Origin of the sequence: Klebsiella sp. JB_Kp004 (assembly GCF_040065795.1) — a bacterium.
In the GTDB taxonomy this organism is placed as follows: Bacteria; Pseudomonadota; Gammaproteobacteria; order Enterobacterales; family Enterobacteriaceae; genus Klebsiella; species Klebsiella quasipneumoniae.
The window spans coordinates 55,797-283,259 of sequence record NZ_JBEAKW010000001.1 but is presented as its reverse complement, the minus strand read 5'-3'; the positions used below and the strand labels follow the sequence as shown (position 1 = coordinate 283,259).

The 227,463-nt window shown below is 57.9% G+C and carries 213 protein-coding genes, 5 pseudogenes and 1 other annotated feature (1 of these 219 cut by a window edge); of the genes and pseudogenes, 124 read left to right on the top strand and 94 right to left on the bottom strand.

Going from position 1 to position 227,463, the window contains the following annotated elements; translation table 11 throughout:
- The 6 genes from ABLX76_RS01360 to ABLX76_RS01335 form a co-directional block, all read left to right on the top strand.
- A protein-coding gene (locus ABLX76_RS01360; RefSeq protein ID WP_274891497.1) for a GPW/gp25 family protein crosses the window boundary here: on the top strand, positions 1–191 show its 3' portion. Its footprint begins 160 nt before the window's first position; 191 of the gene's 351 nt are visible here — the last part of the coding sequence; its start codon lies off the left edge, out of view; it ends in the stop codon at positions 189–191.
- A gap of 1 nt (position 192) precedes the next feature.
- Positions 193–1,116: a baseplate J/gp47 family protein gene (locus tag ABLX76_RS01355; protein WP_064147614.1), complete on the top strand. Its 924-nt coding sequence runs from the start codon at positions 193–195 to the stop codon at positions 1,114–1,116.
- Positions 1,106–4,132, top strand: coding sequence for a phage tail protein I (locus ABLX76_RS01350; RefSeq protein ID WP_348873809.1), 3,027 nt, complete (start codon positions 1,106–1,108; stop codon positions 4,130–4,132). Before ABLX76_RS01355 ends, ABLX76_RS01350 begins: the two co-directional genes overlap by 11 nt.
- Complete coding sequence (locus tag ABLX76_RS01345; RefSeq protein WP_096833709.1) at positions 4,129–4,341, top strand: hypothetical protein; 213 nt, start codon at positions 4,129–4,131, stop codon at positions 4,339–4,341. The genes ABLX76_RS01350 and ABLX76_RS01345 overlap by 4 nt, the downstream gene beginning before the upstream one ends.
- Complete coding sequence (locus ABLX76_RS01340) at positions 4,341–5,438, top strand: phage tail protein (RefSeq protein ID WP_110228390.1); 1,098 nt, start codon at positions 4,341–4,343, stop codon at positions 5,436–5,438. Before ABLX76_RS01345 ends, ABLX76_RS01340 begins: the two co-directional genes overlap by 1 nt.
- A 258-nt stretch (positions 5,439–5,696) precedes the next feature.
- The gene (locus tag ABLX76_RS01335) at positions 5,697–6,623 is read left to right on the top strand and encodes a hypothetical protein (protein WP_004131582.1); all 927 of its coding nucleotides are present in this window, start codon (positions 5,697–5,699) and stop codon (positions 6,621–6,623) included.
- A 150-nt stretch (positions 6,624–6,773) separates the two neighbouring features.
- On the opposite strand, the gene ABLX76_RS01330 is transcribed toward ABLX76_RS01335, so the two are convergent.
- From ABLX76_RS01330 to ABLX76_RS01305, 6 genes are read right to left on the bottom strand one after another with little or no spacing between them, the layout of a single operon-like run.
- Positions 6,774–7,265, bottom strand: a complete 492-nt coding sequence (locus ABLX76_RS01330; RefSeq protein WP_110228391.1) for a phage tail protein — start codon at positions 7,263–7,265, stop codon at positions 6,774–6,776.
- 15 nt (positions 7,266–7,280) lie between these two features.
- Entirely contained in the window at positions 7,281–10,256 is a 2,976-nt protein-coding gene (locus tag ABLX76_RS01325) for a phage tail tape measure protein (protein ID WP_348873806.1), read from the bottom strand.
- Positions 10,243–10,401 (bottom strand): GpE family phage tail protein, encoded by a 159-nt coding sequence (locus ABLX76_RS01320; protein ID WP_032440702.1) that lies wholly within the window; start codon positions 10,399–10,401, stop codon positions 10,243–10,245. Before ABLX76_RS01320 ends, ABLX76_RS01325 begins: the two co-directional genes overlap by 14 nt.
- Positions 10,401–10,718: a phage tail assembly protein gene (locus ABLX76_RS01315; protein ID WP_255064378.1), complete on the bottom strand. Its 318-nt coding sequence runs from the start codon at positions 10,716–10,718 to the stop codon at positions 10,401–10,403. The genes ABLX76_RS01320 and ABLX76_RS01315 overlap by 1 nt, the downstream gene beginning before the upstream one ends.
- 45 nt (positions 10,719–10,763) lie before the next feature.
- Positions 10,764–11,279 carry a phage major tail tube protein gene (locus ABLX76_RS01310; RefSeq protein WP_255064379.1) on the bottom strand — a complete coding sequence of 172 codons (516 nt, stop codon included), beginning with the start codon at positions 11,277–11,279 and terminating at the stop codon, positions 10,764–10,766.
- Positions 11,279–12,451, bottom strand: a complete 1,173-nt coding sequence (locus ABLX76_RS01305) for a phage tail sheath family protein (protein ID WP_154911320.1) — start codon at positions 12,449–12,451, stop codon at positions 11,279–11,281. Before ABLX76_RS01305 ends, ABLX76_RS01310 begins: the two co-directional genes overlap by 1 nt.
- A 154-nt stretch (positions 12,452–12,605) precedes the next feature.
- Here ABLX76_RS01305 and ABLX76_RS01300 point away from each other — a divergent pair, with 154 nt between their 5' ends.
- From ABLX76_RS01300 to ABLX76_RS01290, 3 genes are all read left to right on the top strand, one after another.
- The gene (locus tag ABLX76_RS01300; RefSeq protein WP_348873803.1) at positions 12,606–13,745 is read left to right on the top strand and encodes a phage late control D family protein; all 1,140 of its coding nucleotides are present in this window, start codon (positions 12,606–12,608) and stop codon (positions 13,743–13,745) included.
- Positions 13,746–13,788: 43 nt separating this feature from the next.
- Positions 13,789–14,040 (top strand): ogr/Delta-like zinc finger family protein, encoded by a 252-nt coding sequence (locus ABLX76_RS01295; protein WP_004213128.1) that lies wholly within the window; start codon positions 13,789–13,791, stop codon positions 14,038–14,040.
- 265 nt (positions 14,041–14,305) lie between these two features.
- Complete coding sequence (locus ABLX76_RS01290) at positions 14,306–14,545, top strand: DUF333 domain-containing protein (protein ID WP_023289245.1); 240 nt, start codon at positions 14,306–14,308, stop codon at positions 14,543–14,545.
- On the opposite strand, the gene ABLX76_RS01285 is transcribed toward ABLX76_RS01290, so the two are convergent.
- Together ABLX76_RS01285 and ABLX76_RS01280 are read right to left on the bottom strand one after the other, a co-directional pair.
- Positions 14,535–14,873: a DUF488 family protein gene (locus ABLX76_RS01285; protein ID WP_348873884.1), complete on the bottom strand. Its 339-nt coding sequence runs from the start codon at positions 14,871–14,873 to the stop codon at positions 14,535–14,537. The two genes, ABLX76_RS01290 and ABLX76_RS01285, sit on opposite strands and share 11 nt — an antisense overlap.
- Positions 14,874–14,877: 4 nt before the next feature.
- Complete coding sequence (locus ABLX76_RS01280; protein WP_348873801.1) at positions 14,878–15,387, bottom strand: DUF523 domain-containing protein; 510 nt, start codon at positions 15,385–15,387, stop codon at positions 14,878–14,880.
- Between the two features lie 145 nt (positions 15,388–15,532).
- Between ABLX76_RS01280 and ABLX76_RS01275 the strand changes: the two genes are divergently transcribed.
- Positions 15,533–16,225 (top strand): CTP synthase, encoded by a 693-nt coding sequence (locus tag ABLX76_RS01275; RefSeq protein ID WP_348873799.1) that lies wholly within the window; start codon positions 15,533–15,535, stop codon positions 16,223–16,225.
- 31 nt (positions 16,226–16,256) lie between these two features.
- On the opposite strand, the gene ABLX76_RS01270 is transcribed toward ABLX76_RS01275, so the two are convergent.
- Positions 16,257–17,432 carry a CynX/NimT family MFS transporter gene (locus tag ABLX76_RS01270; RefSeq protein ID WP_072096660.1) on the bottom strand — a complete coding sequence of 392 codons (1,176 nt, stop codon included), beginning with the start codon at positions 17,430–17,432 and terminating at the stop codon, positions 16,257–16,259.
- A gap of 107 nt (positions 17,433–17,539) precedes the next feature.
- Between ABLX76_RS01270 and ABLX76_RS01265 the strand changes: the two genes are divergently transcribed.
- The gene (locus ABLX76_RS01265) at positions 17,540–18,334 is read left to right on the top strand and encodes a helix-turn-helix transcriptional regulator (protein WP_072096654.1); all 795 of its coding nucleotides are present in this window, start codon (positions 17,540–17,542) and stop codon (positions 18,332–18,334) included.
- Here ABLX76_RS01265 and ABLX76_RS01260 read toward each other — a convergent pair.
- The 3 genes and pseudogenes from ABLX76_RS01260 to ABLX76_RS01250 form a co-directional block, all read right to left on the bottom strand.
- Entirely contained in the window at positions 18,318–18,764 is a 447-nt protein-coding gene (locus tag ABLX76_RS01260) for a DUF441 domain-containing protein (RefSeq protein WP_004203746.1), read from the bottom strand. The genes ABLX76_RS01265 and ABLX76_RS01260 overlap by 17 nt on opposite strands.
- A gap of 116 nt (positions 18,765–18,880) precedes the next feature.
- On the bottom strand, positions 18,881–19,381 hold the full coding sequence (locus ABLX76_RS01255; protein WP_023289251.1) for a YbaK/prolyl-tRNA synthetase associated domain-containing protein: 501 nt from the start codon (positions 19,379–19,381) through the stop codon (positions 18,881–18,883).
- Between the two features lie 95 nt (positions 19,382–19,476).
- Positions 19,477–19,633: pseudogene (locus ABLX76_RS01250) on the bottom strand (hypothetical protein).
- On the opposite strand from ABLX76_RS01250, the gene ABLX76_RS01245 reads away from it, so the two are divergent.
- Positions 19,628–20,764 carry a glycosyltransferase family 9 protein gene (locus ABLX76_RS01245; protein WP_072096653.1) on the top strand — a complete coding sequence of 379 codons (1,137 nt, stop codon included), beginning with the start codon at positions 19,628–19,630 and terminating at the stop codon, positions 20,762–20,764. The pseudogene ABLX76_RS01250 and the gene ABLX76_RS01245 overlap by 6 nt on opposite strands.
- A 160-nt stretch (positions 20,765–20,924) precedes the next feature.
- On the opposite strand, the gene ABLX76_RS01240 is transcribed toward ABLX76_RS01245, so the two are convergent.
- Positions 20,925–21,167, bottom strand: coding sequence for a DinI family protein (locus ABLX76_RS01240; protein WP_004203750.1), 243 nt, complete (start codon positions 21,165–21,167; stop codon positions 20,925–20,927).
- A 270-nt stretch (positions 21,168–21,437) separates the two neighbouring features.
- Between ABLX76_RS01240 and ABLX76_RS01235 the strand changes: the two genes are divergently transcribed.
- Both ABLX76_RS01235 and ABLX76_RS01230 read left to right on the top strand, forming a co-directional pair.
- A complete protein-coding gene (locus tag ABLX76_RS01235; RefSeq protein WP_032452491.1) occupies positions 21,438–21,857 on the top strand; it encodes a translesion error-prone DNA polymerase V autoproteolytic subunit in 420 nt (139 codons plus the stop codon).
- Positions 21,858–21,859: 2 nt separating this feature from the next.
- A complete protein-coding gene (locus tag ABLX76_RS01230) occupies positions 21,860–23,125 on the top strand; it encodes a Y-family DNA polymerase (protein ID WP_101861468.1) in 1,266 nt (421 codons plus the stop codon).
- A 6-nt stretch (positions 23,126–23,131) separates the two neighbouring features.
- Here the strand turns inward: ABLX76_RS01230 and ABLX76_RS01225 are convergent, their stop codons facing one another.
- A complete protein-coding gene (locus ABLX76_RS01225) occupies positions 23,132–24,037 on the bottom strand; it encodes a LysR family transcriptional regulator (RefSeq protein ID WP_348873796.1) in 906 nt (301 codons plus the stop codon).
- Between the two features lie 166 nt (positions 24,038–24,203).
- Here ABLX76_RS01225 and ABLX76_RS01220 point away from each other — a divergent pair, with 166 nt between their 5' ends.
- On the top strand, positions 24,204–24,953 hold the full coding sequence (locus tag ABLX76_RS01220; protein WP_012542112.1) for an SDR family oxidoreductase: 750 nt from the start codon (positions 24,204–24,206) through the stop codon (positions 24,951–24,953).
- A gap of 90 nt (positions 24,954–25,043) precedes the next feature.
- Here ABLX76_RS01220 and ABLX76_RS01215 read toward each other — a convergent pair whose 3' ends face one another.
- Entirely contained in the window at positions 25,044–25,637 is a 594-nt protein-coding gene (locus tag ABLX76_RS01215) for an ester cyclase (RefSeq protein WP_101977910.1), read from the bottom strand.
- Between the two features lie 2 nt (positions 25,638–25,639).
- Positions 25,640–26,749 (bottom strand): alkene reductase, encoded by a 1,110-nt coding sequence (locus ABLX76_RS01210; RefSeq protein WP_348873794.1) that lies wholly within the window; start codon positions 26,747–26,749, stop codon positions 25,640–25,642.
- Between the two features lie 100 nt (positions 26,750–26,849).
- Here ABLX76_RS01210 and ABLX76_RS01205 point away from each other — a divergent pair, with 100 nt between their 5' ends.
- The 8 genes from ABLX76_RS01205 to ABLX76_RS01170 all read left to right on the top strand — a co-directional run bounded on the left by ABLX76_RS01205 (position 26,850) and on the right by ABLX76_RS01170 (position 34,099).
- A complete protein-coding gene (locus ABLX76_RS01205) occupies positions 26,850–27,758 on the top strand; it encodes a LysR family transcriptional regulator (protein ID WP_087848715.1) in 909 nt (302 codons plus the stop codon).
- 124 nt (positions 27,759–27,882) lie between these two features.
- On the top strand, positions 27,883–28,740 hold the full coding sequence (locus tag ABLX76_RS01200; RefSeq protein WP_064154862.1) for a MurR/RpiR family transcriptional regulator: 858 nt from the start codon (positions 27,883–27,885) through the stop codon (positions 28,738–28,740).
- A 128-nt stretch (positions 28,741–28,868) separates the two neighbouring features.
- The gene (locus tag ABLX76_RS01195; protein WP_086076169.1) at positions 28,869–30,197 is read left to right on the top strand and encodes an aspartate aminotransferase family protein; all 1,329 of its coding nucleotides are present in this window, start codon (positions 28,869–28,871) and stop codon (positions 30,195–30,197) included.
- Positions 30,194–30,748, top strand: coding sequence for a 4-carboxymuconolactone decarboxylase (locus ABLX76_RS01190; protein WP_023289262.1), 555 nt, complete (start codon positions 30,194–30,196; stop codon positions 30,746–30,748). The genes ABLX76_RS01195 and ABLX76_RS01190 overlap by 4 nt, the downstream gene beginning before the upstream one ends.
- Positions 30,749–30,875: 127 nt before the next feature.
- Complete coding sequence (glnH, locus tag ABLX76_RS01185) at positions 30,876–31,628, top strand: glutamine ABC transporter substrate-binding protein GlnH (RefSeq protein WP_023289263.1); 753 nt, start codon at positions 30,876–30,878, stop codon at positions 31,626–31,628.
- Between the two features lie 51 nt (positions 31,629–31,679).
- The gene (glnP, locus tag ABLX76_RS01180; protein ID WP_086076167.1) at positions 31,680–32,336 is read left to right on the top strand and encodes a glutamine ABC transporter permease GlnP; all 657 of its coding nucleotides are present in this window, start codon (positions 31,680–31,682) and stop codon (positions 32,334–32,336) included.
- Between the two features lie 2 nt (positions 32,337–32,338).
- Positions 32,339–33,061, top strand: a complete 723-nt coding sequence (gene glnQ, locus ABLX76_RS01175) for a glutamine ABC transporter ATP-binding protein GlnQ (RefSeq protein ID WP_032429131.1) — start codon at positions 32,339–32,341, stop codon at positions 33,059–33,061.
- A 21-nt stretch (positions 33,062–33,082) separates the two neighbouring features.
- Entirely contained in the window at positions 33,083–34,099 is a 1,017-nt protein-coding gene (locus ABLX76_RS01170; RefSeq protein WP_348873791.1) for a C45 family peptidase, read from the top strand.
- Here ABLX76_RS01170 and ABLX76_RS01165 read toward each other — a convergent pair.
- Entirely contained in the window at positions 34,096–35,286 is a 1,191-nt protein-coding gene (locus tag ABLX76_RS01165; RefSeq protein ID WP_348873789.1) for an MFS transporter, read from the bottom strand. The two genes, ABLX76_RS01170 and ABLX76_RS01165, sit on opposite strands and share 4 nt — an antisense overlap.
- Before the next feature lie 175 nt (positions 35,287–35,461).
- Here ABLX76_RS01165 and ABLX76_RS01160 point away from each other — a divergent pair, with 175 nt between their 5' ends.
- Positions 35,462–36,343, top strand: a complete 882-nt coding sequence (locus ABLX76_RS01160; RefSeq protein WP_348873787.1) for a LysR family transcriptional regulator — start codon at positions 35,462–35,464, stop codon at positions 36,341–36,343.
- Between the two features lie 70 nt (positions 36,344–36,413).
- On the opposite strand, the gene ABLX76_RS01155 is transcribed toward ABLX76_RS01160, so the two are convergent.
- A complete protein-coding gene (locus ABLX76_RS01155; RefSeq protein WP_232689797.1) occupies positions 36,414–36,509 on the bottom strand; it encodes a hypothetical protein in 96 nt (31 codons plus the stop codon).
- Positions 36,510–36,600: 91 nt separating this feature from the next.
- Here ABLX76_RS01155 and ABLX76_RS01150 point away from each other — a divergent pair, with 91 nt between their 5' ends.
- The gene (locus ABLX76_RS01150; protein ID WP_348873785.1) at positions 36,601–36,912 is read left to right on the top strand and encodes a hypothetical protein; all 312 of its coding nucleotides are present in this window, start codon (positions 36,601–36,603) and stop codon (positions 36,910–36,912) included.
- A gap of 121 nt (positions 36,913–37,033) precedes the next feature.
- Here the strand turns inward: ABLX76_RS01150 and ABLX76_RS01145 are convergent, their stop codons facing one another.
- On the bottom strand, positions 37,034–37,516 hold the full coding sequence (locus ABLX76_RS01145; RefSeq protein ID WP_086076164.1) for a glutathione peroxidase: 483 nt from the start codon (positions 37,514–37,516) through the stop codon (positions 37,034–37,036).
- A gap of 158 nt (positions 37,517–37,674) precedes the next feature.
- Between ABLX76_RS01145 and ABLX76_RS01140 the strand changes: the two genes are divergently transcribed.
- Complete coding sequence (locus tag ABLX76_RS01140) at positions 37,675–38,238, top strand: hypothetical protein (RefSeq protein WP_044522300.1); 564 nt, start codon at positions 37,675–37,677, stop codon at positions 38,236–38,238.
- Positions 38,239–38,283: 45 nt separating this feature from the next.
- Here the strand turns inward: ABLX76_RS01140 and ABLX76_RS01135 are convergent, their stop codons facing one another.
- Positions 38,284–39,567 (bottom strand): YeaH/YhbH family protein, encoded by a 1,284-nt coding sequence (locus tag ABLX76_RS01135; RefSeq protein ID WP_012968476.1) that lies wholly within the window; start codon positions 39,565–39,567, stop codon positions 38,284–38,286.
- Positions 39,568–39,652: 85 nt separating this feature from the next.
- Complete coding sequence (gene yeaG, locus ABLX76_RS01130; protein WP_004203779.1) at positions 39,653–41,587, bottom strand: protein kinase YeaG; 1,935 nt, start codon at positions 41,585–41,587, stop codon at positions 39,653–39,655.
- Positions 41,588–42,003: 416 nt separating this feature from the next.
- Between yeaG and ABLX76_RS01125 the strand changes: the two genes are divergently transcribed.
- Both ABLX76_RS01125 and ABLX76_RS01120 read left to right on the top strand, forming a co-directional pair.
- Positions 42,004–42,750 (top strand): MipA/OmpV family protein, encoded by a 747-nt coding sequence (locus tag ABLX76_RS01125; RefSeq protein WP_023289272.1) that lies wholly within the window; start codon positions 42,004–42,006, stop codon positions 42,748–42,750.
- 91 nt (positions 42,751–42,841) lie between these two features.
- Positions 42,842–43,696: an aldo/keto reductase gene (locus tag ABLX76_RS01120; RefSeq protein WP_086075814.1), complete on the top strand. Its 855-nt coding sequence runs from the start codon at positions 42,842–42,844 to the stop codon at positions 43,694–43,696.
- A 60-nt stretch (positions 43,697–43,756) separates the two neighbouring features.
- Here ABLX76_RS01120 and ABLX76_RS01115 read toward each other — a convergent pair whose 3' ends face one another.
- Complete coding sequence (locus tag ABLX76_RS01115; protein ID WP_023289274.1) at positions 43,757–44,641, bottom strand: D-hexose-6-phosphate mutarotase; 885 nt, start codon at positions 44,639–44,641, stop codon at positions 43,757–43,759.
- A gap of 74 nt (positions 44,642–44,715) precedes the next feature.
- Complete coding sequence (gene gapA / locus ABLX76_RS01110) at positions 44,716–45,711, bottom strand: glyceraldehyde-3-phosphate dehydrogenase (RefSeq protein WP_004203784.1); 996 nt, start codon at positions 45,709–45,711, stop codon at positions 44,716–44,718.
- Positions 45,712–46,048: 337 nt separating this feature from the next.
- Between gapA and msrB the strand changes: the two genes are divergently transcribed.
- Positions 46,049–46,462: a peptide-methionine (R)-S-oxide reductase MsrB gene (gene msrB / locus ABLX76_RS01105; RefSeq protein WP_004203786.1), complete on the top strand. Its 414-nt coding sequence runs from the start codon at positions 46,049–46,051 to the stop codon at positions 46,460–46,462.
- 43 nt (positions 46,463–46,505) lie between these two features.
- Complete coding sequence (locus ABLX76_RS01100) at positions 46,506–46,784, top strand: YeaC family protein (RefSeq protein WP_004203787.1); 279 nt, start codon at positions 46,506–46,508, stop codon at positions 46,782–46,784.
- A gap of 94 nt (positions 46,785–46,878) precedes the next feature.
- Here ABLX76_RS01100 and yajD read toward each other — a convergent pair whose 3' ends face one another.
- From yajD to sppA, 5 genes are all read right to left on the bottom strand, one after another.
- Entirely contained in the window at positions 46,879–47,223 is a 345-nt protein-coding gene (gene yajD / locus ABLX76_RS01095) for an HNH nuclease YajD (RefSeq protein ID WP_002901254.1), read from the bottom strand.
- 160 nt (positions 47,224–47,383) lie between these two features.
- Positions 47,384–48,637, bottom strand: coding sequence for a glycoside hydrolase family 18 protein (locus ABLX76_RS01090; protein ID WP_032452507.1), 1,254 nt, complete (start codon positions 48,635–48,637; stop codon positions 47,384–47,386).
- Between the two features lie 170 nt (positions 48,638–48,807).
- Positions 48,808–49,449 (bottom strand): bifunctional nicotinamidase/pyrazinamidase, encoded by a 642-nt coding sequence (gene pncA, locus ABLX76_RS01085; protein WP_004203790.1) that lies wholly within the window; start codon positions 49,447–49,449, stop codon positions 48,808–48,810.
- A gap of 9 nt (positions 49,450–49,458) precedes the next feature.
- Positions 49,459–50,478, bottom strand: coding sequence for an asparaginase (gene ansA, locus ABLX76_RS01080; protein WP_032452508.1), 1,020 nt, complete (start codon positions 50,476–50,478; stop codon positions 49,459–49,461).
- A 138-nt stretch (positions 50,479–50,616) separates the two neighbouring features.
- A complete protein-coding gene (sppA, locus tag ABLX76_RS01075) occupies positions 50,617–52,470 on the bottom strand; it encodes a signal peptide peptidase SppA (protein WP_004203792.1) in 1,854 nt (617 codons plus the stop codon).
- Between the two features lie 166 nt (positions 52,471–52,636).
- Between sppA and ABLX76_RS01070 the strand changes: the two genes are divergently transcribed.
- Positions 52,637–53,188: an NAD(P)H nitroreductase gene (locus ABLX76_RS01070; protein WP_032452510.1), complete on the top strand. Its 552-nt coding sequence runs from the start codon at positions 52,637–52,639 to the stop codon at positions 53,186–53,188.
- A 531-nt stretch (positions 53,189–53,719) separates the two neighbouring features.
- On the opposite strand, the gene phoC is transcribed toward ABLX76_RS01070, so the two are convergent.
- Entirely contained in the window at positions 53,720–54,466 is a 747-nt protein-coding gene (gene phoC, locus ABLX76_RS01065) for an acid phosphatase PhoC (protein ID WP_004203793.1), read from the bottom strand.
- A gap of 225 nt (positions 54,467–54,691) precedes the next feature.
- Here phoC and selD point away from each other — a divergent pair, with 225 nt between their 5' ends.
- From selD to ABLX76_RS01050, 3 genes are all read left to right on the top strand, one after another.
- Entirely contained in the window at positions 54,692–55,735 is a 1,044-nt protein-coding gene (gene selD, locus ABLX76_RS01060) for a selenide, water dikinase SelD (protein WP_044522394.1), read from the top strand.
- Positions 55,736–55,739: 4 nt separating this feature from the next.
- Entirely contained in the window at positions 55,740–57,686 is a 1,947-nt protein-coding gene (locus ABLX76_RS01055) for a DNA topoisomerase III (RefSeq protein WP_023289280.1), read from the top strand.
- Between the two features lie 174 nt (positions 57,687–57,860).
- A complete protein-coding gene (locus tag ABLX76_RS01050) occupies positions 57,861–58,841 on the top strand; it encodes an NAD(P)H-quinone oxidoreductase (RefSeq protein ID WP_262963068.1) in 981 nt (326 codons plus the stop codon).
- Positions 58,842–58,884: 43 nt separating this feature from the next.
- Here ABLX76_RS01050 and gdhA read toward each other — a convergent pair whose 3' ends face one another.
- A complete protein-coding gene (gene gdhA / locus ABLX76_RS01045) occupies positions 58,885–60,228 on the bottom strand; it encodes an NADP-specific glutamate dehydrogenase (RefSeq protein WP_004176526.1) in 1,344 nt (447 codons plus the stop codon).
- Positions 60,229–60,410: 182 nt separating this feature from the next.
- A complete protein-coding gene (locus ABLX76_RS01040) occupies positions 60,411–60,821 on the bottom strand; it encodes a pyrimidine (deoxy)nucleoside triphosphate diphosphatase (RefSeq protein ID WP_023289283.1) in 411 nt (136 codons plus the stop codon).
- An 86-nt stretch (positions 60,822–60,907) separates the two neighbouring features.
- Between ABLX76_RS01040 and ABLX76_RS01035 the strand changes: the two genes are divergently transcribed.
- Positions 60,908–61,522 (top strand): CDP-alcohol phosphatidyltransferase family protein, encoded by a 615-nt coding sequence (locus ABLX76_RS01035; RefSeq protein ID WP_348873780.1) that lies wholly within the window; start codon positions 60,908–60,910, stop codon positions 61,520–61,522.
- A gap of 51 nt (positions 61,523–61,573) precedes the next feature.
- On the opposite strand, the gene ABLX76_RS01030 is transcribed toward ABLX76_RS01035, so the two are convergent.
- From ABLX76_RS01030 to ABLX76_RS01000, 7 genes are all read right to left on the bottom strand, one after another.
- On the bottom strand, positions 61,574–62,881 hold the full coding sequence (locus tag ABLX76_RS01030) for a sulfurtransferase (protein WP_044522400.1): 1,308 nt from the start codon (positions 62,879–62,881) through the stop codon (positions 61,574–61,576).
- A gap of 93 nt (positions 62,882–62,974) precedes the next feature.
- The gene (locus ABLX76_RS01025) at positions 62,975–63,607 is read right to left on the bottom strand and encodes an ATP-binding cassette domain-containing protein (protein WP_065882984.1); all 633 of its coding nucleotides are present in this window, start codon (positions 63,605–63,607) and stop codon (positions 62,975–62,977) included.
- Positions 63,607–65,142 (bottom strand): ABC transporter permease subunit, encoded by a 1,536-nt coding sequence (locus ABLX76_RS01020; RefSeq protein WP_348873778.1) that lies wholly within the window; start codon positions 65,140–65,142, stop codon positions 63,607–63,609. The genes ABLX76_RS01025 and ABLX76_RS01020 overlap by 1 nt, the downstream gene beginning before the upstream one ends.
- Positions 65,115–66,290, bottom strand: a complete 1,176-nt coding sequence (locus ABLX76_RS01015) for an ABC transporter substrate-binding protein (RefSeq protein WP_348873776.1) — start codon at positions 66,288–66,290, stop codon at positions 65,115–65,117. Before ABLX76_RS01015 ends, ABLX76_RS01020 begins: the two co-directional genes overlap by 28 nt.
- Before the next feature lie 2 nt (positions 66,291–66,292).
- On the bottom strand, positions 66,293–66,853 hold the full coding sequence (locus ABLX76_RS01010) for a carboxymuconolactone decarboxylase family protein (RefSeq protein WP_064158338.1): 561 nt from the start codon (positions 66,851–66,853) through the stop codon (positions 66,293–66,295).
- Entirely contained in the window at positions 66,850–67,560 is a 711-nt protein-coding gene (locus ABLX76_RS01005; protein ID WP_023289290.1) for a TVP38/TMEM64 family protein, read from the bottom strand. Before ABLX76_RS01005 ends, ABLX76_RS01010 begins: the two co-directional genes overlap by 4 nt.
- Positions 67,547–68,185: a TVP38/TMEM64 family protein gene (locus ABLX76_RS01000; protein WP_223822588.1), complete on the bottom strand. Its 639-nt coding sequence runs from the start codon at positions 68,183–68,185 to the stop codon at positions 67,547–67,549. Before ABLX76_RS01000 ends, ABLX76_RS01005 begins: the two co-directional genes overlap by 14 nt.
- Between ABLX76_RS01000 and ABLX76_RS00995 the strand changes: the two genes are divergently transcribed.
- Entirely contained in the window at positions 68,117–68,260 is a 144-nt protein-coding gene (locus tag ABLX76_RS00995) for a hypothetical protein (RefSeq protein ID WP_023289292.1), read from the top strand. The two genes, ABLX76_RS01000 and ABLX76_RS00995, sit on opposite strands and share 69 nt — an antisense overlap.
- A gap of 155 nt (positions 68,261–68,415) precedes the next feature.
- Here the strand turns inward: ABLX76_RS00995 and xthA are convergent, their stop codons facing one another.
- Positions 68,416–69,222 carry an exodeoxyribonuclease III gene (xthA, locus tag ABLX76_RS00990; RefSeq protein ID WP_023289293.1) on the bottom strand — a complete coding sequence of 269 codons (807 nt, stop codon included), beginning with the start codon at positions 69,220–69,222 and terminating at the stop codon, positions 68,416–68,418.
- A 438-nt stretch (positions 69,223–69,660) separates the two neighbouring features.
- On the opposite strand from xthA, the gene ABLX76_RS00985 reads away from it, so the two are divergent.
- The 6 genes from ABLX76_RS00985 to spy all read left to right on the top strand — a co-directional run bounded on the left by ABLX76_RS00985 (position 69,661) and on the right by spy (position 76,513).
- Positions 69,661–70,881 (top strand): aspartate aminotransferase family protein, encoded by a 1,221-nt coding sequence (locus ABLX76_RS00985; RefSeq protein ID WP_023289294.1) that lies wholly within the window; start codon positions 69,661–69,663, stop codon positions 70,879–70,881.
- The gene (gene astA, locus ABLX76_RS00980) at positions 70,878–71,912 is read left to right on the top strand and encodes an arginine N-succinyltransferase (RefSeq protein ID WP_065882989.1); all 1,035 of its coding nucleotides are present in this window, start codon (positions 70,878–70,880) and stop codon (positions 71,910–71,912) included. The genes ABLX76_RS00985 and astA overlap by 4 nt, the downstream gene beginning before the upstream one ends.
- Complete coding sequence (astD, locus tag ABLX76_RS00975; RefSeq protein WP_348873773.1) at positions 71,909–73,387, top strand: succinylglutamate-semialdehyde dehydrogenase; 1,479 nt, start codon at positions 71,909–71,911, stop codon at positions 73,385–73,387. The genes astA and astD overlap by 4 nt, the downstream gene beginning before the upstream one ends.
- Positions 73,384–74,709 carry an N-succinylarginine dihydrolase gene (astB, locus tag ABLX76_RS00970; protein WP_065882991.1) on the top strand — a complete coding sequence of 442 codons (1,326 nt, stop codon included), beginning with the start codon at positions 73,384–73,386 and terminating at the stop codon, positions 74,707–74,709. Before astD ends, astB begins: the two co-directional genes overlap by 4 nt.
- A 9-nt stretch (positions 74,710–74,718) precedes the next feature.
- A complete protein-coding gene (astE, locus tag ABLX76_RS00965; protein ID WP_065882992.1) occupies positions 74,719–75,684 on the top strand; it encodes a succinylglutamate desuccinylase in 966 nt (321 codons plus the stop codon).
- A 343-nt stretch (positions 75,685–76,027) separates the two neighbouring features.
- The gene (gene spy / locus ABLX76_RS00960) at positions 76,028–76,513 is read left to right on the top strand and encodes an ATP-independent periplasmic protein-refolding chaperone Spy (RefSeq protein WP_072096650.1); all 486 of its coding nucleotides are present in this window, start codon (positions 76,028–76,030) and stop codon (positions 76,511–76,513) included.
- A gap of 87 nt (positions 76,514–76,600) precedes the next feature.
- On the opposite strand, the gene cho is transcribed toward spy, so the two are convergent.
- Together cho and nadE are read right to left on the bottom strand one after the other, a co-directional pair.
- Complete coding sequence (gene cho, locus ABLX76_RS00955; protein WP_023289300.1) at positions 76,601–77,464, bottom strand: excinuclease Cho; 864 nt, start codon at positions 77,462–77,464, stop codon at positions 76,601–76,603.
- A 99-nt stretch (positions 77,465–77,563) separates the two neighbouring features.
- Positions 77,564–78,391 carry an ammonia-dependent NAD(+) synthetase gene (gene nadE / locus ABLX76_RS00950; RefSeq protein ID WP_101977853.1) on the bottom strand — a complete coding sequence of 276 codons (828 nt, stop codon included), beginning with the start codon at positions 78,389–78,391 and terminating at the stop codon, positions 77,564–77,566.
- 282 nt (positions 78,392–78,673) lie between these two features.
- Here nadE and osmE point away from each other — a divergent pair, with 282 nt between their 5' ends.
- The 8 genes from osmE to chbG all read left to right on the top strand — a co-directional run bounded on the left by osmE (position 78,674) and on the right by chbG (position 84,598).
- Positions 78,674–79,012, top strand: coding sequence for an osmotically-inducible lipoprotein OsmE (osmE, locus tag ABLX76_RS00945; RefSeq protein WP_023289302.1), 339 nt, complete (start codon positions 78,674–78,676; stop codon positions 79,010–79,012).
- Positions 79,013–79,290: 278 nt separating this feature from the next.
- A complete protein-coding gene (gene chbB / locus ABLX76_RS00940) occupies positions 79,291–79,611 on the top strand; it encodes a PTS N,N'-diacetylchitobiose transporter subunit IIB (RefSeq protein ID WP_002901547.1) in 321 nt (106 codons plus the stop codon).
- Positions 79,612–79,630: 19 nt separating this feature from the next.
- Positions 79,631–79,747, top strand: a complete 117-nt coding sequence (locus ABLX76_RS00935; RefSeq protein WP_032429133.1) for a hypothetical protein — start codon at positions 79,631–79,633, stop codon at positions 79,745–79,747.
- A gap of 11 nt (positions 79,748–79,758) precedes the next feature.
- A complete protein-coding gene (chbC, locus tag ABLX76_RS00930) occupies positions 79,759–81,117 on the top strand; it encodes a PTS N,N'-diacetylchitobiose transporter subunit IIC (protein ID WP_004203823.1) in 1,359 nt (452 codons plus the stop codon).
- A gap of 53 nt (positions 81,118–81,170) precedes the next feature.
- Positions 81,171–81,518 carry a PTS N,N'-diacetylchitobiose transporter subunit IIA gene (gene chbA / locus ABLX76_RS00925; RefSeq protein ID WP_023289303.1) on the top strand — a complete coding sequence of 116 codons (348 nt, stop codon included), beginning with the start codon at positions 81,171–81,173 and terminating at the stop codon, positions 81,516–81,518.
- 27 nt (positions 81,519–81,545) lie between these two features.
- A complete protein-coding gene (chbR, locus tag ABLX76_RS00920) occupies positions 81,546–82,370 on the top strand; it encodes a transcriptional regulator ChbR (RefSeq protein ID WP_004203825.1) in 825 nt (274 codons plus the stop codon).
- A 110-nt stretch (positions 82,371–82,480) separates the two neighbouring features.
- Positions 82,481–83,827, top strand: coding sequence for a 6-phospho-beta-glucosidase (locus tag ABLX76_RS00915; protein ID WP_101977852.1), 1,347 nt, complete (start codon positions 82,481–82,483; stop codon positions 83,825–83,827).
- A gap of 12 nt (positions 83,828–83,839) precedes the next feature.
- A complete protein-coding gene (gene chbG, locus ABLX76_RS00910; protein ID WP_065882995.1) occupies positions 83,840–84,598 on the top strand; it encodes a chitin disaccharide deacetylase in 759 nt (252 codons plus the stop codon).
- A gap of 56 nt (positions 84,599–84,654) precedes the next feature.
- Here the strand turns inward: chbG and katE are convergent, their stop codons facing one another.
- Positions 84,655–86,913: a catalase HPII gene (katE, locus tag ABLX76_RS00905; protein ID WP_348873769.1), complete on the bottom strand. Its 2,259-nt coding sequence runs from the start codon at positions 86,911–86,913 to the stop codon at positions 84,655–84,657.
- Between the two features lie 190 nt (positions 86,914–87,103).
- Between katE and cedA the strand changes: the two genes are divergently transcribed.
- Entirely contained in the window at positions 87,104–87,358 is a 255-nt protein-coding gene (cedA, locus tag ABLX76_RS00900; RefSeq protein WP_008807754.1) for a cell division activator CedA, read from the top strand.
- Between the two features lie 57 nt (positions 87,359–87,415).
- On the opposite strand, the gene ABLX76_RS00895 is transcribed toward cedA, so the two are convergent.
- From ABLX76_RS00895 to hxpB, 4 genes are all read right to left on the bottom strand, one after another.
- The gene (locus ABLX76_RS00895) at positions 87,416–88,807 is read right to left on the bottom strand and encodes an L-cystine transporter (RefSeq protein WP_023289308.1); all 1,392 of its coding nucleotides are present in this window, start codon (positions 88,805–88,807) and stop codon (positions 87,416–87,418) included.
- Between the two features lie 135 nt (positions 88,808–88,942).
- Entirely contained in the window at positions 88,943–89,533 is a 591-nt protein-coding gene (locus tag ABLX76_RS00890; RefSeq protein ID WP_023289309.1) for a metal-dependent hydrolase, read from the bottom strand.
- Between the two features lie 91 nt (positions 89,534–89,624).
- On the bottom strand, positions 89,625–90,386 hold the full coding sequence (kduD, locus tag ABLX76_RS00885) for a 2-dehydro-3-deoxy-D-gluconate 5-dehydrogenase KduD (RefSeq protein WP_348873881.1): 762 nt from the start codon (positions 90,384–90,386) through the stop codon (positions 89,625–89,627).
- A gap of 149 nt (positions 90,387–90,535) precedes the next feature.
- The gene (gene hxpB / locus ABLX76_RS00880; protein WP_348873767.1) at positions 90,536–91,204 is read right to left on the bottom strand and encodes a hexitol phosphatase HxpB; all 669 of its coding nucleotides are present in this window, start codon (positions 91,202–91,204) and stop codon (positions 90,536–90,538) included.
- Between the two features lie 188 nt (positions 91,205–91,392).
- On the opposite strand from hxpB, the gene ABLX76_RS00875 reads away from it, so the two are divergent.
- Complete coding sequence (locus ABLX76_RS00875) at positions 91,393–91,929, top strand: YniB family protein (protein WP_023283571.1); 537 nt, start codon at positions 91,393–91,395, stop codon at positions 91,927–91,929.
- A 29-nt stretch (positions 91,930–91,958) separates the two neighbouring features.
- On the opposite strand, the gene yciA is transcribed toward ABLX76_RS00875, so the two are convergent.
- The 4 genes from yciA to ABLX76_RS00855 form a co-directional block, all read right to left on the bottom strand.
- Positions 91,959–92,357, bottom strand: coding sequence for an acyl-CoA thioester hydrolase YciA (gene yciA / locus ABLX76_RS00870; RefSeq protein WP_277475765.1), 399 nt, complete (start codon positions 92,355–92,357; stop codon positions 91,959–91,961).
- A gap of 107 nt (positions 92,358–92,464) precedes the next feature.
- Complete coding sequence (locus ABLX76_RS00865) at positions 92,465–93,004, bottom strand: septation protein A (protein ID WP_004203842.1); 540 nt, start codon at positions 93,002–93,004, stop codon at positions 92,465–92,467.
- Between the two features lie 54 nt (positions 93,005–93,058).
- Positions 93,059–93,802: a YciC family protein gene (locus ABLX76_RS00860; protein WP_023289311.1), complete on the bottom strand. Its 744-nt coding sequence runs from the start codon at positions 93,800–93,802 to the stop codon at positions 93,059–93,061.
- 25 nt (positions 93,803–93,827) lie between these two features.
- Positions 93,828–94,241 carry a YkgJ family cysteine cluster protein gene (locus ABLX76_RS00855; RefSeq protein WP_023289312.1) on the bottom strand — a complete coding sequence of 138 codons (414 nt, stop codon included), beginning with the start codon at positions 94,239–94,241 and terminating at the stop codon, positions 93,828–93,830.
- Positions 94,242–94,510: 269 nt separating this feature from the next.
- On the opposite strand from ABLX76_RS00855, the gene ompW reads away from it, so the two are divergent.
- Positions 94,511–95,149: an outer membrane protein OmpW gene (ompW, locus tag ABLX76_RS00850; protein ID WP_023289313.1), complete on the top strand. Its 639-nt coding sequence runs from the start codon at positions 94,511–94,513 to the stop codon at positions 95,147–95,149.
- Positions 95,150–95,226: 77 nt separating this feature from the next.
- Here ompW and ybiX read toward each other — a convergent pair whose 3' ends face one another.
- The 3 genes and pseudogenes from ybiX to ABLX76_RS00835 all read right to left on the bottom strand — a co-directional run.
- Positions 95,227–95,904 (bottom strand): PKHD-type hydroxylase YbiX, encoded by a 678-nt coding sequence (gene ybiX / locus ABLX76_RS00845; protein ID WP_065883000.1) that lies wholly within the window; start codon positions 95,902–95,904, stop codon positions 95,227–95,229.
- A 48-nt stretch (positions 95,905–95,952) separates the two neighbouring features.
- Entirely contained in the window at positions 95,953–98,238 is a 2,286-nt protein-coding gene (locus tag ABLX76_RS00840; protein WP_023289315.1) for a catecholate siderophore receptor Fiu, read from the bottom strand.
- A 323-nt stretch (positions 98,239–98,561) separates the two neighbouring features.
- Positions 98,562–98,885: pseudogene (locus ABLX76_RS00835) on the bottom strand (short-chain dehydrogenase); the annotation flags it as partial.
- 178 nt (positions 98,886–99,063) lie between these two features.
- On the opposite strand from ABLX76_RS00835, the pseudogene ABLX76_RS00830 reads away from it, so the two are divergent.
- Positions 99,064–99,326 (top strand): annotated as a pseudogene (locus ABLX76_RS00830) (helix-turn-helix domain-containing protein); the annotation flags it as partial.
- Between the two features lie 47 nt (positions 99,327–99,373).
- Here ABLX76_RS00830 and ABLX76_RS00825 read toward each other — a convergent pair.
- Entirely contained in the window at positions 99,374–100,282 is a 909-nt protein-coding gene (locus ABLX76_RS00825; protein ID WP_004203855.1) for a LysR family transcriptional regulator, read from the bottom strand.
- A gap of 127 nt (positions 100,283–100,409) precedes the next feature.
- Between ABLX76_RS00825 and ABLX76_RS00820 the strand changes: the two genes are divergently transcribed.
- From ABLX76_RS00820 to ABLX76_RS00810, 3 genes are read left to right on the top strand one after another with little or no spacing between them, the layout of a single operon-like run.
- A complete protein-coding gene (locus ABLX76_RS00820; protein ID WP_004203856.1) occupies positions 100,410–101,720 on the top strand; it encodes an MFS transporter in 1,311 nt (436 codons plus the stop codon).
- A gap of 14 nt (positions 101,721–101,734) precedes the next feature.
- Complete coding sequence (locus tag ABLX76_RS00815; RefSeq protein ID WP_049015005.1) at positions 101,735–102,823, top strand: tartrate dehydrogenase; 1,089 nt, start codon at positions 101,735–101,737, stop codon at positions 102,821–102,823.
- Between the two features lie 2 nt (positions 102,824–102,825).
- Positions 102,826–104,085 (top strand): glycerate kinase, encoded by a 1,260-nt coding sequence (locus tag ABLX76_RS00810; protein ID WP_348873764.1) that lies wholly within the window; start codon positions 102,826–102,828, stop codon positions 104,083–104,085.
- Between the two features lie 216 nt (positions 104,086–104,301).
- Here the strand turns inward: ABLX76_RS00810 and trpA are convergent, their stop codons facing one another.
- The 5 genes from trpA to ABLX76_RS00785 are packed head-to-tail and all read right to left on the bottom strand — an operon-like array spanning position 104,302 to position 110,833.
- Positions 104,302–105,111, bottom strand: a complete 810-nt coding sequence (gene trpA / locus ABLX76_RS00805) for a tryptophan synthase subunit alpha (RefSeq protein ID WP_348873762.1) — start codon at positions 105,109–105,111, stop codon at positions 104,302–104,304.
- On the bottom strand, positions 105,111–106,304 hold the full coding sequence (gene trpB / locus ABLX76_RS00800) for a tryptophan synthase subunit beta (protein ID WP_086075836.1): 1,194 nt from the start codon (positions 106,302–106,304) through the stop codon (positions 105,111–105,113). Before trpB ends, trpA begins: the two co-directional genes overlap by 1 nt.
- Positions 106,305–106,313: 9 nt before the next feature.
- Entirely contained in the window at positions 106,314–107,672 is a 1,359-nt protein-coding gene (gene trpCF / locus ABLX76_RS00795; protein ID WP_023289324.1) for a bifunctional indole-3-glycerol-phosphate synthase TrpC/phosphoribosylanthranilate isomerase TrpF, read from the bottom strand.
- 3 nt (positions 107,673–107,675) lie between these two features.
- Entirely contained in the window at positions 107,676–109,271 is a 1,596-nt protein-coding gene (gene trpD, locus ABLX76_RS00790; RefSeq protein WP_023289325.1) for a bifunctional anthranilate synthase glutamate amidotransferase component TrpG/anthranilate phosphoribosyltransferase TrpD, read from the bottom strand.
- On the bottom strand, positions 109,271–110,833 hold the full coding sequence (locus tag ABLX76_RS00785; RefSeq protein ID WP_243806549.1) for an anthranilate synthase component 1: 1,563 nt from the start codon (positions 110,831–110,833) through the stop codon (positions 109,271–109,273). The genes trpD and ABLX76_RS00785 overlap by 1 nt, the downstream gene beginning before the upstream one ends.
- Positions 110,834–110,866: 33 nt before the next feature.
- Positions 110,867–110,962, bottom strand: a sequence feature (Trp leader region).
- Between the two features lie 159 nt (positions 110,963–111,121).
- Between ABLX76_RS00785 and rnm the strand changes: the two genes are divergently transcribed.
- The 4 genes from rnm (at position 111,122) to rluB (ending at position 114,648) form a co-directional block, all read left to right on the top strand.
- Positions 111,122–111,985, top strand: coding sequence for an RNase AM (gene rnm / locus ABLX76_RS00780; RefSeq protein ID WP_023289327.1), 864 nt, complete (start codon positions 111,122–111,124; stop codon positions 111,983–111,985).
- A gap of 16 nt (positions 111,986–112,001) precedes the next feature.
- The gene (locus tag ABLX76_RS00775) at positions 112,002–112,622 is read left to right on the top strand and encodes an L-threonylcarbamoyladenylate synthase (protein WP_023289328.1); all 621 of its coding nucleotides are present in this window, start codon (positions 112,002–112,004) and stop codon (positions 112,620–112,622) included.
- 81 nt (positions 112,623–112,703) lie between these two features.
- The gene (locus tag ABLX76_RS00770; protein ID WP_023289329.1) at positions 112,704–113,366 is read left to right on the top strand and encodes a response regulator; all 663 of its coding nucleotides are present in this window, start codon (positions 112,704–112,706) and stop codon (positions 113,364–113,366) included.
- Positions 113,367–113,745: 379 nt separating this feature from the next.
- On the top strand, positions 113,746–114,648 hold the full coding sequence (rluB, locus tag ABLX76_RS00765; RefSeq protein WP_023289330.1) for a 23S rRNA pseudouridine(2605) synthase RluB: 903 nt from the start codon (positions 113,746–113,748) through the stop codon (positions 114,646–114,648).
- A gap of 60 nt (positions 114,649–114,708) precedes the next feature.
- Here the strand turns inward: rluB and cobO are convergent, their stop codons facing one another.
- Both cobO and ABLX76_RS00755 read right to left on the bottom strand, forming a co-directional pair.
- Positions 114,709–115,299: a cob(I)yrinic acid a,c-diamide adenosyltransferase gene (gene cobO / locus ABLX76_RS00760; protein ID WP_023289331.1), complete on the bottom strand. Its 591-nt coding sequence runs from the start codon at positions 115,297–115,299 to the stop codon at positions 114,709–114,711.
- Complete coding sequence (locus tag ABLX76_RS00755) at positions 115,296–116,057, bottom strand: YciK family oxidoreductase (RefSeq protein WP_032452539.1); 762 nt, start codon at positions 116,055–116,057, stop codon at positions 115,296–115,298. The genes cobO and ABLX76_RS00755 overlap by 4 nt, the downstream gene beginning before the upstream one ends.
- A 256-nt stretch (positions 116,058–116,313) precedes the next feature.
- Between ABLX76_RS00755 and sohB the strand changes: the two genes are divergently transcribed.
- The gene (sohB, locus tag ABLX76_RS00750) at positions 116,314–117,360 is read left to right on the top strand and encodes a protease SohB (RefSeq protein ID WP_032429135.1); all 1,047 of its coding nucleotides are present in this window, start codon (positions 116,314–116,316) and stop codon (positions 117,358–117,360) included.
- A gap of 62 nt (positions 117,361–117,422) precedes the next feature.
- On the opposite strand, the gene ABLX76_RS00745 is transcribed toward sohB, so the two are convergent.
- On the bottom strand, positions 117,423–117,674 hold the full coding sequence (locus ABLX76_RS00745; protein WP_002901761.1) for a YciN family protein: 252 nt from the start codon (positions 117,672–117,674) through the stop codon (positions 117,423–117,425).
- Between the two features lie 406 nt (positions 117,675–118,080).
- Between ABLX76_RS00745 and topA the strand changes: the two genes are divergently transcribed.
- The 4 genes from topA to acnA all read left to right on the top strand — a co-directional run bounded on the left by topA (position 118,081) and on the right by acnA (position 125,471).
- On the top strand, positions 118,081–120,678 hold the full coding sequence (topA, locus tag ABLX76_RS00740; protein WP_023289334.1) for a type I DNA topoisomerase: 2,598 nt from the start codon (positions 118,081–118,083) through the stop codon (positions 120,676–120,678).
- A gap of 343 nt (positions 120,679–121,021) precedes the next feature.
- Positions 121,022–121,996, top strand: coding sequence for an HTH-type transcriptional regulator CysB (gene cysB, locus ABLX76_RS00735; protein ID WP_004203875.1), 975 nt, complete (start codon positions 121,022–121,024; stop codon positions 121,994–121,996).
- Positions 121,997–122,241: 245 nt separating this feature from the next.
- Positions 122,242–122,409: a YmiA family putative membrane protein gene (locus ABLX76_RS00730; protein WP_002901776.1), complete on the top strand. Its 168-nt coding sequence runs from the start codon at positions 122,242–122,244 to the stop codon at positions 122,407–122,409.
- Between the two features lie 389 nt (positions 122,410–122,798).
- Entirely contained in the window at positions 122,799–125,471 is a 2,673-nt protein-coding gene (gene acnA / locus ABLX76_RS00725; protein ID WP_348873759.1) for an aconitate hydratase AcnA, read from the top strand.
- 47 nt (positions 125,472–125,518) lie between these two features.
- On the opposite strand, the gene ribA is transcribed toward acnA, so the two are convergent.
- Positions 125,519–126,121: a GTP cyclohydrolase II gene (gene ribA, locus ABLX76_RS00720; RefSeq protein ID WP_023289336.1), complete on the bottom strand. Its 603-nt coding sequence runs from the start codon at positions 126,119–126,121 to the stop codon at positions 125,519–125,521.
- Positions 126,122–126,284: 163 nt separating this feature from the next.
- On the opposite strand from ribA, the gene pgpB reads away from it, so the two are divergent.
- The 5 genes from pgpB to yciH all read left to right on the top strand — a co-directional run bounded on the left by pgpB (position 126,285) and on the right by yciH (position 129,927).
- Positions 126,285–127,052: a phosphatidylglycerophosphatase B gene (gene pgpB, locus ABLX76_RS00715; RefSeq protein WP_048297334.1), complete on the top strand. Its 768-nt coding sequence runs from the start codon at positions 126,285–126,287 to the stop codon at positions 127,050–127,052.
- 135 nt (positions 127,053–127,187) lie between these two features.
- Positions 127,188–127,496 (top strand): LapA family protein, encoded by a 309-nt coding sequence (locus ABLX76_RS00710; RefSeq protein WP_348873757.1) that lies wholly within the window; start codon positions 127,188–127,190, stop codon positions 127,494–127,496.
- A 6-nt stretch (positions 127,497–127,502) separates the two neighbouring features.
- Positions 127,503–128,672: a lipopolysaccharide assembly protein LapB gene (gene lapB / locus ABLX76_RS00705; RefSeq protein WP_004203879.1), complete on the top strand. Its 1,170-nt coding sequence runs from the start codon at positions 127,503–127,505 to the stop codon at positions 128,670–128,672.
- A 191-nt stretch (positions 128,673–128,863) separates the two neighbouring features.
- The gene (gene pyrF, locus ABLX76_RS00700) at positions 128,864–129,601 is read left to right on the top strand and encodes an orotidine-5'-phosphate decarboxylase (protein WP_348873755.1); all 738 of its coding nucleotides are present in this window, start codon (positions 128,864–128,866) and stop codon (positions 129,599–129,601) included.
- Positions 129,601–129,927 carry a stress response translation initiation inhibitor YciH gene (gene yciH / locus ABLX76_RS00695; RefSeq protein ID WP_002901782.1) on the top strand — a complete coding sequence of 109 codons (327 nt, stop codon included), beginning with the start codon at positions 129,601–129,603 and terminating at the stop codon, positions 129,925–129,927. Before pyrF ends, yciH begins: the two co-directional genes overlap by 1 nt.
- 129 nt (positions 129,928–130,056) lie before the next feature.
- Here yciH and osmB read toward each other — a convergent pair whose 3' ends face one another.
- From osmB to ABLX76_RS00660, 7 genes are all read right to left on the bottom strand, one after another.
- Positions 130,057–130,275, bottom strand: a complete 219-nt coding sequence (gene osmB, locus ABLX76_RS00690; RefSeq protein ID WP_002901783.1) for an osmotically-inducible lipoprotein OsmB — start codon at positions 130,273–130,275, stop codon at positions 130,057–130,059.
- 271 nt (positions 130,276–130,546) lie between these two features.
- The gene (locus tag ABLX76_RS00685) at positions 130,547–131,296 is read right to left on the bottom strand and encodes a DNA-binding transcriptional regulator YciT (RefSeq protein WP_023289340.1); all 750 of its coding nucleotides are present in this window, start codon (positions 131,294–131,296) and stop codon (positions 130,547–130,549) included.
- Positions 131,297–131,369: 73 nt separating this feature from the next.
- On the bottom strand, positions 131,370–131,549 hold the full coding sequence (locus ABLX76_RS00680; protein ID WP_004203883.1) for a hypothetical protein: 180 nt from the start codon (positions 131,547–131,549) through the stop codon (positions 131,370–131,372).
- Positions 131,550–131,707: 158 nt separating this feature from the next.
- Complete coding sequence (locus tag ABLX76_RS00675; RefSeq protein ID WP_023289341.1) at positions 131,708–133,642, bottom strand: exoribonuclease II; 1,935 nt, start codon at positions 133,640–133,642, stop codon at positions 131,708–131,710.
- A gap of 81 nt (positions 133,643–133,723) precedes the next feature.
- Positions 133,724–134,881, bottom strand: coding sequence for a carboxymuconolactone decarboxylase family protein (locus ABLX76_RS00670; protein WP_060591015.1), 1,158 nt, complete (start codon positions 134,879–134,881; stop codon positions 133,724–133,726).
- A gap of 188 nt (positions 134,882–135,069) precedes the next feature.
- The gene (gene fabI, locus ABLX76_RS00665; protein WP_023289343.1) at positions 135,070–135,858 is read right to left on the bottom strand and encodes an enoyl-ACP reductase FabI; all 789 of its coding nucleotides are present in this window, start codon (positions 135,856–135,858) and stop codon (positions 135,070–135,072) included.
- 199 nt (positions 135,859–136,057) lie between these two features.
- Complete coding sequence (locus ABLX76_RS00660; RefSeq protein WP_048297337.1) at positions 136,058–136,600, bottom strand: HutD family protein; 543 nt, start codon at positions 136,598–136,600, stop codon at positions 136,058–136,060.
- A 209-nt stretch (positions 136,601–136,809) separates the two neighbouring features.
- Between ABLX76_RS00660 and ABLX76_RS00655 the strand changes: the two genes are divergently transcribed.
- The 5 genes from ABLX76_RS00655 to hutH are packed head-to-tail and all read left to right on the top strand — an operon-like array spanning position 136,810 to position 141,419.
- The gene (locus ABLX76_RS00655) at positions 136,810–137,655 is read left to right on the top strand and encodes a transporter substrate-binding domain-containing protein (RefSeq protein ID WP_023289345.1); all 846 of its coding nucleotides are present in this window, start codon (positions 136,810–136,812) and stop codon (positions 137,653–137,655) included.
- An 11-nt stretch (positions 137,656–137,666) separates the two neighbouring features.
- The gene (locus tag ABLX76_RS00650) at positions 137,667–138,386 is read left to right on the top strand and encodes an ABC transporter permease subunit (RefSeq protein WP_023289346.1); all 720 of its coding nucleotides are present in this window, start codon (positions 137,667–137,669) and stop codon (positions 138,384–138,386) included.
- A gap of 9 nt (positions 138,387–138,395) precedes the next feature.
- The gene (locus ABLX76_RS00645; RefSeq protein WP_023289347.1) at positions 138,396–139,127 is read left to right on the top strand and encodes an ABC transporter permease subunit; all 732 of its coding nucleotides are present in this window, start codon (positions 138,396–138,398) and stop codon (positions 139,125–139,127) included.
- A gap of 1 nt (position 139,128) precedes the next feature.
- Complete coding sequence (locus ABLX76_RS00640) at positions 139,129–139,923, top strand: ATP-binding cassette domain-containing protein (RefSeq protein ID WP_017900863.1); 795 nt, start codon at positions 139,129–139,131, stop codon at positions 139,921–139,923.
- Positions 139,920–141,419: a histidine ammonia-lyase gene (gene hutH, locus ABLX76_RS00635; protein ID WP_348873752.1), complete on the top strand. Its 1,500-nt coding sequence runs from the start codon at positions 139,920–139,922 to the stop codon at positions 141,417–141,419. Before ABLX76_RS00640 ends, hutH begins: the two co-directional genes overlap by 4 nt.
- A gap of 29 nt (positions 141,420–141,448) precedes the next feature.
- On the opposite strand, the gene sapF is transcribed toward hutH, so the two are convergent.
- From sapF to ABLX76_RS00605, 6 genes are all read right to left on the bottom strand, one after another.
- Complete coding sequence (gene sapF, locus ABLX76_RS00630) at positions 141,449–142,258, bottom strand: putrescine export ABC transporter ATP-binding protein SapF (protein WP_004203898.1); 810 nt, start codon at positions 142,256–142,258, stop codon at positions 141,449–141,451.
- 1 nt (position 142,259) lies between these two features.
- Positions 142,260–143,252, bottom strand: a complete 993-nt coding sequence (gene sapD, locus ABLX76_RS00625; protein ID WP_023289349.1) for a putrescine export ABC transporter ATP-binding protein SapD — start codon at positions 143,250–143,252, stop codon at positions 142,260–142,262.
- Positions 143,252–144,142 carry a putrescine export ABC transporter permease SapC gene (gene sapC / locus ABLX76_RS00620; protein ID WP_004151901.1) on the bottom strand — a complete coding sequence of 297 codons (891 nt, stop codon included), beginning with the start codon at positions 144,140–144,142 and terminating at the stop codon, positions 143,252–143,254. Before sapC ends, sapD begins: the two co-directional genes overlap by 1 nt.
- Positions 144,129–145,094 (bottom strand): putrescine export ABC transporter permease SapB, encoded by a 966-nt coding sequence (gene sapB / locus ABLX76_RS00615; protein WP_017900865.1) that lies wholly within the window; start codon positions 145,092–145,094, stop codon positions 144,129–144,131. Before sapB ends, sapC begins: the two co-directional genes overlap by 14 nt.
- A complete protein-coding gene (gene sapA / locus ABLX76_RS00610; protein WP_348873750.1) occupies positions 145,091–146,734 on the bottom strand; it encodes an ABC transporter substrate-binding protein SapA in 1,644 nt (547 codons plus the stop codon). Before sapA ends, sapB begins: the two co-directional genes overlap by 4 nt.
- A gap of 333 nt (positions 146,735–147,067) precedes the next feature.
- Positions 147,068–147,976, bottom strand: coding sequence for an SDR family oxidoreductase (locus ABLX76_RS00605; RefSeq protein WP_171878887.1), 909 nt, complete (start codon positions 147,974–147,976; stop codon positions 147,068–147,070).
- Positions 147,977–148,083: 107 nt separating this feature from the next.
- Between ABLX76_RS00605 and ABLX76_RS00600 the strand changes: the two genes are divergently transcribed.
- On the top strand, positions 148,084–148,926 hold the full coding sequence (locus tag ABLX76_RS00600; RefSeq protein WP_348873879.1) for a helix-turn-helix transcriptional regulator: 843 nt from the start codon (positions 148,084–148,086) through the stop codon (positions 148,924–148,926).
- Here ABLX76_RS00600 and ABLX76_RS00595 read toward each other — a convergent pair.
- A complete protein-coding gene (locus ABLX76_RS00595) occupies positions 148,893–151,214 on the bottom strand; it encodes a helix-turn-helix domain-containing protein (RefSeq protein ID WP_348873748.1) in 2,322 nt (773 codons plus the stop codon). The genes ABLX76_RS00600 and ABLX76_RS00595 overlap by 34 nt on opposite strands.
- 171 nt (positions 151,215–151,385) lie before the next feature.
- Between ABLX76_RS00595 and ABLX76_RS00590 the strand changes: the two genes are divergently transcribed.
- Both ABLX76_RS00590 and ABLX76_RS00585 read left to right on the top strand, forming a co-directional pair.
- Complete coding sequence (locus tag ABLX76_RS00590) at positions 151,386–152,555, top strand: M20 aminoacylase family protein (protein WP_023289354.1); 1,170 nt, start codon at positions 151,386–151,388, stop codon at positions 152,553–152,555.
- Between the two features lie 25 nt (positions 152,556–152,580).
- Positions 152,581–153,972 (top strand): MFS transporter, encoded by a 1,392-nt coding sequence (locus ABLX76_RS00585; protein ID WP_023289355.1) that lies wholly within the window; start codon positions 152,581–152,583, stop codon positions 153,970–153,972.
- Here the strand turns inward: ABLX76_RS00585 and pspF are convergent.
- Positions 153,963–154,952, bottom strand: coding sequence for a phage shock protein operon transcriptional activator (gene pspF, locus ABLX76_RS00580; protein ID WP_192870666.1), 990 nt, complete (start codon positions 154,950–154,952; stop codon positions 153,963–153,965). The genes ABLX76_RS00585 and pspF overlap by 10 nt on opposite strands.
- Positions 154,953–155,104: 152 nt before the next feature.
- Here pspF and pspA point away from each other — a divergent pair, with 152 nt between their 5' ends.
- From pspA to ABLX76_RS00550, 6 genes are all read left to right on the top strand, one after another.
- Positions 155,105–155,773 carry a phage shock protein PspA gene (pspA, locus tag ABLX76_RS00575; RefSeq protein ID WP_004203910.1) on the top strand — a complete coding sequence of 223 codons (669 nt, stop codon included), beginning with the start codon at positions 155,105–155,107 and terminating at the stop codon, positions 155,771–155,773.
- Between the two features lie 55 nt (positions 155,774–155,828).
- Complete coding sequence (pspB, locus tag ABLX76_RS00570) at positions 155,829–156,053, top strand: envelope stress response membrane protein PspB (RefSeq protein ID WP_023289357.1); 225 nt, start codon at positions 155,829–155,831, stop codon at positions 156,051–156,053.
- A complete protein-coding gene (gene pspC / locus ABLX76_RS00565; protein WP_004203911.1) occupies positions 156,053–156,412 on the top strand; it encodes an envelope stress response membrane protein PspC in 360 nt (119 codons plus the stop codon). Before pspB ends, pspC begins: the two co-directional genes overlap by 1 nt.
- Before the next feature lie 28 nt (positions 156,413–156,440).
- Positions 156,441–156,659: a phage shock protein PspD gene (gene pspD, locus ABLX76_RS00560; RefSeq protein WP_002901915.1), complete on the top strand. Its 219-nt coding sequence runs from the start codon at positions 156,441–156,443 to the stop codon at positions 156,657–156,659.
- Between the two features lie 102 nt (positions 156,660–156,761).
- Positions 156,762–158,159, top strand: a complete 1,398-nt coding sequence (locus ABLX76_RS00555) for a YcjX family protein (protein WP_032452561.1) — start codon at positions 156,762–156,764, stop codon at positions 158,157–158,159.
- Positions 158,156–159,217 (top strand): YcjF family protein, encoded by a 1,062-nt coding sequence (locus tag ABLX76_RS00550; protein ID WP_023289359.1) that lies wholly within the window; start codon positions 158,156–158,158, stop codon positions 159,215–159,217. Before ABLX76_RS00555 ends, ABLX76_RS00550 begins: the two co-directional genes overlap by 4 nt.
- 99 nt (positions 159,218–159,316) lie before the next feature.
- On the opposite strand, the gene ABLX76_RS00545 is transcribed toward ABLX76_RS00550, so the two are convergent.
- On the bottom strand, positions 159,317–160,186 hold the full coding sequence (locus ABLX76_RS00545) for a LysR substrate-binding domain-containing protein (protein WP_276575311.1): 870 nt from the start codon (positions 160,184–160,186) through the stop codon (positions 159,317–159,319).
- 143 nt (positions 160,187–160,329) lie between these two features.
- Here ABLX76_RS00545 and ABLX76_RS00540 point away from each other — a divergent pair, with 143 nt between their 5' ends.
- From ABLX76_RS00540 to ABLX76_RS00530, 3 genes are all read left to right on the top strand, one after another.
- Complete coding sequence (locus ABLX76_RS00540) at positions 160,330–161,643, top strand: 6-phospho-beta-glucosidase (RefSeq protein WP_017900788.1); 1,314 nt, start codon at positions 160,330–160,332, stop codon at positions 161,641–161,643.
- 172 nt (positions 161,644–161,815) lie between these two features.
- Positions 161,816–163,357: a transcriptional regulator TyrR gene (tyrR, locus tag ABLX76_RS00535; protein WP_065883020.1), complete on the top strand. Its 1,542-nt coding sequence runs from the start codon at positions 161,816–161,818 to the stop codon at positions 163,355–163,357.
- A 101-nt stretch (positions 163,358–163,458) separates the two neighbouring features.
- A complete protein-coding gene (locus ABLX76_RS00530) occupies positions 163,459–164,511 on the top strand; it encodes an AbrB family transcriptional regulator (protein ID WP_065883021.1) in 1,053 nt (350 codons plus the stop codon).
- Between the two features lie 70 nt (positions 164,512–164,581).
- Here ABLX76_RS00530 and tpx read toward each other — a convergent pair whose 3' ends face one another.
- Complete coding sequence (tpx, locus tag ABLX76_RS00525; protein ID WP_008805229.1) at positions 164,582–165,088, bottom strand: thiol peroxidase; 507 nt, start codon at positions 165,086–165,088, stop codon at positions 164,582–164,584.
- A 102-nt stretch (positions 165,089–165,190) separates the two neighbouring features.
- Between tpx and ycjG the strand changes: the two genes are divergently transcribed.
- Positions 165,191–166,156: an L-Ala-D/L-Glu epimerase gene (gene ycjG, locus ABLX76_RS00520; RefSeq protein ID WP_048297345.1), complete on the top strand. Its 966-nt coding sequence runs from the start codon at positions 165,191–165,193 to the stop codon at positions 166,154–166,156.
- Here ycjG and mpaA read toward each other — a convergent pair.
- Positions 166,153–166,860: a murein tripeptide amidase MpaA gene (gene mpaA, locus ABLX76_RS00515; protein WP_065883022.1), complete on the bottom strand. Its 708-nt coding sequence runs from the start codon at positions 166,858–166,860 to the stop codon at positions 166,153–166,155. The genes ycjG and mpaA overlap by 4 nt on opposite strands.
- A 72-nt stretch (positions 166,861–166,932) precedes the next feature.
- Here mpaA and ABLX76_RS00510 point away from each other — a divergent pair.
- The 3 genes and pseudogenes from ABLX76_RS00510 to ABLX76_RS00500 all read left to right on the top strand — a co-directional run.
- A pseudogene (locus ABLX76_RS00510) lies at positions 166,933–167,025 on the top strand (hypothetical protein); the annotation flags it as partial.
- 21 nt (positions 167,026–167,046) lie between these two features.
- Entirely contained in the window at positions 167,047–168,663 is a 1,617-nt protein-coding gene (locus ABLX76_RS00505) for a peptide ABC transporter substrate-binding protein (protein WP_087848757.1), read from the top strand.
- Between the two features lie 223 nt (positions 168,664–168,886).
- Complete coding sequence (locus tag ABLX76_RS00500; RefSeq protein ID WP_348873743.1) at positions 168,887–169,054, top strand: hypothetical protein; 168 nt, start codon at positions 168,887–168,889, stop codon at positions 169,052–169,054.
- Positions 169,055–169,482: 428 nt separating this feature from the next.
- Here ABLX76_RS00500 and ABLX76_RS00495 read toward each other — a convergent pair whose 3' ends face one another.
- The gene (locus tag ABLX76_RS00495; protein ID WP_348873876.1) at positions 169,483–169,809 is read right to left on the bottom strand and encodes an EthD family reductase; all 327 of its coding nucleotides are present in this window, start codon (positions 169,807–169,809) and stop codon (positions 169,483–169,485) included.
- Positions 169,810–170,258: 449 nt separating this feature from the next.
- On the opposite strand from ABLX76_RS00495, the gene ABLX76_RS00490 reads away from it, so the two are divergent.
- Complete coding sequence (locus ABLX76_RS00490; RefSeq protein ID WP_348873741.1) at positions 170,259–171,170, top strand: LysR substrate-binding domain-containing protein; 912 nt, start codon at positions 170,259–170,261, stop codon at positions 171,168–171,170.
- Here the strand turns inward: ABLX76_RS00490 and ABLX76_RS00485 are convergent.
- Positions 171,167–172,282: an alkene reductase gene (locus tag ABLX76_RS00485; RefSeq protein ID WP_064158315.1), complete on the bottom strand. Its 1,116-nt coding sequence runs from the start codon at positions 172,280–172,282 to the stop codon at positions 171,167–171,169. The genes ABLX76_RS00490 and ABLX76_RS00485 overlap by 4 nt on opposite strands.
- A gap of 526 nt (positions 172,283–172,808) precedes the next feature.
- Between ABLX76_RS00485 and ABLX76_RS00480 the strand changes: the two genes are divergently transcribed.
- The 6 genes from ABLX76_RS00480 (at position 172,809) to ABLX76_RS00455 (ending at position 180,762) form a co-directional block, all read left to right on the top strand.
- Entirely contained in the window at positions 172,809–173,696 is an 888-nt protein-coding gene (locus ABLX76_RS00480; protein ID WP_348873739.1) for a PRD domain-containing protein, read from the top strand.
- A gap of 89 nt (positions 173,697–173,785) precedes the next feature.
- The gene (locus ABLX76_RS00475; RefSeq protein ID WP_348873737.1) at positions 173,786–175,654 is read left to right on the top strand and encodes a beta-glucoside-specific PTS transporter subunit IIABC; all 1,869 of its coding nucleotides are present in this window, start codon (positions 173,786–173,788) and stop codon (positions 175,652–175,654) included.
- 10 nt (positions 175,655–175,664) lie between these two features.
- Positions 175,665–177,071: a glycoside hydrolase family 1 protein gene (locus ABLX76_RS00470; RefSeq protein ID WP_348873735.1), complete on the top strand. Its 1,407-nt coding sequence runs from the start codon at positions 175,665–175,667 to the stop codon at positions 177,069–177,071.
- Between the two features lie 17 nt (positions 177,072–177,088).
- Entirely contained in the window at positions 177,089–178,063 is a 975-nt protein-coding gene (locus ABLX76_RS00465) for a Gfo/Idh/MocA family oxidoreductase (protein WP_348873733.1), read from the top strand.
- Positions 178,056–179,084 (top strand): Gfo/Idh/MocA family oxidoreductase, encoded by a 1,029-nt coding sequence (locus tag ABLX76_RS00460; protein WP_261901535.1) that lies wholly within the window; start codon positions 178,056–178,058, stop codon positions 179,082–179,084. The genes ABLX76_RS00465 and ABLX76_RS00460 overlap by 8 nt, the downstream gene beginning before the upstream one ends.
- Positions 179,085–179,133: 49 nt before the next feature.
- The gene (locus ABLX76_RS00455) at positions 179,134–180,762 is read left to right on the top strand and encodes a carbohydrate porin (protein WP_348873730.1); all 1,629 of its coding nucleotides are present in this window, start codon (positions 179,134–179,136) and stop codon (positions 180,760–180,762) included.
- A 352-nt stretch (positions 180,763–181,114) separates the two neighbouring features.
- Here the strand turns inward: ABLX76_RS00455 and ABLX76_RS00450 are convergent, their stop codons facing one another.
- Complete coding sequence (locus tag ABLX76_RS00450; RefSeq protein ID WP_241516229.1) at positions 181,115–181,999, bottom strand: LysR family transcriptional regulator; 885 nt, start codon at positions 181,997–181,999, stop codon at positions 181,115–181,117.
- Between the two features lie 171 nt (positions 182,000–182,170).
- On the opposite strand from ABLX76_RS00450, the gene ABLX76_RS00445 reads away from it, so the two are divergent.
- The 3 genes from ABLX76_RS00445 (at position 182,171) to ABLX76_RS00435 (ending at position 185,529) form a co-directional block, all read left to right on the top strand.
- Positions 182,171–183,307, top strand: coding sequence for an alpha/beta hydrolase (locus ABLX76_RS00445; RefSeq protein WP_065883024.1), 1,137 nt, complete (start codon positions 182,171–182,173; stop codon positions 183,305–183,307).
- Between the two features lie 72 nt (positions 183,308–183,379).
- Positions 183,380–184,582 (top strand): MFS transporter, encoded by a 1,203-nt coding sequence (locus tag ABLX76_RS00440; RefSeq protein ID WP_348873727.1) that lies wholly within the window; start codon positions 183,380–183,382, stop codon positions 184,580–184,582.
- Between the two features lie 77 nt (positions 184,583–184,659).
- A complete protein-coding gene (locus ABLX76_RS00435; RefSeq protein ID WP_023289371.1) occupies positions 184,660–185,529 on the top strand; it encodes an aldo/keto reductase in 870 nt (289 codons plus the stop codon).
- A 24-nt stretch (positions 185,530–185,553) separates the two neighbouring features.
- Here the strand turns inward: ABLX76_RS00435 and ABLX76_RS00430 are convergent, their stop codons facing one another.
- The 7 genes from ABLX76_RS00430 to ABLX76_RS00400 are packed head-to-tail and all read right to left on the bottom strand — an operon-like array spanning position 185,554 to position 196,934.
- Positions 185,554–187,752, bottom strand: coding sequence for a glycoside hydrolase family 2 TIM barrel-domain containing protein (locus tag ABLX76_RS00430; RefSeq protein WP_348873725.1), 2,199 nt, complete (start codon positions 187,750–187,752; stop codon positions 185,554–185,556).
- Positions 187,742–190,432 carry a response regulator gene (locus ABLX76_RS00425; RefSeq protein ID WP_348873723.1) on the bottom strand — a complete coding sequence of 897 codons (2,691 nt, stop codon included), beginning with the start codon at positions 190,430–190,432 and terminating at the stop codon, positions 187,742–187,744. The genes ABLX76_RS00430 and ABLX76_RS00425 overlap by 11 nt, the downstream gene beginning before the upstream one ends.
- Positions 190,433–190,434: 2 nt before the next feature.
- Positions 190,435–190,869 carry a hypothetical protein gene (locus ABLX76_RS00420; RefSeq protein WP_023289374.1) on the bottom strand — a complete coding sequence of 145 codons (435 nt, stop codon included), beginning with the start codon at positions 190,867–190,869 and terminating at the stop codon, positions 190,435–190,437.
- Positions 190,866–192,260: a DUF3131 domain-containing protein gene (locus ABLX76_RS00415; RefSeq protein ID WP_348873721.1), complete on the bottom strand. Its 1,395-nt coding sequence runs from the start codon at positions 192,258–192,260 to the stop codon at positions 190,866–190,868. The genes ABLX76_RS00420 and ABLX76_RS00415 overlap by 4 nt, the downstream gene beginning before the upstream one ends.
- On the bottom strand, positions 192,245–193,792 hold the full coding sequence (locus tag ABLX76_RS00410; protein ID WP_044522496.1) for a DUF3131 domain-containing protein: 1,548 nt from the start codon (positions 193,790–193,792) through the stop codon (positions 192,245–192,247). The genes ABLX76_RS00415 and ABLX76_RS00410 overlap by 16 nt, the downstream gene beginning before the upstream one ends.
- Positions 193,789–195,120 carry a DUF3131 domain-containing protein gene (locus ABLX76_RS00405; protein WP_205425346.1) on the bottom strand — a complete coding sequence of 444 codons (1,332 nt, stop codon included), beginning with the start codon at positions 195,118–195,120 and terminating at the stop codon, positions 193,789–193,791. The genes ABLX76_RS00410 and ABLX76_RS00405 overlap by 4 nt, the downstream gene beginning before the upstream one ends.
- Positions 195,117–196,934: a glycosyltransferase gene (locus tag ABLX76_RS00400; RefSeq protein WP_348873718.1), complete on the bottom strand. Its 1,818-nt coding sequence runs from the start codon at positions 196,932–196,934 to the stop codon at positions 195,117–195,119. The genes ABLX76_RS00405 and ABLX76_RS00400 overlap by 4 nt, the downstream gene beginning before the upstream one ends.
- Positions 196,935–197,210: 276 nt before the next feature.
- Here ABLX76_RS00400 and opgC point away from each other — a divergent pair, with 276 nt between their 5' ends.
- From opgC to ABLX76_RS00375, 5 genes are read left to right on the top strand one after another with little or no spacing between them, the layout of a single operon-like run.
- A complete protein-coding gene (gene opgC, locus ABLX76_RS00395; protein WP_348873716.1) occupies positions 197,211–198,428 on the top strand; it encodes an OpgC domain-containing protein in 1,218 nt (405 codons plus the stop codon).
- A 10-nt stretch (positions 198,429–198,438) separates the two neighbouring features.
- Positions 198,439–199,338 (top strand): hypothetical protein, encoded by a 900-nt coding sequence (locus ABLX76_RS00390; protein WP_086075785.1) that lies wholly within the window; start codon positions 198,439–198,441, stop codon positions 199,336–199,338.
- Positions 199,339–199,346: 8 nt separating this feature from the next.
- Positions 199,347–200,561 (top strand): SpoIIE family protein phosphatase, encoded by a 1,215-nt coding sequence (locus ABLX76_RS00385; protein ID WP_348873714.1) that lies wholly within the window; start codon positions 199,347–199,349, stop codon positions 200,559–200,561.
- Complete coding sequence (locus ABLX76_RS00380) at positions 200,551–200,889, top strand: STAS domain-containing protein (RefSeq protein WP_023289382.1); 339 nt, start codon at positions 200,551–200,553, stop codon at positions 200,887–200,889. Before ABLX76_RS00385 ends, ABLX76_RS00380 begins: the two co-directional genes overlap by 11 nt.
- A gap of 19 nt (positions 200,890–200,908) precedes the next feature.
- A complete protein-coding gene (locus tag ABLX76_RS00375; RefSeq protein ID WP_348873874.1) occupies positions 200,909–201,376 on the top strand; it encodes an ATP-binding protein in 468 nt (155 codons plus the stop codon).
- 45 nt (positions 201,377–201,421) lie between these two features.
- Here ABLX76_RS00375 and ABLX76_RS00370 read toward each other — a convergent pair whose 3' ends face one another.
- Together ABLX76_RS00370 and ABLX76_RS00365 are read right to left on the bottom strand one after the other, a co-directional pair.
- A complete protein-coding gene (locus ABLX76_RS00370; RefSeq protein WP_023289384.1) occupies positions 201,422–201,610 on the bottom strand; it encodes a hypothetical protein in 189 nt (62 codons plus the stop codon).
- A gap of 302 nt (positions 201,611–201,912) precedes the next feature.
- Positions 201,913–202,827 (bottom strand): LysR family transcriptional regulator, encoded by a 915-nt coding sequence (locus tag ABLX76_RS00365; RefSeq protein ID WP_032452581.1) that lies wholly within the window; start codon positions 202,825–202,827, stop codon positions 201,913–201,915.
- A 108-nt stretch (positions 202,828–202,935) separates the two neighbouring features.
- Here ABLX76_RS00365 and ABLX76_RS00360 point away from each other — a divergent pair, with 108 nt between their 5' ends.
- Complete coding sequence (locus ABLX76_RS00360; protein WP_065883034.1) at positions 202,936–203,697, top strand: SDR family oxidoreductase; 762 nt, start codon at positions 202,936–202,938, stop codon at positions 203,695–203,697.
- Positions 203,698–203,840: 143 nt separating this feature from the next.
- Here ABLX76_RS00360 and ABLX76_RS00355 read toward each other — a convergent pair whose 3' ends face one another.
- Entirely contained in the window at positions 203,841–204,407 is a 567-nt protein-coding gene (locus ABLX76_RS00355) for a DJ-1/PfpI family protein (RefSeq protein ID WP_023289387.1), read from the bottom strand.
- Positions 204,408–205,007: 600 nt separating this feature from the next.
- On the opposite strand from ABLX76_RS00355, the gene tssB reads away from it, so the two are divergent.
- The 16 genes and pseudogenes from tssB (at position 205,008) to tssA (ending at position 227,425) form a co-directional block, all read left to right on the top strand.
- Positions 205,008–205,499 carry a type VI secretion system contractile sheath small subunit gene (gene tssB / locus ABLX76_RS00350; RefSeq protein WP_348873711.1) on the top strand — a complete coding sequence of 164 codons (492 nt, stop codon included), beginning with the start codon at positions 205,008–205,010 and terminating at the stop codon, positions 205,497–205,499.
- 42 nt (positions 205,500–205,541) lie between these two features.
- Positions 205,542–207,086 carry a type VI secretion system contractile sheath large subunit gene (gene tssC, locus ABLX76_RS00345; protein ID WP_348873709.1) on the top strand — a complete coding sequence of 515 codons (1,545 nt, stop codon included), beginning with the start codon at positions 205,542–205,544 and terminating at the stop codon, positions 207,084–207,086.
- Between the two features lie 9 nt (positions 207,087–207,095).
- Positions 207,096–208,439: a type VI secretion system baseplate subunit TssK gene (gene tssK / locus ABLX76_RS00340; RefSeq protein ID WP_072420330.1), complete on the top strand. Its 1,344-nt coding sequence runs from the start codon at positions 207,096–207,098 to the stop codon at positions 208,437–208,439.
- Positions 208,436–209,125 carry a type VI secretion system protein TssL, short form gene (tssL, locus tag ABLX76_RS00335; RefSeq protein WP_065882145.1) on the top strand — a complete coding sequence of 230 codons (690 nt, stop codon included), beginning with the start codon at positions 208,436–208,438 and terminating at the stop codon, positions 209,123–209,125. Before tssK ends, tssL begins: the two co-directional genes overlap by 4 nt.
- Complete coding sequence (locus ABLX76_RS00330) at positions 209,122–210,828, top strand: OmpA family protein (protein WP_261901522.1); 1,707 nt, start codon at positions 209,122–209,124, stop codon at positions 210,826–210,828. Before tssL ends, ABLX76_RS00330 begins: the two co-directional genes overlap by 4 nt.
- Positions 210,829–210,832: 4 nt before the next feature.
- Positions 210,833–211,324, top strand: a complete 492-nt coding sequence (hcp, locus tag ABLX76_RS00325) for a type VI secretion system effector Hcp (RefSeq protein ID WP_023289393.1) — start codon at positions 210,833–210,835, stop codon at positions 211,322–211,324.
- 265 nt (positions 211,325–211,589) lie between these two features.
- Positions 211,590–214,244 carry a type VI secretion system ATPase TssH gene (gene tssH, locus ABLX76_RS00320; protein WP_348873706.1) on the top strand — a complete coding sequence of 885 codons (2,655 nt, stop codon included), beginning with the start codon at positions 211,590–211,592 and terminating at the stop codon, positions 214,242–214,244.
- Position 214,245: 1 nt separating this feature from the next.
- Entirely contained in the window at positions 214,246–216,615 is a 2,370-nt protein-coding gene (gene vgrG, locus ABLX76_RS00315) for a type VI secretion system tip protein VgrG (protein ID WP_348873872.1), read from the top strand.
- Positions 216,616–216,618: 3 nt separating this feature from the next.
- Entirely contained in the window at positions 216,619–217,395 is a 777-nt protein-coding gene (locus ABLX76_RS00310) for a DUF4123 domain-containing protein (RefSeq protein ID WP_065882150.1), read from the top strand.
- 24 nt (positions 217,396–217,419) lie between these two features.
- A pseudogene (locus ABLX76_RS00305) lies at positions 217,420–217,948 on the top strand (DUF3304 domain-containing protein).
- Between the two features lie 95 nt (positions 217,949–218,043).
- A complete protein-coding gene (locus ABLX76_RS00300) occupies positions 218,044–218,574 on the top strand; it encodes a DUF3304 domain-containing protein (protein ID WP_065882152.1) in 531 nt (176 codons plus the stop codon).
- Positions 218,562–220,967, top strand: coding sequence for a DUF2235 domain-containing protein (locus ABLX76_RS00295; protein ID WP_065882154.1), 2,406 nt, complete (start codon positions 218,562–218,564; stop codon positions 220,965–220,967). The genes ABLX76_RS00300 and ABLX76_RS00295 overlap by 13 nt, the downstream gene beginning before the upstream one ends.
- 42 nt (positions 220,968–221,009) lie before the next feature.
- Positions 221,010–221,267: a PAAR domain-containing protein gene (locus ABLX76_RS00290; RefSeq protein WP_348873703.1), complete on the top strand. Its 258-nt coding sequence runs from the start codon at positions 221,010–221,012 to the stop codon at positions 221,265–221,267.
- Positions 221,264–222,400, top strand: coding sequence for a hypothetical protein (locus ABLX76_RS00285; RefSeq protein ID WP_065882158.1), 1,137 nt, complete (start codon positions 221,264–221,266; stop codon positions 222,398–222,400). Before ABLX76_RS00290 ends, ABLX76_RS00285 begins: the two co-directional genes overlap by 4 nt.
- Positions 222,387–225,836 (top strand): ImcF-related family protein, encoded by a 3,450-nt coding sequence (locus ABLX76_RS00280; protein WP_348873701.1) that lies wholly within the window; start codon positions 222,387–222,389, stop codon positions 225,834–225,836. The genes ABLX76_RS00285 and ABLX76_RS00280 overlap by 14 nt, the downstream gene beginning before the upstream one ends.
- Positions 225,833–227,425: a type VI secretion system protein TssA gene (tssA, locus tag ABLX76_RS00275; RefSeq protein WP_348873699.1), complete on the top strand. Its 1,593-nt coding sequence runs from the start codon at positions 225,833–225,835 to the stop codon at positions 227,423–227,425. The genes ABLX76_RS00280 and tssA overlap by 4 nt, the downstream gene beginning before the upstream one ends.
- Positions 227,426–227,463 lie beyond the last annotated feature (38 nt).

Below are 227,463 nucleotides of genomic sequence, written 5' to 3'. Positions count from 1 at the left end.
CACAGAACACCGTCACCCGCATGCAGCTGATGGGCGCCACCGCTATTGCGCTGGCGCAGTGGGAGCCGCGGATCAGTCTGACCACCGTCAATGTGGTGTTTTCAGAAACAGGCGCGGTGACTGCTGAACTGGCCGGCACTATCACGGAAACCATGACAGATACCAGCAACACCATCAGGTTAAGGAGCTAGCGTGCAAACGTCCGTCGATTTATCTCAGATCCCACAACCTGATATCGTCGAGGTGCCGGATTTTGAAACGGCGCTGGCTGATATCCGGGCGCTTATCGTGGCGGCCATGCCTGTGGAACTTCAGACTTCTGTGTCTGCTGCGCTGCTGCTGGAATCTGAACCGATGGCGGCACTGGCCCAGGCCTTCACCTATCGCGAGATCCATCTGCTTCAACGTATCAATGAAGCCGTGCGCGCAGTGCTGCTTTCGAGCGCCCTGGGGGCGGATCTCGATCAGGTCGCTGGAAATTTTGACACTGAACGCCTGCTGATTACCGAAGCCACCGACGAGGCTGACGCAGTATATGAAAGCGACGAAGAGCTGCGCGGCCGCACGCTGCTCTCATGGGCTCGCCTGAGCACGGCGGGCGCCAGAAATGCCTATCACTATTTTGCGCGAGGTGCGGATGCGGATGTGCTCGATGTGCGCGCCTATGGCCCTGAAACCCATAACCAGGAAGGACGCGTTTTTCTCTACGTGCTGTCACGTACCGGAGATGGGACTGCCCCGCAGGCGCTGCTTGATAAAGTCCTGTCAGCGGTAAACCCGGAAGACGTGCGTCCGATTACGGATTATGTTGCTGATTATGTCCGCTCCGCTGTGATTGTGAATTATCAGGTGGTTGCTGACATTTACGTCCCTTACGGCGTGGACACCGCCACGGTGCTGGAAAAAGCCACCGCAGCACTGAACGAATACACCGCCTCTGTTCATCTTCTCAACGCCACCGCTGCACGGTCGGGCATAGACGGGGCGCTGCATCAGGACGGCGTTGTTACCGTCGATTTGCATTCACCGGCCGCCGACGTCGTTGCGACGATGGGCGAAGCGCCTCATTGCACCTCTGTGAAAATCAATCTTGTGGTGATGGACTATGACCGCTAATTATCCCGCCAGCATTCTGCCACCCAACGCCACCGCCGTGGAGCGGGCCATAGACAGGGCCAGCGCCGCCGCACTGGAGAGGTTGCCGGTATATCTGATCCGTTGGGTTAAAGATCCGGACAGTTGCCCGCTGGCGCTGCTGCCGTGGCTGGCGTGGGAATATCAGGTTGATACCTGGAATATTAACTGGTCAGAACAAAAGAAACGCGATGCGATCAAGCGCGCCCACTACATCCACCGCCATCGTGGTACGGTCGCCGCCGTCCGTCATGCCCTGGTGGACAGTCCTTTCGGGACGGATATTGTTGAATGGTTCAATCAGAACCCGAAAGGGGATCCGTATACCTTTCGCCTGAACGTGTATCAGAACGATTTGCCGGTGACAGAATACGACCAGCAGGATCTAAAACTGGCGGTGCTGCGCGCCAGGAATCTGCGCAGCTGGTTTTCCGTTCATGTATTTGGCCGACTTCAGGGAACCTCGTATGCGGCCGGTTACATGTACGCCACGGAGAAAATCACGCCGCGCTTTGTCCCGTTGCAGGTGGTTTTATCCCGCTACGAGCTGAATCTGGCCCCCGGGGACGCGGAAACGGTCACGGTGACAATTCTCCCCGAATACGCGGAAGATAAAACCTTTACGGTAACTACATCGGATCAAACAATCGCGACCGCCCGGATAGTAAACGGCGATATTCTGGTTACGGGCATGAAGCGAGGTACCTGTTCGGTCACCGTTACGACGACTAATGGCGTCAGTGCGGTGATCAGCATAAAAGTGGTCGCGGTAATGAAGTTCATTACCCGCATCGACAGTGCAACCAGGCCAATATTCTTTGCTCATATGGACGAGGGTTTCACGGTTGACTATGGCGACGGCATTGACAGCCGGGACTACCGTTTCGATCCCGCCAGTGAAGCTTCAGGTTGGGTTATTCCTACACGTGAATTAGTACAGGGAAAGGAATACACCATCACGGTTAAGAACACGGAAACCGCCTGTCTGCGCAGCCGTTTATCTAACTATTCTTCGAAACTGAACCCTGTTGTGGAATTGATTAGTGTTACAGGGGAAAGAGGTCATCTTTCAGGGTTCGCTTTGGATACCAGCGGATTAATGTCTATTCGTCCCGGAGCATTTGACGATTTGCCAAACGTGAATAACTGCAAAAATATTTTTACCAACTGCTCGTCGCTTACAGGTATCCCGGCATCGTTGTTTGCTCGCATGAAGATAGAGGATTTTTCAGACGCATTCAGAGGGTGTACATCGCTTACTGAGGTTCCATCGGAGCTATTTGCAAACCAGCCTGATGCGATCGACTTCTCATCGGTATTTGCAGGCTGCACCGGCCTGAACAGTATCGGCAATAATCTGTTCCACAGCTGTGTATCTGCGGTGAATTTCAGTTACGCGTTTGATGGTTGCTCAATGCTTGCAAATATCGGCACGGGAATATTTACAGGATGCGGTTCAGCAAGGGCATTCTCTTATAGCTTCAGGGGGTGTAAAAATCTTCTTGCCTTGCCTGCTGATATGTTTGCGGATATTCCGGGCGGCGCATTCACCGGCGTATTCCAGAATTGTACGGCACTGACGGCAATTCCCGCCAACCTGTTTAAAACATGTTCTGAAGCGAATCATTTTGGCGGTGCATTCACTGGCTGTTCGCAGCTTCTTTCTGTTCCTGCAGGCCTGTTTGCTGGTCTGTCGAAAGTGACCTATTTCGGCACGGTCTTTTCTGGTTGCAGTTCACTGAAAACGGTCGGCGCGGGTTTATTTGCCGGGTGCAGCCTGGCGCAGACATTCGCGTCTGCATTTTACAGCTGCCGCTCTCTTGAAACTGTAGCGAAAGATATTTTCAGCGGCTGCGGAGAGGTGACAACCTTTGCCAGTACATTCTATGGTTGCAGCAGCCTGACGGCGCTCCCGTCCTTTGCTGACTGCGCGAAAGTCACCACTTTCTCATACGCTTTTGCTAACTGTGGATCGCTCACGAAAATTGATGCTGATGCTTTTGCTGAGAAAGCGCTGGTAACGACATTCACATACGCTTTTGTAAACTGTACTTCGCTGGTTTCTGTGGGGAACGGCGCATTTCGGGGATGTAGCGCGTTAACTAGCCTGGGCTATACGTTTTCAGGTTGCCGCGCTCTGGTTTCTCTCGCGGGAGATATGTTTGCCGGTTGCGCCAAAGTGACAGCCGTCGATTTCTTGTTCGACAAGTGCTCTGCGTTGGTTGGACTGCCAAAAGAACTGTTCATTGACATGGTATCTCTGAAAGGTATGGGATCGACATTCCGTGATTGCAGCGCACTGATCGCGCTACCGTCCGGCCTGCTTGATGGTTGCATCAATCTCACTTCGTTAACACTGACATTCTCGGGTTGTACCTCACTGGCGGCATTGCCCGGCGATTTGCTGAAAAACAACATTCTGCTGTCCGGCGCCGGATCGACGTTCTACGGTTGCACCTCACTGGTAAATATTCCGCCGACGCTGTTCGCGTCCTGCTCGCTTATTACCTCGTTTGGCGCCACGTTCCAGAATACCGGCGTGGAGGAAATACCGGAAAACCTGTTCAGCGGTAACCCGCTGGTGACCTCTTACGGCCAGACTTTCAGGGGCTGTAAAAACCTGCGCTCAGTGCCAGCCGGTCTTTTTGCCGCCAGCATAAGTGCCACGGTATTCACGAATGTCTTTTCGGAATGTAGTGCGCTGGAAGTCGTCGGGGCGGGATTACTCAACACCACGGCGGTAACGACGGTGGGTTATCTGTTTGACGGCTGCGCGTCATTACGCAGCGACGTTAACACGATATTTAATCTTGCGAGTTACCCGGAGATTGTCACCACAACGGCAATATTCAGGAGCTGCGCATTACTGGCCGGCAAAGGCTTGGTATTTATGGGCAAAGTGCCGAACGTCACCGCGCACTATTACGCGTTTTATGCCTGTGCGGGCCTGGACGATTACGACGATTTACCCGGCAACTGGATAACGAATAAATTATGAAAACATTTAATCAATTAAAAAGCCTGATCGACTTTTGCCAGACAGATGCGTTTTTCCTTGAGCACCTGAACCGGCTTCAGAGCGCTGGCGTGATTTATCTTGATGAAGGCGATATCGATGCTGACCGCAAGACCGTGAGTGATGATTTTTATGATCGACTTGCAAGCGTGTACGGCATAGAGCCAGAAATAAAAAGCGAGGAGGCATAATGGCCACGGGACTGACACTAACCACGGCGGGCGCCGCCGAAATAGAGGCCGCATATCAGGCGGGGGAAGTGGTCGATATTACCGCCGTGCTGATCGGCGATGGTGGCGGCGTGACATTGCCGACCGATCCCGATGACCTGGCGGCGGTGACGGCGCTTTTTGGACAGTTTGGCCGTGAAACCTTTGACTCTGATTCAAGCTATGAGGGATTTATCAGCGGTCAGATCGTTATCAACTGCCAGGATTATCCGGGTAAAACGCTCAGAGAAGCGGGGCTGGTCAGCGCTAAGGGTACGCTCATCGCTTACGGCACATATCCGGCGACATACCTCCCGGCGCAATCTGATTCCATTATCAAAGAGATCATTCTGACGCTGGTGTTGACGCTGACGCACAGCTCAAATGTGAAGCTGGTTATCAATCCGGCGCTTGCCACACTCACGCAGGAAACGGGTGATAAACGCTATCTGCGGCGAGCACAAAATCTTGCTGATTTAAACGATACCGAAGAGGCCCGGGAGAATCTGGGGCTGGGGAACTCAGCGACACGGAATGTAGGCACCGAGGCGGGAACGGTAGCTGCGGGGGATGACTCACGCATTACCGGCGCACTGCAAAAAGAGAGTAACCTATCTGATTTAACCGACGTTGAAAATGCGCGCGAGAATCTGGGGATGAACTGTGACGGTGAGGGGTTTAAAGATATCGTCGATGCCATTCTTTATCCTGGAATCATTATCCCTGGTGAAAAAAGCCCGGCTGAGCGCTTCCCGTGGCAGACGTGGGAGAGTTTAAGCGATACCTTTGCCGACAGGGTAGTGCGCATTGGTTCCGGGCACGGTGCGACAGGTGGCAGCAATAAGGTAAAAATTGCAGCCAGCAACCTCCCGCCACACTGGCACAAATCGGGTGACAGATCACCCGGTGAGACCTGGGATCCGACCACGACACATGGCACGGACAACCAGAAGAGCGGGCCGCTCAATATGACAGCAGGAACCTATAGCGACGCGGCGGGCGAACGAGAAACCGCAAACGATGCGATCGATGTGACAAACGAATATGTCACCCTCTGCCTGTGGAAACGTATAGCATAAAAAGACACGGTCAAGAATGACCGTGGTTGCCGGTATCGAGTAAGTGTATTGGCTCAAACTTGACCTGACAGTTTCACCTTCAGTACACAATCAAATTTGATAGTCTGCTACGAGCGAGAACCAGACCTTACGACATCATTAATCAGTGAAGGTTCTTTTGCCTTACTAACTCAGAAAATTGTAAACGGGTATAGACAAATATGTTAGTGTCACAAAGCAAAAATCAAATAGTTTTCATGTAATGTTTGGGAGATAAAAATGGCAAGAAATATAATGATGGATTATCCAATCCCCGCCTACTGGCAGGACTTTGAAAGACTGACATGCGAATTATGCCGTGAGCTATGGAAAGATCCAAACACTCATCGGCATGGAAGAGCTGGGCAGGCTCAGGGAGGAATTGATATATCTGGCCGTGATAATACCTATAATGGTCAAAGAGTTGTAGTCCAGTGTAAAAAAAGAGTGTGGAAAACTACAGCTTCAAAGGAAACACCTGCTAGTTCTCTTTCAATTCAAGAAATCGATGATGAAATAAGAGAGTTCATTGACTCAGGAAAAAAAGTTGATCGTTATATTATTGCAATTACTGGAATGCGGGATAAGGTGCTTCAGAATTACATTGACTCTATAAATGACTCTAACATTTATACTTTTGAAGTAAGTATTTGGTTCTGGGATGAATATTGTGAATGGTTAAGTGAAAATCCAAAGATAGAAGCAAGTTATTATTACGATATTGTTAAGTTTCGTGATGCATATAGTGTTGAAGAATTGTTTTGCGATATGCTCTATTCTGCTTTTGATCGACCGGCCTTTCATACGAAATTCTGTTTTGAAAACAGTATAGACAAATTTTTGCAGTCGCTTGAGGCTATTCAACAAGCATTAACTACAGGTAATCTTGTAAACAGAGAGGGGCATGTACAAAAGCAGGTACGCATCCCTGAAAGGAAAAGCTTACCTCCTGAATATAAAGAATTGAAGAAGAAAATTCAATATTTAAGAGATTACACAACACAGGAGGTACGTGCAGGAAAAATCACGCAGCAGAATGAATGGTTAATCATAAGTGATAATGTCACTGAAAGAAAAATGAATGAATTTAGAGTTGAAATCATAAATTTATTAAACAATATTCTCGACCATTATGGTTTTGAAAAATTTTCATTGGAAAACTATTAATTTGTGAATGGTTTTTACATTAGGCAGGCCTCAGTAATAGCAGCTTCAGGTGCAGAGCTTCCTGTCAAATTAGGTTTGGCTCTGGGCGATAGATATGTCAGGACAAATCTAAGCTAATAGCAGTATCTTCATTGATGACTGTGTTGCAGCTCAGGAAGTCATATCGCCGAGTGTCTCCTGAGCTGTATTTAATGCAGTCTCTGCACCTTGTTTTAGTGTTGCCAACAGATCGCTGGCAGAGGTGCTTTGCAGCCGTTCCCGGATATCTTCATCGACGCGCTGCAACGAGAGTGTGAACTCTATCTTTTTTGCCTTGCCGTAGCGATCAAACTCCTGATGCGTCTCCTGCAAACCCGTGATGACATACATCCCGTAAATGGACCCGACGCCATCGATCAGCGGCCAGGCTAGCCCGGTGTAGGCCATTGCCGAGACAGCACCCAGCGACAGGTTGCCGCCAGTGATTTCAGGATACAGCAATCCACCTAGCGTCAGCTGGTTCTCACCTGCGCCAACGTACTGCCATTTTGCACTACGGCCCACACGGTCATTCTTTACGTGGCGCCAGTTACGAGATAACTGTAATTGCTGATAGGGCAGTGTCCTGAGTTCAAATACAAAGAGCCCGAATACCATCATCATAGTTATTACCCCTAATTAATCGTTATCCCGGAACGAACTCCGGGCAGCGCGTTGCTGTTTATCAATTTCTGCGCGGACCGCTTCGCCAACAAGTCGCGCCAGTTCGCGCGGATTGCTGCTCTGAATGCCGTGCAGATGGACGTGAATTTCACCGGAAAAACTACCACCTGAAGCCGCAGCCGCCGTGTAGGCGCTTTGATTTCTGCGTACCGGTTGCCATGCTTGCGTCTGTTTTATCACTGGTTCGCCAGCGGCAATAACCGGGTGAGCGCTAACAGACTGGCGGACAAGCTTCGACTCCTGCCATTCACCACGTACTGCAAGGGCTGGAAGGAGATTTTTAAATACAATGTCACCCGGCCCGATACGTTTGCGCTTTTCCTCATCTAAAAGGCCTTTGGTGTTATCCGCGATTTGGCCCAGCCGCCGCTCTGTTCCAGTGTTGCCCCCGAGCACATTGGGCGGCGGGGCGCTGCCTTTGCTTGCAGGCTTTTCAGATGACCATTGCCACTCCCTTTTAACCATGCGTCCGGATTTCTCATCCCATTCCCACATGACCGGAATAGCCCTGAGTCTTGCTGCTTCCAGCCTGGCTCTTTCAATGCCATCGGGGATGAGATCGAGCTTCTCCAGTAACCAGCCAACGCCTTCCATTAACTTCTGAAGCGGCCAAAGCAGTACGCTAAGTGCAGTCCCCAGTACCTCTCCAAAGGTATGCCCGGCGCTGGCGCATTTGTTTAGCGCCTCGCGACTCTCCTCAATGGGCAATAATACTTTTTTAAACCAGTTCCAGACGTTTTTGACGCCATCCCCAATGACCCCGAAAACGGGCGCCAGCCTGGAAAATGCGTTATAAACAGGCGCTAACCCCTGGATGACGCCTGTAAAAAAACCGCTAAAGAAGGCCTTAATTGGTCCCCAGTATTTCCAGATCAGTACCCCAGCAGCTAAAAACGCAGCACCCACTAAACCGATTGGGCTCAAGAGCATTGATAATCCGCCGCCCAGTGTCGTAATTCCACCTTTCACAATACCGAGCAGAGCAGGGAGCCCGGTTAGCCGCAGCGCCAGCCCGCCAACGCCTTTTGACAGGGCGCTTATCGCCGTCCCCGGAAAGGAAAAGGCGCCAAGTAACGCGCCGCGCAGGGTTACCATCAACCTGGTTAATACGCTGGCGCGTCCAGCCAGACCGCCGAGTAAGGCACGCCATCCGCTGATTTTTGCCAGTGAACTGCCGCCCACAGCACTCAATATGCGGAACGCTGATACCGTACCTCCGATGCCGCTCCCGCCGGACAGCAGCGCAAACCCCAGCCTGAGCTTTGCAAGCGGCCCTAAAAGTAGACCAGCAGCTAATGACATACCGCCAATTACTGCGGTTAATGCCAGTGCAGTACCACCGGCGAGTAACAACGTTTGTGAAAGTCTGGGGTTTTCTTCTACCCAGCTTTGAACAGTGCCAATAACCCGGCTAAGCCCCTGTGTCAGCCTGCGCAATGGGCCGTCTACTGTCTCAGCCACAGAAATGCGGAACGCCTCCCACGCGCTGTCCAGCTCCTTCAAATCGCCGCCCAGGTTGTCTTTCTTCTTGTTAGCGACGGCGAAGGCCTCCTGATTTTTATGTGCTTCTGCAATTTGTTCATAGAGTGACTGGAGGTAGCCATCACCTGCGCCGTTGACCAAAGACTGGAGGCTCGTAAAACCCTCTTCTCCGGCGATATCTTTGAAAAATGAAACCTGATCCACCTCGCCAAAGCGGGAAACGCGTTTTTGTAGATCGAGAAGAATATCGAACGGACGTCGCATCTTTCCGCTTGCGTCGGCAGTTTCCACTCCCAGCTCTTTGAGTGCTTTTTTGGCTGCCGTAGTGGGGGAGGCCAGGCGGGAGAGGGAGCGACGCATTGCCGTACCGGCCTCGCTACCGCGAATACCCACGCGCGCCAGCGTGCCGGTCATAGCTGCGGCTTCTTCCAGGCTTATCCCAAGTCCCGCGGCTACCGGCCCGACAACTTTCATTGTCTCGCCGAGGCTGCTAAGCGTGGTGTTGGTACGGGTAAATGTACCTGTCAGCACATCGCTGACGCGGTCCATTTCCCCGGCGTCGAGGGCGAACTGTGAAAGAATATTTGAGCCGATGTCTGCCGTTTCACCCAATTCCATACTGCCCGCTAGTGCCATATTGAGCACGCCGGGCAGTGCGGCACGGATAGCATCTGGCGTGAAGCCCGCCATTGCCAGAAAGGCTTGGCCGCTGGCGGCGTCACGTGTGGTGAAGGCGGTTTCAGCACCGAGTTTTTTTGCCTGAGTGCGCAAGGCGGCCAGCTGCGAATCGCTTTTATCGAGCCGCGTCAGCGCCTGGACGTTTGACATTTCCTCATCAAAACCAACCGCAGGCGACAGGAAGCGTCCGGCGCCGTACCCGGCAGCGGTTGCTGTACCTAATGCTATGGCACCGCCAGAGCGCAACTTCCCGGCCATCTGCTGTGCGCCCTCGTAACGTTTACGAGCCTGAGTGACCGCAGCAAGTTGCCGTTTTTCCCGTTCAAGGGATTGGTTATATTGTTCTGTGCGGCGTATAGCGTTACCGATGGTGGCGCTACTACCGGAAAGCATGACGCCATGCTGGCGCAGGGCTGATGCACTCTCACGGAGGCGGGCCACTTCCGTCACGCGTTTTGCGGTCAGCCGATCAAGCCGCTCCCCCAATCGGGACATCAGTATTTGCTGTTTTTCCGTCAGCGTTCCGTTTTTACGTTGCGCTTCTGACAAGCCATCAAAGCGGGCACGGGCACGTGAGATGGAACGGTCGGTTTTGCCGACGGCCGCGGTCATTCGCTGAAAAGTGGCACTGCTCTTATCGAGTCCTTTCAGGGCAGATTGTGTTTTTCTGAGGGAGTCGGAAAGGCTGCCCGCACTCTGGCGGGCAGCATTAACGGGGCGGGTAAATCTGTCGATCGCGCTGAAAGCAACGCGTATATCAAGACTCTTCATCACTGGCACCACTTCGAAGCGCCGCCCGCTTGCGCCAGGCTATCACCTCGCCAAGATCCATGCCGAAAACTTCAGAGGGCGGCCAGTTAAAAATAACGGCAATATCAGCAACCAGATCGTCGATCTGGTCAAACGCGACGGTGATTACTCGCTCTCCGTCTCCGCCACGTTCGACGCTCCAGGCTCCGGCGGATTCAAGAAAGGGACCAGAAGCTCTGCCAGCCCGATAAAGTCCAGAGTGTGCATTTCGTTGATTTCTTTTTGTGTCAGTGCAGGCGCAGTGACTCGCGTCAACAGCGTGGCAATTGAGTCTGCATCCATGTTGGCAACGCGGATAAGATTCAGGCCGCGCAATGATCCGGCCTGACTGATGGCACCGGTGATTTCCACCTGACTGATCTCACTGTCTTTGCGAACAACCGGCTGCATCAGCGTGAAAAGGTTTTTGGTTTTTTTAGCCATGTTTAAAATCTCCGGGCGGCATCTTTGCCACCCTCTGAAAGGTTATTAATTGCCCATGCCAAGGGCGGAGGTGATGCGGTCCGGGAACATGTTCTGACCGTTTTTTTTGTAGATGAAATTCAGCAGGTCGATTTCGATAATGGGCAGATCATCAATGGAGAGCTTGTAGTAGGTAGCTTTGAAGGTGTAGCTTTCCTCCGTATCTTCCCCTTGCTTAGAATCCCCGCCATCAAGCTCAGTAAATCGCCCGCGTAGCTCCACCTCAACCAGTTGGCTCTCGCCGTCGGTGTAATACTCACCCGCAAAGCGCAGTCGCGTGTCGTCAATTCCCGCTCCATATTCGAGAAACAGCGCTTTGATGACACCACCAAATACAATCGTGGAATCCAGCGCGCCAGCCTCAAGGCCGAGGTCAACCCCGACCGCACCCAACATGCCACCGCCCTGATAGTCCTCTACCTTTCGTGAGAGTTTGGGGCGAGTGAAGGAGGTCACCTTTCCCAGATAGTTATCGCCGTTAACGAAGCAGCTAAAAAGCCGCAGTTTGTGAGGAACAGCCATTATTCACCCCCGAGCGACGCGAACGCCGGTTCGTAAAAATCATCAGTAAAGGTCTGGTATAGCGTCAGATCTTCAAGCGGCGGGACCGGGCTGTAGCTATAGCGCACAATCAGTTTTCCCTGGCGCAAATCCGTGGTGCCGTTGTCCAGCGTGTCATACCAGCAGTCAGCGCCGATAAGCTGGCCGGCAGTGACTTTTTTGCTGAGAGCAGAGCGGATGCCGCTTACCACATCTTTCACGTTGGCCGGAGTGAGGGGGCTGTCAACAGAGGTAAATTGCGCCTCCGCGATACTGTCCGCCAGGATCTGCGCGGTACGGGTGAACACCTCGAAAGTGTAGGTTTCGGTATCCGTGGTGCGGTTGCCCCAGAAGCGGAAACCGTCACGCTTGATAAGCGTCGTGATTTCGTTGTTGTTAAGCTCGTTCGCGTCGCTGTCTTCTGCCTGTAATGCCCAGAAAACATCCTTCGAAATACCGAGAACGTTATTCACCACAACATTCGACAGCGATTTGTGCCAGCCCTGGCTGTTATCGATAGCTGCGCGCAGGCCGCAGGCGTAAGCCGGGGCGGGAAACGTTTCGTTATCATCCGTCAGGGGGTTGTAAGCGATAAAGTCAGGCCAGATAAGCATAAGCTCGCGGTAAGCGAAGGTTTTGCGATAAGCAATAGCCTCCGCCATGGTCGCGCAGCCGTTACAACCGGCATAAACAAAAGCCCGCAGATTTTGGGCAATCACGCAAAGCTGTGACGTCACTTCCGCAGTGTCGTAGTCCGGCACCGCCAGGATGCGCGGGCGATAGCCGGTTTTGGCCTCCGCCGTCAGCAGGGCATACATTCCCGTATAGCTGTCGCCATCTGTTCCGCCAATAATGGCCTGGGACTGGCTGTCGCCGTTACCGGAAGCCTCTTTCACCCGGACAATCACAACGCGCGGGCTGCACTGATCGGAAATTGCTTTGAGGGCTTTGTAAAGTGACCCGGTTTTACCTGCCTTGCCGAGGACGTTACGCACCCGTGTCAGCAGAACCGGCGTATTGAGCGGGAAAGTTTCCGGATCGGCGTCATCAGCAACCGCAACAATGCCGATCACGCTGGAATCAATGTCATTGATTGCCTGCTGTAGGTCGGTATTTTCGCGAGAGCGGACGCCGTGAAAACGAGTTTCAGACATAAGTTCACCATCATGTTGCTCTTTGAGTTCAGGGCAATATTCAACGTTAAGTCTGCTGGCGTCGCCTGGTTACCGGTCTGCCCGTTCGCTGACAACAAAAAGGGATTCAGCCCCGCGCGCGGGCATGGAATCATCAGCAAAAAACGGGGGAGTTATGTCGATAGTAGACACGCTGACAACAGCAGCCGAAGCGTATGTAGAAAAATTAAGTGAGGTCGTAAAGACACCGGATTTTAGTATCACGCTGGGTGGGGTTGCCCTGACCGAACTGGCCGACCGCATCACCTCGCTATCTGTTACAGATAACAACGGTTTTGATGCTGACCAGCTAACCCTGTCAGTAGATGATTCTGACGGGGTAACAGATTTACCCCCACGTGGTGCGGAGCTGGCGGTGTCCATCGGCTGGCTGGGTGAGGCGTTGATCTACAAAGGTCTCTACACCGTTGACGAGGTGGGGCATAGCGGGCCGCCGGATGTTATCGACATCACCGCGCACAGCGCTGATTTTCGCGAAGAGATGAACGTCAGGCGGGAGGTGTCCTGGCATGATGTGACGGTAGAGCGGGTGGTATCGGCCATAGCCCGGCGCTATGACCTGAAGCCGATGATTAGCGAGGCCCTGATCGACATTGAGATCGACCATGCGGATCAGACCGAAGAGAGTGACATGTCGTTTTTAACGCGCATGGCGGAGATGTTGGGGGCCATTGCCACCGTGAAAAATGGCTGTCTGCTGTTTATCCTGCCTGGGGGCGGCGTCAGTGCATCTGGTAGGGCGCTGCCATCGGCTGAGATAACCCGCGCCAGTGGAGATCGCCACAGGTTCCGCATTGCCGATCGCGATGCTTACACCGGCGTGCGGGCGTACTGGCTGGATCTTAATTTCGGCAAGAAAAAACCGGTCAAGGTCACCAAGCGTAAGACAAATACTGCCAGAAAAAAGGCTGAGGAGAAAAGCAGCCGCCCGGAGGGGAATTACATGGAAGGCGCTGAAGGTAACGTGTATGTTTTGCGTAAAACCTATCAGAACGAAACGGCGGCCAGGCGCGCAGCTGCGGCAAAATGGATACAGCTCCAGAAAGGCGCGGCGCAGTTTTCGATAACCCTGGCGCGCGGCCGCGCCGATTTATACCCGGGTATGCATCTGACCGTGTCGGGCTTTAAGCCTGAAATCGATAATCAGGATTGGATCATTGCCAGAGCGGAACATGTGATCGGTGATAACGGATTTACCACGAAAATGGAGCTTGAGGCGAAAATAAGCGACTGGATTGCAGAAACTGAACAGTAGCGGCCATAATAGCCGTGAGTTCAACTCCCTATGGGAGATCATCATGTTTGTTTGTCCCTACTGCGGCGCAAACGCCCGCACCCGCACCAGCCGCCGGTTAAGCGAGTTCACAATCCGGCAATACCATCAATGCCAGAATCTTGAATGCAGCGAGTCATTCACGACACTTAACACCGTAGAGCGCAGAGTAACAAAGCGCTCAACCAGCGCAGATCCTTTGCCGCCAGGATTTATCCCCGGCGACGCTTTCCCTGCTTCTCATTACGGGAACAGTCAACTTAGTCTTGCAGTATAAAAATAGCCCCCTGGAAAGGGGGCTATTCTTGTCAATGTGGTCGATATGTGGACACTTTTGAAATAAATCCTTTTATTTCAATTTATTAAATCCCAAAAAAAAGCCCCGTCGGGGGCGACGGGGAAAAACTCATTGATTATGGAATGATCTGTTCTCTGGTCAGTTCGAGAACAAGGGTTAATCTACGGGGGAAAAGTGCAGGCAAGATGGAGAAAACGTGGAGATTCAGGCTAAAATCCCCGGGAATTGAAGAAAGGGAGAAAAGATGAAAAAGTTACTGGCTATTTTGCCCCTGGCGCTGGCCGGCTGCGCCCAGCCGCAGCCCACCGCGCCGACGAAAACCATCGGCATGGCCAATCCCGCGTCGGTCTACTGCCAGCAATCCGGCGGCACCCGGGTGCCGGTGCAAACGCCGCAGGGCGTCAGCACCCAGTGCAAGCTGCCCAGCGGCGAAACCCTCGATGAGTGGGCGCTATGGCGCCGGGACCATCCGGCTAAATCGTAACCGGCAGGGCCGCCAGCCAGGCGGCCAGCACCCGGGCATGATTCTGCTCGGTGTTCTTCGCGGCGTACAGCAGCGTCAGCGGCTGGCGCTGCGCCAGCGCCGCCAGCCGCAGGCCCGTTTCGCGATGGGCGTCGAGCTCCTGACGATAGCGCTGGCTGAAGTGGCCGAAATCGATCGCCTCGCCGTGAAAGGCTTTCCGCAGCTCAGCGGACGGCGTTAACTCTTTACACCACTCATCGCAGGCCAGCGCCTCTTTTTTAATCCCCCGCGGCCAGAGACGGTCGACCAGCACCCGATAGCCGTCGCTGCTTTCCTGTGGATCGTACACCCGTTTACATTGAATCATCATCCTGCTCCCTCTGTGCCATCCAGGCGAGCAACTGCGGGATCTGCCCGTCGGAAAATACCGTGATGCCGTGAGCGCGCAGCAGGTCGGCGGCCACGCCGGCGCCCGCTTTGCGCCGCCCGCGAAAGGAACCGTCATAGATAAACTGACTGCCGCATGTGGGGCTGCCGTCGGTGAGTAATGCCGCCTGACATCCTGCTTCCCGGGCGGCGCTGAGCGCCAGCCAGGCGGCCAGCTGATAATGTCCCGTGACGTCGCGGCCGTCGCTTTCCACGATCCGCGCCCGTCCGGCAAGCACATCGCCGCCGGCGCCGCCGAGGATCTCCGCCGGCAGGCGGGGCGTCGGCAGACCGGCCGCCAGCTCCGGGCAGTGGATCACCAGACGATCCGCCTGCTGCCAGCGGGACAGCGTCGCCGCCAGCTGCGCTTTCTCGCTACCGTTATATCGCACCTGGAATCCCAGCAGGCAGGCGCTGACCAAAAGCTTACTTTTCATCCTCTCTCCCTTTTGCGCTTGATCCAGTATACCTCACCCGCCGGCCACGGCGGGGGGGTGAAAATAAGGATTGTGTTCCGCGGAGGGGATCGCTATCCTGACGTGCCTTGTGCTGCTCGTCTCGTCCAGACATAAGGAACCTGCTATGAAAACCCCTTTACGCCTCGCCCTCGTCGGCGATTATCACCCCGATATTGTTGCCCATCAGGCCATTCCCCTGGCGATAGACGATGCTGCCGCCGTGCTGGATCAGCCGGTGAAATATGACTGGCTCGCCACCCCGTCGATCGCCTCCGGCGACGCGCTGGCGGAGTACGATGCCGTCTGGGTCGTTCCCGGCAGCCCGTATCGTCACCCGGAAGGCGCGTTTGCCGCTATCCGCTATGCCCGTGAAAACAGCATTCCTTTCCTCGGCACCTGCGGCGGCTTTCAGCATGCGGTGATTGAATACGCCCGTAACGTGCTCGGCTGGCAGGACGCCGGTCATGCGGAAACCGACAGCGAAGGGCGGATGGTGATCGCTCCCCTCAACTGCTCGCTGGTGGAGACTACTGCCGTCGTCGAGCTGCGGGCGAATACGCTGATTGCCCGCGCCTATGGTCGGGAGAGCATTGAAGAGGGCTACCACTGCCGCTACGGGGTGGACAGCGCGTTTGCCGCGGAGCTGGAGCAGGGCGATCTGCGCGTCACCGGCTGGGATGAAGAGGGCGAGATCCGCGCCGTCGAGCTGGTGACGCACCCGTTTTTTGTCGCCACCTTGTTTCAACATGAACGTCATGCGCTGGACGGGCGTCCTGCGCCGCTGGTGCAGGCGTTGCTGCGCGCCGCGGCACAATAACCCTACCGGCAGCGGGCGCTGCCGGTCATTTTCAGGGATGAATCTCCCGGTCGCGCCCGGCGAGGGCGCCGCAGACCGCCATCACCAGCGAAATCAGCGCCACCGCCAGCAGCGGAATATGCCAGTCGCCATTGGCATCGTGGATCCTACCCATCAGCGGCGGTCCGCAGGCGGCCAGCAGATAGCCGACGCTCTGCGCCATCCCCGACAGCGCCGCGGCCTGGTGCGCCGAGCTGGCGCGCAGGCCGATAAACGTCAGGCCGAGGATCATCGTGGCCCCGGAGCCAAAGCCGAACAGCAGCGTCCAGCCGATGGCCAGCCCTGGCAGCAGCCACAGCCCGGCGGCGCTGATGGCGCACATCAGGGCGACCAGCACCGCGATCCCACGCTGGTCGCGCAGCCGATGCAGGATCAACGGTATCGCCAAACCGGGCGCGGCGGTCGCCAGCTGCAGCAGGCCATGCAGCGAGCCGGCCTGCGCTTCGCTATAGCCCATACTCTGCAGAATCGACGGCAGCCAGCCGATAATCACGTAATAGACCAGCGAGTTGATGCCGAGGAACAGCGTCACCTGCCAGGCCAGCGCCGACCGCCAGATCCCCCGGTTATGCATGGCGCCTGAGCCGGTCAGCGGCGCCTCCGCTTGACGCCGGGACTGCGGCAGCCAGCTGACGAGCGCCAGCAGCGGGAAGATCATCAGCAGCAGCAGCGCCCCGCGCCAGCCGAATCCGGCCATCGCCACGGGGACCACCAGCGCCGAGCCAAGCGCCGCCGCGCCGCCCATCGTCAGGGAATAGGCGCCGGTCATCCGGGCGACATGCTGCGAGAAATCCCGTTTAATCAGCCCGGGCAGCAGCACGTTACCCAGCGCAATGCCGCAGCCGATCACCGCCGTGCCGATAAACAGCCATGCAGCGGAGGGCAGGGAGCGCAGGGCAATGCCGGCGCAGATCAGCAGCATCGCCAGTAGCAGGCTGCGCTCCATGCCGAATCGGCGGGCAACCCCAGCCGCCAGCGGCGAGACAAGGCCAAAGGCCAGCAGCGGCAGGGTGGTGAGCAGCCCGGTCTGCGCGGTGGTCAGGCCATAGTCGCTACGAATCGCGTCCAGCAGCGGCGCCGCGCCGGTAAAGACCACGCGCAGGGTGGTGGCGATGAGCAGGATACCGGCAATCAGCAGCGCGGGGCGGCGGCCGGTGGAGGAGATCACAGAAGACATATCATTCTCAAGGTAACTAACGAGGGGGGTTACGATAGCGACTTTGCCCCCTGTTTAAATCAAGCTAAAATGACAGATTATCGCTAATATCGGACAACATGATGATCGGACTGGGTCTGGATGGTTATGAACCGGACAGTGGCCACGAATCGGCTATTGCCTTTCGTATTCGGGTGGTGGAGGCGGAGCAGTATATTCCGGCGCATTCCCACCGTAAGGGGCAGCTGATCCTCGCCCTGCACGGCGCCTTGACCTGCGAGGTGGAGAACGCGATGTGGATGGTGCCGCCGCAGTATGCGGTGTGGGTCCCGGGGCAGCTTTCCCACAGTAACCGCGCCACCCCCGGCGCCCAGGTGTGCTTCCTGTTCATCGAGCCGGGCGCCGCGCCGATGCCGGACCGCTGCTGTACGTTAAAGATTTCCCCGCTGGTGCGTGAGCTGATCCTCACCCTGGCGGAACGCGGCGGCGAGTCGCTGGCCGCCCCCGCCACGGCCCGGCTGGTGCAGGTGCTGTTTGATGAGCTGCCCCGGCAGCCGCAGGAGCACCTGCAACTGCCGGTATCGAACCACCCGAAAATTCGCCAGATGGTGACGATGATGGCCGAGGATCCGGCGCGCTGGCAGACCCTGAGCCAGTGGGCGGCGGAGTTCGCGATGAGCGAGCGCAATCTGGCGCGGCTGGTGGTGCGTGAAACGGGGCTGAGCTTTCGCCGCTGGCGCCATCAGCTGCAGCTGATCCTTGCGCTGCAGCAGCTGATCCGCGGGCAGACGGTGCAGCAGACGGCCCAGGCGCTGGGCTACGATTCCACCACCGCCTTCATCACCATGTTTAAGAAAGGGCTCGGACAGACGCCGGGCCGCTATCACGGCAGCCTGGCTACGACTTCCCAATAAACAATGAGATGATCCCGGCGGCAATCAGCGGCCCGACCGGGACGCCGCGAAACAGGGCGACGCCGAGCACCGTACCGACCAGCAGTCCGGCCACCAGATGCGGCTGGGAGCCCATCAGCGAGACGCCGCGCCCGCCGAGCCACGAAACAAACACCCCGACCGCAATCGCCAGCAGTGATTTCCAGTTCATAAAGGAGTGGATCAGGGTCGACGGCGGCAGCGTGCCGCTGGCGATGGGCGCCATCACGCCGATAGTCAGAATGATGATCCCGACGGTCAGTCCCTGTTTCTCAATCCAGGGAAAGAAGGCGTTCAGCGGCGTGACGCGCACGATAATCAGCACGAGGATGGAGATCGCTACGGTGGTGTTATGGCTGATAAAGCCGAGCGCCGCCAGACCCAGCAGGATCAACAGGGTGGTATCAAACATGTACAGAGGTCCTTGCCAAAAAAGAAAGCCAAAAAATATCCCGCTTACTCTACGCATCATGGCGTGAATAAACAGGATTTTTGCGCCATGCGGCGGAAATCAGGGCCGATGCCCGGTTAGCTAAGACGGCGAAAGGTCGCGATCTCCGGTCGGGCGATATGTAAATAGTCTTCGGTATCGAGAATGATCGACCGGTCCAGGCGCCCGGCGTTAAAGGCGATTTGTGGAAAGCGCTCAAACAGCAGCGGGTCGGCCACCAGGCGCAGCGCCGGATGGAAGCTGAAGGGGGGAATGGCGCCGAACACGCAGGCGGTGAGCGCCTCCACTTCCGCCGGGCTGGCCAGCGAGGCTTTGCTGCCGCCGATATGCCGGGCCAGGCTGGCGAGGTCGGCCTGCTGATCGGCGGCGAGGATCGCCAGCACATGCTGGTTGACGCCGTTTCCTTTTACTTTACAGACTAACGCTTTCGCACCCTGGCCAAGCGCGGTGCCGCGGATCGCCGAGACGGCTTCGCACTGGCCGACCGCGTCGTGCGCCATCACCCGGTAGCGCGCCTGGTGTTCGTCGAGCAGCGCGCACAGTCGCTGGTGGATATTACCTTCTACTGCTTCAAGCATAGCGTCCTCCTGACAGCATAAAGCAGCCAGCTTAGCGCTGTTGCGCCGGCCTGCCAACGGTGGGCCGGGAAATTCACTATTCACTCATTATTGCTTCACAGTGCTGTGTTGCAATCCCGCAGGGCTGGATGAGTTTTGTAAATAAAAAAAAGAATGATTTTCATTTTCAATCGAACTTTTTTTATTTCGCTCAGTCTTTATCGGACGACACAGAATATTAATGATTGCCGTAATGAGGTTAGGATGATGCACGATGCAACCATGCAGGGTTCCCCACGCAAGAAGTTTAATAAAATAAGGGAGCTCAACAGACGGCGAAATTACTTTACTAAGAAAGTACGTAATGCTCTGCGGGTGGGAGTGGCGAAAGCGCTCTGGGATCGCCGACGCCGTCAGCCGGTGGATTTGTCGTCCGCGAAAACTGTCTTACTGATGCGCAACGAGGGGGCGGTCGGCGATGTGGTGGTGGATTCCGCGCTGGTGAAATGCCTGCATCAGTCAGGCTATATCGTTGATTTCCTGCTGACGACCTCTAATAGCCAGGTGATGCGTTATAACCCGCGGATCCGCCATATTTATGAAGCTGACCCGGTCACGTCCGCCGATTTTTTGCGAAAATTTAATCATAACGTTCCCCGCGACGTTATTAATGAACTGGCTAATAATAAGTACGATATTATTATTGACCCTTCGCTGTTCGATATTCCCGTGCATCGTCTACGGCTTTTCCGACAAATAAAAGCGAAATCGGTGCTCGGGTTTAATAAATGGCCGTCGATTAAGCACTACTCCCACTCTTTTGATTTTGACTGCCAGCGCTGGCACGTGACGAAAACGTTCGAGTTGATCGCCGATTATCTCAAACTGGACACCTGTGGGCTGGATGCTTACGACCTGGCGATCCCCGGGCCGATTATGCAGGAGGTGGCGCAGTATCTGGCGTCGCTGAGCGGAAAAGCGGTAGTGATTAATATTTTTGCCGGCCATGCCGACCGCAGTCTCTCGCAGACGCAGCTGGCCGAACTCCTCGACAAGCTGCTGGCTCGCCATCCGGGGATCGCGGTGATTCTGCTCGATCACCGGCGCGAGATCCGCATCCCGCTGCCGCCGGAGGTGGTGGTTAATCCATTTAACACGTTGCACCATGCGATGGCGCTGATTGCCCAGGCGGAGCTGATTATCTCCCCGGACACCTCGGTGGTGCACATGGCGGCGGCGTGGAACAAACCGCTGATCGCGGTCTACAAGGACGTTCTGCTCAACAACCGTCTGTGGGCGCCGGGCTATGACAACGCCAGGCAGGTTATCGTTAAATGCGGGAAGGTGCATCAGCATCGCGAGCTGGTGGATCGGATAATGGCGGCGCTGCCGGAGACGCTGTGAGGCGATGAGGGGAGGCTCACCTGCTGGCCGTATGCAAGAGCCAGCAGGTGAGCGAAGGTTGCATTGCCAGTCTGCAACCGCCGCTATTGTACTGTTGCCCGTGGCTCTGCCACATCCGGGAAAGCTCTTAAAGAGGGGGGGCCGCGAGGGACGGGCGGGATTACTCTTCAGTGAGCCACATGTCCGCCTCTTCAAACATCTCCTGCACCGTGCGGCTGATCAGCTCTTTTTCATGCTTGCTGGCGTCGGTGTTGATCGCCGGGAGCGTCATCATCGGCTTCACCCGCACTTCCGCCTCCGGAAAAATGCGCTGCATGCGTTTGGTCAGCTCGTTAAGAATGGTCTCTCTGGCGCCCGGCAGCCCGGCAAAATTGCGCTTGTCATAAATCAGTTCCACAAACATCTTCTGTCCTCTGTATGCTGATCGCGGGCGATAGTTTTACTGTATTAATGTACAGTGTCAAGCGATTGCCGCGGCGCTGCGTATCCGCCACCTCGCGCGGCGGGCGGGCTGCGCGCAAAAGCAGCAAACGGTCCGCCACCGACGACGGTGACCTTTAGTGACATCAAGGAGTTATTTCAGTGCTGGCGATTGATAGCTGGAGCCGATATTGACCGGCAAAACCGGCAAAACTACTGTATATATATTCAGTATTATATGATGGGTTGAAAAATGAACTTTTACACGCCGGTTGAGCTACGTCAGATTGTCTCCTTTCCCTTTTTTGCCGACCTGGTGCAGTGCGGCTTTCCCAGCCCGGCTCAGGACTATGTCGAGAAGCGAATCGACCTCAACGAGCTGCTGGTGCAGCATCCCAGCGCGACCTATTTTGTCAAAGCCGCTGGCGACAGCATGATCGACGCCGGCATTGACGAAGGCGATCTGCTGGTGGTGGACAGCGCGCGCAAAGCGGAGCATGGCGATATCGTGATTGCCGCCGTCGGCGGCGAGTTTACCGTAAAAAAGCTGCAGCTTTTGCCGCGGGTGCAGCTTAACCCGATGAACCCGGCCTATTCGCCCATCGTGGTCGGCCGCGAGGAGACGCTCGATATTTTCGGCGTGGTGACCTACATCATCAAGGCGGCGGGCTGATCATGTTCGCGCACTGTGATGTGAACGCCTTCTATGCGAGCTGCCAGACCGCCTTCCGGCCAGACCTGAAGGGGCGGCCGGTGGTGGTGCTGTCGAACAACGATGGCTGCGTGATCGCCCGCTCGGCGGAGGCGAAGCCGTTTGTGAAAATGGGCGAACCCTACTTTAAGCAGAAGGCGGCGTTTCTTCGCCACGGCGTCGTGGCGTTCAGCAGCAACTATGAGCTGTACGCCGACATGTCCAGCCGGGTGATGTCCACCCTGGAAGAGCTCGCCCCGCGCTGCGAAATTTACAGTATCGATGAAGCCTTTTGCGATGTCAGCGGCGTGCGCCACTGCAGAGATCTGACTGACTTTGGCCGGGAAATCCGCGCCACGGTGCAGCAGCGCACCCATCTGACGCTGGGCGTCGGGATCGCCCCGACCAAAACCCTGGCGAAGCTGGCCAACCACGCGGCGAAGCAGTGGCAGCGGCAGACGGGCGGGGTAGTGGATTTATCTTGCCCGCAGCGGCAGCGAAAGCTGATGGCGCTGCTGCCGGTGAGTGAGGTCTGGGGCATCGGGCGGCGGATCGGCAAAAAGCTCGAGGCGATGGGGATCGGCACGGTACTCCAGCTGGCGGAGAGCGATATCCGCTTTATCCGCAAGCACTTCACGGTGGTGCTCGAGCGAACGGTACGGGAGCTGCGCGGCGAGCCTTGCCTGGCGCTGGAGGAGTTTGCCCCCGCGAAGCAGGAAATTATCTGCAGCCGCTCGTTCGGGGATCGCATTACGGCCTATGAGGATATGCGCCAGGCGATCTGCAGCTATGCCGCGCGGGCAGCAGAAAAGCTGCGCGGTGAGCATCAGTACTGCCGGTTCGTCTCCGCCTTTGTCAAAACCAGCCCCTTCGCGTTGAATGAACCCTATTACGGCAACAGCGCCTCGCTGAAGCTGCTGACGCCGACGCAGGATTCCCGGGATATTATCGTCGCGGCGACAAGCTGCCTGGACGCCATCTGGAAAGCGGGGCACCGCTATCAGAAGGCCGGGGTGATGCTCGGCGATTTCTACAGCCAGGGCGTCGCCCAGCTGAACCTGTTCGACGAGCTTGCCCCGCGGCAGAACAGCGCCAGGCTGATGCAGGTGCTCGACCAGCTGAATGCGAAAAACGGCAGGGGGGCGCTCTATTTTGCCGGCCAGGGGATCCAGCAGCAGTGGCAGATGAAGCGAGAGATGCTATCGCCGCGCTACACCACGCGATACGGCGACCTGCTCCGCGTCAGATAACGCGCGCTATCCCTGCACCGCGTCCGGAAAAACCGCCGCCAGCCAGTCAATAAAGACGCGGAGCCGGGGCGGCACGTGCCGGTGCCGGGCATAGACGACGTGAAAAGGATAGGGGGCCGGGCGCCAGGCGCTGAGGATCTCCACCAGTTTGCCGCTCGCCAGCGCGGGTCTTAGCGAATAGGTAAAGGTCTGCACAATGCCTAAGCCCGCCTCGACGGCGGCAATATGCGCGTTGCTCTCATTGATGCCGCGATGGGGCTCTGTCTTGAGCTCGGTACTGACGCCGTGACGCGTAAAGCGAAACGGAAACGCTCTGCCGCTGGCCGGCGACAGGTAGCTGATGAGCCGGTGGCCATGGTTCAGTTCATCCGGCGAGGCGGGCGTACCGTAGCGCTGAAGATAGCAAGGGGTGGCGCAGGTAACCAGCGTCGCCTCGCCGATTTTACGGGCGATCAGCGTCGAGTCTTCCATCGGCCCGCCGCGGATGGCGCAGTCAATATTGCCGCTGATGAGGTCCGCGGGTTTATCGGCCACCTGCAAATCAATATGGATATCCGGCCAGGAGGTCATAAAGTCCGCCAGCATCGGGATCAGCACATCGCGCGCGGTCGACCCGCCGATGGCGATCCGCAGATGGCCCTTCGGCTTATTGTGGGCGGTATTGAAGGAGGCGTCGATCTCTTCCAGGTCTTCCAGCAGGCAGCGAGCTTTTTCATAGTACTCCCGTCCTTCCGGCGTTACGGTAATACGCCGGGTGGTGCGCTGCAGGAGGGAAACCCCCAGGTGCGCTTCCAGTTGCTTGATGGTTTTGCTGAGCGTGGCGTTGGGCATATCCAGCGAGTCCGCGGCGCGGGTAAAGCTGCCGGCTTCGACAACGCGGGTGAAGGCTTTGAGGGCTGAAAACCGGTCCATTATGGGCGTGATCCTGGTTATTGGACGTTATTATCCACGGAGGGGAAAAGTGTTTTTCAGATTAGGCCATTTTTCCGCCTCTCTGAGGCGATTACAGTGCTTTCCATACCCGGCGGGGCGCTTTCGCGAGCCTGGCCTGTTTATACTCTAACCAAGGAAATGCACCATGAGCAAAAAACTTGCGGATAAAGTGGCGTTAGTGACCGGCGGCAGCACCGGGATTGGCCTGGCGTCGGCGAAAGCGCTGGCGGAGCAGGGCGCGAAGGTGTATATCACCGGCCGCCGACAGGAGGAGCTGGATGCGGCGGTAAGATTCATCGGGCCCGCCGCCCGCGGGATCCGCGCCGACGCCGCCGTGTTAAGCGATCTTGACGCGGTATTTGCGACCATTGCCGACGAGTCCGGCCGCCTGGATGTGCTGTTCGCCAATGCTGGCGGCGGGGATATGCTGCCGCTCAGCGCCATCACCGAAGCGCACGTCGAGCGGATTTTCGCCACCAACGTGCGCGGGGTGGTGTTCACCGTGCAGAAAGCGCTGCCGCTGCTCACCGACGGCGCCTCGGTGATTTTGACCGGCTCTACGGCGGCGGTCAAAGGGACGGCTAACTTCAGCATCTATAGCGCCAGTAAAGCTGCGGTACGCAGCCTGGCGCGCTCCTGGGCGCTGGAGGTGAACGATCGCGGGATCCGCATCAATGTCGTCAGCCCGGGGCCGGTACGTACCCCGGGTCTGGGCGGGCTGGTGGCGGAGGCGGACCGTCAGGGCTTGTTCGATGCTCTGGCCGCCAGCGTGCCGCTCGGGCGGCTGGGCGAGCCGGAGGAGATTGGTCGGACGGTGGTGTTTTTAGCGTCGGATGAGTCGAGCTTTATTAACGCCGCAGAGATCTATGTCGACGGTGGAATGGCGCAAATCTAAGCACAGTCTGTCGCCAGGCGAGCCGCCCTGGCGGAGACCGGGGCGGCTCGTGGTTTTGCCGATCGCTTACTCATCGTCCGGGTGGGCAGCTTATTGCGCGCCCAGCTGTTTCATCAGCGTCAGGTTATCTTCAATATGCCAGTTGGCGGTAATTTTACCGCCGCTGATCTGATAGATATCGGTGGCGATAAAATCGATATTTTGTCCCTTCCCCTGCCGGGTGCCGAAGGTCCCGGTAAAGTGGCCATGAAAATGTAAGTGTGAGACCACCCGGTCACCGGCCACGATCATTTGTTCGACATCACAGCGTAAATCCGGCACCGCCTGGCGAAACGCTCTGGAGGCGAGGATCGCTCCTTCCGGCCCCTGTTGGCGCCCTTCCGGGGGCGTTTTATCGATAAAGTTCTCCGCCAGTGCCGCCCGGGCCAGCGCGTCATCGCCGGTATTCCAGAACGTGGCGTATTGCCTGGCGACATATTCATTGGCGGCGCGTGTGGCAGCGGGAAGGCTGCCGTCAGCGATGAGTTGTGCCGGCTTCAGCAGATCCTGTTGGGCTGCGTACGCGGAGCCGGACATTCCGGCAAGCAGCAGCGCGGTGGCGCAGCGACGGCGCGTGAGGCCGCGCCTGGCCAGCGTGCGGGCAACAGCGACACCACACCCGGCAGGTAACATATTGTGGGTCATTTTCACTCTTTATGCTCCGTATAGAAGGGATAGTCGGTATAGCCCGCCGCCGTTCCGCCAAACAGCGTGCCGGGATCGCTGACGGTCGCCAGCGGCCAGCGGTGCTGAAGCCGCTGCGGCAGGTCGGGATTGGCAATAAACGGGCGGCCAAAAGCCACCAGGTCGGCGAGACCGGCGCCAAGAATGCGCTCCGCCTTTTGCTGATCGTAATTCCCGGCCACGATCAGCGTGCCGCTGAAGGTTGCGCGCAGCGTGTCGCGGAAGTGCCGGGGAACGGCTGGCGCATCGTCCCAGTCCGCCTCCGCCAGGTGGATAAAGGCGATACCCTGCTGTTCGCACCAGGACGCCAGGGCAAGGATGGCGTCGATCACCTGCGGATCGTTCATCCCGCGCTGGGTAATGAAGGGGGAAAGGCGGATGCCCGTCCGCTCGCGGCCGATAGCGTCGCCGATGGCGGTCAGCACCTCCTGGGCAAAACGGATCCGGTTGTTCAGGCTACCGCCGTACTCATCGGTGCGCTGGTTGGCGGTACGCCGCAGGAACTGGTCGATCAGATAGCCATTGCCGCCGTGCACCTCCACGCCGTCAAACCCCGCCGCGATCGCATTGCGCGCCGCCTGGCGGTAATCGGCGACAATACGCTGGATATCCGACCGGGAGAGCGCCCGCGGCGGTGGGCAGTCCACCATTTGGCCCCGGCCCTGCTCATCCACCACCCAGACCTGGGCGTCCGGCGCCAGCGCCGAGGGGGCCACGGGTTGACCATCCGCATGAAAACGGGCGTGCAACATGCGTCCCACGTGCCAGAGCTGAGAAAAAATAACGCCGCCGGCCTGGTGTACGGCCCGGGTCGTCAACTGCCAGCCGGCCATCTGGTCTGCGGAATGCAGGCCGGGCGTCCAGGAGTACCCCTGTCCCTCGGGAGAGATTTGCGTCGCCTCCGTGACGATCAACCCCGCGCTGGCGCGCTGGCGGTAATACTCCGCCATCAGCGCGGAGGGGATATTTCCCGGCTGCAGGGCGCGCGCCCGGGTCATGGGGGCCATGACGATGCGGTTTTTCAGCGGCAGCGTACCGATGCGATGACGATCAAAAAGTGAGAGCGTATTCATAATGATGTCCCTTGCGAGTGGAATGGAAATCACTTTACAGTCGGGATCTGATTTTGATAATTAGACGAAAAACAGATTCACTTTTCGGGAAATGCGAAAAATGGGCAAACTGGAAGATATGGCGCTGCTGGTGGCCGTCGCCGAGGCGGGGGGACTCTCCGCCGCCGGCAGACGGTTGTCGCTCTCGCCGGCCACCATGACTGCACGTCTGAAGGCGATGGAAGAGCGTTATCAGACCCGCCTGTTCCATCGTTCCACGCGGGCTATCACTCTGACCAACGCGGGGGAAGATTTTTATCATGCCGCGCGGCGCGTGCTGGAGGAGGCGCGCCACGCCGAGTCGTTGCTGACGCAAAAAGAGGGGGTCCTGAGCGGCGATATTCGCCTTTCCGCCCCCTCCGACTTTGGCCGACAATACCTTAGCCCGGCCATCGTCGACTTTACCCGCCGTCACCCGGAAGTGACCTTTTCCGTCTACTTAGGCGAGCGCGTGGAGGATCTGGTCGCCAACCGGCTGGATATGAGCATTCGCGTCGGTAACCTGCCGGACAGTAGCCTGGCCATCCGCCACATTCGTCCTAACCATCGGGTGCTGGTGGCCTCGACGGATTACCTTGCCGCCCGTGGAACGCCTGCTTCGCCCGAGGCGCTGCATCATCATCGCTGCCTGGCGCTGGAGCGGCACGGCGTGGTGATGAACGAGTGGCGCTTTGAGGACGCGGGAAAAGAGCAGGTCATCCGGGTGACGCCGGCGATGGTCTGCGACGATGGGGCACTGCTGCGGCAGTGGGCGCTCAGCGGGGCGGGGATCGCCGGTAAATCATGGTGGGATGTGAAGAGGGATGTCGAGGAGGGGCGGCTTCAGGTGCTGTTTGCCGACCGCTTCACCGGTTTCAGTCGGTTAGACCGCAAGGAGGTTGGGCTGCAGTTTGTCTTTCCCCAGCGAAAGCTGCAGCCCCCTCAGGTATCGGCGTTTATGGCGTTTTTTATCGACTGGCTGGAGAGATGACGGGCACGGCGGTTAGTCATGCTCAGAACCGCAAAGGATGGCCCCCGGGTGTTATGCCAGCCTATAGAGTCTTGATCTCAAATATGATTAGATAGCTTTCACTTAAAACCAGTCAGTGGCTGCCATGAATCTCAGGGAAAAAATCATTAATGAATTCGGCGGGTTGTCGCCCGAGCTGCAACGCGCCGCCGAGTTCTCACTGCAAAATGCCAGTCAGCTGGTGGTGTTATCCATGCGCGCCTTCGCGGCGGAAGCCGGGGTAAAACCGGCAACGCTGCTGCGTCTGGCGCAGCGGCTGGGCTACCGCGGCTGGAGCGAGCTAAAAAGCGATTTCATTGACGACCTGGGGCTGCGCAATGATACATACGTATCAAAAGCGGAAAAAATGATGGCCCGCGGGACGCAAACGCAGCTGTATAAAGAGGTATTTCAGGCGCATCAGGCGAACCTGACCTTTACGCAAAACGAAAATGCCCAGCAGATGGAGCAGGCGGTGACCTTGCTCGATAGCGCGGAGAATGTCTATATCTGCGGATTCCGCGCCAGCTTTCCGATCGCGTGGTCGCTATTTTATGTCTATCGACTGTTCAACCGCCAGGTATCGTTAATCGATGGCCTGGCCAGCAATATCGAAGTCTTTACCCGCGAACTGACCGCCCGGGACTGCGTCTTACTCACCAGCTTTGCGCCCTATTCACGCGAATCACTGGATGTTTTACGGGCAGCCCGGCAGGCCGGGGCGAAGATCCTCGCCATTACCGACTCGCCGGTTTCCCCCTTAGCGCAGGCGGCAGACTGCACGCTGCTGTTCTCCATCGACAGTCCGTCATTTTTTCCTTCCGTGGTCTCCGGCATGGGGCTGGCGGAGTGTCTGCTGGCGATGCTGGTGGTGCGCCACGGCCGGGAGGCGGTGAGTAAAATTGAAAGTGCCGAACGCTATCTCATTGAGTCTGGCGCCTACGTGATCCCCGGTAAGTCCTGATAAATGATTCAAATGTATCAGTTATAAGTATAATGGATGCATTTATATCTTTAATTCGTTGACGTGATCCAAATGGATCCTGCAAGATACGCTCAATTAATGTAGCGGATTCAGGAGCAGAACCCAGTATGAGTCATGTCATTCACCGCAGCCTGCATAGCACGCCGATGGTGGCCTCACGTGCGCAAGGGGCCTATATCTTTGATGCCCAGGGAAAACCGTATCTTGATGCCTGTGGCGGGGCGGCGGTTTCCTGCCTCGGACACGCGCATCCTGATGTGCTGGCGGCGATGCACCGCCAGATCGATCGGCTGGCCTATGCGCATACCAGCTTTTTCACCAGCGATGCCGTCGAGCAGCTTGCCGAACATCTCACCCGCACGGCGCCCGGCGAGCTTAACTACGCCTACTTTGTCTCGGGCGGTTCTGAGGCGGTAGAGACGGCGCTGAAGATGGCGCGGCAGTACTTTGTGGAGATCGGCCAGCCATCGCGCACCCGCTTTATCGCCCGTCAACAGAGCTATCATGGCAATACGCTGGGCGCGCTGGCGGTGGGCGGTAACGAATGGCGCCGTCGCCAGTTTGCCCCCTTATTAATGGATGTTATCCGCGTCTCAGCCTGCAATGAGTACCGCGATCGCCGGACTGACGAGACCCAGCAACAGTATACCGAACGTCTGCTCAATGAGCTGGAGCAAGCCATCCTTGAGGCCGGCCCGGAAACGATCATCGGTTTCTGTGCGGAAACCGTGGTGGGAGCGACGACGGGAGCCACGCCGCCGACGCCGGGCTATCTGCAAGGGGTCCGCCGCCTGTGCGACAAATACGGCATCCTGTACATCGCGGATGAGGTGATGTGCGGTATGGGGCGGACCGGGACGCTGCATGCGTTTGAACAGGACGACGTGGTGCCCGATTTAGTGACCATCGCCAAGGGACTCGGCGGAGGCTATCAGCCGATTGGGGCGGTACTGGCGAGTGAGACCATCGTCTCCGCGCTGAAGGCGGGCAGCGGGTTGTTCCAGCACGGTCACACTTACATTTGTCATGCCACCGCCGCGTCGGCAGCCCTGGCGGTGCAGCAGGTGATCGCGCGCGATAATTTACTGGACGCCGTCAAACAGCAGGGCGCCTATCTGCACAAGGCGCTGCGCGAGGTGCTGGGGGAGTTACCGCATGTCGGTGATACGCGCGGACGTGGCCTGTTTGCGGGGGTCGAACTGGTGCGCGATAAAGACGACAAAACGCCATTCGATCCTGCCCTGAAGCTGCACGCCGCGATCAAAGCAAACTGTATGGCGCGCGGACTGATGGTCTATCCCATGGGCGGCACGATCGATGGCCAGTCTGGCGACCACATCCTGATTGCACCGCCGTTTATCATCACCCCGGCGCAGCTCGATTTTGTGGTCGATACGCTGAACAGCGTGATCCGCGAAGAGACGGGGAAATTATGATCAATCGTTTACCGCCCCTGGCGGAACAGGAATGGGACGATCGGCAGCGTCAGTTAGCGGAAGAGATCATCAACGGACCGCGCGGCGCCTTACTGCCGCCTTTTGAGCCGCTGCTGCGTAGTCCCGAGCTGATGGCCCATGCCCAGCGTATGGGGGAGTACCTGCGCTATCGCAGCGCGCTGGGCCAGCGTCTTTCTGAACTGGCGATTTTGCTGACCGCGCGGCACTGGTCGCAGCCGGTAGAGTGGGCGATCCATGCGCCGATAGCCCGCGAGAAAGGGATCTCTGCCGCGGCGGTGCAGGCGATTAAGGAAAGGCGCCGGCCCGCGGATCTGCGGCCCGATGAGCAGGCGATCTATGACTTCTGTCAGCAGCTGCATCAACAGCAAAAGGTCAGCGATGAGACCTGGCAACAAGCCATTGAGTTATGGGGCGAGAAGGGCGTGGTGGATCTGATTGGAATAAACGGTTATTACAGTTTTCTCTCCATGGTGATGAACAGCGCGCAAACGCCAGTACCGGATACCTCTGACTCTCTGTTTTCTGAATAGGTTATCGATTTTATTCGGGCGCATAAAACTGCGCCCGGCATATCAGCTCTTATAATTAATTCTTCCGGCGAGATATTTCGCAGGATGACGTTCGTTGTAGGCTATTTCACTGACGCTGAGGGTAATTATGAGTGGATTATTTAAGAAATTAAAGCTGACGCTGGCATTAGTTATTTGTTCAGCCAGTTTTGTGACAGCAGCAGAAGATAAAATAACGGTGGGTGTCGATACTGCCTTTGTTCCATTTGAATTTAAACAAGGCGATAAATATGTCGGCTTTGATATCGATCTGTGGGACGCGATTGCGAAGAAAATGCATATCAGCTACGAATTAAGGCCGATGGATTTCGGCGGCCTGATCCCCGGTCTGCAGTCGCGTAATCTGGATGTGGCGATGGCGGGAATAACGATTACCGATGCGCGCAAGCAGGTCGTGGACTTCAGCGAAGGATATTATAATGCCGACCTGCTCATGGCCGTGAAAAGTACCGACAACTCCATTGTTAAATTCAGCGATTTGACCGGGAAAAAAGTCGGCCTTAAGCAGGGGACGGCGGCAGCCAGCTTTATGAAAAGCAAATATAAAGCGAATTATATCGAGTTCCCGAATATCGATAACGCCTACCTTGACCTGCAGGCCGGTAATCTCGATGCCGTGGTTCATGATTCACCGAATGTCCTTTACTACGTGAAGACGGCGGGTAACGGCAAGGTCAAATCCACCGGTGAGACGGACAGCATTCTGCCACAGCAGTATGGCTTTGCGATGCAGAAAAACAGCAGCCTGACGCCAAAAGTCAACCAGGCCCTGCAGGCCCTGCGCGCCGATGGCACCTACGACAAGATTTACGTAAAGTGGTTTGCTAAACAGCCGAAATAACCCTGCCAGGTCGGAGCGATCCGACCTCATATTTTCTTTACGGGTAGAAGCATGAATTTTGACAGTCGCTATATTTGGGATGCATTACCGCTGCTGATGCAAGGTTTGCAGCTGACGCTGATTATTTCGTTATCAGGTTTATTAGGTGGATTAATCATTGGCTTGCTGGCCGGGACCTGCCGCGCATTAGGCGGAACAATATCCAAAACGGTATCGCTGGTGTTTGTGGAAGTCATCCGCGGGACGCCAATTATGGTGCAGGTGATGTTTATCTACTTCGCCCTGCCGATGGTGTTGCCATTGCGTATTGACCCGGTTCCCGCCGCCATTATCACCATTGTGATTAACTCCGGGGCTTATATAGCGGAGATCACCCGGGGCGCGATTCTGTCGATTAATAAAGGATTTAAAGAAGCCAGCCTGGCGATGGGATTATCGCCGCGCAGCACCCTGTGGCATGTCATTATGCCGCTGGCTTTTCGGCGGATGATCCCGGCATTAGGCAATCAGTGGATTATCAGTATAAAAGATACCTCGCTGTTTATTGTCATTGGCGTGGCAGAATTAACCCGTCAGGGACAAGAGATTATTGCCGGCAATTTTCGGGCGCTGGAGGTGTGGACGGCGGTGGCGATGATTTATCTGTTTTTAACATTGTGCCTGAGCTTCCTGCTGAAACAACTTGAGAAAAGGATCCATATTTTATGAGCATGGTTGAATTTAGCGCGGTAGCGAAAAACTTCGGCGCCACTCAGGTGCTGCACGATATCAATTTAAAGATTGAAGCGGGCGAGGTGGTGGTGATCATCGGTCCTTCCGGCTCGGGAAAATCGACCCTGTTGCGCTGTATCAACAAGCTGGAGGCGATCTCTTCGGGCACGCTGCTGGTGGCGGGCATGCACATTACGGATCCGCATGCGAATGAGTGTGATATTCGCCGCGAAGCCGGTATGGTGTTTCAACAGTTTCATTTGTTTCCGCATCTGACCGCCCTGGAGAATGTCATGTTCGGTCCGCTTCGCGTGCGCAAGCAGAGCAAGGCCGCGGCGCGGGAGCAGGCGCTGGCGTTGCTGGACCGTGTGGGGCTGCGTGAACGCGCCAACCACTATCCGGCAGAGCTCTCGGGCGGTCAGCAGCAGCGCGTGGCGATAGCGCGCGCCCTGGCGGTGAAACCCAAAATGATGTTATTTGATGAGCCAACATCCGCCCTCGATCCTGAACTGCGGCATGAGGTGTTAAAGGTCATGCGATCCCTGGCCGAAGAGGGCATGACGATGGTGATTGTGACCCATGAGATTGGCTTTGCCAGAGAGGTGGCTTCCCGGTTGATCTTTATTGATGGCGGCACTATCGCCGAAGATGGTTCACCTGAGGCGCTGCTCACGGCCAGCAGCAATCCGCGACTGCAAGAGTTTTTGCAACACGTATCCTGAACATAAGTGAATGATGACAATATGAAAACAATCGCAATCCGTGGTTCCGCCTATGCGGTCGGTCAGCAGCTTGGCGCGTTTGGTCGTGAGGCCTGGCATACTAAAATCAGGCAAACGGCGCTGTGGCAAACCGTAACCGCCCTGAAAACGGCGGAACAGACCCAGCGCATGCGTGCAGCCGTGCAGGCGCAGTTCCCGCTGATTTGGCAGGAGCTGGAGGGCATGGCGGAGGGGCTGCAGGCGCCGGTGGATGAGGTGTTCGCCTGGAACTGTCGCGGCGATCTGGTACGTTCGACGTCAGATGGCTGCACCACCCTGGCGGGGAGAAGCCCGGAGGGCGCGTTGATCATTGCGCACAATGAAGACGGCTTCCCGCAGCTGCGTGAAGAGTGCGCCATCGTCAGCGTAACCCCGGAGGTGGGCCTCGCCTTCACCAGCTTTGCCTATCCCGGCTCCCTGTGCGGGCACACCTTCGCGGTGAATGAGAAGGGGATAGTCAATACGGTCAACAATATTCGCGCCGTGCATCGTCCGGACGGCATGCCGCGCCAGATTGTGGCCCGCGCATCGCTGAACGCCGCCACCTTAGAGGAAGCCGTCACTTTGCTGAGCGCCACGCTGCGCGCGGGCGCATTTCACCACACCCTGGGCCAGATGGGTGATAGCCGTCTGTTTAGCGTGGAAGCCACCGGCTCCGGCAGCTCGGTGCTCGAGTTGTCCACCACCGGCGGGCATGCCAACCATCTGATCCATCCCCAGCTTGCGGCCATTGAACAGATCGTGACCGGGAGCTCCGCTTCGCGCCAGCGGCGCCTGGACGCGTGGCTGGCGACGAACCCGCCGCTGGATGGCGTGACAGCGAAAGCGATGCTCTCCGACCAGCAGGATCCGCTGTTACCGATTTACCGGCTGTCTCCCGACGATCCGGATGAGGAAAATACGCTGGCGACGGCCATTTTTACCTTGAGCGCGACCCGCGTCGTGTGGCAGGTCTTCACTCTGGACCGTGAAAACGCGGTTTTACAGGGCTGTGTTTAGCGGGCCGAGGGCGCTTTCAGCAGGGCGATCAGCAGCGTACTGCCCACCATGATCCCCGCCGCCAGCCACACCATTCCCGACAGGCCAGCTGAGGCGATCAGCTGGCCGCCGACAAGCGCCCCGGTGCCGATGGCGGCATTAAAAATGGCCACGTAAATGGCTGACGCCGGCTGGGCGACCGCGCCCGCGCTGCGCAGCAGCCAGGTCTGTAAGCCGACGAACACAATCGCGATGCCGGCGCCCCACAGGGCTAACAGTAGCCCGCTAAAACAGAACGGCAGTGGCGCAGGACGGGCGGCGCCAAGGATCGCCAGCGCGCCCCCGCTCAGCAGCAGCGCAGCGAAAATCAGCCCCTTCAGATGACGATCGATAAGCTTACCGGCGATAACGTTACCCAGCAGCCCGGAAACCCCTGACAGCAGCAGCAGGCCGGAGAGGGCGGTCGCCGGGACTCCCTGCAGATTTATCAGCAGCGGTTCAATGTAGGTGAAGGCGGCAAAGTGTGCGGTAATGATGCAGGCCGTGGCGCCATACAGGCCACCGAGCAGTGGATTGCGGAAAATATCGCGATAAACACGCAGCCTGACGGAGGCAGGGGCGGCCAGCGGGGGCAGCGTCGAGCACAGTGCCGCTGCGGCGGCCAGTGACAGCAAGGCCATCGCCATAAACGCGTGTCGCCACCCCGCCAGGGTGGCGATAAAGCTCGCCAGCGGTACCCCCACTACGCTTGCCGCCGACACGCCGCCAAAAATGATCGCCGTGGCCAGCCCCAGCCGGTGCGGCGGTACCAGCTGCGCGGCGACGATGCCAATTAAGGCCCAGAAGGCGCCATGCGCCAGGGCGCCAATCATGCGGGCGCTCATCAGGGCGAACATCGAATAAGACCGGGTTGCGGCGAGGCAGGAAAGCGCCAGGATCAGCATCAGCCCGACCAGCAGCGCCTTGCGGGAAATACGCGCCGGCATCGCGCCGGAAAGCAGAGCCGCCAGGGCGCCCACCCAGCCATAGGCGGTGACGGCGAGGCCCATGCCGGATTCCGTCTGGTGAAAATCCGCCGCCAGGGCGCTGAGCATGCCCACCGGCGCCAGTTCGCTGGTGACGATCGAAAAGGCGCAGATCCCGAGCGCAACGAGGGCTATCCAGACGCGCGCCGGCGCCGGGTGGAGGGGTAAAGCAATCTCTTTCATATCAGGCGTATCCTTAGGAAAGGTGCGTTCCGCGCGGTGCGCGGACGTTCAGGTGAGGAGCGAGCAGGCGACCGGATGGCCTGGTTGTCTCCGCGAGTGGCGTGCAGTATCATCCCTGCGAAACTGATAAAAAAGAGCGGAAAACGGAGAGTCGTTTTCCGTAAATGGAAAATAGATGACCGCAGAATTTAACTGGGATGATGCGCGTATATTCCTCGCCATCGCCCGGGCGGGAACGCTGAGCGGCGCCGCCGACAAGATGAACATGGGGATTGCCACGGTCTCCCGCCGGCTGGATCGGCTGGAGCAGGCGTTGAACGTTCCGCTCTTCAGCCGCCATCAGAGCGGCTATCGCCTGACCGACGATGGCGAAGCCCTGCTCGCGCGGGCTGAGGCGCTGGAATACGCAGGCCTGGCGTTCGGCGAAGCGGCGCAACTGCAGGGGCATGTCGCCGGGGTTGTCCGCCTGGCCACCGCGGAAAACCTGGCCACGCATTTTATTCTGCCCTCCCTGAAAGGGCTCCTGGACCAATATCCCGAGCTGCGGGTGGAGGTGCTGAGCGGCGTGCAGCCGGTGAACCTGCACCGTCGGGATGCCGATCTGGCGATCCGCATGGTCAAGCCTGAGGCCGGGCATCTGACGTTAAAGCGTCTGGGGACGGTGGGGTTTGGCGTCTATGGCGCCGCCGGCTATCTGGCCGGGGCGGACGGCCTGTCGCTGAGCGAGGCGGACTTTGTGGGGTGGCCGGAAACTCACCAGCACCTGCCGGCCGCCCAATGGATCACGCGCATCCTGCGCGGCCGGCCGTGTAAAGTCGAAGCCAATACGCTCGTGGCCCAGGTTTCCGCGGTATCCGCGGGCCTCGGCCTGGGCGTCCTGCCGCACTTTATGGCGCGGGCCAGCGGCCTGCAGTGCCTGCAGCCGGAGATCGGCGCGGATCAGACCCTCTGGCTGGTGATGCATTCCGACCTGGCCGGTTCAAGACGCGTGCGGGTTCTCGCCGACCATCTCATCGCTCTCTTTGCGGATCATCAAGAGCGGCTGGCGATGCCCTGAAGGGACGCGGCTTGGGCGTGTATCGATAAGACCCCCCGGGGCTGACGAGCCACGATTTTTTCCGCGCCCGCTAACAGTCATACTCACCGCGCAATATTCGGCCCAATGCTGCGCCGCAGTCGAAAATACTGCAGAGTGAGGGGATACCCTCGTCCGGCAAAATAATTTTGCGTTGTTGCCAGCGCCGCCTTGTTGCGCTCCCCCAAAAATGCCTGTCGATGTTAGGGTGAGAGGTTGATTACCACAGGAGAACGCAAATGATTGTCAGGACCTGGCACGGCAGTGTGCCATTGCAACATGCCGAGGGGTTTGCAAAGCACCTTGAGCGGACCGGCGTGGAACACGCCCGGGGTATCCCCGGCAACAGGGGCGCGCTGGTGCGCCGGGAAAACCAGGGCGAATGGGCGCATTTCTTTCTCGCCACCTACTGGCAGGATCTCGCGGCGGTCAAAGCCTTCGCTGGCGAAGACTATCACGTCGCGGTCACCTATCCGGACGACGAAGTATTCGAACTGCTCTCCGACCCCTACGTGTTTCAGCATGAGGTTGAGGCCGTGTCGCCGCTGTAGGCTGCTTGTCGGGCAGGCGGAAGTTAGGCCAACCACAGACGGTTGCTGGCCGCGTGAGATCGACCTCTATCTTGCATGGGCAGCCAGCCACCGTTGGGCGAACGTGGAATGACAGGAACACTTAGCGTTTGAGTGCGGCAACAATGGCGGCTTCCATTTTCTCCGGCGTCGTGAACGGCGCAAAACGCGTGAGGGGAGTGCCGTCGCGACCGATGAGGAACTTGGTGAAATTCCACTTGATCCGTTTGCCGAGCACGCCGGGCAACGCTTGTTTCAAATAACGAAACAGCGGGTGCGCGGCAGGGCCGTTGACGTCCACTTTCTCAAACATCGGGAAGCTCACGCCGTAGTTAACGTGACAGGTCTGCTCGATTTCATCCGCACCGCCGGGTTCCTGCTTGCCAAACTGGTTGCAGGGGAACCCAAGCACAACCAGCCCCTGAGCCGCGTACTTTTTGTAGAGCGCTTCAAGGCCAGCATATTGCGGCGTGAAGCCACAATGGCTGGCCGTATTCACCACCAGAACCACCTTGCCAGCATAGTCAACCATGGAGAGGGGCTGTCCGCGCAGGCGGTTAGCCGTCAATTGATAAAAAGGGGTCATAGCAGGCTCCTGAGAGTAGAAACAGTTCAACGCTGACGATCGCGCGAATGTTTGAAGCAGATTAGGCAGTTATGATACACAGGGTTAGGGATTTGTACCTGGAGTGTTAAAAAAACGCCAGATGTCATAGAAAAAATCGCGAACAGGAACGGCTGAAAATGGTGAAATATATCTTATCGCTGGTCGTAGTGGCGATGCTCGCAGGCTGTACCAGCGCGCCAAACTTGCCGCCTCGGGATACCATTGTGGCGATGAAACCCACAGAGTCCGGTATTGTCGCCAGCTCAGCGAAATACAGTTACCGCTTTGTCCGTGACGGTGTGCCTGAGGAATATCAGCGTTATAAGACCTTTTATGAGCGCTTTCACCAACAGGCTTCCGGCGTGCGGGTTAACTTTGTCGTGGAACAACATGAGGTAACGGCGGAATATCTGGTGGTGATGGATCAGCGCAAACTGGATGCCGGGCAGCATAGCGAGCTGGTAAATCAGTATCATGCGGTGCAGATTGATAACGATCGCCTCGGGGTGTTGTTTAAAGCGACAGGGTTTTGGACGGCATCGGACGCGTCAGATCTGGCCGCCGCCTACCAGTTAGCGCACCCCGTTGTGGTATCAATCAATGATAAGACCAAAACGATTAGCTCGCTTGGCGCCGTCGCCATGGCCCCGTTGTTTCCGTTTTACATGATGTATGGCTGTGCCATCGGGCCTTGTGTCTGAGGAAAATAGCCAGCAAGTCACCCGACTCACTGGCTGAGTATTTCACTACGCTTCACTTTTAGACGATTGTTTGTGAAACAGTTCGCGGAATACCGGGTAGATATCCTCCTGGTCGCGGATATGCTGCATGGCGAAATTATCAAAGGTCGCCTGCAGGTGTTCATACTCGCGCCACAGGGTCTGATGCGCCCGGCGGGTAATTTCGATATAGCTGTAATAACGCACCACCGGCAGAATTTTCTTCGCCAGCAGTTCGTGGCACAGCGGGGAGTCGTCGGCCCAGTTGTCACCATCCGACGCCTGGGCGGCGTAGATGTTCCACTGCGCCGGGTCATAACGCGCCTGCACCACTTCATCCATCAGCTTCAGGGCGCTGGAGACGATGGTGCCGCCGGTCTCCTGAGAGTAGAAGAACTCGTGTTCATCCACCTCTTTCGCCTGAGTATGGTGGCGGATGTAGACCACATCGACGTTTTTATAGGTCCGGCTGAGGAACAAATACAGCAGGATATAAAAGCGCTTGGCCATGTCTTTGGTGGCCTGGTCCATCGAGCCTGAGACGTCCATCAGGCAGAACATTACCGCCTGGCTGGAGGGCTCCGGCCGTTTTTCGTAATTTTTGTAGCGTAAGTCAAAGGTGTCGATAAACGGCACCCGTTCAATTTTAGCCCGCAGCTCGGCAATCTCTTTGCGCAGGCGCTCCTCCTCCAGCAGCTGCACCGGTTCGCTGCGGCTGATGGTCTCCAGATCCTCCTCCAGGGCGCGCAGTTCACGGCGCTTGCCGGCGGTCATCGCCGTCCGGCGGGCCAGCGAGTTCTGCAGCGATCGCACCACGCTGATGTTGGCCGGCACCCCGTTAGAGGTAAAGCCCGCGCGATGGGTTTTAAACTCGTTCAGCTGCCGGTGCTGATTTTTCTTCAGGTTCGGCAGGGCGAGATCTTCAAACAGCAGATCCAGGTACTCATCTTTCGAAATCTGGAAGACAAACTCATCCTTCCCTTCGCCATCTGCGCTGGCTTGCCCCTGACCGCCGCCCCCGCCGCCGCCGCCCCCTTGCGGGCGTTCGATGCGGTCGTTTTGCACGAAATGGTCGTTGCCCGGGTGGACGCGGTTGCGCAGCCCGCCGCGACCCTGATGAAACATCGGTTCGTTGATATCGTCCGTCGGGATCGAGACGGATTCTCCGCTCTCAATATCGGTCACCGAGCGCTTGTTGATGGCCTCGGAGATCGACTGTTTAATTTGCGCCTTATAACGGCGCAAAAAGCGCTGACGATTGACGGCGCTTTTGTTTTTCCCGTTCAGGCGTCGGTCTATGAACCAGGTCATATGCCCTCCTGTACTGCATTAGCCAACTTTACTTATCATCATTCAGCTGCAGTTGGCCCGGCGGCGCACCGCCGGGCTGGACGCATCAGGACGATTTACGAACCCGCAGGTACCACTCGCACAGCAGGCGAACCTGTTTGCGGGTGTAGCCTTTCTCCATCATGCGGTCGACAAAGTCGTCGTGTTTTTTCTGCTCATCGGTTGAAGTTTTGGCGTTAAACGAAATGACCGGCAACAGCTCTTCGGTATTGGAGAACATTTTCTTCTCAATAACCGTGCGCAGTTTCTCATAGCTGGTCCAGTTCGGATTACGTCCGCTGTTGTTGGCTCTGGCGCGCAGCACAAAGTTGACGATTTCATTACGGAAGTCTTTCGGGTTGCTGATCCCGGCCGGCTTCTCAATTTTCTCCAGCTCGGCATTCAACGATTCACGGTCAAACAGCTGCCCGGTGTCCGGATCGCGATATTCCTGATCCTGGATCCAGAAGTCAGCGTAGGTGACATAGCGATCGAAAATGTTCTGCCCATACTCGGAGTAGGATTCCAGATAAGCGGTCTGGATCTCTTTGCCGATAAACTCGGCGTATTTCGGGATCAGATAGCCTTTGAGGAACTCCAGATAGCGCTCGGCCTGCTCCTGCGGGAACTGTTCGCGCTCAATCTGCTGCTCCAGCACATAGAACAGATGCACCGGGTTGGCCGCCACTTCAACATGGTCGAAGTTAAACACCCTTGAGAGGATCTTAAAGGCAAAGCGGGTGGAGAGCCCGTTCATCCCTTCATCCACCCCGGCATAGTCGCGATACTCCTGATAGGATTTCGCTTTCGGGTCGGTATCCTTCAGGCTCTCGCCGTCATAGACCCGCATTTTCGAGTAGATGCTCGAGTTTTCCGGCTCTTTCAGGCGCGACAGAATCGAGAAGCGCGCCAGCGTTTCCAGCGTGCCCGGGGCGCATGGCGCATGCGTCAGTTCGCTGCTGTTGAGCAGTTTTTCATAGATACGGATCTCTTCGGAGATCCGCAGGCAATAAGGCACTTTGACGATATAGACGCGGTCGAGGAAGGCCTCATTGTTTTTGTTATTACGGAAGGTCACCCATTCCGATTCGTTGGAGTGGGCAAGGATGATCCCGTTAAACGGCAGGGCGGAGATCCCTTCGGTCCCGTTATAGTTACCCTCCTGGGTCGCGGTCAGCAGCGGATGCAGCACCTTGATCGGCGCTTTAAACATCTCGACGAACTCCATGATCCCCTGGTTGGCGCGGCACAGCGCACCGGAGTAGCCGTAGGCGTCCGGGTCGTTCTGCGCATAGTGTTCCAGCTTACGGATATCCACTTTACCCACCAGCGCCGAAATATCCTGGTTGTTCTCATCGCCCGGTTCGGTTTTGGCGATGGCGACCTGCTCGAGAATCGATGGCCAGACTTTGACCACGCGGAATTTCGTGATATCGCCGCCAAACTCATGCAGGCGTTTGGCCGCCCACGGCGACATAATGGTGCCGAGATAGCGGGTAGGGACGCCATACTCTTTCTGAAGGATCTGCGCATCCTCCTGCGGATTGAACAGGCACAGCGGGTGATCGTTAACCGGGCTGCGCTCGCCGTTGGCGCTCAGCACATAGATAGGCACGCGCTGCATCAGGGCTTTCAGCCGTTCAGCCAGCGATGATTTACCACCGCCCACCGGTCCCAGCAGATAGAGGATCTGTTTCTTCTCTTCCAGCCCCTGGGCGGCATGCTTGAGGTAGGAAACGATCTGCTCAATGGCGTCTTCCATACCGTAAAACTCTTCAAACGCCGGATAGCGTGCGATGACCCGGTTTGAAAAGAGACGGGATAGCCGCGGCTCGAGAGCCGTATCAACCATGACGGGTTCACCAATGGCCATCAACAGACGTTCTGCCGCATTGGCATAGGCACTGCGATCTTGCCGGCAGATGGTAAGAAACTCCTGCAGTGTGAACTCTTCGTCCTTGGCAGCTTCATAGCGCTGGCGATAGTGATCGAATATATTCATGGCATGCCGTCCTTTCGTTTTTTAGCACAGGTTGAGAGCCGTTCATATGAATAGTGGGGGCCCCCGGAAGACATAAGCTGAACATCGCTCTCCTGGTATCCAGCAACCCTTATGCCAGGTTGCGGGTGGGGTAGCGTGAATGTGCCCTGCAATTACACCTTCTAAATTTAAGCGTAGATGCATTTAGAAATCTTGCATGCCGCAGAAAATCAATTTCAATGACATATCAATAACTCATCCTGAAAAAGACGCTTTTTGATTCGCCGGGACGTGAAGCTGTCATCGGGCTGTCACCAGATGGTAAGAGAAGGGTGGGAAAGTGAACGATTTGTGTCATATCGGGTAAAGAATTTGAGGCATGAGACCTACGACGGTAAACTGCACGGGCTGATTATTTGACAACGGGAATATGGATTGTGACTAAAATCAAACTTCTGGCACTCGGCGTGCTGATTGCGACCTCCGCCAGCGCGGCGCATGCCGACGGGAAGTTCACGCTTGGGGCTGGCGTCGGCATCGTTGAGCATCCGTACAAGCAGTATGATGCGGATGTTTATCCGGTGCCGGTCATTAGTTATGAGAGCGATAACTTCTGGTTCCATGGTCTGGGCGGGGGTTACTACCTGTGGAATGACACCAACGATAAGCTGTCGATAACGGCTTACTGGTCGCCGATGTACTTCAAGCCGGGCGACAGCGATAGCGAACAAATGCGTCGCCTGGATAAACGTAAATCGACCGTGATGGCCGGTCTTTCTTATGTCCACAACACGCCCTATGGCTTCCTGCGCACGACGATTGCCGGCGATACGCTGGATAACAGCAACGGCATCAACTGGGATCTCGCCTGGCTGTACCGCTACACCAACGGGAACCTGACGCTGACGCCGGGCATTGGCGTCGAGTGGAACAGCGACAATCAGAACGAATACTACTATGGCGTCTCGCAGCATGAGTCCCGTCGCAGCGGGATGCGCAGCTACGATCCGGACAGCAGCTGGAACCCGTATCTGGAGCTGGCGGCCAACTATCGCTTCCTCGGCGACTGGAGCGTATACGGTATTGCGCGCTACACGCGTCTGTCGGATGAAATTACCGATAGCCCGATGGTGGACAAATCCTGGAGCGGTCTGATCTCAACCGGGATCACCTACACCTTCTGATTGTGCATTATTACAGTGCGCTTTATGCATCAAAACAGGGCTTCGCGCCCTGTTTTGCTTTATGGTGGTGCATGGCGCGAAGAAGGAGACGATGGTGAAAAAAACAGTATGCTTTGGCGAGCAGGCGGCAGTTCCGGCCATCGGGCTGGGAACCTGGTATATGGGCGAGAACGCGGCGCAGCGTCAGCAGGAGGTGGCTGCACTGCGCGCGGGCATCGACCATGGCCTGACGGTAATCGATACCGCGGAGATGTATGCCGACGGCGGGGCGGAGGAGGTAGTGGGCCAGGCGATCCGCGGCCTGCGCGACCGGGTGACGCTGGTCTCTAAAGTCTATCCCTGGCACGCCGGCGGAGCGGCGATCCGCCGCGCCTGTGAAAACAGTCTGCGCCGGCTGCAGACCGACTATCTGGATATGTATCTCCTGCACTGGCGGGGCGATATCCCCCTGCAGGAGACGGTCGAGGCGATGGAAAGGCTGGTGGCCGAGGGCAAAATCCGCCGTTGGGGCGTCTCCAATCTGGACACCGACGATATGCAGGCGCTGTGGCGCACGGCGGGCGGCGAACGCTGCGCCACCAACCAGGTGCTCTATCATCTCGCGTCGCGGGGCATTGAATACGATCTCCTGCCCTGGTGCCAGCAGCACACCCTGCCGGTGATGGCCTATTGCCCGCTGGCGCAGGCGGGGCGCTTACGCGATGGACTTTTTCAGCATACCGATATCATCAATATGGCTAACGCGCGGGGCGTGACGGTGGCGCAGCTGCTGCTGGCCTGGGTGATTCGTCATCCGGGAATGCTGGCGATCCCGAAAGCGGCGACTATCGAGCATGTGGTGCAGAATGCCGCCGCGCTTGATATCGTTCTCAGCCCGCAAGAGCTTGCGCAGCTGGATCGCCTCTATCCGCCGCCGCCGCGGAAAACCCGGTTGGATATGGTTTAACCCACAGCGCATCCAGGTGGAGAAGAGAAAAAGCCCCGTGATAAACGGGGCTTTTTGCGGTTAGCGTTTTTTCACGCTGATGGTTTGCGCCAGGCGAGACGGGGTCTCTTCACTGGCTTTCTGCGGCTGGGTCACGCAGCAGGTTTCGACGCAAACGAAGGTTTTATAGCCATCGTCCGGCATGTCGCCCATGCTGACGGACAGCGCCGGGCCCGGGTTCCAGGCCACCACGTTGTGCTGATGATGATGCACCACGTCGATCGTGCGGCTGAGCGCGTCGTCGTGGATCACGCTGCAGCCTTCGGCGTCGAGATAGACGCGGTCGGTACGATCCGGGAAGGTCTGCACGCCGTTGTTCAGAACGCCTTCTTCGGCGTTCTTCACTTTATCGATATAGCGCTCGCCAAGACCGCTCACTTTCACCGCCGCGATATCGCCAACGTTGAAGTAGCTGTGCAGGGCAGAGGTGGTCTCGAATTCGCCGTGGGCTTCCAGCTCGATTTCGCAGGTCTTACCCAGCTTGAAGCGGGCATAGAGGGTGAACTCATGCGGCCACAGCTTCATGGTTTCAGCGCTGTTCTGCAGCGCAAAGGTCAACATCACGCCGCTGTCGTCTTCATCATGCCCTTCCAGGGTCCACGGCAGGTTGCGGGCAAAGCCGTGCGACGGCAGGCCCTGCTGCGCCGATGGGCCAAACCACGGCCAGCAAATCGGCACGCCGCCGCGCAGGGCGACGCCCTGTTTAAATGGGGTGTTGTTGCTCAGCCACAGGACTTCTTCTTCACCGGCGGGTTTCCAGGAGAGCAGGTGCGCCCCCTGCAGCGCCACAGAGGCTTTCACCTGCGGATGGTCGATGACAATCAGCTCCAGGTCGTCCAGCTGGCGACGGGAGATAACGGGCGAAATGGTTTCATTCACCGGGAGAGCAAAAATTTTATTTATCATTGTGCAATCCTATCTCTGCAGACAAAAAAAAGAGCGACCGAAGTCGCTCTTACAGATTACTTTTTCATCTCAACTTATTTGGAGATGTGGGCAATCAGGTCCAGAACTTTGTTGGAGTAGCCAGTTTCGTTGTCGTACCAGGAAACCAGTTTAACGAAGTTGTCGTTCAGTGCGATACCTGCTTTAGCATCGAACACGGAAGTGCAAACTTCGCCGTTGAAGTCGGTAGAAACAACGTCGTCTTCGGTGTAACCCAGAACGCCTTTCATTGCGCCTTCAGAAGCGGCTTTGATAGCTTTCTTGATTTCTTCGTAGGACGCTGCTTTTTCCAGACGAACGGTCAGGTCAACAACGGATACGTTCGGAGTCGGAACGCGGAACGCCATACCGGTCAGTTTGCCGTTCAGTTCTGGCAGTACTTTACCTACAGCTTTAGCAGCGCCGGTAGAGGACGGGATGATGTTCTGAGCTGCGCCGCGGCCGCCGCGCCAGTCTTTGTGAGACGGGCCATCAACGGTTTTCTGAGTAGCGGTGGTTGCGTGGACGGTGGTCATCAGGCCTTCAACGATACCGAAGTTGTCGTTGATGACTTTAGCCAGCGGTGCCAGGCAGTTGGTGGTGCAGGATGCGTTGGAAACGATGTCCTGGCCAGCGTAAGTGTCGAAGTTAGCGCCGCGAACGAACATCGGGGTGTTGTCTTTGGACGGGCCAGTCAGAACGACTTTTTTCGCGCCAGCGGTGATGTGTTTACGAGCGGTTTCGTCGGTCAGGAAGATACCGGTTGCTTCAGCAACAACGTCAACACCAACTTCGTCCCACTTCAGGTTAGCCGGGTCACGTTCAGCGGTAACACGGATTTTTTTACCGTTAACGACCAGATGACCGTCTTTCACTTCAACGGTGCCGTCGAAACGACCGTGAGTGGAGTCATACTTCAGCATGTAAGCCATGTACTCTGCGTCTAACAGGTCGTTGATTGCAACGATCTCGATGTCAGAACGTTTCTGAGCAGCACGGAAAACAATGCGACCGATACGGCCAAAACCGTTGATACCTACTTTGATAGTCATATATTCCACCAGCTATTTGTTAGTGAATAAAAGGTTGCCTGTAAAATTACAAAAACCTTACGCAGCGTCAAGCGGAATCGTGTCAATCATTGCGACAAATCAATCCTGAGCACACCTTGCGCGATTGATTTGCCTCACTCTCCCTTTGAGCCCAATTCCATATGGGGGCTGCGCGCGGAATTTTAAAGGGCATTTAAGATAAAAACGTGATTTAAGTCACAATTATCTGGCTGCCTGTGGGCACCGGATAAGTTTAGAACAAAAGTGTACGCTTCATTGTTAATGTTTTGTTAGAATTGGGGCGAAAGTTGTCCATTGCAAAGCGAGATGTAAGCCCATGGCGAATAAACCCTCCCCGGAAGAGCTGAAAAACGGCTTGAGCGAAATGCAGTTTTACGTGACCCAACATCATGGCACCGAACCGCCTTTCACCGGACGGCTGCTGCACAACAAGAAAAATGGCGTGTATCACTGCCTGGTGTGCGATGCGCCGCTGTTCAACTCCCAGACCAAATACGACTCCGGCTGCGGCTGGCCGAGCTTCTACGAGCCGGTAAGCGAAGAGGCCATTCGCTATCTGGACGACAGCTCCCACGGCATGCAGCGCATTGAGATCCGCTGCGGAAATTGTGATGCCCATCTCGGTCACGTGTTTCCGGATGGCCCGCAGCCGACCGGCGAGCGCTATTGTGTCAATTCGGCGTCGCTCAGCTTCACCGATGAGCAGAACGGCGAGCAGATTAAGGGCTGAAGAAACGATTCAGCAAATTATTCCAGGTGGAGGTGAGCGGAAGATGGATATTGAGCAAATTATCGACAGCATGACCCCGGAAGTGTATCAGCGTCTGGCGACGGCGGTAGAGCTGGGAAAATGGCCGGATGGCGTGGCGCTGACGCCGGAGCAGAAGGAAAATAGCCTGCAGCTGGTGATGCTGTGGCAGGCCCGGTATAACACCGACGCCCAGCATATGACCATCGACACCCGCGGGCAGATGGTGATGAAGAGTAAACAGCAGCTGAAGGAAGATTTCGGCATCGTGCCGAAGCCGATCGCCACCGTGAAGTTGCAATAAACCGCCGGCCGGCGGGGAGACGTTCCGGCGTCGGGTGATCCGGCGCCGGACTAGGGTAGCGTCAATGACCGCGCCCGGCGGTCAGTCGCTTCGCTTACTTTTTATTCATCATCGCTTTCAGGTCGGCAAACGGGTTGTAGGTGGCCTCGCCGACGCTCTTTTGCGCATCTTCGCCCGCTACCACCGTGGAGCCATACTGATCGGCTTCGGTGTACTTGGAATGTTCGTGATCGTGACAGTAAAGGCACAACATCTCCCAGTTGCTGCCATCTTCCGGGTTATTGGAGTGGTCGTGATCGATATGGTGCACCGTCAGCTCGCGCAGATTGGAGTAGACAAACTCCCGTGAGCAGCGTCCGCATACCCAGGGAAAGAGCTTGAGCGCCTTTTCGCGGTAACCCACTTCCAGACGTGCGTAATTTTTGGGGATATAGGCCATGGCCCCCTGCCTCCTGTCAAACGGTTAAGCTGCGCCAGCCCCTGGCGCAGCGGATAACAGGCATCATAACCTATCCCGGGCGGCGCGATATACCTGCATTGCCGGCGATGCTGCCTGCGTCACGCCGCCCGGCGGCGGCGATGCGGCGGAACAGCCGCGATTAGTGTTTGATCCCCAGCGATTCCGCCAGCTGGCGGGCCAGCTGGTTCTGGTCATCGGCGCCATACTCCCAGAACATCGCTCCGGCGAGGCCTTTCGCCTTGATGTAGTCCGCTTTAATGGCTACCGAGCGCGGGTTCTCGTAGGAGAGGGCGAACAGCGGCTTGCCCTCCGCGGACTGCACCGACAGCCACGGGACTTTCGCCTCATCGTCCCAGTGCTCGGTAAAGCGTTTCTGCGGATCGTTGAGCAATTTGCCCACGATATCATTGTATTTCACGTAGGTGTCTTTGCTCAGGTCATAGCCCAGCGAGGCAAACAGCGCGATCTGCTGGGGACCAAAATAGGGCTGGGTGACCGGGTTCTTTTGCGCATCCGCTTTACTCCAGTCAATCCCCGGCTCGACCGCCCGTTTCGGCACCCGGCCATAAAAACCAATCCCGAGGTTCATCTGGCTGGGTTTAAGCCCGGCGGCCAGGTAATTGTTGACCACAAAATCGGCGCTGTATTTATCCGCCGCGGCGACCGTCGGCCAGTGGCTGGAGTCATACAGGTTCGAGTTGAAGTACTGCGTGCCGTAGGCCATGTCGTAGGTCATCAGGTTGATGTAGTCGAGCGATGACGCAATCGCTTTAACGTCCACCCAGCTTTTCGGGCTTTCGGCGTTGGCGCCCACGGCGATAGTGACCAGTTTCCTGGTACCAAACGCTGCGCGCAGCTCTTTTAACAGCGCGGTAAAGTTATCGCGATCGGCCGGTTGACTGGCAACCAGCCCCCAGGCGCCGTTGACCGGAAACTCCCAGTCGAGGTCAATCCCATCCAGACCATATTTTTCAACAATTTCCTGCGCAGACTGAATAAACACCTTCCGGGTTTCTTTGCTTGCCGCCGCGCCGGAGAAACCGCGCGCCCCCCAGCCGCCGACCGACAGCAGGACTTTGAGGTCCGGGTTCTGTTTACGCAGGGCCGGGAGCTTTTGCAGATCCGCCTGCACCTTCGGCGACAGCCAGATCTCGTGCAGATGAGCAGGATCCTTCAGGGCTGCGTTGGTCTCGTCTTTTTCATCGTTATAGATAAGGCCAAACGAGTAGTTGAGATGGGTGATCTGCCGGACGTCCAGCTTGTCGATATCCCCGCCCGGCCCGGCAGTGACGTCGCCGCCGCCGTTGAAATAGCCGACGGACATCAGCGGTTGGGCAGAGAGCGCGGAAGCGCAAAGCAGGGGCAAGGCTGCCAGCAAGGGCAAACGTTTCATAGTGGTTCCTCTTTGACATAAAAAAATAACCGCGCCACGGAAATGGCGTGGCGAAAAAACAGCCTTGCCAGACTACCAGCAATAACCTGTTGAAACTGCGAGAGAGTTCAATTTATGGACGATAACGAAGCGGCAGAAGAAGCCCCGGCGCGGGCGCGCCGGGGGCGGGATCAGGCGTGGGTTTCCCGCCAGTCGTCGAGGGTATAGAGCGTGGCGCCTGCGGCGGCCATCTCCATAAACGCCTGGCTGCTGTCCTGCGGCTGAAGATTCACCCCGCGGCAGCCGTCGGTGATGACGTTGACCGCGTAGCCCAGCGCCAGGGCATCCAGCACGGTGAACTTAACGCAGTAATCGGTGGCGAGGCCGAGCACGGTCAGCTCCACGATCCCCTGACCACGAAGCCAGCCGTCCAGTTCAGTTTTCTGCCGGTGACCGTTGTCAAAAAAAGCGCTGTAGCTGTCAATGACCCGGTTTTGCCCTTTGTGGAACACGGCGGCGATGGCCTGCTGCTTGAGCAGGGGATGCAGCGCCGCGCCTTCGCTGTGCTGAACGCAGTGATCCGGCCAGAAAGTTTGCGCCAGGCCATCCAGGTCGCCCACGGTGTAGGGCTCCACCTGGTGCTGGCTGGCGAAGCTGCCGTGATCCGCCGGGTGCCAGTCCTGGCTGGCGACGATGGGCTCGCCGCGCGCCAGGCTCCAGTCGATAAGCGCATTGGCCACCTCGACGGTACTATCGCCTTCAGGAACCGCCAGCGCGCCGCCGGCGCAGAAGTCGTTCTGCAAATCAACCAGTAACAGCGCTCGATGCGCCATACGTCCTCCTTAAGCTTCGTCAGGGGTCAGTTCGCCACGCAGATTCTGCTGCATCGCCGCGCGAATGGCGTCAACGTCCAGCTGCTGGCTCAGCAGATAGTGTAGCTTGGTCAGCGTCGCTTCCACCGTCATATCGAAACCACTGATGACTCCCGCCTGGGCGAGGGCATTGCCGGTGGCATAGCCGCCCATGTTCACTTTCCCGGACATACACTGCGTCAAGTTGACCACCACAATGCCGCGCTGGCTGGCTTCCGCCAGCACCTGAATAAACTCGCCATTCTGCGGCGCATTGCCGACGCCGTAGGAGCGGAGGATCAGCGCTTTCACCGGCTGGCGCAGGAAATTACGCACCACGTCGGCGGAGATGCCAGGGTAAATCGTCACCACGCCAATCGGCTGCGGGGTGATGGGATGCACGATAAGCTCTCCGCAGCCCTGCGGCGCCGGCGGGGTACCGAGACGGCGGATATGGATCCCGGCCTCCAGCAGCGGCGCGAGGTTTGGCGAGGCGAAGGCGTCAAAGCCGTCGGCATGGGCTTTAGTGGTACGGTTGCCGCGGAACAGCCGATTGTTGAAGAACAGCGCCACTTCGTTAATCGGATAGTTGGCGGCGACGTACAGGGCATTGAGCAGGTTGATCTGGCCGTCGGAGCGCAGCTCGGCCAGCGGGATTTGTGACCCTGTCACAATCACCGGTTTGCCGAGGTTTTCCAGCATGAATGACAGCGCAGAGGCGGTAAACGCCATGGTGTCGGTACCGTGGAGGATCACAAAGCCATCATACTCCTCGTAATGGCTGCGGATATCGTCGGCGATGTGCTGCCAGTCCTCAGGGGTCATATCGGATGAATCCATCAGCGGATGGTATTCATGGATCGTGAAGTCCGGCATCTCCGGGCGATGGAACTCAGGCATCAGCGCCAGCTGACGCTGGAGATGGCCGGAAACGGGTACATAGCCGTGTTCAGAGCGCTGCATACCGATGGTCCCACCGGTGTAGGCAACGTAAATCGATTTTTTTTGCATAGCATCGCTTAGGTTGGTCGTAGACAGGCGCAGTATAAAGAGACGGAGGAAAAAATACAGTGTTGGCCGCTCGCTTTGTGGCGGCGCTGGCAGGTGCGGAAAAAAGGCTGCCCCGGGAGACGGGGCAGCCGCTGCGTATTAACGGATGTTGGCGCAGGTCAGGCAGAAGGCATAGCGGTTCTGAGGGTCGTTAAACGCCGCCAGCTTGTCGCTTTCGGCTTTCACCGTCTCGGCTGCCGCGGCCACCGGCGCAGGCAGCCAGGCCTGAATGGCGGCCGGCAGCGAGGCGCGTACCGAACCGGTCAGGCTGTCCAGCACCATCGAGAAGAAGGTGGGCTCTTCCTGATAGTAGTTGAGGTGCCAGGTTTTCAGCTTCGCCAGCTCGGCGGCCTTGGCCACCGCGTCGTCGAAGTCGCCGAGGCTGTCGACAAGACCGTTGGCTTTGGCATCTTCCCCGGTCCAGACGTGGCCCTGGGCAATCTGGTCGATTTTCTCCGGCGTGCTCTTACGCGCGTTAGCCACCAGGGTGATAAAGCGTTGATAGCCGTTCTCAATGCTCAACTGCATCAGCTGCTGCACTTCCGGCGGCAGCGCTTTGGTGCTGGAGATATCCGCCAGCGGCGACGTGGCGACGCCGTCGGTATGGACGCCAATCGACCCGAGGGTGTTTTCCACGGTGTTGATCACCCCAAAGATGCCGATGGAGCCGGTGAGGGTGCTTGGGTTCGCGACAATGTAGTCCGCCGGCGTGGAGATCCAGTAGCCGCCGGAGGCCGCCATGCCGCCCATTGAAACGACCACCGGTTTACCCGCGGCTTTGGCTGCCGCCAGCTCTTCACGAATGATTTCCGAGGCGGTCACGCTGCCGCCCGGGCTGTTGACGCGCAGGACGATGGCCTTAATTTTCGGGTCGAGGCGCGCATCGCGAATTTGCGCAGCGGTGGTGTCGCCGCCGACGTTGCCCGGGGTCTCCTCGCCGTCCATGATGGCGCCGTTGGCGAAGATCACCGCGATGGCGGAACCCTGGTCAGACGGTGTCTTCACGTTGTAGTCGTAATAGCTGATCGCCCGGTAATTGTTATCCGCTTTGCTCCAGCCAAACTGTTTGGTCAGCGCCTTTTCCACTTCCGTGGAGGTCGCCAGCTCATCCACCAGCTTATTGTCCAGCGCATATTTCGCCGTATCGCCGCCCACCTTACGCAGGCCATCGATAATGCCCTGGGCGCCCGGGAAGAGCTGCTGGGCGGTGATCTGCCGGTTGGCGGCGATGGTGTTGAGGTAGTTCTGCCACAGTTCGCCAATCCAGCGGCTGTCCGCTTCGCGGGCGGCAGGGGACATGTCATCGCGAATGAAAGGCTCGACGGCGGATTTATAGGTGCCGACACGGAAGACATGGGTGGAGACTTTCAGCTTATCCAGCAGCGACTTGTAGTACAGCCCGTTGGTGGCGAAGCCGTGCAGGTCCACCTCGCCCTGCGGAGAGAGCCAGATTTTGTTGGCAAAGCTCGCCAGGTAGTACTGGCCCTGGCTGTAGCTACTGCCGACGGCATACACCGGTTTGCCGCTGTCGCGGAATTCGCGCAGCGCTTTACCGATGTACTGCATGGAGGGCTGATCGCCGCCGACGAAGTTTTTCAGATCCAGCACAATACCGGTGATATTACGGTCATCCTTCGCCTGACGGATGGTCTGCACGATATCGAACAGAGAATTCTCCTGCAGACGGTCCGAGCTGGCGCCAAACAGTTGGCGGCCAATTACGCCGAGCTTGCTGCTGGCGGACGGTTTATCCACCACCACGCCGGTAATATCCAGCAGCAGCGCGCCGCGCGCGGCATGTTCGCTGGTGGTACTGCTGAACTGGCTCCAGATGCCGATACACACCAGCACCAGCACCAGGAAGATCGCATTGAGGGCCAGTTTGCGAATAAAGTTGAGTATCCGCCACGTCCATTTAAAAAAGCTGGCAATCAGTCGCCAAAGGGTTCGCATGTATTCTCCCTAACGTTATCTAAAAATGGGCAGGCCGCAGGGGCCGCCGCGTCTGGCTATCCTAAAGAGTGAGCCGTCGGTTGTCAGCAGGAATCACCGACCGCGCTGTAACAAAATCCTTGTGCATGTTAATTTTATGAAAAATGACATCACAGGAGTTATACAGATGGATGCTCTCGACCTACTGCTTAATCGCCGCAGCGCTTCCCGCCTGGCGGAACCGGCCCCGGCCGGCGAACAGCTGGAAAACATTCTGCGCGCCGGGCTGCGCGCCCCGGATCATGGCACCCTGCAGCCGTGGCGCTTTTTCATTATCGCCGATGACGGCCGCGAACGCTTTAGTCAGCTGCTGGAAAAGGGGGCCCGGGAGGCCGGCCAGGATGAGAAGGGCATAGAGAAAGCCCGCAATGCGCCGTTTCGCGCGCCGCTGATCATTACCGTAGTGGCGCGCTGTGAAGACCACCCGAAGGTGCCGCGCTGGGAGCAGGAGATGTCCGCTGGCTGCGCGGTGATGGCGATGCAGATGGCGGCCCTGGCCCAGGGATTCAACGGCATCTGGCGCAGCGGGGCATTGACCGAGAGCCCGGTGGTGCGGGCCGGCTTCGGGTGCCGCGAGCAGGATAAAATCGTCGGCTTCCTCTATCTGGGCACGCCGCAGCTGAAAGCCTCAACCACCATTGCCCTGCCGGATACCGCGCCGTTTGTGACGCGATTCTGAGTCAGCGCGTGTTACGCCGGGTGGCGGCTGCGCCTTACCCGGCCTACATTCGTACGACCTGTCGTTAATTTATTCACCATAGTTGCTGAAACTGCCGGTGCTGGCGGCCTCAAAATCGCTGAGACGTTCCCGGAAGGCCGGGGCAGCCCGCATGGATGCGGGCTGAGGGCCGTGTTTTGCACGGACGCTGCCTCGGCCCGACCCGAAGCCTGCAGGGATAAGTCGAAGGGACCACGCAGTGGCGATTTTGCTGGCCGGAGCCCGGGGGTACAGGGGGCGGCGGCGACTGGCCGCCCCCTGTGCGCTCCCTGCGCCATGCCAGACATAACGCAGAAGTCATATCGGGAGCGCCATCTGCCCGGACATAACACAGGAGTGGTAGCCCTGCTAAGCGCAGCGCGAGCAGGGAAATTTACGATTGCGCCGTTATTTCGCCGGGCGGCGGCGTGCGCCTGACCCGGCCTGCAGCCCCAAAGGTAGCCCGGACAAGGCGCGCCAGGCGCCGCCTCCCGGAGTTCAACGGCGATGACGTTACTTCTGCGTTTTGGCGAATTCGTCTTTGGCTTTCTGCAACTGCTGCTGGAAGGCCGGGTTGGTGTGCAGCGTGGCGACCACCGCGGAGCCGACGATGCGCGCCGCATCGACATCGCTCTGCCAGTGATAGCCGCAGATCACCCTGCTCTCGCCGAGCTCATAGCCGCGCTTCAAAATTTCGTTCTGCCGCTGCGGGTTGATCTCCGCCAGCACCAGGGCGGTGGCCCAGCCGATGGAGGTATGCCCGGATGGGTAAGAGCCGTTTTTCGCCAGCTTGTCCTGCTCGGTGGTGTTGCAGGTGGAGACACCGTAGAAGGCAAACGGGCGAATGCGCATATACTTCTCTTTCGCGCCGCGGGTCGCCAGATCGCCGGCGTCTTCAATCATATTGGTCAACAGCTTATGGAGCTGCGGCGCGTCCTTTTCGGTGATCGGCGAGCCAAAGGCGCTGGAGAAGGCGTTAGCCACGCCGCCCGCGCTGAGGTTGGCATCCTCTGCCGCCAGCTTCCCGCGCTCGGTATTGCGCAGCAGGCGCCCCTGCTCATACATCGCCTGATCGTTTAAGAACGCGATACTGCCCACCGCCGGCGGCGGCGGCAACAGCGCCAGGCTGTCGATGGCCTGGGCATTGGTCAGATAGTAGAGATCGGGCTTGGTGGTGACATCGTTACCGGGGGGAACCAGCGCGAAGGCGTTAACGGAGAAGAAACTGGCCAGGCAAAGGGCAAGAACACGCTTTTTCATTAGAATTTCCTTACGTCATAATCATTCCAGAGAAGACAGTCCTGGGTTGTCACATTTCTGTCATCTTTAAGTAAAAGTGAAAATGGTCGGGAAAAAATTGCCGCGTCTCGCAAAAACGGCTTTTTGTCTGCTTAATGAGCAACCATACGCGATTTCAGACTGTCGTACTTACCACCCTGACGTTTGGGCGCTAACATAGCGGGATTGCAATGACAGGAGATGTCCATGAGCGAGCAAGCCATTCGTTTAACGCAATACAGCCACGGAGCCGGTTGTGGTTGTAAAATTTCCCCGAAAGTGCTGGAAACCATCCTGCATAGCGAGCAGGCGAAGTTTGTCGACCCGAACCTGCTTGTCGGCAACGAAACCAGCGATGATGCCGCCGTTTACGATCTTGGTAATGGCACGTCAATCGTCAGCACCACCGACTTCTTTATGCCGATTGTCGATAATCCGTTCGACTTTGGCCGCATTGCCGCCACCAACGCCATCAGCGATATTTTCGCCATGGGCGGGAAACCGATTATGGCGATTGCCATTCTCGGCTGGCCGATCAACACCCTGGCGCCGGAAATCGCCCGCGACGTGGTGGAGGGCGGACGCTTTGCCTGCCAGCAGGCCGGGATCGCGCTGGCGGGCGGCCACTCCATTGATGCTCCTGAGCCGATCTTTGGTCTGGCGGTCACCGGCGTGGTGCCCACCGAGCGCATCAAGAAAAACAGCACCGCGCAGGCGGGCTGCAAACTGTATCTCACCAAACCGCTGGGGATCGGCGTGCTGACCACCGCGGAGAAAAAATCGCTGCTCAAGCCAGAGCATCAGGGGCTGGCGACGGAAACCATGTGCCAGATGAACCTCGCCGGCGCCGCGTTTGCCGCTATCGACGGGGTGAAGGCGATGACCGACGTCACCGGCTTTGGCCTGCTCGGCCACCTCAGCGAGGTGTGCCGCGGGGCCGGCGTGCAGGCGCAACTGCGCTATGCCGATATCCCGAAACTGCCGGGGGTGGAGGAGTATATCGCCGCCGGCGCGGTGCCGGGCGGCACCGGGCGCAACTTTGCCAGCTACGGCCATTTGATGGGCGAGATGCCGACGGCGTGGCGCGATCTGCTGTGCGACCCACAGACCTCAGGCGGTCTGCTGCTGGCGGTGACCCCGGAGGCGGAGGCGGAAGTCCAGGCCGCCGCGGCGGAGTTCGGTATTAAGCTGGCCGCCATCGGCGAGCTGGTGACCGCCCGTGGCGGGCGACCGATGATCGAGATCCGTTGATTCGATGCGGTTGTTTATTGCAGAAAAACCGAGTCTCGGTCGGGCTATCGCCGATGTGTTGCCTAAACCGCACCGCAAAGGCGATGGCTATATTGAGTGCGGCAACGGGCAGGTGGTGACCTGGTGTATCGGTCACCTGCTGGAGCAGGCGCAGCCGGACGTCTATGACAGTCGCTATGCCCGCTGGAATCTCACCGACCTGCCGATTGTGCCGGAGAAATGGCAGTTGCAGCCCAAACCTTCGGTCACCAAACAGCTGAATGTGATCAAGCGCCTGCTCGGCGACGCCGAGGAGGTTATCCACGCTGGCGACCCCGACCGTGAGGGGCAACTGCTGGTGGACGAGGTCCTCGACTACCTGCAGCTGGCGCCGGAGAAGCGCCAGCAGGTGCAGCGCTGTCTGATAAACGATCTCAACCCGCAGGCGGTGGAGCGGGCGATCAACCGCCTGCGCGCCAACAGCGAGTTTGTGCCGCTTTGCGTGTCGGCGCTGGCGCGGGCGCGCGCCGACTGGCTGTACGGCATCAATATGACCCGGGCCTATACTCTGCTGGGGCGCAACGCCGGCTATCAGGGAGTGCTCTCCGTGGGGCGGGTGCAGACCCCGGTGCTCGGCCTGGTGGTGCGCCGCGATGAAGAGATTGAAAACTTCGTCGCCAAAGATTTCTTCGACGTCAAAGCGCATATCGTCACGCCGCAGGAGGAGCGCTTTGTCGCGACCTGGGTGCCGAGCGAAGCCTGCGAACCTTACCAGGATGAAGAAGGCCGTCTGCTGCATCGTCCGCTGGCCGAGCACGTGGTTAAGCGTATCGAAGGCCAGCCGGCGCTGGTGACCGGCTATAACGATAAGCGCGATTCCGAACCCGCGCCGCTGCCGTTTTCGCTGTCGGCGCTGCAGATTGAGGCGGCCAAACGTTTCGGCTTCAGCGCGCAAAACGTGCTGGATATCTGCCAGAAGCTGTATGAAACCCACAAGCTCATCACCTATCCGCGTTCGGACAGCCGCTACCTGCCGGAAGAGCATTTCGCCGGCCGCCATGCGGTGCTGAATGCGATTGCCGTCCATGCGGCGGATCTGCTGCCGCAGCCGGTGGTGGATCCGGAGATCCGCAACCGCTGCTGGGATGATAAAAAGGTCGACGCGCACCATGCGATTATCCCGACCGCCCGCAGCAGCCAGGTCAAACTCACCGATAACGAAGCGAAGGTCTACACCCTGATCGCCCGGCAGTATCTGATGCAGTTCTGCCCTGACGCGGTGTTCCGTAAATGCCAGATTGACCTTGAGATCGCCAACGGCAAATTTGTCGCCAAAGCGCGTTTTCTGGCCGAGGCGGGCTGGCGGACGCTGCTTGGCAGCAAAGAGCGCGATGAAGAGAACGACGGCACGCCGCTGCCGGTGGTGGCCAAAGGCGATGAACTGCTGTGCGAGAGGGGCGAGGTGGTGGAGCGCCAGACGCAGCCGCCGCGCCACTTTACCGACGCCACGCTGCTGTCGGCGATGACCGGGATTGCCCGCTTCGTGCAGGATAAAGATCTGAAGAAGATCCTCCGCGCCACCGACGGCCTCGGCACCGAAGCAACCCGCGCCGGGATTATCGAACTGCTGTTTAAGCGCGGTTTCCTGAGCAAAAAGGGGCGCTATATTCACTCCTCGGAGGCCGGAAGGGCGCTGATTCATTCCCTGCCGGAGATGGCCGGGCGACCGGACATGACCGCCCACTGGGAGTCGGTATTGACGCAAATCAGCGAGAAACAGTGCCGCTATCAGGATTTTATGCAGCCGCTGGTGGGGACGCTGTATCAGCTGATCGAGCAGGCGCGCAGCACGCCGGTGCGCCAGTTCCGCGGTCTGGTGGCGCCTGGCGGGGCGAAAAAATCCTTCAGTAAGGGCAAAGGCAAAGCGAAAGGCAAAAAAGCGGCAGACGATGCCGCGCCGCCGCCGCAATAACCCGCCCGGCGGCCGCGAGGATGCGCTTCCCCGCGGCCGCCGTTTCTCCCCCCGCCAGGTCAATGGTCTACACTAAACAGCCGGGAAGGGGTTGACGACCCCCTCAGAACAGGGATGCCCATTGCCCTTCCCGATGCCGTTGCTCATTTCTCTCCCAGGCGATAAGGAGGACCCGTGAAATATATCGCTATCAGCCAACCGGGCGGCCCGGAAGTATTGCAGATCCGCGAAGGTGAGATCCCCACCGTCGGGGTGCATGAGGTGCTCATCGAGGTGAAAGCGGCGGGCGTCAACCGGCCGGATATTCTGCAGCGCCAGGGGCTGTACCCTATGCCTGAGGGCGTCACCCCCGTGCCCGGCCTCGAGGTGGCGGGCGTGGTCGTGAAGGTCGGCGCGCAGGTCACAACCTTTACCCCCGGGGATCGCGTCTGCGCGCTGACCAACGGCGGCGGGTATGCCGAATACTGCGCCGTCCCGGCAGGCCAGACGCTGCCGATCCCGGCGGGCCTCAGCTTTAGCGAAGCGGCCGCCATTCCGGAAACCTTCTTCACCGTGTGGGCGAACGTTTTCCAGCTCGGTAAGCTGCAGTCCGGCGAGAGCATTCTGATCCACGGCGGCGCCAGCGGGATTGGCACCACCGCGGTCCTGCTGTGTCACGCGCTGGGGATGAGCGTCTATGCCACCGTCGGCCAGGACGAAAAAATTGCCGCGCTGCGACCCTACGCCACGGCGATCAACTACAAAACCGAAGATTTCGCAGAGAAAATTCACCAACTGACCAACGATGAAGGGGTGGATGTCATTCTGGATATCGTGGGCGGCCCTTACTTTAACCGCAACCTGGGGCTACTGAAAAAGGATGGACGGCTGGTGATCATCGGCTTTATGGGCGGGCGAATCGCTCATGAGGTGGATATTCAGACCCTGATGCTCAAGCGGGCCACCGTCACCGGATCCACCATGCGCGGCCGGACGGCGGAGGAGAAACAGGAGATTGCCGAGGCGCTGCGGCGCCACGTCTGGCCGCTGCTTGAGGCTGGGAAATGCAAGCCGATGATCTACGCCAGCTACCCGATGGCGGAGATTGCCGAGGCGCATGCCTGTCTGGACAGTGGTCAACATCTGGGGAAAGTGGTGATCACGATGACGTCGTGAGACGCCTCCCGGCGGGCAGCCGCCGGGAGGGCGTCAGGGGAGGTTAAATCACGCCCTGGGCCAGCATGGCATCCGCCACCTTCACGAAACCGGCGATATTGGCGCCGCGCACGTAGTTGGTCTGCTTCGCTTCACCGCCGTACTGCACGCAGGCGTGGTGGATATCCAGCATAATGTGATGCAGGCGGGCATCCACTTTTTCCGCTTTCCAGCCCATGCGCGCGGCGTTCTGCGCCATCTCCAGACCGGACGTCGCCACGCCGCCGGCGTTGGCCGCTTTGCCCGGGGCAAACAGCACGCCAGCTTCAAGGAACAGATCGGTCGCGGCGATGGTGGTCGGCATGTTGGCGCCTTCCGCCACGGCCTTCACGCCGTTGGCAATCAGCTGGCGGGCGGCATCGACGTCCAGTTCGTTCTGAGTGGCGCAAGGCAAGGCGATATCCACTGGCACTGACCATGGCTGCTGGCCTTCGAGATAGGTGAGGCCAAACTCGCGGGCGTAGTCGGCCACCCGGCCGTGGGCACGCTCTTTGATGTCGATCAGGCGGGCCAGTTTTTCTTTGGTGAAGCCCGCCTCGTCAACGACGGTGCCGTTGGAGTCGGAGGCGGTGACCACCCGCGCGCCAAGCTCCATCGCTTTCTCAATGGCGTATTGCGCGACGTTGCCGGAGCCGGAGACCGCCACGCGAGCGCCTTCGAAGCCGAGGCCGTGACGTTTGAGCATCGCTTCGGTGAAGTAGATCAGGCCGTAACCGGTGGCTTCCGGACGGATCAGGCTGCCGCCGAAGGAGAGGCCTTTACCGGTGAAGACGCAGGCGCTGTTGTTAGAGAGTTTGCGCATCATGCCGGCCATAAAGCCGACCTCGCGGCCGCCGACGCCGATATCGCCTGCCGGTACGTCGGTATCCGGGCCAAGATGGCGATAGAGCTCGGTCATCAGCGCCTGGCAGAAGCGCATCACTTCGCCATCGCTCTTGCCTTTAGGATCGAAATCGCTGCCGCCTTTCCCGCCGCCCATCGGCAGGGTGGTCAGGGCGTTTTTGAAGGTCTGCTCGAAGCCAAGGAATTTGAGAATCGACAGATTCACCGACGGATGGAAGCGCATCCCGCCCTTATACGGGCCGATGGCCGAGTTGAACTGCACGCGCCACGCGCGGTTGACCTGGACCTGATTGCGGTCGTCCACCCACACCACGCGGAACTGGATCACGCGCTCCGGTTCCACCAGACGTTCCAGCAAAGCAAGCTGACGATAGCGCGGATTTTCCTCAAGGAAAGGCCACAGGGTGGTCATGACCTCCCGGACGGCTTGAGCAAATTCGGTTTGATGAGGATCGCGCTGTTGAACGCGGGTGAGAAAGCCTTCCAGAGTGCACGTCTGATCCATAGATATAAGTTCCCCTTATGGTTGTGGTTGCGTGTATTTATTATGATTCGGTCCTTGAAAAAACCGATTTTCCGACTATAACACCGCTAATCCTTAGGCAAGCAAGGAAAAATTAAGCCGTCAGCAAAATTTATAATTGCCCGCCCGTCATAACTAAAAACGATGACGAGGCGGCGAGCGGATCAGCGGGGAGAAAGGGACGGGCGCTGGGCGATAAAGGCGTGCAGGAGGGGGATATCGGCCGGGGCGAGATCGAGGGTTAAGGCGTCGGCAGGAAGGCACCAGCGCAGCTGGCTGTGATAGTGGGCCAGCGGCGCGCCCTGAAAGTTCGGTACCCACCAGGCGTGCAGATGGATCTGGCGACCGGAGACTTCCCGCTGATGGCTGGCGATATAGCATGCCGGGTGGGCAATGATGCCCATCTCCTCCCGCAGCTCCCGGGCCAGCGCCTGCGGCTGGCTTTCACCAGGCTCCACTTTGCCGCCGGCGAATTCCCACATTCCCGGCTGGTCGGCGTGGGGCGGGCGCTGCGCCAGCAGAATTTTGCCATCCTGTTCAATAATGGCGGCGACAACTTCAATCATTTTCAGCATAAGCATCAACGTTAATAAGACCAAACTGGCCTATTATCACCGCCATAGACCTTCACTGACAACCGCCAACTCTGCTGGAGACCCCCGTGCTTGATAGCCACCTGCATCCTCGCCTCAAACCTCTGCTTAACGCTGCCGCCGGCGCGCTTGACCGCCCGGGTATTTCGCCAGACGGGCTGACGCTGCTCGGTTTTGCCATCGGCGCGCTGGCTCTGCCATTTCTGGCATTAGGGTGGTATGGCGCGGCGCTGGCGGCCATTCTTCTCAACCGCCTGCTGGACGGTCTGGACGGCGGCCTGGCGCGGCGGCGCGGGCTTAGCGACGCCGGCGGTTTTCTCGATATCTCACTGGATTTTCTCTTCTATGCCCTGGTGCCGTTCGGTTTTATCCTGGCGGATCCGCAAAATAACGCCCTGGCGGGGGGCTGGCTGCTGTTTGCCTTTATCGGCACCGGCAGCAGCTTTCTCGCCTTTGCCGCGCTGGCGGCAAAGCACCAGATCGCCAATCCCGGCTATGCCCATAAATCGCTGCACTATCTCGGGGGGCTGACGGAGGGGACGGAGACTATCCTGCTGTTTGTCCTCAGCTGCCTGTTTCCGGCGCATTTCGCCTGGCTGGCGTGGCTGTTTGGCGCGCTATGCTGGCTGACGACGGCGACGCGTATCGCCAGCGGCTACAGGACCTTAAAGCGGGTGGCGTGAGCAGGAAATCGCGCGTCGCCGGCAGGGGGCGACGCGCGCGGGTGGGACGCGTTACTGGCTGCTTTCCGGGCCGCGTTCTCCGCGGGCGACCGGATTGTGCGGGTTGCTGCTCCATTCGTACCAGCCGCCGTCATAGACGGCGACGTGCGGCCAGCCCATGGCCCGGGCATACATGAAGGTTTCCGAGGCCCGCCAGCCGGTTCCGCAATAGAACGCCACCTGCTGGTCAGGCAGGATGTTCCACTGGCGCCACAGGGCGGCGATATCGTCGGCGCTGCGCATGGTGCCGTCCGGGTTATGGAAGTCTTCCATGTGCGTGGAGTCGCTTCCGGCATGGCCCCAGCGGGCGCCGGCGATGTCGCCCTTCGGTTTGATATAGCTGTACCCGCTGGTGGTGCCGATAAACTCCGGCCACGAGCGGACGCTGACCAGCGAGGCGTCCTGGCGATGCAGCAGACCGCGGGCCTGCCCGGTATCCAGCATCAGCTGCGGCTGGCCGGGGATCGGCGCGCCAAAATCCGGCGCCGGCTGCGGCGTCGGCGGCATGCCGCGCGCCACCGGCAGACCGGCGTCGGACCAGGTCTGCCAGCCGCCGTCCAGCAGGCGCACGTCTTTGACGCCGGCGTACAGCATGATCTGCGCCACCCGCGCCGCGGCGTAGACGTCGCGACCGTAGAGGATCACCGTGGTGTCATGGCGGATGCCGTGCTTCGCCAGCATCGCCTTCAGCTGCGCATCGGAGACTTTATTCCACAGCGGTTCGCTCTCCACCTCATTGGTGTCGATATAGCCCGCGCCCGGGATATGGCTCAGCAGATAGAGCTTCGGCGCTCCCCAGGCGGCCTCAAACACTTTCCAGTCGCCGGCCGGGGCGGCAGCCACGCTCTTCCCTTGCTGCAGATCGTGTAGCCACTGCGGGTAGACCAGCTGTTCAAAGTGCGGCAGCTTTTGCAGACGGTCGCCCTGGCTCAGAGCGTCGCTCAGGACGTTGAGCCGGGTGAAGCCCGCTTGTTTCAGTCGCGCCGCGACGCTGGCGTTATCCTCAGGACTGCCGTACAGCGCGATGGGGGTATCGGGCTGGAGCTGGTGTTGTTTAGCCCAGCTGTGGAGCTGCTCGTCGCTCATGGCGCCGAGCCAGCGGGCGGAAAGGTTCAGCGCCTGCGGCTCATGCCCTTCCGGGCCGTTGACGTGCTGCGGCCAGCCGTTGTAATAAGCGCTCAGGCGGGTGTCGATGGCCACGCCGTGCTGCTGTTGCAGATGGGAGAGGGTGAGCGCTGGCATGGTTTCAGCGGCGCAGGTGGTGGTGGCAGCAAGCCCCATGAGCAGGGCGAGTGCGGTCAATTGAGAAACACGTTTCATCGAAATGCCCGACGGTAAAAAGTGGAGGGCGTATTCTCCGCTTGCCAGGCGTTGATTTCTTTGCGGTAACGCAGGTTTGCACGCTATTGCGCTTCATTGCCAGCGCTCCATCGCCAGGCACCGCCCCGTCGGCGGACAGTCCTCGCGATCGTGGGTCACCAGGATCGCCGGAATGGCCTGGCGGGCCAGTTCCTCAAATACCCAGCGACGGAACGCGGCGCGCAGGGTCGCATCCAGGCGGCTGAAGGGCTCATCCAGCAGCAGCGCCTCGGGGCGCGCCAGCAGGGCGCGCAGCAGACTCACCCGCGCCCGCTGTCCGCCGGAGAGCGTGGCCGGGTCGCGCGCGGCGAAGCCATGCAGCCCGGCGCGACTGAGCGCCTGCTCCACCGCGGCTTTTCGCGCCTCGCCGCGCACGCTTTCCGGTAGCGCCAGCTGTAAATTTTGCCCGACGCTGAAATGGTCGAACAGCAACGGGTCCTGAAACAGGATGCCGATGCGCCGGCGCTCCGTTGGCAGCGTATCGCAGCGCCGCTCGTTGAGCCACAGCTCGCCCTCGGCGCGGAAGTCGCCGGCCAGAGCGCCAATCATCCATGCAAACAGCGTCGATTTTCCGCTGCCGGAAGGGCCCATCAGCGTCAGCACTTCACCCGGGGCCACCGAGAAGGCGACCTCCCGCAGCAGCGGCTGACGTTTCACGCTCAGGGTCAGATGGTTTACGGTTAGCACTAGCGAAGTCCTCGTCGATAGCGGCCCGCCAGCCAGGCCAGCAGGGCCGTCAGGGTAAAGCATACCGCCGGCAGCAGTAATTGCCACAGCGCCTGGGCGGCGAGCGTCTGCGCCTCGCCGCCGCTGCTGAGCGCCACCGCCTGGCTGGTGAGCGTCGGGATACGGCCTGCCCCCAGCCATAGCGTTGGCAGATACTGCGCAATGCTCACCGAGAAACCCACCGCCAGGGCGGTCAGCAGCGGGCGGGTCAGCGAGGGCAGGGTCAGCAGCCAGAAAATACGCGTGGGATCCCAGCCGAGCGTGCGGGCGATCACCGCCATCCGCGGATCGCGCTGGCGCCAGGCCGGGCGCAAAATAAACAGCATCCACGGCACCACCCATAGCAGATGGCCCCACAGGACGGTCCACCATTCGCCGTCTAGCCAGGCGTACAGCGCCAGCCGGTACTGGCCGTCGGCCAGCGGCAGGGCCGGCAGCACCAGCGGCAGCCAGACCCAGCCATCTCCCCGCGCCGGGCCGCAGGCCAGCCACAGCAGGCAGACGGCCGCGCCGAGGGCGCAGGCCGCCAGCGCCAGACCAAGACTGTTAATCAATGCCTCGGTCTGCGGCGGCGCCGAGCGCGCCAGCCCCGCCAGCAATAGCGCGCACAGCAGGCCGCTCAGCGGCAGGGCACTCGCCAGCAGGCGGCCGGGCAGGGCGTGGGGATGGGGATGCCGAACGCCGCGCAGATCGGGCAGACGTCGACGCTGTAGCCGCCATCCGCCCCAGGCGACCAGCGCCAGCCCGCCGAGGATCGCCAGCAGCAGCAGGCTGGCCAGCGCCCCTTTCGCCTGCTGCAGGTCATCGCCCTGGCTTAACCACTGCCACGCCAGCACGGCGAGGGTGGGCGGATTGCCGGGCCCCAGCACCAGGGCGACGTCTACCGTCGACAGGCTCCAGGCCGCGGCGGCCAGCAGCACCATGCCGAGGGCGGGCAGCAGCCCAGGCAGCACCAGCCAGCGCAGGCACTGCCAGCGGCCGTAGCCGAGGCTCTTTAGCGCTGTCGCCTGGTCGGCGAGGCGCGCCTCCCCCAGCAGGCCGTAGATCACCCACAGCACAAAGGCGCTCTCTTTCAGGGCCATCGTCAGGCCAAGCCCGATGCCGTACCGGTCGACCGGCGGCGTCAAAAACGGCAGCCGCTGCCAGATCCAGCCGCCTTCGGCGAACAGCAGCAGCGCCGCCGTCGCCAGGGCTAGATGGGGCACCGCCAGCAGCAAGGGCAGGCGGGAAGCCAGTCGCCGCCAGCGGGCCGAAGGCCAGAGGGCGGCGACGATGGTCAGGGCGATCAGTAACGCGCCGCCGACGGACAGCAGCGTGGAAACAAGGGTGGCGGCCAGCGCCTGGCCCAGCTGCGGGTCGGCGAACAGCGCCCGCCAGTGGACCGGGGAGAGCGCCGGCCACGCCAGCCCTGCGGCGGCGGGGAATAAGGGCAGATAGATTGCCGCCATTGTCCCCCAGGCCAGCAGGATCAGTGGGTACCGTAGCGGCGCAGCCATTCCTGCTCCAGTGCGTCAACCCACGCCGCGTGCGGCTCGGCAAGCACCGGCGGCAGATCCTGCGGCAGGGTGGCCGCCAGCGCCTGGCGCTGCTTGTCAGGTAGACGCTGCTCCAGGACGCTTGGATCGCCCCAGACGGCGGCATCCGCCTTGCGCAATTGCGCCTCAGGGGAGAGCAGGAAATTGGCCACCACTTTGGCAGCGGCGACGGCGCGCGCGTTGGCCGGGATAGTCACGAAATGGACGTTGCCAAGGGTCCCTCCGGTAAAGCCGAAGCTGTAGCTGTCCGCCGGTAACTCCCCGCTGGCGGCCTTCTGCCGGGCATGGAGCGGATTAAACGTCAGCGACAGGCGGAGGGTGCCCTGGTTGAGCATGGCGTCCATCCGCGCCGGCGACGCCGGGAAATCCTTGCCCGCCCGCCACAGCGCCGGGTGCAGCGCATCGAGATAGCGCCACAGCGGGGCGGTGACCGCCGCGAAAGTCGCCGTCTGCGGCGGCTGGCGCAGGGCGGCAGGCTGGTCGGTGAGGGCGATCAGCAGCTGCTCCAGCAGGGCGGTACCGGTGAAGTCCGGTGGCCGCGGGTAGGTTACGCTGCCCGGATGGGCTCTGGCGAAGGCCAGCAGCGCCTGCGGGCTGGTGGGAGGCTGCGGGGTTTGTTCGCGGCGGGCGATAAACGTCAGCTGGGCGCTGCCCCACGGCGACTCGGCGCCCTCGGTGGCGACAGAAAAATCTTCCTGAACCGGCTTTTGCCGATCGACATAGCGCCAGTTGGGCAGCGATTCGGCCCAGCCGGTGAGCAGCAGGTTGGCCTGTTTTAGGGTGTGAAAGTTTTCGCCGTTGATCCACAGCAAATCCACCGAACCGCCGCGGCGACGGCCAGCCTGCGCCTCAGTCTGGATGCGTTTCACCGCGTCGGCGGCGTCGGCGATGGGGACAATACGCAGGTCGATCGCGTAGTGGCGTTTGACCTCCTCGCTGACCCACGCCAGATAGCGGTTAACGGCCGGGTCGCCACCCCAGGCGTTAAACCAGACGGTCTGGCCACGGGCTTCCGTCTGGGTCTGCCGCCAGCTGTCGTCGGCATTCACCACCAGCGGCCAGAGCAGCAGCAGGTACAGACAGAGGCTGAAATCACGCAAACGGCGCATCATTACTCCTTATTGTGCGGGGAAGAGGGGGGGATCTTGCACAGCCCCTGGGCCGGGATCGCCATCGCGGCGTTGAACCGCGCTGATAAATTTTGCAGGCCAATCAGGGCGGTCAGCTCGGTGAGCGCCCGGGCGTCAAAATGCGCCGCCATCGCGCTGCGCAGGGCATCATCCACCTCCGGCGGCGTCTGACTGGCGGCTTCGGCATAGGCCAGCGCCAGACGCTCTTGCTCGCTAAACAGCGTACTGTTGCGCCAGTCGGCGACCGCCAGCAGTTTGTCGCGGCCTCCGCTCCGCGCCGCGAGGGTCATGCTGGTGATATCGATGCAGAATTCGCAGTGGCACAGCTGGGCGATGCGGGCGCTGACCAGCGAGCGCAGCACCGGATCCAGCGGCGAGCGGCGGCGTTCAATATAGCCGACGAACAGCGAGACCAGGTAAAACAGCCACGGGATCCGCCCCCACCAGCGAATGGGGCTCAGCACCTGGCCGTAATGACGACGGTGCAGCCAGGCCTGCGGACGAAGGATCAGGGGGACAGTATCCAGCGGGGGTAAGCTCATGGCGACGATCTCTTATGACGTTCACGGTAAATATTTTTGGCGATGGAGATGACCACCGCCAGGGCAAAAAGCAGCGAAAGGCCAGTGGCCAGCCAGAAGGCGCCTCCGGTCAGCAGGCTCCCGGCCCAGGAATAGACGATGGTCGCCGGCAGCTGTCCCACGCCGGTGGCCAGCATAAAGGGCCAGAAGCGCAGCGAAGTCAGTCCGGCGGCATAGCTGACCGGATCAAAAGGGACAAACGGCAGCAGGCGACAGACCAGGATCGTCTGCGGGCCAAAGCGGGCGAAATAGCCGTCGACGCTGCGCAGCACCGTGCGGCCGGTGAGTTTCTCCACCACCTCGCGCCCCAGCGCTCTGGCGATGCAGAAACAGAGCCCGGCGCCGACCATGGCGCTGAACCACGACAGCGCGCCGCCCCAGAAGGCGCCGAACAGCGCGGCGTTCGCCAGGGTGATCAGGAAGGCCGGCAGCGGGGCGACGATCGCCTGGAGGATCATCAGCGCAAAAGAGACCAGCGCCGCCTGCGCCCCCCAGGCGGCGATAAAGTCTTTAACATGCTGGGGATCCAGCGACGCTAGCGCCGTCAGGCTGTGCTGCAGAAAGGCTCGCCCGCCGGGGAACCACAGCCAGGCGGCCAGAGCGGCAACGGCCACCACGGCGAGGGCCAGCCGGGCGCGGCGCAGGTGACGGCGATCAGGTCGGGTCATGGCGCACCTCCTCGCCGGGCGTTGCCACACGGCGGGCGCGGGCAAACCGTTTGCCCATCTGCACCAGGGCAAACAGCAGCCCGCCGGCGAGGCTCAGCTTGAGCGCGAAGGCGAAGGTCGCCCCCTCGCGAGCCAGTTCGCTGGCCATCACCGAATAGATCACCAGGCCCGGCAGGGTGGTCACGGCGGAGATCAGGGTAAAAGGCCAGAAGGGGATCGCCGTCAGGCCGTAGGCGTAATTCTGAATGTTGTAGGGAAAGAGCGGCACCAGGCGGGTGAGGATCAGAAAATCGCTGCCGCTGCGGGCGATACCGCGCTCAATGGCCTGGAAGACGGCGGTATGGCCCACATAGCGCTGCAGCAGATCGCGCCCAAGCCAGCGGGCGATCAAAAACGACAGCGAAGAGGCGACAGTGGCGGCGGCAAACGAGAGCAGAGAGCCGGTCAGCGGGCCGAAGAGTATTCCGCCGGCGATCACCAGCAGGCTGCCGGGGATCAGGCACAGGGTGGCAATGATAAACAGCGCTGCATAGACCAGATAGCCCCAGGCGCCCTGATGGCGCAGGGTCTCCTGCAGCAGATGCAGGTGAGTCAGCAGATCGTGGAGACCGACGCGGTGGCTGATAACGGCCAGCGTGGCCGCCAGCGCGATGAGTCCCAGCCCTTTACCAATGGCCGGATGATGGCTTCTTTTTCATGAAGGGGTCTCCTGTACAGCCTGGACGCGGTGGACATTAAAAAGTGCGCGCGACAGTATCCTGTTCAGACGACGGCCACAATGGTTTACCGTCGCTTTGTTGATTTTGCTCAGGAAATTCTGCCCCTCGCGCGGCGGGAGGCAGGTCAGGACGTGGCTTACGGCCGGAAGGTGGCCCACACCGGCGCGTGGTCGGACGGTTTTTCCATCCCGCGGATCTCATAATCGATTCCGGTCTCCACGCAGCGCTGGGCCAGAGGCTGGCTGGCCAGCAGCAGGTCGATGCGCAGCCCGCGGTTATCGTCGAAGCCTTTGGAGCGGTAATCAAACCACGAGAAGTGCTCCTGATTGTCCGGGTTAGCCTGACGCCAGGTATCCACCAGGCCCCAGCCCAGCAGACGGTCCATCCATTCCCGCTCTTCCGGCAGGAAGGAACATTTGCCGGTGCGCAGCCAGCGTTTGCGGTTCTCTTCACCGATACCGATGTCGAGATCGGTAGGGCTGATGTTCATATCGCCCATGATCAGCACCGGATTCTCTTTATTGAGCTCGGTCTCCAGATAATTCTGCAGATTCTGATAGAACGCCGCTTTGGCCGGGAATTTGGTCTCATGATCGCGGCTTTCACCTTGCGGGAAATAACCATTAATCACCGTAACGTTACCGAACGGCGACGGGATCTCGGCCATGATGATGCGGCGCTGAGCCTCTTCGCCATCGTCCGGGAAACCGCGGCGGACGGCAATCGGCGTCTCTTTGGTCAGCAGAGCGACGCCATAATGGCCTTTCTGGCCGTGATAAAAGACGTTATAGCCGAGTCTGGCGACCTCTTCGAGAGGGAACATATCGTCGTGAACTTTGGTTTCCTGCAGGCCAATCACGTCCGGCTGGTGCTTTTCGACGATGGCGGCCAGTTGGTGTGGGCGGGCGCGCAGGCCGTTGATATTAAAAGAGACGAATTTCATAGTCGCTGCCACTGTGCAAGGTGAATAGTGCAGGGATGGTAGCAGAAATTCGCCAGGCTGGCTGCCATCCGATGCGTCATTCTGCCAATCGCTGCGCATGAGCGTGCCGTGGGTGCCCCTTTTGCGGGCACGCCGCGCCAAAAAAGGGCAAATAGCTACGATAAATTTCGCAGAAGATCACAATTACAGAATTATATCTTACCTTTGCATAACTTATCTTCTTTAATCACTGTTCATCCCCCTTTATCGGATACTTATTCACTAATTATGCATTTTATGTGAATAGCGCCAGGTTGTAACTCATTGATATTTCGTTATCTCATCCGGTTTATGCATTTTTATCGCTGGCTGGCACGAACCGTGCAATCTACATTTACAGCGTAATAACTCATATTTATTAACATTATTGCTACTTTTAATTTACCGGAAGAGGTCGATATGTCTCAGTCAATTACGCGTAACCACTTTGATGAATGGATGATGCCGGTCTACGCGCCAGCGGCTTTTATTCCGGTGCGGGGCGCCGGGTCGCGGCTGTGGGATCAGCAGGGCAAAGAGTATATCGATTTTGCCGGAGGCATCGCCGTGAACGCGCTGGGGCATGCGCATCCGCGTCTGGTGCAGGCCCTCACCGATCAGGCTGGCAAGTTCTGGCATACCGGCAATGGCTATACCAATGAGCCGATCCTGCGTCTGGCCAAAATGCTTATCGATGCCACCTTCGCCGACCGGGTCTTCTTCTGTAACTCCGGGGCCGAGGCCAATGAGGCGGCGCTCAAGCTGGCGCGTAAATATGCCCACGATCGCTTCGGCAGCGAGAAAAGCGGCATTGTCGCCTTCCAGAACGCCTTCCACGGGCGGACGCTGTTCACCGTTTCGGCAGGAGGTCAACCGGCCTACTCCCGGGATTTTGCCCCGCTGCCGCCGCAGATCCAGCATGCGGTGTTTAACGATCTCGCGTCGGCAAAGGCCTTAATCAATGACCAAACCTGCGCGGTGATCGTCGAGCCGGTGCAGGGCGAAGGCGGCGTGGTGCCGGCCAGCGTCGAGTTTTTACGCGGCCTGCGCCAGCTTTGCGACCAGCACAACGCCCTGCTGATTTTCGATGAAGTGCAGACCGGGGTCGGGCGCACCGGCGAACTGTATGCCTATATGCACTACGGCGTGACCCCCGATGTGCTGACCACCGCCAAAGCGCTGGGCGGCGGCTTCCCCATCGGCGCGCTGCTGGCGACAGAGGCCTGCGCCAGCGTAATGACCGTCGGCACCCACGGCACCACCTACGGCGGTAACCCGCTGGCGGGGGCGGTGGCCGGCGAGCTGCTGTCGATCGTCAATACCCCGGAAGTGCTCTCCGGCGTCAGACAGCGCCATCAGTGGTTTTGCGAACGCCTGCAGGCGATCAACGCCCGCTATGGTCTGTTCAAGGAGATCCGCGGCCTGGGGCTGCTGATCGGCTGCGTGCTGAACGACGCCTGGGCCGGGAAGGCGAAAACCCTCAGCAACCTGGCGGCGGAAGAGGGCGTGATGATCCTGATCGCCGGCGCCAACGTGGTGCGTTTCGCGCCAGCGCTGAACGTCAGTGAAGAAGAGGTGAACAGCGGGCTGGATCGCGTCGAGCGGGCCTGCGCGCGATTCCTGGCGGGAGTTTCATCATGATGGTTATTCGACCGGTGGAGCCGGGCGATCTGCCCGGGCTGCTGAAGCTGGCGGCGGAGACCGGCGGCGGGCTGACCTCGCTGCCGGTGGATGAAGCCACCCTCGCGGCGCGGATCGCCCGCTCACAGCAAACCTGGCGCGGCGAGCTGCCGAAAAGCGAGCAGGGCTATGTCTTTGTGCTGGAAGAGAGCGAGAGCGGCGCTGTGGTGGGCATCTGCGCGATAGAGGTGGCGGTGGGGCTCAACGATCCCTGGTACAACTACCGGGTCGGCACCCAGGTCCATGCCTCGAAGGAGCTTAACGTCTATCAGGCGCTGCCGACGCTGTTTCTCAGTAACGACCACACCGGCAGCAGCGAGCTGTGTACCCTGTTCCTCGACCCGCAGTGGCGCAAAGAGGGTAATGGCTATCTGCTGTCGAAATCGCGCTTCTTATTTATGGCCGCCTTTCGCGAGCGCTTTAATGAGAAGGTGGTTGCCGAGATGCGCGGGGTGATTGACGAGCACGGCTATTCCCCGTTCTGGGAGAGCCTGGGCAAACGCTTTTTCGCCATGGAGTTTTCCCGCGCCGACTACCTGTGCGGCACCGGACAGAAGGCTTTTATTGCCGCCCTGATGCCCAAGCACCCGCTGTATATCGATTTCCTCACCCCCGAGGCGCAGGCGGTGATCGGCAAGGTCCACCCGCAGACCGCCCCGGCCCGGACGGTGCTGGAGAAAGAGGGATTCCGCTACCTGAACTACATCGATATTTTCGACGGCGGCCCGACCCTGGAGTGCGATATCGACCGGGTGCGGGCGATCCGTCAAAGCCGTCTGGTGACCACCGAGGCCGGCGAAACGCCGCCCGGCGACGGGCCGCTGTGCCTGGTGGCGAACGAACAGTACCACCAGTTCCGCGCCCTGCTGGTGCATGCCGACCCGGATGGCGACACCCTGACCCTCAGCGCCCGCGAGCTGGATATGCTGAAGTGTCATGCCGGCGACCAGGTGCGCATGGTGCGCCTGATCCCTGAGGAGAAAACCGCATGAGTCTGTGGATTAACGGCGAGTGGCGGCCCGGCGATGGGCCGCGCTTCAGCAAACAGGATCCGGTCAACCTGAAGGTTGTCTGGCAGGGAGAGGCGGCGGACGCCGGGCAGGTCGCCGAGGCGGTGGCGGCAGCCCGCCAGGCGTTCCCGGCCTGGGCGCGGCTGCCGTTTGCCGACCGCCAGGTCATCGTCGAAAAATTTGCCGCGCTGCTGGAGGCCAGCAAGGCGGAGCTGACGGCGATTATCGGCGCCGAGACCGGAAAGCCGCGCTGGGAGGCGGCCGGGGAAGTGACGGCGATGATCAACAAGGTGGCGATCTCGGTGAAGGCGTACCACACCCGCACTGGCGAACAGCACTGCGAGCTGCCCGATGGCGCCGCGACGCTGCGTCACCGGCCGCATGGCGTGCTGGCGGTCTTTGGCCCCTATAACTTTCCCGGCCATCTGCCGAACGGGCATATCGTGCCAGCGCTGCTGGCGGGCAATACCGTGGTGTTCAAACCCAGCGAACTCACCCCGCACAGTGGCGAAGCGGTGGTGAAGCTGTGGGAGCAGGCCGGCCTGCCCGCCGGGGTGCTCAACCTGCTGCAGGGCGGTCGGGAAACCGGCGAGGCGCTCAGCGGCCAGGCGGATATCGACGGGCTGCTGTTTACCGGCAGCTCGACCACCGGTTTTCATCTGCATCGCCAGCTGGCCGGACAGCCGCAGAAGATCCTCGCGCTGGAGATGGGCGGCAATAACCCGCTGATCGTCGACGATCCGCGGGACGTCGATGCCGCGGTGCATCTGACCATCCAGTCCGCCTTTATTACCGCCGGCCAGCGCTGCACCTGCGCCCGGCGTCTGCTGGTCCGGCGCGGAGAGGCGGGAGATGCTTTCCTCTCCAGGCTGGTGACGGTGAGCCAACGGCTGATCCCCGCGGCGTGGGACGCCGAGCCGCAGCCGTTTCTCGGCGGGCTTATCTCTGAACAGGCCGCGCAGAAAGTGCATCAGGCCTGGCTGCAGCGGATCGCCGCTGGCGCAGCCACCCTACTGGAGCCGCGCTTATTGCAGGCCGGGACGTCGCTGCTGACGCCGGGGATTGTCGACATGAGCGACGTGGCCCAGGTCGAGGATGAAGAGGTGTTCGGCCCGTTGCTTGGCGTCTGGCGCTACGACACTTTCGAGGAGGCGATTGCCCTGGCCAATGCCACCCGCTTCGGGCTCTCCTGCGGGTTAATCTCCCCGGAACGGGAGAAGTTCGATCGGCTGCTGCTTGAGGCGCGGGCCGGGATAGTCAACTGGAACAAACCGCTGACCGGGGCGGCGAGTACCGCGCCGTTCGGCGGCACCGGGGCCTCTGGCAATCATCGCCCCGGGGCCTGGTATGCCGCCGATTATTGCGCCTGGCCGATGGCCAGTCTCGAATCGCCGACCTTGACGCTGCCCGCCAGTCTCAATCCAGGGCTCGACTTTCGGGCCGGGGAGGCGTCATGACCGCCCGCGAAGTCAACTTTGACGGTCTGCCCGGACTGACCCATCACTACGCCGGGCTCTCCTTTGGCAATGAGGCCTCCACCCGGCACCGCTTTCGGGTGTCGAACCCGCAGCTGGCGGCAAAGCAGGGGCTAAAAAAAATGAAAGCCCTCGCCGACGCCGGCTATCCGCAGGCGGTGATCCCCCCTCAGGAGCGGCCCAACGTGCCGCTCCTGCGTCAGCTGGGCTTTAGCGGCAGCGATGAACAGGTGGTGGCTCGCGCGGCTCAGCAGGATCCGGATCTGCTGTCGGCGGTGAGTTCGGCCTCGGCGATGTGGGTGGCCAACGCCGCGACGGTCTGTCCCTCCGCCGATTCGCTGGATGGCCTGGTACACCTGACGGTGGCGAATCTGCAGGATAAATTCCACCGCGCCAGCGAAGCCCCCACCACCCGGGCGTTGCTGCAGGCGATCTTCCCGGACCGCACGCGATTTGCCATCCACCCGGCGCTGCCTGCCTCGGCATGGTTTGGCGACGAAGGGGCGGCGAACCATAACCGTCTCGGCGGGGAATATGGCGCCCCCGGCGTTCAGCTCTTTGTCTATGGCCGCCGCCGGGGAAGCGAAGAGGCGCCGCGTCGCTATCCGGCGCGGCAAACTCTTGAGGCCAGCCAGGCGGTGGCGCGCCTTAATCAGGTCAATCCCCGCCAGCTGATCTTCGCCCGCCAGCATCCGGCGGCGATCGACATGGGGGTTTTTCATAACGATGTCATCGCGGTGAGCAATCGTCAGGTCCTGTTCTGCCATGAGCAGGCCTTTGCCGACCAGAACGCGGTTTTGCAGCAGCTGGCGCAGCAGGTGCCGGGCTTCACCCCGCTGGTGGTTCCCGCCAGCCGGGTCACGGTGGAAGAGGCGGTTGCCACCTATCTGTTCAATAGCCAGCTGTTGAGCCGGGCGGACGGCAGCATGGCGCTGATCCTGCCCCAGGAAGCCCAGGCGCATCCGGGCGTGTGGAACTATCTCAATGAGCTGCTGGCCGGGGATAACCCCATCGCCGCGCTGCAGGTGTTTGATCTGCGCGAGAGTATGGCCAACGGCGGCGGTCCGGCGTGCCTGCGTCTGCGGGTAGTGTTGACGGCCGAGGAGTATCAGGCGGTCAATCCGCACGTCCTGATGAACGATACGCTGTTTGCCACCCTCAATGATTGGGTGGATCGCTACTATCGCGATCGTCTCACCCAGGCCGACCTCGCCGACCCCCAGCTGCTGCGGGAAGGGCGCGATGCGCTGGATCGGTTGACCCAGATCCTGCAGCTCGGTTCGGTTTATCCATTTCAGCAATAAGGGGGCGCGGTGGAACACTTTCTGGCATTAACCCTGGCGGGGCGTTTGCCCCATCACTTTCACGGCGAGACGGCCCATTTCCGCTGGCACTGGCTTGGGGAGGGGATCCTTGAGCTGACGCCGCATGCGCGCTGCGAGCGCGGGCTGGTGCTCTCCTGCGCCATCCATGGCAACGAAACGGCGCCGGTGGAGATTGTCGACCGGCTGGTGCAGCGGCTGGTTCGGGAGGAACTCCCCCTGCGCTGGCGGCTGCTGGTGATCGTCGGTAACCCGCCGGCGCTGCGGGCGAATAAACGCTATCTGCACAGCGATATGAACCGGATGTTTGGCGAGCGCTGGCGGCAATTCCCGACCAGCGAGGAGACACAGCGGGCGCAGCGGCTGGAGCAGGCGGTGGGCCGCTTCTATCGCGACCACGGTGGTCCGCGCTGGCACCTCGATCTGCATACCGCGATCCGCGGGTCGCTGCATCCGCGCTTCGGGGTGCTCCCGGCTCGCGATACGCCCTGGGAGGAGGATTTTCTTCACTGGCTGGGCGGCGCCGGGCTGGAGGCGTTGGTGTTTCATCGCCAGCCAGGCGGGACCTTCACCCACTTCAGCTGCGAGCGGTTCGCGGCGCTGGCCTGCACCCTTGAGCTGGGCAAAGCGCTGCCGTTGGGGGAAAACGATCTGTCGCAGTTTGCCGCCGCCGAGGGGGCTATCTCCCGGCTGCTGGTGGGGGATCTGGCCATTGCCGACGCCCCGGCGCCGTTGCGCTACCGGGTGGTGCAGCAGATCACCCGCCATAGCGATGATTTCCGTCTGCATATGGCGGATCGGACGCTGAACTTCACCCCCTTCGCCCCAGGCACGCTGCTGGCGGAGGAGGGGGAGATGCGGTATGTGGTGGGGGCAGAGCCGGAGTATGTTCTGTTTCCCAATCCGGCGGTGGCCAGGGGGCTGCGCGCTGGCCTGATGCTGGAAAAATTACCCTGACGGCAAGCCGTCCACCGGGCGGCCTGCTTAATTTCGCGCGTCGTTTTACATCTTCTTATTTTTTCGTGCGCCAGCGTAAATTTGCAGATTATTCCTGGTAAAATGCTTTGTTTTTAATCTCCCCTCCTTTATACTCTCCATAATTTCTCTGAAAAACAGTAGGTTATTTATTTTTTATTGCAATTCCTCGTTCAAATTCCTTATTTTCTCCATAATTGGTGAGAAACTGTTTTTTACACTTTCATTGTTTTACTCTTGCTCTGACTAATTGACGATTAACGTCGTAAAGTTAATCTCGTCAACACGGCAACGCGCCGTAAGAATAACGTAAAGTAAGGATTGAATGATGAAGAAACTCACTGCACTGTTTGTTGCCTCTACTCTGGCTCTGGGCGCGGCTAACCTGGCACACGCCGCCGATACCACCACCGCGCCGAGCGACAGCAAGCCGATGATGATGCATCATAAAGGCGGCCCGGGTCAGCATGACATGATGTTTAAAGGCCTCAACCTGACCGATGCGCAGAAGCAGCAGATCCGTGACATCATGAAGAGCCAGCGCGAAAACATGAAGCGTCCGTCCCTTGACGAACGCCGCGCGATGCACGAGCTGATCGCCAGCGATACCTTCGACAAGGCGAAAGCGGAAGCGCAGATCGATAAGATGGAGGCGCAGCATAAAGCGATGGCGCTGTCCCGCCTGGAAACGCAGAACAAGATCTACAACATTCTGACCCCAGAGCAGAAAAAACAGTTCAATGCCAATTTTGAGAAGCATCTGACAGAACGCAACGCGCCGGCAGGTAAAATGCCTGCACCCGCTGAATAATGTAGCGTACTGAATCAAGACCGCCGGTCTTGCCCAATAATGCCATCAGGCGTTGGGCAGGGCCGGCGGTTTTTTCTTTCTGGCTTCTCAGCTAAGCGGGTGCAGCGGGTAGTTGCCGCTGAGCAGAGGTTTACAGAGAATTTTGTAACCATCCTGGTCGAATCCGGCGGGCAGGCGGGTGAGCTCAGCGGCCTGGTCGAGCGAGTCGACGGCCCCCAGCCACAGCCAGTTATGAATGACATGATACTGCGTCATATCAGGGCCGCGCTCCTCCAGCGCCACCGGTCCTGCCCAAGGCCAGCACACCAGCTGCAGCTTGCTCATCTGCGCCAGCAGACGCTGGCGGTGCGCCTCCACGCTCTCCTTTCCACAGCAGGCGCCGGCGCAGCGGCCCAGCGCGGATCGAAAGCAGGCGCGGCCGCGGCTGAGCGGCTCCAGACCGAGCAGGCCATAACAGAGGCGCTGTTCGTCAGCGAGGCTCTGCAGCATCTGCAGCGCCGCCCGCCGGTTGGCGAACAGACCATAGAGATGCTGCTGATGAGAAAAATCAACCTCGCGGGCATAGACAATCTGCGGCCGGTCGTCCGCAAGCAGCCAGGCGCAGAGTTGCTTGTTACGCCGTAGCCGCTTGTTAAACAGCGGCTGCTGCTCTTTAATTAACCGCGCCTCCAGCAGCAGGGCCCCCAGCTCGCCAGCGGTGCGCTGCCAGGTAATACGCCGGGACTGACGCAGCATCGCGGCCTCTTCAGGCGTGCGCAGGTGGGAGAGCACCCGGCTGCGCAGGTTAACGCTCTTGCCGATATAGAGCGGCATCGTGTCGCTGTCGCCGTGAAATTGATAGACGCCCGGCAGCTTCGGCAGCGCCTCCAGCCACGGGCGAAGGTGTTCGGGATATTCATAGATCGCCGCCGCCTCAAACTCCAGACGCGGGGCAGATTGCTTTCTGGCCACAATAACTCCTGATACTGTCTATCCATCCAGTATAGCAGGCGGTTTTTGCGGCGAAAAGCGCAAAAAATAACCCCGGCGCGGGCCGGGGTGGAGGAGGGACTATTTTTTCCAGAAATCGTCAAAGACGGTGATGGGCGGCCGACGCTTGTGTTCGGTTTTCAGATACCAGCCTTCGATTGTTTTGGCGATGCTGGGGTCCAGCGTTTTGCCTTCCAGATAGTCGTCGATATTCTCATAGGTGACCCCCAGCGCCACTTCATCCGGCAGGGAGGGGCGATCGTCTTCCAGATCGGCGGTCGGCAGCTTCTTATACAGATGTTCCGGGCAGCCGAGATGGGCCAGCAGCTGTTTGCCCTGACGTTTGTTCAGGCGGAAAATCGGGTTGATGTCGGTGCCGCCGTCGCCATATTTAGTGAAGAAGCCGGTAATCGCTTCCGCCGCATGGTCGGTGCCGACCACCACCCCTTTGGTCATCCCGGCGATGCTGTACTGGGCTTTCATGCGCTCACGGGCTTTTTCGTTGCCGCGAACGAAGTCGCTCAGTTCGATCCCCGCTTCGCGCAGGGCCTGTTCGCTTGCCAGTACCGAGGCTTTGATATTCACCGTCAACACGCGGTCAGGCTGAATAAAGGCGATGGCATCCTGGCAGTCCTGCTCATCCGCCTGCACGCCGTAGGGTAAACGCACGGCGATAAACTGCAGGCTGCTGTCGCCAGTTTCGGCGCGCAGTTCATTGATCGCCATCTGGCACAGTATCCCCGTCAGGGTCGAGTCCTGGCCGCCGCTGATACCCAGCACCAGCGATTTAATAAAAGGGTAAGTCTGCAGATAGGATTTCAGGAAATCGACGCTGCGGCGGATCTCGCCTGCGGCATCAATCTGCGGCTTCGCGCCCAGCGCCTGAATAATCTCTTGTTGTAGCGTCATCGCGCCCTCCGAAAGTGAATCTGTTTGGCAACCTGTTGGCTTAAAGCTACCTCTTTGCCGCTGAAACGACAAGGACCGGGGTTTTGACTGCCGGAAAAGAAGGCAATCAATGACATAGGATTTCATTATAGATGCCCGCGCGCAGGAGAAAGCGCCGGTCGTCGGCGGAGCGTCAATCCTGTTTACGCAATAACACAATCAGACATGATTTCGCTGTTCGGCTTGAAAAATAACACTATTTATTCCAGGCTTATCGTTACACAGTGGAAGAGAGGAACCAAAATGAACAAAAGCTTAGCAGGAATACTGGGCGTCACCGTCGCGTTAACCTTACTCGCGGGCTGTACCGCTTACGATCGTACCAAAGACCAGTTTACCCAGCCGGTGGTGAAAGATGTGAAGAAAGGAATGTCGCGTGAGCAGGTGATGCAGATCGCTGGCAAACCTTCAACGGAAGTGACGATGGTCCATGCCCGCGGCACCTGCCAGACCTATATCCTCGGTCAACGAGATGGTAAAGTGGAGACCTACTTTGTGGCCCTCGACGAAACGGGGCACGTGATGAACTCCGGCTACCAGACCTGCGCTGAGTATGATACGGATCCGCGCAACGCTAAGTAAGCGCCCTACTGTTGACTGAGTTGTACGTAAGCCCGACCACTGGTCGGGCTTTTTTGTGAGTCCTGATGCTTATTTAATTGCGCGAATTATTTGGATGAAAATGTGAGGGTAGTCAAAACCGGAGGTCAATGAGAGACAATTCTGTTCAACAGGGAATTATCACGACGGCTCAGGTTGCCGTATACTCAACCCATAAACAGAATTAACCGGATGTTACCAGTCTTACCGGCTCTCAGCGGTTACTGAAGGCCCTGGTCTCACACATTGAGGAAGCGTTCATGGAAAAGAAACACATTTATCTGTTCTGCTCGGCAGGCATGTCCACGTCACTGCTGGTCTCCAAAATGCGGGCGCAGGCGGAAAAATACGAAGTCCCGGTCATTATTGAAGCCTATCCTGAGACTCTCGCGGGTGAAAAGGGACCGGAAGCCGACGTTGTATTATTAGGGCCACAAATTGCGTATATGTTACCGGAAATTCAGCGCCTGCTGCCGAATAAACCGGTAGAAGTCATCGATTCTCTTCTGTATGGCAAGGTGGATGGTTTAGGGGTATTGAAAGCCGCCGTCGCGGCCATTAAGAAAGCTGCAGCACAATAATTTTAAATTTTAAAACTCGATATATTTTGACGCCTGGCGGCATCCCGTTGCCGGACGTCAAAGAATAAAGAGTTTATTTTCCCGTCAAAGAGTAATTTCATACATCATCGCCGTAATAGTTTATTGCGGCTTTTAAGGGTATTGACTATGAGTAAAGTGATCGACTCGCTTGAAAAGGTACTCCTTCCTTTTGCAGTGAAAATAGGAAAGCAGCCGCATATTAATGCGATTAAAAATGGATTCATTAAATTAATGCCGTTGACCCTCGCCGGGGCCATGTTTGTATTAATTAACAACGTTTTTCTGAGCTTCGGCGAAGGCTCTTTCTTTTATTCCATGGGCATTCGCCTGGATGCCTCCACCATTGAAACCTTAAACGGTTTTAAGGCTATCGGCGGTAACGTCTATAACGGCACCCTCGGCATTATGTCGCTGATGGCGCCATTCTTTATTGGCTCCGCGCTGGCGGAAGAGCGCAAAGTCGACCCGATGGCCGCAGGCCTGTTGGCGGTCGCGGCCTTCATGACCGTGACCCCGTATAGCGTGGGCGAAGCCTATGCCGTCGGCGCCAACTGGCTGGGCGGGCAGAACATCATCTCCGGCATGATTATCGGTCTGGTCGTCGCGGAGCTGTTCACCTTCGTGATCCGTCGCAACTGGGTGATCAGACTGCCGGACAGCGTGCCGGGGTCGGTATCGCGCTCTTTCTCCGCGCTGATCCCTGGCTTCTTGATCCTCTCCATCTTCGGCATTATCTCGTGGGCCCTGTCGAGCTACGGCAGCAACTTCCACCAGATCATCATGGACTCCATCTCTACGCCGCTGGCGGCGATGGGCAGCGTGGTCGGCTGGGCATACGTCATCTTTAACTCCCTGCTGTGGTTCTTCGGGGTGCATGGTTCGCTGGCGCTGACCGCGCTGGATAACGGCATCATGACGCCATGGGCGCTGGAAAACATCGCGCTGTACAACCAGTACGGATCGGTTGATGCGGCGATCGAAGCGGGTAAACAGTTCCACTTCTGGGCCAAGCCGATGCTCGACTCCTACATCCTGCTGGGGGGTTCCGGGGCGACGCTGGGTCTGATCATCGCCATCTTTATCGCTTCCCGCCGCGCTGACCATCGTCAGGTTGCGAAGCTGGCGCTGCCGTCAGGCATCTTCCAGATTAACGAACCGATTCTGTTTGGCCTGCCGATCATCATGAACCCGGTCATGTTCATCCCGTTCGTGCTGGTCCAGCCGATTCTGGCGGCCATTACTCTCGCGGCCTACAGCCTGGGGATTATCCCACCGGTGACCAACCTGGCGCCGTGGACCATGCCAACTGGCCTGGGGGCGTTCTTCAACAGTAACGGCAGCGTCGCCGCTCTGCTGGTCGCCCTGTTCAACCTTGGCGTCTCCACCCTGGTCTACCTGCCGTTTGTGGTGCTGTCGAATAAAGCGCAGACCGTCATCGAGCAGGAAGAGAGCGAAGAAGACATCGCCAACGCACTGAAATTCTGATACCGCGCGGTACGGGCAGCGTCCCGTACCGCCTGAGAAATGAGGGAAATATTATGTTTGATCTGGACAACATCGACGCGGTAGAGACCCCGGAAAACGACCTCGAAGAGGTGGTGATGGGGCTGATTATCAACTCCGGACAAGCCCGTAGCCTGGCCTATGCCGCGCTAAAACAGGCCAAGCAGGGGGATTTTGCCGCGGCGAAATCGATGATGGAGCAGTCGCGTCAGGCGCTGAGCGAGGCGCATCGCGTGCAGACCCAGCTTATAGAAAGCGACGAGGGCGAAGGGAAAATGAAGGTCAGCCTGGTGCTGGTGCATGCTCAGGATCACCTGATGACCTCCATGCTGGCCCGCGAGCTGGTTGCGGAATTGATTGAGCTGCACGAGAAGGTACAATAGGCCATCACGACGATGAGGCAGCCCAGGATGATGACCACCGAGATCAGTACCGCCAGAGAACAGCAGTTGTTCAACGGGAAGAACTTTCATGTGGTCATCTATAACAAAACGGAAAGCGTGAGCGGGCTCCACCAGCATGATTACTACGAATTTACCGTCGTATTAACCGGGCGCTATTACCAGGAGATCAATGGCAAACGGGTGCTGCTGGAGCGCGGGGATTTTGTCTTTATCCCGATGGGCTCGCACCACCAGAGCTTCTACGAATTTGGTGCGACGCGCATCCTTAACGTCGGCATCAGCAGGCGCTTCTTTGAGAAACACTATCTGCCGTTGCTGCCGTTTGGCCTGGTGGCGTCGCAGGTCTATGCCGTGCAGAGCGCTTTTCTCGGCTATATTGAGTCGGTCATCGCCTCACTCAATTTTCGCGAAACGGAATTTGACGAATTTATCGAGCTGGTCTCCTTTTATGTCATTAACCGTTTACGTCACTATCGCGAAGAGCCGGTTGCAGACGTCGTCCCACAATGGTTAAAAAATACCGTTGAGGCCATGCACGATAAACTGGAGTTTGGCGAGAGCGCCCTCGAGAATATGGTTCGGCTATCGGGCAAAACGCAGGAATATTTAACCCGGGCGACCCAGCGCTATTATGGTAAAACGCCGATGCAGATAATTAACGATATCCGTATTAACTTTGCCAAAAAGCAGCTGGAAATTACCAATTATTCGGTGACGGATATTGCCTATGAATCAGGGTACAGCAGCCCGAGCCTGTTTATTAAAACCTTTAAAAAGCTGACCTCGTTTACGCCGAGCAGTTATCGCAAACATTTGACCAGTATTAATTAAACCCGCGCGGTATTAGCCGCCCGGCTTACACCGTAACTAATTTAAGTTAACTGTCCGCATTTATGCGGAGAGCGGCCTGCGCCCAGGCGCAGCGCCTAAGGGAGAAAAAAATGAGCCAGAAATTAAAAGTCGTCACCATTGGCGGCGGTAGCAGCTATACCCCGGAATTACTGGAAGGTTTTCTGAAACGTTATCATGAACTGCCGGTGACAGAGCTGTGGCTGGTGGATGTGGAAGAGGGCCAGGAGAAGCTCGATATTATCCATGCGCTGTGCGAGCGGATGGTGGAAAAAGCCGGCGTGCCGATGAAGGTTTATAAAACGCTGGACCGCTGCGAGGCGCTGCAGGGCGCGGATTTCGTTACCACCCAGCTGCGGGTGGGCCAGCTGAAGGCGCGTGAAAAAGATGAGCGCATCCCGCTGAGCCACGGCTATCTTGGCCAGGAGACCAACGGGGCGGGCGGGCTGTTTAAAGGGCTGCGTACCATCCCGGTGATTTTCGACATCGTGAAAGATGTGCAGGAGATCTGCCCGGACGCATGGATCATTAACTTCACCAACCCGGCGGGCATGGTCACCGAGGCGGTCTATCGCCACACCAGTTTCAAACGCTTTATCGGCGTGTGCAACATTCCCATCGGCATGAAGATGTTCATCACCGACGTGCTGCAGCTCAGCCCGAGCGATGAGCTGAACATCGACCTGTTCGGTCTGAACCACCTGGTGTTCGTCCGCGACGTGCTGGTTAACGGCGTCTCGCGCTTCGATGAACTGCTGGACGGCGTTGCCTCCGGCCGCCTGACCGCGAACTCGGTAAAAAATATCTTCGACCTGCCGTTTAGCGAGGGGCTGATCCGCTCCCTGCGCCTGATCCCATGCTCCTATCTGCTCTATTACTTTAAGCCAAAAGAGATGCTGGCGATTGAGATGGGCGAGTACTATAAGGGCGGCGCGCGCGCCCAGGTGGTGCAGAAGGTGGAGAAGCAGCTGTTCGAGCTGTATAAAAATCCGGATCTCAAGGTCAAGCCGAAGGAGCTGGAGCAGCGCGGCGGCGCCTATTACTCCGATGCCGCTTGCGAAGTGATCAACGCTATCTATAACGACAAGCAGACTGAGCACTATGTGAATATCCCGCATCATGGCCATATCGATAATATCCCGGCGGACTGGGCGGTCGAGATGAGCTGCACCTTAGGTCGCGATGGCGCGAAGCCGACGCCGCGCATCACCCATTTCGACGAGAAGGTGCTGGGGCTTATCTACACCATCAAAGGGTTTGAAGTGGCGGCCAGCCAGGCGGCGATCAGCGGCGAGCTGAACGACGTGCTGCTGGCGCTGAACTTAAGCCCGCTGATCCATTCCGATCGTGACGCCGAGCAGCTGGCGCGGGAGATGATTCTGGCTCATGAAAAATGGCTGCCGAACTTTGCGGCGACGATCGAAAAACTGAAAGCGTAACGGGAGCGGCAAATGGAACGGGTATTGATCGTCAACGCCGACGACTTCGGCCTCAGTAAAGGGCAGAACTACGGCATTATCGAAGCCTGCCGCAACGGCGTGGTGACATCGACTACGGCGCTGGTCAACGGCGCGGCTATTGACCACGCCGCCCAGCTGAGCCGCAGTACGCCGGAGCTGGCGGTCGGGATGCACTTTGTGCTGACGCTGGGCGAACCGCTGTCGGCCATGCCGGGGTTAACCCGCGACGGCCGGCTGGGCAAATGGATCTGGCAGCAGGCGGAAGAAGATAACCTGCCGCTGGAGGAAATTGCCCACGAGCTGGCGTGTCAGTACCGTCGTTTTATCGATCTCTTCGGCCATGAGCCGACGCATCTCGACAGCCATCACCATGTGCATATGATCGCCGCGATCTATCCCATCGTCGCCGCTTTTGCCCGCGATAAAGGCATCGCGTTGCGCATCGATCGCCAGGTGGCGGCGCAGAGCGGTCTCGATCAGCAGGCGGCGCGCAGCAGCGCAGGCTTCAGCAGCGAGTTTTACGGGGAAGCCGTCTCTGAGGCGCTGTTCCTGCAGACGCTGGACGCCTCAATCGCCCGCGAGGAGCGCTCGCTGGAGGTGATGTGTCATCCGGCCTTTGTCGACCAGACCATCATGGGCAGCGCCTACTGCTACCCGCGGCTGGGCGAGCTTGATGTGCTGACCTCTGCCTCGCTGAAAGCGGCAGTGGCCGACCGGGGTTATCGCCTGGGAACCTACCGCGACGTGTAAGCCCGACGGGGGAAAGGAAAGTGAGTCAAGCCCGGCACACCGTGCCGGGCTTTTTGCTACGCCGGAATAGCGGCGATTTTCGGGCTTCTCGACCACACCCGGTGGGCCGTCATCAGGGTGAGCAGTTTATCTGCCGCCGGGGTGTCGAGAGCATCGGTAACGATGACGCCCTCTTCGCCCTGGGCCGGGACCTGTAGAACCGACGTTAACTGCCGCGCATCGCCTGCCAGCAGGATCGGCTTCAGGTGCTTATAGGCCTCCAGCAGGTAGTAGCGCGCATCGCCGCTCTGGCTCAGGGCGCTGAGATCGCCGCCGGGCACCACCACGGCATCCACCGTCAGCGATGGGGAACCGGCGAAGGTGCCGGCGATCGGCACGGGAGAACCATCGTCGGCGATGACCTCGCCCATCCGCGAATAGAGCAGTTTACTGTGCACGCCCTGAGCCTGTAGCGCCTGCAGGAGATGGACCAGGTCCTGCGCCGAGGTACGCTCATTGAGCAGCACCGCCACCACGCGACCTTTCACATCCCCTTCGGCGTCCGCATAGAGGCTGAGGGTGGGATCTTTCCCCACGCCGTTGACCGGGGAGGGCAGAGTGAGGTTGCGCTGCTCATCGCTCAGTTCAATACCTAAATTCGCCCCGACCGCTTCCGCCAGCCGGGTATCAATATGGGCCAGGTGATCGACCACCCGCTCGCGGATCCAGGTGCGGACCACTTTGCTGAGCTCGAAGCTGAAGCCATCGATAATATGCTGCTGCTCAATCGGCGTCTGGCTCAGCCAGAACAGACGCGGCTGGGCGTAATATTCGCCGAATGAAGGGCTGCGCTGGCGGATCTTCTCACCGTCGACGCGCTCGGCAAGGGACTCGAAACCGCCGCGTTTGGCGGCTGGCGGCGTCTCGCGCGGCCAGTTGTCGTTGATCGAGTTGGGTTCGTAGTTGGCCGGGTTGGTGTCAATCTCCATCCGGTGCATACCGTCGCGCTGGAAGTTGTGGTACGGGCAGGTTGGCCGGTTGATCGGGATTTCATGGAAATTCGGTCCGCCGAGGCGGCTAATCTGCGTATCGGTGTAGGAAAAGAGACGCCCCTGCAGCAGCGGATCGTTGCTGAAATCGATGCCCGGTACGATATGCCCGGGATGGAAGGCCGCCTGTTCGTTCTCGGCAAAGAAGTTGTCCGGGTTGCGGTTGAGGACCATTTTGCCGACCCGTTGCACCGGCACCAGCGCCTCAGGGATCAGCTTGGTGGGATCTAACAGGTCGAAGTCAAAATCAAATTCGTTCTCCTCGGGGATCAGCTGCAGCCCGAGCTCAAATTCCGGGTAGTCCCCGGCTTCAATGGCCTCCCACAGGTCGCGGCGATGAAAATCGGGGTCACGGCCGGTCAGCTTCTGCGCTTCATCCCACACCAGCGACGCCTTGCCGGCGACCGGTTTCCAGTGGAAGCGAACAAAGGTGGCTTTGCCCTCGGCATTGATCAGGCGGAAGGTGTGGATCCCGAAGCCTTCCATGGTGCGATAGCTGCGCGGGATGCCGCGATCGGACATCGCCCACATCACGTTGTGCAGCGTTTCCGGCTGCAGGGAAACGTAGTCCCAGAAGGTGTCGTGAGCGCTTTGTCCCTGGGGGATGGCCCAGTGGGGCTCAGGCTTCACGGCGTGGACAAAGTCGGGAAACTTCAGCGCGTCCTGAATGAAGAAGACCGGGGTGTTGTTGCCGACGAGGTCAAAAATCCCCTCGTCGGTGTAAAACTTGGTGGCGAAGCCGCGAATATCGCGAACGGTGTCCGCCGACCCCGCGCCGCCCTGCACGGTGGAGAAGCGCACAAAGACCGGGGTGATTTTATCGGCTGCCGAGAGAAAATCGGCTTTGGTCAACGCTGTCAGGCTTTTGTAGGGCTGGAAGTAACCGTGGGCCGCTGAGCCGCGGGCATGAACGATACGCTCCGGAATTCGCTCATGGTCGAAGTGGGTGATCTTCTCCCGCAGAATGAAATCTTCCAGCAGCGTTGGGCCGCGGGCGCCGGCGCGCAGCGAGTTCTGATCGTCGGCAATGCGCACGCCCTGGTTGGTGGTCAGCGGATAGTCTTCTCCGCCTTTGCGCTGCGGCTCCAGGGCGTCAAGTTTGCTGCTGTGGGTATCAGGCGCTTTCAGGCTGCCAGGGGCGGTCGGTTCAGCGCCAGGGGCGGTGGGTTTCGGCGTGGGGCGCCACTCCCGGTCATCCGGCGCCAGCGAGTCGAGACCCGGCTGCGCTTCCTCGCTGCCGTGAACCGGTGCCTGCTGATGGTGAGGGTTTGGGTGCTTATCAGACATTGCTCGTCTCCTGCTTTCATTGCTAAAAGTGGTCGTTGATAAACCAAAACCCTTCTAACTATAGAACATTACGCTGGCTGCGCCCGGCGAGGGGGCAGGGAGTTATCCTAAAATGCGCATCGGCGGCAGGGGGGCGACGAACGGGGCCACGATCGGCTATGATAGAGGTTTCTGTTTCCCGCTTTGCTTAGTGAATCCATTTGTTATGAAACCATTGCGCCAACAAAATCGCCCTGTCATTAGCTACGTGCCGCGCGTGGAGCCTGCGCCCCCGGAACATGCCGTGAAAATGGACCATTTTCGCGATGTCTGGATTTTGCGAGGGAAGTATGTCGCCTTTCTGCTGATGGGGGAGCATTTCCGCCGTTCACCGGCGTTCAGCGTGCCGGAGTCGGCGCAGCGCTGGGCTAACCAGGTGCGTCAGGAAGGTGAGATTGAAGCCTGAATCTGCTGCAGAAATAAAAAAACCGCTGATTATCAGCGGTTTTTTTGTGCTTACCGTTTAGCGATGTGCCAGTTCGGCCTCTTCTTCGCTATCGAAAATCGACTTGTCCGTCTGGCGCAGCCACTGGCTGGTCAGCGTCCCGGCGGTCATGGAACCGTTAACGTTCAGCGCGGTACGCCCCATATCGATCAGGGGTTCGACGGAGATCAGCAGCGCCACGAGGGTCACCGGCAGGCCCATCGCCGGCAGGACGATCAGCGCGGCGAAGGTGGCCCCGCCGCCCACTCCGGCGACGCCCGCCGAGCTGACGGTGACGATGCCCACGAGGGTGGCAATCCACATCGGATCCAGCGGGTTGATGCCTACGGTCGGTGCGACCATCACCGCCAGCATGGCCGGGTAGATACCGGCGCAGCCGTTCTGACCAATGGTGGCGCCAAAGGAGGCGGAGAAGCTGGCAATCGACTCCGGTACGCCGAGACGACGGGTCTGCGCTTCCACGTTCAGCGGAATGGAGGCGGCGCTGGAGCGGCTGGTGAAGGCGAAGGTGATCACCGGCCAGACTTTACGGAAGTACTTCAGCGGGCTGATGCCGTTAATCGCCAGCAGCAGGCCGTGAACGACAAACATGATGCCCAGCGCGATGTACGAGGCCACCACGAAGCCGCCAAGCTTGATGATATCCTGTAGATTCGACCCGGCAACCACTTTGGTCATCAGCGCCAGCACGCCGTAAGGGGTCAGCTGCATCACCAGACGAACCAGCTTCATCACCCAGCCCTGCAGGGTATCGATGGCGGTCAGTACGCGCTGGCCTTTTTCCACATCCTCTTTCAGCAGCTTCAGGGCTGCGACGCCGAGGAACGCCGAGAAAATGACGATGCTGATGATCGAGGTCGGGTTAGCCCCGGTGAGGTCAGCAAACGGGTTCTTCGGCACGAAGGAGAGGATCAGCTGCGGGACGCTGAGATCGGCCACTTTACCCACATAGTTGCTCTGAATGGCGTTCAGACGGGCGGTCTCCGCGCTGCCCTGGACCAGCCCCTCGGCGGTGAGGCCGAACATGTTGGTCACCAGCACGCCAACCAGGGCGGCGATCAGGGTGGTGAACAGCAGAGTACCGATGCTCAGGAAGCTGATTTTCCCCAGCTGCGAGGCATTGTGCAGGCGGGCCACCGCGCTAAGGATTGATGCGAAGACCAGCGGCATAACGATCATTTGCAGCAGCTGGACATAACCGTTGCCGACGATATTGAACCACTGGATGGAATCTTTCAGCACCTGGCTGTCAGACCCATAGATCAGCTGTAGCGCCAGACCGAAGATCACGCCAATCGCCAGGCCGACCAGGACCTTCCTGGCCAGGCTCCACTGTTTATGGCGAGTTTGCCCCAGCGCAAACAGCAATACGGCGAACACGACTACGTTCGCTATTAATGGAAAGTTCATCCCCGTTCTCCTGATATTTTTATAACCTGGGCTGGTGGATAACCAGCTCTTATGACCGCAAGGTTAGCAGAAGGCGTTATCAAGGACTTATATTCAAATGGAATGGGTTATAACCAAATGGCGTTTTCTGCCGGTTTATCGCCCACTCTGGTGACTTATGAAGCGATTGAAGGTGATCTGCAGGGAATTAATCACCCCGGAAGACCAGCGTATCGCGCTGTTGTCCGCCAGCGTCTGCGGCATCCAGACGGCATAGACGAACAGCGCCATGCATAAGGCGCGCTCCAGCTGGTTGCCTTTGCGCGGCGCAAGGATCGGCAGCCGGAAGCGCCAGCGACACGGCCATAGCAGCGGCACTCCGGCGGGGGTGAGCATATCGGCGAGAATGTGGCTGAGATAGCCCAGCACCAGGCCCTGGAGGGCGTCCGCCGGGACAATCCAGCTGTCAGGCACCTTGAGGTAGAATAGCGTCAGCGCGCCAAACACCGCCAGCAGGCTGTGGGTGAAGCCGCGGTGGCCAAAGGCCCGCGCCACGGGCCTGGAGATCCAGCTCAGCCGCTGGCCAAGAAACGACTTTGGGTGATCGATGTCCGGCAGCAGGCAGGTCAAGACCGCGGAGGGCACAATATGCCACCAGTCGCCCTGCGCCAGCACCGGCGTTAACTCTGCGTTTTTGGCAAATACTGCGCAGGCGATTGAAAAGAAGAGATGGCCTTCCGCCGTCATGATAACACACCCTAAACTGTCGATTCATACAGTATAGGGTTTTTATACAGTGCACGGAAGAGGTGACGGTGTAACTCTTTGTCACAAATTCTCAGCGAGCCAGCCATCCGCCGTCGACGGCCAGGGTATAGCCATGAATATAGTCGGCGGCGGACGAGGCGAGAAACACCGCCGGCCCCTGCAGGTCACCCGGCCCCCCCCAGCGACCGGCGGGGATACGCTCAAGGATTGCCTGGTTACGCTCTTCATCTTCGCGCAGCGCCTGGGTGTTATTAGTGGCCATATACCCGGGCGCAATGGCGTTGACGTTGATACCCTGACCAGCCCATTCGTTGGCCAGCAGGCGGGTCAGGCCCAGCACGCCGCTTTTCGAGGCGGTATAAGAGGGGACGCGGATCCCGCCCTGAAACGAGAGCATCGAGGCGATGTTAATAATTTTCCCGCCTTCACCCTGGCGAATGAACTGCCTGGCGACCGCCTGGCAGAGGAAGAAAACCGCTTTCACATTCAGATCGATGACCGCGTCCCAGTCGCTTTCCGTGAAGGTCAGGGCGTCATGGCGGCGGATAATCCCGGCGTTGTTAACCAGAATATCGACCCGGCCCATCGCCGCCACCGCCTGGTCGACCAGAACGGTCATATCATCCTGATGGCTGAGATCCGCCTGAATGGCATGAAAGCGGCGGCCCAGCGCCTCAACCTGCGCGGCCGTGTCGTGGGGAATTTTGCGATTGATGCCGACGATATCGCATCCGGCCTGCGCCAGGCCCAGCGTCATTCCCTGTCCCAGGCCGGTATCGCAACCGGTCACGATGGCGACCTTACCCGTCAGGTCGAAGGCGTTCAGTACCATATTCACCTCTGCGTGCTGATCTTCAGGCGTACGATGACGCCACCTGTGCCCAGCATAGAGGCAGAAAAACAAAATTACAATTAAAATGAAACGCTGTTTTGATTTTATTGCCGGCGGCGTGACGGCGATCGCGTCAGCCGCCAGCGGCCTTACCCGAGCAGCGCCTCGACGGTCAGGGCCTGCAGTGACGGCAGCTTGACGTCCGCCAGCACAAAGCGCGGGTCGCGGCTGTTCTCCGCTTCCGGCACCACGATAGCGCGCATGCGCGCAGCTTTGCTGGCGATCATGCCGTTGACCGAGTCCTCCAGCGCGACGCAGCGCTGTGGGTCGACCCCGAGGGCGGCGGCGCAGTTGAGATACACCTGCGGGTGCGGTTTGCTCCAGGGCAGATGCTCCGCCGAGGCGAGGGCATCAAACTGATCGTGCAGCTCGAACATATTGAGCACTTTCTCCAGCATCACCAGCGGCGAGGCTGAGGCCAGCCCAACCTTCAACCCCTGGGCTTTACACAGGGCCACCGCCTCGCGCACCCCCGGCAGCAGCGGACGTGAGGCTTCCACCAGTTCAATGGCGCGACGGATAATGCGCGCGGTGGCTTCCGCGCGGTCCACGCCGCGCCACGGCTGCTGCGCGTACCACAGATCCACCACCAGGTCGATTCGCAGACCCAGCAGGTCGGGCAGTTCATCGCGGCGGCGGGTATCCACCCCCAGGCTCTCCATGACCTCGACCTCCGCCTGATCCCAAAGCGGCTCAGAGTCAATCAGCAACCCGTCCATATCAAAAATCGCAGCCTCAATGCGGCGCTTCGCTGACATATGTCCTTCTCCTGTTGCGTAATCAGATAAACGAATCGGCATTCATGGTATATCATACCGCGCGTTATTGGGCGAAATTCGCCGTGGAAGATAGACTTATACCCGACACATTCGGGTAAGCGAGGAGCGCCTGCGCCACGCAACGGGCGGCAGGCGAACCACTAACGCGTCTTTAACAAGGGGAACTCATGACGTACCAACAAGCTGGACGCATTGCGGTCATCAAACGTATTTTGGGATGGGTCATCTTTATTCCCGCCGTGCTGTCGACGCTGATTTCTGTCCTCAAATTTATGTATGAGCACAGTGAAAAGAAACCCGGCATTGACGCGGTAATGATGGATTTTGCGCACGTCATGATTGAGATGATGCGCTTTAACACGCCGTTCCTGAACTTTTTCTGGTACAACTCACCGCTGCCGGATTTTCACCACAGTCTGAACATCGGCTTCTGGATTATCTTCATTCTGGTGTTCGTCGGTATGGCGCTGCAAGCCTCCGGCGCGCGGATGGCGCGGCAGGCGAAATTTCTCCGCGAGGGGATTGAGGATCAGCTGATCCTCGAGCAGGCGAAAGGCGCGGAAGGGTTAACTCGCGAGCAGCTCGCCGAACGCATTGTAGTGCCGCGACATACGATCCTGGTGCAGTATTTCCCGCTGTACGTGCTGCCGGTGATCGTAATTGTCATCGGCTACTTCTTCTTCTCGCTGCTGGGCTTTCTCTAAGCCAGGTGCCCGGTTAGCCGGGCGCCATCTTATTCCGCCGGCAGAGGGCGGGGTTTACCCTGATTATCGACGGCGACGTAGATAAACAGCGCTTCCGTCGCCTTGTAGCGCTGGCCAATCGGTTCTGAAGAGACTTTTTTCACCCACACTTCGATGTTGATGGTTACTGAGGTATTGCCGCGCTTCACGCAGCGGGCATAGCAGCACACCACGTCGCCCACGGCCACCGGACGTAAAAAGGTCATCCCATCCACGCGCACGGTCACCACGCGACCCTGGGCGATCTCTTTGGCCATAATGGCGCCGCCGATATCCATCTGCGACATCAGCCAGCCGCCAAAAATATCCCCGTTGGCATTTGTATCCGCCGGCATTGCCAGGGTGCGTAAAACCATTTCGCCCTTCGGGGCGAGATTTGTTGTTGTCATGCTCTACTCTGTTGTGGTCAAAGACGATCAGCGGGATGCTACTATGAAAACGGCGGAGAGAGAATAGGGGATAGCGCCCGCGGAGGCGGGCGCAGGCTGCCGGGGGATTAGTGGTGGTCGTCCTGCGGCATATGGCGGTAGATGTAGATCCCGCTCAGCAAGGTAAAGACCAGCGTGAGGGCGGTTAAACCGAAGACCTTAAAGTTAACCCAGATATTCTGCGGCAACCAGAAGGCGATATAGATATTAGCCAGCCCACAAAGGATAAAAAACGCCGCCCACGCCAGGTTTAGACGCGACCAGACCTGCTGCGGCAGGGTCAGCTCTTTACCCAGCATACGCTGGATAAGCGGCTTTTTCATTACCCACTGGCTGAACAGCAGCGCGCCGGCGAACAGCGCATAGATCACCGTCACCTTCCATTTAATAAACTCATCATTGTGGAAGAAGAGCGTTAATCCGCCGAAGACGGCCACCAGCACGAAGGTGATCAGCGCCATTTTTTCGATTTTACGGTAGCGCACCCAGCTGTAGATCAGCACGATGGCGGTCGCCACAATCAGCGCCGTGGTAGCGGCGTAGATATCGTAAAGCTTGTAGAAGGCGAAGAAGACCACCAGCGGTAAAAAATCCAGAAACTGCTTCATACATCGATCCCGTCTGTCAGGACGGACCGGGAAATTTCCCGGTCCAGGTTAAAATTAGCTACGGATAAGCATATACACGCGGAATAAATAGATCAGCAACAGGGCGGAAATCAGGTTGCTGATGGTGTTGATGACCACCGCGCCGACGTTCGGCGTCAGCACGGCAAAGCTGGAAGCGAACAGCAGCAGCAGGGTTTTCGCCACCAGCCAGCCGATAATGGCCGGCGCCACCAGCCGCAAATTGGCCCAGGCCAGACGCATGCTGCTGCGCATGGCGCTGAGGATGCCCATTTTGTCCTGCACCAGCATGATCGGCGCAAAGGCCAGCACAATGGCCAACAGGACGCCGGGCACCAGCACTAACATCATCCCCATCTGCACCAGGAAGGTGGTGAAGAGGATCAATAGCAGCAGCTTCGGCAGCACCGGCGCCGAGGCGCCGATAGCGCGCAGAGCGCTGACGCGATGACCGGCAGAGACCAGCTGGATGAGCAGCAGGACGCCGCCGGCGAGGATCGCATTGCCCACCAGACCCGAGAAGGTCGATGCCGCCGAGGCGCGCAGCAGAACCTGCTGCTGCTCCGGCGTCATATTCTGCACCAGCTCGAACAGGCCTGCGCTACCGGCGAGGTTATCGCCTTCGCTGAGTATCGACAGCTGCTCGTCGCTGGGTGAAAAGGCATGGCCAAGTACTACCGTAATGAACGCGCACAACAGCGCAATCAGCAAAATGGTAATGAACTGATTACGAAAAAAATTCCCGGTGTCACGGTAGACGGACTTCGCCGTGATAGACATGCATTCTCCTTGAGTGTCGCAGGTGTTAACTAGCCGGCGATTGTACCGCAAATCGTTCCGTCGTAGCACTCTCTGCGCCGGTCAGGGCAGGTATATCTTTGTAAAGAGGCCGCAATGGCGGCAGGCCATAGCGCGCTCGCGCCCGGTTGCAGGCGTCGTTTTCCTCGCCATCTTCCCCGGACATGGCGAATTCGCGACATGGCGAGGGACGGTTTTCATAGATAGTGCAGTGGACGGCGTCGCCGATCTCGCCCGATAGCGCCGCGCAGCGGCCCTGGCGTTGATTGGTGCCGCTCATGCAGCGCAGGAAAGGGGTTAGCGGCTCGGTCAGCGCGGAGGGCACCAGGCCACCCGCGTCGTCGGCTTCCGCCCAGTAGAAAGAGACACGAAAATACGCACAACAGGCACCGCACGTCATGCACGGGTTGATTTCACTCATAATTACACCTGAAAAAAACGCATCAACACAGATTGTCGGCAGTTAACTTATCCAGCCGCCTCAGTGGCGGCAAGAGGGGCAGAAATAATTTTTTTCGCGAAAAGTGAAAATTGATGTGTGAAGGATTCAGCGTATTGCGATCGGTATCAAAAATTAATCTGGATCAATAAATGTTAAATCTAAGGTTTTAGTGTGATCTAAAACAGATCAAACGTAACTCGTTATAGGTATATTTGGCCGCGCTGAAAAACCATAATGAGGAAGTGGACATGAAGAAGTTAGCAGCGGCGGCATTAATTCTAAGCACTCTTTCCACCGGCAGCGTCTGGGCGCATGAAGCGGGTGAATTTTTCATTCGCGCCGGGACCGCCACCGTCCGACCGACGGAGGGCTCTGACAATGTGTTAGGCAGCCTGGGCGGTTTCAACGTCAGTAACAACACTCAGTTGGGTTTAACCTTTACCTATATGGCGACCGATAACATCGGCGTGGAACTGCTGGCGGCAACGCCGTTCCGCCATAAGGTTGGTACCGGGCCAACCGGCACCATCGCCACCGTCCATCAGTTGCCACCCACCCTGATGGCGCAGTGGTACTTTGGCGATGCGCAAAGCAAGGTGCGCCCGTACGTGGGGGCGGGGATTAACTACACCACCTTCTTTAATGAAGACTTTAACGATAACGGTAAGGCGGCCGGGCTTTCCGATCTGAGCCTGAAGGACTCCTGGGGCGCGGCAGGGCAGGTCGGCCTCGATTACCTGATTAACCGTGACTGGCTGCTGAATATGTCGGTGTGGTACATGGATATCGATACCGATGTGAAATTCAAAGCCGGCGGTGTGGACCAGAAAGTCAGCACCCGCCTGGATCCGTGGGTGTTTATGTTCTCCGCAGGCTATCGGTTCTAACGCCTGCTGCAAACTGGCCAGCGGACGGCCAGTTTGTTCCTCCTCACTCCTCCCTGCGATACCCCTTCGCCTGCGGATCACACTTCCGTCCACTGGCGCAGCAGGTTGTGATACATATTGAGCAGGGAGAGCACCTCTTCTCCGTCGCCAAAGCGAGTTTTGAGCGACTGGATCGTGCGGTCCAGGTCGTAGAGCATCGCGCGCTGCTTATCGTCGCGGACCATCGACTGGATCCACAGGAAAGAGGCCTGGCGTACGCCGCGGGTGACCGGGGTGACGCAGTGCAGGCTGCTGGCGGGATAGAGCACCAGATGCCCGGCCGGGAGCTTCACCCGATGCTGGCCATAGGTATCTTCAATGACCAGTTCGCCTCCTTCATAGCTTTCCGGTTCGCAGAGAAACAGCGTCGCCGATAAATCGGTCCGCATCCAGCCCGCTTCGCCGTTCTGACGCACCGCGCCATCGACATGAAAGCCGTAGGTCTCCCCCGGCCCGTAGCGATTAAACAACGGTGCGGAAATCGTCCGCGGCAGCGCGGCGGAAAAAAACTGCGGATGGCCGCGCAGCGCGTCGAGTACGGCGCCCTGAAGACGGGCGTACAGCGGCGTGCGGGTATCGATCTGCTGGTTTTGTTTGACGGTCGCCCCCTGGCTGCCGACGGTAACCCGCCCGTCAACCCATTCGGCCTGCGCCAGCAGGCGGGCATATTCAGCCACCTGGTCCGCCGTTAGCACGTCAGGAATGTGATACATCATTGCGGTGTCCTCTCAAAAAGGTGGGGCGCGATGGCCCCACGTACAGACTCAGAAATGGACGTTCGCCGTCAGCATAAAGGTACGGGGTTCGCCCGGATGATAGCGATAGCCGCTCTTGTTGATGGAAGCCACGTAATCGGTATCAAACAGGTTGTACATATTGAGCTGCAGATCGAGGTTGCTGTTGACCCGATAGCCCAGTTTGGCGTCGGCGACCCAGTAGCCCTCGGTGTGATCCGGGGTACCGACCGCGCCATCGCTGCCCCGGCGCAGGCTTCCGACATAGCGCACGCCGCCGCCGACGGACAAATCGCTGGTGGCCTGATACTGCGTCCACAGCGTAAAGGCATGTTTCGGGGTGTAGGCCAGCGCGGAAGAGCCATCCTGCGCCACATTCTGCCCCTCTGTCACCTTGGCATGCTGCTGGGTGTAGCCGGCGATGATCGTCCAGTCCGGGGTCAGGTTCCCGGTCGCGGAGAGCTCATACCCCTCCACGCGCTTTTTGCCGTATTGCGACCAGGTTCCGTCATCGTTGGCGGCCACTTCGTTTTCAATATCGGTACGGAATAACGCCGCGCTGAGCAGCAGGCGTTTGTCGAGGATCTGCCACTTGGTGCCCAGTTCGCTGGATTTCGCCTTCTGCGGTTTAAAGTCGGTCCGGTTGGCGCTGTTGCCGCTGCCGCTGGCGGCCAGCGCGAAGCTGCTGCCCCCCGGCGGTTGCTGCGAGATGGCATAGTTGACGTAGATATTGCCCTGCTCGGTTAAGCGATACAGCGCCCCGGCCTTCCAGTTAACCAGGTTACCGGATTTGGCGGTATCGACTGTGGTGACCGGGCTGCCGGTCGACTGTCCTGGCGGGCAGGCGACAGCCCCGCGTCCGCTGCCGCCGCAGGCGGTGGCGCTGTCATATTTGGTATGGTAACTGTCGAGACGCAGCCCGCCGTTGACCTCAACCCGATCGGTCAGCGCCAGCGTATCGAAGGCATAAATGCCGAAGGTATCGGTCTGGCCGTTGGCGTTCGCCCCGTTCCTGTCCAGCCCGCCAATCGACAGGCTGCTCACCGGATGATAGAGATTCACCGCCGGGGCGGTCAGGGCGTTGACGCCATAGTTGGTCTGGTTTTCCCGGGTAAACTCCACGCCGGCGCTAACGTCATGGCCTATCGAGCCGGTATTGAAGGTCGAGGTGATATTGGTCTGGTTGGTCAGAATGCGGTTGCTGACATCTTTGGTATTAACCAGCCGTGACCAGCTCCAGGTGTTGACGTCATTGATGTCGGGGGCAGTGATATTGCTCGCGCCGCCCATCACCGCAGTCAGGAGATACTCCTGCTTCACCCGCGACCAGCGGGTGGTATTGCGCACGGTGGTATTGTCCGTCAGATCGTGTTCGAAGCGCAGGGTGCCGCTGTCAGTGGTGGATTTATCGTAATCGGAGTCGGTGCCATAGAAATTGCTGGTATTGACCTTACCGGCGGAATTGAGCGCGGCATACTTCGGCGAAGGCGCTGAATAGCCCGGCAGGCCGACGGTGGGGATCCCGCCATCCGGGGTGTTGTTCTGCCGGACGTGGAGATAGTTCAGATACAGACGGGTGGGCGTATCGAGGCCAAAGGCCAGCGACGGAGCGATGCCATAGCGCTCGTTCTCAATCTTATCCCGGCCGGCGTCGTGAGTTTTTTCGCCCATCAGGTTGAGGCGAAACGCGGCGTTGTCGCCGAAGGCCTGGTTAAGATCAAGGGTACCCCTGCGCGACCAGGCGCTGCCGATGCTGGCCGAACCGTCGATCCCGGAGTCAAGGCGCGGCTGCTTGCTGATCATATTGATCGAGCCGGAGGGGGCGCTGCGGCCATAGTCCGTGCCGGCGGGCCCTTTGATGACTTCCACCTGCTGGGTATTGAAGGTATCCCGCGTCACGCTGCCGATATCGCGAATGCCGTCCACATAAATACTGTTGGAGGTGTCCACGCCGCGCATAAAGATGGCGTCCCCGGTGGTTGAGCTGCCATTCTCCCCGGCGTAAAACGCCCCGACGCCAGGGACGTTCTTGAGGGCGTCAGTCAGGTTGGTGACGCCCTGATCTTTAATGACCTGTTCGGGGATCACGGTGATGGTGCGAGTGGTATCCACCAGCGGTTTATTAAACTTGGGATCGGCGGAGGCCCCGGGAGAATAAAGCGAAGGCGGGGCGGCTTCCACCACCAGCGTCTCTTCATTATTTTTGACTGATTTTTCCGCTGCCATGCCGGTTGCCGGCGCGGCCCCCAGACACAGACCCGTAAACAATGCCAATGAGTTGAAACTGCCAAACGGCAGAGAAGCGTTTTTTTCCATGATAAATGCAGGCTTATTTTTAGTTATTCGCACATATCACGCCGCGCAAAAGCGACGTTATTCGTCGTCTGGCTTGCGCTGACCCGGCGTGACTCTATAAATGATAAAAAGAATAGTTATCATTCGCCTTAATATTTACACAGAAAAGTTGACGTTTAAACTGATTTCTTCACCACCGTTTACAAATTTCATAAATTTTGAACAAAAAAGGCGGATTAGCTCGGCGAAGGTGGCGGGACAAAGCGGTACATAGCGTGGTGACCCTGGGTCAATGACGCCGGGCGGGCGCCGGAGGACGCCCGGAGGCAGGCGTCCCGGCGGGCTTACCAGGGCACCGTGCGGCCCTGGTAATTCAGATACTCCAGTCCCGGGCGCCGCTGCTTGTCGAGCAGGACGTTCACCAGGCGTGGGATGGTCTCTTCGATGGTCAAGGGAGCGTCGGCCCCGCCGAGCTCGGTGCGGATCCATCCCGGAGCCATCACTACCAGCGGGTGGGAGGCCGAGGTGGGGCGAGCGGCGAAGCTGCGCATGAACATATTCAGCGCGGCTTTACTTACGCGGTAGAGCTCCCGCTGGCCGCCGAGATTGTTCGTCAGACTGCCCTGGCCGGAGGACATCACACCCAGCAGCCCCTGCGGCTTGACCGCCGGCTGCGGCAGCTGGTGCGTGAGGTGTGTTGTGAGTAAAAAAAAAGCCCGCACAAGTGCGGGCAAAAATACTGGAAGCAATGTGAGCAATGTCGTACTGAATACCTGAGTTATTTACTCAACTATTCAGTAATGAGAAAGATAATATTTCTCATTTAAGATATCAACCCCATCTTTTGTGCGGAAGCGATTTTTATCCAAGGGTAAAGACCGTGCGCTGCTGGATATCATCAGCGTGATGAACCAGCCGGTGCGCGATGAGCAGATCCTCCAGGCGGCCGGCGTCCAGCTGGAACAGATGCTGTTTCCGCTGCTGGTGACGGTAGGGCGCCATGGCCCGGTGGGGGGGAGCTGGCGGATCATTTAGGGCGCGATTACACCACCGTCAGTCGCCAGGTGAAGAAACTGGAAGCCCAGGGGCTCGCCTGTAAGCAACCGAACTAAATTCTCGCGTGTTGCCGCCCCGGCGCAACAATCATCTTTTTCCGTCACAAATCACGGGTCAGCTCGTCGATGTTGTCGGAAAGTATCTCCAGTAGGGATCGCAAATAGATAGTGTTATTTCCCTGATGCCACATCGCGCTGAGGGGAAGGCCTTCGATATGTTTTTTGGGCGCGAGCTTAAGGTATTTCACGCCGTCCGCATTCATATCTTTATATGACGCAGGCACCAGAGCGATGCCCAGTCCAGCGGCAACAAAACTCAGGATAGTCTGCTTCTCTTCGGCATACTGCGCGATGACAGGCATGCTGCCACCCTCCTTGAAAATATTCATTGTCAGGTCATGGCTGTGACGCCGGGTGCCTCTTTCCGGCACGATAACCGGCTCGTGTCGGAAGTCATCGATACTGACTTCGTCATAACTGACCAGGCGGTGGTTAGCGGGCACGGCGAGCACGCAGGTTTCATTGGCGATAAAACGTGTTGTCAGCGTGGCATCAATATGTTCCGGCGGACGTACAAAGACCACATCCAGCCATCCTGAAATGAGTCGGGGGATAAGTTTGTGAGATTTATCTTCCGTAAGATGAATGTCTGCCTCCGGAAAACGCCTGACGAAAAGATTAAGCAGTTCAGGAAGTAATCCTTTGGCTGCGCTATCGATAGCTCCGATCCGCAACGTCCTTTTCTGCAACAGGCTATTTTTCCGGAATCGCTGCCGTAGCGCATCGAAATCAGCAATGACCGTTTTGGCCTCATTTAAAAAGGCGGCACCTTCAGGCGTTAGCGACACATTGCGGGTCGATCGATTCAGTAGTCTTATCCCCAAATCATCTTCCAGCAGTTTGATGAAGCGACTCAGTGACGCAGGCATCATTTCAAGTTTACGGGCAGCACGGCCGAAGTGAAGCTCATCACCCAATACCACAAAGCAACGTAGCTGATTTATATCCATTTTTTCACCAAAACCTGATTATGCAAATTATTTATATAAAGCCATGCCGATGATAAAGCGGTTCAAAACTTCATACTGGGTTTATTACAAAACGATAACAACCCTACATCACTATGGAGCATCCGTCATGAAAAACGACCTCGAAAAGAAGGTGATGCGCAAGGTTACCCTGCGCATTATTCCTTTCATCATGCTGCTGTACTTCATTGCCTTCCTCGACCGTGTCAACATTGGCTTTGCCGCCCTGACCATGAATCAGGATCTGGGTTTTTCACCTACCGTTTTTGGGCTGGGCGCCGGCATCTTCTTCCTGGGGTACTTTCTGTTTGAGGTGCCGTCAAACTTAATTCTCCATAAAGTAGGTGCCCGCATCTGGATTGCCCGCGTCATGATCACCTGGGGCCTGGTCTCTGGCTGCATGGCTTTTGTGCAGGGTACGACGAGCTTCTACATTCTGCGTTTTCTACTCGGTGTAGCGGAAGCCGGTTTCTTCCCGGGAATTATCCTTTATCTCAGTTATTGGTTCCCGGCAGCCAGACGCGCGCAGGTTACCGCCATCTTTATGGCCGCAGCCCCGCTCTCTACAGCATTGGGATCGCCTGTTTCTGCCGCCCTGCTGGAGATGCATGGCTTTCTCGGCTACGCCGGCTGGCAGTGGATGTTTGTGCTGGAAGCCTTGCCAGCGCTGATACTCGGCGTTGTGGTTCTGTTCTTTCTTACTGATCGTCCGGCCAAAGCCAAATGGCTGACTGACGAAGAGCGTGCATGGCTGGAAAACACCATGCAGGCCGAGGAGCTGGCCCGGGCGGCAAAACAGAACCACAGCAGCGCATGGAAAGGACTGGCGGATAAGCGGGTACTGGCTCTGGCGCTGGTCTATTTCGGTACTTCTGCCGGCTTGTACACACTTGGCATCTGGTCCCCGCAAATCATCCGCAGCTTCGGTGCTACCTCACTGGAGATTGGCTTCCTCAACGCCTTCCCGGCGGTCATCGGCGTCATCGCCATGATCCTGTGGGCGCGGCATTCTGACCGCACCAGAGAGCGCAGCTGGCATGTGATTGGTGCCTGCCTGCTGGCAGCAGCCGGTCTGATTTACGCCGGTAACGTCAGCACACTGTTTACCGTGATTGTTGCCTTAACCCTGGTCACCGCAGGCATCAGCGCCTCGAAACCGCCCCTCTGGAGTATGCCTACCGTGTTCCTCAGCGGCCCGGCTGCGGCCGCGGGTATTGCCACGATTAACTCCATCGGCAATCTGGGCGGCTTTGTCGGCCCGATGATGATTGGCGTGATCCGCGAGCAGACCGGTAGCTACACCTGGGGCCTGTACTTTGTCGCCGGACTGCTGGCTATTTCGGCCCTCATTGTCCTGATCCTTTCTGCCAGGGCGGGTAAACCGCAAACGGCAGAACTCACTCATCCTCATACTCATTAACCGGAGAATTTACTATGCGTAACTATAAAATTGCCGCCATACCTGCCGACGGTATTGGTCCTGAAGTCATCTCGGCAGGTGTTGAAGTGCTGCATGCACTGACACGCCACGATCCGCAGCTGAAGTTTGATGTGGAGACCTTTGACTGGGGGTCGGACTATTACAAAAAACATGGCGTGATGATGCCGGAAGAAGGGCTGAACACACTAAAAAAATTTGATGCCATTTACTTCGGCGCGGTGGGCGCACCGGATGTCCCTGACCACATCACACTCTGGGGTCTGCGCCTGCCAATTTGCCAGGGGTTTGACCAGTACGCCAACGTGCGTCCAACCAAAATCCTGCCGGGTGTCACCTCACCGCTGCGCAACCGCGGGCCCGGCGATCTTGACTGGGTGATTGTGCGCGAAAACTCCGAAGGTGAGTATTCCGGTAACGGCGGCCGTGCACACCGTGGCTTACCGGAAGAAGTCGGCACCGAGGTGGCCATCTTCACCCGCGTCGGGGTTACTCGCATTATGCGCTATGCCTTCAGACTGGCGCAGTCTCGTCCACGTAAACTGCTGACCGTGGTGACTAAATCCAACGCCCAGCGCCACGGAATGGTGATGTGGGATGAGATTGCCGCCGAGGTGGCGCAGGAATTCCCGGATGTGCAGTGGGACAAGATGCTGGTCGATGCGATGACGCACCGCATGACGCTGCATCCCCAGACCCTGGATACCATCGTTGCCACCAATTTGCATGCCGATATCCTTTCCGATCTGGCCGGCGCGCTGGCGGGCAGTCTGGGCGTAGCGCCGACCGCCAATATTGATCCGGAACGCCGCTTCCCTTCCATGTTCGAACCTATCCATGGTTCAGCTTTTGATATCACCGGCAAAGGCATTGCTAACCCGATAGCAACCTTCTGGACTGCGGTACAGATGCTTGAACATCTGGGAGAGCGTAACGCCGCGGCGCTGATTATGGAAAGTATCGAATATGTTTGTGAGAAAGGCATTCTGACGCCAGATGTCGGTGGAACGGCCAGTACCGCGGACGTCACCCGCGCTGTAGTGGAATTTATCGAAGCCAGAGCAAATATCGCCGAGACCGTATAACCATGATAAATGAACAGCCTGCAGAGATCCTGCAGGATATTTTTCAGCATGCTGTCGACAGCGCCCGAGCCGGGCCTGCGATCCTGTCTAACCTGCCGGAAAAACCGCGTGGCCGCTGCGTGGTAATCGGTGCCGGTAAAGCCTCGGCGGCAATGGCAGCGGCTGTGGATGCAGCCTGGCCGGATGTGGATGTGTCTGGCGTGGTGGTGACGCGTTACGGTTACGCGGTGCCTGCTGGTCGCATCCGCATTATCGAGGCTGCTCATCCGGTATCGGATTCGATGAGCGAAGTTGCCGCAATGCTGATTGTGGAAGCGCTGCGCGGATTGACCTCTGATGACCTGGTGCTGGCGCTCATTTCCGGTGGCGGGTCGGCGTTGATGGCGCTGCCCGCACCAGGATTAACATTGAAAGATAAGCAGGCCATTACCCGCGCGCTACTGCACAGCGGTGCCAATATCAAAGAGATGAATCTGGTACGTCGTCATCTCTCCGCGGTGAAAGGCGGCAAGCTGGCAAGAATAGCGCAACCGGCCCGTATTGTGTCACTGATTATCAGCGATGTGCCGGGGGATAACCCGGCAGATGTGGCATCAGGTCCTACTGTCGCCGATGACAGCACGCCGCTTGAAGCGCTTCGGGTACTTCAGCGCTACGGTATTCAGACCCCGGAACCTGTTCATAAACTGCTAAGCCAGCCGGCAGGCCCGGTTGAAAGCACAGCGAACAGCGAAGTAAAACTCATTGCCACGCCGCAGCTGGCTTTGCAGGCTGCCGCGCTGGCTGCGTGCAGACACGGACTTACGCCGCTTATTCTCGGCGATGCGTTAGAAGGCGAAAGTCGTGAAGTGGCCATTGTTATGGCCGGGATTGCTAAATCCGTGAAGCAATATGGTCATCCGGTTTCCGGTCCGGCAGTGCTATTGTCGGGGGGCGAAACCACCGTGACGGTAAGTCAGGGTCAGCACGGGAAAGGGGGTCGTAATACTGAATTTGCGCTCAGTCTGGCCTGTGCGTTGCAGGGAGAAAGCGGTATATGGGCAATCGCTGGCGACAGTGATGGTATCGACGGAACGGAAGATGCAGCAGGTGCGCTGGTATTCCCGGACACGCTAACACGCGGCAAAATGGGTGGTCTAAATGCGGCTAGTTATCTTGATGTACACGATAGCTATAGCTATTTTCATGCGCTCGATGACCTGGTAATGACCGGCCCAACGTTAACCAACGTCAATGATATTCGGGCAATATTGATTGCCTGACCTATCGCTCTCCTGTACCAGGGAGAGCGATATTTTTACTTTCAACATGGTGCAAATCTTCGGTATCCGCCCGCCATCAATTTCCACGTTAAAGCGCATCGCCTGGCGTCAAGGTGTCGATCATCGTTCAGTCTGATGTGCAGGCGTGCAAGATGATGTGGAGGGGGAGAGAACGCGAGGAAATCGCCGCCCGGCGCAAGGCCAGGCGGCTGACGGTCAGGCGGTTTTGGTCGCCGCCTTCAGGCTCCGGACGAAGGCTTTCAGCTCGTCGAGCATGGTCTGCGGCTCATCAAGATGGCGTTCGATGATTTTGACGATGGCGGAACCGGAGATCGCCCCGGCGGCGCCGGCGTCAATGGCGGCGCTCACCTGCTCCGGCGCGGAGATGCCAAAGCCCTGCAGCGGCGGTGCGGCGTGATATTCCGCCAGCTTCTCCACCAGATGGTGCAGCGGCAGCGCAGCGCGATTTTCCGCACCTGTCACCCCGGCGCGCGACAGCAGATAGGTGTAGCCGCGGCCATATGAGGCAATCTGGCGCAGTAAATCGTCATCCGCATTGGGCGGGCAGATGAAAATCGGCGCGATGTTATGGCGCATCGCCGCCTGGCGGAACGGGGCGGACTCTTCCACCGGCACGTCGGCGACCAGCACCGAGTCGACGCCGACGCGGGCGCACTGGGCATAGAACTCATCGATACCCGGGCTGAAGACGAGGTTGGCGTACATCAGCAGGCCGATTGGGATCGTCGGATGCTTCTGGCGGATCGCCGCCAGCATCTCAAAGCACTGCGCCGGGGTCACCCCCGCGGCGAAGGCGCGCAGGGCCGCGCCCTGGATGGTCGGGCCGTCCGCCAGCGGGTCGGAGAAGGGGATCCCCAGCTCAAGGGCATCGGCGCCGCCTTCGATCAGCGCATCGATAATTTTCAGCGACTGCTCCGGTCCCGGATCGCCAAGGGTCACAAAGGGGACGAAGGCGCCTTCCTGGCGGTTTTTTAGTTGGGCAAACAGCGTCTCATAGCATTCCATCAGATTTCCCCTCGCGCTTTCAGGATGTCGTGTACGGTGAAAATGTCTTTATCGCCGCGGCCGGAGAGGTTAACCACCAGCAGCTGCTCTTTTTCCGGGTTTTCGCGCATCATCTTCAGCGCGTGGGCCAGGGCGTGCGAGGACTCCAGCGCCGGGATGATCCCTTCGTGGCGGGAGAGCGCTTTGAACGCGTCCAGCGCTTCGTCGTCGGTGATCGACACATAGTCGGCGCGCCCGGTGCTGTTCAGATACGCGTGCTGCGGCCCAACGGACGGGAAGTCCAGCCCGGCGGAAATGGAGTAAGATTCCTCGATCTGGCCGTCGGCGGTTTGCATCATCGGCGACTTCATGCCGAAGTAGATCCCAACGCGACCATGCTTCAGCGGCGCGCCGTGCTCCCCGCTTTCGATACCGTGCCCGGCAGGCTCCACGCCGATCAGGCCGACTTGGGTTTCCTCGATAAAATCAGCGAACATGCCGATGGCGTTTGACCCGCCGCCGACGCAGGCGATCACCGCGTCCGGCAGGCGTCCCTCTTTTTCGAGGATCTGCGCTTTGGTCTCTTCGCCAATCATGCGCTGGAATTCACGCACGATGGTTGGGAACGGGTGCGGACCGGCGGCGGTGCCCAGCATATAGTGCGCCTTCTCGTAGCTGCCGGACCAGTCGCGCAGCGCCTCGTTACAGGCATCTTTCAGCGTGGCAGAGCCGCTGTGCACCGGGATCACCTCGGCGCCCATCAGGCGCATACGGAAGACGTTCGGCGACTGGCGCTCGACGTCCTTGGCGCCCATGTAGATACGGCATTTCAGGCCGAGCAGGGCGCTGGCCAGCGCTGAGGCGACGCCGTGCTGGCCGGCGCCGGTCTCGGCGATAATTTCGGTTTTGCCCATCCGTTTGGCCAGCAGAGCCTGGCCCAGTACCTGGTTGGTTTTGTGCGCGCCGCCGTGCAGCAGATCTTCGCGTTTCAGGTACAGGGTGGTGCGGGTCCCTTCGGTCAGGTTCCGACATTTGGTCAGGGCCGTCGGACGACCGGCGTAGTTTTTCAGCAGGTCGGTGAATTCCGCCTGAAAGTCCGGGTCCTTCTGCGCGCTGACAAAGGCTTCTTCCAGCTGGCGCAGGGCGGGCATCAGGATCTGCGGCACATACATGCCGCCGAATTCGCCGAAGTAGGGGTTCAGTAAAGTGCTCATTATTGCTCCTTAATATGCGCGCAGCGTCTGGAAAACGGAGGCCAGCTTGCTGGCGTCTTTAATCCCGGGTTGCGACTCTACGCCTGAATTGAAATCGAGTCCGGCACAGCCGCTTTTGGCCGCTTCCACACAGTTATCGGCGCCGAGGCCGCCGGCCAGCATAACGTTGCGCAGATCCTGGCCCTGCAGCAGGCTCCAGTCAAAACGCTGGCCGCTGCCGCCCTGGCCGTTGTCGAGCAGATACTTATCGACATGGCGGAGTGTACGGGCCGGCAAAGTTTCGCCAACGCTCAACGCCTTCCAGATGCGGACGTTATCCGCGAGGGCGTCGCGCAGCGCGTCGATATAAGCCTGGTCTTCATCACCGTGCAGCTGCACGGCGGCCAGCCCCAGGGCCTGGGCGCGGGCGACCACCTCGTCCAGCGGCGCATTGCGGAAGACGCCGACGTACTGCAGCGGCGCGGCGGCGATCACCGCTTTGGCCTGGGCATCATTTACCGCCCGCGGCGAGGTCGGGACGAAGATCAGGCCACCGTAGATGGCGCCGGACTCCCAGGCCACCTGGGCATCCTGTGGGCGCGTCAGGCCGCACACTTTGTTCTCGCCGAGCAGCACGCGTTTGACCGCCGCTTCCAGATCCGCCTGCTCCATCAGGGCGGAGCCGATCAGGAAGCCGTTGGCGAAGTGGCTCAGCTCACGCACTTCGGCATAGGTATGGATGCCGGATTCGCTGATCACCGTGACATCCGGGCCGAGACGCGCCGCCAGCTGACGGGTGCGGTTAAGGTCAATCGACATATCGCGCAGGTCGCGGTTGTTAATGCCTACCACCTTCGCCTTCAGAGCGATGGCGCGCTCCAGCTCCTCTTCATTGCTGACTTCGGTCAGTACGCCCATATTCAGGCTGTGAGCCACCGCGGAGAGCTGACGATACTGTTCATCGTCGAGCACCGAGAGCATCAGCAGGCAGGCGTCGGCCTGATAGTAGCGCGCCAGGTAGATCTGGTAAGGGTCGATGGTGAAGTCCTTACACAGGATCGGCTGCGGCGCGACCTTGCTGACGATCGGCAGAAAATCGAAGCTGCCCTGGAAATATTTCTCATCACACAGCACCGAGATCGCCGAGGCGTAGTGTTTGTAGATGCTGGCGATCGCCGCCGGATCGAAATCTTCGCGAATCAACCCCTTCGACGGCGAGGCCTTTTTGCACTCGAGAATAAACGCGGTGCGGGTGCCGGCCAGCGCGTCATAGAAATTGCGCTGCGTCGGGACGACCTCATTCTGAAAACTGGCTAACGGTTGTTGTTGTTTGCGGGCTTCCACCCAAATCGCTTTGTCGGCAACGATTTTTGCTAAAACGGTCTGCATTCTTTACCCTCTTGCCGCTAAGGCGGTCACTCTGTCATAGGCCGCGCCGCTGTGCAGCACATCCAGTACCTGCTGAGCGTTAGCTTTCAGATCTTCATGCCCGTGTAAACGCATCAACATGGCGACGTTGGCGGCGACGGCGGCTTCGTGAGCGGCTTCACCTTTACCTTGTAGCAAGCGCGTCAGAATGTCACGGTTTTCTTCCGGCGTACCGCCCGCCAGCTGCGCCTGATGGTAAGGCGTCAGGCCGAAGTCGTCGGCGGTCAACTGATAGCTTTTGATTTCCCCGGCATGCAGCTCGGCGACCACCGTGGGCGCATGCAGCGAGACTTCATCCATCCCGCCGCTGTGCACCACGGCCGCGCGCTGATAACCGAGTACGCGCAGGGTTTCCGCAATCGGCAACACCAGCTCCGGGCTGTAGACGCCAATCAGCGCCAGCGGCGGATGCGCCGGGTTGATCAGCGGTCCCAGCACATTAAACAGGGTACGGGTCTTCAACTGCTGACGGACCGGCATCGCGTGGCGGAAACCGGTGTGATACTTGGGCGCGAACAGGAAGCAGACGCCCAGCTCATCGAGCGCCGCGCGGGATTTATCGGCGTTCATATCGAGATTAATGCCGAAGGCCGCCAGCAGGTCGGAAGAGCCTGATTTACTGGAGACGCTGCGGTTGCCGTGCTTCGCCACTTTCAATCCACAGGCGGCGGCGACAAACGCGCTGGCGGTGGAGATATTAATGCTGTTGCTGCCGTCGCCACCGGTGCCGACGATGTCGGCAAACAGGTAGTCCGGGCGCGGGAACGGCGCGGCGTTTTCCAGTAGCGCGGTGGCGGCGCCGGCAATTTCCTGCGGCTGCTCGCCGCGCACTTTCATGCTGACCAGCGCGGCGGCCAGCTGTTCAGGCTTCACTTCGCCGCGCACCACAGCGGAGAACAGCTGGTGGCTCTCCTGCTGGCTCAGGGTTTCCGCCTGGTACAGTTTCTCCAGGATTGGCTGGAGGGTGTTGGTATGCTCCAGCTTCTGCAGCGCCCAGGCCAGAGTCTGCTCCAGCAGTCGCGCGCCCTGGGTGGTGAGGATCGATTCCGGATGGAACTGGAAGCCGCACACCCGGTCCGCATCGTGACGCACCGCCATCACCATGCCGTTGAAATTGGCGTTAATCGTCAGCCCGGCGGGAATATTGCTGCCGACCAGCGAGTGGTAGCGCGCCACCGGCAGCGGGTTAGCCAGACCGGCAAACATCGCCTGGCCGTCGTGCTCAATGCTGGAGGCTTTGCCATGGAGGATCTCGCCCGCCTGGCCGACATAGCCGCCGTAGGCTTCGACAATGGCCTGGTGGCCGAGGCAGATGCCGATGATCGGCAGCTTACCCCGCATGCGGGTCAGCAATTCCGGCATGCAGCCGGCTTCGCTTGGCGTACCCGGGCCAGGGGAGAGCATCAGCACCGGGTTGTCCATGGTGCCCAGACGCTCAATCAGCGCCTGCGCCGGAACGGAGTTACGGTAAATCACCACGTTATGGCCGTTGGCGCGCAGCTGGTCTGCCAGGTTATAGGTGAAAGAATCGATATTATCGAGCAGCAGAATGTCAGCCATCAGAAAATCTCCTTCGCGTGATGGGCCTGGGCAATGGCGCGCAGCACCGCGCGGGCTTTATTTCGGGTCTCATCCGCTTCCGACTGGGGAACCGAGTCGAGCACAATGCCGGCTCCGGCCTGGACGGTAGCGATACCCTCCTGCACGTAGGCGGAACGGATGACGATGCAGGTGTCGAGGTCGCCGTGGGCGGTGAAATAGCCCACCGCGCCGCCGTAGCTGCCGCGTCGTTTACCTTCGGCGGCGGCAATCAACTGCATGGCGCGAACCTTCGGCGCGCCGCTGAGAGTGCCCATGTTCATGCAGGCGCGGTAGGCGTGCAGTACATCAAGATCCTGACGCAGTTCACCCACCACCCGGGAGACCAGATGCATGACAAAGGAGTAACGGTCAACCTTGGTTAAATCGGCGACATAGCGGCTGCCCGGGGTGCAGATGCGGGCCAGATCGTTGCGCGCCAGGTCCACCAGCATCAGGTGCTCGGAAAGCTCTTTGTGATCGGTGCGCATTTCCAGTTCGATACGGCTGTCGAGATCGCGATCCAGCGAACCGTCGGCGCGGCGGCCGCGCGGCCGGGTGCCGGCGATGGGGTAGATCTCAATCTGACGGCTGACGGCATCGTACTTCAGCGAGCTCTCCGGCGAGGCGCCGAACAGGGTGAAATCGTTGTCCTGCATAAAGAACATATACGGGCTGGGGTTGCTCTTCTTCAGCACATCATAGGCGGCCAGCGGTGACGGGCAGGGCAGCGAGAAGCGGCGGGAAGGGACCACCTGGAAGATTTCCCCGGCGCGGATCGCGCGCTGCATTTTGCGCACCACCGCGCCGTACTCTTCATCGCTCTGGTCAACGTTGCAGCGCATTTCGGCCACGGTGGTGACCGGCAGCGGAAGCGGCGGCTCGTTCAACTGCTGGCGCAGCTGGCTCAGGCGCTGCTCCAGGCGCTGTTTTTCACTCTCCAGCGGCGTAAACAGGCTCGCCTGAATGCGGGTATGCTTGGTCTGATGGTCGATGACCAGCAGGGTCTCCGCCAGATAGAAACAGTAGTCCGGGCAGGCGGTGTCGCTCTGCAGCGGCGGCAGATCTTCAAAGCCGGCCACCAGGTCATAGGCGAACAGGCCGCCGAAGAACATCGCTTCACGCTCGTTGGCCGGGACGGTCACCAGCTCCTGCAGGAGACGAAAGGCGTCAAACACTGACAGCGAGCAGAGGCGGGCGTCTTCATCGAGCAGGGAGCTGACCGCCGGGAAGGTCAGGATGCGGCCGTTGGGCTGGCGCTGATTGGCGATCCCGGAGGGCAGCGCGCCGTCCAGCAGCTCCAGCAGCGCGGCGCCGTTGGCGGAGAGGGCCTGAATGGTGACAGTGTCACCGAGGGCAGTGATGCGCAGCGCGCTGTCGACCAGCAGCAGGCTTTTTAAGTCATCTTTGCTGTCGATGTCAGCCGATTCCAGCAGCAGGGTGGCCGGACGGGCGCCGCACAGTTGGTGGAATAACGCCGTCGGGTTCTCCCGGTAGATGGCGTCGCTGGTGAGAAGCTCGAGTGCCGGTTTGGATGTTTGCATTATTGTTCTCGCCTGTTCGTATTATTTTTGTCCAATAAAAAGCCCGCTCATTGGCGGGCCGGGTATCTGTATGCTGAATGCAAAACGCGATCACGCCGCCCGTTATCAGGAGGTGCGCCACCAGCTGTGCAGAGTGATAAAGTGCATTTTCATCGTGATACCCCTTCATGTGAACTTGCGTACTAGTTAACTAGTTCGATGGAATAAAGTCAACCCTTGTTTGCAGATTTTCTCTGCCTGTCGGTATGATAATGCGCTTATTTACGTTGATGTCCAGCAGGAGTCCTTTTGAGCGACAGCCAATACGCAGTGATTTACGATCTGCACAGCCATACCACCGCCTCTGACGGGCGGCTGACTCCGCAGGAACTGGTCCATCGCGCCCATGAGATGCGCGTTGGCACGCTGGCGATCACCGACCATGACAGCGTGGCGGCTATCCCGGCGGCCCGGGAAGAGATTGCCCGCGCCGGATTACCCTTGACCCTGGTGAACGGCGTCGAGATTTCCACCCTCTGGGAGAATCACGAGATTCATATTGTGGGTCTCAATATTGATATTGCGCACCCGGCGATGACCGCCCTGCTGGAGGAGCAGAAAGCGCGGCGCCAGCAGCGCGGCCAGATGATTGCCGAGCGTCTGGAGAAGGCGCGCATCCCCGGCGCCTGGGAAGGGGCGCTGCGGCTGGCGGACGGTGGCGCCGTCACCCGCGGCCATTTTGCCCGTTTTCTGGTGGAGGCCGGCCACGCGAAGAACATGGCGGAGGTCTTCAAAAAATACCTTGCCCGCGGGAAAACCGGTTACGTGCCGCCGCAGTGGTGTACAATAAAACAAGCAATTGATGTCATTCATCATTCTGGCGGCAAGGCGGTGATAGCCCATCCCGGACGTTACGATCTTTCCGCCAAGTGGCTGAAGCGGCTGTTGGCCCACTTTAGCGAGCAGGGCGGTGATGCCATGGAAGTGGCCCAGTGCCAGCAGGCGCCCCACGAACGCGCTCAACTGGCCGCCCTGGCCGTGCAGTTTGGTCTTCTGGCGTCGCAGGGATCCGATTTCCATCAACCCTGCGCGTGGATCGAGCTTGGCCGTAAGCTCTGGCTCCCTGCCGGCGTCGAAGGCGTCTGGCACAGCTGGGAAGCGGCCGCCGAATAAAAATTGAGAGGGAAGTATGAGCCAGTTTTTTTATATCCATCCGGATAACCCGCAGGCGCGGTTGATTAACCAGGCGGTGGAGATTGTGCGTAAGGGCGGGGTGATCGTTTATCCCACTGACTCCGGCTACGCGCTGGGCTGCAAAATTGAAGACAAGGGCGCGATGGAGCGGATCTGCCGCATCCGTCAGCTGCCGGACGGCCACAACTTCACCCTGATGTGCCGCGACCTGTCCGAACTGTCAACCTACGCCTTTGTGGACAACGTGGCGTTTCGCCTGATGAAAAACAATACGCCGGGCAACTACACTTTTATCCTCAAAGGAACGAAAGAGGTGCCGCGCCGGCTGCTGCAGGAGAAGCGTAAAACCATTGGTATGCGCGTCCCGTCCAATCCCATCGCTCAGGCGTTGCTTGAGACCTTAGGCGAACCGATGCTCTCCACCTCGCTGATGCTGCCCGGCAGCGACTTTACCGAATCCGACCCGGAAGAGATCAAAGATCGTCTGGAGAAAGTCGTGGACCTCATTATCCACGGCGGCTTCCTTGGACAGCAGCCGACCACGGTTATCGATCTCACTGAAGACGCTCCGGTGGTGCTGCGCGAAGGCGTCGGCGACGTGAGGCCGTTTCTGTAATCTGACGAAAAGTGGGCTGAAGCAACGCTCGAACGTCAGGAGCCTGTCTGGCTCCTGAAAGTCTCATGGGAGAACCTGGTTATGCTTCATGAGCTGATATCGTTAATCAATGTTGTTATTTGGCCCGCTATTGTTCTGTTTTTTCTATGTCGATTTGGAACTGCAATCAACCGGTTTCTTGAAAACCTCAGCCGCCTTTCCATTAAAGGTCCCGGCTTTGAAGTCGAGACCTTCAATAAAGGGGCTGAGTCTAGTGCCAATCTTGCCGCTGCATTGGCCAGCAAAGGTACCATTGCTAAAGGCGAGGGTAATGTAGAGCAAAGCGTTCTGGATGACGTCAACGTAGTGACTCAGGCTGTAACGCCGAGAGTATTGCGAAGAGCGGGTGATGCCGTCATCTTGTGGGTAGATGACAGACCCAATGGTAATCGCTTTGAACGTCAGTCCATGGAAGCTCTGGGCATAAGGTTTGTTAATGTAGTATCTACCGACGAGGCTCTCGAAAGACTAAAAAATCAGTCGTTTGATGTGATTATTTCCGATATGAAGAGGCCAGGGGATGATCGTGCGGGATATACTCTCCTGGATGAGCTAAGAAGAAAGGGCAAAGACATTCCATACATTATCTATGCGAGCTCCAATGCTGCTCAGCATAAGGAACAAGCAAAACAGCATGGCGCTTTAGACGCGACCAATAATCCGCCGGAATTATTTCGCCTGGTCATGGGGGCGTTAAAAAAATAATTATCGATCAAATCCAGAGGATGACTTCTGCATTCCACCTCTTGCTATATCCTCGGCTGGAGGCGGGTTATCTGTAAATTCCCTTTCCCGGATTGATAATCAATGACCCACCAGGTCTTTATAGGTTCAGGCTGCTCGCAAATCTAAGCGTCCGCGCAAAATCTGTTCCATACTCAGCGCAATGCGGCGAACAGAAGCTTTCCCGACGAAGTTAGTGTAGTATGTTCGGCCACGATTACGGGCTCGCGGTGAATGTTTTGCGCATGCCAGCGAGACTTTACGTAAAAAGTATATACGTAACAATGAGTTGTTGATAAAGGCCTCATTGTTTCATAAAGCATACCAGACGCCTGGGAAGGCGACACCTTAAGGAAGCTCAATGAGCGAGAAACTGCAAAAAGTGCTGGCCCGCGCCGGCCACGGCTCCCGCCGTGAAATTGAAGCGAAAATCGAAGCTGGCCGCGTCAGCGTCGATGGCAAAATCGCCACCCTCGGCGACCGTGTGGAGATCGTCCCCGGTTTAAAAATTCGTATCGATGGCCATCTGATCTCGGTGAAAGAGTCCGCTGAGCAGATCTGCCGCGTGCTGGCTTACTATAAGCCGGAAGGCGAACTGTGCACCCGTAACGATCCGGAAGGGCGCCCGACGGTGTTCGATCGTCTGCCTAAACTGCGCGGCGCGCGCTGGATTGCCGTTGGTCGTCTGGACGTCAACACCTGCGGCCTGCTGCTGTTCACCACCGACGGCGAACTGGCAAACCGTCTGATGCACCCGAGCCGTGAAGTCGAGCGTGAGTACGCCGTTCGCGTTTTCGGCCAGGTGGATGAAGATAAGCTGCGTCAACTGTCTCGCGGCGTGCAGCTAGAAGATGGTCCGGCGGCGTTTAAAACCATTAAATTCACCGGCGGTGAAGGGATTAACCAGTGGTACAACGTCACCCTGACCGAAGGGCGTAACCGCGAAGTGCGTCGCCTGTGGGAAGCGGTCGGCGTGCAGGTCAGCCGCCTGATCCGCGTGCGCTATGGCGATATCTTGCTGCCGAAAGGCCTGCCGCGCGGCGGCTATACCGAGCTGGACCTGGCGCAGACCAACTACCTGCGCGAGCTGGTGGAACTTACTCCGGAAACCAGCTCTAAGGTCGCCGTTGAAAAAGATCGTCGCCGGTTGAAAGCCAATCAGATCCGCCGGGCGGTGAAGCGTCACAGCCAGAGCAGCGCTAACCCGCGTCAGGGTAATAACAGCAACCGCCGTTCCAGTACCCGTAATAAGACCAACGGTTAATGTTGCGCGTTCCGGTGGTTTTGCGCCGGAACGCGGACTTCCTTCTGCCGTATCCGGCCCTCAGTAGTCAATCCCCATCTGTGCTTTAATGCCGGCATCAAAGGCATGTTTCACCGGGCGCAGCTCGCTAACGGTATCCGCCAGTTCAATAATATCGCGATGACAGCCGCGGCCGGTGATGATCACCGACTGGTGGGCAGGACGCTCACGTAGGGCGCTCAGCACCGCCTCCAGCGGCAGGTAATCGTAGGCCACCATGTAGGTCAGTTCGTCCAGCAGCACCAGATCGAGCTGGTCGTCGGCAAGCATACGGCGGGCATGCTCCCAGACCGCCAGACAGGCGGCGGTGTCGCTGTCGCGGTCCTGGGTGTTCCAGGTAAAGCCTGTCGCCATTACCTGGAATTCGACGCCGTGTGGCTCCAGCAGATTACGCTCGCCGTTAGGCCAGGTCCCCTTGATAAACTGGATCACGCCGACTTTTTTGCCGTGGCCGACGGCGCGGGTCGCGGTGCCAAAGGCGGCGGTGGTTTTGCCTTTGCCGTTGCCGGTAAAGACCATCACAATGCCGCGTTCGTCCTGGGCCGCCGCCACCCGGGCGTCAACTTTATCTTTCAGCCGCTGCTGGCGTTCGCGGTAGCGTTCATCACTCATTGGGCAATTCCTGGTTTACGCCCCGGTTGGGCGTCGAAGGTCATTCCCGTCTTGCGACGACTGTCGTCGCCCATCAGCCACAAATAGACGGGCATAATGTCAGCGGGGGTTTTCAGTTTCAGCGGATCTTCCGTCGGGAACGCGCTGGCGCGCATGCCGGTGCGGGTACCGCCAGGGTTGATGCAGTTTACGCGCAGGTGGCGGCTTTGGTACTCGTCGGCCAGCACCTGCATCATCCCTTCGGTAGCGAATTTGGAGACGGCATAGGCGCCCCAGTTGGCGCGACCCTGACGACCGACGCTGGATGAGGTAAAGACCAGCGAACCTGATTCAGAACGGAGTAATAAAGGAAGAAGCGCCTGGGTCAGCATAAAGGTGCCATTGACGTTCACCTGCATCACCTGCTGCCAGACCTCCGGTTTCTGCTCATCCATCGGGCAGATGTCGCCGAGCAGGCCAGCATTGTGCAGCACGCCGTCAAGGCGGGGATAGTGCATGCTGATCTGCTGCGCCAGCTGCTGACATGCCTGCGGCGTGCAGGTTAGCAGGTCGAGAGTAAACCAGCGGGGGGAAATACCGCCCTCGCGTTCAATCTCCTGGGCGACGGCGCGCAGTTTTTCGTCGTTGCGGCCAAGCAGAATCACGCTGGCGCTGTAGCGGGCGTAGGTCAGGGCCGCTTCACGGCCAATTCCGTCGCTGGCCCCGGTGACCAGAATGATGCGATCTTTCAGCAAGTGGCGTTGCGGTTGATAATGCACGGCGACTCCTTTGGCGATCGGCTCTCGATCGCGCTTCATCTTTGGTATCTCACTTTTGCGCTGTTATGCCTGAAAGCGCCCGCCATTGCAATCGGCGAAGCGGAAAGTATTCACAAAATTAATATCTTGCAACGATTTCAGCCTCGCTGAAAAAAAAACGGAATCCGCTGCGCAGAGGACACAAAGCACAAAGACTTCTCGCCAGGGGCTGATGTACACTGTGCAGCAACGTCAGTGCTTTACACAAGGTGAAAACGTGGAATTACTTGCTCAATATGGCTTATTTTTAGCCAAGATCGCGACCGTTGTCGTCGCTATCGCGGTGATTGCCGCTATTATCGTCAACCTGGCCCAGCGCAAGAAGCAGCGCGGCGAGCTGCGGGTGACGAATCTTAGCGAGCATTATAAAGAGATGAAGGAGTCGCTGGCGGTGGCCCTGCTGGATGGCCCGCAGCAGAAGCAGTGGCATAAGTCGCAGAAGAAAAAGCAAAAGCAAGAGGCAAAGGCGGCGAAAGCGCGGGCGAAGCTGGGTAACGTGGAGCCGGAAGGCAAGCCGCGCGCCTGGGTGCTGGATTTCAAAGGTAGTATGGATGCCCATGAGGTCACCAGCCTGCGCGAAGAGATCACCGCGGTGCTGGCCGCGGCGAAAGCGCGCGATCAGGTGGTTATTCGTCTGGAAAGCCCCGGCGGGGTGGTGCACGGCTACGGGCTGGCTGCCTCTCAGCTGCAGCGCTTGCGTGACAAACAGATCCCGCTGACGGTGGCGGTCGATAAAGTGGCGGCCAGCGGCGGCTATATGATGGCCTGCGTGGCGAACAAAATTGTCTCGGCGCCGTTTGCGATCCTCGGCTCTATTGGCGTGGTGGCGCAGATCCCAAACCTGCACCGTTTCCTGAAGAACAAAGATATTGATATCGAACTGCACACCGCCGGACAGTACAAACGAACGCTCACTATGCTGGGTGAAAACACTGAAGAAGGACGGCGCAAGTTCCGCGAGGATCTCAATGAGACGCACCATTTGTTCAAGGATTTCGTCCATCGGATGCGCCCGGGCCTTGATATTGAGCAGGTGGCCACTGGCGAGCACTGGTACGGGGTACAGGCGCTGGAAAAAGGGCTGGTGGATGCGGTTGAAACCAGCGATGAGCTGCTGCTGGGATTAATGGAAAGCCACGAGGTGATCGGGGTGCGTTATCAACAGCGTAAGAAAATGCTCGATCGCTTCACCGGTAGCGCGGCGGAGAGTGCCGATCGACTGCTGCTGCGCTGGTGGCAGCGCGGACAGAAGCCGCTGATGTAGATGATAAAACGCGAGGCTCTGCCTCGCGTTCTCGTTTAGAGCGGTCTTAATCTACGCCGGTCTTAATCGACAAGGTGATATTTGTCCGACAGCTCATGGGCGAGGTACTTAAACATATTAAATACCGCTGTACTCTTTGGCGTCGGCAGACCCTGCTCATCAAGATAAAACTCACCGCTAAACACCAGGACATTGTTGCGCTGAACGACGTCGGTGGCTTCGATACCGGCTAACGTATCCTCATGTTCGCGAATAAGTTTGTTGGCTTTTTCGAGCAGCGTCTGGCGATCGATTGGTTGGGTTGTACCTTGCATAACGGACTCCTCTTTTTCTCCGGGCGTAGTTTACGCCGCGCGGCGGCGCGGGGCAAATTTTCCATGGACAAAACAGGGGTAATCGTAACCAGTGGAGAAACAGCCGTTTACTGGCGTGATTCGCTTTTGCATGCTAATAAAGTTGCGTAACGAATTTTATCAGGTACAGTGTGACGCTTTCGGCGATCTGGCAACAGATTTGCTTGACATTCGGCCAAAAATTCTTCGTGCTATGTCACCTGACGAAAAAAGGTCAGTAAACTCAAGCGCCTGGTTTTACGGAGTTGAAACAGGTGTTCTGGGTTGATATTCACCGACGGTGCCGCAACATATGAGGCAGTCGCCAGTGGAGGGTGTATGAATGTGCGATGTATTCCTGGATGAATCAAATTAGGTAAAGGTGAATATGGGTAAAGCTCTCGTTATCGTTGAGTCCCCGGCAAAAGCCAAAACGATCAATAAGTATCTGGGTAATGACTACGTGGTGAAATCCAGCGTCGGTCATATCCGCGATTTGCCGACCAGTGGATCAGCTTCCAAAAAGAGCACCGACTCTACCGCCACCAAAGGGGCTAAAAAGCCTAAAAAGGACGAACGTGGTGCTCTGGTTAACCGCATGGGCGTGGACCCATGGCATGACTGGAATGCGCATTATGAAGTACTTCCGGGTAAAGAAAAGGTAGTTTCAGAACTCAAACAGTTGGCGGAAAAAGCTGACCACATCTATCTCGCAACCGACCTTGACCGCGAAGGGGAAGCCATTGCCTGGCACCTGCGGGAAGTCATCGGCGGCGATGAGCAGCGTTACAGCCGCGTGGTGTTCAATGAGATCACCAAAAACGCCATTCGTCAGGCTTTCGAAAAGCCGGGCGAGCTGAATATCGATCGGGTTAACGCCCAGCAGGCGCGTCGCTTTATGGACCGCGTGGTGGGTTATATGGTTTCGCCGCTGCTGTGGAAAAAAATTGCCCGTGGTCTTTCTGCCGGGCGCGTGCAGTCCGTCGCGGTCCGCCTGGTGGTGGAGCGTGAGCGTGAAATCAAAGCGTTCGTCCCGGAAGAATACTGGGAAGTTGATGCCAGTACCACCACGCCGGGCGGCGACGCGCTGCCGCTGCAGGTGACCCATAAGGATGATAAGCCATTCCGTCCGGTCAGCCGTGATGAGACGATGGCGGCGGTATCGCTGCTGGAAAAAGCCAGCTACAGCGTACTGGAGCGGGAAGACAAGCCGACCAGCAGTAAGCCGGGCGCGCCGTTCATCACCTCCACCCTGCAGCAGGCGGCCAGCACCCGTCTCGGCTTCGGCGTGAAAAAGACCATGATGATGGCTCAACGTCTCTATGAGGCGGGGCATATCACCTATATGCGTACCGACTCCACCAACCTGAGTCAGGACGCGCTGAACATGGTTCGCGGTTATATCAGCGATAAGTTTGGTAAAAAATATTTGCCGGAAAGCGCGAATCAGTACGCCAGCAAAGAAAATTCACAAGAAGCGCACGAAGCGATTCGTCCGTCTGATGTGAACGTGCTGGCGGAAACGCTGAAAGATATGGAAGCGGATGCGCAGAAACTGTATCAGCTGATCTGGCGCCAGTTTGTCGCCTGTCAGATGACGCCGGCGCAGTACGACTCCACGACGCTGACCGTGGCGGCGGGCGATTTCAAACTGAAAGCGCGCGGTCGTACCTTACGCTTCGACGGCTGGACCAAAGTGATGCCGGCCCTGCGCAAGGGCGATGAAGACCGGACCCTGCCGCTGGTCAAACAGGGCGACCAACTGAGCCTGGTCGAGCTGACGCCTGCGCAGCACTTTACCAAGCCGCCGGCGCGCTTCAGCGAAGCCTCGCTGGTTAAAGAGCTGGAAAAACGCGGCATCGGCCGTCCGTCGACCTATGCCTCGATTATCTCCACCATTCAGGATCGTGGTTACGTGCGAGTGGAAAACCGTCGTTTCTACGCGGAGAAAATGGGCGAGATCGTCACCGACCGACTGGAAGAGAACTTCCGCGATCTGATGAACTACGACTTCACCGCGCAGATGGAAGATCGTCTCGATCAGGTGGCTAACCACCAGGCCGAGTGGAAAGAGGTGCTGAACCACTTCTTCGGCGATTTTACCACCCAGCTGGAGACGGCGGAGAAAGATCCGGAAGAGGGCGGCATGCAGCCGAACCCGATGGTGCTTACCAGCATCGACTGCCCGACCTGCGGCCGTAAAATGGGTATCCGTACCGCCAGCACCGGCGTTTTCCTCGGCTGTTCGGGCTATGCCCTGTCGCCGAAAGAGCGCTGCAAAACCACCATTAACCTGGTGCCGGAAAACGAAGTCCTCAACGTGCTGGAAGGCGATGACGCCGAAACTAACGCGCTGCGCGCCAAACGCCGCTGCCAGAAGTGCGGTACGGCGATGGACAGCTACCTTATCGATCCCAAGCGTAAACTGCACGTCTGCGGTAACAACCCGACCTGCGATGGCTATGAGATTGAAGAGGGCGAGTTCCGCATCAAGGGCTATGACGGTCCGGTAGTGGAGTGCGAGAAGTGCGGCTCCGAGATGCACCTGAAGATGGGGCGTTTTGGGAAGTACATGGCTTGTACCAACGACGAGTGTAAGAATACGCGTAAGATCCTGCGCAATGGGGAAGTGGCGCCGCCGAAGGAAGATCCGGTGCCGCTGCCGGAGCTGCCGTGCGAGAAGTCTGACGCCTATTTCGTGCTGCGTGACGGGGCCGCGGGCGTCTTCCTGGCGGCCAACACCTTCCCGAAATCACGGGAAACGCGCGCGCCGCTGGTGGAAGAGCTGTACCGCTTCCGCGATCGTCTGCCGGAAAAACTGCGTTATCTCGCCGATGCGCCGCAGCAGGATCCGGAAGGCAATAAGACGCTGGTGCGCTTTAGCCGTAAAACGAAGCAACAGTACGTAGCGTCCGAAAAAGAGGGCAAAGCGACCGGCTGGTCTGCCTTCTTTATCGACGGTAAATGGACGGAAGCTAAAAAGTAACTGACCATTATCAGGCAGGAAAAGGGCGCTTTTCCTGCTCTGGCGGCCGGCAGGGGCCATGGATGCCTCTGCCGTGTCGTTTTCCTTTCTCTCCGCGCTTTTCACCCTCTTATAACCACCTATATTATTTTTCGTTACCGTCTATACAGTGTTGATATAAATGATATAGTGGTTATAGTTAATGCCTTTTTTATTATTAAAACGTCTTATACATCATCGCTTTCAGGATGCGTTGCGGCGCCACTATGGCCAACTGCCGGGAGGCCTGGCCTTCACCGGCGACAAGTTGCCTGAACGTAAAGTGTATTAAGCGGCTTCATTTTACGCGCAAACGGATATCAGCATGAAACTACAACAGCTTCGCTACATCGTTGAGGTGGTTAACCATAACCTGAATGTTTCATCCACCGCCGAAGGGCTTTATACCTCTCAGCCAGGCATCAGTAAGCAGGTGCGTATGCTGGAAGATGAGCTGGGCATCCAAATCTTTGCCCGCAGCGGCAAGCATTTGACTCAGGTGACGCCTGCCGGGCAGGAGATCATCCGTATTGCCCGCGAGGTGTTGTCGAAAGTCGATGCCATCAAATCTGTCGCCGGGGAGCATACCTGGCCGGACAAAGGGTCGCTGTACGTGGCGACCACCCATACCCAGGCGCGCTATGCGTTGCCCGGGGTGATCAAGGGCTTTATTGAACGCTATCCGCGGGTGTCGCTCCATATGCATCAGGGTTCGCCAACCCAGATCGCCGAAGCCGTGTCGAAAGGCAACGCCGACTTCGCCATTGCTACCGAAGCGCTGCATCTGTATGACGACCTGGTGATGCTGCCATGCTATCACTGGAACCGGTCGATCGTGGTGACGCCGGAGCATCCTCTGGCCTCCAGGGGCTCGGTATCAATAGAAGAGCTGGCGCAGTACCCGCTGGTGACCTATACCTTTGGCTTCACCGGCCGCTCCGAACTGGACACCGCGTTTAACCGTGCGGGCCTGACGCCGCGCATTGTCTTTACCGCTACCGATGCCGACGTCATTAAAACCTATGTTCGCCTGGGGCTGGGGGTGGGGGTGATTGCCAGCATGGCGGTAGATCCGGTCTCCGATCCGGACCTGGTGAAGCTGGATGCCAACGGTATTTTCAGCCACAGCACCACTAAAATAGGCTTCCGCCGCAGCACCTTCTTACGAAGCTACATGTATGATTTTATTCAACGTTTTGCACCCCATCTGACCCGGGATGTCGTGGATACCGCAGTGGCGCTACGGTCGAATGAAGATATTGAAGCGATGTTCAAAGATATAAAACTTCCGGAAAAATAACCCCGTTAAAAATAATGGCATTCCGTGTAAGGAGTGCCATTAACTATCATGGCCCTTATTTAACAACTTAAACCTCGAACCAATCACAAAATTAAGAATTTCTGATAACGCGTTTTTCATAATGCCCGTCGCGATCAAATAACCGGTCAAATATATTCCATCAGGCCTAAATTCACTGGATTAATCGTTTATCCATAATTAAGATTTATCTGTACCTGATGATTTGAGCAATTGGTGGTGACAATATGATAAGTAATATCGATTACATGAAACTGGCGATGTCATACGAAAATGACAAAACCGAAATCGATCCCGTTCTGCGTAGTCGCGTATGGGGCGTAGTGTTGGTAGGGCTGGCGATGTTCTGGAGCATCATCGCGCTCACCATCTGCAACATCTGGATTGTCAGCTAAAGCTGTAGGTCATCGTTGTAGATACATGTCATTTTTATGACAGTGAAAGGAAACTGTAATATAAAATCAGTGACCGGCAATACAGGGAGAATATATTTTGCCGCGGGATTCATCCAACCTGAAATCAATCACAAGAGCTAATCGGCCAGCAGGTAATGATTAGCTCTTTTTTTGTCCTCGTGTACTAATACAATATCGCTTAAAAGACCTCTCTGCACTATTTTGGTGCTATTTCCTCTGCGCGTAGATAATTCCCTTTTAACCCCTCTCCGTCACATCAGATTTAGCAATTTGGGTTGTTATCAAAGTGTTATGCCCAGCATGTGTTATCTTTAATGGAGACCCTGAGGAGAATCGGGGTATGCCATCCCTGAGATAAAGGAGGAGCTATGTCGTCAACCCTACGAGAAGCCAGTAAGGATACGCTGCAGGTTAACGCGAAAACCTGGCATTACTACAGTCTGCCGCTGGCGGAGAAGCAGCTGGGCGATCTCAGTCGACTGCCCAAGTCGCTGAAGGTGCTGATGGAGAACCTGTTGCGCTGGCAGGACGGTGACTCGGTGACTGAAGAAGATATTCGCGCCCTTGCCGGTTGGCTGCAGCAGGCCCATGCCGACAGGGAGATTGCTTATCGTCCGGCCCGCGTCCTGATGCAGGACTTTACCGGCGTACCGGCGGTGGTGGATCTGGCCGCCATGCGCGAGGCGGTGAAACGCCTGGGCGGCGATACCGCGAAGGTGAACCCGCTGTCGCCGGTCGACCTGGTGATCGACCACTCGGTGACGGTCGACCGCTTCGGCGATGACGAAGCCTTTGAAGACAACGTCCGCCTGGAAATGGAACGTAACCACGAACGCTACGCTTTTCTGCGCTGGGGGCAGCAGGCCTTCAGCCGCTTCAGCGTGGTGCCGCCGGGCACCGGGATTTGCCACCAGGTCAACCTGGAATATCTCGGACGGGCGGTGTGGAGCGAAGAGGTGAATGGGAAGTGGATGGCGTGGCCGGATACCCTGGTGGGTACCGACTCCCATACCACCATGATTAACGGGCTCGGCGTGCTGGGCTGGGGCGTGGGCGGGATTGAAGCGGAAGCCGCCATGCTTGGCCAGCCGGTGTCGATGCTGATCCCCGATGTGGTAGGCTTTAAGCTCAGCGGCAAATTGCGCGAAGGCATTACCGCTACTGACCTGGTCCTGACGGTCACCCAGATGCTGCGCCAGCACGGCGTTGTCGGAAAATTTGTTGAGTTCTACGGTGACGGTCTGGATACCTTGCCCCTGGCCGACCGCGCCACCATCGCCAATATGGCGCCAGAGTATGGCGCCACCTGCGGTTTCTTCCCGATCGATGACGTGACGCTCAGCTATATGCGCCTCAGCGGACGTAGCGAAGAACAGGTGGCGCTGGTGGAAGCCTATGCCAAAGCGCAGGGCATGTGGCGCCAGCCGGGCGATGAGCCGGTCTTTACCAGTACCCTGGCGCTGGATATGGGCAGCGTTGAAGCAAGCCTCGCCGGGCCGAAGCGGCCGCAGGATCGCGTGGCGCTCGGCGATGTGCCGAAAGCCTTTGCCGCCAGCGGCGAGCTGGAGGTTAACCACCTTCAGCGTCAGCGCCAGCCGGTGGCGTATACGCTGAACGGGCATCACTATTCACTGCCGGATGGCGCTGTGGCCATTGCGGCGATCACGTCCTGTACCAACACCTCCAACCCCAGCGTGCTGATGGCCGCCGGCCTGCTGGCGAAAAAAGCCGTCGAACGCGGACTGCAGCCGCAGCCGTGGGTGAAAGCTTCTCTGGCCCCGGGCTCGAAAGTGGTGTCGGATTATCTGGCCCATGCCGGCCTGACGCCTTACCTCGACCAGCTCGGCTTCAATCTGGTGGGGTATGGCTGTACCACCTGTATCGGTAACTCCGGCCCGCTGCCGGAAACTATTGAAGAAGCAATCAAAAAAGGCGACCTCACCGTCGGGGCGGTGCTCTCCGGTAACCGTAACTTCGAAGGGCGTATCCACCCGCTGGTGAAAACCAACTGGCTGGCCTCGCCGCCGCTGGTGGTCGCTTACGCGCTGGCCGGGAACATGAACATCGATCTTACCCGCGAGCCGCTGGGGCAGGGCAGCGACGGCGAGCCGGTCTATCTGAGAGATATCTGGCCGAGCGGGGAGGAGATTGCCCGCGCGGTGGAACAGGTCTCCACGGAGATGTTCCGCAAAGAGTACGCGGAAGTGTTTTCCGGGACAGAGGAGTGGAAGGCGATCAAGGTGGAGGCGTCAGATACCTACGACTGGCAGGAAGATTCGACCTATATTCGCCTGTCGCCGTTCTTTGACGAGATGGGCATCGAGCCGCTGCCGGTGGAGGATATTCACGGCGCGCGGATCCTCGCCATGCTGGGCGATTCAGTGACCACTGACCACATTTCGCCGGCGGGAAGCATCAAAGCCGATAGTCCGGCAGGCCGCTATCTGCAGGAGCATGGGGTTGCCCGGCGCGACTTTAACTCCTACGGCTCCCGTCGCGGTAACCATGAGGTGATGATGCGCGGCACCTTCGCCAATATCCGCATTCGCAACGAAATGGTGCCGGGGGTGGAAGGGGGCATGACCCGCCATCTGCCGGACCGCGAACCGGTGGCGATCTACGATGCAGCGATGCTATATAAAGCTGAGGGCATACCGCTGGCGGTGATTGCTGGTAAGGAGTATGGCTCAGGTTCCAGTCGCGACTGGGCGGCGAAGGGGCCGCGCCTGCTGGGGATCCGGGTGGTGATCGCTGAGTCCTTCGAACGTATCCACCGCTCCAACCTGATCGGGATGGGTATTCTGCCGCTGGAGTTCCCGCAGGGCGTCACCCGTAAAACGCTACAGTTGACCGGCGAAGAGCGGATTGATGTCAGTAACCTGCAGTCGCTGCAGCCCGGCGCCACGGTGCCAGTGACCCTCACCCGCGCTGACGGCTCGCAGGAGGTGATCGCCTGCCGGTGTCGTATCGACACGGCGACCGAACTCACCTACTACCGCAACGACGGCATTTTGCACTACGTCATCCGCAATATGCTGTAAAACGAAGGGCCAGCATCGCTGGCCCTCTACTTACGCTGCCGGCGGTATTATTCCGCCGGCTTGCTGTTCAGCAAATGGCCCATCTTGGCGGCTTTGGTGTCCAGATAGTGGGCGTTTTTCGGGTTGCGCCCGACGATCAGCGGAACGCGCTCCACAATGTTAATCCCGGCTTCGCTGAGGATTTCCACTTTTTTCGGGTTGTTGGTTAACAACCGCACTTGCTCAACGTTGAGCAGCTTGAACATATCGGCGCACAGGGTGAAGTCGCGTTCATCGGCGGCGAAGCCAAGCTGATGGTTCGCTTCGACAGTGTCATAACCCTGATCCTGCAGCGCGTAGGCGCGGATCTTATTCAATAAACCAATGTTGCGACCTTCCTGACGATGATAGAGCAGGATCCCCCGGCCTTCTTCGGCGATATGCGACAGGGCCGCCTCCAGCTGAAAGCCGCAATCACAGCGCAGGCTAAACAGGGCATCGCCCGTCAGACATTCTGAATGGACGCGGGCGAGCACCGGCGACTGCCCTGAAATATCGCCGTATACCAGCGCGACATGATCCTGTCCGGTTGCCAGTTCTTCAAAACCCACCATCAGGAAATCGCCCCAGGGGGTTGGCAGTTTGGCTTCTGCCACACGTTTAAGCTGCATGTGATTCTCCAGATTCTGTCAGCACCTGAATGTGCTTTCTGTTTACCGCTATTTTGCCACAACGCCGGGACGTTCTCCTAATCACGAACGGTTAGCCGCGCGGAAAGCGCACAAACGATCTACTTTCCGCTATGATGTTCATCTACAAGGAGAAGGAGAGAAAATGCTGTTGATTGCCCGACGAACCGCTCTCGCGGCGGCGCTGCTGCTGGTCATGCCCCTCACGGTCTGGCTGTCTGGTTGGCTGTGGCAGCCAGGACTGCCGGTGGTATGGCTGAAAAGCCTCTGGTGGGTGACGGAAACGGTGACCCAGCCGTGGGGAATGATCACCCATGTTGTGCTGTGCGCCTGGTTTCTCTGGTGCCTGCGCTTTCGCCTGCGCGCGGCGCTGATCCTGTTCCTCATTCTTGCCGCCGCCATCCTGGTGGGACAGGGGACCAAATCCTGGGTCAAGGCGCGGGTTCAGGAGCCGAGACCGTTTGTCATCTGGCTGGAAAACGCAAGGCAGGTGCCGGTGACGCAATTCTACGCGTTAAAGCGCAAAGAACGCGCTAAACTGGTGCATGAGCAGCTGGCGCAGGCGCAGGACATCCCGCCGTTTTTACGCAAACACTGGCAGAAAGAGACCGGGTTTGCATTCCCGTCAGGCCATACGATGTTCGCCGCCAGCTGGGCGCTGCTCGCTGCCGGGCTGCTGTGGCCGCGTCGGCGCTGGGGCACGATCGCGGTGCTGCTGGCGTGGGCGACGGCGGTGATGGGGAGTCGCCTGGCGCTCGGTATGCACTGGCCGCTGGATCTCATCGTCGCTACGCTGATCTCCTGGCTGCTGGTCACGGTGGCCTGCTGGCTGACGCAGCGTCTTTGCGGGCCGCTTTCGCCGCCGGGGGAAGAGGCGCAGGATATTAAAAAACGGATGCCTGAAGCGGAATAATGTTGATTTTAGCGGCATCCGACCGCATATCCTGTCGAGTTGCCGTGCTTTTTCGTTCCACCGCTGCGGCGAAAATGATACTTTATAGGGCTGAAAGCGGGCTTTTTACGCGCAACCCACAGAACGGGAAGTCATGTGAAATATTTACTCATTTTCTTACTGGTGTTAGCAATCTTCGTCATTTCAGTGACGCTGGGGGCGCAGAATGACCAACAGGTCACTTTCAACTATTTGCTCGCTCAGGGTGAATTCCGCATTTCGACGCTGCTGGCGGTGCTGTTCGCCGCGGGCTTTGCTATCGGCTGGCTGATCTGCGGCCTGTTCTGGCTGCGGGTGCGCGTCTCGCTGGCGCGCGCGGAGCGGAAAATAAAGCGCCTTGAACACCAGATTGCCCCTGTCAGTCCGGCGGCTGTCGAGGCAGGCGTGTCTGCGGTGAAGGAATAATCTCTTATGCTGGAGTTGTTGTTTCTGCTTTTACCCGTTGCCGCCGCCTACGGTTGGTACATGGGGCGCAGAAGTGCACAACAGTCCAAACAGGACGACGCGAGCCGCCTGTCACGGGATTACGTGGCGGGGGTAAACTTTCTGCTTAGCAACCAGCAGGATAAAGCCGTCGATCTGTTCCTTGATATGCTGAAAGAGGATACCGGCACCGTTGAGGCCCACCTGACCCTCGGCAACCTGTTCCGCTCGCGCGGCGAGGTAGACCGCGCGATCCGTATTCACCAGAGTCTGATGGAAAGCGCGTCGCTCACCTATGACCAGCGCCTGCTGGCGGTGCAACAGCTGGGGCGCGACTATATGGCCGCCGGGCTGTATGACCGCGCGGAAGATATGTTCAAACAGCTGGTGGATGAGACCGATTTTCGCCTCGGCGCGCTGCAGCAGCTGCTGCAGATCTACCAGGCGACCAGCGACTGGCAGTCGGCTATCGAGGTGGCTGAACGGCTGGTGAAGCTGGGGAAAGAGAAGCATCGTGGCGAAATCGCCAACTTTTGGTGCGAACTGGCCCTGCAGCAGATGGCGGCCAACGATCTGGATAAGGCGATGGCGCTGTTGAAGAAAGGCGCCGCCGCGGACCGCAACAGCGCCCGGGTTTCGATCATGATGGGCCGGGTGTGGATGGAGAAGGGCGACTACGCCAAAGCGGTGGAGAGCCTCGAGCGGGTTATCGATCAGGATAAAGAGCTGGTGGGTGAGACGCTGGAGATGCTGCAAACCTGTTACCAGCAGCTCGGCAAAGCCGATGAATGGGAAGTTTTCCTGCGCCGCTGTGTGGAGGAGAACGCCGGGGCGACCGCCGAACTGATGCTGGCGCAGATCCTTGAGCAGCGGGAAGGGGTCGAAGCGGCGCAAAACTACGTGACCCGGCAGCTTGAGCGCCACCCGACCATGCGCGTTTTCCATAAGCTGATGGACTACCATCTCAACGAAGCGGAAGAAGGGCGGGCGAAAGAAAGCCTTGGGGTGCTGCGAAACATGGTCGGCGAACAGGTGCGCAGCAAACCGCGCTACCGTTGCCAGAAATGCGGCTTTACCGCTCATACTCTCTACTGGCATTGTCCGTCCTGCCGCTCCTGGGCGACCATCAAACCTATTCGCGGCCTCGACGGCCAGTAAGGTCAAAAAAAACAGGCGCTTTAGTTACAACATACTTATCATTTCTTTCCCGTCACCGCCTGCAGCCCCGACAACGCCATCGGCCGCGCAGGGCAAAACAGCAGCCTGTTATTTTGTTAGCTTCACAGGTAGAATGCTGCCCGTTTACCTTTTTTGCGCCCTCTGGCGCCCATCAACACTAAGGTCTGGTCATGACGTCAACAGCTATCCCATCTTCCCGCGCTGTCACTTCCTCTCCCGTTGTGGTTGCGCTCGACTATGATAATCGCGATAAAGCGCTGGCATTTGTCGACCGCATCGACCCGCGCGACTGCCGCCTGAAGGTGGGCAAAGAGATGTTCACCCTGCTGGGACCGCAGTTTGTCCGCGATCTGCATCAGCGTGGGTTTGAGGTGTTCCTGGACCTTAAGTTTCACGATATTCCCAACACTACCGCCCGCGCGGTGGCGGCCGCTGCCGAGCTTGGCGTATGGATGGTGAATGTCCATGCCTCCGGCGGCGCGCGGATGATGACCGCGGCACGCGAAGCGCTGCTGCCCTTTGGTCAAGACGCGCCGCTGCTCATCGCCGTCACCGTCCTCACCAGCATGGAGTCCAGCGACCTGCAGGATCTGGGCATTACCTTATCCCCGGCTGACTACGCGGCGAAGCTGGCGGCGCTGACCCAACGCTGCGGCCTCGACGGGGTGGTGTGTTCAGCTCAGGAGGCGGTACGCTTTAAGCAAGAGCTGGGGCAGGCGTTCAAGCTGGTCACCCCGGGTATCCGTCCGCAGGGCAGCGACGCTGGCGATCAGCGGCGGATCATGACTCCTGAGCAGGCTCAGGCGGCAGGGGTGGACTATATGGTCATTGGCCGCCCGGTTACCCAGTCGACCGATCCAGCCGAGACGCTGCGGGCGATCAACGATTCTCTGCGCAAGGGGGCATAATGAGCGATTCCAACAGCCGTCTGGTCTACTCCACCGAAACCGGGCGTATCGACGAGGCGAAACCGGCGCCGGTGCGCCCGAAAGGCGACGGCATTGTGCGGATCCAGCGCCAGACCAGCGGCCGCAAGGGCAAAGGCGTCTGTCTGATCAGCGGAATTGATGCCGACGATGCGGCGCTCACTGCGCTGGCGGCAGAGCTGAAGAAGAAATGCGGCTGCGGCGGCGCGGTGAAAGATGGCGTGATCGAGATCCAGGGCGACAAACGGGATTTACTGAAGTCGCTGCTCGAGGCGAAAGGGATGAAGGTGAAGTTAGCCGGCGGCTAATTGTTATTTCAACCCTAATTAATGGCCTGGTGAAATAACAAGGCCGCGGTGAATGCCGCGGCCTTGAATGTTTTAACGTGCGTAAGTCAATTCGTGTGAATTATTCTTTTATTTCGTCAGATAAATATATTATTTGCCGACCTGGTGACCAATAATACCACCGACTGCTGCGCCACCCAGGGTACCGAGTGCGCTACCGTCAGTTAACACCGCACCGCCGATGGCGCCGGCACCTGCGCCGATAGCAGTGTTACGATCGCGTTTAGACATGTTAGAGCAAGCGCTCAGAGACATTGCTACAGTGACAGCCAGAACAACAGCAGCCATTTTTTTGCTCGTTGAAGTCATCATTTTTTTCTCCTGAATAATCTATTCATGGATTACAGCGCTCCTGTAAGCATAGCCTGATAAAGCAGCTTTAGGGCAATTCCATGAAGTTAGGGTGCGCAGGTATCACGAAAATCACGCAGGTGATAGTCACTTCCTGTTATATCGCTAATAATAATTTTACTTTTTTTAAAATTTATCGTCAGGTAAAAAGTCTTAATTACCGGCTCGGAATACTCTCAGAGCGTTAACGCGCCCGTCCGACGCTTGGCTGGGACGGGGCGGAGACACATCAGACGTAGGGTACAATATCCACAGTCAGGCCGCTGCGCAGCAACTGCTCACGGCAGTCGTTCGGCAGACGATCGTCGGTGATAACACGATTGAAGCGCCCGGCTGGCCCAAGCGGATAGGGGTGCACCGCGCTGAATTTTGAGCTATCGCTGAGGATAATCGCTTCGCAGTGCTTCTCCAGAACGGCGTTAACCACGTCCGCACGCATCATATCGCGACCGGTAAAGCCGGTTTCCGCCTGCCAGCCATCGATCCCGATAAAGGCTTTACTGAAATGCACCTGCTGGATGAACTGGCGGGTCAGTGGGCCAACCATACTTTCACTGCGTTTCTGGTAAATCCCGCCCAGCAGGATCACCTCTCCCGGCGTCTCTTTCAGCAGATGGGCGATATAGCTGCTGACGGTGATGATGGTGATATCGCCGCGTTCGGCCAGGGTGCGCGCCAGCAGGGCGTTGCTGCTGCCGTTTTCGATAAATACCGTTTCGCCGGCATTCACCAGCGCCGCGGCGCGGCTGGCCAGTTCACGCTTAATGGCGAAATGGGTCATCATGCGGGTTTCGACATCTTCACTGTCCAGTGGGACGGCGTAGCCATGGGTGCGGCGCAGATAGCTCTGCTTCTCCAGCAGGTTCAGATCCTGACGGATGGTGACCTCTGAGACTCCGGTCATCTTCGCCAGATCGGCGACGCTCATGCGGCCTTTATCGATGACCACTTGCAAAATACTTTGTTGTCGGGCGTTCATAGCAACATCACTGTTAGGGGGCTATACGGCGAGCAACCGGTCAGCATCGCCGGTTGCGGCATGTGGGCGATAATCAGATTTCCCAGGGCGCTTTGGGTGGTTTGTTTTGCTCGGCGTCGTCTGCCGCCAGCGCCAGCAGCTCCGCTTTGAGGATCTCCAGATTATGGATCGCAGAGTGGTAATCACCGGCAACCAGAATATCCAGCACGGTATCGATACGTTGGGCGAGCAGGTGGGCATTCACATCTGACATGGCATTATCCTGGTAACAAAAACGAATGAAATCAATGATGCTAAAAATGGGTGAAAAAGAGAAGCGAAAAAAACGCACAACCTTAATCGGTGCGACGGAAATGGCGGGACAGGGAGGAAAGAAGGAGCGGTTCCCGGAGGAACCGCTGTGATGAGACGTCAGGCAGCCGGACGAGCAATGATGCTACGAGTTTCCATGCGGACTTCAGCGATAGTGACATCGATAACATCGGTCACTTTGTAGACCACTTCTCCCTTGATCTGCACGGTGCCGTTTTCCTGGCTGCAGACCAGTTCGTCGCGCACGGCGTGAAGGAACGGGGCCGGAATAAAGGCGACCGCGCCATTGTCCACCAGACGCACGCGCATCCCGCCGCGGCTGATGTCGATGATCTCCGCCGCAAAGCGGGTATCGGTGCCGGCTTTATCGTTGAGGAAACGGGCATACAGCCAGTCGGCGACATCGCGTTCGGCCATGCGGTTGAGACGACGGCGCTCCGCCATCTGCACGGTGGCTTCATCCTGCGGGCGCGCAATGGTTTCGCCTTTGATGATGGCCTTAAGCAGACGGTGGTTGATCATGTCGCCATACTTACGGATCGGCGAGGTCCAGGTGGCGTAGGCCTCAAGACCGAGACCAAAGTGCGGGCCCGGCTCGGTGCTGATTTCAGCAAACGACTGGAAACGACGTATGCGGCTGTCGAGGAAACCGGTCGGCTGGGCGTCCAGTTCGCGACGCAGCTTGCAGAAACCTTCCAGGGTGAGCACTTCCGTCGGATCAACGTGTACGTCGTGGGTCTTCAGCAGGGCAGCCAGCTGTTCGGTATTCGCCGGATCGAAGCCGGTGTGGACGTTATAAACGCCGAAGCCGAGCTTGTCGCGCAGAACGCGGGCGGCACAGATGTTGGCGGCGATCATCGACTCTTCGACAATACGGTTGGCAATACGACGCGGTTCCGCGACGATGTCCAGCACTTCGCCTTTTTCGCCGAGGACGAAACGGTAATCCGGGCGGTCTTTAAACACCAGCGCGTGGGTCTGACGCCATTCGCTGCGACGCTGACACACGTCCTTCAGCAGCGTAATTTGCTGCGCAATCGCCTCGCTGCCCGGCTGCCAGCTGCCGCGGCCTTCCAGCCAGTCAGAGACGTCGTCATAGGCCAGCTTGGCTTTCGATTCGATGGTGGCGGCAAAGAACTCGATGTTGTCTTCAATGGTGCCATCGGCCGCCAGGGTCATCCGGCAGGCCAGCACCGGGCGCACTTCATCGGCACGCAGGGAACACAGGTCGTCTGACAGTTCGCGCGGCAGCATCGGGATGTTGAAGCCCGGCAGATAGTTGGTAAAGGCGCGAACTTTTGCGGCGTTATCCAGCTTGCTGCCTTCGGCAATCCATGCGGTCGGGTCAGCGATCGCCACCGTCAGCAACAGTTTGCCGTCGGCGCCAGATTCGACATACAGCGCATCGTCCATATCTTCGGTGCTGGCGCTGTCAATGGTGACGAAGTCGAGGGCGGTCAAATCGCGGCGTGTCAGCCCTTCGTCAAGCATCTCGGTGGCGACGCCGTCCGGTGCCTCTTTTTCCAGATTATGGCGCGCCAGCGTTACCCACCACGGGACAAAGTGGTCGTCGCTGAAGGTGATGAACTGGGTCAGCTCCGCGTAAAACCCGCGGTCGCCTTTTAACGGATGACGGCGCATTTCAGCGACGGCCCAGTCACCCTGTTTGAAATCATGCTCAACGCCACGGGCGGCGCGGCAGGGAATGGCGTCTTTCAGCAGCGGATGGTCAGGAACGATAGCGAGGCGATCGTCTTTCTTCTGGACTTTACCGACGAAACGGGTCAGGAAAGGCTCAACCAGCGACTCCGGCTCGGCGCTTTCGCGTTCTTTTTCAGAATGGATCACCGCAACGATACGGTCGCCATGCATCACTTTTTTCATCTGCGGCGGCGGAATGAAGTAGCTCTTCTGAGCGTCCACTTCGAGGAAGCCAAAGCCCTTTTCCGTGCCCTTAACGACCCCTTCCGCGCGCGGCGTTTGGGAATGCAGTTGCTGTTTAAGCTGCGCTAGCAGCGGGTTATCCTGAAACATAATTAGGTATTTTCGTGGCTAAAAGAGCGGCTGACATTTTTACGCGATTATGCCTGTCGCAGCAAGCGCTGTTTCAGCAATTTACGTCTGCTGACGCACATTGCCGAGGGCGATTTTCAGACGATTCATCCAGCCGCACAGCCCGCTCCAGGTTAACAGATCGATCGCTTGTTCCGCTGAGAGTCCATATTCGCCGAGGGGTGTTAACTGGGCGGCGCTAAACCGGTCCGGGGAGCGGGTTAACAACTGTACCGCGGTAACGAGCGCGCGCGACTGAGGATGCTGCCCAAGCCAGCGATGGAGAGCCTGATCGCCCTCCCGTAAATGGCTGGCGAACGCTTCTTCACCGTGCCAGTGGGGGAGCCAGGCGTCAAAACAGGTGGCGCTGCCATTGGTGCGCGCGGTGAGTAAGGCGACCTGCGGGCCAAAGGTATCGTTGCCGCTGAGCTGGCGTAACAGCGTCTCCAGCGGCGCCATCAACTGCGGGTCGCAGGCCAGCAGCGGAGCCAGCGGGCCCAGGCCGGGCAGCGACTGCCAGCTGGCGATGCGCCGCTGGCGCTCGTCATCGGCATACTGCAGATCGGGATCTTCAATGTCGGTTTGCCACTCTCCCGGTGGGATGGCAAACAGGCCGGCGGGCGCCTCCTCTTGCTGCGGCATTCCGGGGATCCAGCGCACCGGGAAGCCCTGCGCCGCCTGCAGCACGGCAATCGCCCGCGCCTGGAAGCCGACAAAACCGATAATCTGGTTGATCAGGATAATATCCCGGCTGGTCAGGCCCACTTCGTCCAGCTGGCTGCGGGAAAGGGCGTTAATGACGGAGGGTGAACCGGCGAGCTGACGAGCGTATTGGGTGATCTGCGCCAGACGACGGTTGCTCTCGCGCGAAGAGTCGGGCCCCGGCAGGGGCGCCAGGCGGGCGGCATAGTGGTTACACAGCCGCTGGACGCCGTAGACCTGGGCGACGGTGAGCGCAGTGCTCAGGCGATCGTAGGCGGTAAAGGTTTGCAGGCGGCTTACCGGCACCTGGTCGGGAAACAGCCGCTCGGCGAGCTGGCGCGCGGGGCGTAGCCAGCCTGTGTGGGCGTGTAGCCAGGCGTCCGGCAGCGTCAGGTCCAGCAAAAAGCGGTCTTCAACATGGGCGGCTTCAGGGACGAGCGGCAGGACATCCACCGGGCAGATTGTTGACTGGGTTTCGTGATACCAGTGGTTTTTGCCATTCACGCGGCGTGGCTCCATGGGCTTTCCTTGTTCGGTATGTGGCGAACCGCCGTTCCGCGGATCGTTTATGCAGAACTATCCTGGCGTAACCCGGAAGCAGGAGAAAATATTGATACGTGCTAACAAATAGCCGATTGGAATAACAGGGGGAGCGCAAGGCCTGGGAAGGGAAAACCCTCCTCACCGGGGCGAGGAGGGGAAGGAACTTATTTCAGTTCCAGCTCGTTCATAGCGGCGATACTGAACCCGCCATCAACGTGAACGACTTCACCGGAGATACCCGCAGACAGGTTGGAGCACAGGAAGGCTGCGCTGTTACCCACGTCTTCAATGGTGACGGTGCGACGGATCGGGGTGACCGCTTCGCAGTGCGCCAGCATTTTACGGAAATCTTTGATACCGGACGCGGCCAGGGTACGGATCGGACCGGCGGAGATAGCGTTGACGCGAACGCCTTCCGGACCCATCGCGTTCGCCATATAGCGCACGTTCGCTTCCAGAGAGGCTTTCGCCAGACCCATCACGTTGTAGTTCGGGATCGCGCGCTCGGCGCCCAGGTAGGAGAGCGTCAGCAGAGCAGAATCCGGGTTCAGCATCGTGCGGCAGGCTTTAGCCATCGCCACGAAGCTGTAGGCGCTGATGTCGTGCGCGATTTTGAAACCTTCGCGGGTGACCGCGTTGACGTAGTCGCCGTCTAACTGGTCAGCCGGGGCATAACCGATAGAGTGGACGAAACCATCGAATTTTGGCCAGACTTTTTCCAGCTCGGTGAACAGCGCGGTGATGCTCTCATCTTCAGCAACGTCGCACGGCAGCACAATGTCAGAACCCAGCGCGGCAGCAAACTCTTCAACGCGACCTTTCAGTTTTTCATTCTGATAGGTGAATGCCAGTTCCGCGCCTTCGCGGTGCATTGCCTGCGCAATACCGTAGGCGATGGACAGTTTGCTGGCGACGCCAGTGATCAAAATGCGCTTACCGGAAAGAAAACCCATAGCTTTAATCCTTATCGTTATTGCTTATTTTTACTTTAACAATCATAACGTTAACATTGTTATTTCAAAATAACTCAAATTTAGCCGGGAATTATATCCCACTGACGACCCCTTGTGTCACGATATTTTTCAGCCGGCCCGCGCCGCGCGGGGCAAAAGCCGATCGCGATGGCTCAAGTATACCATTTTTCTCTGCTGACTATTTGAGCGCAATCGCCGCCAGCAGCAGACGCCCATCGGCGCTGAGAGGCCGCAACTCCCCCGGAGCATCGCCGTGCCAGCAGAGCCCGCTGCCGACGGCGCAGCGCCGTCCGGCCAGATCCCATTCACCCTGCAGCACATAAGCAACCCCGTCAGTGGCCGGTCGCTGCCGGTCGCTCACCACCTCAACCTGCGCGAGGGCTCGCCCGCGCTGGGTCATGACATTGAAGTCCAGTCCAGGCTCAACGATCCCGACGCTGGACAGCGCCCATTCGCCGGGGAACGCCCACGGCTGCCAGCGCGCCAGCGGATGGTCGATCTCCTCCCCGCGCAGCCGTAGCGGTTGCCCCGCCAGCAGGACGATCGTCCGGTCGACGCCGGGAAAAGGGGAGAATGGGCCATCGGCCTGCAGGGTGGCAATGCTCGCGCGCCAGAGAAAAGGTGCATCTACGGAAGGAACGGCGATAATTTCCCGGGTGGCGCCGGCGCCGTTCTTCCATGGCGTGACGGGCAAGGTAGCGTAATCAAAATAGGTGATCATAGTTTGCTCGGCGGAAGTCTGAAGTGGATAGTATTTGTTACACGTTTGTCTCAATGTTCTTACAAATTATTTACAACAGGGCTCACAAATCCATCATTGAGCGCGTGTGCGGGTTTGTCAATGCTTGTATATACATGAGCAGTCATCTGCGAATTATCTTATCGCCTTGACCAGAGCCATCATGACAAAACGCGATCGGGAGAATGAAAATGCAACAGCGTATTACTTTCCGCCAGGCCTGCCTGGTCACCCTGTTTTCGGGGCTACTGCTGTCTGGTGGCTCAACATACGCTAAAGAGTGGAAATCGATCACCATCGCTACGGAAGGCGGCTATGAACCCTGGAATCTAACCCTTCCCGGAGGGAAACTCAGCGGTTTCGAGCCCGAGCTTATGGCGAATTTATGCCAGCGGATGCAGATCGAATGCAAACTGGTGGTGCAGAACTGGGATGGCATGATTGCCGGACTTAACGCCGGAAAATATGACGTGATCATGGATGCTATCGTCGTCACCCCAGAGCGCTCGAAGGTCGTGGCGTTTACCCAGGCATACGCAGCCACGCCGGCCTCTTTCATTGCGGTAAAAGGGTCGCTGCTACCGCCTTCGCCAGCGGTCAAGCTTCATGATAATGAGAAAGAGATTCAGGCGGCGATTGCGCCGCTGCGCGCGGCGTTGAAAGGGAAAACCATCGGCATCGCGTCCGGCACCGTGTACACGCCGTTTATTGATAAGTATTTCAAGGATATCGCTGATGTCCGGGAATATAACAACTCAGCGGATGCGATCCTCGACCTGCAGGCTGAGCGCATCGACGCGGTGTTTGATGATATTACCTTTGCCAACACCACCCTGTCGCGCCCGGAGAATAGCAATCTGGCATTGAGCGGTCCGCTGATGAGCGGCCCAATCTGGGGAGGCGGTGAGGCGATGGGCGTGCGCCTCGCCGATACCGAACTCAAAGCGAAACTGGATAGCGCCATTCAGGCGGCGCTGGCCGATGGGACGGTAAAAAAACTGAGTGAGAAATGGTTTAAAAGCGACGTGACTCCCTGAGCGAGGCAACCATGTTAAATCTTCTGAGTTTGGGTGAAAACGGGTGGGGGACGCTGATCCTCAGCGCAACGCTGACTACGTTGCTGCTGTCGCTCGCGGCGCTGGCCGTCGGTGCGGGGGTGGGCGGCGTTATAGCCGCCGCGAAGCTGTCCCGCCACGCGCCAGCGCGCTGGTTCGGCGCCGCCTGGTCGGTGGTATTCCGCGGTATCCCTGAATTACTGGTGATCTATCTGTTTTATTTTGGCGGCTCAGGGATGATTTCATGGCTGGGGCGTCTGTTTGGCGCAGACGGCTTTATTGAGGTTCCGCCATTTCTGATTGGCGCTCTGGCGATTGGCTTGATCTCCTCCTCGTATCAGGCGGAAGTCTACCGTGCTGCTCGTCTGGCGCTGATGCCCGGGGAAGTGGAGGCGGCTTCCGCCATTGGCATGCCGCGCTGGCGGATCCTGCAGCGCATCCTGTTGCCGCAGATTGTCCGTTATTCGCTGCCGGGTTTGTCCAACGTCTGGCAAATGAGCCTCAAAGACTCGGCGCTGGTATCGGTGACCGGGATGGTTGAACTGATGCGCGCCAGCCAGATTGCCGCTGGCTCTACCCGCGATTATTTCCTGTTCTATCTCATCGGCGGCGGCTGCTATTTGATCCTGACGTTGCTCTCTAACCGCGCGTTTACCCGGGCGGAGAGCCGTCTGAACCGCGCCTGGCTGCGTCGCAGCGCCGCGCAGGCGTAAGGAGCCCATATGATTATCGATTTTGCCTTTCTCGGTGAGACGTTGTTGAAGCTCGGCGCGGCGCTGCCAGTGACGCTGGGGCTCTTTATCTGCTCTTTTTTGCTCGGCGGCGTGTTGGCTCTTGGCGTTCTGGCGCTGCGAATGAGCCGCTGGCCGCTGGCAAGCGGTTTCGCCAAAGGCTATATCCTGATCTTTCGCGGTTCGCCATTGCTGATCCAGTTGTTTCTCATTTATTACGGGCTGGGTCAGTTTGGGGTGATCCGCCACAGTTTCCTGTGGCCGCTGCTGCGCGAACCCTTTATCTGCGCCGTTCTGGCGCTGGCGCTCTGTACGGCGGCCTATACCGCGGAAATTCTGCGCGGCGGGTTGCTGGCGATACCGCCGGGCCAGATTGAAGCCGGCCAGGCTTGCGGTATGTCGCGCTGGCTGCTGCTGCGGCGGATCATTGCCCCGGTGATGCTGCGCTATGCGCTGCCAGCCTACTCCACGGAGGCCATTTTATTGGTCAAGTCGACGGCGCTGGCAAGCCTGGTGACCGTCTGGGACGTCACGGGGGTGGCCCAACAGATTATTCAGCGTACCTACCGGACGATGGAGGTATTCCTCTGCGCGGCGGCCATCTACCTGCTGCTCAATTTCATCATTGTGCAGCTGTACGCCCTGCTTGAACGGCGTTTAACCCCGCATACCCGGCAAAATCCGGCGACCGTGTCGCTCAAGCCGATAACCAAAGGAGAGTAAGATGCTCGATTCACGTCCGGTGACCTTATCGGTCAGCGATATTCATAAGTCCTTTGGCTCCCTGGATGTCCTGAAGGGGATCACCATCCAGGCGCAGCAGGGCGATGTCATTTCGATCCTCGGGGCCAGCGGCTCCGGTAAAAGTACGCTGCTGCGCTGCATTAACCTGCTGGAAACGCCCGATGCCGGAGTGGTCAGCGTCGGCGGCGAGACGATTGAAATGAAGCATCATGCCCGTGGGCATCGGCTGGCGGCGAACCCCCGGCAGATAGAGCGCCTGCGCTCGCGGCTGGGGATGGTCTTCCAAAGTTTTAACCTCTGGTCGCATATGACGGTTCTGCAGAATGTCATTGAGGGGCCGCATTATGTGCTCAAGCGGGACAAACGGACCTGCATTGAACAGGCTGAGCAGTTGCTGGAGCGAGTGGGGATGTTGAACCGAAAGGATTTCTATCCTGCGCAGCTCTCCGGCGGCCAGCAGCAGCGCGTGGCGATAGCCCGCGCGCTGGCCATGGAGCCGGACGTCATGCTCTTTGATGAACCTACCTCAGCGCTGGATCCCGAACTGGTCGGCGAGGTGCTAAAGGTGATGCGCAGCCTGGCGGAGGAGGGACGGACGATGCTGGTGGTCACCCACGAGCTGGGATTCGCCCGCCATGTTTCCAACCGGGTGGTCTTTATGCACCAGGGGACGATTGACTGCGACGGTGCGCCAGAGGCGCTGTTTGGCAGCCAGGGGTCCGCGCGCTTCAAGCAATTTATCTCCAGCCACCAACAGCCAGGACAGGTCGTATGAAAATGATCCAGTGGGGCGATGCGCCGATACGCTGGCAGGAGGTGGCTTGCGTTGCCCGGGGCGAGGCGACCTTGAGCCTCAGCGACAGCGCCTGGTCGCGTATCGCGCAAGGGCGGGCGATTGTCCAGCATATCGTTAAAGCCGGCCAGGTGGCCTATGGGATCAACACCGGGCTGGGGGCGCTGTGCAATATTACGCTGCCGGAAGCACAGCTACACCAGCTGTCGTGCAATACGTTGCTCAGCCACGCCTGCGGGGTGGGACCGTTGCTGGAGGTCGCCCCAACCCGGGCAATTATGTGCGCCGCGGTGGCCAATTTCAGCCACGGTAAATCCGGGATCTCCGCCGGGATAGTGCAGCAGCTGTTGGCGTTTTTGCAGCATGGCGTCACCCCTCAGGTGCCCTCCCAGGGGTCAGTTGGCTATTTAACGCATATGGCGCACATTGGCCTGGCCCTGATGGGGATTGGCGATGTGCTCTGGCAGGGGCGAACGTGGCCAGCGGCAGAGGTCCTGTCGCAGCTAGATCTGCAGCCCATCGCGCCGGGAGCGAAAGAGGGGCTGAGCCTGGTCAACGGTACGCCGTGCATGACCGGTCTGGCCTGTCTGGCGTTAGACGACGCCGAGCGCTTAATGAACTGGGCCGATGCAACCGGCGCGATGAGCTTTGAAGCGCTGCGCGGCCAGCTTGTGGCATTCGATGCCGAGATCCTGGCGCTGAAAGCCAGCCCCGGGATCCAGACCAGCGGCCAGCGGCTGCGTGAGCTGCTGGCGGACAGCCGTCTGCTGGCCGAAAGTGAAGGACTTCGCACCCAGGATGCGCTAAGCCTTCGCTCGATGCCTCAGGTGCATGGCGCCTGCCGCGATCAGTTTAGCCACGCGCAGACGCAGATAAATATCGAACTCAACGCCTGTACTGATAATCCGCTGATCCTGGGAACCGTTGAGCAGTGGCGGGTGGTCTCCCAGGCGCATCCGCACGGCGAATCGGTGGCGATGGCCTGCGATTTGCTGGCCATTGCCATGGCTGAGCTGGGCGCCATCGCTGAACGACGCCTTGACCGGCTGGTGAATCCTCTGGTGAGCGGGTTGCCGGCGTTCCTGGTCGCCCGACCGGGCGTGAATTCAGGCATGATGATTGCCCAGTACGTCGCCGCGTCGTTGTGCGCGGAAAACAAGCAGCTGGCGCAGCCGGCGGTGCTGGATAATTTTGTTACCTCGGGTCTGCAGGAGGATCATTTAAGCCTGGGCACCGGCGCAGCGCTGAAACTGCAGCGCCTGCTGGGCAACCTCTATCAGATCCTGGGCATCGAATATTTACTCGCCGCCCAGGGGCTCGATTTTCACGAGCCGCAGAAGCTGGCGGCGGGCACGCGCCGGGCGCGAGACCTGCTGCGCGAAAGCGTGCCTGGCTGGGAGGACGATCGCTGGCTGGCGCCGGACATCGCCAGCGCGGTGGCCATCCTTAAGCGAACCGCTGGCCACGCGCCGGCGTGAGGTCTGCGGGCGAGGTGAATGAGACGGCGCTATTTGCCGTCTTTGCGCCAGGCGTCGGCGGTGAGAGCCTCACCGAAGTGGCCGGCGATCAGGCGTCGGGTCAGGTCGTGCAACGGTGAGGCCAGCACATCGGCGGTGCTGCCGCGCTCAACCACTTCCCCGTTATGCATCACCAGCACCTGATCGCTGATGTGCTTCATCATTCCCAGGTGCTGGGTGACATAGATGTAAGAGATGCCCTGTTTCTCCTGCAGCTCCAGCATCAGGTTGATGAGCTGGGAACGCATCGACATATCCAGCGAGGCCAGCGCCTCATCGCAGACGATGACCTTCGGGCGCAGGATCAGCGCCCGGGCGAGGCCAAGACGCTGCTTCTGACCCGGGGCCAGCATATGGGGATAGTAGCTGACGTGGTCCGGCAGCAGGCCGACCATGCGCAGGGTGTCGATGATCTGTTTCTGCCGCGCTTCGGCGTCGAGGTCGGTATTCAGCCGCAGCGGAAAATCGAGGATCTGCGAGATGCGCTGGCGCGGGTTTAGCGACGTCGACGGATCCTGAAAGATCATGCGAATCTTCTGGCTGCGGTAGGAGTAATCCCCGAAGGTCAGCGGATGGTCATCGATCAGCACCTCGCCGCTGGTGGGCTCCACCATGCCGGCCAGCATCTTCGCGAGGGTGGATTTTCCGGAGCCATTCTCGCCGATAATCGCCAGCGTCTGCCGTTCGCGCAGGGTAAAGCTCAGCGGCTTAACCGCCTCCACCGTCTGGCGGTGAAACCAGCCGGTGCGATAGCGAAAGGTCTTACTGAGTTGGCGCACTTCCAGCAATGTTTCGACCATTTCACTCTTTCTCCATGTTCAGCGGGAAATGACAGGCGTACAGGTGATTGCGCGCCCCGGTAAGACGCGGGGTTTCAATACACTCGCGCTGGGCGTACGGGCAGCGCGGCCCCAGCCGACAGCCGATGGGCAGCTGCTCCAGCAGCGGTATCGCCCCCGGCAGGGTGTTGAGACGGCTTTTATGCGGCATGGCGCTGCCAAAATCCGGGATCGCGCGGATTAACGCCTGGGTGTAGGGGTGATGCGGCAGGGTGATCAGCTCTTCGCTGGGCCCGCTCTCCACCGTCTGCCCGCAGTACATGACGTTGATTTTATCCGCCCATTTGCTGAGCATCTGCAGATCGTGGCTGATCAGCAAAATGGTGGTGTTGTTGTTCTGGTTGAGCCGCGTCAGCAGGCGGATAATCTGCGCCTGCGTCGTGGGCTCCATGGCGTTAGTCGGTTCATCGGCGATCAGCAGGCGCGGTTGGTTGGCCAGGGCGATGGCAATCATCACCTTCTGGCACTCGCCTTCGGTCAGCTGATAGGGGAAGCTGCGCATGGCGTCTTTGTGATCTTTAATCCCGACGCGGTGCAACAGCTCGATGGCCCGACGTTTACGCCAGCCCAGCCGCTGCCACCAGCGGCCCTTGTAGGTCCAGCCAGGGATACTCTGGATCAGCTGCTGGCCGATGCGCTCAGAGGGGTCGAGGCACGACTGGGGCTCCTGGAATATCATCGACACGTTGTGGCCGATCAGTTTCCGGCGCTCGCGGTTCGACAGCCGCAGCAGATCGATGTCGTCGAAACGCATGCGGTCGGCCGTGACCCGCCAGTTGTCTTTTGTCACGCCGCAGATAGCTTTGGCGATCAGGCTCTTCCCGGAGCCGGATTCCCCCACCAGGCCACGGATTTCGCCTTCGGTCAGGGTCAGGCTGACGCGGTCGACGGCTTTTACCCAGCCTTCGTTGGTTTTGAATTCGATGGTTAAGTGACGAATATCGAGTAACGGCATTATTCTACCCCGGCAATGATCGCCCGGCGAATACCGTCGCCCAGCAGGTTGACCAGCAGTACGCTGAGCATAATCGCGGCCCCGGGCAGCATCACGGTCCACGGCGCAACATAGATAAGCTCCAGCGCATCGCCCAGCATCGCTCCCCATTCCGGCGAAGGTAGCTGAGCGCCGAGGTCAAGAAAGCCCAGCGCGGCAATATCCAGAATAGCCATCGACAGGGCGCGGGTGATCTCGGTCACCAGGCCGGAGGCGATATTGGGCAGGATGGCGAACAGCAGAATATTCAGCGTCGACGCGCCGTCGAGGCGGGCGGCGATAATGTACTCTTTCTCCAGCTCATCGTGGACCATGCTGTAGACGGAGCGCACCATGCGCGGCAGCAGCGCCAGCCAGACGGCAAACATCGCATGGCTGAGGTGCGGCCCGGCAAAGGCGACGACGATGATCGCCAGCAGCAGCGAGGGGATGGAGAGCAGGGTATCAAGGATATGGTTCATCACCGCCGAGCGCAGGCCGTGGGTCGATCCGGCAATGACGCCCAGCACCAGGCCAAACAGCGTGGCGCCGAGGGTGACGACAAAAGCGCCGCCGACGGTCGGCGCCGCGCCGCTCAGCAGTCGGCTGAGCACATCGCGCCCCAGGTCATCGGTTCCGAGGAAGAAAGAGACTTCCCCATAGCGCGACCACGATGGCGGCAGCAGCTGGTAGCCGAGGAACTGCTGGTCGATGCCGTAGGGGGCGAACCAGCCGCCGAAGACGCAAAGCAGCAGCAGCCCCGCGCAGCCGTACAGGCCGATCATCGCCGTGGTGTCGCCATAGAATTTACGCCATACGGTGCGCAGCGCGCCGGGCGGACGCTTTTCCAGATAAACGCTATCGTAGGGCATACCATTCCTTATGTTTCAGTGGGTTAGCCATGGCACCGAGAATATCGGAAATCACGTTGACAATAATCACCAGCGCGCCAATCACCATCACTCCGGCGGAGATCGCCGCGTAGTCCTGCTGACGAATGGCGTTGATAAGCCACCGGCCCAGCCCTGGCCAGCTGAACACCATCTCCGTGATCATCGCCAGGGTGAGCATGGTGGAAAACTGCAGGCCGAGGCGCGGGATCACCGGCGGCAGGGCGTTGTGCAGCACGTGGCGCAGTAAAATTTTGCGTCGCGAGACGCCGCGGGTGGCGGCCGCCTTGACGTAGTTGGTGTCATAGACTTCGCTGGTGCTAATGCGCATCAGGCGGATCACTTCGGTAGTGGGGGCTACCGCCAGGGTCAGCACCGGCAGCACCATATGCCGGGCGGCGCTGACGATCATCTCATGGCGCCACGGCGAGTCCGAAAGCCAGGCGTCAATCAGCGCGAAACCGGTGACGTTTTTCACCTCATACAGCAGGTCGAAGCGGCCGGAGACCGGAAGCCAGCCGAGGGTCAGGGAGAAGAAGAGGGTCAGGAGCAGCGCCAGCCAGAAGACCGGGATCGAGAAACCGACCAGCGCGACGGCGCTGATCAGGGTATCGGGCCATTTGTTGCGCATCACGCCGGCGATCATCCCCACCGGAATGCCAATCAGCAGGGCAAAGCCGAAGGCGAGGATGCACAGCTCCATGGTCGCCGGGAACACCTCGCGCAGCTGCTCGGAAATCAGCTGGCCGTTAATGCTGGAGACGCCAAAATCCCAGTGCAGCACCCCTTCAAACCAGAACAGCCATGCATTCCACAGGGTCGCGCCCTGCAGCGGGGCATGGGGAGTGAAGTAGCTCAGGCTAAAGCCGACAAAGGTCAGAAAAAAGAGGGTGACCAACAGCAGCAGCAGACGGCGCAGGGTAAAAATAATCATGGTTTTTTCACCTCTTCGGTTTTCTCCCGCGATACGCCAGCGAACGAAGCGTTACCGAAGGGGCTAAGCACCAGGCCTTTCATATCATAGCGATAGGCCTGCAACCGCAGCGATGAGGCCAGCGGCAGGACCGGCAGTTCACGAGCGAGGATGCGCTGGGCCTCTTTGTAAGCGTCCATCCGCGAGGAGAGCTGCTGCGAGAGCAGCGCTTTTTGCAGCACGTCATCGAATTCCCGGTTACACCAGTGGGCGAAGTTGGTTTGCGAGGCGATCGCCGCGCAGCTCAGCAGCGGCCGGAAGAAGCTGTCCGGATCGTTACTGTCCGTCGCCCAGCCGGAGAGCGTCAGGTCATGGTTCATGTCCATCAGCCGCGCCTCCTGGAAGCGCCCCTCCACCGGCATGATGATCACCTTGACGCCAATCTGCGCCATATCCGCCTGGATCAGCTCTGCTGTTTTCAACGGGCTGGGGTTCCACGCCTGCGAGCTGGTGGGAACCCACAGCTTGAGGGTCAGATTTTCCAGCCCCAGGGCCTTCAGGCGGGTACGGGCCTCCTGGGGATTATATTCGGTAATCTTAGCGTCGTTATCGTAGGCCCACGAGGCGCGCGGCAGCATCGACGCCGCCGTCTCCGCGGTGCCATAGTAGATAGACTGCATCAGGCGCTGGTTGTTAATGGCCAGCGCCAGCGCGTGGCGCACCTCCGGGTTGTCCAGCGGCGGTTTGGCGGTGTTGAAGGCCAGCCAGGCAATGTTCATCCCCGGACGCAGCGTCAGGCGCAGGCGCGGGTCGTCACGCAGGATCGTCAACTGGCTGGCGGCCGGCCAGGCCAGCACGTCGCATTCGCCGGTCAGCAGTTTCGACAGGCGGCCGGTTCCACCGGAGCCGAGGTCGACCACCACCTGCGGCATCAACGGTTTTCCGCGCCAGTAGCCGGGGTGGCGCTGCAGGCGAACATACTGCCCGGAGCGGTACTCCGACAGCTGGAACGGGCCGGTACCCACCGGCTGGCGATCGAGCTGTTCCTGACGATCGTCCTCCGTTAAGCGGGCGGCATATTCGGCGGAGGTAATCGACGCATAGTGGGTGGCCAGATGCCAGAGGAATGATGCATCCGGCCGCTTGAGGCGAAACTCCACGGTCTGATTATCGAGCTTGCGGACGCTCTCCACGCTGTCAGCAAACTGCAGGCTGTCGAAGTAGGGGAAGCTGCTGCCGTTGACGTTGTGCCAGGGGTGATCGCGGTTAAAAATGCGGCCAAAGGTGAAAATCACGTCATCGGCGTTGAAATCCCGCGTCGGGGAGAACCATGCCGTGCGTTGAAACGGGACGTGGCGGCGCAGATGAAAGCGGTAGGTGGCGCCGTTATCGAGGACTTCCCAGCTCTCCGCCAGCTCGGGGACCAGCCGATAGGTATAAGGGTCGACGTCAAGCAGGCGATCGTAGATCTGCGCGGCCAGCGTATCGACGATCAGGCCGCTGCTCACTTTCTGCGGATTAAAGGTATTAACCTGGCCGCTGACGCAATAGACGAAACCGCTGTCGCGAATATCGGCGCGGTCGGGGAGCGCAGGGGCGGCAAAAGCCTGCCCACACAGCAGGGAAACCGCTGCCAGGAGAGATGACAATTTCAGGCGCATATTTTCTGTTTGATTATAGAGTTGAACTCTATCTTATTAAGATTCATAGACATTCACCACCGCCTTCAACAAGCCTGAGGGATAATGCGGTTACCGGGTGCGTATAGTATTCAGTCAATTGATTAAAATAGTCGCGGAACCGAGTCTGTATAATGAAACATGGTAACTTTTTATCGCCGATATCGCCAGTCAGCTCTGTTTGGCCGCGGTTGACCGGACGGTGGAAGCGACGCTAACGCCGGGGATAAATTCAGTATAGCGGGGAGAAAGCAGAGGGTCCGACGGGCGGGTAACCCTACCCGTCGGATGTCATACAGGGGGGGACGTTTTTGTTTATCGTGACAACGTCACTTTTTGATAATCCATATCCCGCAAGTCCTCCAGCAGCCCGGGGCCGACCGGCTGCCACTGCAATCGCTCGCGAGTCCATGCCGAGCTGGCGCGCAGGTCAAGGGCGGTAAAGGGGGCAAACCAGCCGAACCAGGCGTCAGCCTGCGCCTCATCCAGCTGGGTCAGCGGCAGATTTAAGCCCCGGGCGATGACTGCGGCAATCTCCCGTAATGCGATCCCCTCTTCAGCCACCGCATGGTAGCGCTCGCCCGCAGCGCCCTGCAGCAGGGCGCTGACGTACAGGCGCGCGACGTCATCGACATGGGCGGCGGACCAGCGGTGGTTCCCCTCGCCGCGCAAGGCCACCGCGCCGCTGGCGACCGCGCGTTCGATATAGCTGGTCAGCAGCCCCTGGCGCACGGTGTCATGCACCTGCGGCAGGCGAACGACCCGGACGTCCACTCCCGCCTCCAGCAGCTGCTGGCCGGCAAGTTCTGAGGCGGTCCGCGGGCTGGGGTGCGCGGCGTTAAAGCACGACTCGCGGGCCGGGGCGCCGCTACCGTCGTCGCCCATCAGCGTGCCGGAGGTGATGACCAGCGGCCGCGCGCTGCCCCGCAGCGCCTGGCCCATGGTGAGGATCGCCTGGCGGTCTTTCTCGCAGTTGGCGGCAAAGCGGCTGAAGTCGTGGTCGAAAGCGGTATGGATCACCGCGTCGGCGCTCTCGACGCCCGCCAGCAGCGAATCCGGGGCGTCCAGCGTGCCGCGGCGCACCTCGACCCCTGCCGCTTCCAGGGCCTGCGCCGTGGCGTCGCTTCGCGCGAGGCCGATAACCTGATGGCCCGACGCCTGCAGCGCCGGAAGAATACGCGAGCCGATAAATCCGCTCGCGCCGGTAAGAAATATACGCATTATGAACCTCCTGGACGGGTTATCAGGCGTATCCTACCCGCGATGTCATACTATAAAAGTAGAGACATTATCGGGGTATAAATTCTAACAGGCAGACTTACAGGCAGATGATGAACACTTCTGACAATCATGCTTTAGGTGATTTTCTCCGCGCCAGGCGCCAGCGTCTCGACCCGGTAACGTTTGGCTTCCCGGCGGGACGCCGGCGCACGCCGGGCCTGCGCCGTGAAGAGGTCGCCCAGCTCGCCAGCATCAGCCCGACCTGGTATACCTGGCTTGAACAGGGGCGCGGCGGGGCGCCTTCCCGCGAAGTGCTGGAGCGGATCGCTCGCGGTTTGCGGCTGACCACCCCGGAGCGCGAACATCTGTTTATACTGGCCTTCGGCCATCCGCCGCAGACCCGTTTGACGATCACAGATGATATGACGCCGCGGCTGCAGCGGGTGCTCGATGCCTTCGCCATTCCGGCGATTATCCGTACCGCCAGCTGGTACGTGATCGCCTGGAACGCGGCGGCGGCCAGGGTGCTGACCGACTACGGCCAGCTGCCGCTGGCGGAGCGCAACGTGCTGCGCCGCCTGTTTACCCGGCCTGAGGCCCGCTGCACCCTGGAGGACTGGCAGACGGTGGGGCAGCTTATCGTTAATGCCTTTCGCGCCGACGTCACGCGGATGGGCGCCACGACGGAAACTGACCAGCTGATCGCGGAGCTCAGCCAGCAGAGTGTCGAGTTCGCCCGTTTCTGGCAAAGCCACGACGTCGCCGGCCACGGCGAGGGCTATAAGCGCATTCACCACCCGCAGATGGGCCCGCTCGATCTGGAGTTCACCTCTTTTGCCGTGGAGGGCCGCCCCGATCTGTCGCTGCTGGTTTTCAACCCGGCGACGACGGAGAGCCAGCGCAAAATTCACGGCCTGCTTCAGGCGTCGGGATCCTCATCGGGGGAGTACTGAGGGGTAAATTCGTACAGGGCCAGGGCGTTGCTCTCCAGCGAGTCGACCCGCAGCCAGTGGCCGTCGAGTCGGGCTTCCTCCACGCTGAGCGCCGGACGGGCCTGATGCATCAGCCACTGATAATCTTCGGCGTCGGGGCCGCTGCGGCTGCGAAAGGCGTCCACCAGCGGGAACAGCGCGCCGTGGTGCTGATCGAAGAGGTGCTGTTTGATGCGCCAGCGGCCCTTGAGCCCCTGCAGCCGCACATTGTACGGCTGGCTGAAGCGTTGAATAAAAGCCGCTTCGCTGGAGAGCCAGGGGTTATAGACCACCGTATTGCGCAGCAGCAGCTGGTAGTGCCCCTGGTGATGGAGCAGCAGCAGGTTTTTGTCGTGAAACAGGATCTCGCCGCGCAGCCGTCGCCAGAGCCACAGCACCCAGTAAACCGGGCGCGGCAGCCCGTGCAGATAGTGCAGCGCCAGGCTGGAGGTATCCAGCTTGCCGTTGGCGCGGGCTTCGCCCTGGAGGCCGGAGTTTAACCAGAAGCCCGCCAGCCAGACCTGGTCCGCGACCCCCAGCAGATTATCCATCAACAGCGCGCCGCGAAAAAAGCGCCCGTTGGTGTCCCGCGTATCGCCGGTCAGCGTATTCCACGAGAGCAGCCATAGCGGCAGGTTAAGCTGCCGTTGACGCAGGGCGCTGTGGATCTGTCGCAGCTTATGCGCCGGATAGTGCTCGCTGGAGGCCAGACTGCTGCTGTCCGCCTGAGCCAGATCCAGCCGTTCGTTGGCATCCGCCTGGCAGGCGAGAAAATCGGCTTCCGCCAGCAGCGGCGAGTGGAACAGCGGATCGTCCCCGGGCGCGCTGGCGGCAAAGCGGTGCCAGATCCCCAGCTGCGGCTGCGGCAGCAGACGGTGAAGAACCTCGCGCTGCTGCCGCCAGGCGGCCTGGCGGGCCGCTTCGCTGGCCTGCGGCGACCAGTGCCAGACAAAGCGCCAGCTGCTGAGCGTCGTCGGTGGAAAATGGTTGGCGGCGAGTTGCAGGAAGCGCTGCAGCAGATCGCTGCGGGTGGTGACCCCGGTATGCAGGATCACCTGCCAGCCCATCGCCGCCAGCCAGCTGAAGATCTGCTGCAGGTTGTACCAGCAGGCGTAGCCAGCCATCTGCGGATCGTCCCAGCCGGTGCCGAACAGGCGGCTGCTGAGAAAGGCATCGTTGATATCAATGGCATACACCGGCAGGGCGCGGTGCAACTGCTCCAGTTCGCGGCGCACGTCCTCCCGCAGCAGATCGTCCAGCTCGCGCACGGTCACCACCATCCGGGTATGGCGCAGCACCGCGGCGCGCGCCGGTCGCTGGTGCAGGTTGATCTCCCGGGTTTGCGGCGGATTGATCAACAGCGGCTGACTCTCCCGGTCGCGTTGTTCCGGCTCATTAAGGCGGGCGTAGAGCCGGTCCACGGCCACCGGCTGCCAGCGATCGCCCTGCGGCGGGCGCGGTCGGCCCGGCTCCCGGGGGGACCGCTCGCGATACTGGCGCGGCGTCACCCCATGGTGGCGCTTAAACAGGTCGCTCATCATCCGCGTGCTGGCGAACCCCTGCTCGCGGGCAATTTGCTGAACGGGTTTGCGGGTGGTTAACAGCTGATCGGCAGCGTGGCGCAGGCGCAGCGCGGTGAGGTACTGAACAAAACTGACGCCAACCTCCTTGTGAAACAGGCGTGACAGCCAGGCCTCGGAGACAAACTCGGCGGCCGCCACCTCCTGTAAAGAGAAACGGCGCTGATAGTTGGCGTCGATCCGCGCCACTACGCTGGCTATCCTCCGGCTCCATTTTTCAGCATCGCGCCGGGGCGTGAAGGCGATGGGCTGGCTGAAGCGCGTGGCCAGCAGCAGCGCTATCTCACTCAGCCAACGGTTGGCCTCCAGCCGGTAATGGCCGGGATGATTGACCAGGCCGCTCACCAGCAGCTGGCGCATCAGGCGGCGCAGGCCGTCATCGGCATCGCGGGTGCGCGGCGATATCTGGTAGTCGACGGCAAAAAAGGCGTTGTCGAGGCGGGCCAGCCAGCTGGCGGAGAGGGTCAGGACCATCACCGCGTTGCCCCCGGCGCTGCGCAGGCTCCAGCGACGGTTGCGGTTAACGATCGCCAGCCCGTCGATGGCAAGCTGCTGCGGCGCACCTTCCGCCTCCGCCAGATTTACGCTCCCCTCCAGCACCCACAGCAGCGTCAGCAGATCGCTCTCCGGCTGGCTTAGCTGACGCACATCGCGCACGGTGACGCTAAAGTCGCCTGAATGCTGCTCCACATGGGTCTCCTCTGTAGACAAAAAGCAACCGGTTGTTTTTTGTCATAACCGATATGTATGAAAAACACTCATTCATTTCTCGTCAATATAAAACAAAAAAGCGCGCCTGAAAGCTGTTTCACCCGCATAAACTCGAAAGTGTCGTGCAAACACAACACAGGAATAACAAAAATGACACATCCGTTGCTTGAAGCCTTGCAGGTCAACGAGGCGCAATTTATTGCCTTACGTCGCCGGTTCCACCAGCAGCCGGAGATCGGCTTTGAAGAGCATCAGACCAGCAGCGAGGTCGCCCGACTGCTTGGCGAATGGGGATACGAGGTTCATCGCGGCCTGGCGGGCACCGGGGTGGTGGGTACGCTGCGCGTCGGCCAAGGAAAAAAACGCCTCGGCCTGCGGGCGGATATGGATGCCCTGCCGATGCAGGAGCGGAGCGGGAAGCCGTGGGCAAGCCAGGTTGACGGGCGCTTTCACGGCTGCGGCCATGACGGGCACACCACCACGCTGCTCTACGCGGCTGAATATCTGGCGCGCACCCGCCAGTTTAACGGGACGCTGCAGCTGATTTTCCAGCCCGCGGAAGAGTTGCTGTACGGCGGGCGGGTGATGGTCGAGGACGGTCTGTTTGACCAGTTCCCCTGCGACGCCATCTTCGGCCTGCACAATATGCCGGGTCAGCCGCTGGGTAAAATCGGTCTGCGCGACGGGGCGATGATGGCCTCCTCCGATACGCTGCATATTGAAGTGAAGGGCGTTGGCGGCCACGGCGCGGTACCGGAGCATACGGTGGATGCCACGCTGGTGGCCTGCCATATTACCCTCGCGCTGCAGTCTATCGTCTCGCGCAATATCACCCCGTTTGAGCCAGCGGTCGTGACCGTCGGCAGCATCCAGGCCGGACATGCGCCCAATATCATTAACGATCATGTGTTGATGAAGCTCACGGTGCGCACCCTCAATGAGCAGGTACGCGAGACCGTGCTGCAGCGGATCCATGATATTGCTGTGGCTCAGGCGGAGAGCTTTAACGCCACGGCTACGCTGACCCACGTCAACGGCAGCCCGGTATTACGTAACGATCCGGCGGCCAACGCCATGGTGCGGGAGGTGGCCACAGCGCTGTTTGGCGCAGAGCAGGTGGGCGAGGTGAAGCCGTTTATGGGCAGTGAAGATTTCGCCTTCATGCTGGAGCAGCACCCCCATGGCAGTTATTTCACTATCGGCGCTGGCGACGAGCCGGATCGCTGCATGGTGCATAACCCGGGCTATGACTTCAACGACGCGCTGTTGCTTAGCGGCGCGGCGCTGTGGTGCGGCCTGACGGAACACTATCTGCGTTAATCACCGGAAACGGGAGGGCCATGCAATGAGCACTGTCACCGTAAGCGACACCCCCTATGTCGGCAGCGATCGTCTGCTGGTGGGGATTGTGCTGAGCGTTTTAACCTTCTGGCTGTTTGCCCAGTCGGTGATTAACGTCGTGCCGGCGATGAAAAGCAGTCTTGATATTTCCCTTGAGACCTTAACCCTGGCCGTCAGCCTCAGCGCGCTGTTCAGCGGCTGTTTCGTGGTGGCCAGCGGCGGCCTGGCGGACAAGTTTGGCCGCATGCGAATGACCACCCTCGGGCTGGGGCTGAGCATCGTCGGCAGCGCCATGCTGGTACTGGCCCAGGGGCCGGGGCTGTTCCTCGCCGGCCGGGTGCTGCAGGGGCTGTCGGCGGCGTGCATTATGCCGGCGACGCTGGCGCTGATTAAGACCTGGTACCAGGGGCGCGCGCGTCAGCGGGCGGTCAGCTTCTGGGTCATCGGCTCGTGGGGCGGCAGCGGCCTGTGCTCCTTCGTCGGCGGAGCTATCGCCACCGGCCTGGGCTGGCGCTGGATCTTTGTCTTTTCCATCGCCGTTGCCCTGGCGGCGCTGGCGTTACTGCGCGGCACGCCGGAGAGCCGCAGCGCCAGCGCCAGCCAGCAGAAGCTGGACGTTGGCGGCCTGCTGAGCCTTATCGCCGGGCTGGTGCTGGTGAATCTGTTTATCAGCAAAGGCCACGGCTGGGGCTGGAGCAGTCCGCTGTCGTTGAGCATGCTGGCGGGGGCGCTGATTGCTGGCGCGGTGTTTATTCGCAGCGGGCTGCGCAAAGGCGAGGCGGCGCTGATCGATTTTGCGCTGTTTCGCAACCGGGCGTACGGCGCGGCGGTGCTGTCGAACTTTCTGCTCAACGGGGCGATTGGCACCATGATGATCGCCAGCATCTGGCTGCAGCAGGGGCACCACCTGACGCCGCTGGAGAGTGGAATGATGACCCTCGGCTATCTGGTCACCGTCCTGGCGATGATCCGGGTCGGCGAGAAGCTGCTGCAGCGCTACGGCGCCCGGCTGCCGATGATGGCCGGCCCGGTGCTGACCGCCATCGCCATCGGCCTGATATCCTGCACCTTTCTCGATAAGGCGCTCTATATCGGCGTGGTGTTCGGCAGCAATGTGCTGTTCGGCCTCGGGCTGGGCTGCTACGCCACGCCGTCAACGGATACGGCGGTGGCCAACGCGCCGGAGAACAAAATTGGCGTCGCCTCGGGGATCTACAAGATGGGCAGCTCGCTGGGCGGGGCGATGGGGATTGCCGTGACGGCGTCACTTTTTGCGCTGTTTTTGCCGCTCGGTATGGCCCATGCCGCCCAGTATGCCCTGTGGTTCAACGCCGCCTTATGCCTGGGGGCGATGGCGGTGAGCGCGCTGCTGCTGCCGCGCGCCTCTCATAGCTGATGCTTTTTCAGCAGCGCGCGGAGCTGATGATAGGTTAACCCCAACAGCTCCGCCGCCTGCTTCTGATGATACTTCGCCTGCAGCAGACTCCGCTGCAGCAGGCGTTTTTCCTGCTGTAGCTGAAAATCGCGAAGATCCAGCGGCAGAGCGGGCAGTTCGTCCCCGGACGCGGCCTCCGGCACGGAGACGGCGGTCTGACGGAAAGGGTTGAGGATAATGGCGTCCAGCTCATGCTCGCTGTCGCCGTGGCGATAGACCGAGCGCTCGACGACGTTCTTCAGTTCACGAATATTCCCCGGCCAGCGGTAGCCGAGCAGCGTGGCGGTGGCTCGTTCGCTGAAGCCGGGAAACAGCGGCAGACCGAGCTCGCGGCACATCTGAATGGCAAACTGGTTGGCGAGCAGCATGATGTCGCTCTGCCGTTCGCGCAGCGGCGGGAGCTGCACCACGTCGAACGCCAGACGGTCGAGCAGGTCGGCGCGGAAATGGCCTTCCTCCACCATCCGCGGCAGGTCGGCGTTGGTGGCGCACACCAGCCGGACGTTGACCTGCAGCGGCTGGCTGCCGCCCACGCGCTCCAGTTCGCCATATTCAATCACTCTTAACAGCTTCTCCTGCACCAGCATCGGGGCCGTCGCCAGCTCATCGAGAAACAGCGTCCCGCCGTCGGCGCGCTCGAAGCGTCCGGGATGGCGCTTGCTGGCGCCGGTGAAGGCCCCGGCTTCGTGGCCAAACAGCTCCGAATCGAGCAGATTGTCATTCAGCGCCGCGCAGTTCAGCGAGATAAACGGCCCCTGCCAGCGGGCGGAGAGGTAGTGCAGACGGTTGGCGATAAGCTCCTTCCCGGTACCGCGCTCGCCGATGACCAGCACCGGTTTGTCCAGCGGAGCCAGCCGGGAAACCTGTTCCAGCACCTCGAGAAAGCTGTTGGCCTCGCCCAGCAAATTATCCTTGTACTGCGCCATGATGAATTTCGCCATTAAGTAGTGTGATTAACCAGGTGACTGTAGCAATGCCCTGCCTGTTTCGCAACCACTCTGTTTAAAATCAATAAGATAAAAAGTTGGCACGCCATTTGTATTAGCTAAGCCACAGGTGAATGCCTGCAACCAGAACTATGAGGACTGAAATTATGGGTATTTTTTCTCGTTTTGCCGACATCGTGAACGCCAACATCAACTCCCTGCTGGAGAAAGCCGAGGACCCGCAAAAGCTGGTGCGTCTGATGATCCAGGAGATGGAAGACACGCTGGTTGAGGTACGTTCCACGTCGGCCCGCGCGCTGGCGGAAAAGAAACAGCTGACCCGTCGTATTGAGCAGGCGGTCGCCCAGCAGGCGGAATGGCAGGAAAAGGCCGAGCTGGCCCTGCGCAAAGAGAAAGAGGATCTGGCCCGGGCGGCGCTGATCGAAAAACAGAAGCTGACCGACCTTATTGCTCAGCTGGACCACGAAGTGCAGCTGGTGGATGAAACGCTGGCGCGCATGAAGAAAGAGATTGGCGAGCTGGAGAACAAACTCAGCGAAACCCGCGCCCGTCAGCAGGCGCTGGCGCTGCGTCATCAGGCGGCGAGTTCGTCCCGCGATGTGCGTCGCCAGCTGGACAGCGGTAAACTGGATGAGGCGATGGCGCGCTTTGAATCCTTTGAACGTCGCATCGATCAGATGGAAGCGGAAGCGGAGAGCCACCGCTTCGGCAAGCAGCAGACGCTGGATCAGCAGTTTGCCGAACTGAAAGCGGACGATGAAATCAGCGAGCAGCTGGCGGCATTGAAAGCCAAAATGAATCAGTCCAACCAGTAAGTACGATTGCGCGGCGCGGCGTTGCGCCGCGGCTCACCCCCTGTAAGGAGTACACATGAGCATGCTTTTTCTCGCCATTCCGTTGACGCTGTTTGTGCTGTTTGTTCTGCCGGTCTGGCTGTGGCTGCACTACAACAATCGCGGCGCCAACGGGACGCTGACGCAAAATGAGCAGCAACGGCTGCTGCAGTTGACCGATGACGCGAAGCGGATGCGCGAGCGCATTCAGGCGCTGGAAGCGATCCTGGATGCCGAACATCCGAACTGGAGAGACAAATAATGGCTGGACTGGATCTGAATAAAAAACTGTGGCGTATCCCGCAGCGCGGGATGGTCAAGGGCGTCTGCGCGGGTATTGCTCAGCATCTTGATGTCCCGGTGAAGCTGGTGCGCCTGATTACCGTGCTGGCGATGATTTTTGGCCTCTTTTTCTTCGTCCTGGTGGCCTACATCATTCTGACCTTCGCCCTGGACCCGATGCCGGACAGTGAGCTTTACGGCCACAAAGCGCCGAGCAATGGCGATCTGCTGGCCGCCGTGGATGCCGAACTGGCCTCCGGCGAACAGCGTCTGCGTGAGATGGAACGGTACGTCACCTCCGACACCTTCACGCTGCGCAGCCGCTTTCGTCAGCTGTAAATCCTGTTGTTAACGAGTGAGGCAACGCATGAATAGCAAATGGCAACGCGCCGGGCAGCAGGTTAAGCCCGGCCTGAAAATCGTCGGTAAGCTGGCGCTGCTGACCGCGCTGCGTTACGGCCCCGCGGGCGTTGCCGGCTGGGCGGTCAAATCGGTCGCGCGACGGCCGCTGAAAATGCTGCTGGCGGTGGCGCTGGAGCCGCTGCTCAGCCGGCTGGCCAACCGCGTCACGCGCGGGATGAAATAACGCCGCCGTGGGGAAGGCGCAAAAGGATTAACGTTCTCCTGCTTATCCCCGGCAGATAGCTTATGATGACGAGACACACCTTCAGGGCATAACGGACTGGCGATGAAGCGACTGAAAACTGAATTGAATGCGCTGGTCAACCGCGGGGTTGACCGGCATTTACGGCTGGCGGTGACCGGCCTGAGCCGCAGCGGCAAAACGGCGTTTATCACCGCGCTGGTCAACCAACTGCTGAATATTCACACCGGCGCCCGCCTGCCGCTGCTGAGCGCTGCGCGCGAAGAGCGACTGCTCGGCGTCAAGCGCGTACCGCAGCGGGACTTCGGCATTCCGCGATTCACCTACGATGAAGGGCTGGCCCAGCTGTACGGCCAGCCCCCCATGTGGCCAACCCCGACGCGCGGCGTTAGCGAGATCCGTCTCGCGCTGCGCTACCGTTCCAACGACTCCCTGCTGCGCCATTTTAAAGACACCTCCACGCTGTATCTGGAGATCGTCGACTATCCGGGCGAGTGGCTGCTCGATCTGCCGATGCTGGCGCAGGATTATCTGAGCTGGTCGCGGCAGATGACCGGACTCCTGCAGGGACAGCGTGCGGAGTGGTCGACCCGCTGGCGGCAGTTGTGCGCCGGGCTGGATCCGCTGGCCCCTGCCGACGAGGCCCGGCTGGCCGAGATCGCCGCCGCCTGGACGGATTATCTGCACGCCTGTAAGCGTGAAGGGCTGCACTTTATCCAGCCCGGACGCTTTGTCCTGCCCGGCGAAATGGCCGGCGCGCCGGCGCTACAGTTTTTCCCATGGCCTGACGTCGATGCCGTCGGCGAAGCCAAGCTGGCGCAGGCCGATAAACACAGCAACGCCGGCATGCTGCGCGAACGCTACAAGTACTACTGCGAAAAGGTGGTGAAGGGGTTCTACAAAGAGCACTTCCTGCGCTTCGACCGGCAGATTGTGCTGGTGGACTGCCTGCAGCCGCTCAACAGCGGGCCGCAGGCGTTTAACGATATGCGCCTGGCGCTGACCCAGCTGATGCAAAGCTTCCATTACGGGCAGCGCACCCTGTTCCGCCGGCTGTTTTCGCCGGTCATCGACAAGCTGCTGTTCGCCGCCACCAAAGCCGACCACGTCACGGTGGATCAGCACAGCAATATGGTGTCGCTCCTGCAGCAGCTGATCCAGGACGCGTGGCAGAATGCCGCCTTCGAGGGGATCAGTATGGATTGCCTGGGGCTGGCGTCCATTCAGGCGACCCAGAGCGGGCTGATTGAGCTGAACGGCGAGAAAATCCCCGCCCTGCGCGGCAATCGGCTGAGCGACGGCCAGCCGTTGACCATCTATCCCGGCGAGGTGCCGGCGCGCCTGCCGGGGCAGGCCTTCTGGCAGCAGCAGGGATTTCAGTTTGAAAACTTTCGTCCGCAGGTCATGGATGTCGATCGGCCCTTGCCGCACATTCGCCTCGACGCGGCGCTGGAATTTTTGATTGGAGATAAACTGCGATGAGCGAACCGTTAAAACCGCGGATTGATTTTGATGGCCCGCTGCAGGCGGAAAAAACGCCGCCGCTGAAAAGCGCCCGCGCCTTCGACCGACGGGAAGCCGACAACTTCGCGCCGGCGCTTCTGGTGACCGGCGAAGAGGAAGAGGGGGCGGCAGAGGCGGTGGTGGAGTCTGTGCTGCGGCCGAAACGCAGTCTCTGGCGGCGGATGGTCAGCGCTGGCCTGGCGATCTTCGGCGTCAGCGTCGTGGCGCAAGGGGTGCAGTGGACCGCCAACGCCTGGCAGACGCAGGACTGGATTGCGCTGGGCGGCTGCGCTGCCGGGGCGCTAATCGTCGGCGCCGGCGTCGGATCGGTGGCCACCGAGTGGCGCCGCCTGTGGCGACTGCGCCAGCGCGCCCATGAACGCGATGAAGCCCGCGATATGCTGCACAGTCACGCGGTCGGCAAAGCGAAATCCTTCTGTGAGAAGCTGGCGCAGCAGGCGGGTCTGGATCAGTCGCATCCGGCGCTGCAGCGCTGGTATGCCGCCATCCACGAAACGCAAAGCGACCGGGAAGTGGTCAGCCTCTATGCCCAGCTGGTGCAGCCGGTGCTCGATGCCCAGGCGCGGCGGGAAATCAGCCGTTCGGCGGCGGAGTCGACGCTGATGATCGCCGTCAGTCCGCTGGCGCTGGTGGATATGGCGTTTATCGCCTGGCGCAATCTGCGGCTGATCAACCGAATTGCCACCCTGTACGGCATTGAGCTGGGGTATTACAGCCGCCTGCGTCTGTTTCGCCTGGTGCTGCTGAATATCGCTTTCGCCGGCGCCAGCGAACTGGTGCGTGAGGTGGGGATGGACTGGATGTCGCAGGATCTGGCGGCCCGGCTGTCGGCGCGCGCCGCGCAGGGCATCGGCGCCGGTCTGCTTACCGCCCGCCTTGGTATCAAGGCGATGGAGCTGTGCCGCCCGCTGCCGTGGATCGCCGATGATAAACCGCGGCTCGGCGATTTTCGTCGCGAGCTGATTGGGCAGCTGAAAGAGACCCTGCAGAAAAGCAAAACCAGTCCGGAGAAATAACCTTCGCTCAGAGACATCGCCGGGCGGCGGTTTCGCCTTGCCCGGCCTGCGAGGTCGAGTCCAGGCTTGCGCACCTGCCGCGCCGCGGGCAATGTCCGGTCATACGCATTCCGCCGCCAGCCACTCGCTGAAGGCGCGAAAGCGCGGGCGCGAGCGGTTCTCCTGCGGACAAATCAGATCATAGCCAAAGGGAGATTCCGCCTCGTCTTCGGACAAGGCTACCAGTCTCCCGGTGGCGAGCAGCGGCTGGATCAGCGTTTTACGCCCCATCACGACCCCGAGTCCATTCAGCGCCATCTCAATGGCCAGCGAGTGGTTGTTCACCGCGTAATACCGGCCGTCAAAGGGTAGCGCCTGTCCGCTTTGCTGGCACCACAGGCGCCATTCGGCAAACTGATCCTGCACGTCGGTGGATTCGCAGGCATGGATCCAGACGATCGCCGCCGCGTCACCGCCGCTCAGCGGGCGATACTGCCGGCGATACTCCGGAGAGCAGACCGGCAGCAAACTTTCCGCCATCAACCGTTGTTGATAAAGATCGGGATAGCGCGTGGCGCCGTAATAAATCGCGAGGTCCACCCGCTCCTCGTTAAAATCCATCACCCCGGCGCGGACGCGAAACTGTAGATTTAGTCCCGGCCACTGGGCCTGGAAGCGGGGCAGACGCGGCATCAGCCAAAGATGGGCCAGGGTCGGCGCAATACCAATCTGCAGCGTGCCGCGCAGATCCTGTTCGCGAATATCCTCAATTTCATCGTTAATCGCCCGCAGCGAATGGCTCAACGTCGTCAGCAGGCGTTTGCCTTCCTCCGTCAGCGCCAGTTTACGCGTCATGCGAATAAACAGGCGAAACCCGATATGCATCTCCAGCTTGCGGATCCGATGGCTGACCGCCCCCTGGGTCAGGTTCATTTCATGCGCGGCGAGGGTAAAACTCAAATGGCGGGCGGTCACCTCAAAGGTCTGCAGCAGCGCAAGGATGCTTTGTTGTTCAAGCACAGGTTGTCTCCCTTATGCATTAATTTGCTTCATGCATAGGCCGATTTAATTCGTTTGTTACGCCAGTTTGGCCGGTTTTAAATAGTTATATCGTAACTAAACCGAGGTATACCATGTCAGGACTCAAAATTGTGGTGATTGGCGGCGGCTCCAGCTACACCCCGGAACTGATTGAAGGTTTGCTTAACCGCTATCACGAGATGCCGGTCGCTTCGCTATGGTTGGTGGACATTGAAGAGGGCAGAGAGAAAGTCGAGATCATCGCCGGACTGGCGCGGCGAATGATCGCCAAAGCCGGGCTGACCATCGAGGTGGTGGCTACCCTGGATCGGGAGAGCGCCCTGCGCGATGCCGATTTCGTCTGCTCGCAGTTTCGCGCCGGCTGCCTTGACGCCCGCATCAGCGATGAACGTATTTCCCTCAAGTATGGCCTGATCGGCCAGGAGACCAACGGCCTTGGGGGCTTCGCCAATGCCTGCCGTACTATTCCCATCGCCCTGGCGATTGCTGCCGATATGGAACGACTCTGCCCTGACGCCTGGCTGCTGAACTTTACCAACCCGTCGGGGATGGTGACCGAAGCGATCCTGCGCCACAGTCGCATCAAAGCCGTCGGCCTGTGTAATGTGCCGGTGATTATGCAAAAAGGGGTGACCACCCTGCTGCAATGCGCTGACGAAAAGGAGGTAGTGATGCAGGTCGCCGGCCTGAACCACTTTATCTTCGTGCGCCAGATCCTGCACAAAGGAAAAGAGTGGCTGCCGGAGGTCATCGCCGAGATCAATGCCGGTCGGGATCCGCTGGTGCCGCGCAACATTCCGCCGTTCCGTTGGCCGTCGCATCTCCTGCAGGGCTTAGGCATGATCCCCTGCGCCTATCTGCGTTATTACTACATGAAGGACGATCTGCTGCGTCAGGAGCTGGCGGAGGCGGGCGGCGAAGGGACCCGTGGCGAAGTGGTTAAGCAACTGGAAAAAACCTTGTTTGAACAGTACAGCGACCCGCACCTCGCGGTTAAACCGAAGGCGCTGGAGGGCCGTGGCGGTCAGTACTATTCCGAGGCGGCCTGCGAGCTGATGAATGCCATCTACAATGACAAGCGCATTATCATGCACGTCAACACGCGCAACAACGGCGCCATCAATGGCCTGCCGGATGACTGTGCGGTGGAGGTCAGCTCGCTGATCACCGCTTCCGGTCCGCTGCCCCTCAACGTGGCGCCGTTCCCTGACGATACCCTGCGTTTGCTGCAGCTGATGAAATCTTTCGAACAGCTGACCATCGAGGCCGCCATCACCGGCAACCGCCATACGGCGTGGCGCGCGCTGGTGCTGAATCCGCTGATTGTCAGCGGCGAGAAGCTCGAACAAGCGTTGGATGACGTGATCGCCCATAACCGCCAGTGGCTGCCTGCCTTCCATGCTTAACCCCCAATTAACCGGCCGGATGGCCGGTTAATTGACCACTGACCGCCTGACTTTACGGCGCAACGCCCATTTTTCCGCCATGCTGTCAATAATTGTTGACAGTTAGCTTCCCGAAAGTCCATTCCTGGCCTATTATTCTCCGGTCATTGGCACTTTTAGGGTGAACACTCCCATGCGTCTTGAAGTCTTTTGTGAAGACCGCCTCGGTCTGACTCGTGAATTGCTCGATTTGCTGGTGCTGCGCGGCATTGATCTGCGTGGTATCGATATTGACCCTATTGGCCGTATCTACCTCAATTTTGCCGAACTGGAGTTCGCCACCTTCAGCAGCCTGATGGCGGAGATCCGCCGTATCGCCGGCGTGACAGACGTGCGCACCGTGCCGTGGATGCCATCCGAGCGTGAACATCTGGCGCTGAGCGCGCTGCTGGTGGCGATGCCGGAGCCGGTGCTGTCGCTGGATACCAAAGGCAGGGTCGAACTGGCCAACCCCGCCAGCTGCCTGCTGTTTGGCCAAAGCCAGGCGAAGCTGCGCAACCATCCGGTGGCGCAACTGATCGACGATTTTAACGTCCAGCGCTGGCTGGAAAGCAGCCCGCAGGAGACGCTGGCGGAGCATGTGGTGGTGAATGGGCAGAACTACCTGCTGGAAGTGACCCCGGTTTATCTGGAAGGGGAGCATAACGAGCGAGTGCTGACCGGCGCCGTGGCGATGCTGCGCTCAACCGTGCGCATGGGACGCCAGCTGCAGACCATGACCAGCCAGGACACCAGCGCCTTCAGCCAGATCCTCGCGGTGGGGCCGAAAATGCGCCACGTGGTGGATCAAGCGCGTAAGCTGGCGATGCTCAGCGCGCCGCTGCTGATTGTCGGCGACACCGGCACGGGTAAAGATCTGCTGGCGCACGCCTGCCATCTGGCCAGTCCGCGGGCGGGCAAACCCTATCTGGCGCTCAACTGCGGCTCCATTCCCGAGGACGCCGTTGAGAGCGAGCTGTTCGGTGACGCGCTGCAGGGCAAAAAAGGCTTCTTCGAGCAAGCTAACGGCGGCTCGGTGCTGCTGGATGAAATTGGCGAGATGTCGCCGCGAATGCAGACCAAACTGCTGCGCTTCCTCAACGACGGTACCTTCCGCCGCGTCGGCGAGGATCATGAAGTGCACGTCGATGTGCGGGTGATCTGCGCGACGCAGAAAAACCTGGTCGAGCTGGTGCAGAAAGGGCTGTTCCGGGAAGATCTTTACTATCGCCTCAATGTCCTGACGCTGTATCTGCCGCCGCTGCGCGATTGCCCGCAGGACATTATGCCGCTGACGGAGCTGTTCGTTGCGCGCTTTGCCGATGAGCAGGGGATCCCCCGACCGAAGCTCTCCGCCGATCTCAGTACGGTGCTTACCCGCTACAGCTGGCCCGGCAACGTCCGCCAGCTGAAGAATGCGGTCTATCGCGCGCTAACCCAGCTGGAAGGATTCGAGCTGCGTCCGCAGGACATTTTGCTGCCGGACCACGACGTCGCCTCGCTGCCGGTGGGCGAGGAGGCCATGGAAGGATCGCTGGACGACATTACCCGCCGCTTTGAGCGCTCGGTATTGACCCAGCTGTATCGCAGCTACCCCAGCACCCGTAAGCTGGCGAAGCGGCTGGGGGTGTCGCATACCGCCATCGCCAATAAGCTGCGCGAATATGGTTTGAGTCAGAAAAAGGGCGACGAATAATCGCTGAACGCCGGCGACGCTCGTCGCCGGTATCCCGGCCTGCAAAGCGGGCTAAACCTGTATATACTGGTTTTTTAATCCTTTTTCCGGGGTGGTGCATATTGGCGTCGCGTCGCGCGATCGGGCAATGGCTGACATTGCTGCTGCTCTCAATTCTCTTTTCATCGCTGCTGTTACGCATTCATCTGCCGGCAGCGCTGCTGCTGGGGCCGCTGATTGCCGGTCTCATTTTGAGCCTGCGCGGGGTGAAGCTGAGGATCCCCCGCGCCTGTTATCTGGCGGCGCAGGCTATCGTCGGCTGTATGATCGCCCGCGCCATTAACCCCTCCGTTTTTGGCGTGCTGTTCAACAACTGGGCGCTGGTGCTAGCGATCCTGTTAACGACCCTGGCGATCAGCGGCCTCACCGGCTGGCTCCTGGTCCGCTACAGCGCGCTGCCGGGCGCCACCGGCGCCTGGGGAAGCTCTCCCGGCGGGGCGTCGGCAATGGTGGTGATGGCTCAGGAGTACGGGGCTGATGTACGCCTGGTGGCGCTGATGCAGTATCTGCGAGTGCTGTTTGTTGTCGGCGCGGCGGCGCTGGTGGTGCGCTATGCCCTGGGCAACGAGGCGCAAACAATGAGCCAGGCTATCGTCTGGTTTCCACCGTTGACCCTTAATTTCCCTTTAACGCTGCTGCTGACAGCGGCGGGCTGCTGGCTGGGCGTGCGGCTGCGCATTCCTTCCGGCGCCATGCTGCTGCCGATGCTGCTCGGCGCGCTGGCCCAGGGGGGCGGCTGGGTGATGCTGGAGCTGCCGGAGTGGCTGCTGGCGATGGCCTACGCGGTGCTGGGCTGGACGGTGGGATTGCAGTTTAACAAGGCGGTGTTTCTGTTGGCCCTGAAGACGCTGCCGCAGATTATCGCCTCCATTCTTGGGCTGATCCTGATGTGCGCTCTGATGGCCCTCGGCCTGACCCACATTCTGCAGATGGATTTCATGACCGCCTATCTGGCCACCAGCCCTGGCGGACTCGACACGGTGGCGATTATCGCCGCCGGCACCCGGGCGGATATGTCGTTTATTATGGCGCTACAGACGCTGCGGCTGTTTACCATCCTGCTGACCGGCCCGGCGATGGCGCGGGCTATTTCCCGCTATGCGCCGCGGCAATAAAAAGCCCCCGCAGAGCGAGGGCTGAGTACATAGCATGTCCGCAGGCGCGATGCGCCCGGACAGTCTGTTATCAGGCTTTCAGGGCGGCCAGCGCGGCGTCGTAGTCCGGCTCTTCGGTGATTTCGTTCACCAGCTGGCTGTAGACAACCTGATCGTTTTCATCGATAACGACCACCGCGCGAGCGGCCAGGCCCGCCAGCGGACCGGCGGCGATGGCGACGCCGTAGTCAGCGAGGAACGAGGCGCCGCGCAGCGTGGAAAGGGTCACCACGTTGCTCAGGCCTTCCGCGCCGCAGAAGCGGGACTGGGCGAACGGCAGGTCAGCGGAAATGCACAGCACCACGGTGTTGTCCAGTTCAGCGGCCAGCTGATTGAATTTACGCACTGATGCGGCGCACACGCCGGTATCAATGCTCGGGAAAATATTCAGTACTTTACGTTTGCCGGCGTACTGGCTCAGCGCGACGTCAGAGAGATCTTTGGCGACCAGCGTAAACGGCTGCGCTTTAGCGCCTGCCTGCGGAATGGTGCCCTGAACAGAAACGGGGTTGCCCTGGAAATGCACGGTTTGTGACATGGTTATCTTCCTGTTTACATATAGTTAACGTCGCGAGTAGTGTATGACATCCGCCAGCTACACGGCAAACCCTATTTAACATTTACCAGAGAGGACAAGGGAATGCGCAACGTGCGAGTGTATGAGGAAGCCTGGCCGCTCCACACCCCCTTTGTGATCGCCCGCGGCAGCCGCAGCGAGGCAAAAGTGGTGGTGGTGGAACTGGAAGAGGACGGTGTGAAAGGGGTGGGGGAATGCACCCCGTATCCCCGCTATGGCGAGAGCATCGCTTCGGTCATGGCCCAGGTGATGGCGATCGGCGAACAGCTGGAGGCGGGACTTACCCGCGAACAGCTGCAGCGGCTGCTGCCGGCAGGCGCCGCGCGCAATGCCATTGACTGCGCCCTGTGGGATCTGCAGGCGCGGCGCGAAGGCAAAACCTTGCCCCAGCTGCTGGGGGTGACGTTGCCAAACCGGGTGATCACCGCCCAGACGGTGGTCATTGGCACGGCGGATCAGATGGCGGCCAGCGCCGCGGCGCTGTGGCAGAAGGGCGCTCAGCTGTTGAAGGTGAAGCTTGACGACCGGCTGATCAGCGAGCGGTTAATCGCTATCCGTCAGGCGGCGCCGGAGGCTACGCTGATTGTCGACGCCAATGAATCCTGGCACAGCGAGGGGCTGGCGGCGCGCTGCCAGCTGCTGGCGGACCTCGGCGTGGCGATGCTTGAGCAGCCGCTCCCTGCCGACGCCGATGCGGCGCTGGAAAACTTCGTCCATCCGCTGCCAATTTGCGCCGACGAGAGCTGCCATACCCGGGAGAGCCTGCCCAGGCTGCGCGGACGCTATGAGATGGTCAATATCAAACTGGACAAAACGGGCGGCCTGACCGAAGCGCTGGCCCTCGCCGAGGAGGCAGAACGACAGGGCTTTGGACGGATGCTGGGCTGTATGCTCTGCACCTCGCGCGGGATCGCCGCCGCGCTACCCCTGGCGCCGCTGGCGCGCTTCGCCGACCTCGACGGCCCGACATGGCTGGCGGTGGACGTCGAGCCGGCGCTGCGGTTCAGCACCGGCGTGCTTCATCTTTAATCCTGCCAGCGCAGCAGGTCGGTCATCGCCGGCAGGTAACGCTCGGTTGCCTCGTCGGCGGAGACCGGCGGGAACTCAGCGGTGATGCAGGGGAGTCCGATATCAGCGCACCAGCTGCCAAAGGAACCTGGGGTGTCGTAGCCCACGCTGCCGACCAGCGGCAGTGAGAAGGCGTCGGCCAGCCAGTGTCCCAGCGGGCTGTGTCCCGGGTCTTCGATGCAGGCCAGCGGATCGTGAAAGGAGACCACCCACGCCGGATGGATCTGATGGATCAACTGACACAGGGCCTGGGTCTCTCGCTCCGAGCCCGGCTGTTCGCCGGTCAATAACACCACGTCTCGTTCCGTCGCCGCGCTGTTCCAGCGGTACACCGTTTCCCCTTGTCTCCAGTTAGCGGCCGGAAAGTTACGGTTGAGGTCAACGCCACGGGCGTTGGCGCGCAGCCCGAGCTGACAGCCGTCAGGATTGACCGTCAGCACCACGTGGTGGCGGCGCAGCTCCGGCTTCAGGGTGCGCAGGGCGCAAGAGAGGGTCACAATCGACGAATTCTCATCGCCGTGGGTGCCGGCAATAATCAGGCCGCTGCGGCTGTCGGCCATCGGCGCAGGAAACCACAGCAGCGGCGCGCCCAGTTCCGAGCTGCCGTACTGCCGGGTCCCCGGCGGAAAGTCGCCGCGCTGCGGGCGAGGACGTGAAATAGACATAGGGCTTCCTGTGTGTCGTTATTATGTAGTGTTGGCGAAAAGCGTGTTGGAATCAAACCCATTCCCTGAGGCGTGAAATCCGACGGCACATCAATTTTCTATCATATGTTGTTTGCAATTTCAGGTGATGAAACAAATAATTATCGCTCTGTTGGCGGTGTTTTTTCTCATTTTAAAGGGGATCTTATGAAGTATCCTGTCGCTTTGACATGCGGCGCGCTGTGGTTAGCCAGCGTATCTTCTCTGGCCTGGGCGGCGGACGTACCGCCGGGCACGGTACTGGCGAAAAACCAGCTGTTAGTGCGCCATATCAAAGATGAACCCGCCTCGTTAGATCCCGCAAAAGCGGTGGGCCTGCCGGAAATCCAGGTGATCCGCGATCTGTTTGAAGGTTTAGTCAATCAGGATGCGAAAGGCAACCTGATCCCGGGCGTGGCGACCCGCTGGCAGAGCAACGATAACCGCGTCTGGACCTTTACCCTGCGCGATAACGCCCGCTGGTCCGACGGCACGCCGGTCACCGCTGAGGACTTCGTCTATAGCTGGCGGCGTCTGGTGGACCCGAAAACCACCTCGCCGTTCGCCTGGTTTGCCGCGCTGGCGGGGATCGCCAACGCGCAGAACATCATTGACGGCAAAGCCGCGCCGGAGACCTTGGGGGTCACCGCTGTCGACGCCCACACCCTGCGGGTGCAGCTGGATAAGCCGCTGCCGTGGTTCAGCAACCTGACCGCCAGCTTTGCCTTCTACCCGGTACAAAAGGCGAACGTTGACAGCGGGGCAAACTGGACGCGGCCCGGCAGCCTGGTGGGCAATGGCGCCTATGTTCTGAAAGATCGCGTCGTGAATGAAAAGCTGGTAGTGGTGCCCAACATCCACTACTGGGATAACGCCAAAACGGTGATCCAGCAGGTCACCTTTGTGCCGATCAATCAGGAGTCCGCCGCCACCAAACGCTATCTGGCCGGCGATATCGATATCACCGAATCTTTCCCGAAAAATATGTATCAGAAGCTGCTGAAGGATATTCCGGGGCAGGTGTATACCCCGCCGCAGCTGGGCACCTACTATTACGCCTTTAATACCCAAAAAGGGCCGACGGCGGACGAGCGGGTGCGACTGGCGCTGAGTATGACCATCGATCGCCGGGTGATGGCGGAGAAGGTGCTGGGGACCGGGGAAAAACCGGCCTGGCGCTTTACCCCGGACGTAACGGCGGGCTTCACGCCGCAGCCGTCGCAGTTTGAGAGCATGAGTCAGGCCGAGCTTAACGCTCAGGCGAAAGCCCTGCTGGCTGCCGCTGGCTATGGCCCGAATCGCCCGCTGAAGCTGACGCTGCTGTATAACACCTCTGAGAACCACCAGAAGATTGCCATCGCGGTGGCGTCGATGTGGAAGAAGAACCTCGGCGTGGAAGTGAAGCTGCAGAATCAGGAGTGGAAAACCTATATCGACAGCCGCAACACCGGCAATTTCGATGTGATCCGCGCTTCGTGGGTAGGGGATTACAACGAGCCGTCCACCTTCCTGTCGCTGCTGACCTCCACCCACAGCGGAAATATCTCCCGCTTTAACGATCCGGCATACGACAAAATCCTCGCCCAGGCGGCGGTGGAAAATTCAGCCAAAGCGCGTAACGACGATTACAACGCGGCGGAGAAGATCATTATGGTCAAAGCGCCGATTGCGCCGATCTACCAGTACACCAACGGTCGGCTGATTAAGCCTTGGCTGAAAGGCTACCCGATCACCAACCCGGAAGATGTGGCCTATAGCCGTACCATGTATATCGTTAAACACTGATGCGTACTGGCCTCCTGCTCAGGGCAGGTAGCCATTGCTGAACCCGGAGCTGGCGCGGATTACGGCGCCAGTTTCTCCTGCTCACCTTCTCCCGCCACAGTAGAAAACATCACTTTTCTGACGGTATTTTGACGTATTCAACAAAAAGCGGTTACGGTAAATTGCGGATTATACCGTCACAGCTTCCCCGAAATGACGGTAGATTTGAGCAGAGGATACCGTCATGCTGACTGATATCAGGCATAAACTTCTGAAAGCCGGAGGGAAGAACGACAAAATTGCAGACCGTGATGGTCAGTCTATTTTGGTAACGCTCGCGGCTTCGGCGGCATTCCTGACGATTACCGAATCAATAGTCGGCGTGAAACGCTGGCCACCGGGCGGTATATAACAAGGCGGAATACGCAGAACAACGAGCATCGATGTTGCGTGACTGGGCGGATAGAGTTGCCAGGTGGATTAAGAAATTTAAATGAGTCAGGTACGGGAGAGCAGTCGGTAAATACTTATTTTTGCTAAAATCAGTTAGCCTGGTTCAACAGAATTTGGCGAAAATTAACCAAATTCTGGAAAGAATCATGCGAGCTGCACTCAGAACAGAAGAGTTGATAAAGCTAGTGCCTCTTTTTTTATGTAATTGATAAGCTGGAAAACACTGTGTTTTTACGATACGGTTTTAATGACATCACGGGTTGTTGCCTTTAACTGGGATTAAGTGGAAGCCTGGCTGGACGCGCGTCAGCAGACTTCCGACTTAAGATATGGAGATTGAAATTAGATTGAGAGAATGAGTCTATACTGCAACACGCCAGCCAGAAATTACTTTTTCTTAATTTCCATTACATAGGTAATTGCTGCTTTATCAATAAAATTCTTAACGTCATCATAAGCAGTTTTACCCACAGGTGAATTAAATGCACTAATTGCATCCTCTATTGAATCGAACCAAAGCTCTGAGAAGCCGTCAATAGGAGAGTCCGGATACTTTTCCCGGTCTATGGGATTGAGCACATATCCTCTTAATCCGGGTAACTGGAGTGCGATGGCAGTATGAACATTATCCCAGTAATTAACAAAATCTTCAAAACTCATGTCTTTTTTTCTAATAAGTAAACCTACGTGCTTAAATCCGGCATTGCTTTTCATTGTTACGTATCTCAAAGTTGGGTTGATTATTAATAATAGATATCGATGCTGGCGATGTAATAATTCCATCCGTTTAATTACTGCGATTTTATATGATGTGTGCTCATGTTTGTGAAAGTATATTAGTCTTTCATTTAGTGCTGTGAATTATCATCGTCACGATTAATTAAAATTGCCTTATAAGCTCTGTTGAATTGAACCTCCGGTTTCCGGGGCATATAAATTGTTGGAAAGTTCATTATTACTAATTTTCTTAATAAAATAAATGGCGGTTTAGTCTGAAGTGTGTTGACATAGATTCAACAATGATGGCGTAATAACCACTATTGAAGATTTAATGTCAGTTTTAACATTGTAGGCTGTGATGATGGGCGTTGACCAGTGTGTGCATAAGACAGGCTGGGTGGTTATAATAAATTTGAATATTATCAACTCATTAGGAGCTACAGGTGCGTAAAATTGATCACCTTGGCGGCATTACCGCATTTGTCTCAACCGCAAAGCTGGGAAGCTTTACAGCGGCGGCAGAACAACTGGGACTCACAAAATCGGCAATCGGCAAAAGCGTGAGTCGCCTGGAAGATCGTCTAGGACTAAAGCTTTTTCAACGCTCCACAAGGCGATTAAGCCTTACACCTGATGGTGAACGTTTTCTTGACAGTTGCCAGAGTGCGATAGAAATACTGGAGCAGGCAGAATCAGAACTCTCCTCGCATATCTGCGAACCCTCGGGTCGTTTAAGGGTCGACCTTCCGGCCGCATTTGGTCGTCAAAGAATATTACCGATACTGTTAAAAATTAACCAGGACTATCCAGAGCTTGTTCTATCTGTCACTTTTAGCGAACGCTTTGTTGATCTCATAGAAGAAGGTATCGATCTTGTTATTCGTATCGGTGAACTGGCGGATAGCAGTGCTTTGGTTGCGCGAAGGCTGACAACCCAAAAGTTAGTGATATGCGGCGCCCCTGATTATCTTGATAGCCATAAATCGCCGCTCACGCCCGAAGACCTGGCAGAACATAAATGTATTATGGGTTTTCGACGTAATCAGCCCATATCATGGATCTTAAAAGATAAAGACGGGTTGATAACGAGATGTATTCCTCCCGCAACCCATGAATTTGCGGATGGTGATGCGTTGCTTGCAGCGACGCTGGCCGGATGTGGCCTTTCGCAACTTCCCCTATGGTTAGTGAGGCCGTGGCTGGAAAATGGGCAATTACAAGAGGTATTGGCCGACTATGCTGGCGGAGAAATGCCCATCAGCGCATTGTGGCCCAGGAGTCGGCAGTTGCTGCCGAAGATTCGCTATGTTGTAGACACGCTCGTCTCGGCAGCGGAAGAAGGGCGACTGGATTAGGATGTGGTTTCGGTTTCAGGCCAGGAAGGGTAGTCAGTATAACCTTCCTCGCCGCCGCCATAGGTACCTGTCGGCTTGACCTCATTTAACGGCCAGTTATTAGCCATTCGCTCAACTAAATCAGGGTTCGCAATATAGGGGCGACCAAAGGCAATCAGGTCAGATTTATTAGTGGCCAGGTATTCTTCAGCTTTCGCTTTATCAAAGCCACCAGCAATAATCAACGTACCGGGGTACGCCGCTCTGAATTTTTCAATAAACCCTTCCGGGATTGCCTGTTGCCCGAGTGTCTTTTGGTCACTGAGATGCACGTAAGCGAGGGAACGTTGACCAAGTTTCTTCGCCAGAAGTAACCAAGTCTCTTCTTCGCCGTCAAAAGCGTGCATATCAAACAAACGGCCGAAAGGCGCCAGGCGGATGCCCGTTTTACTGGCCCCAATGGCGTTAGCAATGGCGTCAGTAACCATCAGGACGAACTTTAAGCGGTTCTCGGTATCCTTGCCGCCAAATTCGTCGTTGCGTGTATTCAGGCCGCCATTAATGAATTGTTCTAGCAGGTAACCGTTAGCCGCGTGGATCTCAATACCGTCAAACCCAGCGGTAATCGCATTTCTGGCTGCAACGACATAGTCTTGCACAATCCCCTCAATTTCAGCTGTAGTCAGCGCCTTAGGGGTGGAGACATCGACAGACCCAGGCTGACCATTTACATCATATGCAAAACAATGTGACCCTTCAGCTTTCACCGCGACGGAGCTGACCGGTGCTTGACCATTTGGCTGTAAACTTGTGCTTGAAATGCGACCAACATGCCATAACTGAATGAATATTTTTCCACCACGTTCATGGACCGCTTGAGTCGTCTTTTTCCAGCCTTCAATCTGGCTCTGGTTGTAAATTCCAGGCGTGAACAGGTATCCCTGTCCCTGAACTGATATCTGCGCTCCCTCAGTGATAATCAGTCCAGCAGAAGCTCGTTGAGCATAATATTTAGCCGTTAGCTCATCGGCTGTGTCACCTTTCCTGGCTCTTGAGCGTGTCATAGGGGCCATTACAATACGGTTATTAAGAGTTACATCGCCTAATTTAAAGGGGGAAAACAGTTCATTCATTATTCGTTCCTCAAGTGAATTTTGAAATGATGGGGAGTTAAAGCGAAAAAAAAAATAGGGCTTTGTTCCGAACAGTTGTTCCATAAATTCTACAATTAAGACCTATTTGCTTTTGTGTGTTAATTAAGTGTTGGCGGTATCTGGTTTTGTATGCAAACAGACACAAACAATGAGATGGTTTTATGTCAGGGTAAGATTGAAAATTTTAATATTATTAGGTGTTTATGAATGATTTGTCTGCTGTTCAGTCCGTTGTTTTCGCGTATTAAAAAATTGTTATTATGCATGGTAACTTGGTGAATCGGCTGAAGAAAAAGTACTATGAAAAATTTAAAAAATAGATAAAATCTAAGTAATTCATTGATTAATATGCGTTTTATTATGTTTTGCTTTTTTTTGAGATAGTTCACAGATTTCGACTGATTGTATCGTTATCGTGAATCACAGCATCACAGTGCTAATCAAAATCTGAATTGGGTGTTACAGTTAAAGCTGGCATGACCAAGTTCCGCATAACAGAAAGTTTATGCATGGGCTTGGTTTTTTTGTTTTTGTGGTTATTGAGGCTTATGGTCAAATGAAAGTACAAAAAATAATTAACAATAACCAAATAATTTGTACGGATCGTAACGGTGATGAGTGTATTGCGATTGGCAAAGGTTTGGGGTTTCAGTCTAAGCCTGGAGAAACAGTTGCACCGGAGAAGATTGAGAAAATATTTAAATTGGACGATACGGGTGTGAGCTCAAAATTTCAGAACCTGGTTAAAAAAATACCCTATGAGCACATACAGGTCACTGATGAAATAATCCAGTATTTTAAGTTGTCACTGGGGAAGAAATTAAGTGATAACATTTATATCTCACTGACGGATCACCTGAACTTTGCCATTGAAAGGACAAAAAAGGGAATGGTCTTTACAAATCCGCTGACATGGGAAACAAAGCGATTTTATAATCATGAATATGCATTAGGTCTGTATGCAATAAAACATATCAAGAACCGCATTGGTATTGAACTGCCTCAGGAGGAGGCCGGTTTTATCGCATTACATATAGTGAATGCATTAACAACTGGGATTTTTGATGAAACTATTGCGATGACTCGTCTCATTCAAGGGGTGTTAAATATTGTAAAATATAATTTTAACCTTGAGTTTGATGAAGAAGGTCTTGACTATTATCGCTTTCTGACGCACCTGAGATTTTTCAGCCAAAGGTTACTAAAAAAACAAAGTTATACAAATGGTGACCAGGAGTTTATAAATACTATCCGTAGCCAGTACCCAAGGGAGTATGCTTGTGCGGATAAGGTTAAAAAATATGTTTTTGTAGAATATAAGTACAACATGACAGAAGAGGAAACATTGTATCTGGTCGTACATATAAATCGGCTACTTAATTCAAACAGATAATCAGCCCATTCAATCAGTCTACAGATAGAACAGTATATTTTAGTAGTGCCTGAGGCACTACTATGCCTACCATATATATGGAGTATGAAATGAATTACAAATCAAATGCTGAAGCTCTTCTTGAAGAGCTCGGCGGGGATAGTAATGTCAAAGGGCTTGTGCATTGTATGACTCGCTTGCGTTTCAACCTGGAAGATGATTCTATTGTTGATGATAATAAAGTCAGAAATATCGCTGGCGTATCCGGTGTTGTCCGACAGGGGAATCAGTATCAGGTTATTATTGGGAAGAATGTTGTTAAGTTCTATGATGAAGTAAAAAAGCTCGTTAATGTTGATGGCCTGACAAATACGGACAATGCACAAGCGAAGAAAAAGAGTGTTCTCGAACGTATCATTGATGTTATTGCCGGAAGCATGATGCCAGTGATCCCTGCCTTGATCGGCGCTGGGATGGTAAAAATTCTGTATCTCATACTTGGTTTTTTTGTGTCGACAGACTCAACTTCAATGAAGTTGTTAGGTGCCATCGGTGATGCCGCATTCTACTTTATGCCGATCCTCATCTCATATGCAGCAGCTAAGCGATTTAATACGAATGCACCATTAGTAGCTGTCGTCACGGCAGTACTTTTACATCCTGATTTCGTAGCGTTGATGGGGGATGACTCGCAAAAATTACTTTTCCTGGGAGTGCCTGTTATCTCCGCGCACTATGGTTCGACGGTCATTCCCGCTATTTTGAATGCCTGGGTTATTTCATATATTGAGAAGTTCGTCGATCGTATTACCCCTAATATCACAAAAGGATTTCTGAACCCTGCGCTGATTATCCTTATCTCCGCGCCGATCGCATTCTTATTACTCGGACCATTAGGAGCAATTTTTGGTAAATATCTCGTTTATGTCATCTCATCAATCCCCGACAGCTTCCATATTATTGTGATGGTAGTGCTTAGTGCAATCATGCCATTTATTGTCATGACAGGCATGCACTGGGCATTTCTTACGATTACCATACCAGCCCTGGCCACTCCGGGCGGGGAGATGCTGATTATCCCGGCGATGTTAGTTATTAATATGGCGCAAGGTGCAGCTTGTATCGGTGTAGGTATCAAAACAAAAAATAATGCACTTAAGCAGAAGTCATTGGCGGCAGGGTTTACCGCTATATTTGCTGGTCTGACCGAACCCTGTATGTATGGCGTGAACTTACCACTGAAAAAACCTATGCTTGCGGCGTGTATCGCTTCGGGTATTACTGGCGGGATTGTTGGCGCATTTAAATTATCTGCTCATGGTTTTGGTATCGCTTCTCTGGTTGCTATGCCGATATTTATCGATCATACGAATAACTTAAATCTTATATTAGCTTGTGTCGCTGCTGTTATTGTTATTGTCCTGACTATTCTTTTAACCCTCTTCTTAGGGTTTGAAGACCTGGTTGATGAGAACGCAAAAGAACTGAAAAAGGATGTTCTCCAGGATAAAAAAGTTGTCGCAGTTGAGATGAAAAATATTACTTCGCCCGTTGAAGGTGAAATCATTGCGTTAGGTGATGTATCCGATGCCACTTTTGCTAATGAAATTTTAGGGAAAGGAATTGGTATCCATCCAACGGTAGGCAAGGTTATCAGTCCATTCGATGGCGACGTCCTCTCTATATTTACCACAAATCATGCCATTGGCCTAAAGTCACTTGATGGTATCGAGCTTCTTATTCATGTCGGGCTGGATACAGTGCAGCTTGATGGCAATGGTTTCAAAGCATTTATTAAAAATGGCGACAAGGTTAAAAAAGGCGATTTACTTATTGAGTTTGATATTGATTATATTAAGTCTGAAGGGTATGACCCGACGACAGTTGTTATCGTAACAAATACCGAAGAATATCAAGATGTCAGTGCATCGATGGATTCTAAGGCTGTATTTAATTCGAACATTCTGGCTATAGCTTGAAGGAGATGTTATGAGTTTTCCGAATGATTTTCTCTGGGGAGGAGCCGTTGCGGCTAATCAGTGTGAAGGTGCTTTTGACGTTGATGGAAAAGGTCTTAGTATCCAGGATGTTCTGCCCAAAGGCATTATGGCTCCAGTCACTGAGCTGCCCACCTGCGATAACCTGAAACTAAAGGGTATTGATTTCTATCATCGGTATAAAGATGACATCAAAATGTTTGCCGAGATGGGATTTAAGGTCTTTCGGACATCAATTGCCTGGAGTCGAATTTTTCCAAACGGAGATGATTCCATCCCAAATGAAAAAGGGTTGAAGTTTTATGATGACCTTTTTGACGAATGTCATAAGTACGGTATCGAACCACTGGTGACAATTTCTCACTATGAAACACCGTTAAATTTATCAAAAAAATATAATGGCTGGGCAAATCGTAGGATGGTGGAATTCTATACGAATTTTGCCACAACGATATTTGAACGTTATAAACACAAGGTTAAATACTGGGTAACATTTAATGAAATTAACTCAGTGTTACATCAGCCGCTGATGAGCGGAGGTATTTTTACGCCTAAAGAAGAGCTCAGTAAGCAAGACCTGTTTCAGGCGGTGCATCATGAATTTATTGCCAGTGCATTAGCGATTAGTAAAGGCCGTGAAATCATGCCAGATGCTAAATTTGGTTGTATGATCTTAAGCATGCCGATTTACCCATTGACACCAAATCCAGATGATGTTTTGGTTGCGATGCAAGCGGAGCATATGAATGATTTCTTTGGCGATGTTCATGTTCGCGGGTACTACCCTGGATATATGAAAAGATACTTCAAAGAAAATAATATCAGGATTCATTTTGAAGATGGCGATGAGAAAATTCTTCAAAATACCGTTGATTTTGTTTCATTCAGCTACTATGTGAGCGTGTGTGAAACGGCTGATAAATCGATCAAACCTGCTATTGGCAATCTTATTGGTGGTGTACCAAACCCATACCTCGAATCTAGTGAGTGGGGATGGCAGATCGATCCGAAAGGCCTACGGATTACATTGAACAAGTACTATGACCGCTATCAAAAGCCACTGTTTATCGTAGAAAACGGACTTGGAGCCCAGGATGTCTTAGTGACAGATATCAACGGTAACTTCACGGTCGAAGATGATTACCGGATTAAATACCTCAATGAACATCTGGTTCAGGTCGAGGAGGCCATTGCAGATGGCGTTCCTGTCATGGGATTTACTACCTGGGGCTGTATTGATCTCGTGAGCGCGTCAACTGCCGAAATGAAAAAACGCTATGGGCTGATTTATGTGGACCGCAATAACGATGGTTCAGGGACCATGGCCCGATATAAGAAAAAATCATTTTTCTGGTATAAAGACGTTATTAATTCTAATGGCAAATCATTGATGCGTTAATGCATATAGGTATAAATATGAAACTGGGTATTTTAGGCACAGGAATGATCGTCAAGGATGTGATGTCATTTATTAACGATCTTGAGCTGGAATCTGTTTCTATTCTGGGTACTGAAGCGACAAAAGACGAAACGGAAAAACTGGCTCACTTATGTCAAAATGGGAAGGCATTTTTTAGCTATGATGAGCTATTAAATAGCGACGTAGATACTATTTATGTGGCTTTACCGAATCATCTGCATTACACATTTGCAGTAAAAGCACTGGAAAGTGGTAAGCATGTGATCATAGAAAAACCCATTGTAATTGATGTTGCTGAGCTATTGCATCTGAAGGAGCTGGCCGAGTCTAAAGGCCTGGTTGTTCTTGAAGCCATGAATATTCACTATCTTGATTCATATTCGAATTTAAAACGTGATTTGCCAGCTCTTGGCGATATCAAAATCGTTAGTATGAATTATAGCCAGTTATCATCGCGTTATAGTCACTTCAAAAATAATATTATCCATCCAGCCTTTGACGCCAGAAAGGGCGGCGGTGCTTTGATGGATATTAATATCTATAATATCCACTTTGTTGTTGGCCTTTTTGGTATGCCTGAAGGTGTCATTTATCAGGCGAATATATCCCAGGGTGTCGATACCAGTGGAATGTTGCTCATGGACTATGGTTCTTTCAAGGCTGTATGCGTCGGTGCGAAAGACTGCCATGCGCCTGTGTCTTCAACGATTCAGGGGGAAATGGGGTGCATTACTCTCAATAAACCAGCAAATCAGATGGTTGGATATGAGCTAAAACCTAATGCCATACCCGCTAAACATATTGAGCATGTTGAAAAGCATCGTTTGCTTCCTGAATTTAGAAAATTCATTGAAATTATATCAATGAGAGATTTTTCACTGGCATCAAAAATGCTGGAAACCAGTATCAATGTCCTGAACGTTATTGAGAAGGCTCGTCACCAACAGAATATCGGGGTTAAAAATGTCTGACAAAATGATTATTGGTTATATCGGTAACGGTAAAAGTGCAAACCGTTATCATTTGCCATTTGTGCTAGAACGGAAAGATTCGATCACTGTTAAAACCATTTATTCTGTGAATCTTGAAAGAGATCAGTGGCCACAAATTGATGGTATTCAATATACACAGGAACTTGCTGACCTGTTGAAAGATGACGAGATCGATGCAGTGATTATTACTACTCCATCGCAGTTTCACTATGAAATGGCGAAGAAGGCCATTCTTGCGGGCAAACACTGTGTTGTGGAAAAGCCCTTTACTGAAACACTTGAGCAGGCTAAAGAGCTTCTGGAGCTTGCTTCGCAGATGGGGGTGGTCGTTCAGTCATACCAGAATAGACGTTTTGATAGCGATTTTCTGACCGTTCAGAAAGTGATTGATAGCGGTGTCCTCGGAGACCTTCTGGAAATTGAGATGCACTATGATTATTTCAGGCCTCAGGTACCTGAATCTATTAACCATTTTGATAAAGTAAATGGTTATTTATTCGGACATGGTTGTCATACGCTTGACCAGATTATTTCTGTCTTCGGTACGCCAGATTCTGTACATTATGATGTGAAACAGATCCTTGGTCATGGACGGATGAATGATTATTTTGACCTTGATTTATATTATGGGAAATTAAAAGTTTCGGTTAAATCCAGCTATTTTAGAATTAAAGAAAGACCAAGTTTTGTAGTATATGGTAAAAAAGGGATGTTTGTAAAAGAGAAAAAAGACAAACAAGAGGAGCATCTGAAGTTAGGCTATATGCCTCATAATCCTGATTTTGGCATTGATCTCCCCGCAGATTATGGCGTATTGACTTATATAGATGATGCGGGTGATTTTAATGAACAGAGAGTTATTTCCGTTAATGGAGATTATGGTCGTTATTATGACGCGCTTTTCGCCACCCTTAAAAATGGAAAGGAGCGCCTTGTCACTCCTGAACAAATATTAAATCAAATTTCCTTATTAGAAAATGGAGTGAAAGAACTCTATTAATCATGAGGCCGCTGTATAGCGGCCAATTCCCGAATGATTGGATAACTAAATGAAAAATATAACCTTTAAGCAAGGGTGTTTATCTTTGGCTGTGTGTACTGCTATTCTATCCTCTAACTCTGCTCTTGCTACCTCAACTTTAAGTATTGAGGAGCAAATAGCTCAACTCCAGAAGCAATTAAAAGAAACACAGGCGGATCTCCAGGAAACAAAAAAGAAGTTGAACGCACAGCAATTGGTGATAAATAAGAATGAAGAACTCCAGCGTTCTCACATTGCGGCGAAACAACAACCAATATTATCTGATCAATCAGGAGATAGGGTTGAAACTGTATCTGTCACTAAGCCATCAGGAACAACGCAATCCAAAAATAATACGAGTGATAAAAAATATACTCTCAAAGAAATATCTGCTTTTGTGAAGGATGATATCGGATTTAATTACTCCGGGTATTTTCGTTCTGGTTACTCGGTAGGGAATAGAGGACCTGCAAAATCGTATGCTATTGGATCTTTGGGGCGTTTTGGGCAGGAAAATAGCTCATGGTTCGATCTGGAACTTTCTCAGCGCGTTTATAACGAGAATGGCAGAAGCGCCAAGGCAGTAGTCATGTTCGATGGTAACGTTGGTTCTCAGTATAGCGCAGGCTGGTTTGATAGCAATTCAGAGAATCTGATGCAGTTCTCTGATATTTACCTTACGACAAAGGGATTTTTACCGTTTGCGAAGGATGCAGATTTCTGGGTTGGTAAACATAAATTACCTAAACTTGAAATCCAGATGTTGGACTTCAAGTATCATCAATCAGATGCCGCCGCCGGGGTTGGTATTGAAAACTGGCGTCTTGGCCCTGGCTATTTAAATATGGCCTTAACGCGTGAGTACTTAGACGCCCACAGCGTTAACCCGGATGATGACCAGACGCAACAGATTAACACGAATACCATTGACATTCGTTACAATAAAACGCCAGTCTGGTCTGATGCGACGGTTGACGTATGGGGACGGTATTCCACTCCGAATAAAACTGACCTTAATAAGAAAAATGAAGATAACGGTACTTATTATAGCGTTAAAGAGGCCTGGCATGTTGGTGGTACATTAACTCAAAACTGGAAAAGAGGTGGTTTTACTAATTTTAGTTTCCAGACTGCGAACAACTCGATTGCCAGCGGATTCTCATTAGTTACTGACTCCGGTGCTCTTTATGGCTATAACGGGCAGTATTATGGTGAGCATACTAATGGTAAAGCCTACAGATTCCTTTCAGAAGGCGAAAATTATATTTGTTCAAGATACATTGTCGCGCATGCATTTGTTTATAGTTTTGGTAATGATGTCTATGATTATTATACTGGTCCCCATACTGATTTTAACTCCACCCGAATTGTGGTAAGGCCTGCTTACATCTGGGATATCTATAATCAGAGTGGCGTAGAGCTCGGCTGGTTTACTCAAACTAATAAAACTGGTGGTGTCGATTATAAAGAGTCGGGCCTGAAAACAACACTGTTCCATACCTTTAAAGTCAATACGAGTATGTTGACTTCAAGACCAGAAATTCGTTTTTATGCGACATATCTGAAAAGTTTTGATAATGAAATTACTCAGTTTGAATTTAATGATTACAAGAAAGACCAGTTTACCATTGGTACTCAAGCTGAAGTGTGGTGGTAAATCTACTATCTTATATCTTAAGTTTAACATGATTATATGTGTATTTTACCTTGACTTATATAAATCATATTTGGTTTCGGGTATATAATCGAGCGCTATACTCCGCGTGGCGTGTTCCGTTCTGTGACGATAACTTCGACAGAAGAGTGGTCGGGTTCAAGTATACCTATTTGTCATGAATATCAAATGGAGGGTGGGGGCGAGTGTTGTAAGACACGTCCGCCTCCAGTGTTGTTTTATAGATAGTGGCCATCAAATTGATGGTGGACATAATCAGACATAGTATTACAGGGGGAATACGTAACCAGGCACTAAACGCTCCATGTTGCCTGCAGCCCGCAGGCAACCTCTGCTACATTCGCAATGTATCAATAACCGCTCTCAGCGCGGGCGACACATTGCGGTGTGGGTAATAGAGAAATGAACCTTCCAGACGCTGGCTATAACGCTGGAGCACCCGGATAAGCGTGCCCTGCGCTAGATCGTCGGTAATCAGTTCTTCCGGGACATAGGCCAGCCCCAGACCGAGCCTGGCCGCTTTGGCTTCCATATAGCTATCGGCGAAAGCCCACTGTCCCTGCGGCGGATGAGTGATTTTTTTGCCATCCACGTGAAGTTCCCAGGCGTAAAGGCTGCCGTCGCCAAACTGATAAGCGATGCAGGGGTGGACGACTAAATCGGCGGGCGTTTGTGGAAAGCCGTAGCGTCGAAAATGTTCCGGTGTACCCACCACCGCCATCTCCATATCGTGCGAAATGCGTACCGCAATCATGCCGCTTCCGACTTCCGGGCCCAGACGTACGCCCGCATCGAATCGCTCCGCAATAATATCGACAAAACGGCTTTCGCTGATCAGTTCCAGTCTGATATCGGGATAGCGTTGTTTAAATACTGCCAGCTTCGGCAGCAGGACTTTATCAATGGCATGCTGGCTGGCATTGATGCGTACCGTACCGGATGGCGTTTGACGATAGTGGGCCAGCGTGGCGAGTCCCATATCTAAGGCGTCGAAACCAGATTCGACGTTGTGATAGAGCTGCTCACCCGCCTGAGTGAGCGACAAACGGCGGGTGGTGCGCATCAGAAGCTGAACGCCCAGGCGCTCTTCAAGTTCACGAACCGCACGGCTGATCCCGGACTGCGCCAGGCCGAGTCGTTGCGCTGCGGCGGTAAAACTGCCTTCCCGCACCACCTGCATAAACAGATAAAGGTCATTATAGTTTTCTCGTTTCGCCATTCTACCGCCTCGTAATCCGCATGCCATTTAGAACAATATGGTATTAATCTTAGCATTTTTCACCCACTAATCAGCACTATTACTGCTGGCTACACTAAGCCCACGACAACAAAGCGCAGCAGCGTTGTCTACTGGAGATTTGCATTGATCACGTTTATTTAGGGGACTTTGATGACGGTTTTCACCAAAAAACTGACAGCCGCGATACCTGCCATGCTGCTTTGCGCCTCACTAAGTGGAGTCACAACGATGAGTTATGCTGATACGACTAACCCGAATACGCCTGTCTCTTTGATTGAAAAATGGGACAAAACATTTCCTGAGAGCGTGAAAGTGGATCATCGTAAGGTGACCTTCCACAACCGCTACGGGATTACCTTAGCAGGAGACCTCTACTTGCCGAAGGATCGCGGCGACCGCAAACTGGCCGCCATTGCCGTTAGCGGTCCTTTCGGCGCGGTAAAAGAGCAATCCAGCGGCCTGTATGCCCAGACGTTGGCCGAGCAGGGGTTTGTCACCCTGGCGTTTGACCCATCCTATACGGGTGAAAGCGGTGGCTACCCACGTAACGTGGCCTCGCCGGACATCAATACCGAGGATTTCAGTGCCGCGGTGGACTTTCTGGGCCTGCAAAAAGAGGTGGATCGCCACCGTATCGGTTTGCTCGGCATTTGCGGATGGGGCGGTATGGCCTTAAACGACGCGGCGATGGATACGCGCGTCAAAGCGGTGGCGACCAGCGTCATGTATGACATGAGCCGCGCGATGGGGCATGGAGTCGGCGATGGCAAAGACCGCTACACGACCGCCGACCGCCGAGCGGTACTGCAGTATCTGAACGCGCAGCGCTGGAAGGATGCGGCAAACGGCACTTTCGCCCCCGGCGGGCATGACATTTATGTTGATGATAAAGGCAACGTCAGCGCTGCCGATCGTATTTTGCCGGAAACCTTGCCCGCCAATCCCAACCCGGTCCTGAAAGAGTTCTTCGATTATTACCGTATGCCGCGTGGTTTCCATCCGCGTTCGGTTAATTCAACCGGGGCATGGAATGCGACGATGCCGCTGTCGTTTATGAATATGCCGCTGCTGAATTATGCCGGCGAAGTGACTATTCCGACGCTTATCGTGACTGGCGAAAAAGCCCATTCTCGCTATTTTGCCGAAGATGCCTATAAGGCTATTGGCAGCAACAAGAAAGAACTGGTGATTGTCCCTGGCGCAAACCATGTCGATCTTTATGACAACGCCGCAGGCAAAATTCCCTTTAGTCAGTTTGAGCAGTTCTTTAAAACCAACCTGAAATAGATCTCCGGTGCCGGAGACATCCCCAATGCCGCCACGCGCCTGCGGGCGGCTTTGTATGGTCGGAGCTAAATAATGTCTGCATTAAGTAACACCCGGGCACACTGGAGCGGCGTCCTGGCGATGACGCTCTGCGTATTTGTACTCATTGCCTCAGAATTTATGCCGGTCAGCCTGTTAACGCCCATCGCTGGCGATTTAGGCGTCACCGAAGGATTAGCCGGTCAGGGCATTGCCATTTCAGGCGCGCTGGCGGTGCTGACCAGCCTGACCATTTCTCGCCTTGCGGGAGCATGGGATCGTAAATACCTTCTGTTAGCGCTCACGGCGCTGATGGCGGTCTCGGGAATGATGATTGCCCTGGCGTCCTGCTATCCAGTTTATATGCTGGGCAGGGCGCTCATTGGGATCGTCATCGGCGGCTTCTGGTCTATGTCGGCCGCAACGGCCATTCGCCTGGTGCCGCAACGCCAGGTCCCCCGCGCATTGGCCATCTTTAACGGCGGCAACGCGCTGGCCACCGTTGTGGCAGCGCCGCTGGGCAGCTACCTGGGGGCCACCGTCGGCTGGCGCGGCGCCTTTTTATGTCTCGTCCCGCTGGCGATGGTGGCTTTCGTCTGGCAATGCGTTAGTCTGCCGTCGATGAAAAGCCAGCGCGCACCACAGCCGCAGGGAACCGTGCTGGGTCTGTTCCGGCGCTCGACAGTATTCCTTGGATTGCTGGCCTGCGGGCTGTTTTTTATGGGGCAGTTTACCTTATTTACCTATGTGCGACCGTTTCTGGAGACCGTGACCCGAGTCAGTTCCTCTGGTCTGTCCCTGATATTGCTGGCGATGGGTACCGCCGGTTTCGTCGGCACGCTGCTTATTTCGAGCGCGCTGAACGCCCGGTTTTATCCGACGCTGGTGGCTATCCCTTTGGTCATGGCCGCGATTGCCGGAACGCTTCTGCTGGCCGGACACCACACGGGATCAGTCGCCGTACTGTTAAGCCTGTGGGGCCTGCTGGCGACGGCCGCGCCCACCGGCTGGTGGACGTGGATTGCGCGGACGCTGCCCGAGGATGCGGAGGCGGGCGGTGGTCTGATGGTCGCCGTGATCCAGCTATCGATTGCCCTCGGGTCAACGGCAGGCGGCCTGGTGTTTGATAGTCTGGGATGGCGCAGCAATTTTGCACTGAGCGGTCTGTTATTGCTGGCGGCGGCAGGGGCGACTTTTCTGCTCTCTGCCAAAATCAGCTCATCTCAGCGCACGCCGATTAATGAGCTGGATGCATAAGTCAAATCACAAATGACAGGGTAATCACGGCGACGTTTATGGCCTACCATGATGGTTAAACAAGATGAGGGCTGACCATGGAATATTGCGTATTAAGTAACAACCGTAAAATGCCGATGCTGGGTTTTGGCGTTTTTAAGGTAACCGATAAAGCAGAGTGTAAGCGGTCGGTGCTGAACGCCATTCGCACCGGCTACCGCCTCATCGATACCGCCGCCGTCTACGATAATGAAGATGCGGTGGGGGAGGCCGTTCGCGAAGCCATCGCCGAAGGTCTGTGTACCCGCGAGGCGCTGTTTATTACCTCCAAACTGTGGGTTCAGGACATGGCCAACGCCGGAATGGCGAAAGCCGGGATTGCCGCGTCCTTAAAAAAATCCGGGCTGGAATACTTCGATCTATATCTGTTGCATCAGGCGATGGGCGATTATTTCAGCGCCTGGCGCGCGCTGGAGGAGGCTTATGAAGCCGGTACCCTGAAAGCGATCGGTGTGTCCAATTTCTACGCCCATGTGTTAGCTAACTTCTGCGAAACCGTCAGAATCAGGCCGATGGTGAATCAGGTCGAACTGCATCCTTATTTCGCCCAGCCCGCGGCGCTGGAAACCATGAAGCACTATCACGTTCAGCCGGAAGCCTGGGCGCCGTTAGGCGGTGGCAGACATAATCCGTATGAAGAGGCCATGCTGCAGGAGATTGCCGATGCCCACCAAAAAACCGTTGCTCAGGTGGTCCTGCGCTGGAACGTGCAGCGTGGCGTCACGGTCATTCCTAAATCCACCCGCCAGGAGCGTATTGAAGAGAACTTTGCCATCTGGGATTTCTCGCTCACCGCGCGCGAAATGGCGCAAATCAGCGATCTGGATTTAGGTTACGTTGGCGAAGCAGTGAAACACTTTAACCCTGAATTCGTTCGCGGCTGTCTGGGGGTGAAAATCCACGACTGATCGTGGCTCAGCGTGAAGTCTGCTTCATTTAGCTGCCTGCGCCGCGGCGACGGGTTCGGTATGCTGGTTAGCGCCCACGCGTGTGCCGCGACGGTTGTCGATGCGGTAGTCGACCGTCACGGGCTGCGGGCCGGCGGGGGTGACGGTCAGCTCCCTGATCATCTGGCCGGCGTCCGGCGGTAGGGTCAGCGTGGTTTCCCCCTGAGCGAGCATCTGGCCATTTTGCCTGATCCGCCAGGTCAGGCGACAATCCTCGCAGGCCGTCCAGGTATCGTTAATCGCCCACAGGCGCACCGTCGCCGGGCTGCCCTGACGCCAGCTGGTGGTCACCGGCTCGATGGAGGGTAGGATCGGCTGATAGGCGCGCTGCAGGGCATAGTAACCCGCCTTCGGCTGGCGCAGATAATCCACCACCCCCCAGTTGATGGAGGGCCATGTCTCGACAAACATAAAGTGGAACAGGGCGGTCACCGGCTGATAACGCTGGCGGCGATAGCTCTCCGCTGCCAGCGCCACCAGCCTGGCCTGATAAGCCTGGGTGTTTTCAATCATCTCCTGAATAGTGTTGCCTCGTGGAATACCGGCAAATTTAAAGGTCTGGAAAGGCTGAAAATTATGGTACTTCCATCGCACCCAGCCGGGGTCGTCGGCGGCGGTGGTTTTCGGCCACAACAGACGGGCTGGGATAATGGTCTTCAGGGTGGAGAGGCGGGGCAGCGCCTGGGCGCCAAACTCGGAAATAATCCCGGTTTTCGCCGGGGAGAGCAGGTCGCGCAGGGTGCCGAAATACCAGCCCGCCCAGTAGTGCTCTTCAACAGCGGAAAAGCGATGCACGATGCGGGAGGTATCTTCCGCCAGCGCATCGCCCACCCGCTGCGTCAGGGTCTGGTTTAAGGTTTTACGCCAGTCGGGGAAGCGTTTCTCCATCCACGGCGAGTTCCACGGCGGCTCGTTGTGACCGCCCCAGACAATAATCGCCGGCGAATTGCCGAACTGGTCCATCATCGCCCGGGTCTGGCGCACCGCGTTATCGGCAAAGGCGACGCTGTCATCATAACCCCACTGCAGCGGAACATCCTGCCAGATCATCAGCCCCATCTCATCGGCCACCTCATACAGCGCGCGGCCCGCCACGTGACCATGAACGCGGATGGCGTTGGCGTTCATGGCCGTGACTAGCCTGAAATCCCGGCGATATTTTTTCCGCGTCATGGTGCTCAGCCACGGCGAGCCAATATAGTTGCTGCCCTTGATGAACAGCCGTTTGTTATTGATGCGCCAGCCCTGATTGTCCGCCAGCGCTTCCACCTTACGTAATCCGGTGCGGGTGACGGCGGTATCCATGATCCCCCGGTTATCCGCGAGGGTGGCGCGCACCCGGTAGAGGTTAGGTTTGCCAGCACCCACGGGCCACCAGAGCTTTGCCGAGGGCATGGGCAGCGAGACGCGCAGGACGCCTGCGGTGTTCTCAAGGGTGACCGCGAAGGCCTGTTGAAAACGCGGGCCGGAAAAATTGTCCGGGGTGGCCGTCAGGCGCAGCGTGACGGGGCCGGGGGTCACGGCGCGATAGCGGATTTCGGCACGCAGAATGGGCTGCTCCAGCCCCTGTCGCCAGTCCGGGCGCAGGATCACCTCGTCGAGGGTGACGCCGCGGCTAAGATGGAGCTTCACCGGCGCCCAGATCCCCCCGGAGTTGGCATCCTGCCCCTGAACCGACCAGGCGCCGCCCGGGCGGGTATCGTGCTGGTTCAGGATCCCTTTCATCAGCGTCTTGTGCAGCGGCCAGATCGTTTGCGGGTCTTCATAGGGGCTGTCGACCCGCACGGCGAGCTGATTATGGCGGCGAACGACCCCGCTGATGTCCACCGGGAAGCGCTGAAAATACCCTTCGTGCCGGGCCAGCGTCTTGCCGTTGAGCGCCACCTCGGCAAAGTAATCGACGCCGTCAAACACCAGGGTGGCCATGGCGTCCGGCGTCAGGCCATGCACGGTAAACTGATGGCGATACCACAGGGCGCCCTGATGATCGTATCCGGCGCTGTACCAGTTTGCCGGTACCCGCAGCGTGCGCCAGTCGCCGTCCGAAGCCTGCGCGCCGTCGAAGGCGCTGTCGTTGGCGTCATGCACCCGCCATTGTCCGGCCAGTGACCAGGTCACCGGCGCTGAGCCGGCGTGCGCCAGCGGCAGGCAAACCACCAGCAGCAGAAGACGTCTAGCGATCACGGGGAGCCTCCTGCATTCTGCGGCGCAGCCACAGGTGGCAGCCCGCGATCGCCTCGGCCAGCGTATCTTGCAGGTCGCCCGGCACGCTCTGGTCGGGCGAGGCTGCCTGGCTCTCCAGTTGCTGGAGCACCCCGGATAGGCGCTGAAAGCCAAGGGTGGCCGCCTCGCCGCGCAGTTTGTGGGCGGCGCGACGCCACGTCTCCCGGTCATTAGCGTTAATGGCGTGGGTAAGGGCGGCGGCGGCAGCGTCAAGCCCTGCAGCGAAGAGCCCCAGCAGCTCCTCGACCAGCTCAGGATCGTCGGCGCACTGTTTCAGCAGGCGGGCCTCGTCCGGCAGGCCTTCCTCTTCCTCCGGACCGCTATCTTCCGCCGCGCCGACGCGGGCGATGGCCTCCCTTAGCGCCTCCTGGCTCACCGGTTTGGCGATATAGCCGTCAAAGCCCATCGCCAGACAGCGCTCTCTATCGCCCTGCATCGCGTGGGCGGTCATAGCCATCGCGGGCTGGTGCTCCCGGCCGAGCGCCTGCGTCTCTTCACGCAGCAGGCGGATGGCGGTTTCACCGTCCATCTCCGGCATTTGCAGATCGATCAGCAGGAGATCCCAGCAGTCGGCGCGCCAGCGCGCCAGCGCCTCCCGGCCGTTGTTCACCACCTCGCAGCGGTGGCCAAGCTGTTCCAGCAGCCGTCTGGCGACCTTCTGATTTACCAGATTGTCCTCGGCCAGCAGGATATGCAGCCCGGCCTGCTCCCTGACCGGTTCCGCAACGGGGGCTGGCGCTGTCGCCACCACCGGCGTGGGAACCAGAATGCCGGCGATAACCTGATGCAGTTCGCGCTGCGCCACCGGTTTATGCAGATAGTGAGCAATGCCGATGCGCTTGAGCATATTGGCGTCAAAATGGCGGCTCATGGAGCTGAGCATAATAATCTGGCTTTGCCGGGCCTCGGGCAGGGCGGAAAGCTCCAGCGCCAGGGATACGCCGTCCATATCCGGCATCTGCGCGTCCAGCAGGATCAGCGGCCAGGGCGGCCCTTCGGCGGCCCGGCGTAGCGCCTCGCCGGCGTTGTCCACGCAGCTTGGCATCAGCCCCATCTGGCGAAGCATGGCGTCGAGCAGGCGCAGGTTGGTGCTGTTGTCGTCAACCACCAGCACCCGCTGGTGGTTAAAGTGGCCCAGCGGGGCGCTGTCGGCGGCGGCGTGCAGCGCTGTCAGCGGCAGGGTGAAGGCAAATTCGCTGCCCGCCCCGGGCTGGCTCTCCACCGTCAGCTCGCCGCCCATCAGGTTGACCAGGCGGGCCGAAATGGTTAACCCCAGACCGGTGCCGCCGTAGCGGCGGGTGGTGGAGCTATCGGCCTGGCTGAAAGCCTCGAAGATCGCCTTTTGCTTCTCCGGGGCGATACCGATGCCGGTATCGCGAATGCGAAAGCGCCAGCGGTTTTCGTCGTCGGCCGGGGCTATCGCCAGCAGAACCTCCCCCTGATGCGTGAACTTCAGCGCATTACCCAACAGGTTGGTCAGGATTTGCCGCAGCCGGGGTCCATCGACGATCAGCACCTCGGGCACCGCAGGGGAGATATCCACCAGCAGCTCAATGCCCTTTTCGCTGGCGGCAGGCATATGCGGGCGGATCAGCGACTGAACAAAGGGGCGGATCTCCAGCGGCTCTTCGTCCACCTGCATCTTGCCCGACTCAATGCGTGAGAAATCAAGAATGTCGTTAATAATGTGCAGCAGCGACTGGGCTGAGCTCATCACCAGCGAAAGGTACTCCCGCTGCTCCGCGGTCAGCGGCGTGTCGAGGCAGAGTTGCGTCATGCCGAGAATGCCGTTCATCGGGGTGCGGATTTCGTGGCTCATATTGGCGAGGAAGGCGCTTTTCGCTTCATTCGCCTCGCGGGCTTCCTTCGCCGCCTCAATGGCCAGCAGCTCTGCGGCTTTGCGCCGGGTAATATCCTGCAAGGTGCCGATCACCCGCTCTGCCTGCTGCTGCATATTGAGGGTGACGATCTGCCCCGAGAGCAGCATCCAGCGCCAGCCCTGCGTGGGGTGCTGGACGCGAAGTTCACATTCAAAAACCGGCATATGCTCGTTTTGCGAGGCGATCATCGCCTGTTGCAGGGTGGCGCGATCGTCCTCGTGGACCAGATTGAGCATAAAACGCAGTGGAAAGCGCCATTGCGCCCGTGACTGGCCGACCATCGCCAGCAGGGTGTCATTGACCTGCAGGCTGTCGCTGGAGACCTGCCAGTCCCAGATGCCGATCTGGATCGACTCCGCGGTGAATAAAAAGTCGTCATGAAGCTGGTGACGCGAGCGTCGGGCCTCGTCAAGCTCGGTGATGTCGGTATGCAGGCTGACAATCCCGCCATCCGCCAGCCGCTGATGCTGAACGTAAATCCGGCGGTTGCCCGACTGACGGACCTCGCAGTGGTTCGTCTGGCGGCAGTTGCGGATTATCGCCTCGCGCAGCGTCTGTTGCCGGCCTGGGTCGATGTTATATCCGGCATCGATAAACTTCTCCGCCAGGCTCTCAAGAGAGGCGCCGACGGCGAGCCAGGGCGCGATCGTTGGATAAAACAGCGCCACCTTATCATTCCAGGCCTGCAGTCGTTCATGCTCATCGTAGATCATCACCGCCGAGGGCAGGAGGTTGAGGTCGGTACGGTTAGCGGCATGCATGATTACTGGCCAGCGGTTTGATAGTGGAGCTCCGCCTGGCGGCGCAGATACTCAAGCCCAGGGGCGATGGCCATTGCCCATGCGGTGAGGATCTCCTCATCGCACAGCGGATCGCTGGCGCGGACGGTTTTGAGCATCGCTTCCCGCCAGAGGGCAAAAAAACGCGGCGGCAGACGCAGGCCTTCCTCGCTCTGCGCCCGCGCCAGCCGTTCCAGGAAATCGGGTACAAAGAGGTCGCCGTTGACCGCCAGCATGGCGAAAAAGCTTTTAAAGATCATCTGCTGGCCTTCTTCGCCGGAGCGTTGTGAGAAGTGCTGCTCGGTTTCCGCAGACATATGGATAAAAGTAGTGTAGAAGGCTTCGAAGAAGCGCTGTTTGTCGTGCTCCGGTACGACGCGATTCAGGCTGGCTTCAAAGAGATCGCGATAAAACTTCATGGTGCGCTCCTCATGACCCGTTCGCCCGGCAGGCAGCGGCGGGGCGGGTTAAATTCGTCCGTCGCGCGGCGGGCAAAATAGCTGTTGTCATCCGCGAGGCCGTTTTTGAACAACGGCCCGGCGTTGTGTTTGTAAAACAGCGCCTCCAGCACCATGGCGTTGGTGGAGAGGGTGAGGGTGGCGTTGACGTCGCCGGTGGCCTCGACCCGACCTTCAAACCAGCCGCGCTGCGGGTCGTTAAGATGGGTAGTGACCGCCATCAGCGCATCGGTATACTCGGTTTCCCACAGCGTCCACAGGAGAAAGACCGCTTTGGTGGTCACCTGCGCCAGCCGGGGGTAGTATTTCCCGTCGTCCCCGAGCGTATTCCAGGCGTAGCCATTTCCCCAGACGGTGTCTTCCACGTGCCAGGGCGCCTGGGTAAGCGAAAAATCGGCCCGGGCGGTGAGCACCTTATCCTGCGTCCAGCGCGTTTTCTGGCTGAGCCATATCCCTTCCGCCCGGGCGCGCATGGCTTTTTGTACCTCTTCCGACACGCCGGGCGGCTGCCAGCCGAACTCCAGTCCCGGCAGCATGGCGGGCAGAGTGGAGAGCACCACGGGTTGCCAGGTGGTTCGCGGGTCGCGGTCGTCAACGGCGAGGCGGCGCTGATAAATAATCACATGGCGCGCCGGGGGAGAGAGAGCCTTGCCGGCCGGAAACCCCCACAGGCGGAACGCGCTGGCGGCGTATTCACTGTCTCCCAGCCGGAGCTCCTCGCGGATCGTCCGCTGCCCGTTCTGCAGTGAGGCGGACCACAGCTCACCGTCTTTATCGATCACCGGACAGAAGTTCCAGCGCAGGATAATTTTATCAATGTACTCGCCATACTGCGGCGCGCGTTCGGCGGTAAGCCGCAGGGCGAGCATCAGTCGCGCCATATCTTTCGCTGACCAGCCGCTGCCCGCCGGTTTGCCGCTGAAGTCGACAGGGGTCGCCGTCTGAGTGGAGTATAGCCTGCCCGGCGAACCGCCGTCGGTTAGCGTCAGTCGATTGAGGGTGCCGAGCAGGGGCGTCAGGCGGGCGTCGAATTCCGCTTCCTTTACCAGCCCCAGCTCTCTGGCGGCGAGCAGGGCGATAAGGGTGTCGCCCATCTGCCATAGCGTCGCGCGGGGCTGTTTGTCGCTGCCGTTGACCAGGCCGGTATGCGGCTGGGTATTGTTCTCGACGTACCGCCAGGCGATCTGCGCCCACGTCCGCTCCTGCGGCGTCAGGCTGCTGATACGGGCGGTGGTGTGCCAGCCGCCTTTAGTCAGCCAGCGCCACCCCGCGCCTTCGCGACCAAACAGCGCCAGGGCGATAAGCAGCAGGACGACGGCGACGGCCAGCCAGCGGGCTATGGTTTTAAGCATTGCGCGGTCACCGGCGGAAGTTTAACGGGTTCGTCAGCCTTGCAGGCGGCGCACTGGCAGGCCTGGCAGGCGGGTTGGGTGCGCTGCGTGGTCCCGGTCTGCTCGCACCATGTTTTGACGGCCGGGGTGTTGCTCAGGAACGGGCGATTGCGCGGGCCGTTATTCGGTTCAAAGAGATCCACCAGCTTCTTGTCCCACAGCGACGGGGCGAAATTGCGGTTTTTCGGATTGTCGCTGGAAAACTGCAGCAGTTTGCCCTCTTTTTTAAACAGCAGCGCTTCCAGCATGATGCCGTTATTGTTGGCGGTAAATTCATTGATTGGCCCGTCGCCGTTCTCATACAGCCCCTCGTAATAGCCTTTACCCGCTTCGTTCGCGTTTTCAATGGCGTCCAGCAGACGATCGGTATAGGGCGAGTTCCACAGCACCCACATCCCCATCGCCGCTTTGAGCGACACGGCGGCGCTGTTCGGTACGAACTGGCCTTTGTCGGTTATGGTGTTCCAGTTAAAACCATCGCTGAACACCGTGTCATAGACAAAGTACGGGGATTTATCGAGCTGATGCTCGGAGCGGGCGGTGAGGATCCCGGTGATGGCGTAGCGATTCTCCTGGGCCTGATAGACCCGGTCGGCAAAGTTTTTCATCCATGGATGGGAGTACTCGCGCGGGCTGTTGTTCCGGTCAGCAGGATTATCAAAGCCAAACTCCATGCCATACAGCACGTAAGATTCACTGACCACATAGTTATGCTGGCTGGTTTGCCGCGGGTCGCGCGAATCATAGGGGACCAGCACGCAGTAAATCTCCGCCAGCTCGTAGGGCTGCGGCCGGCTGGCCTGACAGGTGTTAAATCCCCACAGCTGAAAGCCCGCCGCGCCGTACTCCTCGTAGCCCAGGCGGCCTTCCTGAACGTATTTTGGCTGGCCGTTTTCCAGATACGCCCCGTACAGCGTGCCGCAGGGATCGACCACATGGCTGAAATCCCACCCCAGCACCACGTTATCGATGCTGTTGCTGTATTCCGGATAGCGCTCCTTGATCACCTTCAGCCAGATCAGCATTCTGCCGATATCCAGCGCCGAATAGCCGATTTCGCCCGGCTTGTTCTGGTAGTTCACCTTCTGTCCACTCACGGTGTTATAGGCTTTGTTGGGCAATTCGTTACGGAATAAATCGAGCTTATTCAGCGTGGCGAGAAACTTCAGCATCCGACGGTCGAACTCCGCCTTATCAATAATCCCCAGCTCACGGGCCGCGGTCATCGCGGCCAGATAGGAGGCGCTGTCCCACATGGTGGTGGAGGGGTATTTGTTCACCGCATTGACCAGCCCGGTGGTGGGCTGAAAGTTGGCGACGAAATATTGCCAGGCGTTTCTGGCGATAGTCATCTCCCTCGGCGTCAGCTCCCCGCTGCGCGGGGCGTATTCCGTAGCCGGCAGACCGGTCGCGGCCTGCGCGCCGGAGAGCGAGAGCCACAGCGCCATGAGTCCGGCCAGCAGGGGAAAACGGGATAAATAGATCAGCTTCATGGCGTTGCTCCTGCTGAGGACGAGGGGAGAGGGGCAGGGCTCAGGCAGGCCAGACACAGCATCTGCCCCCGGGAAATGTAGGCCAGGCTTTCCAGCACGATCGCGTTGGTATCGCCGTCAATAACGTCGTTGACGCTGCGGTTGAGATTTAACCCGCGCTGCCAGCCCCTGCCCGGGACCTGCAGCGTCTGGACCTGCTGGCGCAGCGCTTCGCTCCAGCTATTACGGAACAGGGCGTACCAGGCAAAGGCGGTGCGGGTGGAGGTGATCGCCGATTGCTCCGGGGCGGCGCTGCGCGGGGCGAAGGCGCTCTGCGGCTGCCGGTCCGCCAGCGCGCTGGCATAATCCGGCGCGGGCTCGGCGTAGTCGGTGCTGATCGGCGGCTTGCTGACCCTCAGGCTATGACGGCGCTGCTGGATTTGCATGATGCGCCAGGCGATCTCCGCGCTCTGCGCGTCAAAGCCCAGCTCAAGCCCGGTGAGCAGGTACGGCAGGCTGATCAGCGAAGGCTGTCGACCCCAGGGCGTGCGCAGCCCCTCGTCGGGCACCATGATGCCGTCGATATCGATCATCTGCTGCCCCTGCGGCGGGTTGGTCACCGCCAGCCCCGCGGCGCTGTCGATCAGCCGCAGCGTATGGCTGGCGTACAGCCGGTAGCCAAAGCTGTCCCGCGGTTCATCCGCCGCCAGCGCCCAGTGGTGCAGCGGCGCCGCGGCCTGGCTGGCGGGGCTGTTGCTGATGAGCGCGCCGACCCGCCACTGATTAAACAGATCCCGCACCGCGGCGGCGTGCTGAGGATAGCGCCAGAGCAGCGTTTGCAGGGCGGTGAGCAGGCGTCCCATACCGATGGCGGAGGAGTCCGGGCTGCCGAGGATCTGCAGCGTGTCGGCATGGTACTGAGCGGCGGGCAATTCCTGGGCGTTGAGGGGCAGTTGACCGAGCGTAAACAGGGCGGCGGCAATGCGCTCATCACCTTCGGCGGCGGTCACAATATGCAGCTGCTCTGCGGCGACCACGGCGAAAAGATAGCTGCCGACGCTCCACAGGCTAAGCCAGGGTTCGCCATCGTGCGCGTTGGCCAGACCGTTTGGCTGAGTATTATTCACATAATACTGCCAGGCCACTCGCGCCCAGATCGCCTCGTCAAAGGTCAGCTCGCGCGGGGCAGGGAGCGGCGGAAAATCCTGGCTCAACGTCATCCCACCGCTGCCCTCGACGCGCGCGGGCATCTGTTTTTCCACCCACACGACAATCGCAAAACCCAGCAGGAAGCCAATGAGGATGGTGAGGTAGCTGCGGGCGGGGAGCAGGGCGTCGCGGATCCTCATCGACTTGCCTCCTGCTCTTCGGGGGGCGTCCATATGGCGGCGAAGATCAGCGGCAGCATGGCGGCAATATTCACCGCGCCCCAGAAAATGTTGATGACGTACCCGGAGGGGTCGTCAACCTGCCCGCGCGCCACCTGAATGCCGCCCCATAGCAGCCCCGTAAGGGTGAGTACAACGATGGCAATTTGCGGCTTGACGAGATAGAGAAAACGGCCCGTCTGTCGCTCTTTCGGCGTGACGTGAAATTTGATCTGCTCCCCGCGCAAAACGGTGTTTAGCGCCCGCAGATTCATCGAGAAAAAGGAGAGGTAAGAGGCCCGGCCGTCCCAGGCCGAAATACCCCAGGTGCCGAACATAAAGGCCAGTTCGGAGACAATAAAAAAGGGTAAAAAGTGCAGATAGAAAGGGGTAGACCACGCCGACACCGGGGGAATGCCGGTGAAGAGATAAATAATGGGTGAAATCAGGAACACGGTATTCCATACGCAGGCCAGATAGGACCAGAAGGTGGTCGCGTACATCAGCGTTTGCGGCAGCGAGAGTTTAAAGCGGCGGCGGCTGAAGATGTTGTCATGGAACAGGATATCCAGCGAACCGGCGGCGTACTTAAAGCGCTGGATCATCCACGTCAGCATATCCTGCGGCGAGAGCATTTTCGACTCGATCCGCGGGTGCATTACCGAGCGCCAGCGGCGGGCAGCGTCGCCGTGCAGCAGGATGGAGGTATAAATATCTTCCGAGACGTGGAACTTATAGGGCGTCAGTTCAGTATCGAAGGCCACGTGGGGGCGCATGGCCTCCTGCAGCGCTTCCCGCGTTGCCGGGTCGCGAATATCCCGCGTATGACGCGCGATCTCGGCGTCAACGCTCCAGACGTAGCTGCGCAGCGCGGCCTGCATCACCGCTTCCCGCCGGTGAACGGAGGCGGCGCCACAGCAGAATGCGGCATTAGCCCAGTTGCGGCGCCGTAAAATCACGTCGTAAAACATGCGCGGATCGTTGAAAAACGGATCGCGACCAATGGTCACCGGACCGACGATTTTCTGCGCCAGCCAGCCCACGCCGTAGCCTGCGCCGCCCGCTTTACGCCGCAGCCAGCGCGCCAGATCCTCCCCCTCCGGAAGATCGAAAAACCATTGCGGGGTCTGCACCCAGGCGACGTCCGGATCGCGAAAATAGCCGAGCGTATTGCTCAGCAGGGTCGGGAAAACGCGGGTATCGGCATCACAGATGATCAGAAAGTCGCCATCGGTATGTTCCAGCCCATTGCGCAGGTTACCGGCCTTATAGCCGATATTGCTCTGCCGGGTGATATAGTTCGCCCCCTCCTGCTCGCAGACCTCCTTCATCTCCGGGCGACGCCCGTCGTCAAGAACATGCACCTTATAGTCGAGCGGACCGGGATAGGTCATCCGCATGGCGTCACGGATCGACAGCCTGACCAGCTCCACATCTTCGGAGTAGGTGGCGATAAACAGATCGACTTTAATCGGCCTCGACTCCACCGCTTCATCCGCTCGCAGACAGTCGTTAATCTCCGTCGGGGGGACGCCTGGCGGAGGATCTTTTTCCTGCCATAAATTTATGGTGAACAGAACTGTGCCAATCCACGCCAGAGTTTCCGCCAGCACCAGCGGAACGGCATACCATAGGGCGTCGGTATTTAAAGACGCGGTCCAGCGCCAGTAAATATAATTGGCGCCGAGAACCAGGGCGGCTACGGCTAATACCTGCCAGATCATCCTCACCCAGCGCGGGGTGCTGAGCGGCTCAGGCGGTCGACGATGTTCAAAACGGGAAAAATAAAAATCCATAGCAAGGATATCCTGATTCCGCGCTGAGTTTGAATGACTGGTCTGTTATTGATTGGCGGCGTTCTGCAGAACGCACAGGGGCTTATAAATAACAGTAAAGTGAGTGTAGATGGTGGCGTAAAAATTTCAACAGCGCGAAATGATAGTCACCGGGATGACTTAACATAGTGTGATGTACGCAGGCGGAATTTATAAAATGAGCATTGCAAGATAGCGCATTCTACACTATCTAAATAATTTGTAATAATTGTTGCAGGGTAGACGACAGGATCCCTCATGAGCCAGGTTGCTTCAGCGATTTCGCAAAAAGAAACTGATAAATCAACGGCCTGGCGTTACTCTCTGACCGGGGAACGCGACCTGCGTATCGACTTTATGCGCGGTATTGCTCTCGTGATGATGGTGGTGGCGCATACCGAAGTGATGTCGTTATTTAATATTTTCAGCTGGGAGCGATTTGGTTTGACCACCGGTGCCGAGGGCTTTGTGATCCTGTCCGGCTTCATGTTAGGGATGCTAAATCGTGTTAGATTACAAAAGGCAGTATTACTGACGGTGAGCTGGGGGCTTTATCTTCGCGCCTGGAAAATATATCAGGTTAATATTATTATTATCGTCTCTTTTCTTTTGCTGAGATATTTACCTCATATTAATGTCTATGAAGTCACTCATTTTACCGACCGCTTTTCCGGGACCAGTTGGTCGCTTTATCCGCTAACCCCACAAATAAAAGAGACGTGGTTTAACATTATCCTTTATCTGCAGATTGGCCCGCATCAGACGCAGATCCTCGGTCTCTATATTTTTTTGTTATTGCTCAGCCCGCTGTTTCTCGGCATGCTGCAAAAGGGTCACGTCTACCCATTACTGGGCGTCTCGCTGCTGATCTACGGCTGCTGGCAACGCTGGCCGGTACGGGTGACGCCCTGCGAATTTGAATTCGCCTTTCCCCTGATGGCCTGGCAATTTATCTTTGTGCTGGGAATGTGCTGCGGCTGGTACAAAGCGGAACTGATCTCTTTCGCCCGCACGCCGCCCGGCAAAGTCGCCGTCGCGGCGCTGGTGTGCATCGCGCTTATCCTTGCGTTTGTCGCCCAGAATCATACCAATCCTTTTATGCCGCCCGCGCTGCTGATGCACGTGATCCCACCGGCGGAATTTAACGCCTTTTACCATACCTGGGCGGCGAAAAACGGCCTCGGGCCGGTACGGATCCTTAATGATATCAGTCTGATGGTCACTATTTATCTGCTGTTGACTTGGTGCTGGCGCCCCCTGAACTGGCTGGCAGGCTGGTTCCTGATCCCGCTCGGGCAGCGTTCGCTCTACACCTTTATTTTGCATGTTTACATCGTGCTCGCCGTAAGCCAACTGGTCACCTTCGATCTGTGGCGCCAGGCGTGGATAGTGAACACCTTGATCCATGCCGCCGCGCTGGGCGTACTGTGGCTGATGGCCAAATACCGCGTCGCCGCACGCTGGATACCTAACTAAGGAAGGGCAAATGCGGGAGAAATATATGCTGGCCTGCGCGCTATGGTGCGCCATCGCAGGTGCGGAAGGAGCAGAAAAGAACGACGCACAACCGCTGCGTGATAAAAATGGTGAACCGGTGCAGGCCGGCGTGTTTACCAGCCGCTGGGGACGGCTTTTTTCCGGGAATGACAAGGTGTTTTCCGGAGCGCTGAGCTTTAGTTCGGGTTTAAAAGAGCAGTGGATGACCGTCCCCAACAGCTCAGACAGCGCAGAACAGAAGAAAAAATATAATCAGACGCTGAACCTCAGCCTGCAATACTCGCCTTACAGCTTCTGGTTCGCCAACGTGACATCCCGTTTACCGGTGACCGATACCAGCCGCTATACCGCCGATTTTCGCTATAGTTTTGGCTACGACGACTGGCATGCCAACACCGTCAGCCTGGTTTACAGTAACTATGGCGATAACCACTTCTGGACCTCGGGCAGCAAGCGTCACACCTATTTTGAGCAGGGGGCGATTACCCTGGCGTATAAATTTTCGCTGCCGAAACCCATGGAGCATGCGCTATTGATTAACAAAGGCGATGCCATTATCTGCCAGGTAGGCTACAGCTGGGTGCCGCGCTATTACGATCTGGAGAGCGATGACATCCGTAAAAACAAAAACGTGCTGCTCGGCGGTTGCGGATATACCTTTAAGCAGCATTTTTTTGTGCGCGCTACCGCGTTCTGGTATCCGGACAGTAGCCAGCAGCAGCCGTGGAATGGCGACTACAGTTACAGTTTCGGTTACGCGGGCTATACGCCAGGATCGTTCTCTGTGCAGTATGCCAACTATGCCGGTACCCGCTATCCGGGGCACGGCAGCGGCAGCGGCAAGTTTCGTGAAGGCACGATCAGCCTTATCTGGTTCTTGCCGATTTAGGAGGCGCGATGTCGGCACAGCACGTCCTGATTGTTGAAGATTCGCTGGTTTATCGTCGGCTGCTAAGCCGGATGTTGACGCAGTGGGGCTATATCGTCAGTGAGGCGGAAAACGGCGTCGCCGCGCTGGCGATCCTCGAAAACCAGCCCGTCAGCCTGGTGATAAGCGACTGGGAGATGCCAGAGATGAATGGCCTGACGCTGTGCCGGGAAGTTCGCCGTCGCCAGTTTGGTCACTACGTTTATCTGATATTGCTTACCGCTCGCGAAGACCCTGGCGATTTAACGCAGGGGTTTGAGGCCGGGACCGATGATTTTCTCAGCAAACCGGTAGAGCAGAGCGAACTGCGGGCGCGGCTGCACGCCGGGTCGCGGATCCTCTCCCTTGAGGCTGACCTCGCCGCGCGCAATGCGCGGCTGAGCGAAGCGCTGCGACAGATTGAACAGGATCTGGAGCTGGCGGCGCGCATTCAGCAGTCGGTTCTCCCGGCTCATCAGCTGCGTCATCAGGGATTTTTCTCCGACTGGATTTTCCTGCCCTCGGCCTGGGTGTCGGGGGATATTTTTAACGTCTTCCCGTTGGGCGATCGGCTCGGATTTTACTGCGTGGATGTCTCCGGACACGGCGTGGGGGCGGCGATGATGTCGCTCGCCGTCGCCCGCCAGTTTCTGCATGGCAGGGCCGTTGAGCGCTTTCTTTTTACGGCAGACAACCAGCCGGCGTCGCCTGCCGAGGTGGTGGCGATCCTTAATGATCGTTTTTGCAGTGACGAAACAGAGATTGTCAGCTATTTCACCCTGATCTATGGCGTCATCGACCTGAAGACCGGCGCGGGCAAACTCTGTCAGGCCGGGCATCCCACGCCTTTTATCGTGAGCCCGGACGCAGCCGTCCGTTCGGTCGGCAGCGGCGGGGCGCCGGTGGGGTTGATAGACCATCTCTCCTGGGCAGATGTCAGTTTCTCACTGGCGCCGGGAGAGCGGCTGTGCCTGTTCAGCGACGGCATCACCGAATGTGAAAACCGGAGCGGTGAACAGTTTGGCGAGGCGCGTTTACAAGCGTGGCTGCAGGACAGCGTGACGCAGCCGCTGCCCGCGCTTCTGCCGCGGTTTGCCCGGCACCTGATCCGCTGGCGCAGTGGCGACGGGCAGGAGACTCAGGCGATGGCCGATGATGTTTCACTCTTGATTATTGAACGAACAGGGGACGGTGATGAAAATTGAAACCGAACGGCAGGCCTCGGTGACGATCCTGACGCCGGCGGTGCGTCGGCTGGATGCGTCCGTCGCGGTAGCCTTTAAAGCGGCAATCGCCCAGGAGATAGGCGAAGATCGCACCGATCTGATTGTTGATTTCAGTAAAATCGATTTTATCGACAGCAGCGGTTTAGGAACGCTGGTTTCCCTGATGAAAATGATGAATGGTAAAGGAGAAATGACACTGTGCGCGCTGAACCCCGGCATCCGCAATATGTTTACCCTGACCAGGATGGATCGTATTTTTCGTATTTGCGAGGATCGCACTTCAGCCCTTGCGCAGTTCAATCCGTGATGCGCCCGTGAATAACGTCATGCTGTTTCCTGCCCAACTCAGCTCGCTTTCACCGCTGGCGGCGTGGCTGACTCAACAATTGGCGCCGCTGCCCGTCGGGGAGGAGTGGCGCTTCGCGCTCGATCTTGCCGCCTGTGAGACGGCCACCAATATCATTCGCTATGCGCTGCATGAGGATCGGCAACGCGTTTTTCGTGTCGAATTTATCGCGGCGGAGGACCGGGTGACGCTGCGCTTTATTGATGCAGGAGAGGGCTTTCCGGCCGAGCGCCTGACGCTGGCGCGTAGCGATGAGCGCTTCGATGTCGATCCGTTAGCGGAAAGCGGCCGAGGTTTGCGGCTCATTCTGCGCGCGGTGGACTATTTTAATGTGGAAAGCCGCGCCGGGGAGAATGTGACGACCCTGATAAAAGCGTTGCCGAATGCCGGCCTTCGCCATTCCACCGACGGTGCGTCAGGTGAAGGACCAGAGGTTGCCCCCAGGTGAATCACCGGGAGGATTTTCCCGCCCGCGTTCACCAGCTTCATCGTCTTATGGCTGTGCCTGAGCGGTGGACAGCGCGCCCAGGTGATAAGGGCGAATAGTATCTAAGGTCATCATGGCCGATTTGCAGAAAATGCATTTCGCACCAAAGGGATTTTTTTCCGTCACGTCAAACTGGGACGTTCTGTACTGGGAGCCATGGCAGCATGGGCATCTAAAATGGATATGTTCAATCATAATGTAAACCTTGTATGGGTAATGTTCTGTTGAAAAGACAATGGTCGTTTTCAGGGAAATTAACGCGGCTGATTTTTGTTAGTGGTAAGCCGGGTATTGGGTCAGACGGAGGGCTTTTTTAACGAGCCAACAGGGATCTGACAGGGCCTGTTTACAGAAAAAGCAAAATACTAACGGGACTGCTCAAAGGAAGGTGGTATCAGGGATAACGCCTGGAGATGAGAACACGTGCTTCGATAATAATTTTTCGTCTGGTAAATCGACTTAATGATTAACGCACGAGCCGCAAATAATAGCAAACGTTATTTTAGCCTTCCGGATGCCTGCTGCGCCAGGGGCGCCTTCATCAGCGCCGTCACCCAGTCGATAAATACCTGTACCCGGGCAGAGAGCTGCCGGCTGCTGGGATAGAGCAGGGAGAGCGGCAGCGGCGCAGGGCGAAAATCAGCCAGCACCTCCGTTAACCCACCGGATGCCAGATCGGCCTCAAGGCGGGACAAGGGTGCCTGATACAGGCCAAAGCCCAGCCTGGCCGCTTCGGCGCCGACGTCGGCATCGGAAGTCAGCAGGCGACAGGGCAAACTGACCTCGGTCTGGCGGCCATCCAGGGTAAAACTGAGCGGCAAGGTACGGTGCGTGCGCGATGAAACAAAACCGATCGTCACGTGTCCCGCCAGCTCGTCAATCGTATGCGGGGTACCGTACCGGGCGAGGTAGGCCGGGCTGGCGCAGGTGATCTCCTGCAGCATGGCGAGCGGCCGGCAAATCATCTCGCTATCGGGAAGATGGCCGCCGCGAATGACGCAATCTACCCCTTCGCGGACCAGATCGACGTCGCGCTCGCTTTCGCCAATCTGCAAGGTAATGGCCGGATAGCGGGCGAGAAACTGCGGTAGCGCGGGCAGCAGCAGGGTTCGCGCCAGATTGCCCGCCACGTCCACCCGAAGGGTGCCGGAGATGCTCCCTCCGGCGCTGCGGTTGGCCTCCTCCAGGGCCGCCAGGATGGAGACGCAGCGCTGATAATACAGCGACCCCTCCGCCGTCGGCTGCACGTGCCGGGTGGTGCGCTGCAGCAGGCGCGCCCCAAGGCTGGCCTCCAGCGCCTTAATGGCTGCGGTCGCCACCGGCCGGGAAAAACCCAGATCCGCGGCGGCAGCGCTGAACGAACCCCGTTCGACGATACGCACGAACAGGGTCAGGGTATCCAGTTTATCCATGACATTGTTCCAGCTGGCAAAACAATCCTGTCGCACCATGCGGTCTTATCGTCGGCATTCAGAGGCCTATAATCGCTCATGTTTTCAGCAGAGATAAAAGGGGAAAACATGAACAATAGCGCAAAAATCGCCCTGGTGACAGGCGGCAGCCGTGGCCTGGGCCGCGCGACCGTTGAAGCGCTGGCTCCGCGCGGCGTGAATGTGGTATTGACCTACAACGCGCATTTCGCCGAGGCGACCGATGTGGTCGCGTGGGTTGAAGCCCAGGGCTCGCGGGCGATCGCGCTGCCCTTCAGCGCCGGCGAAACCGACACCTTTGACGGGTTTGTCAGCACCTTTCAGGCGGCCCTGGCGGAGCTGGGGGCCGATCGGTTTCATTACCTGGTCAATAATGCCGGCAATGCCAGCGGCATGGGGTTTCTGAACGCTACCGAAGCGGAGCTCGATGCGCTTTATCGCATCCATGTGAAGGGTGTTTTTTTCCTTAGCCAAAAATTATTGCCGCTGCTGGCCGATGGCGGGCGAATTGTGAATATCTCGTCCGGACTGACCCGTATCGTGATGGCGAATCGGGCGCCCTATGCAGTCATGAAGTCTGCGGTGGAAACCCTGACCCGTTATATGGCGTTTGAGCTGGGCGGCCGCGGGATCACGGTGAACTGCGTGGCGCCGGGCGCCATCGCCACGGATTTCAGCGGCGGGGTGGTGCGGGATAACCCGCAGGTCGCTCAGGCGGTGGCGAACATGACGGCGCTTGGCCGACCGGGGGTGCCAGAGGATATCGGGCCGATGATCGCCTCGCTGTTATCCGATGATCATCGCTGGGTTAATGCCCAGCGCATTGAAGTTTCCGGGGGAATGCGCATCTGAGGCGAGGAGACAATCCGGCCAGCGTTTCGCTGAGCTGAATCAGGTTTGGCGGCAGCGGAAACGGCCGTTCGAAAACCGCCGGGCCGGTAACAAAGAGAGCGCCAGCGCGGCGATAGTCCGTTCACTTAGTCAGAGAAAATGCGTTACTCCGCCAGCAGGGCGGCGAATTTCGCCAGCCACTGCGGGTGCGCCGGCCAGGCGGGGGCGGTGACCAGATTGCCGTCAACATGCGCCTGATCGATACCGATATCGGCATAATGCCCGCCGCTCAGGCGCACCTCCGGGGCGCAGGCCGGATAGGCGCTGCAGGTCCGCCCCTGCAGAATCCCGGCGGCGGCCAGCAGCTGTGGCCCGTGGCAGACGGCGGCGATAGGTTTACGTGCGGCGTCGAACGCCTGGACCAGTTTAATGACCTGTTCGTTCAGACGCAGATACTCTGGCGCGCGTCCGCCGGGGATCAGTAGCGCGTCGTAATCCTCGGCCTTCACCGCGGCAAAATCGGCGTTCAGGGTGAAGCGGTGCCCCGGCTTTTCGCTGTAGGTCTGGGCTCCGTCAAAATCATGGATCGCCGTCATCACATAGTCGCCGGCGGCTTTATCCGGGCAGACGGCATCGACCTGGTGGCCAATCATCTGCAGTGCCTGAAAAGGGACCATCGTTTCGTAATCTTCGGCGTAATCGCCGACCAGCATCAGGATCTTCTTGCTCATTATTTTTACTCGTTGTGGGAGAAAGGTGTCATAGATATAGCCTGGCGATCCGCAGAATGCGACCTCCTCAGGAGGCCGATGACGGTGGCGTGCGCATCTTGTAACCGGGTTCATATTTTTTTGGTAACGACAACTTTTTTCGCCATCGCGCTGTGGTCAGTCGCCCAGAAAAATAGGCTCTTCAGCCACTGACGACTGTCTGCGGAGGAACATATCGCTGGGTCCGCGGTCATTCCTCGTCACGTTCGCTGACCGGTTAGCGCAAACCAGTTGCTGGGAAAAAGGTTGCTCTTGAATGTTTTGCCGCGCGGGTGACGATAAATTGCGTTGCGAGGGGATGATTTAATTCCAGGTGCTGTTATCGCTATGTTTATTCTTATATTTTTCTTTGGTGCGTAATTTATTTTGATTATTGTTTTAGGTTTTGTATTTATTTATTAAATATTTATCCTGGCGCTAAGAAAAAATAAAATCATTCACCTTGTGAGTATATTCAATAAATCTTCTTGTTAAGTTGATCGATAATCTATTTCTGTTTTATTATCCTCAGGCTTTTACCGTCAACTCTTCAATAATTATTCCCTGAGGAAAGGAACTGCTATGGCTGATACGTTCCAGAATGAAGTGCCTAAGGCTCGCATTAATCTCAAATTATCTCTCCACACCGGCGGCGTGCAAAAAAAGGTTGAGCTGCCATTAAAGCTACTTACCATTGGCGATTTTAGTCACGGTAAAGAAAACCGGCCATTATCGGAAAGAGAAAAAATTAACGTCAATAAAAATAACTTTAACAGCGTACTTTCGGAATTTAGCCCGGAGGTGAATCTCTCGGTGCTGAATACGCTGGCTGGCAATGGCGAAGAGGAGAACGTCAGGCTGCGTTTTACCGATATCAACGATTTTGAACCGGAGCAGATTGCCCGGCAAATTCCGCAACTCCGCGCCATGCTGGCGATGCGTAATTTATTACGCGATCTCAAATCCAATCTGCTTGATAACGCCACTTTCAGAAAAGAGCTTGAGGCAATTCTGAAAGATTCGGCGCTGTCACAGGAATTACGCGACGAAATGAGTGCGCTTGCTCCGAAATAATGGCGGGGCAAGTCTGTTAATGGAATAACCGGGAAAATGCTAATGTCTGTTACCACAGAAAACAGCCCTGTTCAGGGGCAAACCGCGCTGCAGGAAAACACGGCGAGCGAGGGCGTTTACGCGTCGCTGTTTGAAAAAATCAATCTCGCCCCGGCCTCTCGCCTCGGGGACATCAACGACTTTCTGGACGATGCCGCGCTCTCCGAGGCGCCGGCGGCGGAGCGTCTGACCGCGGCGATGCAGGTGTTTATGGAGCGCATCCGCCAGTCCGGCCAGCGGGTGGAAAAGCTCGATAAAACGCTGATTGACCACCATATCGCTGAACTGGATTTCCAGATAAGCCGCCAGCTGGACGCAGTGATGCACCATCCGGAGTTTCAGCAGGTCGAATCCCTGTGGCGCGGCCTCAAACAGCTGGTGGACAACACCGACTACCGCCAGAACGTGAAAACGGAGATCCTCGACGTCTCGAAGGACGATCTGCGTCAGGACTTTGAGGATTCGCCGGAGCTGATTCAGAGCGGCCTTTACTGGCACACCTACACCGCGGAGTACGACACCCCCGGCGGCGAGCCGATCGGCTCGCTGATCTCGGCCTATGAGTTCGATGCCAGCGCGCAGGACGTGGCGCTGTTGCGCAATATCTCCCGGGTTTCCGCTGCCGCCCACATGCCGTTTATCGGCGCCGTCGGCCCGGCTTTCTTCCTGAAAGAGACCATGGAAGAGGTCGCCGCCATCAAAGATATCGGTAACTACTTCGAACGTGCGGAATATATTCGCTGGAAAGCGTTTCGGGAAACCGACGACGCCCGCTACATCGGCCTGGTGATGCCGCGCGTGCTGGGTCGTCTGCCGTATGGTCCGGACACCGTGCCGGTGCGCAGCTTCAACTATGTCGAGCAGGTGAAGGGGCCGGACCACGAAAAGTATCTCTGGACCAGCGCGGCGTTCTCTTTCGCTTCCAATATGGTGAAGAGCTTTGTCAATAACGGCTGGTGCGTGCAGATCCGCGGCCCGCAGGCCGGCGGCGCGGTGAAAGATCTGCCCATCCATCTGTACGATCTGGGCACCGGCAATCAGGTGAAGATCCCTTCCGAGGTGATGATCCCGGAAACACGGGAGTTTGAATTCGCCAGCCTGGGCTTCATTCCACTGTCGTACTACAAAAATCGCGATTACGCCTGCTTCTTCTCGGCCAACTCCGCGCAAAAACCGGCGCTGTACGATACCGCCGACGCTACCGCCAACAGCCGCATCAACGCGCGTCTGCCTTATATCTTCCTGCTGTCGCGCATCGCGCACTACCTGAAGATGATCCAGCGCGAGAATATCGGCACCACCAAGGACCGGCGTCTGCTGGAGCTGGAGCTGAACACCTGGGTGCGGAGCCTGGTCACTGAAATGACCGATCCGGGCGACGAGCTGCAGGCCTCCCATCCGCTGCGCGATGCCAGCGTGGTGGTGGAAGATATCGAGGACAACCCGGGCTTCTTCCGCGTGAAGCTGTACGCCGTGCCGCACTTCCAGGTCGAGGGGCTGGACGTCAATCTGTCGCTGGTCAGCCAGATGCCGAAGGCGAAGGCGTAGGGTCGGACGATGATGAAAACCGAACGTCCGTTATGGGGCCGGGGCATTATGGTGTCGCCCCAGCATTTTCAACAGCAGGCTGCGTATGCCGCCTGGGCTGCGGAAGCGATTGCCCGGATGGGCCTCAACCACCCCTGGGGAGTGGTTGAGGCGACCTTCGAACCAGAGATGCTCAAACTGGGACGCCTGCAGGCTCACAGGCTGCAGGTCCGGTTCCAGGATGGCACGATGATTGATACGGACAATGCCGATGCGCTGCCGCCGGCTTTGTCGCTGGAGGGCGAATCCCGCACGGGAGTGGTGATGCTGGCGCTGCCTCTGATGAAGGCCAATGGCGGCAACTGCCTGAAGCCTGACGATGTGGCCGACAGGCCGGTGCGCTTCCGGCAGCGCTGGCGCGATGTCCGCAACCAGTTCGGGGATGATACCCGGCAGATTGCCGTCATGCAGCCGGAGCTGTCGCTCCGTTTCGCCCATCAGGATAACAGCGATTACCTGACCTGTCCGGTGGTACGCCTGCTGCGGGATTCGCAGGGGGCCTGGCTCATCGACGAGACGTTTCTCCCGCCGCTGCTGCAGATTCAGGGCAGCCGCTGGCTGGCGACGCAGCTTGAACTGCTGCTTACTCAGCTCCGGGCTCGTCTGACGCGCCTGATGGCCATGCGTCGCGAGAGCAATGAACGGATGGCTGATTTTGCCGTGGCCGATGTCTCTCTGTTCTGGTTGCTGAACGCGCTGAACAGCGCTGAGCCGGTGCTGGGTTATTTTCTGCGTTACCGGCAAAGCCCGCCGGAACGCCTCTATCCGGAGCTGGCGCGCCTGGCTGGCAGCCTGCTGACCTTTTCGCTGACCCATCAGGCGAATGCCGTCCCGATCTATCAACATGACCAGCTGAACGCGGTTTTTCCGCCGCTGTTTGATTTACTCAGCGACCTGCTGGAGGCGAGCCTGCCGTCGCGGGTGGTAGCGATTGCCCTGGAGCATGATGCCCGGCTGCACTTCTGGCAGGCGCGTCTGCACGATGCCCGGCTGCGGGAAGGGGCGGATTACTATCTGTCGGTTCGTTCGTCGGTACCGGTCGCCCAGCTGCAGGAACAGTTTCCGCGGCAGTGCAAAGTGGGCAGTCCGGATCATGTCAAAGCCATCGTCAACTCCTCGCGGACAGGGGTGCCCCTGACGCCATTGCGTCATGTGCCGGCGGCGATCCCGCTGCGTCTGGAAAACCAGTATTTCAGCCTCGATGTGTCCCATCCTCTGGCGACGGAAATGCTGCAGAGCGGTACCTGTATGTTCTACGTCCCGGGGATGCTCGGCGAGCCTGAACTTGAACTTTTTGCGGTGCTACGAACGTGAATGAACGTCAACGCGGCAACGCCGCGTCCATTGATATTGATGCGCTGCTGCAAAACACCTGGCTGCAGGTTATCAGCCTGCGCCATGGCCCGCAGTTCCGCGATGAGGAGGGGTACACGCTTTGGCAGCGCTGTATTGCTGATGTCGAGCGCGTGCAAACTGAGCTGAAGGCGAGCGGGCTTGATGACGTCAGCTGTCAGCATATTCTCACCGCCCAGTGCGCGCTGCTCGATGAAGTCGTGAAAGGGCGCGGCGTGGAGGATGATGCCTGCCTGCAGTGGTATGACATTCCGCTGCAGGGGCATTTTCTCGGCACCATGGACGCCGGCGACACCCTGTGCGAGCGGATGCGCGAGGTTCTGCATGATCCGACGCCCGACCTGGCTGTGGTCACCTGTTTTCAGCGGGTGATGCAGCTGGGTTTTGTTGGCAGCTTTCGCTCCCTCAACGACCCGGAGCGCCTGAAGCTGGTCAACGCGCTCAGTGAACATGTCCCGCCTTTCCGTTGTCCGCAGGGCGCTCCGGTGCTGATAGAGAGCCGCGCCGGACTGGGGATAAGCGGCTGGTTGGCCTCCTGGCCGGTACGTGCAGGGCTGAGCGTGGCGGTGATCGTGGCTCTGTGGTGGGGATTGAACCACTGGCTCGATCATCTGCTGCTGACCCTGCTGCCGGGGGAGGGGAAATGAGCCCCGCCCAGCAGCGCGGGCTGGCGCTGTGGGCAGGTTTGCTGAGCGCGCTGGTGTGCCTGCTATTTTTGCCGGTTCCTCGCTGGGGGGCGTGGCTCATTCTGCTGGTCACGCTGGCCCTGATTATCGCGATCTTGCGTATTGCCCGTCGTGGTGCCGAACGTCAGGTCACGTCAACCCTGCACGAACTTCCGGCGATCGCTTATCGCCAGCCGGTAGTCCTCGTTTGCGGCGATCTGCCGTGTGTCTGGCCGCAGCCGTCCCCGGTGCGGGTCGTCAAACAGGGCTGCTGGATCCGGGTGGAAAAGACGGAGGAGCTGCCGCAGGTTGCGCGCCAGATATTAAGCCAGCGACCGGAGTGGGGGTCTCAGCTGTCGGTGCTGCTCTGCGTCTGCCCGCAGCGGCACGCGCAAAGCGACGCGCTGACCAGCGCCCTGCTGGCCCTGCGCTGGCAAATCAGCCAGCTGCGTCAGCAGACGGGGTATGCCGTACCGCTGGCGCTGCAGGGGCAGGTGGGCAGCGCGATGAGCCCTAGTCTGCTCTGGCAGGCGGCGATCCCGGGTGAGGCGGTGAAAGTCTGGCAGCCCTCCTGCTCCCCCTGTTCTGTGTCGACCTGGTTGAGCGTCGGCGGTGCGGCGGCGCTGCAGCAGCAGGTGTTAATGAACAGCCTGATGGGCTGGTTCGAACGGCACGTCCTTACCGTGTTAACGGAGGAGAATGCCGACCTGCCACCCCTGACCCCAGCGGCCGTACTTTGGGGGATCGGACCCACCCATGCCGGGAGCCTGGCGTCGTCGGCATGGACGAGGTGGTTATCCCGGCATACCGGCCTGACGCGGGTAGCTGGCTGGCAGCCAGGCGAGACCGACACCCCGGATGCGTCATCCTTGCCGGATTTCATCCTGTCGCAGTTACCGGCGGGACGGGGGCTCACGCCACGGGGCAGGGCCGGGCGCGCGGCGCTCGCTATTTTCACTCTTGCGGCTGTCGCCGCGCTGCTCAGCAGTGGCTGGAACAATCGACAACTGCTGCAGCGCGTGGGCGTCGATATTGCCCGTTATGAGCGGATCGCGATGGATGATTATGGGGCAAAAGCCAGCGCAGTCAGGGTGCTGCGTGAAGATGCCGCGCTGCTGGATAGCTGGGCGCGTAACGGCGTCCCGCTGCGCCTGAGTCTTGGCTTATATCGCGGGGAGCGGATTCGCCTGCCGTTGCTGGAGGCTATTCGCCGCTACGTGCCGCCGCCACCGCCCCCTAAGCCGGTGCAGCGCGTCGCGCCGCACGTCATCCGCCTTGACAGCATGTCGCTGTTCGATACCGGGAAATGGGTACTGAAACCCGGTTCGACAAAGCGGCTGGTCCACTCGCTGGTGGACATTAAGGCCAGGCCCGGGTGGCTGATCGTAGTGGCCGGCCACACCGACAGCGTCGGTGAGGAAAAAGCCAACCAGTTATTGTCGCTGAAACGCGCGGAATCGGTCCGCGAATGGATGCGCGATACCGGCGACGTGCCGGATAGCTGCTTTGCCGTTCAGGGCTATGGCGAAAGCCGCCCAATTGCAACAAACGACACGCCGGAAGGCCGGGCGCTGAACCGACGTGTCGAAATCAGTCTGGTGCCGCAGGTCGACGCCTGCCGGTTACCGGACAAACCCTCTGCGTCATCCCAGGATGATGGCGCTTCACTACACAATGGAGAGTAATTCCATGGCAATTCCTGTTTATCTTTGGCTGAAAGACGACGGCGGCGCGGACATTAAAGGGTCTGTCGACGTTCAGGATCGTGAAGGCAGTATCGAAGTGGTGGCCCAGGAGCATAACCTGTACATCCCGACCGATAACAACACCGGCAAACTGACCGGCACGCGGATCCATACGCCTTTCCTGTTCACCAAGGAGATCGACTCCTCCAGCCCCTACCTGTACAAGGCGGTGACCACCGGTCAGACCCTGAAATCCGCCGAGTTCAAGTGGTATCGGATCAACGATGCTGGCCAGGAAGTGGAGTATTTCAACACCACGCTTGAGAACGTCAAGGTGGTGAAAGTGAATCCCCTGATGCACGACATCAAAGACCCTGCCTACGAGAAGCACAACCATCTGGAACAGATCGAGCTGCGCTACGAGAAGATCATCTGGACCTATAAAGACGGCAACATCATTCATTCCGATAGCTGGAACGAACGCGCTACCGCGTAATTGCCCGTCATTCTTCGCGCCGGAGGTGCGTTGGCGGCGTTCGCTCACCCCGGTCGCATCGTTATCTATGCGACCGGGGAGTAAGGAGGGCCATCGCCTGATGCGGACAGCGTTTCTCTGTCCGCCGTTTTTTGCTGAATGCCTGAGATGCGGGTACTCAGCAAAGAAAAACACAATCTGCCTGCCTGACCCTGTGCGCTATGGGTTCCTGTTGGGGAACAGCGACGGGCGGTAGCGTGTCCGGAACCAATAAAGAGAGGATCTCATGGAAAATCCAGCCAGCCTGTTACGCCGTCTTAATCCCTGCTGTGCCCGCGCGATGGAGGGGGCGGCCTCGCTGTGCCAGTCCCGGGCGCACGCTGAGATCCTGCCCGAGCACTGGCTGCTCAAGCTGCTGGAACAGGGGGAAGGCGATCTGACGGTGCTGGCGCGGCGCTACGAATGGGATATGGATGCGCTATGGCAGGATCTGCTTAGCTGGCTGGATAAACAGCCGCGCTCGGTACGTCATCGTCCTCAGCTATCTGGCGCTATCCTGAAGCTGATGCAGGAGGCCTGGCTGATTGCCTCGCTCAGCGGCGAAGCGCAGATCCGCAGTGTTCACCTGTTGATGGCGCTGGTAGCAAAACAGAATCTGATCCAGTGCGATGGCCTGTGGCCGCTGTTAACCCTGGGCCAGAGCCAGCTGGAACGCCTGCGCCCCCTGCTGGATACCCAGTCCGACGAACGTCCGCAAGCGCAGCAGGAGGCGGCGCTGGCGCAGCGTCATGGCGGGGACGTGGAGTTTGTGGGGCGTCCTGCGGACGGGGTACCGAACGCGGATGGGCCCAACCCGGCGCTGCAGAACGCCCTCGACAAATTTACTCTCGACGTCACTGCCAAAGCCAGAGACGGGCAGATTGACCCGGTGTTCGGACGTGATACGGAAATCCGCCAGATGGTGGATATTCTCTCCCGGCGTCGTAAAAACAACCCGATCCTCGTCGGTGAACCGGGCGTGGGCAAGACCGCCCTGGTGGAAGGCCTGGCGCTGCGCATTGCCGAAGGCAACGTCCCCGACGCGCTGAAGCCGGTGTCGGTGCGCACCCTCGACCTCGGATTGCTGCAGGCCGGCGCCGGGGTCAAAGGCGAGTTCGAGCAGCGGCTGAAAAATATCATTGAGGCGGTGCAGCAGTCGCCTGGGCCGGTGCTGCTGTTTATCGACGAGGCGCACACGATTATCGGCGCGGGCAATCAGGCCGGCGGGGCGGATGCCGCCAACCTGTTGAAGCCGGCGCTGGCCCGGGGGGAACTACGGACCATCGCCGCCACCACCTGGCATGAATACAAGCAGTACTTCGAGCGCGATGCCGCGCTGGAGCGCCGCTTTCAGATAGTCAAGGTGGATGAGCCGGACGACGACACCGCCTGCCTGATGCTGCGCGGCCTGAAGCCCCGGTATGCCCACCACCACGGGGTGCATATCACGGATAACGCGGTGCGTGCCGCCGTGACGCTGTCACGACGCTATCTCACCGGCCGCCAGCTGCCGGACAAGGCGGTGGATTTACTCGACACCGCCTCCGCCCGCCTGCGCATGAGCCTTGATACCGTGCCAGAGCCGCTGACCCGCCTGAAGGCGCAGCTCACCGCGCTGGCGATGGAGAAGCAGGCGCTGCTGGAGGATATCGCGCTGGGCAACAGCGCCCACGGCGAACGGCAGGCGTTCATTGAGCAGGAGGAGAACCGCCTTATCCTGGCGCTGGATACCCTCGAAACCCAATATGGTCAGGAGCTGCAGCTGACGGAGGCGCTGCGGGCATGTCGTTGCGATATCTCCCGCCAGGGGGAAATCAACGACCTGCAAAACGCGCTTACTGTCGCCCAGCACGGCAATCCGCTGCTCGGGCTGGATGTCGACGTCCGCACCGTGGCGACGGTGATTGCCGACTGGACCGGCGTGCCGCTCTCCTCGCTAATGAAGAATGAGCAGACGGAGCTGCTGAGCCTGGAAGAGAGCCTCGGCAAACGGGTGGTTGGCCAGGAGGCGGCCCTGAGCGCTATTGCCCGGCGCCTGCGCGCCGCGAAAACCGGCCTGACGCCGGAGAACGGTCCACAGGGGGTGTTCCTGCTGGTCGGGCCGAGCGGCACCGGCAAAACGGAAACGGCGCTCGCCCTCGCCGATGCGCTGTTCGGCGGCGAGAAAGCGATGATCACCATCAATCTCTCCGAGTACCAGGAACCGCACACCGTCAGCCAGCTGAAGGGTTCTCCGCCGGGCTACGTCGGCTACGGCCAGGGCGGGATCCTGACCGAGGCGGTGCGCAAACGCCCCTACAGCGTGGTGCTGCTCGATGAGGTGGAGAAGGCCCATCGCGATGTGATGAACCTGTTCTACCAGGTCTTCGATCGGGGGGTAATGCGCGACGGCGAGGGGCGTGAAATCGACTTCCGCAACACCGTGATCCTGATGACCGCCAACCTTGGCAGTGACCTGCTAATGCAGCTGCTGGATGAACAGCCTGAGGCCAGCGAATCAGACCTGCACGAGCTGCTGCGCCCGGTACTGCGCGGTCACTTCCAGCCGGCGCTGCTGGCCCGCTTCCAGACGGTGATTTACCGTCCGCTGCCGGCGGCAGCGCTGCGCGCCATTGTCGGCATGAAGCTCGGGCAGGTGAGTCAGCGTCTGGCTTGCCATTACGGGATGACCACCACCCTCAGCGAGAGCCTGTTCGACGCGCTGACCGAGGCCTGCCTGCTGCCGGACACCGGCGCCCGCAACGTCGACATTCTGCTCAATCAGCAGATCCTGCCGGCGCTGAGTCAGCAGCTATTGAGCCATATGGCGGCGGGGCATAAACCGAACCATGTGACGCTGGGGTATCACGAAGAAGAAGGCATCGTGATGGCGTTTGACGAGGGGGCAATCGCCGATGAGTAGCGTGAAATCGTTGTTGTTCAGCCACAACCACCATCTGCTTTCGGTGAAGGGATGTGAAGCCGGGCTTGATGTGCTGGCGTTTGAGGGCGATGAAGCCCTGAGCCAGCCGTTCCGCTATCGTATCGAATTCACCAGCGCAGACCATGCCATCAGCAAAGAGATGATGCTGATGAAGGCAGCCTCCCTGACGCTGCAGGCGCCGGTGGCTCAGGGCTTCGGCATCAATGTTCAGCAACCCGTGCGGGTGATCCAGGGCGTGGTGACGGGGTTCGAACGGCTCGGCACCTCCAGGGATGAAACGCACTACGCGCTGACCCTCCAGCCGCGCCTGGCGCTGCTTAACCGCTCGCACCAGAACGCCATTTATCAGGACCAGTCCGTTCCGCAGATTGTGGAAAAAATCCTCCGCGAGCGCCACGGCCTGCGCGGTCAGGATTTTCTGTTCTCACTGACAAAAACGTATCCGCGCCGTGAGCAGGTGATGCAGTACGGCGAGGATGACCTGCGCTTTATCACACGTCTGCTGGGTGAGGTGGGGATCTGGTTTCGCTTTACCGCCGACACGCGGCTGCACATCGACGTCGCGGAGTTCTGCGACAGTCAGCAGGGCTATGAGAAGGGGCTGACGTTGCCTTCGGTCCCGCCGTCCGGGCAGCAGTCGGCGGGGGTGGACGCGGTGTGGGAGATGGCATGCCGCCACCTCGTCGTGGAGCAGCAGGTCAGTACCCGCGACTACAACTACCGCGAGGCGACGGCTGACATGAACGCGCAGGTGGATGTCACCCGCGGGGAGACCACTACCTTTGGTGAGGCTTACCACTGGGGAGATAACTACCTGACCGCCGGGAATGTCCATGACCGCCATCCGGCGCCGGAGACCGGGGCGTTTTACGCCCGGCTTCGCCATGAGCGTTATCTGAACGGCCAGACCCGGATGCAGGCCACCACCAGCTGCCCGACGCTCTGCCCGGGTCAGGTGCTGAAGGTGACCGGCGGAGAGGAGGTGGCTGGAGAGTTTGCTGATGGCGTGCTTATCACGGCGATGCACAGCCACGCCCGGCGCGATGCCGACTTTGCGGTGGAGTTTGCCGGCATACCGGACAGCCCGGACGTCGGCTACCGGCCCGAGCCCGGCGCGCGCCCGGTGATGGCCGGGACGCTGCCGGCCCGCGTAACCAGTACCCGGGAAAACGACACCTACGGGCATATCGACAAACACGGGCGCTACCGGGTGAATATGCTGTTTGACCGGGCGTGCTGGGAAACCGGGTTCGAGAGCCTGTGGGTCCGCCAGTCGCGGCCGTATGCCGGAGACACTTACGGCCTGCACCTGCCGCTGCTGGCGGGGACGGAGGTGGCGATTGGCTTTGAGGACGGTAACCCGGACCGGCCGTACATCGCCGGCGTGCTGCATGACTCGGCGCACGGCGACCACGTCACCATCCGCAATGACAAACGTAACGTCCTGCGCACCCCGGCCAACAACAAAATCCGCCTCGACGATGAGCGTGGGAAAGAGCATATCAAGGTGTCGACGGAGTATGGCGGCAAGAGCCAGCTGAATCTGGGGCACCTGGTGAACAGCGACAGGCAGCCGCGCGGCGAAGGCTTTGAGCTGAGAACCGACAGCTGGGGGGCCATCAGGGCGCAGAAGGGTATTTTTATCAGCGCGGACGGACAGGCGCAGGCCCAGGGGCAGGCGCTGGATATGGAGCCGGCGGTCAGTTTGTTGAAAGGCGCGCTGAATCAGATAACCGAATGGGGCAGTATTGCCCAGGTTCATCATAATTATTCACCGGACGCAGATTCACTGAGAGAGTTTGTTAACGGTGCCAGTAACCTGAAAGAAGCGGCTTTATTGATGGCTGCTCCCAGAGGGGTTGCTTCTGTTACCCCTGATATTGCGCTAATGCACAGTGGTAAAGGCCTCTACCTGCAAAGTCTGGGAGAGGTCAATATTGCAACCGCGCAGCGCCACTCAGTAAACGCCAGTAAAGCGATTTCGCTACTCTCACAACAGGAAGGGATCCGGCTGGTCTCGGCGAAAGGACCACTTGAAGTAGAATCACACGCTGACACACTCTCCCTTACGTCACTGAAAGACGTCACGGTTCAGTCAACACAAGGTCACCTGCAGCTAACGGCAAAAAACGGGATCACTATTGCATGTGGCGGCGCTTACATCCAGTTGACACCTCAGGGAGAAATTAAGGTTCATGGCCCTGGACTGTTAAGCCTTAAAGGGCAGCACAACATGGAAGGACCTGCGAGCCAGGATTTCCCGTTGCCTGAACTACCATCATCGGTCTGCAAAGATTGTCTGAAACGGGCACAGGAAATCGCTCAGGGTTTTGTTCCAAGGGAGATGTAAAAGATGGATTTCGTTTCTCCGTGGATGGACAAAATCAGAACAACCTGCCAGCGTGCCGAGATAGACCATGTTGATGTGATAATCGATCAGTGTGCTGTTAATTTCTCTGTCCTGCCCGCACTTACTACTTTCAGTAACCCTATGATGTGGCAGTCGCTATATCAAGGGTTACCTGAGGATATGTATCCTGAGGATGCGCCTGTGCTGGTTCGGGTGGATCTATCGGACGCTGAACATGTTCAGTGGCTACATAACCTTGCAGCAGAAATGATGGAATCGGCTCCCCTGCTGATATGCGGTTCTTGCTGGTCGTTTGAACAGCTTGCTGATTGGCTCAGGGATTGTGTTGATGCGCAACATGAAGGTCGGGAGGGGATTTTCCGTTTCTGGGATACCCGTATTTTTCCTTTCTTGTTCAGCCACATTCTTGATGCTGAGCAGCAAAAGCAACTGCTGATACCGGTCTTATTCTGGACATGGCTCGATTGTGACTATCAGTCTTCCATTCGGTTGGGGAGTGGTGAAATCCCGGAATCTGACAAGTCCGTGGTGCAAATCGAATTTACCGATAGCCAGTTTGAGAAACTCATGTGTGTCAGTGATACGAGCCAGTTTCTGAGATACGAGAGTGTGCCAGAAGGGATGTTTACTAACCGGCAAGCCGAATTTACAGCCTGTTATGAGGCGATGCTGACCGCAACAGAGCAGAGAATTGTTTTTGATGATAAGCGCAATGACTGGGTTATGGCGCAGGTTATTTCAAATAACTCTGTTACCTGATTAATCCCTCACAAGGAGTGTTAAATGAAATCTCCCTTTCTCTTTTTAGTTGCAGAGATATTTCTGTTAACGGGCTGTAATCAGCCTGCTGAATCAGATTCAGTCAGCGGCGGTGGTGGAACCATCGAGGCCATTAACCATACCCACTGGGCCATCAACCACTATAGTTTCAACGGGCAGTCCGGTGTCGATATTATCGGCCCGTGGCAGGGAGGAGGCGGTGCGGGTTGCTTTGGTGTGCCTCCAAAATGGGAACCGGGAATGACGGTAAAAATTGAGTGGGAAACAGGAGAAGCTTCAACAGATGGCTTTCCAGGATACGATCATTGGGATGAGTATCTTGAATGGGAAAAAAATAAAAGCAAGTTATGTAGAGCACAGTGCAATAGTGCCTGTTCCTGATTATAACGGCCAAAAAACCTGTGGCATCAAAATACACTTCCTTCCGTGCGACAAGATAAAAGTGACAACCAGTTGTTACGATTACGGTAATCCGAATTACCCGATTAAGGATCCGATTAAGATGGAGGAGCCTGAAGTATGTCCAAAATAAATTCAGGGCTGCCAGGGCATGGTTAGCTCCTTTTGACACATGGCTGGGATAGGAACCTGTAATCTCTCATTATCCCCTAAGCAAAGGAATGTTAAATGAAATCTCCCTTTCTCTTTTTAGTTGCAGAGATATTTCTGTTAACGGGCTGTAATCAGCCTGCTGAATCTGATTCAGTCAGCGGCGGTGGCGGAACCATTGAAGCTATCAACCATACCCACTGGGCCATCAACCACTTTAGTGTCAACGGGCAGTCCGGTGTCGATATTATCGGCCCGTGGCAGGGAGGAGGCGGTGCTGGTTACTTTGGTGTGCCTCCAAAATGGGAACCGGGAATGACGGTAAAAATTGAGTGGGAAACAGGAGAAGCTTCAACAGATGGCTTTCCAGGATACGATCATTGGGATGAGTATCTTGAATGGAAAAAAAAAATAAAAGCAAGTCATAAAGAACACATTGCAGTAGTACCGGTTCCTGACTATAACGGCCAAAAAACCTGTGGCATCAAAATACACTTCCTTCCGTGCGACAAGGTAAAAGTTGCAACCAGTTGTTACGATTACGGCAATCCGAACTACCCGATTAAGGATCCGATTAAGATGGAGGAGCCTGAAGTATGTCCAAAATGAACCCAGACTTAACATGGTATCCACCTCACTTTCCAATACAAGGGCGTTTACCAACAGATACAGCAGCAACGAAGCGAAACTGTAAACAGCAGGACAGCCATGAGCTGGCATACCGGAATGAGCTCTGTCACGCTGCGGGTAAAATCGTAGAGCCGCCTTGCTGTAAAACTCTGCATATCAGTTTATTTTTTGATGGTACAGGAAATAACTTAAATAACGATCTGTATATTGCCAGTCCTAAGCATACAACAAATATTGCTCGTTTGTTTCGTGCAACTATCGGTCAGGGTTATGCTGGTGGGGTTCAGGGACATACTGAAGAGTTGGTTGATTTAGCAGGAACGTCAGGCAACAAATATTATAAATATTATATCCCTGGGGTTGGCACACCTTTTCCAGAAGTTAATGACCTTGATTATAGTACGCCAGGCCTGGCTTTTGCGACCTACGGTGAAGAACGCGTCAACTGGGGGCTGCTACGGATTATTGACGCACTCAGAAGAACATCGGGTTTAACCGAGATTTCTGATGCCGAGTGTTATGCCGCCGTCAACCGAATGACATCATATCTGGGATCGGACGGGCCAGACAGGCGTTATACCGTGTTTAATGAACTTTTAAAGGCCGCGGATCTTGCACCTAAACTGAAGCAGGCAGTTATACAGCCAGAACCCGGAAAACCGAAGTTATTAGGCATTAAATTATATATCTATGGTTTCTCCCGCGGTGCAGCAAGTGCGCGAACATTTGTGAACTGGCTATCCGAGTTGCTGCCGGGGGGCAGGAGAAAGGGAAGTAAACCTGAGCTTTGTCTGAGGTCGGGTGACGTAAAAATCCCCTTAAGTATTGAATTTCTTGGCCTGCTCGACACTGTGGCATCCGTTGGCATTGCAAATATCGCGCCATTCGCAGAAGGGCATATGGGCTGGGCTGATGACACCATGGAATTACCGGATAATGGGCTGATCAAAAAATGCACTCACCTCGTTTCATCCCACGAACAAAGACTTTGTTTCCCGCTGGATTCAATCTGCCGCAGCGACGGAACTTACCCAAGTTATGCTACGGAAGTGGTTTATCCTGGAATGCACTCCGATATTGGTGGGGGGTATCCTCCGGGAGATCAGGGAAAGGCTGTTGGAGATGATGATGGTAATTTATTATCGCAAATTGTTTTGCATGATATGTATATTTCTGCATTTAATGCAGGAGCGCCTTTGAAAGTAAAAAGAGAATCATTACCGAATGATTTACGAAAAGACACATGGAGGATGTTGGGTGCAGATCAATTACTTGAATTTGAAGTTTCACCTGATTTAAGTTCACGATTCAATGCTTGGCGAGAGCTTGCTCTTAATTTATCTTCAGATAATGCTGAAGCATCTACTGATGCGTTCCAATATAACCCCATTCGTGCAAGTTCAAATGTCATTACAGCTCTAGAAAATCAACTCGGCTGGATTACGGCATGGCGTATCGGGCGATATGTAAACGGCGCTTATAAATCTCAAGGATTTTACAAATCTTCAGGTGCCGAGTGGCAAAATAAAGACTCTGACCCGGCCACTCTGGCTGCATCTAAGGCTGAGCAAGAACGGAAACAAAAAGAGGTGGATGATGCGCGCCTGAGAGCAATCGTGGATAATAGGTTCAAAAATAAAAAATTCATACCATTACCTCCAGGGCCAAAAAATTTTGACCCAGCTATCGCTCAGGTTCAGCTAAGACAGGCGGCAGAAGAATTCAATGCCGATTATCATTCTAAGCCACGCCCTGTTACGGGGAACTGGAAATATACGGTGTCTCAGCAATTATCTAATGTGATGTATGCCTTCAGTGAGAATGATTTCTCTGTTGAGTATGAACGCATCAAAAGTTCAGGTGACAGTTTATTTTACAAACTGTTTCCTAAACAATCTGCTGGAGAACCCGCTCAAACGCCAGACAGTCTGGTCAGATCATTATTTGACGATCAGGTTCATGACTCACGTGCCTGGTTTATGCACGCTACCTTTGGTGACAGAGAACCCTGGGGAAGTTACTTCCTTTATCGGATGATTTTTTTTGGTGAGTTGATGAGTAAAAATGTCTCATTGATCGCTAAATATGGCCGGTTTGTTGAAGGTCAACTTAAATCAGCGATAAAAGGAGCCAGTCTCACTTTTGACAATACGACTATCAACAGTAATATTTCGAATGAAATTACATCTGGTATTAAACAAGTGATTTCTATCACCCCTACTTCGGCAAGTGCGCCTGAAATTATTAATGCAGAATCTATTATTCAACCTGCAATGACAAATGGAATTGCGCCATTGGGTAGCCAGACACGTAAAGCCCTGGATGCTGCGAAACTCGCCGAAACCAAGGCTGATATTCTTAAAATATGGTGATGGTTCGTTATTCCTTCTGTTTAATTTAATTAAGGAAAGTTAATGAAACATATTATTAGGCAGGGTGATTCGCTAAAAGAGTATGGTGGTTCAGTTATTGGCGGTCACTATCTTTATTTTGGTAAAGGTATTGCTGTGAAAGGTGATGCGGTGAAATGTAATAAGCATGGGATGACAACGATTGTCGAAGGTAGATATCTGACAAAAGTTGACGGTCAACCAGTAGCATTACATGGTCATCGCTGCGCATGTGGTTGCACGCTGGTGAGTTCCAACCCCGATTGCAGGGTTGCGCAGTGAGAGCTATTCCTACATTTCCTCGCTATCGTCTTGCGAAACCGCCGATTGCAAAGCGCTGGTTTGGGGGAGGTGCCGCTCTGGTTTTGCTCTCTGGTATCATCGCGGCAATGGCAAGAAAATCCGGTGCCAATACCAGTATCATTCTTATCTGCATGGTTGGAATGGTATTACTCGGCGGTGTTGTCTGGTTTGTACGCACGATCTTTTTTCGCCTTTCAGTTCATCATTCACATACCTGGGAGCGCGAAACAGAAAATGAGCGCAGGCATTGGTGGGAAATCCATCGGCGTCAGTTTGCCCTGAAAGATATTGTCCTGATTGGTCCGGCAGGCGCTGAGCTTTCTGACTGGCTGCGTATGATTAAGCGAGAGCATCAGGCTCCATTAGTCAGGCAGGAATCCTTGGGGAAATCGTTACGTATTGCCAGAAGTTTCTCTTCTGCTCTTATTGAACGTGAAAAACAACTGGCTCAAATGCTTGTATTGCAATGGAAAAGGCAGCGAGGTAAGGAATTATTCGTTTCTCCGGCGAAATATTTCTGGCAGGGGAGCCCTGAAGCCTGGCAAGCCTTTGTGGCACAGCTCATTGAGAGTTTTCCGGGAATTAAACCTCCTGAATTACCGGAGTTATGGCAAGGGGAGAAAACATTATCCTTACTGGCTAATGTTCTTGCGAACAATAAACAGCAGGCTAATTTTTTGATTGCCGGGTGCCAGTCTTTATCTCCTTCTTCTGACTCTACTCGTCCTGCTGGTGAATGCGCAGTACTGTGGCTGGCTGGAAACCAGGGGGAAGTCACATTATCCCGTGGTGAATTTTTTGAGCCTTCTGATAGTGAGTCCCTGCGGCACGTCGCCTTGCGAGCCGAAAAACAGAGTGAACTTAATGAGTCGCCCGAACGGTGCATTCTCTTCTCACATCCGGAGCAACCTGAACTCGCCGATTGTGGCTGGAATGTGACCCACAATATCCAGGATGACTACTGGGGCGATCCTGGAAATCTTGATGCGCTGGTTGTGATATCGCTCGCTGCAATTACCGCTAAGAGTGAAGCAAAGCCCTGCGGCTGGATAGCGTCAGACCCCCTTCATACCTTAGCACTTGGGATCGTAAAACCACATGGAAACAGATAAGGACAAAAACCAGACTCAGGAAATTTCTGCCGGGATCACTGTACTGCTTATTGCTGTAGCAGTAACGCTGGTGATCATGCTGGGGGGATTTGCATACTGGTTGATTGCCGGAGAGCGTTCGACGGAATGGTCAGTGATTTCTCCAGTTCTGCTTGTGTGCAGCCTCCTCTGGGTCACACTTGCCTGTGTGATCGCCCTGGCTTTCCTTGCCGTTCATTTTTGGATCATCAGTCGGGTCAAACGAACGACCTCAATATCTCAGAAAAATGAAGCCAAAAAGAAGGCCAGGGAAAGGCGCCTGACGCTCGCCAGAGACATTGGCACCGTGCTGCGCAAATGCTACCACCTCTTCTGGCGCCGCAAAGTCCGCCTGCTTTTAGTCACCGGCGACGATGAGGCAATAGAACAACTGGTTCCCGGCCTACAACGGCAGCACTGGCTTGAAGGCAACCGCACCGTACTGATTTACGGCGGCAGCCTTGCATCGGAGCCTGACCGAGAAAAATACATCGCGCTGCGCAAGCTGCGCCGCGGCCGTCCTCTGGACGGGATTGTGCGGGTGATGCCATCGTCTCTCACCCTGACGCCGCAGATAAGCGAAAACGACCTGCGCGGGCTGGAAAAAATTAGCGAACTACTGGGCTATGCCGCCCCGGTTTGGCTGTGGAAACTGTGCGGCAGTGAGTGGTCGCAGGCTGACCGCGCGGTGCAGGCGGTAGGGGTTAGCTTCCCGTTACGCGCTACCGAGGACGATGTCGCCCGTCAGCTTGCGCAGATGCTGCCCACGCTGCGGGAGCAGGGGATGCGCCAGATCGCGGAGGAGACCCGCCACGACTTCCTGCTGCGTCTGGGGCAGCAGTTTCTCGACGGGGGGATCGCGCAATGGCGCTGGCAGCTGGCGCCGTGGCTGACCGCTTCGCGGCAGAGGTTTGCGCTGCGTGGCCTAATGTTTAGCCTGCCAGAGCCTCGCGCCAAGGATCCTTATCAGGAGGCTGATGCCTCGCCTGCGGGCCAGCCTCATCTCCTGACGCTGCCCGCCACCTGGCAGGGAATCGTCGATGACTGCCGCCGTTTACGCGGGCATCACGTGGGAATGGCGTGGGAGCGGGGCCTGGCGTGCGGTTTGATGGCCATCCTCGGCCTGTGGGCGGCGGGACTGCTGCTCTCCTTTACCCTTAATTACAGCCAGATTGTTTCGGTAGCGGGAAAAGCCCGTGACCTGCTGACCCACCCCTCTGTTTCTGACTATCAACTGACGGCCCTCCATGCCCTGCGCAATGAGGCCGGCCGTCTCGTGCACGATGGGCAGAAGGGAGCGCCCTGGTATCGGCGCTTTGGTCTGGACCATCATCAGCAATTATTAGACGCCGTCCTGCCCTGGTACGGCGTGGCAAACAACCGCCTGATACGTGACCCGGCCAATGTCGCGCTGCGGCAGGCGCTCAGCGCGCTGGTCAACTCCGCACCCAATAGCGAACAGCGAGCCCTGCTGGCGAAACCGGGCTATGACCAGCTGAAAGCCTGGCTGATGATGGCTCGTCCGGATAAAGCCGATGGCGCCTTTTTCGCGCAGACCATGAAAACGGTCCAGCCAACGCGAAAGGGGATCTCGACCGGACTGTGGCAAAGTCTGGCGCCAGATCTGTGGGCCTTTTATCTCTCCCTGCTGCCCGAGCGGCCAGAGTGGAAGATCATCCCGGATGCGCAACGTGTCAGTCAGAGCCGTCAGGTTCTGTTGCAGCAGATAGGTCGCCGCAATGCCGAAAGCACCTTATATGAGAACATGCTCAAATCCGTGCGTCGTAATTTTGCCGATGTATCGCTGGAAGACATGACCAGTGGCACCGATGCGCGCCGCCTGTTTACCACCGATGAAGTGGTCCCGGGGATGTTTACCCGCCAGGCATGGGAAGGCGGCATTCAGCAGGCCATTGATAAGGCAGCCAGCTCGCGCCGGGAGGAAATCGACTGGGTGCTGAGCGATTCGCGCAAAACGGTGTCGACAGACCTGTCGCCTGAGGCGCTGAAAGCGCGTCTGACCCGACGCTACTTCACCGATTTCGCCGGCAGCTGGCTGAATTTTCTCAACAGTCTACGACTTAATCCGGCGACCAATATCGCCGATGTTACCGACCAGCTCACGCTGATAAGCGATGTCCGCCAGTCGCCGCTGATTGCCCTGATGAATACCCTTGCCTGGCAGGGGCAGGCGGGGCAACAAAGGGAGGGGCTGTCGGACAGCCTTATTAAATCGGCCAAAGATCTGGTGGGCGGAAAAGACAAGCCGGTCATCGACCAGTCGGCAGCCGGGCCGCAGGGGCCTCTTGATGACACGTTCGGCCCACTCCTCCAGCTAATGGGGAAAAACACGGGCAGCAACGTCATGTCGGCCGACAGTACCCTGAGCCTGCAAACCTATCTGACCCGTATCACCCGCGTGCGGCTGCGTCTGCAGCAGGTTGCGAATGCCTCCGATCCGCAGGAGATGATGCAGACCCTGGCGCAGACCGTCTTCCAGGGGAAAAGCGTCGACCTGACCGACACGCAACAATATGGCAGTCTGATTTCGGCAAGCCTTGGCGAAGAGTGGAGTGGCTTCGGTAACACTCTGTTTGTGCAGCCGCTGACTCAGGCCTGGGAAACCGTGCTTCTGCCGTCGGCGGCCAGTCTGAATGATAAATGGCGCCGAACGGTAGTCGCCAACTGGCACACTGCCTTTGACGGCCGCTTTCCGTTTGCCGCCAGCAAAAGCGACGCCTCTCTGCCGATGCTGGCGGAGTTTGTGCGCAAAGACAGCGGGCGAATCGAACGTTTTCTTACGACGGAGCTGAACGGTGTCCTGCATAAAGAAGGCAGTCAGTGGGTGCCGGATAAGGTCAACAGCCACGGCCTGGTCTTTAATCCAGCCTTTCTGCGCGCCATCAACCAGCTAAGCCAGCTGTCCGACATTCTTTTCACCGATGGCAGCCAGGGCATCAGCTTCGAATTGCAGGCCAGGCCTGTTGCACAGGTCGTGGAGACACAGCTGACGATAGACGGCCAAAAGCTGCGCTATTTCAATCAGATGGCCGACTGGCAGACTTTCCGCTGGCCGGGGGAAACGTATAAACCCGGCGCTCTGCTGACCTGGACCACCGTCAATGCGGGCACGCGTCTGTTTGGTGACTACAGCGGAACCTGGGGTTTTATTCGCTGGCTGGAGCAGGGTAAACGCCAGCAGCTCGAACGCAGCCAGTGGATGATGAGCTTCACCGCTCCGGATGGCCGCACCCTGCAGTGGGTACTGCGCTCCCAGCTTGGGAGCGGCCCGCTGGTGCTTCTGGCGCTGCGCGGATTGACCCTGCCGGATCAGATTTTCACTGTCGATGCGGCTGAGAGCGCACAGGCCCTGACGGCGGGGGTAGGGAATAGTGACATGGATGAGATGGAAAAATGAGTATTTTACAAAATCTGCTTGCCGCCAGTCAGTTGGATGAAAGCGTACTGCGCCAGCAGGCCCGGTCACGCCAGGAAAACTGGCAGTCATGGCTTGCGCCAATCAGTGATAGCCAGCCCACCGGCAGCGATCCGGGCTATGACGATGATTTTCAGCGTATCCGCGAGGAGGTCAATAAGATCTCCGGCGTCGATACCGAACTGATTTGCCAGCTGGCAGAAAAACTGCTGACTCATACCTGCAAGGATCTGCGCGTGATCACCTTTTACGTGTGGGCGCGTCTGCAGCAGGATGGCGAAACCGGTCTGGCCGAGGGCGTTACGCTGCTTGCGGCAATGCTTGAGCGGTTTGGGGATATGCTCCATCCCCAACGTGAACGTAGCTGCAAATCGGCGCTGGAATGGCTTGGCAGTCGCCGGATGTCGGACAGTCTGTCTCTTTATCCGGAAGTCGACATGACCACTATGCAGGTCATTATCGGGGCGTTATTGCTGACGGAAACCTCTTTTGCCGTATTGGCTGAGGCCTCTCGCCCCGATCTTTCCGGGCTATATCAGCTACTGGAGAACCGACTGGTGCAAAGCGGCGGCGCCCGCAGCCTGGTGCCGCAGACCAGCCGCGAAGAACACGATCTGCTGCCCCAACATGCAGACACCGCACCGGTAATGCATACCGTCACGTCAGGACGTGATTTGCTCGACCAGGTTAAAGTGCTGGCGAAATATCTGCGTGAGTGTCCCGGCGGATGGCTGGCAGGTCATCATCTGATGAAGAGTGTGCGTTGGGATACCCTAACGGAGATACCGCCGCTGGATGCCTCCGGCCGGACCCGGCTATTGCCTCCAAAACCGGAGAGTAAAGCCCATCTTAAGCGGTTGTATTTACAGAAAAGCTGGTCAGAACTGCTGGAGCATACGGACACGCTGTTGGCGCAAGGCGTCAACCATCTGTGGCTGGACGTGCAGTGGTACGCCTGGCAGGCGCTGCTGAAACTGGATGCTGACACTGTACGGGCCGATATCCTGTGCCGGGATATGAAAGGGCTACTGGCTCGTCTACCGGGGCTGGAAACCCTGGCGTTTAACGATGGTACGCCATTCGCCGATGAAGTGACGCTCAACTGGCTTAACGAACATGTTCTGGATGAGATGGCCGGATGGCAAGGTGAGCCGGTGATGGCGGCGACCAGCACTGATGAGGTGCTGTCGCTGGAGTCAGAAGTGCTCGCCCGCGCGGACGATGAAGGTATTGAGTCGGCGCTGAACTGGTTACAGGCGCAACCGGGCTATACCACCAGCCGTAATCGGTGGCTGATGCGCTTATTGATGGCGCGGGTCAGCGAGCAGTACGGAAAAAATGAAATAGCGCTGCATCTGCTGGCGGAACTCGACAGCCGTGCCCGGGAGATGACGCTCGAACAATGGACGCCGGAGCTTATCTTTGAAATCAAAGCCCGCCGACTCCGGCTACTAAGAGGCAAGGCCGGGCGCAGTGAGGCAGAAAAAAATCGCTTGCTGCCAGAGATGGAGTCTTTGCTTGCCGGGCTTATCGCTCTGGATCCCGCTCGCGCTGCGGTGCTGTGCGCATAATTTACGCGTCAACCGCACCTCATTACTTGCATCTGCTG

Coding starts and splice junctions, on each gene's coding strand:
- ABLX76_RS00540 (WP_017900788.1), top strand. CDS start 160,330: ATGTCAGGACTCAAAATTGTGGTGATTGGCGGCGGCTCCAGCTACACC.
- ABLX76_RS00435 (WP_023289371.1), top strand. CDS start 184,660: ATGGAATATTGCGTATTAAGTAACAACCGTAAAATGCCGATGCTGGGT.
- ABLX76_RS00485 (WP_064158315.1), bottom strand. CDS start 172,282: ATGAATGAACTGTTTTCCCCCTTTAAATTAGGCGATGTAACTCTTAAT.
- ABLX76_RS00640 (WP_017900863.1), top strand. CDS start 139,129: ATGCTCGATTCACGTCCGGTGACCTTATCGGTCAGCGATATTCATAAG.
- ABLX76_RS01015 (WP_348873776.1), bottom strand. CDS start 66,290: ATGCGCCGTTTGCGTGATTTCAGCCTCTGTCTGTACCTGCTGCTGCTC.
- trpD (WP_023289325.1), bottom strand. CDS start 109,271: ATGGCTGACATTCTGCTGCTCGATAATATCGATTCTTTCACCTATAAC.
- ybiX (WP_065883000.1), bottom strand. CDS start 95,904: ATGATGTATCACATTCCTGACGTGCTAACGGCGGACCAGGTGGCTGAA.
- ABLX76_RS00375 (WP_348873874.1), top strand. CDS start 200,909: ATGCTGTTTCCTGCCCAACTCAGCTCGCTTTCACCGCTGGCGGCGTGG.
- ompW (WP_023289313.1), top strand. CDS start 94,511: ATGAAGAAGTTAGCAGCGGCGGCATTAATTCTAAGCACTCTTTCCACC.
- sapC (WP_004151901.1), bottom strand. CDS start 144,142: ATGCCCTACGATAGCGTTTATCTGGAAAAGCGTCCGCCCGGCGCGCTG.
- ABLX76_RS00650 (WP_023289346.1), top strand. CDS start 137,667: ATGTTAAATCTTCTGAGTTTGGGTGAAAACGGGTGGGGGACGCTGATC.
- ABLX76_RS01170 (WP_348873791.1), top strand. CDS start 33,083: ATGAAAACAATCGCAATCCGTGGTTCCGCCTATGCGGTCGGTCAGCAG.
- selD (WP_044522394.1), top strand. CDS start 54,692: ATGAGCGAGCAAGCCATTCGTTTAACGCAATACAGCCACGGAGCCGGT.
- lapB (WP_004203879.1), top strand. CDS start 127,503: ATGCTGGAGTTGTTGTTTCTGCTTTTACCCGTTGCCGCCGCCTACGGT.
- ABLX76_RS01070 (WP_032452510.1), top strand. CDS start 52,637: ATGGATGCTCTCGACCTACTGCTTAATCGCCGCAGCGCTTCCCGCCTG.
- ABLX76_RS00680 (WP_004203883.1), bottom strand. CDS start 131,549: ATGTCAGATGTGAATGCCCACCTGCTCGCCCAACGTATCGATACCGTG.
- ABLX76_RS00825 (WP_004203855.1), bottom strand. CDS start 100,282: ATGGATATAAATCAGCTACGTTGCTTTGTGGTATTGGGTGATGAGCTT.
- osmE (WP_023289302.1), top strand. CDS start 78,674: ATGAACAAAAGCTTAGCAGGAATACTGGGCGTCACCGTCGCGTTAACC.
- nadE (WP_101977853.1), bottom strand. CDS start 78,391: ATGACGCTACAACAAGAGATTATTCAGGCGCTGGGCGCGAAGCCGCAG.
- tssH (WP_348873706.1), top strand. CDS start 211,590: ATGGAAAATCCAGCCAGCCTGTTACGCCGTCTTAATCCCTGCTGTGCC.
- ABLX76_RS00410 (WP_044522496.1), bottom strand. CDS start 193,792: ATGAAGCTGATCTATTTATCCCGTTTTCCCCTGCTGGCCGGACTCATG.
- ABLX76_RS01145 (WP_086076164.1), bottom strand. CDS start 37,516: ATGACCCCTTTTTATCAATTGACGGCTAACCGCCTGCGCGGACAGCCC.
- sapD (WP_023289349.1), bottom strand. CDS start 143,252: ATGCCGTTACTCGATATTCGTCACTTAACCATCGAATTCAAAACCAAC.
- ABLX76_RS00860 (WP_023289311.1), bottom strand. CDS start 93,802: ATGTCTATCACGGCGAAGTCCGTCTACCGTGACACCGGGAATTTTTTT.
- phoC (WP_004203793.1), bottom strand. CDS start 54,466: ATGAAAAAGCGTGTTCTTGCCCTTTGCCTGGCCAGTTTCTTCTCCGTT.
- ABLX76_RS00300 (WP_065882152.1), top strand. CDS start 218,044: ATGAAATCTCCCTTTCTCTTTTTAGTTGCAGAGATATTTCTGTTAACG.
- ABLX76_RS00390 (WP_086075785.1), top strand. CDS start 198,439: ATGCGGGAGAAATATATGCTGGCCTGCGCGCTATGGTGCGCCATCGCA.
- ABLX76_RS01140 (WP_044522300.1), top strand. CDS start 37,675: ATGGTGAAATATATCTTATCGCTGGTCGTAGTGGCGATGCTCGCAGGC.
- ABLX76_RS00370 (WP_023289384.1), bottom strand. CDS start 201,610: ATGATTGAACATATCCATTTTAGATGCCCATGCTGCCATGGCTCCCAG.
- ABLX76_RS00585 (WP_023289355.1), top strand. CDS start 152,581: ATGAGCACTGTCACCGTAAGCGACACCCCCTATGTCGGCAGCGATCGT.
- ABLX76_RS01290 (WP_023289245.1), top strand. CDS start 14,306: ATGAAAAAGTTACTGGCTATTTTGCCCCTGGCGCTGGCCGGCTGCGCC.
- ABLX76_RS00465 (WP_348873733.1), top strand. CDS start 177,089: ATGAAACTGGGTATTTTAGGCACAGGAATGATCGTCAAGGATGTGATG.
- ABLX76_RS01295 (WP_004213128.1), top strand. CDS start 13,789: ATGTTTGTTTGTCCCTACTGCGGCGCAAACGCCCGCACCCGCACCAGC.
- ABLX76_RS00555 (WP_032452561.1), top strand. CDS start 156,762: ATGAAGCGACTGAAAACTGAATTGAATGCGCTGGTCAACCGCGGGGTT.
- ABLX76_RS00890 (WP_023289309.1), bottom strand. CDS start 89,533: ATGACGGCGGAAGGCCATCTCTTCTTTTCAATCGCCTGCGCAGTATTT.
- ribA (WP_023289336.1), bottom strand. CDS start 126,121: ATGCAGCTTAAACGTGTGGCAGAAGCCAAACTGCCAACCCCCTGGGGC.
- hcp (WP_023289393.1), top strand. CDS start 210,833: ATGGCAATTCCTGTTTATCTTTGGCTGAAAGACGACGGCGGCGCGGAC.
- ABLX76_RS00550 (WP_023289359.1), top strand. CDS start 158,156: ATGAGCGAACCGTTAAAACCGCGGATTGATTTTGATGGCCCGCTGCAG.
- ABLX76_RS00820 (WP_004203856.1), top strand. CDS start 100,410: ATGAAAAACGACCTCGAAAAGAAGGTGATGCGCAAGGTTACCCTGCGC.
- ABLX76_RS01215 (WP_101977910.1), bottom strand. CDS start 25,637: ATGACCCACAATATGTTACCTGCCGGGTGTGGTGTCGCTGTTGCCCGC.
- ABLX76_RS00480 (WP_348873739.1), top strand. CDS start 172,809: ATGCATGGGCTTGGTTTTTTTGTTTTTGTGGTTATTGAGGCTTATGGT.
- ABLX76_RS00590 (WP_023289354.1), top strand. CDS start 151,386: ATGACACATCCGTTGCTTGAAGCCTTGCAGGTCAACGAGGCGCAATTT.
- pspF (WP_192870666.1), bottom strand. CDS start 154,952: ATGGCGAAATTCATCATGGCGCAGTACAAGGATAATTTGCTGGGCGAG.
- ABLX76_RS01340 (WP_110228390.1), top strand. CDS start 4,341: ATGGCCACGGGACTGACACTAACCACGGCGGGCGCCGCCGAAATAGAG.
- ABLX76_RS01150 (WP_348873785.1), top strand. CDS start 36,601: ATGATTGTCAGGACCTGGCACGGCAGTGTGCCATTGCAACATGCCGAG.
- ABLX76_RS00645 (WP_023289347.1), top strand. CDS start 138,396: ATGATTATCGATTTTGCCTTTCTCGGTGAGACGTTGTTGAAGCTCGGC.
- ABLX76_RS00470 (WP_348873735.1), top strand. CDS start 175,665: ATGAGTTTTCCGAATGATTTTCTCTGGGGAGGAGCCGTTGCGGCTAAT.
- ABLX76_RS00865 (WP_004203842.1), bottom strand. CDS start 93,004: ATGAAGCAGTTTCTGGATTTTTTACCGCTGGTGGTCTTCTTCGCCTTC.
- ABLX76_RS01200 (WP_064154862.1), top strand. CDS start 27,883: ATGAATCTCAGGGAAAAAATCATTAATGAATTCGGCGGGTTGTCGCCC.
- ABLX76_RS00985 (WP_023289294.1), top strand. CDS start 69,661: ATGTCTCAGTCAATTACGCGTAACCACTTTGATGAATGGATGATGCCG.
- ABLX76_RS00770 (WP_023289329.1), top strand. CDS start 112,704: ATGCTTCATGAGCTGATATCGTTAATCAATGTTGTTATTTGGCCCGCT.
- ABLX76_RS01090 (WP_032452507.1), bottom strand. CDS start 48,637: ATGAAACGTTTGCCCTTGCTGGCAGCCTTGCCCCTGCTTTGCGCTTCC.
- ABLX76_RS01240 (WP_004203750.1), bottom strand. CDS start 21,167: ATGTTTGTGGAACTGATTTATGACAAGCGCAATTTTGCCGGGCTGCCG.
- trpCF (WP_023289324.1), bottom strand. CDS start 107,672: ATGCAGACCGTTTTAGCAAAAATCGTTGCCGACAAAGCGATTTGGGTG.
- ansA (WP_032452508.1), bottom strand. CDS start 50,478: ATGCAAAAAAAATCGATTTACGTTGCCTACACCGGTGGGACCATCGGT.
- ABLX76_RS00660 (WP_048297337.1), bottom strand. CDS start 136,600: ATGATCACCTATTTTGATTACGCTACCTTGCCCGTCACGCCATGGAAG.
- pspB (WP_023289357.1), top strand. CDS start 155,829: ATGAGCATGCTTTTTCTCGCCATTCCGTTGACGCTGTTTGTGCTGTTT.
- msrB (WP_004203786.1), top strand. CDS start 46,049: ATGGCGAATAAACCCTCCCCGGAAGAGCTGAAAAACGGCTTGAGCGAA.
- ABLX76_RS01165 (WP_348873789.1), bottom strand. CDS start 35,286: ATGAAAGAGATTGCTTTACCCCTCCACCCGGCGCCGGCGCGCGTCTGG.
- ABLX76_RS00670 (WP_060591015.1), bottom strand. CDS start 134,881: ATGGAGCCACGCCGCGTGAATGGCAAAAACCACTGGTATCACGAAACC.
- cobO (WP_023289331.1), bottom strand. CDS start 115,299: ATGAGTGATGAACGCTACCGCGAACGCCAGCAGCGGCTGAAAGATAAA.
- ABLX76_RS01030 (WP_044522400.1), bottom strand. CDS start 62,881: ATGAAACGTGTTTCTCAATTGACCGCACTCGCCCTGCTCATGGGGCTT.
- ABLX76_RS00445 (WP_065883024.1), top strand. CDS start 182,171: ATGACGGTTTTCACCAAAAAACTGACAGCCGCGATACCTGCCATGCTG.
- xthA (WP_023289293.1), bottom strand. CDS start 69,222: ATGAAATTCGTCTCTTTTAATATCAACGGCCTGCGCGCCCGCCCACAC.
- ABLX76_RS00425 (WP_348873723.1), bottom strand. CDS start 190,432: ATGCATGCCGCTAACCGTACCGACCTCAACCTCCTGCCCTCGGCGGTG.
- sapF (WP_004203898.1), bottom strand. CDS start 142,258: ATGGTCGAAACATTGCTGGAAGTGCGCCAACTCAGTAAGACCTTTCGC.
- ABLX76_RS01120 (WP_086075814.1), top strand. CDS start 42,842: ATGGTGAAAAAAACAGTATGCTTTGGCGAGCAGGCGGCAGTTCCGGCC.
- trpB (WP_086075836.1), bottom strand. CDS start 106,304: ATGAGCACTTTACTGAACCCCTACTTCGGCGAATTCGGCGGCATGTAT.
- pspA (WP_004203910.1), top strand. CDS start 155,105: ATGGGTATTTTTTCTCGTTTTGCCGACATCGTGAACGCCAACATCAAC.
- pncA (WP_004203790.1), bottom strand. CDS start 49,449: ATGGCGCATCGAGCGCTGTTACTGGTTGATTTGCAGAACGACTTCTGC.
- ABLX76_RS00360 (WP_065883034.1), top strand. CDS start 202,936: ATGAACAATAGCGCAAAAATCGCCCTGGTGACAGGCGGCAGCCGTGGC.
- acnA (WP_348873759.1), top strand. CDS start 122,799: ATGTCGTCAACCCTACGAGAAGCCAGTAAGGATACGCTGCAGGTTAAC.
- ABLX76_RS01265 (WP_072096654.1), top strand. CDS start 17,540: ATGATGATCGGACTGGGTCTGGATGGTTATGAACCGGACAGTGGCCAC.
- ABLX76_RS00405 (WP_205425346.1), bottom strand. CDS start 195,120: ATGAGGATCCGCGACGCCCTGCTCCCCGCCCGCAGCTACCTCACCATC.
- ABLX76_RS01260 (WP_004203746.1), bottom strand. CDS start 18,764: ATGTTTGATACCACCCTGTTGATCCTGCTGGGTCTGGCGGCGCTCGGC.
- chbB (WP_002901547.1), top strand. CDS start 79,291: ATGGAAAAGAAACACATTTATCTGTTCTGCTCGGCAGGCATGTCCACG.
- ABLX76_RS01280 (WP_348873801.1), bottom strand. CDS start 15,387: ATGAAAAGTAAGCTTTTGGTCAGCGCCTGCCTGCTGGGATTCCAGGTG.
- ABLX76_RS00685 (WP_023289340.1), bottom strand. CDS start 131,296: ATGAACGCCCGACAACAAAGTATTTTGCAAGTGGTCATCGATAAAGGC.
- astA (WP_065882989.1), top strand. CDS start 70,878: ATGATGGTTATTCGACCGGTGGAGCCGGGCGATCTGCCCGGGCTGCTG.
- sapB (WP_017900865.1), bottom strand. CDS start 145,094: ATGATTATTTTTACCCTGCGCCGTCTGCTGCTGCTGTTGGTCACCCTC.
- ABLX76_RS01100 (WP_004203787.1), top strand. CDS start 46,506: ATGGATATTGAGCAAATTATCGACAGCATGACCCCGGAAGTGTATCAG.
- pspD (WP_002901915.1), top strand. CDS start 156,441: ATGAATAGCAAATGGCAACGCGCCGGGCAGCAGGTTAAGCCCGGCCTG.
- ABLX76_RS01135 (WP_012968476.1), bottom strand. CDS start 39,567: ATGACCTGGTTCATAGACCGACGCCTGAACGGGAAAAACAAAAGCGCC.
- kduD (WP_348873881.1), bottom strand. CDS start 90,386: ATGGTACTGAACGCCTTCGACCTGACGGGTAAGGTCGCCATCGTGACC.
- ABLX76_RS01225 (WP_348873796.1), bottom strand. CDS start 24,037: ATGGACCGGTTTTCAGCCCTCAAAGCCTTCACCCGCGTTGTCGAAGCC.
- glnH (WP_023289263.1), top strand. CDS start 30,876: ATGAGTGGATTATTTAAGAAATTAAAGCTGACGCTGGCATTAGTTATT.
- ABLX76_RS01345 (WP_096833709.1), top strand. CDS start 4,129: ATGAAAACATTTAATCAATTAAAAAGCCTGATCGACTTTTGCCAGACA.
- ABLX76_RS00785 (WP_243806549.1), bottom strand. CDS start 110,833: ATGCAAACATCCAAACCGGCACTCGAGCTTCTCACCAGCGACGCCATC.
- osmB (WP_002901783.1), bottom strand. CDS start 130,275: ATGACTTCAACGAGCAAAAAAATGGCTGCTGTTGTTCTGGCTGTCACT.
- ABLX76_RS00745 (WP_002901761.1), bottom strand. CDS start 117,674: ATGCAAGGTACAACCCAACCAATCGATCGCCAGACGCTGCTCGAAAAA.
- ABLX76_RS01305 (WP_154911320.1), bottom strand. CDS start 12,451: ATGTCTGAAACTCGTTTTCACGGCGTCCGCTCTCGCGAAAATACCGAC.
- gdhA (WP_004176526.1), bottom strand. CDS start 60,228: ATGGATCAGACGTGCACTCTGGAAGGCTTTCTCACCCGCGTTCAACAG.
- chbA (WP_023289303.1), top strand. CDS start 81,171: ATGTTTGATCTGGACAACATCGACGCGGTAGAGACCCCGGAAAACGAC.
- ABLX76_RS00730 (WP_002901776.1), top strand. CDS start 122,242: ATGATAAGTAATATCGATTACATGAAACTGGCGATGTCATACGAAAAT.
- ABLX76_RS00815 (WP_049015005.1), top strand. CDS start 101,735: ATGCGTAACTATAAAATTGCCGCCATACCTGCCGACGGTATTGGTCCT.
- ycjG (WP_048297345.1), top strand. CDS start 165,191: ATGCGCAACGTGCGAGTGTATGAGGAAGCCTGGCCGCTCCACACCCCC.
- ABLX76_RS01010 (WP_064158338.1), bottom strand. CDS start 66,853: ATGAGCTTACCCCCGCTGGATACTGTCCCCCTGATCCTTCGTCCGCAG.
- ABLX76_RS01325 (WP_348873806.1), bottom strand. CDS start 10,256: ATGAAGAGTCTTGATATACGCGTTGCTTTCAGCGCGATCGACAGATTT.
- pyrF (WP_348873755.1), top strand. CDS start 128,864: ATGACGTCAACAGCTATCCCATCTTCCCGCGCTGTCACTTCCTCTCCC.
- ABLX76_RS00855 (WP_023289312.1), bottom strand. CDS start 94,241: ATGAGTGAAATCAACCCGTGCATGACGTGCGGTGCCTGTTGTGCGTAT.
- ABLX76_RS01210 (WP_348873794.1), bottom strand. CDS start 26,749: ATGAATACGCTCTCACTTTTTGATCGTCATCGCATCGGTACGCTGCCG.
- ABLX76_RS01005 (WP_023289290.1), bottom strand. CDS start 67,560: ATGACCCGACCTGATCGCCGTCACCTGCGCCGCGCCCGGCTGGCCCTC.
- cysB (WP_004203875.1), top strand. CDS start 121,022: ATGAAACTACAACAGCTTCGCTACATCGTTGAGGTGGTTAACCATAAC.
- mpaA (WP_065883022.1), bottom strand. CDS start 166,860: ATGTCTATTTCACGTCCTCGCCCGCAGCGCGGCGACTTTCCGCCGGGG.
- ABLX76_RS00355 (WP_023289387.1), bottom strand. CDS start 204,407: ATGAGCAAGAAGATCCTGATGCTGGTCGGCGATTACGCCGAAGATTAC.
- ABLX76_RS01020 (WP_348873778.1), bottom strand. CDS start 65,142: ATGGCTGCGCCGCTACGGTACCCACTGATCCTGCTGGCCTGGGGGACA.
- tssB (WP_348873711.1), top strand. CDS start 205,008: ATGGCTGATACGTTCCAGAATGAAGTGCCTAAGGCTCGCATTAATCTC.
- ABLX76_RS00450 (WP_241516229.1), bottom strand. CDS start 181,999: ATGGCGAAACGAGAAAACTATAATGACCTTTATCTGTTTATGCAGGTG.
- ABLX76_RS00675 (WP_023289341.1), bottom strand. CDS start 133,642: ATGTTTCAGGATAACCCGCTGCTAGCGCAGCTTAAACAGCAACTGCAT.
- trpA (WP_348873762.1), bottom strand. CDS start 105,111: ATGGAATGCTATGAGACGCTGTTTGCCCAACTAAAAAACCGCCAGGAA.
- ABLX76_RS00840 (WP_023289315.1), bottom strand. CDS start 98,238: ATGGAAAAAAACGCTTCTCTGCCGTTTGGCAGTTTCAACTCATTGGCA.
- ABLX76_RS00365 (WP_032452581.1), bottom strand. CDS start 202,827: ATGGATAAACTGGATACCCTGACCCTGTTCGTGCGTATCGTCGAACGG.
- ABLX76_RS00600 (WP_348873879.1), top strand. CDS start 148,084: ATGAACACTTCTGACAATCATGCTTTAGGTGATTTTCTCCGCGCCAGG.
- astD (WP_348873773.1), top strand. CDS start 71,909: ATGAGTCTGTGGATTAACGGCGAGTGGCGGCCCGGCGATGGGCCGCGC.
- ABLX76_RS01190 (WP_023289262.1), top strand. CDS start 30,194: ATGATCAATCGTTTACCGCCCCTGGCGGAACAGGAATGGGACGATCGG.
- ABLX76_RS01310 (WP_255064379.1), bottom strand. CDS start 11,279: ATGGCTGTTCCTCACAAACTGCGGCTTTTTAGCTGCTTCGTTAACGGC.
- ABLX76_RS00475 (WP_348873737.1), top strand. CDS start 173,786: ATGAATTACAAATCAAATGCTGAAGCTCTTCTTGAAGAGCTCGGCGGG.
- tssK (WP_072420330.1), top strand. CDS start 207,096: ATGATGAAAACCGAACGTCCGTTATGGGGCCGGGGCATTATGGTGTCG.
- astB (WP_065882991.1), top strand. CDS start 73,384: ATGACCGCCCGCGAAGTCAACTTTGACGGTCTGCCCGGACTGACCCAT.
- ABLX76_RS00290 (WP_348873703.1), top strand. CDS start 221,010: ATGAAACATATTATTAGGCAGGGTGATTCGCTAAAAGAGTATGGTGGT.
- yciA (WP_277475765.1), bottom strand. CDS start 92,357: ATGACAACAACAAATCTCGCCCCGAAGGGCGAAATGGTTTTACGCACC.
- glnQ (WP_032429131.1), top strand. CDS start 32,339: ATGGTTGAATTTAGCGCGGTAGCGAAAAACTTCGGCGCCACTCAGGTG.
- ABLX76_RS00280 (WP_348873701.1), top strand. CDS start 222,387: ATGGAAACAGATAAGGACAAAAACCAGACTCAGGAAATTTCTGCCGGG.
- ABLX76_RS01235 (WP_032452491.1), top strand. CDS start 21,438: ATGAACTTTTACACGCCGGTTGAGCTACGTCAGATTGTCTCCTTTCCC.
- hutH (WP_348873752.1), top strand. CDS start 139,920: ATGAAAATGATCCAGTGGGGCGATGCGCCGATACGCTGGCAGGAGGTG.
- tyrR (WP_065883020.1), top strand. CDS start 161,816: ATGCGTCTTGAAGTCTTTTGTGAAGACCGCCTCGGTCTGACTCGTGAA.
- ABLX76_RS00500 (WP_348873743.1), top strand. CDS start 168,887: ATGCTGACTGATATCAGGCATAAACTTCTGAAAGCCGGAGGGAAGAAC.
- ABLX76_RS00460 (WP_261901535.1), top strand. CDS start 178,056: ATGTCTGACAAAATGATTATTGGTTATATCGGTAACGGTAAAAGTGCA.
- chbG (WP_065882995.1), top strand. CDS start 83,840: ATGGAACGGGTATTGATCGTCAACGCCGACGACTTCGGCCTCAGTAAA.
- ABLX76_RS01040 (WP_023289283.1), bottom strand. CDS start 60,821: ATGCTGAAAATGATTGAAGTTGTCGCCGCCATTATTGAACAGGATGGC.
- ABLX76_RS01255 (WP_023289251.1), bottom strand. CDS start 19,381: ATGCTTGAAGCAGTAGAAGGTAATATCCACCAGCGACTGTGCGCGCTG.
- ABLX76_RS01315 (WP_255064378.1), bottom strand. CDS start 10,718: ATGGCTAAAAAAACCAAAAACCTTTTCACGCTGATGCAGCCGGTTGTT.
- spy (WP_072096650.1), top strand. CDS start 76,028: ATGATGAAGAAACTCACTGCACTGTTTGTTGCCTCTACTCTGGCTCTG.
- ABLX76_RS00875 (WP_023283571.1), top strand. CDS start 91,393: ATGACGTACCAACAAGCTGGACGCATTGCGGTCATCAAACGTATTTTG.
- ABLX76_RS01230 (WP_101861468.1), top strand. CDS start 21,860: ATGTTCGCGCACTGTGATGTGAACGCCTTCTATGCGAGCTGCCAGACC.
- ABLX76_RS00915 (WP_101977852.1), top strand. CDS start 82,481: ATGAGCCAGAAATTAAAAGTCGTCACCATTGGCGGCGGTAGCAGCTAT.
- yciH (WP_002901782.1), top strand. CDS start 129,601: ATGAGCGATTCCAACAGCCGTCTGGTCTACTCCACCGAAACCGGGCGT.
- gapA (WP_004203784.1), bottom strand. CDS start 45,711: ATGACTATCAAAGTAGGTATCAACGGTTTTGGCCGTATCGGTCGCATT.
- chbR (WP_004203825.1), top strand. CDS start 81,546: ATGATGACCACCGAGATCAGTACCGCCAGAGAACAGCAGTTGTTCAAC.
- ABLX76_RS01115 (WP_023289274.1), bottom strand. CDS start 44,641: ATGATAAATAAAATTTTTGCTCTCCCGGTGAATGAAACCATTTCGCCC.
- pgpB (WP_048297334.1), top strand. CDS start 126,285: ATGCTGTTGATTGCCCGACGAACCGCTCTCGCGGCGGCGCTGCTGCTG.
- ABLX76_RS00330 (WP_261901522.1), top strand. CDS start 209,122: ATGAGCCCCGCCCAGCAGCGCGGGCTGGCGCTGTGGGCAGGTTTGCTG.
- ABLX76_RS00505 (WP_087848757.1), top strand. CDS start 167,047: ATGAAGTATCCTGTCGCTTTGACATGCGGCGCGCTGTGGTTAGCCAGC.
- ABLX76_RS01245 (WP_072096653.1), top strand. CDS start 19,628: ATGCACGATGCAACCATGCAGGGTTCCCCACGCAAGAAGTTTAATAAA.
- ABLX76_RS01275 (WP_348873799.1), top strand. CDS start 15,533: ATGAAAACCCCTTTACGCCTCGCCCTCGTCGGCGATTATCACCCCGAT.
- sapA (WP_348873750.1), bottom strand. CDS start 146,734: ATGCGCCTGAAATTGTCATCTCTCCTGGCAGCGGTTTCCCTGCTGTGT.
- ABLX76_RS00385 (WP_348873714.1), top strand. CDS start 199,347: ATGTCGGCACAGCACGTCCTGATTGTTGAAGATTCGCTGGTTTATCGT.
- ABLX76_RS00310 (WP_065882150.1), top strand. CDS start 216,619: ATGGATTTCGTTTCTCCGTGGATGGACAAAATCAGAACAACCTGCCAG.
- ABLX76_RS01350 (WP_348873809.1), top strand. CDS start 1,106: ATGACCGCTAATTATCCCGCCAGCATTCTGCCACCCAACGCCACCGCC.
- ABLX76_RS00400 (WP_348873718.1), bottom strand. CDS start 196,934: ATGGATTTTTATTTTTCCCGTTTTGAACATCGTCGACCGCCTGAGCCG.
- ABLX76_RS01195 (WP_086076169.1), top strand. CDS start 28,869: ATGAGTCATGTCATTCACCGCAGCCTGCATAGCACGCCGATGGTGGCC.
- yajD (WP_002901254.1), bottom strand. CDS start 47,223: ATGGCCTATATCCCCAAAAATTACGCACGTCTGGAAGTGGGTTACCGC.
- sppA (WP_004203792.1), bottom strand. CDS start 52,470: ATGCGAACCCTTTGGCGACTGATTGCCAGCTTTTTTAAATGGACGTGG.
- ABLX76_RS00420 (WP_023289374.1), bottom strand. CDS start 190,869: ATGAAGTTTTATCGCGATCTCTTTGAAGCCAGCCTGAATCGCGTCGTA.
- ABLX76_RS01205 (WP_087848715.1), top strand. CDS start 26,850: ATGGGCAAACTGGAAGATATGGCGCTGCTGGTGGCCGTCGCCGAGGCG.
- pspC (WP_004203911.1), top strand. CDS start 156,053: ATGGCTGGACTGGATCTGAATAAAAAACTGTGGCGTATCCCGCAGCGC.
- ABLX76_RS01335 (WP_004131582.1), top strand. CDS start 5,697: ATGGCAAGAAATATAATGATGGATTATCCAATCCCCGCCTACTGGCAG.
- ABLX76_RS00455 (WP_348873730.1), top strand. CDS start 179,134: ATGAAAAATATAACCTTTAAGCAAGGGTGTTTATCTTTGGCTGTGTGT.
- ABLX76_RS00895 (WP_023289308.1), bottom strand. CDS start 88,807: ATGAACTTTCCATTAATAGCGAACGTAGTCGTGTTCGCCGTATTGCTG.
- tssA (WP_348873699.1), top strand. CDS start 225,833: ATGAGTATTTTACAAAATCTGCTTGCCGCCAGTCAGTTGGATGAAAGC.
- ABLX76_RS00655 (WP_023289345.1), top strand. CDS start 136,810: ATGCAACAGCGTATTACTTTCCGCCAGGCCTGCCTGGTCACCCTGTTT.
- ABLX76_RS00995 (WP_023289292.1), top strand. CDS start 68,117: ATGGCGCAGGGTCTCCTGCAGCAGATGCAGGTGAGTCAGCAGATCGTG.
- ABLX76_RS00295 (WP_065882154.1), top strand. CDS start 218,562: ATGTCCAAAATGAACCCAGACTTAACATGGTATCCACCTCACTTTCCA.
- hxpB (WP_348873767.1), bottom strand. CDS start 91,204: ATGTCAGCGAAGCGCCGCATTGAGGCTGCGATTTTTGATATGGACGGG.
- ABLX76_RS01300 (WP_348873803.1), top strand. CDS start 12,606: ATGTCGATAGTAGACACGCTGACAACAGCAGCCGAAGCGTATGTAGAA.
- yeaG (WP_004203779.1), bottom strand. CDS start 41,587: ATGAATATATTCGATCACTATCGCCAGCGCTATGAAGCTGCCAAGGAC.
- ABLX76_RS00775 (WP_023289328.1), top strand. CDS start 112,002: ATGAGCCAGTTTTTTTATATCCATCCGGATAACCCGCAGGCGCGGTTG.
- tssC (WP_348873709.1), top strand. CDS start 205,542: ATGTCTGTTACCACAGAAAACAGCCCTGTTCAGGGGCAAACCGCGCTG.
- ABLX76_RS01160 (WP_348873787.1), top strand. CDS start 35,462: ATGACCGCAGAATTTAACTGGGATGATGCGCGTATATTCCTCGCCATC.
- glnP (WP_086076167.1), top strand. CDS start 31,680: ATGAATTTTGACAGTCGCTATATTTGGGATGCATTACCGCTGCTGATG.
- chbC (WP_004203823.1), top strand. CDS start 79,759: ATGAGTAAAGTGATCGACTCGCTTGAAAAGGTACTCCTTCCTTTTGCA.
- ABLX76_RS01220 (WP_012542112.1), top strand. CDS start 24,204: ATGAGCAAAAAACTTGCGGATAAAGTGGCGTTAGTGACCGGCGGCAGC.
- ABLX76_RS00810 (WP_348873764.1), top strand. CDS start 102,826: ATGATAAATGAACAGCCTGCAGAGATCCTGCAGGATATTTTTCAGCAT.
- opgC (WP_348873716.1), top strand. CDS start 197,211: ATGAGCCAGGTTGCTTCAGCGATTTCGCAAAAAGAAACTGATAAATCA.
- rluB (WP_023289330.1), top strand. CDS start 113,746: ATGAGCGAGAAACTGCAAAAAGTGCTGGCCCGCGCCGGCCACGGCTCC.
- ABLX76_RS00440 (WP_348873727.1), top strand. CDS start 183,380: ATGTCTGCATTAAGTAACACCCGGGCACACTGGAGCGGCGTCCTGGCG.
- ABLX76_RS00415 (WP_348873721.1), bottom strand. CDS start 192,260: ATGCTTAAAACCATAGCCCGCTGGCTGGCCGTCGCCGTCGTCCTGCTG.
- ABLX76_RS00380 (WP_023289382.1), top strand. CDS start 200,551: ATGAAAATTGAAACCGAACGGCAGGCCTCGGTGACGATCCTGACGCCG.
- fabI (WP_023289343.1), bottom strand. CDS start 135,858: ATGGGTTTTCTTTCCGGTAAGCGCATTTTGATCACTGGCGTCGCCAGC.
- topA (WP_023289334.1), top strand. CDS start 118,081: ATGGGTAAAGCTCTCGTTATCGTTGAGTCCCCGGCAAAAGCCAAAACG.
- ABLX76_RS00495 (WP_348873876.1), bottom strand. CDS start 169,809: ATGAAAAGCAATGCCGGATTTAAGCACGTAGGTTTACTTATTAGAAAA.
- tpx (WP_008805229.1), bottom strand. CDS start 165,088: ATGTCACAAACCGTGCATTTCCAGGGCAACCCCGTTTCTGTTCAGGGC.
- ABLX76_RS01330 (WP_110228391.1), bottom strand. CDS start 7,265: ATGATGATGGTATTCGGGCTCTTTGTATTTGAACTCAGGACACTGCCC.
- katE (WP_348873769.1), bottom strand. CDS start 86,913: ATGTCTGATAAGCACCCAAACCCTCACCATCAGCAGGCACCGGTTCAC.
- ABLX76_RS01055 (WP_023289280.1), top strand. CDS start 55,740: ATGCGGTTGTTTATTGCAGAAAAACCGAGTCTCGGTCGGGCTATCGCC.